Annotated in this window: 201 protein-coding genes, 10 tRNA genes, 1 other RNA gene and 6 pseudogenes (2 of these 218 only partly in view); 103 read left to right on the top strand and 115 right to left on the bottom strand. The window is 72.1% G+C overall.

The window, feature by feature from the left end; translation table 11 throughout:
• The 9 genes from ACY8FT_RS09400 to ffs form a co-directional block, all read right to left on the bottom strand.
• Positions 1-146, bottom strand: the 5' end (the start) of a protein-coding gene (locus tag ACY8FT_RS09400; RefSeq protein WP_462418651.1) for a hypothetical protein. Its footprint begins 172 nt before the window's first position; only the first 146 of its 318 coding nucleotides appear in the window; it begins with the start codon at positions 144-146; its stop codon lies beyond the left edge, outside the window.
• 1,629 nt (positions 147-1,775) lie between these two features.
• A complete protein-coding gene (gene lnt / locus ACY8FT_RS09405; RefSeq protein ID WP_462418652.1) occupies positions 1,776-3,329 on the bottom strand; it encodes an apolipoprotein N-acyltransferase in 1,554 nt (517 codons plus the stop codon).
• A gap of 43 nt (positions 3,330-3,372) precedes the next feature.
• Positions 3,373-4,287 (bottom strand): cation diffusion facilitator family transporter, encoded by a 915-nt coding sequence (locus tag ACY8FT_RS09410; protein ID WP_015780470.1) that lies wholly within the window; start codon positions 4,285-4,287, stop codon positions 3,373-3,375.
• 481 nt (positions 4,288-4,768) lie between these two features.
• Positions 4,769-6,019, bottom strand: coding sequence for an IS256 family transposase (locus ACY8FT_RS09415; protein WP_462417884.1), 1,251 nt, complete (start codon positions 6,017-6,019; stop codon positions 4,769-4,771).
• A 689-nt stretch (positions 6,020-6,708) separates the two neighbouring features.
• Positions 6,709-6,785: transfer RNA gene (locus ACY8FT_RS09420), tRNA-Pro, on the bottom strand.
• A gap of 35 nt (positions 6,786-6,820) precedes the next feature.
• Positions 6,821-7,285, bottom strand: coding sequence for a hypothetical protein (locus ACY8FT_RS09425; RefSeq protein ID WP_462418653.1), 465 nt, complete (start codon positions 7,283-7,285; stop codon positions 6,821-6,823).
• Positions 7,282-7,896 carry a recombination mediator RecR gene (recR, locus tag ACY8FT_RS09430; RefSeq protein WP_462418654.1) on the bottom strand — a complete coding sequence of 205 codons (615 nt, stop codon included), beginning with the start codon at positions 7,894-7,896 and terminating at the stop codon, positions 7,282-7,284. The genes ACY8FT_RS09425 and recR overlap by 4 nt, the downstream gene beginning before the upstream one ends.
• A gap of 10 nt (positions 7,897-7,906) precedes the next feature.
• Positions 7,907-10,219 carry a DNA polymerase III subunit gamma and tau gene (locus ACY8FT_RS09435; protein ID WP_462418655.1) on the bottom strand — a complete coding sequence of 771 codons (2,313 nt, stop codon included), beginning with the start codon at positions 10,217-10,219 and terminating at the stop codon, positions 7,907-7,909.
• A gap of 66 nt (positions 10,220-10,285) precedes the next feature.
• Positions 10,286-10,382: signal recognition particle sRNA small type (ffs, locus tag ACY8FT_RS09440), an RNA gene on the bottom strand.
• 166 nt (positions 10,383-10,548) lie between these two features.
• Here ffs and ACY8FT_RS09445 point away from each other — a divergent pair.
• From ACY8FT_RS09445 to ACY8FT_RS09460, 4 genes are all read left to right on the top strand, one after another.
• Positions 10,549-10,634 (top strand) — tRNA-Ser (locus tag ACY8FT_RS09445).
• Between the two features lie 129 nt (positions 10,635-10,763).
• Complete coding sequence (locus ACY8FT_RS09450) at positions 10,764-11,564, top strand: LytR C-terminal domain-containing protein (protein WP_462418656.1); 801 nt, start codon at positions 10,764-10,766, stop codon at positions 11,562-11,564.
• A gap of 78 nt (positions 11,565-11,642) precedes the next feature.
• A complete protein-coding gene (locus tag ACY8FT_RS09455) occupies positions 11,643-12,182 on the top strand; it encodes a LytR C-terminal domain-containing protein (protein ID WP_462418657.1) in 540 nt (179 codons plus the stop codon).
• A 16-nt stretch (positions 12,183-12,198) separates the two neighbouring features.
• Positions 12,199-12,654: an SRPBCC family protein gene (locus ACY8FT_RS09460; RefSeq protein WP_462418658.1), complete on the top strand. Its 456-nt coding sequence runs from the start codon at positions 12,199-12,201 to the stop codon at positions 12,652-12,654.
• Positions 12,655-12,726: 72 nt separating this feature from the next.
• On the opposite strand, the gene ACY8FT_RS09465 is transcribed toward ACY8FT_RS09460, so the two are convergent.
• Positions 12,727-12,816 (bottom strand) — tRNA-Ser (locus ACY8FT_RS09465).
• Between the two features lie 13 nt (positions 12,817-12,829).
• Positions 12,830-13,309, bottom strand: coding sequence for a nucleoside deaminase (locus tag ACY8FT_RS09470; RefSeq protein WP_462418659.1), 480 nt, complete (start codon positions 13,307-13,309; stop codon positions 12,830-12,832).
• Between the two features lie 17 nt (positions 13,310-13,326).
• Here ACY8FT_RS09470 and upp point away from each other — a divergent pair, with 17 nt between their 5' ends.
• The 3 genes from upp to def are packed head-to-tail and all read left to right on the top strand — an operon-like array spanning position 13,327 to position 15,355.
• Positions 13,327-13,965, top strand: a complete 639-nt coding sequence (upp, locus tag ACY8FT_RS09475; RefSeq protein WP_462418660.1) for a uracil phosphoribosyltransferase — start codon at positions 13,327-13,329, stop codon at positions 13,963-13,965.
• 29 nt (positions 13,966-13,994) lie between these two features.
• Complete coding sequence (locus ACY8FT_RS09480) at positions 13,995-14,720, top strand: PH domain-containing protein (protein WP_462418661.1); 726 nt, start codon at positions 13,995-13,997, stop codon at positions 14,718-14,720.
• A gap of 56 nt (positions 14,721-14,776) precedes the next feature.
• Positions 14,777-15,355: a peptide deformylase gene (gene def / locus ACY8FT_RS09485; protein WP_462418662.1), complete on the top strand. Its 579-nt coding sequence runs from the start codon at positions 14,777-14,779 to the stop codon at positions 15,353-15,355.
• Between the two features lie 19 nt (positions 15,356-15,374).
• On the opposite strand, the gene ACY8FT_RS09490 is transcribed toward def, so the two are convergent.
• On the bottom strand, positions 15,375-17,315 hold the full coding sequence (locus ACY8FT_RS09490; protein ID WP_462418663.1) for an O-antigen ligase family protein: 1,941 nt from the start codon (positions 17,313-17,315) through the stop codon (positions 15,375-15,377).
• A gap of 81 nt (positions 17,316-17,396) precedes the next feature.
• Here ACY8FT_RS09490 and ACY8FT_RS09495 point away from each other — a divergent pair, with 81 nt between their 5' ends.
• Positions 17,397-17,894, top strand: coding sequence for a hypothetical protein (locus ACY8FT_RS09495; RefSeq protein WP_462418664.1), 498 nt, complete (start codon positions 17,397-17,399; stop codon positions 17,892-17,894).
• Between the two features lie 104 nt (positions 17,895-17,998).
• A tRNA-Arg gene (locus tag ACY8FT_RS09500) sits at positions 17,999-18,071 on the top strand.
• Between the two features lie 72 nt (positions 18,072-18,143).
• Here the strand turns inward: ACY8FT_RS09500 and ACY8FT_RS09505 are convergent.
• Together ACY8FT_RS09505 and ACY8FT_RS09510 are read right to left on the bottom strand one after the other, a co-directional pair.
• Positions 18,144-18,935, bottom strand: coding sequence for a hypothetical protein (locus ACY8FT_RS09505; protein WP_462418665.1), 792 nt, complete (start codon positions 18,933-18,935; stop codon positions 18,144-18,146).
• 161 nt (positions 18,936-19,096) lie between these two features.
• A tRNA-Ser gene (locus ACY8FT_RS09510) sits at positions 19,097-19,188 on the bottom strand.
• 170 nt (positions 19,189-19,358) lie between these two features.
• On the opposite strand from ACY8FT_RS09510, the gene ACY8FT_RS09515 reads away from it, so the two are divergent.
• Positions 19,359-20,846, top strand: a complete 1,488-nt coding sequence (locus ACY8FT_RS09515) for an LCP family protein (RefSeq protein ID WP_462418666.1) — start codon at positions 19,359-19,361, stop codon at positions 20,844-20,846.
• Between the two features lie 127 nt (positions 20,847-20,973).
• On the opposite strand, the gene ACY8FT_RS09520 is transcribed toward ACY8FT_RS09515, so the two are convergent.
• Complete coding sequence (locus ACY8FT_RS09520; protein ID WP_070705563.1) at positions 20,974-21,177, bottom strand: cold-shock protein; 204 nt, start codon at positions 21,175-21,177, stop codon at positions 20,974-20,976.
• A 233-nt stretch (positions 21,178-21,410) separates the two neighbouring features.
• A tRNA-Ser gene (locus ACY8FT_RS09525) sits at positions 21,411-21,497 on the bottom strand.
• 212 nt (positions 21,498-21,709) lie between these two features.
• Here ACY8FT_RS09525 and ACY8FT_RS09530 point away from each other — a divergent pair.
• The 3 genes and pseudogenes from ACY8FT_RS09530 to ACY8FT_RS09540 all read left to right on the top strand — a co-directional run bounded on the left by ACY8FT_RS09530 (position 21,710) and on the right by ACY8FT_RS09540 (position 23,901).
• Positions 21,710-21,985, top strand: a complete 276-nt coding sequence (locus tag ACY8FT_RS09530; RefSeq protein WP_462418667.1) for an HU family DNA-binding protein — start codon at positions 21,710-21,712, stop codon at positions 21,983-21,985.
• Between the two features lie 88 nt (positions 21,986-22,073).
• Complete coding sequence (locus ACY8FT_RS09535; protein WP_462418668.1) at positions 22,074-22,451, top strand: YtxH domain-containing protein; 378 nt, start codon at positions 22,074-22,076, stop codon at positions 22,449-22,451.
• 186 nt (positions 22,452-22,637) lie between these two features.
• Positions 22,638-23,901, top strand: a pseudogene (locus ACY8FT_RS09540) (IS3 family transposase).
• A gap of 138 nt (positions 23,902-24,039) precedes the next feature.
• Here ACY8FT_RS09540 and epsC read toward each other — a convergent pair.
• Positions 24,040-24,621 carry a serine O-acetyltransferase EpsC gene (gene epsC, locus ACY8FT_RS09545; RefSeq protein ID WP_462418669.1) on the bottom strand — a complete coding sequence of 194 codons (582 nt, stop codon included), beginning with the start codon at positions 24,619-24,621 and terminating at the stop codon, positions 24,040-24,042.
• Positions 24,622-24,632: 11 nt separating this feature from the next.
• Entirely contained in the window at positions 24,633-25,562 is a 930-nt protein-coding gene (gene cysK / locus ACY8FT_RS09550) for a cysteine synthase A (protein ID WP_462418670.1), read from the bottom strand.
• Positions 25,563-25,700: 138 nt separating this feature from the next.
• Here cysK and ACY8FT_RS09555 point away from each other — a divergent pair, with 138 nt between their 5' ends.
• Positions 25,701-29,729: a heterodisulfide reductase-related iron-sulfur binding cluster gene (locus ACY8FT_RS09555; protein WP_462418671.1), complete on the top strand. Its 4,029-nt coding sequence runs from the start codon at positions 25,701-25,703 to the stop codon at positions 29,727-29,729.
• 120 nt (positions 29,730-29,849) lie between these two features.
• Here the strand turns inward: ACY8FT_RS09555 and ACY8FT_RS09560 are convergent, their stop codons facing one another.
• The 6 genes from ACY8FT_RS09560 to dcd all read right to left on the bottom strand — a co-directional run bounded on the left by ACY8FT_RS09560 (position 29,850) and on the right by dcd (position 34,318).
• On the bottom strand, positions 29,850-30,074 hold the full coding sequence (locus ACY8FT_RS09560) for a hypothetical protein (RefSeq protein ID WP_462418672.1): 225 nt from the start codon (positions 30,072-30,074) through the stop codon (positions 29,850-29,852).
• 161 nt (positions 30,075-30,235) lie between these two features.
• Complete coding sequence (locus ACY8FT_RS09565; protein WP_462418673.1) at positions 30,236-31,150, bottom strand: ABC transporter substrate-binding protein; 915 nt, start codon at positions 31,148-31,150, stop codon at positions 30,236-30,238.
• A gap of 41 nt (positions 31,151-31,191) precedes the next feature.
• Entirely contained in the window at positions 31,192-31,884 is a 693-nt protein-coding gene (locus ACY8FT_RS09570) for an ABC transporter permease (protein WP_462418674.1), read from the bottom strand.
• On the bottom strand, positions 31,881-32,477 hold the full coding sequence (locus ACY8FT_RS09575) for an ABC transporter permease (protein ID WP_462418675.1): 597 nt from the start codon (positions 32,475-32,477) through the stop codon (positions 31,881-31,883). The genes ACY8FT_RS09570 and ACY8FT_RS09575 overlap by 4 nt, the downstream gene beginning before the upstream one ends.
• A gap of 44 nt (positions 32,478-32,521) precedes the next feature.
• Positions 32,522-33,679: an ABC transporter ATP-binding protein gene (locus tag ACY8FT_RS09580; protein ID WP_462418676.1), complete on the bottom strand. Its 1,158-nt coding sequence runs from the start codon at positions 33,677-33,679 to the stop codon at positions 32,522-32,524.
• Positions 33,680-33,733: 54 nt separating this feature from the next.
• The gene (gene dcd / locus ACY8FT_RS09585) at positions 33,734-34,318 is read right to left on the bottom strand and encodes a dCTP deaminase (RefSeq protein ID WP_462418677.1); all 585 of its coding nucleotides are present in this window, start codon (positions 34,316-34,318) and stop codon (positions 33,734-33,736) included.
• A 59-nt stretch (positions 34,319-34,377) separates the two neighbouring features.
• On the opposite strand from dcd, the gene ACY8FT_RS09590 reads away from it, so the two are divergent.
• Positions 34,378-34,451 (top strand) — tRNA-Gly (locus tag ACY8FT_RS09590).
• Between the two features lie 240 nt (positions 34,452-34,691).
• Here the strand turns inward: ACY8FT_RS09590 and ACY8FT_RS09595 are convergent.
• The 5 genes from ACY8FT_RS09595 to ACY8FT_RS09615 all read right to left on the bottom strand — a co-directional run bounded on the left by ACY8FT_RS09595 (position 34,692) and on the right by ACY8FT_RS09615 (position 41,416).
• Complete coding sequence (locus tag ACY8FT_RS09595; protein ID WP_462419088.1) at positions 34,692-36,368, bottom strand: dipeptide ABC transporter ATP-binding protein; 1,677 nt, start codon at positions 36,366-36,368, stop codon at positions 34,692-34,694.
• A gap of 101 nt (positions 36,369-36,469) precedes the next feature.
• Positions 36,470-37,372, bottom strand: coding sequence for an ABC transporter permease (locus tag ACY8FT_RS09600; RefSeq protein ID WP_462418678.1), 903 nt, complete (start codon positions 37,370-37,372; stop codon positions 36,470-36,472).
• The gene (locus ACY8FT_RS09605) at positions 37,369-38,316 is read right to left on the bottom strand and encodes an ABC transporter permease (RefSeq protein WP_462418679.1); all 948 of its coding nucleotides are present in this window, start codon (positions 38,314-38,316) and stop codon (positions 37,369-37,371) included. The genes ACY8FT_RS09600 and ACY8FT_RS09605 overlap by 4 nt, the downstream gene beginning before the upstream one ends.
• 19 nt (positions 38,317-38,335) lie before the next feature.
• The gene (locus ACY8FT_RS09610) at positions 38,336-39,793 is read right to left on the bottom strand and encodes an alanine/glycine:cation symporter family protein (RefSeq protein ID WP_462418680.1); all 1,458 of its coding nucleotides are present in this window, start codon (positions 39,791-39,793) and stop codon (positions 38,336-38,338) included.
• Between the two features lie 60 nt (positions 39,794-39,853).
• The gene (locus ACY8FT_RS09615; RefSeq protein ID WP_462418681.1) at positions 39,854-41,416 is read right to left on the bottom strand and encodes an ABC transporter substrate-binding protein; all 1,563 of its coding nucleotides are present in this window, start codon (positions 41,414-41,416) and stop codon (positions 39,854-39,856) included.
• 193 nt (positions 41,417-41,609) lie between these two features.
• Between ACY8FT_RS09615 and ACY8FT_RS09620 the strand changes: the two genes are divergently transcribed.
• The 4 genes and pseudogenes from ACY8FT_RS09620 (at position 41,610) to ACY8FT_RS09635 (ending at position 43,960) form a co-directional block, all read left to right on the top strand.
• A complete protein-coding gene (locus ACY8FT_RS09620; RefSeq protein WP_462418682.1) occupies positions 41,610-42,767 on the top strand; it encodes an NADH:flavin oxidoreductase/NADH oxidase in 1,158 nt (385 codons plus the stop codon).
• 282 nt (positions 42,768-43,049) lie between these two features.
• Positions 43,050-43,415: pseudogene (locus ACY8FT_RS09625) on the top strand (IS30 family transposase); the annotation flags it as partial.
• Entirely contained in the window at positions 43,396-43,644 is a 249-nt protein-coding gene (locus ACY8FT_RS09630) for a three-helix bundle dimerization domain-containing protein (RefSeq protein ID WP_462418683.1), read from the top strand. The pseudogene ACY8FT_RS09625 and the gene ACY8FT_RS09630, both read left to right, overlap by 20 nt.
• 19 nt (positions 43,645-43,663) lie before the next feature.
• Positions 43,664-43,960, top strand: coding sequence for a hypothetical protein (locus tag ACY8FT_RS09635; RefSeq protein WP_462418684.1), 297 nt, complete (start codon positions 43,664-43,666; stop codon positions 43,958-43,960).
• On the opposite strand, the gene ACY8FT_RS09640 is transcribed toward ACY8FT_RS09635, so the two are convergent.
• Positions 43,897-44,235, bottom strand: coding sequence for an ArsR/SmtB family transcription factor (locus tag ACY8FT_RS09640; RefSeq protein ID WP_462418685.1), 339 nt, complete (start codon positions 44,233-44,235; stop codon positions 43,897-43,899). The genes ACY8FT_RS09635 and ACY8FT_RS09640 overlap by 64 nt on opposite strands.
• Before the next feature lie 323 nt (positions 44,236-44,558).
• Here ACY8FT_RS09640 and ACY8FT_RS09645 point away from each other — a divergent pair, with 323 nt between their 5' ends.
• The 8 genes and pseudogenes from ACY8FT_RS09645 (at position 44,559) to ACY8FT_RS09680 (ending at position 50,601) form a co-directional block, all read left to right on the top strand.
• A complete protein-coding gene (locus tag ACY8FT_RS09645; protein WP_462418686.1) occupies positions 44,559-45,008 on the top strand; it encodes an ArsI/CadI family heavy metal resistance metalloenzyme in 450 nt (149 codons plus the stop codon).
• Positions 45,005-46,102: an ACR3 family arsenite efflux transporter gene (arsB, locus tag ACY8FT_RS09650; protein ID WP_462418687.1), complete on the top strand. Its 1,098-nt coding sequence runs from the start codon at positions 45,005-45,007 to the stop codon at positions 46,100-46,102. The genes ACY8FT_RS09645 and arsB overlap by 4 nt, the downstream gene beginning before the upstream one ends.
• A 71-nt stretch (positions 46,103-46,173) precedes the next feature.
• Positions 46,174-46,557, top strand: a pseudogene (locus ACY8FT_RS09655) (arsenate reductase ArsC); the annotation flags it as partial.
• Positions 46,531-46,998: an arsenate-mycothiol transferase ArsC gene (locus ACY8FT_RS09660; RefSeq protein ID WP_462419089.1), complete on the top strand. Its 468-nt coding sequence runs from the start codon at positions 46,531-46,533 to the stop codon at positions 46,996-46,998. The pseudogene ACY8FT_RS09655 and the gene ACY8FT_RS09660, both read left to right, overlap by 27 nt.
• A 38-nt stretch (positions 46,999-47,036) precedes the next feature.
• Entirely contained in the window at positions 47,037-47,528 is a 492-nt protein-coding gene (locus ACY8FT_RS09665; protein ID WP_462418688.1) for a hypothetical protein, read from the top strand.
• Between the two features lie 76 nt (positions 47,529-47,604).
• Positions 47,605-48,690 (top strand): NAD(P)-binding domain-containing protein, encoded by a 1,086-nt coding sequence (locus tag ACY8FT_RS09670; protein ID WP_462418689.1) that lies wholly within the window; start codon positions 47,605-47,607, stop codon positions 48,688-48,690.
• Complete coding sequence (locus tag ACY8FT_RS09675) at positions 48,687-48,824, top strand: hypothetical protein (protein ID WP_462418690.1); 138 nt, start codon at positions 48,687-48,689, stop codon at positions 48,822-48,824. The genes ACY8FT_RS09670 and ACY8FT_RS09675 overlap by 4 nt, the downstream gene beginning before the upstream one ends.
• A 172-nt stretch (positions 48,825-48,996) precedes the next feature.
• Positions 48,997-50,601 (top strand): HNH endonuclease signature motif containing protein, encoded by a 1,605-nt coding sequence (locus ACY8FT_RS09680; protein WP_462418691.1) that lies wholly within the window; start codon positions 48,997-48,999, stop codon positions 50,599-50,601.
• Positions 50,602-50,631: 30 nt separating this feature from the next.
• On the opposite strand, the gene bsaP is transcribed toward ACY8FT_RS09680, so the two are convergent.
• Positions 50,632-50,889 (bottom strand): biotin synthase auxiliary protein BsaP, encoded by a 258-nt coding sequence (bsaP, locus tag ACY8FT_RS09685; protein WP_462419090.1) that lies wholly within the window; start codon positions 50,887-50,889, stop codon positions 50,632-50,634.
• Between the two features lie 106 nt (positions 50,890-50,995).
• Complete coding sequence (bioB, locus tag ACY8FT_RS09690; RefSeq protein WP_462418692.1) at positions 50,996-52,114, bottom strand: biotin synthase BioB; 1,119 nt, start codon at positions 52,112-52,114, stop codon at positions 50,996-50,998.
• A 387-nt stretch (positions 52,115-52,501) separates the two neighbouring features.
• Between bioB and ACY8FT_RS09695 the strand changes: the two genes are divergently transcribed.
• The 3 genes from ACY8FT_RS09695 to ACY8FT_RS09705 all read left to right on the top strand — a co-directional run bounded on the left by ACY8FT_RS09695 (position 52,502) and on the right by ACY8FT_RS09705 (position 56,133).
• A complete protein-coding gene (locus tag ACY8FT_RS09695) occupies positions 52,502-54,373 on the top strand; it encodes an acyl-CoA dehydrogenase (RefSeq protein WP_462418693.1) in 1,872 nt (623 codons plus the stop codon).
• Between the two features lie 318 nt (positions 54,374-54,691).
• The gene (locus ACY8FT_RS09700; RefSeq protein ID WP_462418694.1) at positions 54,692-55,345 is read left to right on the top strand and encodes a hypothetical protein; all 654 of its coding nucleotides are present in this window, start codon (positions 54,692-54,694) and stop codon (positions 55,343-55,345) included.
• A gap of 152 nt (positions 55,346-55,497) precedes the next feature.
• Positions 55,498-56,133 (top strand): hypothetical protein, encoded by a 636-nt coding sequence (locus tag ACY8FT_RS09705; protein ID WP_462418695.1) that lies wholly within the window; start codon positions 55,498-55,500, stop codon positions 56,131-56,133.
• A 10-nt stretch (positions 56,134-56,143) separates the two neighbouring features.
• Here ACY8FT_RS09705 and ACY8FT_RS09710 read toward each other — a convergent pair whose 3' ends face one another.
• The 7 genes from ACY8FT_RS09710 to ACY8FT_RS09740 form a co-directional block, all read right to left on the bottom strand.
• Positions 56,144-56,980, bottom strand: a complete 837-nt coding sequence (locus ACY8FT_RS09710) for a carbon-nitrogen family hydrolase (protein ID WP_462418696.1) — start codon at positions 56,978-56,980, stop codon at positions 56,144-56,146.
• Positions 56,981-57,024: 44 nt separating this feature from the next.
• Positions 57,025-59,115: a cytochrome c oxidase assembly protein gene (locus ACY8FT_RS09715; RefSeq protein WP_462418697.1), complete on the bottom strand. Its 2,091-nt coding sequence runs from the start codon at positions 59,113-59,115 to the stop codon at positions 57,025-57,027.
• 110 nt (positions 59,116-59,225) lie between these two features.
• Positions 59,226-59,672, bottom strand: a complete 447-nt coding sequence (gene rplI, locus ACY8FT_RS09720) for a 50S ribosomal protein L9 (RefSeq protein ID WP_462418698.1) — start codon at positions 59,670-59,672, stop codon at positions 59,226-59,228.
• Positions 59,673-59,705: 33 nt separating this feature from the next.
• Positions 59,706-59,951: a 30S ribosomal protein S18 gene (gene rpsR / locus ACY8FT_RS09725; protein WP_462418699.1), complete on the bottom strand. Its 246-nt coding sequence runs from the start codon at positions 59,949-59,951 to the stop codon at positions 59,706-59,708.
• 108 nt (positions 59,952-60,059) lie between these two features.
• Complete coding sequence (locus tag ACY8FT_RS09730) at positions 60,060-60,623, bottom strand: single-stranded DNA-binding protein (protein ID WP_462418700.1); 564 nt, start codon at positions 60,621-60,623, stop codon at positions 60,060-60,062.
• Positions 60,624-60,723: 100 nt separating this feature from the next.
• Entirely contained in the window at positions 60,724-61,011 is a 288-nt protein-coding gene (gene rpsF, locus ACY8FT_RS09735; RefSeq protein ID WP_462418701.1) for a 30S ribosomal protein S6, read from the bottom strand.
• 180 nt (positions 61,012-61,191) lie between these two features.
• A complete protein-coding gene (locus tag ACY8FT_RS09740; protein ID WP_462418702.1) occupies positions 61,192-62,526 on the bottom strand; it encodes a hypothetical protein in 1,335 nt (444 codons plus the stop codon).
• A 155-nt stretch (positions 62,527-62,681) separates the two neighbouring features.
• Between ACY8FT_RS09740 and ACY8FT_RS09745 the strand changes: the two genes are divergently transcribed.
• The 10 genes from ACY8FT_RS09745 (at position 62,682) to ACY8FT_RS09790 (ending at position 78,596) form a co-directional block, all read left to right on the top strand.
• Complete coding sequence (locus ACY8FT_RS09745) at positions 62,682-63,761, top strand: inositol-3-phosphate synthase (RefSeq protein ID WP_462418703.1); 1,080 nt, start codon at positions 62,682-62,684, stop codon at positions 63,759-63,761.
• 120 nt (positions 63,762-63,881) lie between these two features.
• Positions 63,882-64,967, top strand: a complete 1,086-nt coding sequence (locus tag ACY8FT_RS09750) for a glycosyltransferase (RefSeq protein WP_462418704.1) — start codon at positions 63,882-63,884, stop codon at positions 64,965-64,967.
• On the top strand, positions 64,964-66,064 hold the full coding sequence (locus ACY8FT_RS09755; protein ID WP_462418705.1) for a hypothetical protein: 1,101 nt from the start codon (positions 64,964-64,966) through the stop codon (positions 66,062-66,064). The genes ACY8FT_RS09750 and ACY8FT_RS09755 overlap by 4 nt, the downstream gene beginning before the upstream one ends.
• Positions 66,061-68,136: a WcbI family polysaccharide biosynthesis putative acetyltransferase gene (locus tag ACY8FT_RS09760; protein ID WP_462418706.1), complete on the top strand. Its 2,076-nt coding sequence runs from the start codon at positions 66,061-66,063 to the stop codon at positions 68,134-68,136. Before ACY8FT_RS09755 ends, ACY8FT_RS09760 begins: the two co-directional genes overlap by 4 nt.
• A complete protein-coding gene (locus tag ACY8FT_RS09765) occupies positions 68,133-69,452 on the top strand; it encodes a glycosyltransferase (RefSeq protein WP_462418707.1) in 1,320 nt (439 codons plus the stop codon). The genes ACY8FT_RS09760 and ACY8FT_RS09765 overlap by 4 nt, the downstream gene beginning before the upstream one ends.
• Entirely contained in the window at positions 69,449-70,525 is a 1,077-nt protein-coding gene (locus tag ACY8FT_RS09770) for a glycosyltransferase (RefSeq protein WP_462418708.1), read from the top strand. The genes ACY8FT_RS09765 and ACY8FT_RS09770 overlap by 4 nt, the downstream gene beginning before the upstream one ends.
• Complete coding sequence (locus ACY8FT_RS09775) at positions 70,522-71,421, top strand: glycosyltransferase family 2 protein (protein WP_462418709.1); 900 nt, start codon at positions 70,522-70,524, stop codon at positions 71,419-71,421. Before ACY8FT_RS09770 ends, ACY8FT_RS09775 begins: the two co-directional genes overlap by 4 nt.
• Before the next feature lie 97 nt (positions 71,422-71,518).
• Positions 71,519-73,630, top strand: a complete 2,112-nt coding sequence (locus ACY8FT_RS09780; protein WP_462418710.1) for an acyltransferase family protein — start codon at positions 71,519-71,521, stop codon at positions 73,628-73,630.
• Positions 73,627-75,555 (top strand): glycosyltransferase, encoded by a 1,929-nt coding sequence (locus ACY8FT_RS09785; RefSeq protein ID WP_462418711.1) that lies wholly within the window; start codon positions 73,627-73,629, stop codon positions 75,553-75,555. Before ACY8FT_RS09780 ends, ACY8FT_RS09785 begins: the two co-directional genes overlap by 4 nt.
• On the top strand, positions 75,552-78,596 hold the full coding sequence (locus ACY8FT_RS09790) for an acyltransferase family protein (RefSeq protein ID WP_462418712.1): 3,045 nt from the start codon (positions 75,552-75,554) through the stop codon (positions 78,594-78,596). Before ACY8FT_RS09785 ends, ACY8FT_RS09790 begins: the two co-directional genes overlap by 4 nt.
• Positions 78,597-78,740: 144 nt before the next feature.
• On the opposite strand, the pseudogene ACY8FT_RS09795 reads toward ACY8FT_RS09790, so the two are convergent.
• A pseudogene (locus ACY8FT_RS09795) lies at positions 78,741-78,977 on the bottom strand (HNH endonuclease signature motif containing protein); the annotation flags it as partial.
• 803 nt (positions 78,978-79,780) lie between these two features.
• Positions 79,781-81,820, bottom strand: a complete 2,040-nt coding sequence (locus ACY8FT_RS09800) for a glycosyltransferase family 2 protein (protein ID WP_462418713.1) — start codon at positions 81,818-81,820, stop codon at positions 79,781-79,783.
• Between the two features lie 201 nt (positions 81,821-82,021).
• Here ACY8FT_RS09800 and ACY8FT_RS09805 point away from each other — a divergent pair, with 201 nt between their 5' ends.
• The 8 genes from ACY8FT_RS09805 to ACY8FT_RS09840 are packed head-to-tail and all read left to right on the top strand — an operon-like array spanning position 82,022 to position 91,663.
• Positions 82,022-82,447, top strand: coding sequence for a hypothetical protein (locus ACY8FT_RS09805; RefSeq protein WP_462418714.1), 426 nt, complete (start codon positions 82,022-82,024; stop codon positions 82,445-82,447).
• A complete protein-coding gene (locus tag ACY8FT_RS09810; protein WP_462418715.1) occupies positions 82,437-85,628 on the top strand; it encodes a glycosyltransferase in 3,192 nt (1,063 codons plus the stop codon). Before ACY8FT_RS09805 ends, ACY8FT_RS09810 begins: the two co-directional genes overlap by 11 nt.
• Entirely contained in the window at positions 85,625-86,713 is a 1,089-nt protein-coding gene (locus tag ACY8FT_RS09815; protein ID WP_462418716.1) for a UDP-N-acetylglucosamine--LPS N-acetylglucosamine transferase, read from the top strand. Before ACY8FT_RS09810 ends, ACY8FT_RS09815 begins: the two co-directional genes overlap by 4 nt.
• Positions 86,706-87,398 carry a hypothetical protein gene (locus ACY8FT_RS09820; RefSeq protein WP_462418717.1) on the top strand — a complete coding sequence of 231 codons (693 nt, stop codon included), beginning with the start codon at positions 86,706-86,708 and terminating at the stop codon, positions 87,396-87,398. The genes ACY8FT_RS09815 and ACY8FT_RS09820 overlap by 8 nt, the downstream gene beginning before the upstream one ends.
• Before the next feature lie 57 nt (positions 87,399-87,455).
• On the top strand, positions 87,456-88,721 hold the full coding sequence (locus ACY8FT_RS09825; protein ID WP_462418718.1) for a nucleotide sugar dehydrogenase: 1,266 nt from the start codon (positions 87,456-87,458) through the stop codon (positions 88,719-88,721).
• Positions 88,718-89,662 (top strand): ABC transporter permease, encoded by a 945-nt coding sequence (locus tag ACY8FT_RS09830; protein ID WP_462418719.1) that lies wholly within the window; start codon positions 88,718-88,720, stop codon positions 89,660-89,662. Before ACY8FT_RS09825 ends, ACY8FT_RS09830 begins: the two co-directional genes overlap by 4 nt.
• On the top strand, positions 89,649-90,533 hold the full coding sequence (locus tag ACY8FT_RS09835) for an ABC transporter ATP-binding protein (RefSeq protein ID WP_462418720.1): 885 nt from the start codon (positions 89,649-89,651) through the stop codon (positions 90,531-90,533). The genes ACY8FT_RS09830 and ACY8FT_RS09835 overlap by 14 nt, the downstream gene beginning before the upstream one ends.
• Before the next feature lie 2 nt (positions 90,534-90,535).
• The gene (locus tag ACY8FT_RS09840; protein WP_462418721.1) at positions 90,536-91,663 is read left to right on the top strand and encodes a glycosyltransferase; all 1,128 of its coding nucleotides are present in this window, start codon (positions 90,536-90,538) and stop codon (positions 91,661-91,663) included.
• Here ACY8FT_RS09840 and ACY8FT_RS09845 read toward each other — a convergent pair.
• The gene (locus tag ACY8FT_RS09845; protein ID WP_462418722.1) at positions 91,639-92,952 is read right to left on the bottom strand and encodes a UDP-glucose dehydrogenase family protein; all 1,314 of its coding nucleotides are present in this window, start codon (positions 92,950-92,952) and stop codon (positions 91,639-91,641) included. The two genes, ACY8FT_RS09840 and ACY8FT_RS09845, sit on opposite strands and share 25 nt — an antisense overlap.
• 114 nt (positions 92,953-93,066) lie before the next feature.
• On the opposite strand from ACY8FT_RS09845, the gene ACY8FT_RS09850 reads away from it, so the two are divergent.
• Positions 93,067-93,285 carry a biotin/lipoyl-binding carrier protein gene (locus ACY8FT_RS09850; RefSeq protein WP_462418723.1) on the top strand — a complete coding sequence of 73 codons (219 nt, stop codon included), beginning with the start codon at positions 93,067-93,069 and terminating at the stop codon, positions 93,283-93,285.
• A gap of 4 nt (positions 93,286-93,289) precedes the next feature.
• On the opposite strand, the gene ACY8FT_RS09855 is transcribed toward ACY8FT_RS09850, so the two are convergent.
• Complete coding sequence (locus ACY8FT_RS09855) at positions 93,290-94,756, bottom strand: CCA tRNA nucleotidyltransferase (RefSeq protein WP_462418724.1); 1,467 nt, start codon at positions 94,754-94,756, stop codon at positions 93,290-93,292.
• A gap of 98 nt (positions 94,757-94,854) precedes the next feature.
• Between ACY8FT_RS09855 and ACY8FT_RS09860 the strand changes: the two genes are divergently transcribed.
• From ACY8FT_RS09860 to trxA, 6 genes are all read left to right on the top strand, one after another.
• Positions 94,855-95,337: an NUDIX hydrolase gene (locus tag ACY8FT_RS09860; protein WP_462418725.1), complete on the top strand. Its 483-nt coding sequence runs from the start codon at positions 94,855-94,857 to the stop codon at positions 95,335-95,337.
• Positions 95,313-97,337, top strand: coding sequence for a hypothetical protein (locus ACY8FT_RS09865; protein ID WP_462418726.1), 2,025 nt, complete (start codon positions 95,313-95,315; stop codon positions 97,335-97,337). The genes ACY8FT_RS09860 and ACY8FT_RS09865 overlap by 25 nt, the downstream gene beginning before the upstream one ends.
• On the top strand, positions 97,334-99,016 hold the full coding sequence (gene murJ / locus ACY8FT_RS09870; protein ID WP_462418727.1) for a murein biosynthesis integral membrane protein MurJ: 1,683 nt from the start codon (positions 97,334-97,336) through the stop codon (positions 99,014-99,016). Before ACY8FT_RS09865 ends, murJ begins: the two co-directional genes overlap by 4 nt.
• 84 nt (positions 99,017-99,100) lie before the next feature.
• Entirely contained in the window at positions 99,101-101,161 is a 2,061-nt protein-coding gene (locus tag ACY8FT_RS09875) for a protein kinase family protein (RefSeq protein ID WP_462418728.1), read from the top strand.
• A gap of 119 nt (positions 101,162-101,280) precedes the next feature.
• Complete coding sequence (gene trxB, locus ACY8FT_RS09880) at positions 101,281-102,327, top strand: thioredoxin-disulfide reductase (protein WP_462419091.1); 1,047 nt, start codon at positions 101,281-101,283, stop codon at positions 102,325-102,327.
• A gap of 39 nt (positions 102,328-102,366) precedes the next feature.
• Positions 102,367-102,693, top strand: coding sequence for a thioredoxin (gene trxA / locus ACY8FT_RS09885; protein WP_462418729.1), 327 nt, complete (start codon positions 102,367-102,369; stop codon positions 102,691-102,693).
• Between the two features lie 735 nt (positions 102,694-103,428).
• Here the strand turns inward: trxA and ACY8FT_RS09890 are convergent.
• From ACY8FT_RS09890 to rpmH, 9 genes are all read right to left on the bottom strand, one after another.
• Complete coding sequence (locus ACY8FT_RS09890; RefSeq protein ID WP_462418730.1) at positions 103,429-104,496, bottom strand: ParB/RepB/Spo0J family partition protein; 1,068 nt, start codon at positions 104,494-104,496, stop codon at positions 103,429-103,431.
• 243 nt (positions 104,497-104,739) lie between these two features.
• The gene (locus ACY8FT_RS09895; RefSeq protein WP_462419092.1) at positions 104,740-104,817 is read right to left on the bottom strand and encodes a 50S ribosomal protein bL37; all 78 of its coding nucleotides are present in this window, start codon (positions 104,815-104,817) and stop codon (positions 104,740-104,742) included.
• Positions 104,818-104,923: 106 nt separating this feature from the next.
• A complete protein-coding gene (locus ACY8FT_RS09900; RefSeq protein ID WP_462418731.1) occupies positions 104,924-106,006 on the bottom strand; it encodes a ParA family protein in 1,083 nt (360 codons plus the stop codon).
• Complete coding sequence (gene rsmG, locus ACY8FT_RS09905) at positions 106,003-106,659, bottom strand: 16S rRNA (guanine(527)-N(7))-methyltransferase RsmG (RefSeq protein ID WP_462419093.1); 657 nt, start codon at positions 106,657-106,659, stop codon at positions 106,003-106,005. Before rsmG ends, ACY8FT_RS09900 begins: the two co-directional genes overlap by 4 nt.
• 77 nt (positions 106,660-106,736) lie before the next feature.
• Entirely contained in the window at positions 106,737-107,252 is a 516-nt protein-coding gene (locus ACY8FT_RS09910; RefSeq protein WP_462418732.1) for a Jag family protein, read from the bottom strand.
• A gap of 1 nt (position 107,253) precedes the next feature.
• Positions 107,254-108,312, bottom strand: a complete 1,059-nt coding sequence (gene yidC, locus ACY8FT_RS09915; RefSeq protein ID WP_462418733.1) for a membrane protein insertase YidC — start codon at positions 108,310-108,312, stop codon at positions 107,254-107,256.
• Positions 108,313-108,410: 98 nt separating this feature from the next.
• Positions 108,411-108,707 (bottom strand): membrane protein insertion efficiency factor YidD, encoded by a 297-nt coding sequence (gene yidD, locus ACY8FT_RS09920; protein ID WP_462418734.1) that lies wholly within the window; start codon positions 108,705-108,707, stop codon positions 108,411-108,413.
• A 10-nt stretch (positions 108,708-108,717) separates the two neighbouring features.
• Positions 108,718-109,080, bottom strand: a complete 363-nt coding sequence (gene rnpA / locus ACY8FT_RS09925) for a ribonuclease P protein component (protein WP_462418735.1) — start codon at positions 109,078-109,080, stop codon at positions 108,718-108,720.
• Positions 109,081-109,090: 10 nt separating this feature from the next.
• Positions 109,091-109,228, bottom strand: a complete 138-nt coding sequence (gene rpmH, locus ACY8FT_RS09930) for a 50S ribosomal protein L34 (RefSeq protein ID WP_462418736.1) — start codon at positions 109,226-109,228, stop codon at positions 109,091-109,093.
• A gap of 439 nt (positions 109,229-109,667) precedes the next feature.
• Between rpmH and dnaA the strand changes: the two genes are divergently transcribed.
• The 12 genes from dnaA to ACY8FT_RS09990 all read left to right on the top strand — a co-directional run bounded on the left by dnaA (position 109,668) and on the right by ACY8FT_RS09990 (position 122,085).
• Positions 109,668-111,125, top strand: a complete 1,458-nt coding sequence (dnaA, locus tag ACY8FT_RS09935; protein WP_462419094.1) for a chromosomal replication initiator protein DnaA — start codon at positions 109,668-109,670, stop codon at positions 111,123-111,125.
• A 521-nt stretch (positions 111,126-111,646) separates the two neighbouring features.
• Positions 111,647-112,783, top strand: coding sequence for a DNA polymerase III subunit beta (gene dnaN / locus ACY8FT_RS09940; protein WP_462418737.1), 1,137 nt, complete (start codon positions 111,647-111,649; stop codon positions 112,781-112,783).
• A gap of 145 nt (positions 112,784-112,928) precedes the next feature.
• Positions 112,929-113,915, top strand: coding sequence for a phosphogluconate dehydrogenase (NAD(+)-dependent, decarboxylating) (gene gnd / locus ACY8FT_RS09945; RefSeq protein WP_462418738.1), 987 nt, complete (start codon positions 112,929-112,931; stop codon positions 113,913-113,915).
• Complete coding sequence (gene recF / locus ACY8FT_RS09950) at positions 113,912-115,084, top strand: DNA replication/repair protein RecF (RefSeq protein WP_462418739.1); 1,173 nt, start codon at positions 113,912-113,914, stop codon at positions 115,082-115,084. Before gnd ends, recF begins: the two co-directional genes overlap by 4 nt.
• Positions 115,081-115,650: a DciA family protein gene (locus tag ACY8FT_RS09955; protein WP_462418740.1), complete on the top strand. Its 570-nt coding sequence runs from the start codon at positions 115,081-115,083 to the stop codon at positions 115,648-115,650. The genes recF and ACY8FT_RS09955 overlap by 4 nt, the downstream gene beginning before the upstream one ends.
• A gap of 393 nt (positions 115,651-116,043) precedes the next feature.
• The gene (gene gyrB / locus ACY8FT_RS09960; RefSeq protein WP_462418741.1) at positions 116,044-118,146 is read left to right on the top strand and encodes a DNA topoisomerase (ATP-hydrolyzing) subunit B; all 2,103 of its coding nucleotides are present in this window, start codon (positions 116,044-116,046) and stop codon (positions 118,144-118,146) included.
• Positions 118,147-118,213: 67 nt separating this feature from the next.
• Positions 118,214-120,826: a DNA gyrase subunit A gene (gene gyrA / locus ACY8FT_RS09965; protein WP_462418742.1), complete on the top strand. Its 2,613-nt coding sequence runs from the start codon at positions 118,214-118,216 to the stop codon at positions 120,824-120,826.
• On the top strand, positions 120,823-121,323 hold the full coding sequence (locus ACY8FT_RS09970) for a DUF3566 domain-containing protein (RefSeq protein WP_462418743.1): 501 nt from the start codon (positions 120,823-120,825) through the stop codon (positions 121,321-121,323). Before gyrA ends, ACY8FT_RS09970 begins: the two co-directional genes overlap by 4 nt.
• 72 nt (positions 121,324-121,395) lie before the next feature.
• Positions 121,396-121,469: transfer RNA gene (locus tag ACY8FT_RS09975), tRNA-Ile, on the top strand.
• 14 nt (positions 121,470-121,483) lie between these two features.
• Positions 121,484-121,556: transfer RNA gene (locus ACY8FT_RS09980), tRNA-Ala, on the top strand.
• Positions 121,557-121,678: 122 nt separating this feature from the next.
• Positions 121,679-121,960 (top strand): hypothetical protein, encoded by a 282-nt coding sequence (locus ACY8FT_RS09985; protein ID WP_462418744.1) that lies wholly within the window; start codon positions 121,679-121,681, stop codon positions 121,958-121,960.
• Positions 121,957-122,085 (top strand): hypothetical protein, encoded by a 129-nt coding sequence (locus ACY8FT_RS09990; RefSeq protein ID WP_462418745.1) that lies wholly within the window; start codon positions 121,957-121,959, stop codon positions 122,083-122,085. The genes ACY8FT_RS09985 and ACY8FT_RS09990 overlap by 4 nt, the downstream gene beginning before the upstream one ends.
• A 73-nt stretch (positions 122,086-122,158) precedes the next feature.
• Here ACY8FT_RS09990 and ACY8FT_RS09995 read toward each other — a convergent pair whose 3' ends face one another.
• Together ACY8FT_RS09995 and ACY8FT_RS10000 are read right to left on the bottom strand one after the other, a co-directional pair.
• Positions 122,159-123,535: an IS30 family transposase gene (locus tag ACY8FT_RS09995; protein WP_462418746.1), complete on the bottom strand. Its 1,377-nt coding sequence runs from the start codon at positions 123,533-123,535 to the stop codon at positions 122,159-122,161.
• A 110-nt stretch (positions 123,536-123,645) separates the two neighbouring features.
• Positions 123,646-124,779 (bottom strand): hypothetical protein, encoded by a 1,134-nt coding sequence (locus ACY8FT_RS10000; protein ID WP_462418747.1) that lies wholly within the window; start codon positions 124,777-124,779, stop codon positions 123,646-123,648.
• A 135-nt stretch (positions 124,780-124,914) separates the two neighbouring features.
• Between ACY8FT_RS10000 and ACY8FT_RS10005 the strand changes: the two genes are divergently transcribed.
• Positions 124,915-125,433, top strand: a complete 519-nt coding sequence (locus ACY8FT_RS10005; protein ID WP_462418748.1) for a peptidylprolyl isomerase — start codon at positions 124,915-124,917, stop codon at positions 125,431-125,433.
• A 108-nt stretch (positions 125,434-125,541) separates the two neighbouring features.
• On the opposite strand, the gene ACY8FT_RS10010 is transcribed toward ACY8FT_RS10005, so the two are convergent.
• Complete coding sequence (locus tag ACY8FT_RS10010; RefSeq protein ID WP_462418749.1) at positions 125,542-125,694, bottom strand: hypothetical protein; 153 nt, start codon at positions 125,692-125,694, stop codon at positions 125,542-125,544.
• Here ACY8FT_RS10010 and ACY8FT_RS10015 point away from each other — a divergent pair.
• Positions 125,693-126,358, top strand: a complete 666-nt coding sequence (locus tag ACY8FT_RS10015) for a rhomboid family intramembrane serine protease (RefSeq protein ID WP_462418750.1) — start codon at positions 125,693-125,695, stop codon at positions 126,356-126,358. The genes ACY8FT_RS10010 and ACY8FT_RS10015 overlap by 2 nt on opposite strands.
• Before the next feature lie 70 nt (positions 126,359-126,428).
• Here the strand turns inward: ACY8FT_RS10015 and ACY8FT_RS10020 are convergent, their stop codons facing one another.
• Positions 126,429-126,692 carry a cell division protein CrgA gene (locus tag ACY8FT_RS10020; RefSeq protein ID WP_462418751.1) on the bottom strand — a complete coding sequence of 88 codons (264 nt, stop codon included), beginning with the start codon at positions 126,690-126,692 and terminating at the stop codon, positions 126,429-126,431.
• Positions 126,693-126,787: 95 nt separating this feature from the next.
• Between ACY8FT_RS10020 and ACY8FT_RS10025 the strand changes: the two genes are divergently transcribed.
• Positions 126,788-127,513: a DUF881 domain-containing protein gene (locus ACY8FT_RS10025; protein WP_462418752.1), complete on the top strand. Its 726-nt coding sequence runs from the start codon at positions 126,788-126,790 to the stop codon at positions 127,511-127,513.
• 4 nt (positions 127,514-127,517) lie between these two features.
• Here ACY8FT_RS10025 and ACY8FT_RS10030 read toward each other — a convergent pair whose 3' ends face one another.
• The 7 genes from ACY8FT_RS10030 to ACY8FT_RS10060 form a co-directional block, all read right to left on the bottom strand.
• Complete coding sequence (locus tag ACY8FT_RS10030; RefSeq protein WP_462418753.1) at positions 127,518-130,265, bottom strand: protein kinase domain-containing protein; 2,748 nt, start codon at positions 130,263-130,265, stop codon at positions 127,518-127,520.
• 11 nt (positions 130,266-130,276) lie between these two features.
• Entirely contained in the window at positions 130,277-132,061 is a 1,785-nt protein-coding gene (locus tag ACY8FT_RS10035) for a serine/threonine-protein kinase (protein ID WP_462418754.1), read from the bottom strand.
• Positions 132,058-133,527, bottom strand: coding sequence for a peptidoglycan D,D-transpeptidase FtsI family protein (locus ACY8FT_RS10040; protein WP_462418755.1), 1,470 nt, complete (start codon positions 133,525-133,527; stop codon positions 132,058-132,060). The genes ACY8FT_RS10035 and ACY8FT_RS10040 overlap by 4 nt, the downstream gene beginning before the upstream one ends.
• Positions 133,524-134,891: an FtsW/RodA/SpoVE family cell cycle protein gene (locus tag ACY8FT_RS10045; RefSeq protein WP_462419095.1), complete on the bottom strand. Its 1,368-nt coding sequence runs from the start codon at positions 134,889-134,891 to the stop codon at positions 133,524-133,526. Before ACY8FT_RS10045 ends, ACY8FT_RS10040 begins: the two co-directional genes overlap by 4 nt.
• 80 nt (positions 134,892-134,971) lie before the next feature.
• On the bottom strand, positions 134,972-136,582 hold the full coding sequence (locus ACY8FT_RS10050; protein ID WP_462418756.1) for a PP2C family protein-serine/threonine phosphatase: 1,611 nt from the start codon (positions 136,580-136,582) through the stop codon (positions 134,972-134,974).
• Positions 136,583-136,584: 2 nt separating this feature from the next.
• A complete protein-coding gene (locus tag ACY8FT_RS10055; RefSeq protein ID WP_462418757.1) occupies positions 136,585-137,076 on the bottom strand; it encodes an FHA domain-containing protein FhaB/FipA in 492 nt (163 codons plus the stop codon).
• Positions 137,073-138,251: an FhaA domain-containing protein gene (locus ACY8FT_RS10060; RefSeq protein ID WP_462418758.1), complete on the bottom strand. Its 1,179-nt coding sequence runs from the start codon at positions 138,249-138,251 to the stop codon at positions 137,073-137,075. The genes ACY8FT_RS10055 and ACY8FT_RS10060 overlap by 4 nt, the downstream gene beginning before the upstream one ends.
• 275 nt (positions 138,252-138,526) lie before the next feature.
• On the opposite strand from ACY8FT_RS10060, the gene ACY8FT_RS10065 reads away from it, so the two are divergent.
• A tRNA-Leu gene (locus tag ACY8FT_RS10065) sits at positions 138,527-138,610 on the top strand.
• Positions 138,611-138,652: 42 nt separating this feature from the next.
• On the opposite strand, the gene ACY8FT_RS10070 is transcribed toward ACY8FT_RS10065, so the two are convergent.
• The 3 genes from ACY8FT_RS10070 to glsA are packed head-to-tail and all read right to left on the bottom strand — an operon-like array spanning position 138,653 to position 141,934.
• Positions 138,653-139,216: a Pr6Pr family membrane protein gene (locus ACY8FT_RS10070; protein ID WP_462418759.1), complete on the bottom strand. Its 564-nt coding sequence runs from the start codon at positions 139,214-139,216 to the stop codon at positions 138,653-138,655.
• 28 nt (positions 139,217-139,244) lie between these two features.
• Positions 139,245-140,006 (bottom strand): hypothetical protein, encoded by a 762-nt coding sequence (locus tag ACY8FT_RS10075; RefSeq protein WP_462418760.1) that lies wholly within the window; start codon positions 140,004-140,006, stop codon positions 139,245-139,247.
• A 29-nt stretch (positions 140,007-140,035) separates the two neighbouring features.
• On the bottom strand, positions 140,036-141,934 hold the full coding sequence (glsA, locus tag ACY8FT_RS10080) for a glutaminase A (protein ID WP_462418761.1): 1,899 nt from the start codon (positions 141,932-141,934) through the stop codon (positions 140,036-140,038).
• 40 nt (positions 141,935-141,974) lie between these two features.
• Between glsA and ACY8FT_RS10085 the strand changes: the two genes are divergently transcribed.
• Positions 141,975-142,514, top strand: a complete 540-nt coding sequence (locus ACY8FT_RS10085) for an SRPBCC domain-containing protein (RefSeq protein WP_462418762.1) — start codon at positions 141,975-141,977, stop codon at positions 142,512-142,514.
• Positions 142,515-142,527: 13 nt separating this feature from the next.
• Here ACY8FT_RS10085 and ACY8FT_RS10090 read toward each other — a convergent pair whose 3' ends face one another.
• Together ACY8FT_RS10090 and ACY8FT_RS10095 are read right to left on the bottom strand one after the other, a co-directional pair.
• Positions 142,528-143,757: an acetyl-CoA hydrolase/transferase family protein gene (locus ACY8FT_RS10090; protein ID WP_462418763.1), complete on the bottom strand. Its 1,230-nt coding sequence runs from the start codon at positions 143,755-143,757 to the stop codon at positions 142,528-142,530.
• A 55-nt stretch (positions 143,758-143,812) separates the two neighbouring features.
• The gene (locus ACY8FT_RS10095) at positions 143,813-144,775 is read right to left on the bottom strand and encodes an SDR family NAD(P)-dependent oxidoreductase (RefSeq protein WP_462418764.1); all 963 of its coding nucleotides are present in this window, start codon (positions 144,773-144,775) and stop codon (positions 143,813-143,815) included.
• A 72-nt stretch (positions 144,776-144,847) separates the two neighbouring features.
• Here ACY8FT_RS10095 and ACY8FT_RS10100 point away from each other — a divergent pair, with 72 nt between their 5' ends.
• Positions 144,848-145,279: a pyrimidine dimer DNA glycosylase/endonuclease V gene (locus ACY8FT_RS10100; protein WP_462418765.1), complete on the top strand. Its 432-nt coding sequence runs from the start codon at positions 144,848-144,850 to the stop codon at positions 145,277-145,279.
• Between the two features lie 12 nt (positions 145,280-145,291).
• On the opposite strand, the gene ACY8FT_RS10105 is transcribed toward ACY8FT_RS10100, so the two are convergent.
• Genes ACY8FT_RS10105 through ACY8FT_RS10120 form a run of 4 tightly spaced genes read right to left on the bottom strand, consistent with a single transcriptional unit; the run spans position 145,292 to position 149,851 of the window.
• Positions 145,292-145,879, bottom strand: coding sequence for a hemerythrin domain-containing protein (locus tag ACY8FT_RS10105; protein WP_462418766.1), 588 nt, complete (start codon positions 145,877-145,879; stop codon positions 145,292-145,294).
• A gap of 20 nt (positions 145,880-145,899) precedes the next feature.
• Positions 145,900-146,373, bottom strand: coding sequence for an ankyrin repeat domain-containing protein (locus ACY8FT_RS10110; RefSeq protein WP_462418767.1), 474 nt, complete (start codon positions 146,371-146,373; stop codon positions 145,900-145,902).
• Positions 146,331-148,397, bottom strand: coding sequence for a catalase (locus ACY8FT_RS10115; protein WP_462418768.1), 2,067 nt, complete (start codon positions 148,395-148,397; stop codon positions 146,331-146,333). The genes ACY8FT_RS10110 and ACY8FT_RS10115 overlap by 43 nt, the downstream gene beginning before the upstream one ends.
• Before the next feature lie 53 nt (positions 148,398-148,450).
• A complete protein-coding gene (locus ACY8FT_RS10120; RefSeq protein ID WP_462418769.1) occupies positions 148,451-149,851 on the bottom strand; it encodes an amino acid permease in 1,401 nt (466 codons plus the stop codon).
• A gap of 172 nt (positions 149,852-150,023) precedes the next feature.
• On the opposite strand from ACY8FT_RS10120, the gene ACY8FT_RS10125 reads away from it, so the two are divergent.
• Positions 150,024-150,392, top strand: coding sequence for a DUF4190 domain-containing protein (locus ACY8FT_RS10125; RefSeq protein WP_462418770.1), 369 nt, complete (start codon positions 150,024-150,026; stop codon positions 150,390-150,392).
• Positions 150,393-150,398: 6 nt separating this feature from the next.
• Here the strand turns inward: ACY8FT_RS10125 and ACY8FT_RS10130 are convergent, their stop codons facing one another.
• The 3 genes from ACY8FT_RS10130 to ACY8FT_RS10140 form a co-directional block, all read right to left on the bottom strand.
• A complete protein-coding gene (locus tag ACY8FT_RS10130; RefSeq protein WP_462418771.1) occupies positions 150,399-151,898 on the bottom strand; it encodes a sugar porter family MFS transporter in 1,500 nt (499 codons plus the stop codon).
• Between the two features lie 80 nt (positions 151,899-151,978).
• Positions 151,979-155,770 carry a TM0106 family RecB-like putative nuclease gene (locus tag ACY8FT_RS10135; RefSeq protein ID WP_462418772.1) on the bottom strand — a complete coding sequence of 1,264 codons (3,792 nt, stop codon included), beginning with the start codon at positions 155,768-155,770 and terminating at the stop codon, positions 151,979-151,981.
• A gap of 26 nt (positions 155,771-155,796) precedes the next feature.
• Positions 155,797-156,768 (bottom strand): IS481 family transposase, encoded by a 972-nt coding sequence (locus ACY8FT_RS10140; protein ID WP_462417950.1) that lies wholly within the window; start codon positions 156,766-156,768, stop codon positions 155,797-155,799.
• 309 nt (positions 156,769-157,077) lie between these two features.
• Here ACY8FT_RS10140 and ACY8FT_RS10145 point away from each other — a divergent pair, with 309 nt between their 5' ends.
• On the top strand, positions 157,078-157,791 hold the full coding sequence (locus ACY8FT_RS10145) for a hypothetical protein (protein ID WP_462418773.1): 714 nt from the start codon (positions 157,078-157,080) through the stop codon (positions 157,789-157,791).
• Between the two features lie 99 nt (positions 157,792-157,890).
• Here the strand turns inward: ACY8FT_RS10145 and ACY8FT_RS10150 are convergent, their stop codons facing one another.
• Positions 157,891-159,723 (bottom strand): NAD-dependent malic enzyme, encoded by a 1,833-nt coding sequence (locus tag ACY8FT_RS10150; RefSeq protein ID WP_462418774.1) that lies wholly within the window; start codon positions 159,721-159,723, stop codon positions 157,891-157,893.
• A 120-nt stretch (positions 159,724-159,843) separates the two neighbouring features.
• On the opposite strand from ACY8FT_RS10150, the gene ACY8FT_RS10155 reads away from it, so the two are divergent.
• Positions 159,844-161,094 (top strand): globin domain-containing protein, encoded by a 1,251-nt coding sequence (locus ACY8FT_RS10155; protein WP_462418775.1) that lies wholly within the window; start codon positions 159,844-159,846, stop codon positions 161,092-161,094.
• Positions 161,095-161,306: 212 nt separating this feature from the next.
• Positions 161,307-162,608: a M20/M25/M40 family metallo-hydrolase gene (locus ACY8FT_RS10160; RefSeq protein ID WP_462418776.1), complete on the top strand. Its 1,302-nt coding sequence runs from the start codon at positions 161,307-161,309 to the stop codon at positions 162,606-162,608.
• Between the two features lie 79 nt (positions 162,609-162,687).
• On the opposite strand, the gene ACY8FT_RS10165 is transcribed toward ACY8FT_RS10160, so the two are convergent.
• From ACY8FT_RS10165 to ACY8FT_RS10225, 13 genes are all read right to left on the bottom strand, one after another.
• Positions 162,688-163,743, bottom strand: a complete 1,056-nt coding sequence (locus ACY8FT_RS10165; protein WP_462418777.1) for a phosphatase PAP2 family protein — start codon at positions 163,741-163,743, stop codon at positions 162,688-162,690.
• Between the two features lie 57 nt (positions 163,744-163,800).
• Positions 163,801-165,402 (bottom strand): SDR family NAD(P)-dependent oxidoreductase, encoded by a 1,602-nt coding sequence (locus ACY8FT_RS10170; protein ID WP_462418778.1) that lies wholly within the window; start codon positions 165,400-165,402, stop codon positions 163,801-163,803.
• Between the two features lie 66 nt (positions 165,403-165,468).
• Complete coding sequence (locus ACY8FT_RS10175) at positions 165,469-165,789, bottom strand: hypothetical protein (RefSeq protein WP_462418779.1); 321 nt, start codon at positions 165,787-165,789, stop codon at positions 165,469-165,471.
• Positions 165,790-166,062: 273 nt separating this feature from the next.
• Entirely contained in the window at positions 166,063-167,394 is a 1,332-nt protein-coding gene (locus tag ACY8FT_RS10180) for a diaminopimelate decarboxylase family protein (protein ID WP_462418780.1), read from the bottom strand.
• A complete protein-coding gene (locus ACY8FT_RS10185; protein ID WP_462418781.1) occupies positions 167,391-168,668 on the bottom strand; it encodes an LL-diaminopimelate aminotransferase in 1,278 nt (425 codons plus the stop codon). Before ACY8FT_RS10185 ends, ACY8FT_RS10180 begins: the two co-directional genes overlap by 4 nt.
• A gap of 45 nt (positions 168,669-168,713) precedes the next feature.
• Positions 168,714-169,595: a 4-hydroxy-tetrahydrodipicolinate synthase gene (gene dapA, locus ACY8FT_RS10190; protein WP_462418782.1), complete on the bottom strand. Its 882-nt coding sequence runs from the start codon at positions 169,593-169,595 to the stop codon at positions 168,714-168,716.
• Positions 169,596-169,763: 168 nt separating this feature from the next.
• A complete protein-coding gene (gene dapB, locus ACY8FT_RS10195; protein WP_462418783.1) occupies positions 169,764-170,603 on the bottom strand; it encodes a 4-hydroxy-tetrahydrodipicolinate reductase in 840 nt (279 codons plus the stop codon).
• Between the two features lie 145 nt (positions 170,604-170,748).
• A complete protein-coding gene (locus ACY8FT_RS10200) occupies positions 170,749-171,420 on the bottom strand; it encodes an NADPH-dependent F420 reductase (RefSeq protein WP_462418784.1) in 672 nt (223 codons plus the stop codon).
• On the bottom strand, positions 171,417-172,169 hold the full coding sequence (locus ACY8FT_RS10205; protein ID WP_462418785.1) for an ABC transporter permease: 753 nt from the start codon (positions 172,167-172,169) through the stop codon (positions 171,417-171,419). The genes ACY8FT_RS10200 and ACY8FT_RS10205 overlap by 4 nt, the downstream gene beginning before the upstream one ends.
• Positions 172,166-173,350, bottom strand: coding sequence for an ABC transporter substrate-binding protein (locus tag ACY8FT_RS10210; protein ID WP_462418786.1), 1,185 nt, complete (start codon positions 173,348-173,350; stop codon positions 172,166-172,168). Before ACY8FT_RS10210 ends, ACY8FT_RS10205 begins: the two co-directional genes overlap by 4 nt.
• The gene (locus tag ACY8FT_RS10215; RefSeq protein ID WP_462418787.1) at positions 173,347-174,099 is read right to left on the bottom strand and encodes an ABC transporter ATP-binding protein; all 753 of its coding nucleotides are present in this window, start codon (positions 174,097-174,099) and stop codon (positions 173,347-173,349) included. The genes ACY8FT_RS10210 and ACY8FT_RS10215 overlap by 4 nt, the downstream gene beginning before the upstream one ends.
• Entirely contained in the window at positions 174,096-175,199 is a 1,104-nt protein-coding gene (locus ACY8FT_RS10220) for an acyl-CoA dehydrogenase family protein (protein WP_462418788.1), read from the bottom strand. The genes ACY8FT_RS10215 and ACY8FT_RS10220 overlap by 4 nt, the downstream gene beginning before the upstream one ends.
• A complete protein-coding gene (locus tag ACY8FT_RS10225) occupies positions 175,196-175,768 on the bottom strand; it encodes a DUF4242 domain-containing protein (RefSeq protein ID WP_462418789.1) in 573 nt (190 codons plus the stop codon). Before ACY8FT_RS10225 ends, ACY8FT_RS10220 begins: the two co-directional genes overlap by 4 nt.
• 136 nt (positions 175,769-175,904) lie before the next feature.
• Here ACY8FT_RS10225 and ACY8FT_RS10230 point away from each other — a divergent pair, with 136 nt between their 5' ends.
• The 6 genes from ACY8FT_RS10230 to ACY8FT_RS10255 all read left to right on the top strand — a co-directional run bounded on the left by ACY8FT_RS10230 (position 175,905) and on the right by ACY8FT_RS10255 (position 181,858).
• The gene (locus ACY8FT_RS10230; RefSeq protein WP_462418790.1) at positions 175,905-176,819 is read left to right on the top strand and encodes an alpha/beta hydrolase fold domain-containing protein; all 915 of its coding nucleotides are present in this window, start codon (positions 175,905-175,907) and stop codon (positions 176,817-176,819) included.
• 31 nt (positions 176,820-176,850) lie between these two features.
• On the top strand, positions 176,851-177,669 hold the full coding sequence (aroD, locus tag ACY8FT_RS10235) for a type I 3-dehydroquinate dehydratase (RefSeq protein WP_462418791.1): 819 nt from the start codon (positions 176,851-176,853) through the stop codon (positions 177,667-177,669).
• Positions 177,670-177,699: 30 nt separating this feature from the next.
• Entirely contained in the window at positions 177,700-179,220 is a 1,521-nt protein-coding gene (locus ACY8FT_RS10240) for an alpha/beta hydrolase (protein WP_462418792.1), read from the top strand.
• 16 nt (positions 179,221-179,236) lie between these two features.
• Positions 179,237-180,499 (top strand): ATP-grasp fold amidoligase family protein, encoded by a 1,263-nt coding sequence (locus tag ACY8FT_RS10245; RefSeq protein WP_462418793.1) that lies wholly within the window; start codon positions 179,237-179,239, stop codon positions 180,497-180,499.
• A 125-nt stretch (positions 180,500-180,624) separates the two neighbouring features.
• Positions 180,625-180,948: a hypothetical protein gene (locus ACY8FT_RS10250; RefSeq protein WP_462418794.1), complete on the top strand. Its 324-nt coding sequence runs from the start codon at positions 180,625-180,627 to the stop codon at positions 180,946-180,948.
• On the top strand, positions 180,842-181,858 hold the full coding sequence (locus ACY8FT_RS10255; protein ID WP_462418795.1) for an ATP-grasp fold amidoligase family protein: 1,017 nt from the start codon (positions 180,842-180,844) through the stop codon (positions 181,856-181,858). Before ACY8FT_RS10250 ends, ACY8FT_RS10255 begins: the two co-directional genes overlap by 107 nt.
• 112 nt (positions 181,859-181,970) lie before the next feature.
• Here ACY8FT_RS10255 and ACY8FT_RS10260 read toward each other — a convergent pair whose 3' ends face one another.
• Positions 181,971-182,615, bottom strand: a complete 645-nt coding sequence (locus ACY8FT_RS10260) for a hypothetical protein (RefSeq protein ID WP_462418796.1) — start codon at positions 182,613-182,615, stop codon at positions 181,971-181,973.
• Between the two features lie 104 nt (positions 182,616-182,719).
• Between ACY8FT_RS10260 and ACY8FT_RS10265 the strand changes: the two genes are divergently transcribed.
• Entirely contained in the window at positions 182,720-183,916 is a 1,197-nt protein-coding gene (locus ACY8FT_RS10265) for an ATP-grasp fold amidoligase family protein (RefSeq protein ID WP_462418797.1), read from the top strand.
• A gap of 10 nt (positions 183,917-183,926) precedes the next feature.
• Here ACY8FT_RS10265 and ACY8FT_RS10270 read toward each other — a convergent pair whose 3' ends face one another.
• The 5 genes from ACY8FT_RS10270 to ACY8FT_RS10290 all read right to left on the bottom strand — a co-directional run bounded on the left by ACY8FT_RS10270 (position 183,927) and on the right by ACY8FT_RS10290 (position 188,820).
• The gene (locus ACY8FT_RS10270) at positions 183,927-184,532 is read right to left on the bottom strand and encodes a response regulator (protein WP_462418798.1); all 606 of its coding nucleotides are present in this window, start codon (positions 184,530-184,532) and stop codon (positions 183,927-183,929) included.
• Positions 184,532-185,692: a sensor histidine kinase gene (locus ACY8FT_RS10275; protein ID WP_462418799.1), complete on the bottom strand. Its 1,161-nt coding sequence runs from the start codon at positions 185,690-185,692 to the stop codon at positions 184,532-184,534. Before ACY8FT_RS10275 ends, ACY8FT_RS10270 begins: the two co-directional genes overlap by 1 nt.
• Positions 185,629-186,387, bottom strand: a complete 759-nt coding sequence (locus ACY8FT_RS10280) for an ABC transporter permease (protein WP_462418800.1) — start codon at positions 186,385-186,387, stop codon at positions 185,629-185,631. The genes ACY8FT_RS10275 and ACY8FT_RS10280 overlap by 64 nt, the downstream gene beginning before the upstream one ends.
• Positions 186,388-186,452: 65 nt before the next feature.
• A complete protein-coding gene (locus ACY8FT_RS10285; RefSeq protein WP_462418801.1) occupies positions 186,453-187,394 on the bottom strand; it encodes an ABC transporter ATP-binding protein in 942 nt (313 codons plus the stop codon).
• A gap of 112 nt (positions 187,395-187,506) precedes the next feature.
• The gene (locus ACY8FT_RS10290) at positions 187,507-188,820 is read right to left on the bottom strand and encodes a zinc-binding dehydrogenase (protein ID WP_462418802.1); all 1,314 of its coding nucleotides are present in this window, start codon (positions 188,818-188,820) and stop codon (positions 187,507-187,509) included.
• A 382-nt stretch (positions 188,821-189,202) separates the two neighbouring features.
• Between ACY8FT_RS10290 and ACY8FT_RS10295 the strand changes: the two genes are divergently transcribed.
• The 5 genes from ACY8FT_RS10295 to ACY8FT_RS10315 all read left to right on the top strand — a co-directional run bounded on the left by ACY8FT_RS10295 (position 189,203) and on the right by ACY8FT_RS10315 (position 196,887).
• Complete coding sequence (locus ACY8FT_RS10295) at positions 189,203-190,696, top strand: peptide MFS transporter (protein ID WP_462418803.1); 1,494 nt, start codon at positions 189,203-189,205, stop codon at positions 190,694-190,696.
• Between the two features lie 186 nt (positions 190,697-190,882).
• On the top strand, positions 190,883-192,460 hold the full coding sequence (locus ACY8FT_RS10300) for an alkaline phosphatase D family protein (protein ID WP_462418804.1): 1,578 nt from the start codon (positions 190,883-190,885) through the stop codon (positions 192,458-192,460).
• 184 nt (positions 192,461-192,644) lie between these two features.
• Positions 192,645-194,195, top strand: coding sequence for a long-chain-fatty-acid--CoA ligase (locus ACY8FT_RS10305; RefSeq protein ID WP_462418805.1), 1,551 nt, complete (start codon positions 192,645-192,647; stop codon positions 194,193-194,195).
• A gap of 91 nt (positions 194,196-194,286) precedes the next feature.
• Positions 194,287-196,236 (top strand): acetate--CoA ligase, encoded by a 1,950-nt coding sequence (gene acs, locus ACY8FT_RS10310; protein ID WP_462418806.1) that lies wholly within the window; start codon positions 194,287-194,289, stop codon positions 196,234-196,236.
• Positions 196,237-196,251: 15 nt separating this feature from the next.
• Positions 196,252-196,887 carry a hypothetical protein gene (locus tag ACY8FT_RS10315; protein ID WP_462418807.1) on the top strand — a complete coding sequence of 212 codons (636 nt, stop codon included), beginning with the start codon at positions 196,252-196,254 and terminating at the stop codon, positions 196,885-196,887.
• Here the strand turns inward: ACY8FT_RS10315 and ACY8FT_RS10320 are convergent.
• Positions 196,872-199,049: an MMPL family transporter gene (locus tag ACY8FT_RS10320; protein WP_462418808.1), complete on the bottom strand. Its 2,178-nt coding sequence runs from the start codon at positions 199,047-199,049 to the stop codon at positions 196,872-196,874. The two genes, ACY8FT_RS10315 and ACY8FT_RS10320, sit on opposite strands and share 16 nt — an antisense overlap.
• 59 nt (positions 199,050-199,108) lie before the next feature.
• On the opposite strand from ACY8FT_RS10320, the gene ACY8FT_RS10325 reads away from it, so the two are divergent.
• From ACY8FT_RS10325 to ACY8FT_RS10345, 5 genes are all read left to right on the top strand, one after another.
• A complete protein-coding gene (locus tag ACY8FT_RS10325; RefSeq protein WP_462418809.1) occupies positions 199,109-200,929 on the top strand; it encodes an AMP-dependent synthetase/ligase in 1,821 nt (606 codons plus the stop codon).
• Positions 200,922-202,130, top strand: a complete 1,209-nt coding sequence (locus tag ACY8FT_RS10330) for an App1 family protein (RefSeq protein WP_462418810.1) — start codon at positions 200,922-200,924, stop codon at positions 202,128-202,130. Before ACY8FT_RS10325 ends, ACY8FT_RS10330 begins: the two co-directional genes overlap by 8 nt.
• Positions 202,123-203,139 carry a DNA-formamidopyrimidine glycosylase family protein gene (locus ACY8FT_RS10335; RefSeq protein WP_462418811.1) on the top strand — a complete coding sequence of 339 codons (1,017 nt, stop codon included), beginning with the start codon at positions 202,123-202,125 and terminating at the stop codon, positions 203,137-203,139. Before ACY8FT_RS10330 ends, ACY8FT_RS10335 begins: the two co-directional genes overlap by 8 nt.
• A 52-nt stretch (positions 203,140-203,191) precedes the next feature.
• On the top strand, positions 203,192-203,512 hold the full coding sequence (locus tag ACY8FT_RS10340) for a rhodanese-like domain-containing protein (protein WP_462418812.1): 321 nt from the start codon (positions 203,192-203,194) through the stop codon (positions 203,510-203,512).
• Positions 203,513-203,860: 348 nt separating this feature from the next.
• On the top strand, positions 203,861-205,186 hold the full coding sequence (locus tag ACY8FT_RS10345) for an ATP-binding protein (RefSeq protein WP_462418813.1): 1,326 nt from the start codon (positions 203,861-203,863) through the stop codon (positions 205,184-205,186).
• Positions 205,187-205,238: 52 nt separating this feature from the next.
• Here ACY8FT_RS10345 and ACY8FT_RS10350 read toward each other — a convergent pair whose 3' ends face one another.
• The 5 genes and pseudogenes from ACY8FT_RS10350 to ACY8FT_RS10370 form a co-directional block, all read right to left on the bottom strand.
• Complete coding sequence (locus ACY8FT_RS10350) at positions 205,239-205,592, bottom strand: DMT family transporter (protein ID WP_462418814.1); 354 nt, start codon at positions 205,590-205,592, stop codon at positions 205,239-205,241.
• 33 nt (positions 205,593-205,625) lie between these two features.
• A pseudogene (locus ACY8FT_RS10355) lies at positions 205,626-205,904 on the bottom strand (DMT family transporter); the annotation flags it as partial.
• A 16-nt stretch (positions 205,905-205,920) separates the two neighbouring features.
• Complete coding sequence (locus tag ACY8FT_RS10360) at positions 205,921-207,276, bottom strand: ISL3 family transposase (RefSeq protein WP_462418377.1); 1,356 nt, start codon at positions 207,274-207,276, stop codon at positions 205,921-205,923.
• Between the two features lie 104 nt (positions 207,277-207,380).
• Positions 207,381-207,842 (bottom strand): tRNA-specific adenosine deaminase, encoded by a 462-nt coding sequence (locus tag ACY8FT_RS10365; protein ID WP_462418815.1) that lies wholly within the window; start codon positions 207,840-207,842, stop codon positions 207,381-207,383.
• The gene (locus tag ACY8FT_RS10370) at positions 207,839-208,441 is read right to left on the bottom strand and encodes a DsbA family oxidoreductase (protein WP_462418816.1); all 603 of its coding nucleotides are present in this window, start codon (positions 208,439-208,441) and stop codon (positions 207,839-207,841) included. The genes ACY8FT_RS10365 and ACY8FT_RS10370 overlap by 4 nt, the downstream gene beginning before the upstream one ends.
• 86 nt (positions 208,442-208,527) lie before the next feature.
• Between ACY8FT_RS10370 and ACY8FT_RS10375 the strand changes: the two genes are divergently transcribed.
• Positions 208,528-208,866, top strand: a complete 339-nt coding sequence (locus ACY8FT_RS10375; protein WP_462418817.1) for a MerR family DNA-binding transcriptional regulator — start codon at positions 208,528-208,530, stop codon at positions 208,864-208,866.
• 28 nt (positions 208,867-208,894) lie between these two features.
• Here ACY8FT_RS10375 and ACY8FT_RS10380 read toward each other — a convergent pair whose 3' ends face one another.
• The 3 genes from ACY8FT_RS10380 to ACY8FT_RS10390 all read right to left on the bottom strand — a co-directional run bounded on the left by ACY8FT_RS10380 (position 208,895) and on the right by ACY8FT_RS10390 (position 211,379).
• Positions 208,895-209,623 (bottom strand): NAD(P)-dependent oxidoreductase, encoded by a 729-nt coding sequence (locus tag ACY8FT_RS10380; RefSeq protein WP_462418818.1) that lies wholly within the window; start codon positions 209,621-209,623, stop codon positions 208,895-208,897.
• Between the two features lie 17 nt (positions 209,624-209,640).
• Positions 209,641-210,132 (bottom strand): MarR family winged helix-turn-helix transcriptional regulator, encoded by a 492-nt coding sequence (locus ACY8FT_RS10385; RefSeq protein WP_462418819.1) that lies wholly within the window; start codon positions 210,130-210,132, stop codon positions 209,641-209,643.
• A gap of 71 nt (positions 210,133-210,203) precedes the next feature.
• Positions 210,204-211,379 carry an MFS transporter gene (locus tag ACY8FT_RS10390; RefSeq protein WP_462418820.1) on the bottom strand — a complete coding sequence of 392 codons (1,176 nt, stop codon included), beginning with the start codon at positions 211,377-211,379 and terminating at the stop codon, positions 210,204-210,206.
• Positions 211,380-211,435: 56 nt separating this feature from the next.
• Between ACY8FT_RS10390 and ACY8FT_RS10395 the strand changes: the two genes are divergently transcribed.
• The 4 genes from ACY8FT_RS10395 to ACY8FT_RS10410 all read left to right on the top strand — a co-directional run bounded on the left by ACY8FT_RS10395 (position 211,436) and on the right by ACY8FT_RS10410 (position 214,748).
• The gene (locus tag ACY8FT_RS10395) at positions 211,436-211,792 is read left to right on the top strand and encodes a MerR family transcriptional regulator (RefSeq protein WP_462418821.1); all 357 of its coding nucleotides are present in this window, start codon (positions 211,436-211,438) and stop codon (positions 211,790-211,792) included.
• Positions 211,793-212,033: 241 nt separating this feature from the next.
• Positions 212,034-212,318 (top strand): hypothetical protein, encoded by a 285-nt coding sequence (locus ACY8FT_RS10400; protein ID WP_462418822.1) that lies wholly within the window; start codon positions 212,034-212,036, stop codon positions 212,316-212,318.
• A gap of 82 nt (positions 212,319-212,400) precedes the next feature.
• Positions 212,401-213,105 (top strand): ATP-binding cassette domain-containing protein, encoded by a 705-nt coding sequence (locus ACY8FT_RS10405; protein WP_462418823.1) that lies wholly within the window; start codon positions 212,401-212,403, stop codon positions 213,103-213,105.
• Positions 213,102-214,748 (top strand): hypothetical protein, encoded by a 1,647-nt coding sequence (locus tag ACY8FT_RS10410; RefSeq protein WP_462418824.1) that lies wholly within the window; start codon positions 213,102-213,104, stop codon positions 214,746-214,748. Before ACY8FT_RS10405 ends, ACY8FT_RS10410 begins: the two co-directional genes overlap by 4 nt.
• 166 nt (positions 214,749-214,914) lie before the next feature.
• Here the strand turns inward: ACY8FT_RS10410 and ACY8FT_RS10415 are convergent, their stop codons facing one another.
• The gene (locus ACY8FT_RS10415; protein ID WP_462418825.1) at positions 214,915-215,250 is read right to left on the bottom strand and encodes a VOC family protein; all 336 of its coding nucleotides are present in this window, start codon (positions 215,248-215,250) and stop codon (positions 214,915-214,917) included.
• Positions 215,251-215,288: 38 nt separating this feature from the next.
• Here ACY8FT_RS10415 and ACY8FT_RS10420 point away from each other — a divergent pair, with 38 nt between their 5' ends.
• Positions 215,289-215,684 carry a VOC family protein gene (locus ACY8FT_RS10420; RefSeq protein WP_462418826.1) on the top strand — a complete coding sequence of 132 codons (396 nt, stop codon included), beginning with the start codon at positions 215,289-215,291 and terminating at the stop codon, positions 215,682-215,684.
• A gap of 11 nt (positions 215,685-215,695) precedes the next feature.
• Here the strand turns inward: ACY8FT_RS10420 and ACY8FT_RS10425 are convergent, their stop codons facing one another.
• Complete coding sequence (locus ACY8FT_RS10425) at positions 215,696-216,610, bottom strand: DMT family transporter (RefSeq protein ID WP_462418827.1); 915 nt, start codon at positions 216,608-216,610, stop codon at positions 215,696-215,698.
• Positions 216,611-216,683: 73 nt separating this feature from the next.
• Between ACY8FT_RS10425 and ACY8FT_RS10430 the strand changes: the two genes are divergently transcribed.
• Entirely contained in the window at positions 216,684-217,607 is a 924-nt protein-coding gene (locus ACY8FT_RS10430) for a LysR family transcriptional regulator (RefSeq protein ID WP_462418828.1), read from the top strand.
• Here ACY8FT_RS10430 and ACY8FT_RS10435 read toward each other — a convergent pair.
• On the bottom strand, positions 217,582-218,184 hold the full coding sequence (locus tag ACY8FT_RS10435) for an ATP-binding protein (RefSeq protein ID WP_462418829.1): 603 nt from the start codon (positions 218,182-218,184) through the stop codon (positions 217,582-217,584). The two genes, ACY8FT_RS10430 and ACY8FT_RS10435, sit on opposite strands and share 26 nt — an antisense overlap.
• Before the next feature lie 127 nt (positions 218,185-218,311).
• On the opposite strand from ACY8FT_RS10435, the gene ACY8FT_RS10440 reads away from it, so the two are divergent.
• The gene (locus ACY8FT_RS10440) at positions 218,312-218,905 is read left to right on the top strand and encodes a GNAT family N-acetyltransferase (protein WP_462418830.1); all 594 of its coding nucleotides are present in this window, start codon (positions 218,312-218,314) and stop codon (positions 218,903-218,905) included.
• Here ACY8FT_RS10440 and ACY8FT_RS10445 read toward each other — a convergent pair.
• The 6 genes from ACY8FT_RS10445 to ACY8FT_RS10470 form a co-directional block, all read right to left on the bottom strand.
• Entirely contained in the window at positions 218,895-220,535 is a 1,641-nt protein-coding gene (locus tag ACY8FT_RS10445) for a DNA glycosylase AlkZ-like family protein (protein WP_462418831.1), read from the bottom strand. The genes ACY8FT_RS10440 and ACY8FT_RS10445 overlap by 11 nt on opposite strands.
• A 138-nt stretch (positions 220,536-220,673) precedes the next feature.
• Positions 220,674-221,174, bottom strand: a complete 501-nt coding sequence (locus ACY8FT_RS10450; protein ID WP_462418832.1) for a helix-turn-helix domain-containing protein — start codon at positions 221,172-221,174, stop codon at positions 220,674-220,676.
• A gap of 74 nt (positions 221,175-221,248) precedes the next feature.
• Complete coding sequence (locus ACY8FT_RS10455) at positions 221,249-222,112, bottom strand: sigma-70 family RNA polymerase sigma factor (RefSeq protein ID WP_462418833.1); 864 nt, start codon at positions 222,110-222,112, stop codon at positions 221,249-221,251.
• Positions 222,109-222,543, bottom strand: coding sequence for a carboxymuconolactone decarboxylase family protein (locus tag ACY8FT_RS10460; RefSeq protein ID WP_462418834.1), 435 nt, complete (start codon positions 222,541-222,543; stop codon positions 222,109-222,111). The genes ACY8FT_RS10455 and ACY8FT_RS10460 overlap by 4 nt, the downstream gene beginning before the upstream one ends.
• 74 nt (positions 222,544-222,617) lie before the next feature.
• A complete protein-coding gene (locus tag ACY8FT_RS10465; protein WP_462418835.1) occupies positions 222,618-224,132 on the bottom strand; it encodes an ATP-binding protein in 1,515 nt (504 codons plus the stop codon).
• Positions 224,133-224,258: 126 nt separating this feature from the next.
• Positions 224,259-225,227 (bottom strand): helix-turn-helix transcriptional regulator, encoded by a 969-nt coding sequence (locus tag ACY8FT_RS10470; RefSeq protein ID WP_462418836.1) that lies wholly within the window; start codon positions 225,225-225,227, stop codon positions 224,259-224,261.
• A gap of 108 nt (positions 225,228-225,335) precedes the next feature.
• On the opposite strand from ACY8FT_RS10470, the gene ACY8FT_RS10475 reads away from it, so the two are divergent.
• Complete coding sequence (locus tag ACY8FT_RS10475; protein WP_462418837.1) at positions 225,336-225,722, top strand: VOC family protein; 387 nt, start codon at positions 225,336-225,338, stop codon at positions 225,720-225,722.
• Positions 225,723-225,908: 186 nt separating this feature from the next.
• Here the strand turns inward: ACY8FT_RS10475 and ACY8FT_RS10480 are convergent, their stop codons facing one another.
• Together ACY8FT_RS10480 and ACY8FT_RS10485 are read right to left on the bottom strand one after the other, a co-directional pair.
• On the bottom strand, positions 225,909-226,364 hold the full coding sequence (locus ACY8FT_RS10480; RefSeq protein ID WP_462419096.1) for an EamA family transporter: 456 nt from the start codon (positions 226,362-226,364) through the stop codon (positions 225,909-225,911).
• A gap of 61 nt (positions 226,365-226,425) precedes the next feature.
• A pseudogene (locus ACY8FT_RS10485) lies at positions 226,426-226,555 on the bottom strand (EamA family transporter) (its annotated part continues 362 nt past the right edge of the window); the annotation flags it as partial.

Raw genomic sequence — 226,555 nt, forward strand, 5'->3', positions numbered from 1 at the left:
CACCCGGCCGAGCGTTCCAGCCCCGCCTCCTGGGCGGCCTGCACGTACCGGCGCGCGGTCTTGCGGTCGACCCCGGCCCGCTCGGCGACGGTGCGCAACCCCGCACCCTCGAGCCAGCCGCGCAACACTTCTCTGACCTCGATCACACTGACCTCCCTGAATCCCATGCCCACTGGACCTCCACGCCGACGACGCTGACGAGGCGATCCAACGAACCCTCCGAGGCCCCACCAGGCAGGCGCGCCGGGTGGTCCCATGACTGGCAACCCAGGTGGTCCCATGAACCTGGCAGAAAACCGCTCAGAGCGGTCCCATGCTCATGGCAGGCGACACCTGGCCTTGGCGCTCAGGCAGACGGGCTCCCTGCTGGCGCCGGACTTCTACCAGACCATCGAGGTCCCTAGGTCTCGGACCGGCTTGCTGACCAGCAGCTCGTTGGCATGATGGCAGTCGGCATCGGCTATCTGACGGTCATCCTCCTCATGCTGATGGCAGTCCTGGACCGACACCCCCGCGGCGACCGTCCCTCCGGGGCCGGGTCACGGTCGTTGACTGGTGAATACGCGACACGTTTTGCGCGGGAGCCTGGCAGCAGGTCGGAGAAACGCAGGGCCAGGCGGTGACAGACCACGTGCGTCAGCTCGACGGAGTAAGCAGCCGCCGAGAATGCTGGCGAGAGGCTGGGAAGCCACCGTGCTCGCCGCCAGGCGTGGATGACCGGTCCCGGGGGCGGTCGGACTTCATGGCGGTGCCGGTCCAGCAGTCGCCGCACGACGGTAAGGCAGCCGAGGCCCTGCTGCTGCAGACAGAGGGCCGCACCGTCCACTTTGACCGGGGGTCAGACACGCATGCTGCCGGACGGCCTGGTCACCGGCCCAGCATGAGGATGACGGTCGGGGCGAGGTACGCCGCCGCCACGAGCACCATGACAAGCATCGTCAGGCATCCTGCCCAGGACCGACCGACCGGTCGATCCCCCTTCGGCGTCACCACCTGCCCGCCGTGGTCCGGACAGCGGAAGCCCGAAGCGCCAGTTCCGTCCCGTTCTCATTCATCTGTGGCCTGCTCTCCTGCGGGCACCACCCGGAGGAAGCGCAGCGTCCGCCGTGAGACCTTCGCTGCGTCGGCCGGCCCCAGGAGGAGCTCCTCCTCATCCTTACCGGACGATACCACCGCAAGTTTTGCCCGCGGAGTCGCATCGGGGCGAACGGTTCACCGGTCGGGTGCGTCGACCTGGGACGCGGGCTGGTTCGGCAGGCGACCCCGCCGGTCCACGGCCGTGCGAGCCTGACTCGCAGATCGTCCCGCCTTCAGCCGGTCAGTGGCGTGCGCTGGAGGTCGCACCGCGCGGAAGCGACATCGTCCCGCGCCGTGTACCGCTGGAGCGCAGCGTGTCGGCGGGTGGCACTTCCGCCCTCGGACGGGACCCAGTCCGGCGGCCTCCGGTGGCACAGCTGTGCGGTCTGGGCACGCTGCCTTCCGGGTGCCGCCGCCACCGTGCCCTTGGTCGGCGCGTACCGTCCTGGAAGGGCGCCACCCTGCCGTGCCGGCGGTCGGACGGGACCCAGTCCGGCGGCCTCCGGTGGCACAGCTGTGCGGTCTGGGCACGCTGCCTTCCGGGTGCCGCCGCCACCGTGCCCTTGGTCGGCGCGTACCGTCCTGGAAGGGTGCCACCCTGCCGTGCCGGCGGTCGTTGGGGCTGATGGCCACGCAGGGGCGCGGACTCTCACGGAGGCAAGCGGACTCACTTGAGAATCCCACCGGAGCAGTCGGCGCTAGGTCCGGTGAAGCCGGTCCTGTTGATGGCCCACAGCCATCCGCAGCAGGCCAAGGACCACGACGAGCGCGGCGGCGGGGACGACCCAGGGGCCGGTGCGGACGGTGAGCGTCTGCTCCGTGCGCAACGGCAGCTGCCCGACGAGGGTGGCCTGCGTGTACGGGACTGTGCGTTCGTGAACGACGCCGTCTGGGGTGATGAGGCCGGACACACCGACGTTGCTGACGTGCGCGATGGAGCGTCCGTACTCGACGGCGCGGACCCGGGAGATCGCCAGGTGCTGCGCGGACTGGTCGCCATCGCCGAACCAGGCGTTGCTGGTGGGGACCACGAGCAGCTGTGCCCCACCCTTGACCAGGTCGCGGACGGCGCGGTCGACGACGATCTCGAAGCAGATGGCCAGTCCCAGGTTGACCGGCCGGCCCGTGCCGAGCGGGACCGACATCACCCCAGGGCGGTCGCCGGCGCTGAGGTCATCGATCCGGTCGACCCATGGGCTGAGATGCCTCAGGAGCGGTCGCAGCGGCATAATCTCACCGAACGGCGCCAGGTAGACCTTGCGGTACGTCTGGTCCAGCCCGTATCGGGGCAGGTAGCTGAACACCATGTTGGAGGCAGAACCAACCTCGCCCTGTCGGGAGAGGCCGCCGAGCACCACCGGTGCCCCGACGGCCTCGGCCGCCGACATGATCCGGTCGCTGGTCGCTGACCGGACACGTGGGTCGAGGGGGTCCCGGTCGGTAGCGCCCTCAGGCCACACAACTAGGTCCGGAGGCGCAGTGTCGCCGTTGGCGACCCTGCCCGCCAAAGCCTTCGTGGCGTCGGCGTACCGATCCAGGATTACCCCCGGTTCTGCCGTCAGGGTCCGGGAGAAGCCTTCGGGAAGATCTCCCTGGACCGCAGCCACGGTCACGTTCTCCCCCGCCGTCGGACGTGGCACCAGAAGGGGAGCAGCCACGAGGACCACAGCACCCACCAGAGCAGCGGCGGCGCGCCCAACCTGCCTCCCGCCGGGCGCCAGGAACCGCTGCAGGGCCACAGCAAGAAGGCCCCCGATGAGAGCTATCAGGAGACCTAGGCCGGGGACGCCGACGAGGCTGACCGCGCCGAGCATCGGCGAGTCGGCCTGGCTGAAACCGAGCCGGGCCCACGGGAAGCCACCGAACGGGGTAACCGATCGTGCCCACTCCATCAACACCCACGCGGCCGCACCGAGGAGTGGGCGAATGTTGCCGGCGCGCTGCAGCAGTGCCAGCAGAGCACCGAGAGCAGCCGGATAAAGGGCCGAGACCACGCTCATGGCGAGCCACGCCGGCCCGCCGGCGTAGGTGCCGGCCCAGGTGAACATCGGCGTGAACCACGCCAACCCCAGCAGCAGACCGGACAGAGCACCCGCCCACCACGTCGCGCCAGCGGTGGCCAGCGCCAGACCGGCACAACCGACGACCGCCAGCCACCACACGTCATGCCCCGGGAACGCCAGCCACAGGCAGACACCGCCCATCAGCCCGAGCACCAGCCGGGCACCGAGCACCAGCCGGGCACCGAGCACCAGCGGGAACGTGCCGAGACCCGTCCGGACCGGACGGGCCAGCCTATGCATGCGCGGCATGCTCGCGGTCGGCGTGGCCGGGTGGTTCGAGCTGGAAGGTGGAGTGCTCGATGCTGACGTCGAAGTGGTCGGCCACGCAGTCCTGCAGACGGGCCAGCATCTCGGCGGCGTGACCGTCGGTGAAGCACTCCTGGTCCAGGACGACATGGGCGGACAGGACGGGCAGGCCGGTGGCGATGGTGGAGGCGTGCAGGTCGTGCACGTCCTGCACGTGCGGTACCGCCAGCACGTGTGCGCGGACGTCGGCCAGGTCCAGCCCCTTGGGGGTGGACTCCAGCAGGATATGGCCGGCCTCCCGCAGGATCGTGACGGCCCGCGGCACGATGAGCGCGGCGATGAGCATGCCGGCGATGGCGTCGATGCGGACCCACCCGGTGGTGGTGATGACGAGCGCACTGATGATGACGGCCACCGACCCCAGGGCATCGTTGACGACCTCCAGGAACGCGGCGCGCATGTTGAGGTTCGCGCCGCGTCCGGAGCTGAGGACCAGCATGGAAGCGATGTTGCCGACCAGGCCGACGATGCCGAAGACGAGCAGGCCGGTGGAGCTGACCTCGTGCGGCTCGTAGAGGCGGCGGACGCCCTCGACGAAGGCGTAGATCCCGACACCCAGGAGCACGGCCGCCTGCGCGCCGGCGGCGAGGACCTCGGCCCGGCGGAACCCCCAGGTCCGCTCGGGCGTCGGTGGCCGCAGCGCCAGCGACGCGGCGACCAGCGCCATGCCCAGCCCGGCAGCGTCGGTGAGCATGTGCCCGGCGTCCACCAGCAGGGCCAGGGAGCCGGTCCACACGGCTCCGACCACCTCGGCGACCAGGATGGTCGCGGTGATCGCGAACGCGACCGCCAGCCGGCCCCGGTGCGTGGTTACGGTCCCGTGGTCGTGACCTGCGCTCATACGTCAGCTCCTTGCATACCAGCCGAGTCCGCCTCGGGAGCCGGTGATCGCCGAGGTGTCAAGGATGTCGCGGCCGGTACGCACGCTCGGGTCGTTCGCCAGCCGGATTCTTGGCAGTCCACCATGACACCTTTCCGCCCAACAGCAGCTCGGGGCCCCCGCACAGTACGGTGGCTTCCTTCGCCACGAGGTCGAGGCGCACTCGCCAGCCGTGCGTCGGTCTTCCCCGCAGGGGCTGGCGGAGCGGCGCGGCACCGACGGGCGGCAGGCCCCCACCCGTACCCTACCGTCGCCTCCTCGCGGGTCACCCTCTGGTCTCCTGGCCGGCGTGGGGGCACGGTCAGCCCGTCCAGGAAGCTCGAGCGCACGTGAGCGCGCAGATCGAGGCCGGGCCCGTCGGCCGGGACACCACCAGCCCGCGGGCGCGGGTCAAGTCCCGGGTAGTGGTGTAGCGGTGTCCTTCGGGTCGTGGGGTGGTTTGTCAGGCGGTGAGGGCGGGTAGCTCGGTGGTCGTGGTGGTGTCCTCCTGGGGGGTGGGGATGAGGTGCATGCGGCAGCGGGCCAGGAGGTCCAAGCCCAGGTAGCGGCGGCCTTCGGCCCATTCGTCGGTTTGCTCGGCCAGGACGGCCCCGACGAGACGGACCACGGCCTGGCGGGTGGGGAAGATCCCGACACTGTCGGTGCGGCGGCGGATCTCACGGTTGAGGCGTTCGGCGGGGTTGTTCGACCAGATCTGGGACCACACGTCCTTCGGGAAAGTAGTGAACGCGAGGATGTCGGCCCGAGCGGCGTCCAGGTGGTCGTGGACCTCGGGAAGCTTGGTCTGGACGTAGTCCAGGAGCCGGTCGAACTGGGCGTCCACCGCGGCGGCGTCGGGCTGGTCGTACACGCTGTGCAGCATGGCCTTGACTGCTGGCCACATGCTCTTGGGAGTGACCGACATGAGGTTGGCTGCGTAGTGCGTGCGGCAGCGTTGCCAGGTCGCGCCGGGCAGGTTGGCCCGCAGCGCTTCGACCAGACCGGTGTGGGCGTCAGAGGTCACGAGCTGCACACCGGTCAGGCCGCGGGCGACGAGGTCGGCGAAGAACTCGTTCCACGCCGCCCCGGTCTCTCCGGTTGCTACGCGCAGGCCCAGGACTTCGCGGTGGCCATCGTTGTTCACCCCGGTGGCGATCAACACGACGGTGTTGATGACCCTGCCGCCTTCACGGACCTTCATGGTCAGGGCGTCGGCCGCGATGAAGGTCCACGGCCCGGTGGTGTCCAGGGGCCGGTGGCGGAACTCCTCGACGTGCTCGTCGAGTTCGGCGGCCATCCGCGAGACCTGGGACTTCGACAGGCCGTCGATACCGAGGGTCTTGACCAGCTTGTCCATGCGGCGGGTGGACACCCCGGCCAGATAGCAGTCGGCCACGACGGTGATCAGCGCGGTTTCGGCCCGCTTGCGGCGTTCCAACAGCCACTCGGGGAAGTAGGTCCCGGTGCGGAGCTTGGGAACGGCCACGTCGATCGTGCCCACCCGGGTGTCCAGGTCGCGGTGACGGTACCCGTTGCGCTGGGCGGTACGGGTCGTGCTGGGGCGGCCGTACTCGGCGCCGACCACCGCGTCGGCGTCTGCGGACAGCAGGGCGTTGATGGTCTGCTGCAGCAAGTGGCGCATCAGGTCCGGCGAGGCTTCGGCCAGGGCTTCGCTCAGCAGGCCGGCAGGGTCCACAATGTGAGGTGCGGTCATCGTGATGACTCCGTTCGAGGATTCTGTGGAAGGTTGACTCGAAGGATCACACGGTGACCGCACCCATGTCCGGGCACATCGTGGCCACCGCGCTACACCACTATGCGGGACTCAACTCATCGTGAGCCAGTGGGAGTGGGGCCAGGCCGACGGACCACCTGACGGTGGACACACTGGTGGCGGATCCCCCCCAAAGGCCGACTCACGTTGATCCGTTCCCACGCCGACTAGCCCGCTCTCGGCGAGAGAGCGAGCTGGCCGCAACCCCACGCACGCCGTGCACTGCGTCTGCGAGGGGCGGTACCTGCCGGTTCAGGCACCTGGAGTCATCTCCCGGGGGCGTCGATCGTTTTGGTCTCGCGGCTGAGGCCCTGTCCAGCGCCGCGTCGAGCACGGGCGGTCAGTCGATGGACCACCCCCGGGAACGCGGAGAGGCCCCTAGTGCGGGGTGGGGGACGCATAGATGGCCACGATGGGCCGGGCTCAACACCTCACACGGTGGAGCCGAACCGGCTAGACTGGGCCTCACGCCAGCACCTCAACTCTGCTGTCGTCAGACCCCCGGAGGTTGCCGCCTCGCGGGGGTCTTTCCTGCCCGCAGCCGGTCCAGTTATGGCCCAGTTATGGCAAACCGGGCGAAAACGAATCGGCCCCGGCCGCGGATTCCGCTGGCCAGAGCCGATTTCGTGTGGTCGGGGTGACAGGATTTGAACCTGCGACCTCCTCGTCCCGAACGAGGCGCGCTACCAAGCTGCGCCACACCCCGAAGGTCTGTGCCCCTTGCGAGGCAACCACGGCATGCTACATGACGTTGGGGGCCAGCTCCGAATCCTGCTCCAACCGGCACAGGTGAGCCCGGGAGGGCGGCACCACGAGGCCGGCCACGGTCAGGGCGATCCCGCCCCCGATGAGCCCTGCCGGCCAGACGCTGTCCATCGCGTCGGTCATCGTCTCCTGGCTGCCGTCGGCGAAGGTGCAGGTCAGCGTCACCGGGATGAGCTTGCGCTCCACGTGGACCGGCTCGGCCGTCTCCACGGACTCCCCGCGCTGGCTGGCGCAGGCCTCGTAGGCGTCCACCGGACCGAAGACGTTGATGATGAGGATGACCAGCCCGGCCAGCACCAGCAGCGGTGAGAGGGCGAGCACGAGGAAGCGGACCAGGGCCCGCCAGCGCGAGAGCACCTCCTCCGGTCGCGGCGGGGTGGCGAACTGGTGGGAGATCTTCACCTCCTCGGCGGGAGGTCCCGTCAGCCGGGTCGCACTCATGACCCGCCCCCGGGCCTGGCCACCACCCGGCGCCCCTCGAAGGCACGGCCGAGCGTCACCTCGTCGGCGTACTCGAGGTCGCCACCCACGGGCAGCCCGGACGCCAGCCGGCTCACCTTGATCTCCAGCACCTGCATCAGGCGCGAGAGGTAGGTGGCCGTCGCCTCGCCCTCCATGTTCGGGTCGGTGGCGATGATGACCTCGGTCACCTGACCGTCGCTGAGGCGCTGCATGAGCTGCGCGATGCGCAGGTCGTCCGGGCCGATGCCGTCCAGCGGGCTGATCGCCCCGCCGAGCACGTGGTAGCGCCCCCGGAACTCACGGGTCCGCTCGATGGCCTGCACGTCGCGTGGCTCCTCGACCACGCAGATGGCCGAGCCGTCGCGCTGGTCATCCAGGCAGATGCGGCACTCCTCGGCCTCGGCGACATTGCCGCAGGTCTCGCAGAAGCGCACCTTCTCCTTGACCACCTGCAGAGCCGTGGCCAGTCGCTGGACCTCGTCGACGTCCGCCGCCAGCACGTGGAACGCGATGCGCTGGGCGCTCTTGGGACCCACGCCGGGCAGCCGGTTGAGCTCGTCGATCAGGTCCTGGACCGCGCCTTCATACACGCGCCGCAGCCTATGCTTGGTCGGTGTGCTCCTCAATCACGGTTCCGCCGAGGATCTTCTCGATGGCGGCGGTCCCGACCACACCGACCGACTCGACCGTCTCGTCGTCCAGGTCGGGCGTGAAGTCCTCCGGCGTCGGCTCCTCGGGGTCCGGCGGCGGCTCCTCCGCGGCCTCCGGCCCGGATGCAGGGGCGTCACTCGGACGCTGGGCACGGGCCACCGGGGCGGTCGCCCAGTCCGGGGCACCCTCCTGGCGCTGACCCCACTCGGGGGAACCCACCGGCTCCGACTGGCGCGGCAGGCCGTCGGTGTCTCCTGGCCGACCGGACGACTCAGTGGCACCGGGGCCCGCGGGAGGAGCCTGCCCACCACCGGCGGACTGGCCGGCCGGCGGCGGGCCACCCGCACCCGGGGAGCCCGTCGACTGACCACCCGGGCCACCGGGACCACCCGGCGCGGGCCGCGTCGCCGGACCCGCCCCACCGGCCGGACCGCGCCCCCCGACGACGCACCGCACGCGGGGCATGAACCCGAGCGCCTCGTGGACCGCGGCACCGACGCGCTCCGCGTGGTCGCCGCGTCCGAAGCGCTCGGCGATCGGCTGCACCTCGGTGGCCAGCGTGAGCCCCTCGGCCGAGAGCTCCTGGACGTGCATGGACTGCGACACCATCGCCCAGGTGACGCGGCTGATGTTCTTGAGCCGGTCCAGGACGGCCGGCCACTCGTGGCGCACGGTCTCGACGGGGACCGGACCACCGCCGGACCCCGCGTCCGCCGTGGGCGTCACGTCCGGGGCGGGTGACGGGGCCGGGGCAGACGACGGGGCCGGCGCGGAGGGCCCGGGTGCCCCACCCTCGGACGGAGCGGCCTGCTCCGGGGCCCGGCCTGCCGAGTCGTCGTGATGTGCAACCTCGTCCCCCACCGAGTTGCCATTCTCGACGACCGAGGCGTCGGGGGCGGACGGCGACGACGGGTCAGGAGCGCCGTCGCGCCGGGGCTCGGCAGCGGCGGACTCGGGCGCGGGGGCCGCGGCGGGGGCAGGGCGAGCAGGCGCGGCCGGAGCCGGGGCCGCCGGCTGCTGCGCGGGCTGCACCGGCGCCGACCGGGGGGCCCCGGTCGGCTGGGGATCCGGCGACGCGGCCGGGGCGCCACCCTCCTCGCCGCGGAAGGCCATCCAGCGCTCCACCCGCTCGAGCCGCGCCGCGTAGCCGCCCTCGCCCGCGGCCCGGGGCAGCAGCAGCCGGGCCATGATGATCTCCAGCTGCAGCCGCGGCGAGGTGGCGCCGGTCATCTCCGCCAGCCCCCGGAAGAGCACGTCCGAGGCCCGCGAGAGCTCGGCGGCGCCCAGACCGCTGGCCTGCAGCCGGAGGCGCTCCAGCTGGTCGGCCGGGACGCCGGGCAGCACCGCCTCGGTGCCGGTGGGCACGGCGTCCACGAGGATCAGGTCGCGCATCCGCTCGGAGAGGTCCTCGATGAAGCGCCGCGGGTCCTGCCCGGACCCGACCACCCGCTCGACGGTCGTGAACAGCGACGCCCCGTCCCCCGCCGCGTAGGCGTCCACCACCCCGTCGAGCAGCTCGGCGTCCGTGAACCCGAGCAGCGCCGTGGTGCCGGCCAGCGTGATGCCGGTCTCCTCCGACCCCGCGATCAGCTGGTCGAGCACCGACATCGAGTCACGCACCGAGCCCCCGCCGGCGCGCACGACGTAGGACAGCCCCCCCGGCTCGACCTGGATGCCCTCGCGCTCGCACACCTGCCCCAGGTAGTCCTGCAGCACCGTCGGCGGCACGAGGCGGAAGGGATAGTGGTGCGTGCGCGACCGGATGGTGCCGATCACCTTCTCCGGCTCCGTCGTGGCGAAGATGAACAGGACGTGCTCCGGCGGCTCCTCCACGATCTTCAGCAACGCGTTGAAGCCCGCCGAGGTGACCATGTGCGCCTCGTCGATGATGTAGACCTTGTAGCGGGACTGCGCGGGCCCGAAGGATGCCTTCTCGCGCAGGTCGCGCGCGTCGTCCACGCCGCCGTGGCTGGCCGCGTCGATCTCGATGACGTCGACCGAGCCCGCACCGCCGCGGGACAGGTCCACGCACGAGGTGCACTCACCGCAGGGGGTGTCGGTGGGGCCCTGCTCGCAGTTGAGGCAGCGGGCCAGGATGCGGGCACTCGTCGTCTTGCCGCAGCCGCGCGGGCCGGAGAACAGGTAGGCGTGGTTCACCCGGCCGGTGCGCAGCGCCCGCTGCAGGGGGTCGGTGACGTGCTCCTGGCCGACCACCTCGGAGAAGGTCTGCGGGCGGTAGCGGCGGTACAAGGCGGTGCTCACGGGCACGACCCTAGCCGCGACGGGTGACAGCGGACGGGTCCCGGGTGAGGGTCGGACCTGCGGACACACGAGGACCTCCCACGCACCTGGAAGAGCCCTCCTACCCTTGCTGCATTCCTGCCCTGGGGGAGTTCGGAGAGGTACCACCGCGTGGGAGGCCGGGAGGAAGTCTACGTCACGACCAGCCGGTCGGACAGCGCCGCCCACAGGAGTCGTGGGACACACCCCCGCGTCCGAGGGGCCCGGGACGAGGCGCCCACAGGGGCGCCCTGCGTCGTCCCGCCACCAGGATTTCACTGCACCTTCACCCGGCATGTACACTCCGCGGCGGAGGATTCGCATAGCGGCCTAGTGCGCACGATTGGAAATCGTGTTGGGTTAATCACCCTCGGGGGTTCAAATCCCCCATCCTCCGCCGAGAGAGCGCCGCCCCACAGGTTCTTGTGGGGCGGCGCTCCTGCGTTCAGGCTCCACATCCCGGAGCCCCCGGTGTGAGACATTCGGACTCCCCACCTCCTGGCCACCCTCTCGGGGAAGGAACACCGTGCTGCACCCTCGCCTGGCAGCCCTCACCGCGGCAGCGCTCCTCGGCGCGACGACCCTCAGTGCCTGCGGCAGCCTCAGCACGGAGACCCGGTACCCGCAGGACCCCGTCGCGGGCCACTGCGACGAGTGGCCCGAGCTGGAGCCGGCCGATCGCAAGAAGGTGCAGGTCAGCATCCTCAACAACGGTGCGGGGGCGGGTGCCGCCGCCACGGCCGCCCGCGAGTTCGAGGCCCGCGGGTTCAAGGTGCTCACCACGGGCAACGAGTCCGACGACGCGCCCCAGGACTCCGCCGTCGTCCGCTACGGCGAGATGGGCCTCACCGCCGCCCGGACCGTCGCCGAGCACATCGAGGGTGCCCGGCTGATGCGGGACGACCGGCGCAACCCGACGGTCGACGTGGTGCTGGGCAAGGACTTCGAGAAGCTCGCCCGCCAGCCCGCCGCGGAGCCCTCGGCGGTCACGATGAACGTCTACAACACGACCTCCAAGGAGGGCGTCGCCGGGAAGGCGGCCAAGGCCATGCGCGACCGCGACTTCACGGTCAAGCAGGTGGGCAACGACCCGGAGCGCAAGTGGTACCCGAAGGAGACCGCCGTCATCCGCCACGGCGCGGCCAGCGAGCCGATGGCGCGCACCGTCGCCGCCCAGGTGCCGGGCGCCACCCTGCACGACGACGGCCGCACCGACCGGACCGTCGACCTGGTGCTGGGCGCGAAGTTCTCCGGGCCCACCAAGAAGTACACCAAGCCGAAGGCCGTGCCGAAGGTCGAGCAGGGCCCCCGGATCGACTGCGACTGACGGCCCGGGGCCGGGGAACGGCCACGCCGCCGAGTGGCGCACCCGGCCCGGTCGGCCCCCATCTGCCAGAGTTGGCCCGTGCACGCTGCCGAAGTCCAGGACCCGTACGACCCGAGCACCGGGTGGACGCGCCCTGCCCCCTCGCAGCAGAAGCCCCCCAAGCGGAAGCGCACGTGGGCGGACATCGCCTTCTGGGGGATCGTCGGCGTCCTCGTCGCCGCCGGCCTCTTCGGCCTGTCCCTGGTGCTGGGTCTGTGGCCGGAGCCCGAGACGACCGCCGGGAACTGCCAGACGGACCTGGACGCACCCCGCGTGTACGTCGCGGACGCCGGAGCGGGCGAGACGGCCGTGCAGCGGGTGAGCGAGCAGCTGCGCAACCGTGGTGCCGTCGTCCTCGGGTCCGCCGATGCCACCGAGAGCGAGAGCGGCGCCACGCGCATCCTCAGCGGCCCGGGCAGCCAACCGGCGGCCAATGCCCTGCACCAGTGGTTCCCTGACGCCCGGACCGTGAACGACAACCGGGACGGCTTCGTCGCCACCATCGCACTGGGCCCGAAGGGTGGGACGATCGGCTCCGACATGTCCGTGGGCCCCGCGACCGAGGCCTGCACCGGCTGACACCCCGGGAGACCCCATGCAGCTGTCCGAGTCCGTCACGGTCCACGCCCCCGCGCACGAGGTCTTCGAGCGCCTGCGTGATCTCGAGCACGCCACCGAGCGCATCAGCGGCATCGAGGGCGTCGAGGTGCTCGCCGGTCCCGCTCGCATAGAGGTGGGCACCCGCTGGCGCGAGACGCGGCGCATGTTCGGCCAGGAGGCCACCGAGGAGATGGAGGTCGTGGAGCTGGTCCCCGACAGCCACTACACGACCGAGGCCGTCCACGAGGGCATACGCTACCTGAGCGGCTTCCGCGTCGCGCCCGTGGCCACCGGCTGGGGCGAGGCGACGCGCGTGACCATGGACTTCTCCGCCGAGGCCCTGACGCGACGCGCGTGCCTGGCCTCCCTGCTGATGCGCCCGATGGCGCGGATGGTGGCCGCGCAGTGCCGGGCGGACCTGCTGGACGTCAAGGCCTCCTTCGAGCACTGAGGCCGACCGCTCCCCCCCCTGAACGCGGAGGAGGGCGACCCCGTTCCCACGGGATCGCCCTCTTGCCACATCTGGCGGTGACGGTGGGATTTGAACCCACGAATGGCGTCAACCATTACTCGCTTTCGAGGCGAGCTCCTTCGGCCGCTCGGACACGTCACCGCGCGGAAGCGTACTAGACACGACGCTTCACGAAAAACTCACCCAGGGTTCGCCGGCAGTCCGCCTCCCGGACACCTCCCCTCGTCTCGGCGCGGTGGAGCGCCGCAGGGTCGCGCAGGACGTCCCAGACGGACCCGCACGCACCGGCCTTCTCGTCCCACGCACCGAAGACCACCAGCGGGACGCGCGCCTGCCCGATGGCCCCCGCGCACATCAGGCAGGGCTCGAGCGTGACGACCAGGGCGCAGTCGTCCAACCGCCAGCGCCCGAGGCGCGCGGCGGCCTCGCGCAGGGCCACCACCTCCGCGTGGGCGACGGGGTCCCCCTGCGCCTCCCGCTGGTTCCACCCGCGCCCCAGTGGCTCCCCGTCGGGTCCGACCACGACGGCCCCGACGGGCACGTCGTCGGTGGCCAGCGAGCGGTGCGCGAGGTCCAGGGACCACTGAACCCACAGCTCCTGGGTGGCCCGGTCTGGGTTGTGGACGGCACTCATTGACGTAAGTTTTCCCCATGCGCGTCCACGTCGCCGACCACCCGCTGATCGCCCACAAGCTCACCCTCCTGCGGGACCAGACCACGGACTCTCCCACCTTCCGCCGGCTGGCCGACGAGCTCGTGACCCTGCTGGCCTACGAGGCCACCCGCGAGGTCCGCACCCAGCCGTGCGAGGTGAACACCCCCGTCGCCCGGACCGAGGGGGTCGAGTTGCTCACCCCGAAGCCGCTCGTGGTGCCCATCCTCCGCGCGGGGCTCGGCATGCTCGACGGGATGGTGCGGCTCATGCCCACCGCCGAGGTCGGCTTCCTCGGCATGGTGCGCAACGAGGAGACGCTGGAGGCGCACACCTACGCCAACCGCCTGCCGTCCGACCTCGACCGTCGCCAGTGCTACGTCGTCGACCCGATGCTGGCCACCGGCGGCACCCTCGTGGACGCCATCCGCTACCTGGTGGACCTGGGCGCCGACGACATCACCGCCATCGTGCTGATCGCCGCCCCCGAGGGCATCGAGGTGCTCGAGAGCGAGCTGGGCGACCACGACATCCCGATCACGCTGGTGACCGGCGCGATCGACGAGGGCCTGGACGAGAACGGCTTCATCGTCCCGGGCCTCGGTGACGCCGGCGACCGCCTCTACGGCGTGGCCTGAGCCGACCTGTCCCTCCCCGAGAGCACCCGATGACCGACCGACCCGACGTCGACCTGGACCTGGTCGACCGCTATCTGGTGGCCGGTGAGCGGGTCGTCATCGCGGTGCGGCACCACTGGATCACGGTCGCCGAGCCCATCGCCTCGGCCGTCCTCGGCCTGGCACTGGTCATCTGGGTCGGCATCGTCGTGCCGGACGAGCTCGTCGCGCTCGCGGACCTGCTGTGGTGGGTCTGGTTCGTCGTCCTGGGCCGCACGCTCTTCCTGCTGTGGCAGTGGCGGCGCACATGGTTCGTCGGCACCGACCGCCGTCTGCTGCTCACCTACGGCGTGCTGGTGCGGCGCGTGGCGATGATGCCGCTGTCGAAGGTGACCGACATGAACTACGGCCGCTCGCTGCTGGGGCGGATCCTGGGCTACGGCACCTTCACGATGGAGTCGGCCGGGCAGAAGCAGGCCCTCTCCGAGGTCGACCACGTCCCGGATCCCGACCGGCACTACCGCGCGATGGTGGCCGAGATCTTCAAGGGGCCCGGCGGGGAGTCCCCACCGATGCGGGACGAGCTGCCCGAGGACGCCCCGCAGTGGGACGACGAGGTCGGGGACCCGCAGGACTGGGACGACGACTGGGACGCCGCCGACGAGTGGGACGACCACGAGGCCCGGGACGACGAGGGTCACGGGGGCCACTGGGACGACCACGACGTGCGCGACGAGATCTGGGACGAGGAGTCCGACGACCGCCGCTGGTCCTAGAATCACGGGCCGGGCCGCCGCGCCCGTCCGACCACCACGTCCTGCCGAGGAGTCCCATGGCCGTCCGTCCCATCACAGTCATCGGCCACAAGGCGCTGCACCAGCCCACCAAGAAGGTGCAGGAGGTGAACGACGAGATACGGACCCTGGTGGACGACATGTTCGACACCATGGAGGCGGCCGAGGGCGTTGGCCTGGCGGCCAACCAGGTGGGCGTCCGCTGGCGGATCTTCGTCTACGACTGCTCCACCGACCCCGAGGCCGGTGACGACGCCCGCGGCGTGGTGATCAACCCCGTCCTGGAGAAGCACCACGTCTCCCCGCTCGGGGCCGACCCCGAGCAGGACCACGAGGGCTGCCTGTCGGTGCCCGGCGAGAGCTTCCCGACGGCCCGCTCGAGCTGGGCGCGCGTGACCGGCACCGACCTCGAGGGCAACGAGGTCGTGGTCGAGGGGACCGGCCTGCTGGGGCGGTGCCTGCAGCACGAGACCGACCACCTGGACGGCCACCTCTACGTCGAGCGGCTCTCCCCGGAGGACAAGCGCCGTGCGCGCGAGGCGGTCAAGGAGCGCGGCTGGCAGGCCCGCGGGGTGCTGAGGTGGGACCCGACCACCCAGAGCGCCGAGAAGGTCTGACCGGCCGCTCGCCCGGGACTCACTGTTCCAGCAGGTCCCACAGGAGCTGATCGGCACGGGCCTGGCTATCCTGCGCGCTGGCGAGGTCGCCGCCGGCCTGCTGCGCCTTCGCCAGCATCTTCCACCCGCTGTAGAGCTCCGGGTTGCGGTCGATGTGCTCCCGGGCCGCGACCTCCGCGAGGTCGGGACGCCCGGAGGCCAGGAGCGCCTCGTACTGGGCCGTGCGGGACAGGTGGTCGTCCTGCCCCATGGCGAGCGCACGGGTGGCCGTGCGCAGCCCCTGCTGCGGGTCCCCGGCCTGCACCTCGGACCGCGCCAGGTGGGCCAGGCAGGTCTGGTCCGGCCCGATGCGGGGACACAGCTCGGCCAGTGCGTCACGGTGCGGCCCCGGATCGGCCCCTGCTGCGGGGCTCCACTCCGATCGACCGGCGGCCGCGGTGGCCAGCGCCTCGGCCAGTCGCACCCGGGGGTTGGGATCCCACGGGGCCGCGACGCGCGCCCGTTGGAAACCCTGGGCGCTCCGGTGCGACTCGTCGTCCAGCGTCCGCTGTGCCTGGAAGTGCGCGTTCCACACGGCGGTGGTGCCGATCACGGCCAGACCGCTCACGACGACGGCCGCAGCGGCCACCCCTCGGCGGATCCGCCACCGCAGACCCGGGCGGAGACCCCCGACGGGCCGCCCCAGGGGCAGCCCCCGGCACTCCCCCTCCTGACGGGAACGCATCTGCTCGGCGACCGCCAGCCCACCACCGACGAGGGCCGCACCGGGCACGACGAACACGGGCTCGGTGTAGGCGAACATCAGAGCCGCCGCCACACCCACGCCGACCGTGAGACCAGCCCCCGGCCAGGCGACGCGGGCGTCGCGCTGGTCCGGGGTCCATGGACGCAGCGCGCACCGCAGGAGCACCAGGCCCGTGGTCACGGCCAGTGCGGTGACGGCGAGCAGCCCGACCACACCGAGAGTCGCCGCGGTCTGCAGCACCACGTTGTGCACGGCGTCGATCTTGGCCCCCGGAGCCGGAGCGGTCTCGGCCTGCCAGGCGGGCCCGTACCCGTCCTCGACCGCCGAGACCCACCGCGAGGGACCCACCCCGAGGAGCGGTCGGTCCGCGATGAGTTCCAGGGTCCGGCGCCACATCATGAGCCGCACGGTGACGTTGGTCCCCGAGCCCTCCTGCTCCAGGAAGATGCGTTCCCGCGTCATCGGCAGCAGGAGCACGGAGGCGATTCCCACCACCACCAGGCCCACCGGCACGATCACCCGACGCACGCCCTCGGTGCGCACCAGCACGGCCACGGAGAGCAGCGAGCCCACCACCAGGCCCAGCATCGCCCCGCGAGAGGCACCCAGGACGACGAGCAGGCCACCGGCAGCGGCGCCGCCGAGCGCCACCTTCGAACGCTCCCGCCACGCCACCCACCCGAGCCAGGCACTCAGCACGAGCCCCCAGATGCCGACCGTCGAGGCGTTGCCCAGAGCAGTCGTCACACGCACCGTCTCCCCTGCGAAGGTGTCCCGCAGGGCCATCGAGACGAGCACCCAACCGGAGGCCGTGGCCGACCACACCGCCGCGGTGCGCCCCTCCTGACGGGCCAGCAGCAATGCTCCGACCGGAAGTGCCGCCAGGTAGGCGCCGATCATCAGCAGCCCCTCGTCCCGGGGGAACCTCCCCACCACGGACATCCACGAGTTGCTCGACGCCACGGTGGCCAGCAGCGACGCCAACGCCACGGCCCCCATCGACCACCAGACGGGGCGCGGGAGCCGCGGGTCCTCCCGCTCCACCCACCACAGTCCGGTCGAGGACGCGAGGACCAGGGCGATGACCACGCGCCGCACCGGTTCACGGATGTCGAGGGCCCCCGGCGTCGAGACCAGCGGCAGCACGGCGAACAGGAGGACGACCCCGAGGAGACGCAGCGCCGAGGCGACGCGGGCATCACGGGTCAGGGTCATGGGAGGGCTCCGGGACGAGAAGGTGGGATCGTCGACAGGCTAGCCAGCACCGCTGGGAGTTCCCTCACCGTGAACGGCACTGTGACGGGCCTGACAGACTCCCTCCTCGTGTGGTGGCTGCTGCTGGGAACGGTCGGCTTCGGGGCGCTGTCCGCTCTCGTCCCGGGCGTCCCCATCGAGCTGTGGCTGGGAGGGGTGGGCGCGCTCACGGACAGCGTGGGCGTGTGGACCGTGGCCTTTGCCGCCGCCCTCGGGCACGCCCTGGGCAAGCTCCCCTGGTACGCGCTGGGCCGCTGGAGCATCGGCTGGCCGTGGATGCGCCGACAGCTGGAGAAGCCCGGCGTCGGGGAGCGCTACGACCGGCTGGTCGCCTGGTGCGAGCGCCACCCCGGGTGGGGCCAGGCCACCATGTTCGCCTCCAGCGTGGTCGGCCTGCCGCCCCTGGCCGTCTTCATCGTGGTCGCCGGGCAGCTGCGCCTCTCCACGGTCGGCTGCGTCGTCTCCATGACGCTGGGACGCACCCTGCGGTTCGCCGGGATCCTCGGGGCCTTCACCTGGGCGGTGGACCTGCTGCCCTGAGCGCCCCTGCCCACCACTCCAGCCGGCGAGTTGGCGATCACGCCCAGGGTCCTCTATAGTTGTCCCTCGTCCCGATGAGACACGTTCGTGGCTGATCGAGATGGGCGCCCGTAGCTCAACGGATAGAGCATCTGACTACGGATCAGAAGGTTTGGGGTTCGAATCCCTACGGGCGCGCTCTGTGTTGAGACAGAACGAGGAAGGCCCCCACCATCGGTGGGGGCCTTCCTCGCGTTCGGACGGCTCGAGTCAGCCCTCCTGCTTGTCCATCTTCTTCCAGTAGGCCTCCCAGTCCGGCCCCCACTCCTTCTGGGAGTCCACGAGCGCGTCCGCGAGACCACCCGCCAGGGGGCCGGCCTTGCGGGCACCCTCCGGCATGTCCTCGGGGGCGTGGAGCAGCACGTCGGCCACGAGCTCGGTCTTGGCCTCCATGTCGCACAGGTAGCCACTGGCGCTCTCGATGACGTCATCCTCCGCATCGACCTTCACGCCCTTGTCACCGAAGGGCTCCATGTCCTCCGGGCGGCGGTCGGTCTGGCAGTCCGAGTACCCCTTCTTCACGTCCCACCTGTGGGAGATCGTGACCTTGGACATCCACTCGGAAGTGAGATCTCCGTCGAACTCGCACTGGACCTCGGAACTGTTCGTGATCCAGATGCCGTCCGCCGTGGCCGGCTCGGGGACCATGTAGGCGACGTAGTCCAGCGCCTCCTCCGGCAGGTCCAGGCAGAACTGCCCCGCCCCCGAGCTCTGCGCGGCCTTCGCCTTCTTCATCCACTCCTCGTCGGCGGCACCCGCCACGGCCTCGGCAACGCCCCCGGCGCTGTCACCGGAGTCGCCCTCCGAACCACCGGAGTCGCCCTCCGCATCTCCCTCGGCACCATCACCCGAGCCCTCGGCGGCCTCCTCCTGCGAGGACGAGTCACCCTGGGAGCCCTCCCCCGCCGGCTCATCACCCCCACACGCAGCCAGGGTCAACGGGGCGACCAGAGCCAACGCCGCCAGGCGCGACGAACGACGGGACACCAGGGCACGGGACATGAGGGCTCCTCTCCGCGGGAGAACGCGGAAATCGTGTGTGCGAGAGAAAACGTGGCAAAGTTAACAGTCACCCGAAAGAGGGCCAAATGGTCACGCTCACAACACATCCCGACCGCACACGACAAAGGGCCCCGGCACACGACCGGGGCCCTTGATGACGGCGGAGACGGAGGGATTTGAACCCTCGATGGGGCTACAAACCCCAAACCCGCTTAGCAGGCGGGCGCCATAGACCAGACTAGGCGACGTCTCCTCGCACGAGGTGCGAGGAGACAGGGTACCCGCTCTCGGCGCGGGCTCGAAATCAGGCCGTGGGCTCCTCGCGCGCCCCGGGACGGCGTTACCCTGTGCGCACCCGGTCGGGAGGGCGACCGGGCGACACGTCCGTGGATCCCGTGCGGGCGCGACACCCGGAGGATCAGTGTGAGCACAGTGGCCGAGCCCGAGGGGACCGGGCGCCCCCGCAAGGGGAACCGGCGATCCCGGCGCACCCCCACCCCGTCGCTGCCGCGCGCCCTGGGGCTCACGGGGCTGTCCGGGATCCTCCCCGGCCTCGGCCTGGTGTTCACCCCGGCCTGGCGCCTGGGCGTCCTCGCCCTCGCCGGGGTCCTGGTGGCCCTCCTGGTCCTGCTGTGGCGCGTCGGGGGCGACGGACTGACCGGCACCCTCATCGACCTCGCCACGTCCGGCACGCAGCTGCTCCTGCTGGCGGCGGGGATCGTCCTGGCCGCCACCGTGTGGGTCGTGCTCATCGCCCTCACCGCGCGCATCGCCCGGCCCCGGGGGCTCGGCACCCCGGGATCGCTCGCCCTGACGGGCACGGCCCTGCTGATGAGCGCCCTCGTGCTCGTCCCGACCGCCCAGGCCCTCAACCTCGTCGCGGCACACCGTGAGGCGGTGAGCACCGTCTTCTCCGGCACGTCCGAGGGCGCGGGGCCCGGGCGCCCCGCCGTGCACGACGACGACCCGTGGGCGGACTCCGACCGGGTGAACCTGCTGCTGCTCGGCTCGGACGCCGCGGAGAGCCGGCAGGGGGTGCGGCCCGACGCGTTGATGGTCATGAGCGTCGACCCCGACACGGGCGACTCGGTCCTCATCGGCATCCCCCGCAATCTCATGAAGGCCCCCGTGCCGGCCGGCAACCCCCTGCACCAGCTGTGGCCGTCCGGGTACGACTGCGGCAACGAGTGCATCATCAACGCCCTGTGGTCCGAGGCCGCGAACCACTCCGAGCTCTTCGGCGAGTCGGACAACCCCGGCTCCGACACCACCCGCGACGCGATCGAGGGCGTCGTGGGGCTGGACATCCAGCACGTCGTGACCGTGGACCTGCAGGGCTTCGAGCAGCTGGTGGACGCCATGGGTGGCGTCGACATCACCGTCGGGGAGCGCATCCCGATCGGCGGCAAGGTGTCCGACGGTGAGATCGTCCCCGGCTCCATCAAGGGGTGGATCGAGCCGGGCACCCAGCACATGGACGGGTACACGGCCCTCTGGTTCTCGCGCTCGCGGGCCACCACCTCGGACTACGACCGGATGGACCGGCAGCGCTGTATGGTCGGCGCCCTGGTGGACCAGTCCAACCCGTTGGACATGGTGCGCCGCTACCCCGCCATCGCCGACGCCCTCGAGCAGAACGTCTGGACCGACATCCCGCAGGAGGACCTGCCGGCCTGGGCCGACCTGACGCTCCGTATGAAGGACGGGCGCATGAAGAGCCTGCCGCTGACCAACGAGCGCATCGACACCACGGACCCCGACTTCGAGGAGATCCACGCGATGGTCGAGCGCGCGATCAACCCGCCGAAGCCGAAGAAGACGCCGAAGCCGTCCACGACGACCAAGGACGAGCCGAAGCCGGAACCCGAGCCTGAGCCGTCCGAGGCGGAGGACGTCGCGACCACCTGCTGAGCGGTGTGGCCCGGGAGGACGAGCTCCCGGTCCACGGACCCCGGACACACGAGAAGAGGCCCACCTCCAGGGAGGTGGGCCTCTTGCGTGCCGTCAGCGAGCGCTCAGCGTCGCTGACCGGCCGAAATCACTGGGGGACGACGTTCTCCGCCTGCTGGCCCTTGGGGCCCTGGGTGATCTCGAACTCCACGCGCTGGTTCTCGTCCAGCGAGCGGTAGCCGTTGGTCTGGATGGCGGAGAAGTGGACGAAGACGTCGTCGCCGCCACCATCCTGCTGGATGAAGCCGAAGCCCTTCTCAGCGTTGAACCACTTGACGGTGCCCTGTGCCATGGGGATTCTCTTTCGTTCGATTGGCGATGGACGGCGGAAGGTGCCGACCATGGCTGCTGCCAGAACCCCCGGCGGGCGGAGCCTGCCGTAGATCAACCAGATGTGCGTCCGCGAACGGACGATGTTCCTTCGACGTGCGAGGTACTGCGTCTTGCAACCTGCGATCACGCTACCACCGTTCGGGGGAGCGCAGGGGCTTCGTCGCGAGCGGGAGACGCACGTCACGCACCGGGCGGAGGGCGTGGGATTCGAACCCACGATGGCGTTGCCGCCATAGCGGTTTTCAAGACCGCCGCACTAGGCCACTATGCGAGCCCTCCCTCACCCCGTCCGGCCACCGGCACAGCACGGGGGACGCCCACCCTACGCCGCCCCCTGATTCGGCTTGGTTGCAGGCCTCAACACTTGCGCTGACGCTCTCATGGGACATGATGGAGGCAGTGCCGGCACGAGTCGGCCCATCCAGGAGGGGTCAGCCGGGTGACCGGCTCCCCTCGCCCGACGCATGAATGTGCACGAACAAGGAGTTCCCATGAACCGCACCGAGCTCGCCAGCGCGATCGCCCAGCAGACCGACGTGTCGGCCAAGGACGCCGCCGCGGTCCTGTCCGCCATGGGCGACGTCATCTGCGACACCGTGGGCAAGGGCGAGAAGGTCTCCCTCCCGGGCCTCATGACCATCGAGCGTGTGGAGCGGTCCGCGCGCACCGGGCGCAACCCGCGCACCGGTGAGACCATGGAGATCCCGGCCTCCTTCGGCGCCAAGCTGTCCGCCGGCTCGGCCCTCAAGGCCGCCGCCAAGGGCTGAGGCCCCACCCCCGCGGGGTCACCGGGCGCCGTCACCAGCTCCTGCAACCAGAACGTACGAAACCCGAACACCACTGAGAGGTAGCACCATGAAGAACAAGATCCTCCTGCTCGTCGGTACCGGCATCGGTTACGTGCTCGGCGCGCGCGCCGGCCGTGAGAAGTACGACTCGCTCGTGGAGCAGGCCCAGGGCCTGTGGGGCGACCCGCGCGTCCAGGACGCCGTCTCCACGGCCAAGTCCTCCACCGGCTCCGCCTTCTCCCAGGCCCAGGACCAGGTGAAGGGCAAGGTGACCGAGGTCAAGGAGTCCCGCTCGAACGACACGGGCAACTCCTCCTTCTCCCAGACCACCAACACCGGCACCCGCACCACGACCGGCACGGCCACCCCGGGTGCGTCGTCCACCGGTGGTTCGACCTCCGGCTTCCAGCCGACCACCAACACCTCGAGCTTCGGCACCAACTGAGGCTGAGCACCGCCCCCGGCGGTGACGCGGCAGCACCTGCCGCACACGACGAGGCCCCCTCCCTTCATGAACTGCTCCCCGGGAGTTGGACTGAGAAATCAGTTCCGACTCCCGGGGAGTTCGTGATGGAGGCCAAGAGTTCGTTGTCATCGCAGGAGCGGTTGACGGCCGTAGAGTTCTTCGAGTCTGGTTGGGGCTCTCGCGCCGTGGCCACGCGGCTGGGCAAGAGCCGCTGGGCGGTGCGAAGTCTCTACCGACGCTGGAAACTGTCAGGCCGAGGAGCGTTGGTGGAGCCACCGAAGAAGTCCTACCCGTTCGAGGTCAAGCTTGAGGCCGCCCAGCGCTACCTGGCCGGTGAATCCAAGGTGGCACTGGCCGGCGAGTTCGGGGTGCCCTCACCGCCCCTGATCGCGACCTGGGCCAGAGTCCTGAAAGCCGAGGGGCCTGACGGGCTGCGCCCCAGACCCAGGGGCCGCCCGGCCAGGCCTTCGGAGCCGGTCTCGGAGCTCGAGGCGTTGCGCCGGGAGAACCAGCGCTTGCGGGCGCAGAACGCCTACCTGGGAAAATTGCAGGCCTTGATGGAGCAGCAACGTCGGCCAAGGTGAAGGCCGTCGTTTCCCTCAAGGCGCAGCACCGTCTGGGTGACCTGCTGGCCGCGGCCGGTCTGGCGCGCTCGACGTTCTTCTACCACCAGGCACGCCTCTTGGAGCCGGACCCGCAGGCCGAGCTGAAGACCGCGATCACCGAGGTGTTCACGGCCAGTCGCAAGCGTTTCGGGCACCGCCGGGTCTGGGCGCAACTACGCGCCGACGGGTGGGTCGTTTCCCGCAAGACGGTGTGGAAGCTGATGCGCGAGCTCGATCTGCGCTGCCCGATCCGCAGGCGCCGGTTCCGGTCCTACCGGGGTACCACCAGTCGCACCGCGCCCAACGTGCTGGACCGTGACTTCACCGTCACCGGGCCGAACCAGAAGTGGGTCACCGACGTCACCGAGTTCCACATCGGCCCGGACAAGGTGTTCCTCTCAGCGGTGATGGACCTGTTCGACCGACAGGTCATCGGCGCCACCATCGGCCCTTCCCCGACCCTGACGCTGACGAACTCCTCCCTGCAGCAGGCCCTGACCACCTTGGAACCGGGCCAGCACCCGATCGTGCACTCCGACCAGGGATTCCAGTACCAGCACGCCACCTGGCAGGAATTACTCGCACGGGTCGGTGCGACCGCGTCGATGTCCCGCAAGGGCAACTGCCTGGACAACGCCGTCATCGAGAGCTTCTTCGGTCACCTCAAGGACGAGTTGTACTGCGACACGTCCTTCACCACACCCACCCAGCTCACGACGGCCCTGCGGGACTACCTGGCCTGGTTCAACCACGACCGCCCCCACAGCAGCAACGAGGGCCTGGCCCCGGTGCAGTACCGGAACCAGACCCTCGCTGCCGCGTGAGACCCCGTACGCTCAAACCAGTCCAACTTCAGGGGGACAGTTCATCAAGGGAGGGGGCCTCGTCACGTCGTGCGCTCGCTCACGGTCCGGCCACCCAGGAGGCGCCACGGCTCCGTGACGCGGCCCGACCCGCGGGGGTCAGATCACCCAGTGGTCTGCCGCGAGCTCGCGCGGCAGCGCAGGCAGCTCGTAGTCCGAGCGCAGCGGAGTCGCCGGGATGCCGCCGACCACCTGTCCGGACGGCACCGGCTTGAGCACCACGGCGCCCGCCCCGACCGACGACCCGGTACCCACCTCGATGTCACCGAGCACCGTGGAGCCGGCCCCGAGCAGGACGTTGCTGCCGACGGTGGGGTGGCGCTTCACGGAGTCCCCCGAGGTGCCGCCGAGGGTGACGCCGTGGAACATCATCACGTCGTCCCCGACGATCGCGGTCTCCCCGACGACGACGCCCATGCCGTGGTCGATCACCAGGCGCCGTCCGATGCGCGCGCCGGGGTGGATCTCCACACCGGTGACCGCGCGCGAGACCGTGCCCAGGACCCGTGCGGGCAGACGACCGCCCGGGCGCTGCCACAGCGCGTGCGCCACCCGGTGGGCGGCGACGGCGTGCAGGCCCGGGCTGGTCAGGAGCGCCTCGAGGCGCGTCGAGGTGGCCGGGTCGCGCGCGATGACCGCGCCGGCGTCCTCGGCGACCTGACGGAGAAGTCGGCGCAGCATCTGCAGGACCGTCAGTCCGTGAGGCCCTCGAAGAGGATCGTGGAGAGGTAGCGCTCGCCGTAGTCGGGCACCACCACCACGATCGTCTTGCCCTCGAGCTCCGGGCGCTTGGCGAGTTCCAGGGCCGCGTGCACGTTGGCACCGGCGGAGATGCCGGCGAGGATGCCCTCCTTGGCCGCCAGGTCACGGGACACCCGCAGGGCGTCCTCGAGCTCGGCGTCGAAGACCTCGTCGTAGATGTCGGTCTCGAGGACCTCGGGGACGAAGTTCGCACCCAGGCCCTGGATCTTGTGCGGGCCGGCCTCGCCGCCGGACAGGATCGGGGAGTCCTTCGGCTCCACGGCCATGACGAACAGGTCCGCCTTGCGGGCCTTGAGTGCCTGGCCGACACCCGTGATGGTGCCGCCGGTGCCGATGCCGGCGACGAACGCGTCGACCGCGCCGTCGGTGTCGGCCCAGATCTCCTCACCGGTGGTCTCCCGGTGCACCCGCACGTTGGCCGGGTTCGAGAACTGGCGGGCGAGCACGCCGCCGCGCTCGGCCGCGATCTCCTCGGCCTTCGCGACGGCGCCCTTCATGCCCTCGGCGCCGGGGGTGAGCACGAGCTCGGCGCCGTAGGCGCGCAGGACGCCCCGACGCTCGGCGCTCATGGTGTCGGGCATGGTCAGCACCATCTTGTAGCCGCGGGCGGCCGCGACCATGGCCAGGCCGATGCCGGTGTTGCCGCTGGTGCCCTCGACGATGGTGCCGCCGGGCTGGAGCTCGCCGGAGGCCTCGGCCGCGTCGATGATGGCCTTGGCGATGCGGTCCTTCACCGAGGACGCGGGGTTGGCCGACTCCAGCTTCGCCAGAACGGTCGCTCCCACCCCCTCGGTGACGCGGTTGAGGCGGACGAGCGGGGTGCCGCCGACGGTGGAGGTGATGTCCTGGTGGATGGTCATGCTCAGGACAACATCACGACCTGTTCGGATATTGCAAAGAACGCATGACACATGCGTGACATGCGCCACATTCCTGTCGCTCGGCAGTGAGGTGCCCCACACCCTTCGTCGGTACGGGCGTGTTCGTAGACTCCCCCCATGCACCCCCTGCAGCTCCTCGCGATCCTCCTGGGCCTGGCCGTCACCGCGGTCGGAATCGCCCTGCTGACCCGCGCCGTCATGCGGATCGTGGCCGTCGTCCGTCAGGGCCGCGCCACGATCGGCCGCTTCGACGACCCGGGCCAGCGCACTGTCACGATGCTCCGCGAGGTGTTCCTGCACCCGCGCATGCTGCGCAAGAAGTGGGTGGCCGTCGCCCACTGGTTCACGATGATCAGCTTCGGGGTGCTCTTCCTGACCCTGGTCACCGCCTACGGCCAGCTGTTCAACCCGCACTTCGCCCTGCCCCTGATCGGGCACTTCCCGCCGTTCGAGTGGCTCACCGAGTTCTTCGGCTGGACCGGCCTGTTCGGCATCGTGTTCCTGATGGTGCTGCGGCAGAAGATCAAGCCCTCGGCCGTCGCCCGGGAGAAGGGCGACGAGCGCAGGAGCCGCTTCTGGGGGTCCACCTTCTGGCAGGCCTACTACGTCGAGTTCACGATCCTCGGCGTCGTGCTGTGCATCCTCGCGCTGCGTGCGCTGGAGTACGCGCTGGGCCACACCGAGGGCAGCGAGCACGCCAGCGCCCTGCACTTCCCGCTGACCGCCTGGATGGGCTCGGCCCTGACCGGCCTGTCCGCCGGCACCCTGGGGGCGCTGATCATCACCGTCGCGCTGGTCAAGATCCTGATCTCGATGGCCTGGATGATCACCATCGGCCTGCAGCCGACCATGGGTGTCGCCTGGCACCGCTTCCTGGCCTTCTTCAACATCTGGTTCAAGCGCCACGCCGACGGCCGCACCTCGCTGGGTGAGCTGCAGCCGATGATGGTCGGTGGCAAGCCGCTGACCAGCATGGAGCAGCTCGAGGAGATCGCCGAGGCCGAGGAGGGCGAGGGCGACGACGAGCTGCGCATGGGTGTCGGCGCCATCGAGGACTTCACCTGGAAGGGCCTGCTGGACTTCACGACCTGCACCGAGTGCGGTCGCTGCCAGGAGCAGTGCCCGGCCTGGAACACCGAGAAGCCGCTGTCGCCCAAGATGCTGGTGATGAACCTGCGCGACGCCGCGTACGCGCAGGCCCCGTGGCAGACCGCCACGAGCCCCGCGGCCGTCGGCGTGGTCACGGAGCAGGACGGCGGGTCCGGGGCCCACCCGGCCGGCGACACGCTCACCGAGTCGCCCGAGGACTTCGACATCCGTCAGCTGGTCGGCCCGACCGAGGGTGACCCGACCATCCCCTCCGGCGGCGCCGTCATCGACCCGGACGTGCTGTGGAGCTGCACCAGCTGTGGTGCGTGCGTCGAGCAGTGCCCGGTGGACATCGAGCACGTCGACGCGATCGTCGACATGCGCCGCAACCAGGTGCTCATCGAGTCGGCCTTCCCGAGCGAGCTGGGCGGCCTGTTCAAGAACCTGGAGAGCAAGCAGAACCCGTGGGGCATGGCCAACTCCACCCGCATGGACTGGGCCAAGGACCTGGACTTCCCGATCAAGCAGGTGGGCCAGGACGTGGAGTCCCTCTCCGAGGTCGAGTACCTGTTCTGGGTCGGCTGCGCCGGTGCCTTCGAGGACCGCGCCAAGAAGACCACGCAGGCCGTCGCCGAGCTGCTGAACATCGCGGGCGTCGACTTCGCCGTCCTGGGTGACGGCGAGGCGTGCACCGGTGACTCCGCCCGCCGCGCGGGCAACGAGGTGCTGTACCAGATGCTGGCGCAGCAGAACGTGGAGATGCTCAACGAGGTGGGTGCCACGAAGATCGTGGTCTCCTGCGCGCACTGCTTCAACACCATCAAGAACGAGTACCCGCAGAACGGCGGGAAGTACGAGGTGGTGCACCACACCCAGCTGCTGAACCGCCTGGTGCGCGAGAAGAAGCTGCAGCCGGTGGCCGCCTCCGAGGTCGAGAGCCCGTCGAAGGTCGCCTCGTCCGCGCCGTCGGTGACCTACCACGACCCCTGCTACCTGGGACGCCACAACAAGGTCTACGAGGCCCCGCGCGAGCTCATCGCCACCCTGCCGGGGGTGGAGTACCGCGAAATGGAGCGCTCGAAGGAGAAGTCCTTCTGCTGCGGCGCCGGTGGTGCCCGCATGTGGATGGAGGAGAAGCTCGGCTCGCGCATCAACGTGAACCGCACCGAGGAGGCCATCGGCACCGGTGCCGAGCGCATCGCCATCGGCTGCCCGTTCTGCCGCGTGATGATGTCCGACGGTCTGACCGCAGCCCAGGAGGAGGGCCGTGGCAAGGACGTCGAGGTCGTGGACGTGGCGCAGATGCTGCTGGCCGGAGTCCGCCGTGGTCAGCAGGGCGAGGAGTCCCGGCTCGACCCGGCCACCGCCCGCGAGGGCGCTCCCGCCCAGGCACCGGCCGAGGGGACCGCGGTCGACGAGGCCGTGACCCAGCGGATCGTCCTGCCGGGCTCCGCCGACGGGCTGGACCAGCAGGGCTCCACGGCTGCCGGGGACGGCAGCGACCTGCCCACCGGTGACGACACCTCGAGCGCCGCCGACCGGGGCGCCGGGATGGCCGACCGCACCTCCGACGGTGACGACGCCGAGGGTTCCGCGGGCACCAGCGTCGACGAGAGCGACACCGCTGCCGAGGCGGCGCCGACCGTCGACAAGGAGGGCGCGACCGGTCAGACCGGGCAGCCTGCGAAGGCGGCCGCTGGCGGTGCCGCCGGTGCCGCGACCGGTGCTGCTGCCGGTGCAGTGGCTGCCGGGACCGCTCCGGCGGCCTTCACCGGCCAGCGCATCGGAGCCGACACCCCCACCCGCTTCGGCTGGGCCGGCGGCGACGCCTCCGTCGCCGCACAGGCCGGCACCGCTGCGCCCGTGGGCCAGCCGGCGGCCGACACGTCCACGGGTACGGGTGCCGAGACCGCTCAGCCGACCCCGGAGACCACGGGCACCACTGCGACGGCACCGAGTGATGACGCGGGTGCTGCTGCTCCGGCGGCGAACTCCGGGGCACCGGGCCAGGGCGCAGCCGCAGGTGCTGCCGTGGCCGGCATCGGCTCGGGGACCGCTCCGGGGGCCTTCGCGGGGCAGCGCATCGGGGCGGACACCCCCACCCGCTTCGGCTGGGCCAGCGGCCAGGGTGCACCGGCCAGCGCATCGGCGCCGGCAGCAGCCCCCGCGACCGCGGCACCCACCCAGACCACCACCCCGGCCAAGGGCACCGACGCGCCCGCCGACAGGAGTGCGGACGCCGGGGCGTCTGCCGGGGCGGCCCACGCCCCGGGTGCTCCGAGCAGCGACGGCGCGCCCAGCGAGACCGCCGGCGGCACCGCCCCGGCCGATTCCGCGGCAGCCGCAGCTGGCGTTGTGCCGGGCGTGGGTTCGGGCACGGCCCCATCGGCCTTCACCGGCCAGCGCATCAGTGCCGACGCCCCGATCCGCTTCGGCTGGGCCAGCGGCCAGGGTGCACCGGCCAGCGCACCGGCGACCAGTGGATCCGAGACCGAGGCACCGGCCCCGTCGGCTCCGGTGGCCGCCCCCAAGGCCGAGGCGCCCGCCAAGGCCGCCCCGACCGAGCCCACGGACGCGTCGACCGTCGGCGGGACCACGGATGCCGCAGCCGGTGAGGCACCCGCAGCCTCGCCGCAGCCCGCGGCAGGTGACGGAGCGTCGGCCACCGCACCGGCGGGTCACTCCGGGACGCAGATCGGCTCCGACGCCCCGACCCGCTTCGGCTGGGCGCAGGGCCAGGCAGCACCGGTCGAGTCCACCGGGGTCATGACCGGCTCGGCCGTCGCCGAGAGCGGGATCGAGCAGCAGCCCACCGACACGGCGGACGCCTCCTCGATGGAGGTCGTCGAGGAGCCGGCAGCCGTGGCCGCCGGTGAGCCCGTCGACGCCCAGGCCGCCGACCCCACCCAGGCCGCCGAGGCCCGGGACGAGGCTCCGGCCGCCCCTGCCGCGCCGCAGCCCACGGGTGGCCCGGTCGACGTACCGAACGTCGGCGAGCGTGCACCGCGCATCGGGTCAGGCTCGCCGGCCCTGCGGTTGGGGGCCTGGAAGGGCTGACCCACCCCGCGGTCGGCAGAGACGCCCGCCGCACTGAACGACCGGGGCCCGGTGCAGGAGATCCTGCACCGGGCCCCGGTCGTTCACGTGGCGCAGACGTGCCCCGTCGCGCCCGTCTCCTCAGTCGCCGAGGCTGAGCGCCTCCCGCAGCCGCCGTGCGACCTCGACGACCTCCGGGGACGTCCCCGGCCCCGTCACCTGCTCCAGCCGTGCGAAGGTCTCCCGCTTCCACTCCAGGCTCTCCGGGCCGGACTCCTGGACGTGGACGGCTCCCTCGGCGGCCTCCTCCAACGAGCCGCAGGCCGGCATCGCGGCACGCACCTCCTCGCCCGAGGAGGCCCCCACCCCATGGCCACCGCGTCCTCGGCCGTCCGGTCGAGTGCCGACCCAAGGTCCTCGCGGGGGTCGAACACCGCGACCTGCCGCCCCGTGGGCGGCGAAGGCGCCCGCCCAGCCGAGCCCGATGGTTCCTGCCCCGACGACCGCGACCCTGTTGACGTCTCCGCTCACAGCTTCTCCTCCACCCACGCGTCGGCGACCTCCTCGGGGGTCGCGCCCTCCATGACCTCGGCGTTCATCTCCGCGAGGTCCTCCACGGTCAGCTGCGCGGAGACCTCGTTGAGCGCCTTCTCCGTCGTGTCGGTGACCGCCTCCTCGGACAGCAGCGGCACCACGTTCTGTGCGCTGAACAGGTTCTCGTCGTCCTCGAGGATCACGAAGTCCTGCTCCTGGATGGACGGGTCGGTCGTGAAGATGTTGGCCGCGTCGATCTGCCCGTTCTTCAGCGCGTGCACGGTGATGTTGCCACCGGCCGCCAGGGCGCGGAACTTCTGGAACTCCACCCCGTAGACCTTCTTGAGACCGGGCAGGCCCTGCGGGCGCTCCTGGAACTCCGGGGGCCCGCCCATGACCATCTCGCCACTCTTTCCCCGGAGGTCGGAGATGGTCTGCAGGTCCATCTCCTCGGCCGTCTCCCGGGTGACCACCACGTTGTCGCTGTTCTCGGCCTTCGAGTAGTCGAGCACCGCCAGCCCCTCGGGCAGGTTCTCCTGCAGCGCCGCATAGACCTCCTCGGGCGTGGTGGCCTCGGTGGTCTCGTCGAAGTAGGAGGCCAGCGTGCCGGTGTACTCGGGCACGAGGTCGATGGAGCCGTCCTGCAGCGCGGGCACGTAGGTCTCGCGGCTGCCGATCTCGAGCTTCTTCTCCACCTCCGCCCCGGCGTCCTCCAGGGCCGCGGCGTACACCTCGGCGGTGATCGTCGACTCGGTGAAGTTGGCGCTCCCGATCGTGACGGTGTCGGCGCCCTGTCCCCCGCCCGAGTCCTTCCCCGCCTCCGGGTCCTTCGTGGGATCACCGCCGCAGGCGGTCAGCACCAGGGCACCGGCGGCCACGAGTCCGGTGAGTGCTCGTGCGGGTCGCATGGCGCCTCCTGCTGTCGCGGGTCGATGGGTGGCACGGCGCATCAGCGTCGCCCCGCGTCGGTCAGGCCGGGGCTCACCAGGGCCCGCTGCAGCAGGGAGAACACGAGCTCCATGAGCAGCGCCAGCGCGGCCACGAGCAGCGCGCCACCGGCCATCATCGAGTAGTCACGGAAGGCCAGGCCGTCGATGAGATAGCGGCCCAGGCCGCCCAGCGAGACGTACGCGGCGATGGTGGCCGTCGCGATGATCTGCAGCAGACCGGCCCGCAGACCGGAGAGGATGAGCGGCAGCGCGACCGGGATCTCCACCTGGCGCAGCACCTGCCACCCGGTCATGCCCATTCCCTTGGCCGCGTCCCGCGCCGCGGGGTCCACCTCCGCGATGCCGGAGTACACGCCCGAGAGCACCGGCGGGATCGCGAGCACCGCCAGCACGAGCAGGCTGGGCAGGACGAACGCGAGGTCGCCGGGGATCCACCGGGCCAGGATGATCCAGCCCAGCAGGAGCAGACCCAGCGACGGCAGGGCACGCAGGCCACCGGTCAGGTTCACCGCGACCACCGACCCCTTGCCGGTGTGCCCGATCCACAGCCCCAGCGGCACCGCCACCAGGCACGCCATCGCGAGCGCCGTCAGGGAGTACGCGAGGTGCCGGACGGCCTGCATCGCGATGCCGTCGGTCCCCTGCCAGTTGAGCGGGTCCGTCAGCCACGCCCAGATCTCGCCGATGATCATGCGCGCACCTCCCTCTGCCAGGGGGTGAGCGCCCGGCGGGCGAGCAGGATCAGCGCGTCGAAGAGCAGCGCGAGCAGCAGGCAGGCCACCATGCCGACCCCGATCATCGCCAGGTCGTCACGGTTGAAGCCGCGCGTGAACAGCAGGCCGAGCTGGGGGATGCCCACCAGGGCCGCGACGCTCACGATGCTCACGTTGCTCACGGCCGCCACGCGCAGGCCGGCGGCGATCACCGGAACAGCGAGCGGGAGCTCCACCCCGACGAAGCGGCGGAAGCGACCGAGCCCCATGGCCGTGGCGGCCTGCCGCACGTGCTCGGGCACCGCGTCGAGTCCGTCCGTCACGTTCCGCACCAGCAGCGCCAGCGTGTAGAGCGTCATCGCGATGAGCACGTTGGCGCGGTCCAGGATCTGCGTGCCGATGAGGCCCGGCAGCAGGATGAACAGCGCCAGCGACGGGATCGTGTAGAGCAGCGCGCTGCCCGAGACGAGTGCGGTCCGCAGCCACGACACCCGGGCGGCCAGCCAGCCCAGCGGCAGCGCGAGCGCCAGACCGATCAGCAGCGGTATGCCGGCCAGCACGGCGTGCGACACGGTGAGATCCCACAACTCACTCCACGCGACGTTCCCGATCTCGCTCACAGCGGGTGCGCCCCTCCGTCGTCCGCGGCGCCCGGCGCATCGGCACCGGGTGCCGCAGCCGGCCCCTCGTGCGCCGAGGCCGGGCTGCTGCGGTCGGTGTCGGTAATCACGTCGAGCACGTCGTGCGGTCGCACGGTGCCCACCAGGCGCCCGTCGTCGTCGACCACCACACCGCGCTGGCTGGGCGAGGAGAGTGCCGCGTCCAGCAGCTCGCGCAGCGTCCCGTCGCGACGGCCCAGCGTGCCGCCCAGGCGGAGGGCGTCCTCGTCGGCGACGTCACCGCCATCGGTGCGCAGCCACCCGAGCGGCCGCTGCTGGTCGTCCACGGCGAGCACCCAGCTGCCCTCTCGTGGCATCGGCTCCCCGAGGCGGACCACGGGCTCACGCTGCACCGGCACGTCACCGGAGTGGAAGGCCAGCGAGCGGTACCCGCGGTCCTTGCCGACGAAGTCCGCGACGAAGTCGTCGGCCGGTCGCGCCATCACGCGGGCCGGGGTGTCCACCTGGGCCAGGTGCCCACCCTCGCGCAGGATCGCCACCTGGTCGCCCAGCTTCATCGCCTCGTCGATGTCGTGCGTGACCAGCACGATCGTGGTGTCCAGATCGGCCTGCAGCCGCAGGAACTCGTCCTGCAGCTTCTCGCGCACGATGGGGTCGACGGCGCTGAAGGGCTCGTCCATGAGCATCACGGGCGGGTCGGCGGCCAGGGCGCGGGCCACACCCACCCTCTGCTGCTGCCCGCCGGAGAGCTGGGCCGGGTAACGCTTCGCGAGCGCCGGGTCGAGGCCCACGCGCTCGAGCAGTCCCAGCGCCTTGGTGCGCGCCTCCGGCTTGGAACGGCCGAGCAGGAGCGGAACCGTCATCACGTTGCGCAGGACGGTCTGGTGGGGGAAGAGCCCGCCGTGCTGGATGACGTAGCCGATGGTGCGCCGCAGCTGGTTGGCGTCGAGCTCGGTGTTGGGCCGGCCGTCGACGAGGATCTGCCCCTCGGAGGGCTCGACCATGCGGTTGATCATGCGCAGACTGGTGGTCTTGCCGCAGCCGGACGGCCCCACCAGCGCCGTGATCCGCCCCCGCGGGCACTCCAGGCTCAGGTCGTCCACGGCCACGGTCCCGTTGGGGTACCGCTTGGTCACGCCCTCGAAGCGGATCATGGTCACGACCCTACGTGCCACCACCGACACCCGCAGAGGGGCGGGGCGTCGACCTCAGATCGCGGTGCGGTGGAAGTTGCTCCAGCTGCGGCTGGCCGTCGGGCCACGCTGGCCCTGGTAGTGCGAGCCGTACTTGTCGCTGCCGTAGGGGTGCTCCGCGGGCGAGGAGAGCTGGAAGAAGCACAGCTGGCCGATCTTCATGCCGGGGTGCAGCACGATCGGCAGGGTGGCGACGTTGCTCAGCTCCAGGGTCACGTGGCCGGAGAAGCCGGGGTCCACGAAGCCGGCGGTCGCGTGGGTCAGCAGACCGAGGCGGCCGAGCGAGCTCTTGCCCTCCACGCGCGCGGCGATGTCCTGCGGCAGCGTGATCTGCTCGTAGGTGCTGCCCAACACGAACTCACCGGGGTGCAGGACGAACGACTCGTCGTGCTCCACCTCGACCAGGCGGGTCAGGTCGGGCTGCTCCTGCGCGGGGTCGATGACCGGGTACTTGTGGTTGTCGAACAGCCGGAAGAAGCGGTCCAGTCGGACGTCGACGCTGCTGGGCTGGAGCATCGTCGGCTCCCAGGGTTCCAGACGGACGGCGGAGTCGTCCCCGGCGTCGATGCGGGCGGCGATGTCGCGGTCCGAGAGGAGCATGGGGTGAGGGTACCGCGGGGCGGGATGCCGCGTGTACACTGTGACGCTGCAACACCTACGCGGGTGTAGTTCAATGGTAGAACATCAGCTTCCCAAGCTGAATACGCGAGTTCGATTCTCGTCACCCGCTCCAACGGCCCCGCCGGCACCTGCCGCGCGGGGCCTTCTCGTACCCCGTCAGGAGCGGTCCGTCTCCTCTGCGTGCTCCGCCCCTCCGTGAACCCCCGCGCAACACCCCTCCCCCCTCCGCAACCTGTGATGATCAGGTGCCCGAATTGACGCGACACGCCGGGGATGCCGGCAACGCGCAGTCATCAGGGGACCAAATTGGGGAGGGGGTGAGGTGGCGAGGGGGAGGTACGCAGGCGCCCGGTCAGACCTGCAGGCGCGGGATGGCCTCGATGAGGGAGCGCGTGTACTCCGTGCGCGGCGCCGCCCAGAGCTCCTCGGTGGGCGCCACCTCCACCAGCTCGCCGTGCCGCATGACGGCCACCCGGTCGCACACGTGCCGCACCACCGAGAGGTCGTGGCTGACGAACAGCAGGGTCAGCCCCATCTCGTCCACCAGCTCCCCGATGAGGTCGAGCACCTGCCCCCGCACGCTGACGTCCAGGGCGGAGACCGGCTCGTCGGCCAGCAGCACCTGCGGGCTCGGCGCCAGCGCCCGCGCGATGCTGATGCGCTGCCGCTGCCCGCCGCTGAACTGGTGCGGGTGCCGGCGCATCATGCCCGGTTCCAGGCCCACCCGGCTGAGCAGCTCGGCCACCCAGTCGTCCACCGCGCCCCGCGCCCAGCCCTGCACCTGCAGCGGCTCGGCCACCACCTCGCGCACGGTCATGCGCGGGTCGAGCGAGTCGCGCGGGTCCTGGAAGACCATCTGCACCGACTCCCGCAGCCACCTCAGGCGCCGCTCGGGCTCCCCGGAGACGGACCGGCCGAGCACCTCCACGCTGCCCGCACGGGGCGCCTCCAGGCCGGCGACCAGCCGCAGCAGCGTCGACTTGCCCGAGCCGGACTCACCCACGATGCCGAAGCGCTCACCCCGCGCGACCGACAGGCTCACCCCGTCGAGGGCGACGATCCCCGGCGGCGCGGAGAACAGGCTGCGCCGCGGGCGCGTGTAGACCTGCCGGACGTCCTGCACACGCACCGCCGGCTCGGTGTCCGCGGCGGCGGAGCCGCCCACGTGCAGCGCGACGCCCTCACCCTCGCCCCCGTTCAGCCCGTCCGACTCGTCCGCGGCACCCAGCGCCGTCGCCCCCGCCGCGTCGGCACCGGCCCGCGGCCTCAGTCGCGAGGCCGCCACCAACCGCTGCGTGTACTCGTGCTGCGGGTCGGCGAACACCTCGGCGACCGGCCCCCGCTCGACCGCCTGCCCGTCCTTGAGCACCACCACCTGCTCGCACACCTGCGAGACCACCGCCAGGTCGTGGGTGATGAACAGCAGCGCCGCGTCACTGCGCTCCACCCCCTCGAGCACCTGCCGCAGCACGGTGGCCTGCACGGTCACGTCCAGGGCCGTGGTCGGCTCGTCGCAGATGAGCACGTCCGGGTCGTTGGCCAGGGCGATGGCGATGACCACGCGCTGCCGCTGCCCGCCGGAGAGCTGGTGGGGGTGGGCGCGCGCCACGGCCTCCGGGTCGGTGACGCCGACGGAGTCCAGCAGCTCCACGGCACGACGGCGCGCCGCCTCGCCCTTGGCGGTGCCGTGGATCTCCATCACCTCGGCCACCTGCTCGCCGACGCGCATGGTCGGGTTCAGCGCGCTCATCGGCTCCTGGAAGACCATCGAGACGTCGACGCCCCGCAGGCGGGACATCGCGCGGTCCGATGCCCCGACCACCTGCGTGGCCGCGCCCCCCTCGGGGGTGATCTCGATGCTGCCCGTGGCATGCAGGTTGTCCGGCAGCAGGCCCATGACCGCCAGGGCCGTCAAGGACTTGCCGGAGCCGGACTCGCCGATGAGGCCCACCCGGTCCCCGGCGGCCAGGGTGAGGTCCACACCCTCGACCAGGGTGCGGTGGCGCGTGCGCACGGCGAGGTCGCGCACGTCCAGGCGGGTGGCGGGGTGCTGCCCCCGAGTTCCGCACCGGTGCTGAACTCGACCGTCGAACTCAGCACCGGTGCGGTTCTCGCTGCCGGGGTGGGTACTCACTGGTCCACCACCTCCATCTGCGGGTCGAAGCGGTCGCGCAGGCCGTCACCGAGCAGGTTGAAGCCCAGCACCGCCAGCGCGATCGCCACGCCGGGCACGATCGCCAACCGCGGCTCGCTGCCCAGCATCGACTGGCTCTCCTGCAGCATCCGGCCCCAGCTGGGCGTGGGTGGCGGGGTGCCGAACCCGAGGAAGCTCAGCCCCGCCTCGGCGAGGATGGCCAGGGCGAAGCTCACCGAGGCCTGCACGATGACCAGGCCCAGGACGTTGGGCAGCACGTGGCGCCACCCGATGGACGCGGGGCGCCGACCGGCCACGCGTGCGGCGGTGACGAACTCCCGCGGCAGCACGCCGAGCGCGCCGGCCCGCGTCACGCGGGCGAAGGAGGGCACGCTGGCCAGGCCGATGGCCACCATCGCCGAGGTGGTCGAGGCCCCGAACACCGCGGCGAACATGATCGCCAGCAGCAGCCCGGGGAATGCGAGCCCGATGTCGGCCGCCCGCATGATCAGGGTGCCCAGCCAGCGCGGCCCCATCGCGGCCAGGACGCCCAGCGGCACCCCGGCGAGCGCGGCGACGCCCACGGCGACGAACCCGACGTACAGGGTGGTGCGGGCCCCGACCAGGATCTGGCTGAGGGTGTCCCGCCCGAACTTGTCGGTGCCCAGCCAGTGCTCGGCACTCGGGCCCTGCAGGCGGGCGGAGGAGACCACGCGCGTGGGGTCGTACGGGGTCCACAGGTAGGACAGCAGCGCCATGGCGATCATCGACGCCACCAGGACGCCGCCGAGGACGAGATAGGCCCGCCCCGCGCGGCTGGGAGGGCGCCCGGGGTCGGCGGCGAGCCGCGAGGGCGCGGCGGGGCCGGGGGCGGCCAAGGAGTGCGTCGACCGGGTCATGCGCGCCCCTCGATCCGTGGGTCGATGAGCAGGTAGAGCACGTCCACCAGGAAGTTCACGACCAGCACCAGCGCCACCAGCACCATGACGACGTCCTGCACGAGGATCAGGTCGCGCTGTGCCACGGCGTCCACCAGCAGCGAGCCGACGCCGGGGACGACGAAGACGCGCTCGATGACGACGGCCCCCACCAGCATCGAGGTGAGCGACAGCCCCAGCACGGTCACCACCGGCACCGCGGCGTTGCGCCATCCGTGTCGCGCGAGCGCGCGCCAGCGGGTGAGCCCCTTGGCCCGGGCGGTGCGGATGAAGTCGGTGTCCATGACCTCCAGCACCGCGTTGCGCACGTACCGGGCCAGGATGGCCGCCTGCACGAGCGCCAGCGAGAGCGCCGGCAGCGTGAGCTTGCGCAGGAACTCGACCGGCCCCTCGACGGGGGGCGTCCACCCGCCCGCGGGGAACCAGCCGAGGCGCACCGCGAACAGGGCGATGAGCAGGATGCCGGCCAGGAAGGCCGGGACGGCCATGCCCACCTGGCTGGCCGCCGACAGCACCACACCCACCGGCGAGCGGTGGCGCAGCGCCATCAGGGCACCCAGCGGGACGGCGATGAGCAGGGCCAGCACCATGGCCGTGCCCACCAGCCACATCGTCACGGCGAAGCGGTCGACCAGCTGCGGGGCGATCTCCGCGCGGGAGACGTAGGACTCCCCCAGGTCGAGCGTGAGCAGCCCCGTCACCCAGTCCACGTAGCGCTCGGGCCACGGCCGGTCGAGGCCGAAGTCGGCGCGCAGCCGCGCGACGGACTCCTCCGAGGCATTCAGGCCCAGCGCCACCCGTGCCGGGTCACCCGGCAGCAGCGCCAGCACCGCGAAGACGATGAGGCTGGCCACCACCAGGCTGAGCAGCAGGACGGCGACGCGGGACGCGAGGCGGACGGCCATCGGTCAGGCGGAGAGGGGGTCAGCGGGTCTCGCCCGCGGCGGCCTTCACCTCGGGCATGCGCATCTGGTCGCCCCACAGCTGCACGTTGCGTGCCTGCGGCAGCTCCGAGCGGCGGAAGATGGGCTCCTCGCCCCGCTTGAGGTGCGCGTCGTAGTTCTTGAGCATCGCGACGGCCAGACCGCCCAGGGGCAGGATCGCCACGAGGTTGATGGTGGCCATCACGCCCATGAACAGGTCCGCGAGGTTCCACACGAGCGCCACCGAGCCGAGCGCACCCAGGACGACGCAGGCCACCACCAGCACGCGGAAGACGGTGATGACCACGCCGGGGTTGCGCTCACCGGCCAGGAAGCGGATGTTCGCCTCGCCGTAGAAGCTGTTGCCCAGGATGGACGACCACGCCAGGAAGAAGATGACGACCGAGAGGAACGGGCCGGCCCAGGTGCCCACCTGCTCCTGCAGGGCGGACTGGGTCAGGCCGATGCCCTGCGGGTCGTCGACGCCGAACTGCGGGTTGGACAGCAGGATGACGAAGGCCGTCGCCGAGCAGACGATGATCGTGTCGAAGTAGACGCCCAGCGCCTGCACCAGACCCTGCTTGGCGGGGTGGCTGACCGCGGCCGTCGCCGCCGCGTTGGGCACCGAGCCCATACCGGCCTCGTTGGAGAACAGCCCGCGGCGCATGCCCTGCATCAGCGCCGCACCGATGCCCGCACCCGCGACCTCCTTGAAGCCCAGGGCGTGGCCGACGATGTGGGCGAACATGGCCGGCACCTCGGTGATGTTCAGGGCCACCACCACGAGGGCCACGAGGATGTACAGCGTCGCCATCACCGGGACGATCACCTCGGTGACGGCGGAGAGGCGCTTCACACCACCGAAGATGACCGCTGCGGTCAGCGCGCCGAGCACCAGGCCGGTGGCCAGGCCGACCCAGCCGACGCCGTCGAAGTTGCCCTGCAGGGAGTAGCTGACGGAGTTGGACTGCACCGCGTTGAAGACGAATCCGTAGGTGAGGGTGATGATCACGGCGAAGAGCGCCGCCACGGGCTTCCAGCCGAGACCGTCGCGGATGTAGTACGCGGGGCCACCGACGTACCCGTCACCACCGCGCACCTTGTACAGCTGCGCCAGCGAGGACTCGATGAAGGCCGTCGCACCACCCATGATGGCCAGCAGCCACATCCAGAAGACGGCACCCGGTCCACCGATGGCGATGGCCACGGCCACACCGGCCACGTTGCCCGTGCCGACACGGGAGGCGGCCGAGATGGTGAACGCCCGGAAGGCCGAGATGCCGTCGTCGGAGTCCTGCCCCGGCTTCTCGACGATGTTGCGGATCATCTCCGGCAGCAGGCGCAGCTGCACCACACCGGTGCGCGCGGTGAACCAGACTCCGGCGATCACCAGCAGGACTATCACCAGATACCAGTAGTACCCGTTGATCTCGGAGACGACGTCAGCGAGGGCTTCCATGGGGCGAAGGGTACGGGCTGACGGGCCGGACCCCCGACTCGACGGACGGGGGCCGGGGGCTCAGCGGTGCAGGGCGGAGACGTCCAGCCCCTCGTTGACCGAGTTGGTCGGGATACCCCGGATGTCCGCGTCGGCCACCACCAGGTTGGGCAGCAGGAACAGGAAGTCGGCCGCGGCGTCCTTGCTGATGATCTCGGCGGCCTTCTTCATCTGCTCGGTCTGCTGCTGCTCGTCGCCCGCATCGGCCTGCTCCAGCGCCTTCTGCAGCTCCGGGTTGTCGTAGCGCAGGTAGTACCCGGGGTCGCCGAACACGGTGCCCAGGTCGCGGGGCTCCACGTGGGACACGATCGACAGGTCGTAGTCGGCCGCGGAGTACACCTGCTCCAGCCAGGCGGCGGGGAACTCCAGCTGGTCGAGCTTCACCTGCAGCCCGGCCTCCTCCAGCTGGGACTTCACCACCTGGCCGCACTCGGTCGCGTACGGCAGGGCGGGGACGCGCAGGCGCAGCGGCTTGCTGACGCCGGACTCCTGCACCAGCTGCTTCGCCTTCCCGAGGTCGTACGGATAGTCCCCGGTGCGGTCCTCGTGCCAGGGGTCGGTGGGCGGCACCATCGAGCCGATGAGCTCACCGCGCCCCGCCCAGCAGGTGTCCACGAGCGCCTGGTGGTCGATGGCGTGGCGGATCGCCTGACGGAGCTCGAGCGACTTCATCGGCTCGCTGTCGTGGTTGAAGGAGAGAACGACCTCGCCGTTGGTCGTCCCCTCGATGACCTGCAGGTCCTCCCGGCCCTCGAACTGGCTGAGGGACTCCGGGGCCTGGACGGTGGTCTCGACGTCGACGTCGCCGGTGAGCATCGCGTTGTTCAGCGCGGTGCCGTCCTTGAAGTACCGGAAGACGGCCTTCTTGAAGTACGGGTCCTCGCCGCCGCGGTCGTCGCGGCGCTCCAGGACGATGCGGTCGCCGCGCTTCCAGTCGGCCACGTCGTACGGACCGGAGCCGACCGGGTTCGTCGCGAGGTCCTTCGGCGGCTCGCTGGGCAGGATCGCCCCCACCCGGGTGGTCATCGCGTGGAGCCAGGAGGCGCTGGGCTCCTTCAGGGTGACCTCGACCGTCGTGTCGTCGACCGCCTTCGCCGACTTCACGACGTCCATCTGCTCCTTGAGGGAGGTGGTCCAGGTCTTCCCCTTGACCGCCTCGATGCTGGCGACGACGTCCTCGGCGGTGAGTTCGCTGCCGTCGGAGAAGTTGCGACCCTCGGGCAGCGTGAAGGTGTAGGTCCGGCCGTCCTCGGACACCTCGTGGGACTCCGCGAGCGCGTCGACGACGTCACCGGACTCGGGGTCGACGGTCACGAGGGTCTCGTAGACGTTGCCGAGCAGCAGCTGCGGGATGGCGGCCCCGTCGGAGGTGCGGAAGTCGAGGCTGGCCGGTTCGGCGACCAGGCCGAGGGTGACGGTCTCGTCGGACGGGCCGGCGGGGCCCTCGCCCCCGGAGCCGGAGGCCTGCGGGGCGTCGGAACCACCGGTGGAGCCGGGATCGACGCTGCTCCCGGCGCTGCAGGCGGACAGGGCCAGCAGAGCGCTGCCGGCGAGGGCAGCGACACGCAGGACGGAACGGTTCACGGTGTCTCCCAGGTCTCAGGGCGGCACCCCACCGCCCGCGAAGGGGACCATTGTGCGCCCAGCCGCGCGATTTGAACACCTGCCGCGACCGTCTCGGGGCGACACGCAGCGGGTGGCGCGGACGGGGCACGGAATCGGCATCGGCGTGGTGGCGTTGTCGCGGCCGACCCATCCCCGACCCACCGGAGGAACGATGCCCCGCCCCGTCGCCCTGTTCGAGCCGATGACCCTGCGCGACCTGACCGTCCGCCACCGGGCGTGGGTGGCCGCGATGTGCCAGTACTCGTGCGACCCGGTGACCGCCCCGGGCGTGCCGAACGACTGGCACCTTGTGCACCTGGGCGCGTTCGCCACCGGTGGGGCCTCGATGATCGTGACCGAGGCGGCCGCGGTGAACCCGGTGGGCCGCATCGCGCCGCAGGACGCCGGCATCTGGAACGACGAGCAGGTGGCCGGGTGGCGGCGGGTCAACGACTTCGTCCACGGCCTGGGCACCGGCGTGACCACTGCCGTGCAGCTGGCGCACGCGGGGCGGAAGGCCTCCACCTGGCGGCCGTTCGACGCGCAGGGGCGGGACGGCTCGGTGCCCGTGGGGGCCGACGAGCACGGTCGCGCTGAGTCGCCCGAGACCGCGGGCTGGCAGACACTCGCCCCCACGGACGAGGCGTTCGGTGACCTGGCCGCCCCGCGCGGCATGACCGAGGAGGAGATCCGGCAGACGATCACGGACTTCGGCGACGCCGCCGAGCGGGCCGTGGCAGCCGGCTTCGACGCGGTGGAGGTGCACGGAGCGCACGGCTACCTGATCCACCAGTTCATCTCGCCGCTGGTGAACACCCGCACCGACGCCTGGGGCGGCTCGGAGGAGGGACGGCACCGCTTCGGCCTGGAGGTGGTGCGCGAGGTGCGCCGTCGCGTCCCCGAGTCGATGCCGGTCCTGCTGCGCATATCCGCGACGGACTGGGAGGACGTCGAGGGCGACGTGGCCTCGCTGCAGCGCTTCGTGGTGGCCGCCGCCGAGCTCGGCGTGGACTTCGTGGACGTCTCCAGCGGCGGCAACCTGCCGCGGCCGAGGATCGTCACCGGGCCGGGCTACCAGGTGCGCTTCGCCACCGCGATGCGGGACGCGCTGCGGGCGGCGGGCCACGAGTTGCCGGTGGGTGCGGTGGGCGAGATCAGCTCGCCGCACCAAGCCGAGACGATCGTCGGGCAGGGCCAGGCCGATGTGGTGCTCCTGGCGCGGGCTGCGCTGGCGAACCCGCACTGGTGGATGCGGGCCGCCACCGAGCTGGGGGCCGAGCCGGTCACCATCGGGCAGTACGAGCGCGCCCGGGTGGACCGCCTGGCCTGACGACGTGGGGAGCAAACCCCAGCACAAAAGGTGAACTTTGGGTAAACCCACGGTGAACGGGGTGAACGCCCCGACCCGAGGAGAGACCCATGACCGCCATCGGCAGCGACCTGCACTACGACCACGCGATCAATGGTGGATTCAAGTGGTCGTCGCAACACCCTCGGATTCACTGGAGGCATGAGCGATGGCCAGCAAGGACACTCGAAAGAAGATCAGTGACGTGCCCGAAGGCACACGGCGGCAGTGGAGAGCGGATCGGGCCCTGCGGCCCCCGAGGCGATGACCGCGGCCCTGATCAAGGCCATGGCAGACGTGCCGGAGCAACTGCGACAGACGCTGACCTGGGACCGCGGAAAAGAACTGGCCGGGCATGCACAGTTCACGATGACCACGGACACGAGGGTGTTCTTCGCTGACCCGCACTCGCCGTGGCAGCGTCCCACGAACGAGAACACCAGCGGGGTACTGCGCCAGTACTTCCCGAAGGGCACGGACCTGTCGAGGTGGTCCGCACAGGAGCTGGAAGCAGTGGCGTGCACGTTGAACAACAGGCCGAGGAAGGTCCTGGAGTGGAAGACCCCCGCCGAGGTCTTCGCCGAGCAGTCACGATCCCTGAACGAGCCCGGTGTTGCAACGACCGGTTGAGCCCGCCAACCGCCTGAGCGCCCAGCTCGCCGGACCGTTCTTTCGCGAGGAGGTGGCCACCGTGCTCCAGCAAGTCCGGCGCGAAATGGAGTCCACGGCAACGGTCACCGACCACATCCCCGTGCTGGCCGAGCGCGAGGTGCACGACCTGACATCGTCCGCTTGTGCCCCCCGCAAGGAGTCGTGGAACCTCGACGCCTGGCGACCGACGTGTCCTACAAGACCATGATCGCCAAGAGGTGCAACCCGTGAACAGAACCCGCTCCGCACGCTTGTCTACGACCGGTGCCGTCATGGTGGTGGCCGGCATCGCCTGCTTCCTGTGGGTGTGGTTCTCCACACCCATGGAAGCCATCGACGTGATGGAGAACGGCGGACCCGACGCGCCACCGATGACCGACGCCGAGTTCGCCGCCGCCATGGCCTCACCCGTGCTGGTCGTCACGGGGTTGGCGCTCTTCCCGGTCGGGCTGGCCCGCCGTCAGGCGAAGAGCTCCCCCACGGCACGCCAGGCCCCCTCGTCGAGGGTGTACCAGGACCACTGACCGCGCTTCTCCCGCCGCAGCAGCCCGGCCTCGACCAACAGCCGCAGATGGTGGCTGACGGTGGACTGGGACAGCCCCACGACCTCCTGCAGATCACACACGCATGCCTCGGCACCGCTCGCGGTCCGGATGGCCGACACCAGGCGGAGGCGGACGGGGTGCGCGAGCGCCTTGAGCACGGACGCGCTCCTCTCGGCCGACGCGGGATCCAGCCCCCCGGCGAGCTCACCGCAGCAGGCCCTGCCGGGCTGCGCGTGGTCCGACCTGGTCGTCACGGGACCTCCTCCTCACCACTGATTTCGCGGCAGTCTAGGCAGCCCCTTGCCCGCGGGGCCGTGGAGCACGAGGTCGCGCACAGACGATTGACGCGTCATCCACCCCCCGTGTCCGACTTCACCTGTCGCCGTGTGGCGACGACGGCGGGCGAACCCTCCCCTCACACGCCCGGCCAGCTCCGCGAACGCCGCGGGGTCCGCCTGCTTCTGCACTCCGGACCCCGAGGCATCTGCATACCCCCTCCTCGAACCGCCGGACCCCTGTGTCAGGATCTGTTCATCGAAGAACTTCGATGAACAGATCCTGATTCGAAGGAAAGACCATGACCCGCGTGCAGATCGCCCTCACCGTCTCGAGCGTGGAGGACGCAACCACCTTCTACCGGCACCTGCTGGGCACCGAGCCGCACAAGACCCGTCCGGGCTACGCGAACTTCGCCGTCACCTCGCCGCCGCTCAAGCTCGTCCTCATCGAGGGCGCCGTCTCCCCGCGGACGTCGGCACCCGACGGCGCCCCGGCCCCGGGCGACGGGGGCGCCCTCAACCACCTCGGCATCGAGGTCGACTCCGTCGAGGAGGTGCACGCCGCCCGCGAGCGCCTGCGCTCCGCCGGTCTGGCAACCTTCGACGAGGACGACACCACCTGCTGCTACGCCCGCCAGGACAAGGTGTGGGTCCACGACCCCGACGGCACACCGTGGGAGGTCTACACGATCACCGACGACGACCCCGCCGACGCCGCCCCGCCCACCTCGACCCCCGGAGCCCGATGAGCACCACGACCGCCGACCCCGACGAGCAGTCCGTCACCCAGCGGCTCTCCACCCTCGACCGCTTCCTGCCCGTCTGGATCGGTGCCGCGATGGTGGCCGGCCTGCTGCTCGGGCGCCTCGTGCCCGGCCTGGACTCCGCCCTCGAGGCGGTGCAGGTCGACGGCATCTCGCTGCCCATCGCCATCGGCCTGCTGGTGATGATGTACCCCGTCCTGGCCAAGGTGCGCTACGACCGCCTGGACACGGTCACCGCCGACACCCGCATGCTCGGCTCCTCGCTGGTGCTCAACTGGCTGGTGGGCCCGGCGCTAATGTTCGCCCTGGCGTGGATCTTCCTGCCCGACCTGCCGGAGTACCGCACCGGGCTGATCGTCGTGGGGCTCGCCCGCTGCATCGCGATGGTGATCATCTGGAACGACCTGGCCTGCGGCGACCGCGAGGCCGCGGCCGTCCTGGTGGCCATCAACTCGGTCTTCCAGGTGTTCATGTTCGGCGTGCTGGGGTGGTTCTACCTCGCGGTGCTGCCCGGATGGCTGGGGCTGGACACCGCCGGACTGGACGTCTCGATGTGGCAGATCGCCAAGAGCGTGCTGATCTTCCTGGGCATCCCGCTGCTGGCCGGCTTCCTCACGCGCCACCTCGGCGAGAAGGCGATGGGGCGGGAGCGCTACGAGAACCGCTTCCTGCCCGTCATCGGCCCGTGGGCGCTCTACGGCCTGCTGTTCACCATCGTCGTGCTCTTCGCCCTGCAGGGTGAGCAGGTCACCTCGCACCCGGGCGACGTCGCCCGCATCGCGCTGCCGCTGCTGGCCTACTTCGTGATCATGTGGGGCGGCTCCTACGCCTTGGGTCGCGCCGTCGGCCTGGGCTACGAGCACACCACCACGCTGGCCTTCACCGCGGCGGGCAACAACTTCGAGTTGGCCATCGCCGTGGCCATCGCGACCTTCGGCCTGACCTCCGGCGAGGCGCTGGCCGGCGTCGTCGGCCCCCTCATCGAGGTGCCGGTGCTGGTGGGCCTGGTGTACGTGAGCCTGTGGCTGCGCAGCCGCCTGTTCACCTCCGCCCCCTCCCGCGAAGGAGTCCGTGCATGACCGACCAGCCCGCCACCCCGCGGCTCGACCGGGAGGATGCCGGCCGGAAAGCCACCGGCCGCCCCTCTGTGATGTACGTCTGCGTCCACAACGCCGGGCGTTCCCAGATGGCCGCGGCGTGGACCCGTGCGCTGGGCGGAGAGCGGGTCGAGGTGCGCTCGTCGGGCTCGCAGCCGGCCGACGCCGTGAACCCCGCCGCGGTCGAGGCGATGGCCGAGGTCGGCATCGACGTCGGGGCCGTCACCCCGCGTGTGCTGACCCGCGAGGACATGGAGGCCTCCGACGTGGTGGTCACGATGGGGTGCGGGGACGAGTGCCCCTACGTGCCCGGCGTGCGCCGTGAGGACTGGCAGCTGGACGACCCGGCCGGCCAACCGGTGGAGAAGGTGCGCCCGGTGCGCGACGAGATCCGCCGCCGCGTGGAGGAGATGCTGCGCTCGCTCGGCATCGAGCCTCTGGCCTGGCCGCGGGAGGGGGAGCGCGTGGTGACCTTCGTCTGCAGCAGCAATCGCGGCAAGTCGCAGATGGCAGCCGGGTTGATGCGGCGCCTGGCGGTGCCCGGGGTGCAGGTGCTGAGTGCCGGGGTCGCCGCTGCGCAGCGGGACGAGGGCGTGAACGGCGAGTCGGTGGAGTCCCTGCAGGCGATCGGCGCCTCGCTGGCCGGCGAGCACCCCAAGCAGCTGACGCCGGAGCTGGCCGCTGCGAGCGACGTGGTGGTGCTGGTGGGCGACAACGCCCAGCTGCCCGCGGAGCTGGAGGGAGACCTGCCGACCGACGTCCGCCGCTGGTCGACGACCGAGCCGTCCGACCGGGGACTGGAGGGCGCCGAGCGGATGGCGGCGCTGCGCGACGACATCGACGCCCGGGTGAAGGCACTGGCCGACGAGCTGGGCTGAGGCGCCCCTTGATGGACCCCTCGCGCGAGACTGACGCCATGAGCACCACACCGTCCCGCCCTGCATCCGACGAAGCGCCCATCAGCCTGTCACTGGCGCTCATGGGGCACCTGCTGACGGGCGCCGTGAAGTGGCCCGAGATCGCGGCGCTCCTGGTGGCGCTGCACGCATGGGTGGTCGAGTCGTCGCTGAGCGTGCAGGACCAGATCCTGGCGGCAGCCATCGGCGTCGTCCTCACCGAGGTGGTGATGACGCTCGTGCAGCGGCCCTTCGTGCTGAAACACCGGCGCCCGGACCCCGGCAGCGTCCTCATGACCGTGCTGCTCCTGGTGGCCCCGATCCCCTGCTGGTGGGGCGTGCTGTCCCTGTCCGACGCCACCCCGGGGTGGGTCGCAGCCGGGGTCGTGGCGGCGACAGCGGTGTTCACCCTGTACACGGTGCTGGTCGAACGCCCCTGGCAGCAGGGCGACGACCGGGCCGAGGTCGCGCGCAAGTGGCAGGCGACCAAGGACATGACGCGGGATATGTGAGGGCGCGCCGGTTCGCGGAGGGGCAGACCCCGTCCGTGGGCAACCGGTCGACCCCACGAGGCAGGAGACTGACCCCATGGAGACCACCCCCACCACGGACACGGACGTCGTCGTCATCGGCGGCGGTCAGGCCGGACTGGCGACGAGCTACTGGCTGCGGCGCGCCGGCATCGAGCACGTGGTGCTGGACGACGCCGAGCAGCCCGGTGGCGCCTGGGCGCGGATGTGGCCGAGCCTGCGGGCGTTCTCACCCGCGCAGCACTCCTCCCTGCCGGGGTGGATGATGCCGCAGCCCCCGGGCGGTGGGTTCCCGCCGCGCGAGCACGTGGCCGGGTACCTGACGGACTACGAGGAGCGCTACGAGGTGCCCGTCGAGCGACCGGTGCGAGTGGAGGCCGTGCGGCGGGACGGGGGCCGCCTGCGGGTGGAGGGGCGACGGGCGGGTGCTGCTCCCGGCGGCGGGGAGGTACCCCGAACCCCCGAGGCGGCGGCCTGGTCCGCCCGCGCGGTGGTGAGCGCGACGGGCACCTGGTCGCGGCCGTTCTGGCCGAGCGTGCCGGGCATGCGGGACTTCGGTGGGGTGCAGCTGCACTCGGCGCAGTACCGGCGGCCGGCCGACCTTCCGGACGGACGGGTGCTCGTGGTCGGCGGCGGCAACACAGGGGCCCAGCTCGCGGCCGAGCTGCTGGAGACGCACGAGGTCGTGTGGGCCACCCAGCGCCCGCCGCGCCTCATGCCGCCGGAGGTCGACGGCCGGGTCCTGTTCGACGTGGCGACCGCCCGGCGGGCCGCGCTGGATGCCGGGCGCGAGGACGACGGCGGCGTGGCGGCGCTCGGCGACATCGTGCAGGTGCCCGGGGTCCGCGAGGCCGTGGCCGCGGGGCACTTGGCCGCGGTGCCGATGGTGGAGCGGCTCACCGCATCGGGCGCAGTGTGGGGTGCGGATGCCGCAGGGGGCACCGGGCGGCCGGGGCCGGAACGGACCCGGACGCCAGGAGTGAGGCCGGTTCCACGTGGAACGATCCGCCCGTCGCACCCGGTGAGGAGCTCGAGTTCGCGACGGTGCTGTGGTGCACCGGGTACCGGCCGGCCCTGGCGCACCTGCGTCCGCTCGGACTGCGTGACGCGGACAGGCACCTGCCGATCGCCGAGAGCTCGATGACGCGAGCGGACCAGGAACCGCGGCTGCACCTCATGGGGTACGGGGACTGGACCGGCCCCGCCTCGGCGACGCTCATCGGTGTGGGGCGGCCGGCGCGGGCGGCGGCGCGGGAGATCGCGGAGCTGCTGGGCTGAGGAGGGGTGACCCAAGGGTTGTCCACAGGGTGGGGACAACGCTCCTTCGATGGCATCAAGTAGTCTATATGTTCTATTTATTGCTTGCACAGTTCCCGTCTGTGTAGTACTGTTGTCTCATAGCTCGACAAGGGGGTCGGGCCATGAGGACGCCATCGAGGGGGTGGTGGGCGTGGCGGTACAGGTGGGGTTCGACGCGGGGGCGGAGTGTGCCCCGTGGGTCGAGCTGATCTCGGCGTTCACCGCGGTGCGCGAGGCCACCGACCGCCTCATGCACGCCATGGCCGACGCCGGGAACGTGCCGGACCTGCCCGTCGGGACCCGCGAGCTGGAGTGGCTGACGCAGGAGGCAGCGCAGGTGGCCACCCGGGGCCAGCGCGTCCGCATGCGCTCGTACGACCTCCTCGCGAAGGCCCGTGAGAGCGGTCGCGCGTCCCACGACGACGACGCCCAGTTCGCCGCACGCAAGAACGGCGTGGACTCGCGACACACCCACCGGGATGCCGAACTGGCTCGGGCGCTGGGCAACGAACGTCCGGCGACGCCCGGGCGCGGGACGCCCGGAACGCACAGGGAACCGGGAGTGCTCGGTGCCGGGGTGCACGAGGAACCGCGCCCGGGGGTCAGCGGCGCCGAGGGGCCGCTCGCAGCGGCTGATGACACGCCACCCCAGACGGGGGAGCCGCGCCCCCTGGCCAGGGCGATGGACGAGGGGCTGGTGACCCAGGACCACGCCATGGTGATCCTGCAGGAGCTCGAGGCCGTGCCGGAGTCGACGCCGGCCGGGACCCGCTGGCGAGCCGAGGAGCAGCTCGTCGAGAAGGCGCGGCGGATGACGCCCCGTCGCCTCCGAGCAGCCGCGCGACGGGTCCTGTCCGAACTCGGCGTCCCCGAACCCGTGGTGGACGCCCACCAGGACGACCGGGTGCGGTCACAGGAGGAGCGGGCGTGGGACGCAGCATCGTTCTGGATGCGCGACAACGGTGACGGCACCGTGTTCGGCCAGTTCACCCTGCCGGTCCTGCAGGGCCGGATGCTTGGCAAGGCCCTGTCCGCCATGACCAGCCCTCGCCGGTTGGCTCGCAAGCAGCAGGGCGGCACCGCAGTCCCCGGGACCAGCTGGCACGACCGCCAGGTCGACTGGACCCACGAGAAGGGTCGGGCGCTGGCCGAGCTCATCGACCACCTGCCGACCGACCACCTGGGGAGCAGCGCCAACGCGATGGTCCTCGTGACCACCAGCCTGGAGTCCCTGCGGGGCGAGACGGACCGCGCGGGGGTGACCGACTCGGGTGACGAGGTCTCGGCCGGAGAGGTCCGACGCCTCGCAGCCCAGGCGGGGATCATCCCGGTGGTGCTGGGCGGACGGTCCCAGGTGCTGGACCTGGGCCGCAGGAGCCGGTTCTTCACGGAGAACCAGCGCCGCGCACTGTCGGTCTCCTACTCGGAGTGCGCCGAGGAGCACTGCGATCGGCCCTTCGCCTGGTGCGAGATCCACCACGCCAGCCCCTGGTCGCCGGCACGCGGACCCGGCGGAGAACCCCTCTCGGAGGGCGGACCGACGGACCTGGCGAATGGCATCCCGCTGTGCGGCCGACACCACCGACGGCTCGAGGACCGTCGTTTCACGCACACGATCGACCAAGACGCATCCGGGACGGCGACCGTGCGCTTCCACCCGCGCCGTCCCGGCAGACCACCGGGACAGCCACCGCCCCAGCCACGGAACTCGCCGCCGGGCGCGGCACCGGGTGAGCCGACCAGCGACTGGCCCTGATGGGCGCCCTCTCGTTCGCGCGGGTCCATCTCAGCTGCTCATTTCGCCGTGCCGGGAGCAGGACGCCGTCCAACCACGCGGAGTCACCTGCACCACCATGCGACGACGGCAGGCCGGGCAGTACCGTGGCGGCTCCAGCTCGAGTCGCTGGTCGCAGACGCCGTGGCCCATCGCGTCCCCGTCGTTCGGCGCCGACAGGGGCTCACCGCAGTGGCCGCAGTACGCCGGGGCGGCACCCGCATCTGGCGTGCGCCCCACCGGGGCAGGGCCGGGACCAACCGCACGCATCGCAGCCGAGTCGTCGCCCCTCGCCGCGGCCGTGGACTGCCCGGCCCCCGCGGCCCCCGCGGTCTCGGCGGCCTCCGCAGCCGCGGGACCCTCGCTCTCCGCCACGTCAGATGGTCTTGCTGAGCGCCTGGATGGGCATCTTGAGGTCAGCCAGCAGGTCGATGTCCTGCTGCGGGTCACGGCCCAGCGTGGTGAGGTAGTTGCCCACGATGATCGCGTTGATACCGCCCTGCAGCCCCTGCCGGGTCCCGAGCTCGCCCAGCGTGATCTCACGGCCACCGGCGAAGCGCAGGATGGTGCGCGGGAGCGCCAGACGGAATGCGGCGATGGTGCGCAGCGCGTCCTGGGCACCCATCGGCTCGAGATCACCGAACGGCGTCCCGGGGCGGGGGTTCAGGAAGTTCAGCGGCACCTCGTGCGGCTCGAGCGCACCCAGCTCACCGGCCAGCTCGGCCCGCTGGCGCACCGACTCCCCCATGCCCACCAGGGCGCCGCAGCACAGCTCCATGCCGGACTCGATGATCATCTCGCAGGTCGACAGACGCTCGTCGTAGGTGTGCGTCGTGACCACCTCGTCGAAGTACGAGCGCGCCGTCTCGAGGTTGTGGTTGTAGCGGTGCACGCCCATCTCGACCATCTCGTCCACCTGGGCCTGGCTGAGCATGCCCACGGAGACGGCGATGTCGATGTCCACCTCGGCCTTGATCGCGGCGATGGCCTTGCGGAGCTGCTCCATGAGGCGGTCGTCCGGCCCACGCACGGCCGCGACGATGCAGAACTCGCTCGCCCCGGTCTCCTTGGTCTCCTGGGCGGCCTTGATGAGCTCGGGGACGTTCAGCCAGACCGCCCGCACCGGGGAGGTGAACTGACCCGACTGGCTGCAGAAGTGGCAGTCCTCGGGGCAGCCACCGGTCTTCAGCGAGACGATGCCCTCGACCTCGACGCCCTCACCGTTGTGGCGCACGCGCACCTCGTGCGCCAGGGCCAGTGCCTCCTCGACCCGCTCGTCCGGCAGGTTCAGCACCTGCTCCACCTGGTCGGCATCCAGCCCCACCCCACGCTCCAGGACCTGCTCCCGTGCGACGGCGAGGATGTCGGGGGCACCGGTCCCGTCCGTGGCACCAGCGGCGGAGGCGGCGGCGGCCTCCTCCGCACCAGCAGCGGGGGCAGCAGGGGTGGCGACGGCGGCGTCGCGCTCGTCGGTCGTGGTCACGGCGTCAGTCATGGCGGACAGTGTGACCCACGGCACCGGGTGCCCAGTAGTCGGGGCACCTCGAACCCGTCGGCCGTGTCCACCACTCGCCTCCTGACCACCCTCCGCGGTTCTCCCCAGTCACCTGCGCCCCGCCGACGATCCCCCACCACCCGGCACCACGCACCCTTACCCGGTTCACGGTGTTGCACATAAAGCCCCATCGGGTCCATCATGAATGTGACGTCATGCACCGGGTACCCGATGAGCAGCACCCCACCGTCCCGTCGGCGGCGAGGCGCGATCTCGGCTCCCACACCGAGCAGCCCGGGCCCCGCACCCAGCGGGAACATCCCACTCGACCCGCCACGACCCGTACAGCGACGCCATCACCGGCGCCGACAGTGAGGAGCACTCCCCATGAGCCACTACAAGTCGAACGTCCGCGACCTGGAGTTCAACCTGTTCGAGGTCTTCGGCCGGCAGGAGGTGCTGGGCCACGGTGTCTTCGAGGAGGTCGACGCCGACACGGCCCGCGAGGTCCTCGGCGAGGTCGCGCGACTGGCCGAGGGCGAGGTGGCCGCCTCGTTCACCGAGTCCGACCGGACCCCGCCGACCTTCGACCCGCAGACGAACGAGGCGACGATGCCCGAGGCCTTCACGAGGTCCTACAAGGCGTGGGCCGACGCGGAGTTCTGGCGACTGAACCTGGAGCCCGCCCTCGGCGGCACCATGGCCACCCCCAGCCTCAACTGGGCGATCGCCGAGATGCTCCTGGGCGCCAACCCGGCGGTCTACATGTTCTCGGCCGGCTTCAACTTCGCCAACATCCTGTTCCGCAACGGCACCGAGGAGCAGAAGCGCCTGGCGCAGATCATGATCGACCGCCACTGGGGCGCCACGATGGTGCTCACGGAGCCGGACGCCGGCTCCGACGTCGGCGCCGGCACCACCAAGGCCGTGCAGCAGGCGGACGGCACCTGGCACCTGACCGGTGTGAAGCGCTTCATCACCAACGGCGACGCGGACTTCTACGAGAACAACGTCCACTTCGTGCTCGCCCGCCCGGAGGGTGCCGGCCCCGGCACCAAGGGGCTGAGCCTGTTCGTGGTGCCGAAGCACCACTACGACCCCGAGACCGGTGACCTCGGCGAGCGCAACGGCGCCTTCGTCACCAACGTGGAGCACAAGATGGGCCTGAAGGTCTCCACCACCTGCGAGCTGCGCTTCGGCGAGAACCCGGACGTCCCGGCCGTGGGCACGCTGCTCGGCGAGGTGCACGACGGCATCGCGCAGATGTTCCAGGTGATCGAGTACGCCCGCATGCTGGTGGGCACCAAGGCGATCGCCACCCTCTCGACCGGCTACCTGAACGCCCTGGAGTACGCCAAGGAGCGGGTGCAGGGACCGGACATGCTGCAGATGGGTGACAAGACCGCCCCGCGCGTGACGATCACCCACCACCCCGACGTGCGGCGCAGCCTGATGCTGCAGAAGGCCTACTCCGAGGGGCTGCGGGCACTGGTCCAGTACACGGCCACCTTCCAGGACACCGCCCACGCGTGGCGGGCCCAGAACCCGGGCGTCGAGCCCGAGGCCGGGTCGGAGGCCGCCCTGGCCGACCGCGTCAACGACCTGCTCCTGCCGGTGGTCAAGGGCGTCGGCTCCGAGCGGGCCTGGGTGCTGCTGGGCACCGAGTCGCTGCAGACCTTCGGCGGGTCGGGCTTCCTGCAGGACTACCCGCTGGAGCAGTACGTCCGCGACGCCAAGATCGACACGCTCTACGAGGGCACGACCGCCATCCAGGCGCAGGACTTCTTCTTCCGCAAGATCCTGCGCGACAAGGGCCAGGCACTCGGTGCCGTCGCGGGCGAGGTGCAGGCCTTCCTGCAGACCGAGGGCGCACCCGAGCTGGCCGAGGCCCGCGAGCAGCTCGGCCGTGCACTCGGCGAGCTGCAGCAGTTCCTGGGGCTGCTCACCGGGTGGGCCCAGTCGGCCCAGGACGAACCGCACGAGCTCTACCGGATCGGCCTGCAGTCCACCCGTCTGCTCATGGCGGCCGGGGACGTCCTCATCGGGTGGCTGCTGCTCCGGCAGGCCCAGGTCGCCAGCGAGAAGCTCGCCGGTGACGGCGGGGACTCGCCGAGCCCGGCCGACCGGGACTTCTACACCGGCAAGATCGCGGCGGCGCGCTTCTTCGCCCGGGAGGTGCTGCCGCGCATCGGGGCGGACCGCCGAGCCGCCGAGGCCACGACGGGTGACCTGATGGAGCTGCCCGAGAGCGCGTTCTGAGCAGGCGCCCGGGGCACGTCCCGGCCGCCGGGGCACATCCCGGACCACTAGGGCATTTCCCGGGGCCACCGAGGCACGTCCCTGACCACCGGTGTCTGTCCCTGAGGCCCTATCCCGGGCCGGTTCTGTACGGTGCGCCCCGGGGCTGCGCCGTGCAGAACCGGTCCGTCCGCCCGCGGGCTGAGATGGAGGTCCACTCCACCGACGACTTCCGGCCACCGTCTGGCACACCTCCGGGAGATCCACCCAGAGAGTGAGCCGGGGCCGACGGCCTGCCCCATAGCGTGACGCTCATCGCACTCACGAATGGAGACTCCCATGCGCACGACTCGTGTTCTCGCACTCATGACCACCGGCCTGCTGGCCGCCGGCAGCCTGTCCGCCTGCGGGGGCGCCGAGCCCCTGAGCAACGACGAGGCCAAGGAGGTGCTGCTCTCCGAGGACGACTTCCCGCTGGACGGCTTCAAGCGCGGTGAGGTCACCGACGGCCAGGCGAAGGACGAGAACCTCGACCCCTCGCAGATGAAGCAGGGCCTGGAGCAGTTCGGCGAGCTCAGCAAGGAGTGCGAGAAGGCACTCGACGAGATGGGTGACTACAAGCCGTCCGACCACATGGACGAGGGCGCCTCGGTGGAGTACACCAACAGCGACAAGAGCGTGGTCGTGGCCGCCGGTGGCGTGAAGGAGGACGGGGACAAGATGCTCGACAGCCTGTCCCTGCTCGGCAAGGAGTGCGACGACATGGAGGTGAGCGAGGGCGGCATGTCGATGAAGGTGAAGTTCGACGAGATCGACGAGGACGACTACCGCGGCACCCTCATCACCATGGACGCCATGGGCCAGAAGATGGAGGTCACCATGGGCGGCCGCCTCGTGGGTGAGAACTTCGTCGGTGTCATCGGCAACCAGGTGAGCAAGGACGACGTGCTCAAGGTCGCCGACGAGCAGGCCAAGGCCATCGAGGACAAGTGACCTGAGGCCCCGCGCCGAGCCGCACGGCGGTTCGGCGACGGCCCACGACCGGCCCCGTCCACGACAGCACGTCGCGGACGGGGCCGGTCCGTGTCCTCAGGCGAGAGGGAGCGGCTCACCGCGCCCTCGGCGGGTCTGCCACACTCGGCCCCATGACCACCCTTCGCCGCGGCACCGTCACCGTGCTGGCCGCCCTGCTGTCCCTGACCACCTTGTCCGCCTGCGGTGGCGGCCCCGAGGCCCTGGACGACGACGGGGCCAAGGAGGCCCTGCTGACCGACGACGAGTTCCCGCTCGACGGGTACGAGCGGGGAGAGGTCACCACCGGCGTCCAGGAGCAGGCCGAGTTCGACCCCAGCACCCTGCCGGACGTCGACGAGGACTGCCGCAAGGCGCTCGAGGAGTTCGGCTCCGCCAAGCACGAGGAGCTGCTGTCCAGCTCCGCGTCGGCCCGCTACGAGAAGGACCAGGACAAGAGCATCGACCTGCAGGTCTCGGGCGCCGAGAAGGACCCGGAGAAGCTCATCGACCTCACCGCCGACCTGGACGCCTGCGGCGAGGTGACCTCCGACGCCGGCGGCATGGAGGTCACGACCTCCTTCGAGGGGTTCGAGAGCGACGACGTGCGGGGTGTGCGGGTCACCACCGGCGCCGACGGCCAGGAGCAGAAGACCTGGATGGGCGGCCGGACCGCCGGGGACAACGTCGTCTACGCCGTGGGTTCCGGCGTCTCCGAGGACGACCTCGCCGAGGCGGTCACCGAGCAGGTCGAGAAGATCGAGGACTGAGCAGGGCGGCTCAGAGCCGGCGGGCGTCCAGCACCGGGAAGTTCTCCCGCTGGGCCGCCGTGTGCTCCGGGTCGAGGGTGACCCGCAGCACCTCCTGCCCCGATCCGGCCTCGACCAGCACGGTCCCCGCCGCGTCGATGACGGCGCTCGCCCCGCCCATCTCGTGGTCCCCGGCGTGGGTGCCGGCGGTGTTGCAGGCGATCACCGGCATCTGGTTCTCGATGGCGCGGGCCCGCAGCAGCGTCCGCCAGTGCTCCCGGCGCGGCATGGGCCAGGCCGCGGGGATGACCAGCAGGTCCGCCCCGGCGTCGAGGCCGGCCCGGAAGAACTCGGGGAAGCGCAGGTCGAAGCACGTGGCCAGGTGGGCGGTGAACGGGCCCAGGGGCGCCGTGACGACGTCCGCCCCGGCCTCGATCGTGCGGGCCTCCCCGGAGCTGAAGCCGAAGCGGTGCACCTTGCGGTAGGTGGCCACCAGCGAGCCGTCCGGGGCGAACAGCATGGAGCTGTTCCACAGGTGCTTGCCCTCGGGTCCGGCCTCCGCGCTGCCCTCGACGGTGGAGCCGCCGTGCAGGGTGACACCGGCGTCCCTCGCCGCGGCCGAGAGCTGCTCGACGACCGCGCGATCGGGTGAGCCGCTCTGCTCGACCGCACCGGGCGCCGGGATCTCCTGGGCACGCTCCTCCCAGTGCCTGACGTCGAACCCGCCGACCGGCCAGAGCTCGGGCAGCACGACCAGGTCCTGCCCGGCCTCGGCACGGACCAGCGCGGCGACGCGCCTGATCCGCTCCTGCATCGACTCGTCGTCGCCGTAGGACACCTGGATCACGCTGACGGAGAACTCACTCATCCACCAGACGCTATCGCCCGGCCCCAACCCGCCGGCCAGACGGCTCAGGGTCGGGGGCCACCACCGCCCATGCGGGCCAGCCGCTCGTTGTAGGCACGCAGCTCGGCGTCCTCGTCCCGACGGGCCTTGCGGTCGTAGCGACGGCTCTCGCGCTCGTCGCTGCGGGCCCACTCCATGGCCACCATGATCGCCAGCAGGGTCGTCGGCAGCTCACCGATGCCCCAGGCGATGCCACCGCCCAGCTGCTGGTCCTCGATGAGGGAGCCGACCCACGGCAGGTCGAGCGCCCGGAAGAAGTCGGGCGCCAGCAGGTAGGTGCCCATCATCATCGCGACGCCGAAGAAGGCGTGCCCGGCCAGCGTGGCGAACAGGACGACCAGTCGCATGGGCGCCGGCCACTTCACCCCACCCGGGTCGGGACCGGCGAGCGTCCACACGAACAGGTAGCCCACCAGCAGGAAGTGCGCCACCATCGCGACGTGGCCGCCGTGGGTGGTGAGCGCGATCTCCAGGGCCGGCGACCAGTAGAACGCCACCAGCGAGACGAAGAAGAGCACCCCGGCCACCACCGGGTGCCCGATGAACTGCGCGTAACCCGAGTGGACGATGCCGAGCAGCCACTCGCGGGGCCCGATGGTGCGGTCCTTGCGCGCCGGCAGGTTGCGCATCGCCAGCGTGACCGGCGCCGCGGGGACGAGCAGGATCGGGATGGCCATCATGAGCGTCATGTGCATGACCATGTGGATGGAGAACATCACCCGGCCGTAGACCGTGGGGGCGCCGTCCACGACGTACAGGAAGAGCAGCCAGCCCAGGATCCACATGGGCAGCCGGTACCAGGGCCAGGAGTCACCGCGGCGCACGAGCCGGATGACGCCCCAGACGTAGAGCCCCATCGCCACCACGGCGAGGGTGGTGAACAGCCACTCGACCTGCCACTCGGTGTACCAGCTGGACGGGGTGAGCGGCGGCGGCGTCGGGTAGCCGGTCAGGCCGACGGCCGGGTCCCCGAGCGCGTCGCCGGTGAGCTCCGGGACCGGCGTGGGCGTCCGGGCCAGGGCCGAGCCGAGGCCCGCGGCCACCGCCATGACGAGCAGCTCGATGCCGGCCAGGCGTGCGAACAGCGAGCCTGCACGGCGCTCCGGCGCCTCGGCGGATGCCGGCTCCGCGGCCGGGTCCGGCCGGGTGTCGCCCCCCGCCTCGAGGCCACGGATGACGACGCGACGCTGTGCCCAGCCGAAGCCACCGAGCACCACGAGCAGGGCCACCTTGGCCAGCAGCAACTGACCGTAGGAGGTGGTCAGCAGGTCACCGGGCGTGACGCGGATGCTCGCGTTGAGCACACCGCTGGCCCCGGTGAAGACGAAGGCGATGAGCGCGACGGTCGAGTAGCGCCGGACCGCGACCGCCCGGTCCCGGCCGAGGTCGTTCCACAGCAGGGCCAGGCCCAGCAGCCCACCGACCCAGACGCTCACCGCGATGAGGTGGGCGCCGTAGCCGTTGACGGCCGCGTCGTGGTCGAGGGAGCCGCCGGAGTGGCCAGTGAAGGCCAGCGGCAGGGTGGCGATGATGGCCAGCCAGAAGGCCCAGTGCAGGCTCCGCCGCTGCACGCTCAGGCCCGCGACCACGGCCACGACCATGGCCAGCACGGCGGTGAGCTGGATCTGGATCAGGAGCCCCAGGTCCCACCAGAAGGTGAAGAACTGCGTCCAGAAGTCCCCGGCCCCGACGGCGGTGCCCACCACCTCGGAGAAGGTGAGGACGGACAGCACCCACCCCGCGACCGCCCACAGGACGGCACCGCCGACCGCCACGTGGCGCAGCCGGTCGAGCCGCTGGGTGGACCGGCGCTCGGGCACGATGAACGAGGCGACCCCCAGGGCCCCGACGGTGACGGCCATGCTCGCGACGAGCACCCCGCGGACGACGGGGAGCGCCCAGCGGACGGCGGCCCCGGCGTCGACGAGCAGCAGCTGCCGGGTGGCGCCGCTGAGGTACGAGGCCAGGGTGGCCGTCGCGGCCACGACGAGCACCAGCCCCAGCACGAGGACCCACGTCCCACCGGAGCGTCCCGTGTCGTCCGGGCTGGTGGCGGGGGGCGTGGTGGTGCGCTGCTGGCTGGGCGAGGTGGTCACCGACACAGCGTAGTTTGTGCGCCCGACACGACGGACGGGCCCGCCCCCCTCGGGAGGGAACGGGCCCGTCGTCAGGTCCCGGCGTCCGTGACGCGCGGGTCACCGGCCGATCAGTTCTCGACGACCTGCAGCTTGACGCTGGCCAGCACCTCGGGGTGCAGGCGCACGGTGGCCGTGTGGTCGCCCAGGGACTTGACGGTCCCGGCGGTCTCGATGCGGCGCTTGTCCACCTGCGGACCGCCGGCGGCCACGATGGCCTCGGCGATCTCGGCGGTGGTCACGGCACCGAACAGACGGCCGTTGGCGGTGGTCTTGCCCTTGATCTTCACCGCGCGGCCCTCGAGCTGCGCCTTCTGGGCCTCGGCCTCCTCCAGCGACTTCACCGCACGGGCCTCGCGGGCCGTGCGGATCGCCTCGACCTGCTTCTCGCCGCCCTTGGTCCACGGGGTGGCCAGGTTGCGGGGCAGCAGGTAGTTGCGGGCGTAACCGTCCCGCACCTCGACGACGTCGCCGGGCTCACCGAGGTTGCTCACCTCGTGGGTCAGGATGATCTTCATGGCTTCTCCTCCTCGATCTCTCTACGACTGCGCTCAGCGAGCGGAGCTCGAGTAGGGCAGCAGGGCCATCTCGCGGGCGTTCTTCACGGCCTTCGCGATGCGGCGCTGCTCCTGCACGGAGACGCCGGTGACGCGACGCGCGCGGATCTTGCCGCGGTCGGAGATGAACTTGCGCAGCAGGGCGGTGTCCTTGTAGTCGATCTTCTCGACCTTGGCCGCCTTGAGCGGGTTCGCCTTCTTCTTGATGGGCTTGGGGTTGCGCACAACGGACTTGGCCATCGTGGTGCTCTCCTTCGAAAGGTGTGGTGACCTCGGGTCACCGGTGATTGAGAGCCCGAGTGCTCGACCGGTTCGCGGTCAGCGGCTCGGGATGGGTGCGACTGACGATCAGAACGGGGGCTCGTCGTAGTTCGGCGCCGAGTCCCAGGAGCCCTGCGGCTGGCCGCCGCCGGAGTTGCCCCCGGTGGCCCAGGGGTCGCTGGCCGGCTGCTGCTGGCCGCCACCCTGGGGGGCGCCCCAGCCACCGCCACCCTGGCCCTGGTTCTGCGGGGCGCCGGGGTTGCCCCCGAAGCCGCCGACCCCACCGGAGCGCTGGGTCTTGGTGGCGGTCGCCGTCGCGTACCGCAGCGAGGGACCGATCTCGTCGAGGTCCATCTCGACCACGGTGCGGCGCTGGCCGTCCTGCTCGAACGAGCGCTGCTTCAGGCGACCCTGCGCGATGACGCGCTGGCCCTTCTTCAGCGACTCGGCCACGTTCTCCGCCGCGTCACGCCAGATGGAGCAGCGCATGAACAGCGTCTCGCCGTCCTTCCACTCGTTCGCCTGACGGTCGAACTGGCGGGGGGTGGAGGCGATGGTCAGGTTCGCCACCGCGGCCCCGTTCGGCGTGAAACGCAGCTCGGGGTCGGCGGTGAGGTTTCCGATGATGGTGATGACGGTGTCGCCGGCCATGACCGGCCTCCTTCTCGCAGCAGGTGATCGTGTCGGTGCAGGGGGTGCAGGTGATCTTCAGTCGTGACGTCTGGGGTCGCGGTCCGGGCGGACCGCCGCCTCAGGCAGTCGGACGCTGGATCTTGAACCGCAGCACGGACTCGTTGAGCCCCAGCTGACGGTCGAGCTCCTTCGCGGTGTCGGTCCCCATGGTCAGGGTGCTCACCACGTACAGGCCCTCGGACTTCTTCTTGATGTCGTAGGCCAGGCGACGACGGCCCCAGATGTCCGTCTCGTCGATGGAGCCACCCTCGGCCTTCACGACGGCGAGGAGCTTCTCCACCATCGCGGGCAGGGTGCGCTCGTCGGTCTCGGGGTCGATGATCATCATCAGCTCGTACTGACGCATGCGTGAACCCACCTCCTTCGGTCTCAGCGGCCACGGTCCTTCCGTGGCAGGAGGGTCACATCGGTCGTCGCGCCCCACGCACGCCATGGTGGCGCCCACCCGGTCCTCCCCCACCGCTCCCGCGAGGGGCACTGTGGACGGGATGACACCGGGTTCACGGTGCACGACAACTTGTGGAGTCTACCGGAGCCGGGCACCCCGGGACGAACGCAGCACGAGCACCGCCAGCAGCACCACCCACACCGCGAGCCGGAGGGCCACGACCGCCGCGTACCCGTCCTCCGGCATGCCCACGCGGTCGTTCGACGCACGCCCCAGGTACATCCACACGAAGACGAAGTGCAGCCCCTCGCTGACCGCCCACGCCAGGTGGGTGCGCCACCCGAGGCCGGCCAGGGCCAGGAAGGGCAGCGCCAGCAGCCCGGCCTGCGCCGGCACCTCGGCCTGCAGCACCACCGCCAGCAGCACGCCCACCCCGAGCGCGGCCCCGAGCTCCCGCCCGTTGGCCGCCTGCCGGGCGAGCAGCCCGCCGACCACGGCGCCCAGGACCAGACCGCCCACGGAGAACGCGGTGACCGCCCACTGCGCGATGCCGGAGCCGAGCCCGCGCACCATGCTCCAGACACCCCCGTTGCCGGCCTCGGCGGTCCAGAAGGCCATGCCTGAGAGGCTCTCGGCGTCCCACACCACCCACGGCACGCAGACCAGCGCCAGCACGCCCGCGGCCGGCACCCAGCCCCAGCGCAGCGGACCGGGCCGTGCGGCCACGGACACCAGCGGCACGACGACGAGCACCGGCATACCCAGCACCGCCAGTGCCCACAGACCTCCCGCCACGGCGGCCGAGGCGGGACGCCCCCGCCGCCAGAGCACCGCCCCCCAGACCGCGAGCGCCAGCCAGAGCCCGATCTCGGAGACGAGCAGCAGCGGCACGAGCAGGGGCGAGAGGGCGACGTGCGCCGCCACCCACGGGTCCGACCCGTCGGCGTGTGCCCAGTCCACGACCGCGAGCACCAGCGCCGCGAGCGCCAGCGTGAGCACCACCCCCCAGAGGGCGAAGTAGGCCTGCTGCCCGTGGGCCTCGGGGAACAGGCCCGCCGGCAGACCCACCAGCCAGAGCAGGGCCGCCCGCAGCGGCGCGACGTGCTCCATGCCGGGGTGGGCGGTCGACCAGGGCTCCACCCCGGCCCGGAAGCCCGAGCTGCCCCAGCGGACGACGGGGTCGGAGTAGCACATGCGCCAGATGAGCTGCGGGCTCCGCCAGCCCTCGGAGACGCAGTTGTTCTTCTGCAGCACCGCCAGCAGCAGCGGCAGCGCGCTGAGGGCCACGAGCACCGCGGCCGGGAACCAGCGCCCGTGGGCGGGCGGCACGGCGTGGCGGCCCGTCGGACCCCCGACGGCCCCCATGGCGAGGCGGGGGACCGGGTCGGGACGCGGCTCCCGTCGCGCCTGCCGCACGGCGGCACGCACCGCCTCCAGTCCACGGGCGCCCTCGATGCGCCTGATCCGCTCCACAGCCTTCTCCCCGTCCGGTCGTCGAGCCCCCATCATGGCGGCCGCCGGGGCCGACGCACGCACCGCACGCGCGTCCGGCCTAGAATCTGGCCTGCGTGGAACATCCTGCCGGGTTGCGGACGTTGGTCACGCCAGGAAGCAACAAAGGGAGAGAAATGTCCACTGTGCGTGTCGCCATCGCTGGCGTCGGAAACTGCGCCACCTCGCTGGTCGAGGGCGTCGAGTACTACCGCAACACCCCCGCCGACAGCACCGTCCCGGGTCTGATGCACGTCGACTTCGGCGGCTACCACGTCGGGGACGTGGAGTTCGTGGCCGCGTTCGACGTGGACGCCGACAAGGTGGGCAAGGACCTCTCCACCGCGACGCGCTCCAGCCAGAACAACACCATCCGCATCACCGACCTCCCGGAGCTCGGGGTCGAGGTGCAGCGCGGCCCCACCCTGGACGGTCTGGGCCGCTACTACCGCGAGACGGTCGAGGAGTCCTCGGCCGAGCCGGTCGACGTCGTCCAGGCGCTCAAGGACGCCGAGGTGGACGTGCTCGTCTCCTACCTGCCAGTGGGCTCGGAGGAGGCCGACAAGTTCTACGCCCAGTGCGCGATCGACGCGGGCGTGGCCTTCGTCAACGCGCTGCCGGTCTTCATCGCCAGCGACCCCGAGTGGGCGCAGAAGTTCCGCGACGCCGGCGTGCCGATCGTCGGTGACGACATCAAGTCCCAGGTGGGCGCGACCATCACCCACCGCGTCATGGCGCGGCTGTTCGAGGAGCGCGGGGTCCAGCTGGACCGCACCTTCCAGCTGAACGTCGGCGGCAACATGGACTTCAAGAACATGCTCGAGCGCGAGCGCCTGGAGTCCAAGAAGATCTCCAAGACGCAGGCCGTCACCTCCAACGTGACCCGGCGCTTCGAGGACCGCGACGTCCACATCGGCCCGTCGGACTACGTGCAGTGGCTCGATGACCGCAAGTGGGCCTACGTGCGCCTGGAGGGCCGCGCCTTCGGCGACGCCCCGCTGAACCTGGAGTACAAGCTGGAGGTCTGGGACTCCCCGAACTCCGCCGGCATCATCATCGACGCCATCCGCGCCGCGAAGATCGCCAAGGACCGCGGCCTGGGCGGCCCGATCCTGTCCGCGAGCGCCTACCTCATGAAGTCCCCGCCGGAGCAGCGCCCGGACGACCTGGGCCGCGCGGAGCTGGAGAAGTTCATCCGCGGCGAGGTCGACAGCTGATCACCGCACCGTGATCGGTTGAGAGGGGACGGGCCCACGGCCCGTCCCCTCGGGTTGCCGAGGGGGGTGGGGGGCTCCAGACTGGGACCCCCCCACCCCCTCTCTGCAGCCTGGAGCCCCATGGTCGACGCGCCCGCCCCTCCCCTGCGTGTCCTCCTCGCGGGACACTGCCGCTCCCCCATCAGCCTGCCCTTCGCCGGTGGGCTCGAGGCCGTCACCTGGCAGCTGGCGCGCGGGCTCGTCGCGCGGGGTCACGAGGTGAGCCTGTTCGCCGCCGCCGGCTCCGACTGCGGGCCGGGGGTGACGGTGATCTCCCCGGAGGACCTCGGGGTGCGGGTGGACCCCGACGCACCGTGGGACGACACCCGCGAGGACGTGAACCGGGCCCACCACCGGCTGGCGGACCACCTCCCGGTCGCGGGGCTGGACCTCGTGCACAACAACAGCCTGAACCCCACCCTGCTCGAGCGGGACCTGGGGCTGCCGGTCACCACCTCCCTGCACACCCCGCCGCTGCTGCCGATGATGCACGCTCTGCGGCGCTTCCCGCCGGCCCCCGGGAGCGTGAACGCCGTCAGCGCCTTCACGGCCCACCAGTGGCGGCGGGTCGTGGACGCCTCGGTGGTGCACAACGGCGTGGACGGCAGGGAGTGGCCCGCCGGCCCCGGTGGTGACGCCCTCGTGTGGTTCGGGCGACTGGTGCCGGAGAAGGGCCCGGACGTGGCCATCGCGATGGCCCGCCGGCTGGGTCTGCCGCTGCGCCTCGTGGGACCGCGCAGCGACGCGGCCTTCTTCGCCGACCACCTGCGCCCGATGCTGGGCGGCGGGATCGAGTACCTCGGCCACCTGGGCACGTCCGAGCTTGCCGAGGTGGTCGGCTCCAGCGCCGCCACCCTGGTGACCCCCCAGTGGGACGAGCCCTTCGGCCTCATCGCGGCCGAGTCCGGCGCCTGCGGCACCCCCGTGATCGGCCTGACCCGGGGTGGGCTGCCCGAGGTGGTCTCCCCGGAGGTCGGTCGGCTGCTGCCGCCCACGGACTGGGAGACCGGCTTGGTGTCCGCGACCCGGGAGGCACTCGGCCTCGACCGGACCTTGGTCCGTCGGACGGTGCTGCGCCGGTTCGGGATCGACGCCATGGTCTCGGGCTACGAGACGCGCTACCGCCGACTGCTCCGGGTGACGGGGCCGGTGGAGGCCGCGCAGTGAGCCTCCCGCTGCGGGTGCTCAGCGTGCCCGCGGGTCATCCCTACGTGCAGCACGCCATCGGCGGCACGCCCGGGGTGGTGCTGCTCCCGGACCCTCCGGTCCCGGGGGCGCCGCCGGGACGGTGGTGGCCGTCACCGGCCCTCGACCCCGCCTGGCTGCGGGCGCACCACGAGGAGCTGGACCTCGTGCACGTGCACTTCGGGTTCGAGCACCTCTCGCCCCAGCAGGTGGCCGACTGGGTGGAGCAGGTGCACCGCCTCGGGCCGGCCCTGGTGGTGACGGTCCACGACCTGGCGCTGCCGCACGTGCAGGAGCAGGGCCCGCACCGGGAGCGGCTGCGCCACCTGGTCGACGGGGCCGATGCCGTGCTCACGCTCACACCCGGAGCGGCCGCCGAGGTGCGGGAGGCCACCGGGCGCGGGTGCACCGTGGTGCCGCACCCGCCGATGGAGCCGACCGAGCGGATCCGGACGGCCACGCGCCCGGAGCGCCCGGACGGACCGCTGACCGTCGGCGTCCACCTGAAGTCCTTGCGCGCCAACGCGGGCCGCGTGCCGCTGCTGGAGGAGCTCGCCGGTGCCGCGGCGGACCTGGGCGCGGGGACCTGTCGGCTCGAGGTGCTGGTCCACGAACAGGTCGTGCGTCCCGGGGAGGGGCACGCGCCGGACGTCGCCGGGTGGGTGGCGGACCCGCCGGCGGGGGTGACGGTCCGCGTCATCGAGCCCCTGGACGACGCGGAGTTCACGGCCTACCTGGAGCACCTCGACGTGTCGGTCGTGCCGCACCGCTGGGGCACGCACTCCGGCTGGGTGGAGCAGTGCCACGACCTCGGGGTGGTGCCGGTGGCCTCCGCGCTGGGACACCTCGCCGAGCAGGGGGTAGACCACCTCTACCGGTGGCGGGGCGACCGCCCGCACCGGGAGTCCCTGCGCGCCGCGCTTGCCGGCGCGGTCGAGCAGGCACGGGCCGGCCGCACGGCGCGGGCCGCGGCGGGCTGGGCAGCCCACCGGGAGGCGCAGGTCTGCGACAGTCGACGTGCACACGCACGGATCTACCGGCGGGCCGTGCAGGCCCGCTCCGACCGGGAGGCACCGTGAGCAGCACCGAGGACGCCGGCCGCCGTCGCCACTACGGCCAGTTCTACGGCCTGACCCCCGTGCCCGACGGACCGGTCGGCATGGTGCACGGCAACTGCCAGGCCGAGTCGCTGCGGGTGCTGCTGGAGGCCGCCGACCCGGAGCGCACCTGGGTGCGGCTGCCCCCGGTGCACGAGCTGACCGCGGAGGACCTGCCCCACCTGGAGCGGCTGCTGGCGAGGACCACCACGATCGTCACCCAGCCGGTGCGCGACGACTACCGGGACCTTCCGCTGGGCACCCGGCAGGTGGTGGACCGCGCGGTCCGCGACGCCGTCCACGTGATGGTGCCGATCATCCGGTACCGCGGACTGCACCCCCAGCAGCGGCTGGTGCGTGGGCCGGGCATCCCCGACCCACCCGTGGTGCCGTACCACCACACGGGGGCCGTCGCGCGGGCCGCGGGGCTGCCGGACCCACGTCCCTCCGCCCGGGTGATCCGGGAGATCGCGGTCGAGTCGCTGGCCGAGCAGCGCCGGCGCGAGGAGCTGGCCGGTGCCCTGCCGGTGCACGACCTGCAGCAGGCCGCCGGTGCCCGGGCGACGAACACCATCAACCACCCCGGCAACCCGGTGCTGCTGGGCCTGGCCGCGCGGGTGACCGAGGCGGTCGGCGCAACCGGCGAGGTGGGCGACCCCGGGCGGGAGCTGCTGCGCTCCATCTACGCACCGGTGACCGCGGAGACGCTGGAGGCCCTGGGACTGGAGGGCACCCCACGCGAGGACTGGCGGGTGGGCGACAAGACGCTCACCGACGAGCACGTGGTGGCCGAGCAGGCCCGCTGGCTGCGGGAGAACCCGCGGGTCCTGGCGTTCGCCCTGGAGAAGGTGGCCGACGACCTGCGGCGCACGGGTGTGGTGGGCGCCCGACGTGGCGCCGGGACGGGCACGGGCCACGGGACCGGCCCGGGCGGCAGCGCCGGGGAGCCGGCCGCGGCGGCCCCGGAGCCGCTTCACCTGGTGGTCGGCCCGGACCGTCACGGGGTGGTGCTGCACGCCCTGCGCATCGCCGAAGCAGCCGAGGAGGAGGTGCTCCGCGTCGAGGACCCTGCGGCGGCCGCCGACCTCCGCGAGCGCCTGACCGACCGCGCCGCGGTCACCCACTTCACCGACCGCGCCTGGGGGTCCACCCCGGCCGAGGCCGCCGAGCAGCTGGCGCACCTGACCGAGAGAGCCGCCTCGCTCCAGGTGGTGCTGCACGACGTGCCGCAGGACAGCGACGGCGCCGGGCAGGACGCCCGCTGCGCGGCCTACTCCCGGGTGTGCGCGGCCGCGGACCGGGTCGTGGTGAGCAGCGAACACGAGCGGGGCCTGCTGGCCGCCGCCACCGGCACGGACGCCGACCGCATCGGTGTGGTGCCGCTGCCGCTCGAACGAGCCCGACCCGACCGCGCGGGCGCCACCGACGGCGACACCACCGACGAGGAGGCTGCGGAGGCCCTGGAGGCCGACCCGACCCCGACGGCCCTGCCCCCGGGACGCTGGGTGGCGACCCTCGGTTTCCTCTACCCCGGCAAGGGGGTCGAGGAGGTCGTCGACGCCACCGCCGCCGCGGCACGCGACCCGCGACTGGCCGGTGGGCCCGGGGCCGACCGGCGCCCCACCGGGGTGCTCAACCTGGGCCGCCCCGCCCCGGGGCACGAGGACCTGGTCGAGCAGCTCGAGGAGCGCGCCCGGGCCGCGGGCACCGTCTTCCGCGCCACCGGGTGGCTCGACGACGCCGAGCTCACCGCGGCCTGCCGCGAGGTCACCGTCCCGGTGGCCTACCACCGCCACGTCTCGGCGTCGGGATCGGTGAACACCTGGCTGGCCTCGGGCCGCCGACCCCTGGTGGCCGCGTCCCCCTACACCCAGGAGCAGGCCGCCCGCCTGCCCGGGGCGATGGTGCTGGTGGACCACGACGAGGAGCTCGCCGGGCTCACCGGCGCCCTCGTCGACGCCCTGGCGGATCCCACTGCGACCCGACCGGCCGACGAGGTGGACCTCTGGCCGTCCTGGCGCAGGGCCGCCACGATGCTGAGGAGCCTGCGATGAACGCACCGTGGATCTCGGTGGTGGTGCCCCACTTCGAGTCTCCCGAGCGGCTGGCCCGGCTGCTGGAGGCCCTGCGGCACACGCGGCTGCCCGCCGACCGGGTGGAGGTCGTCGTCGCCGACGACGGGTCGGCCACGCCGCCGAGCCTGCCGGCGCGCCATCCCCTCGACCTGCGCGTGGTGCGCCAGGAGCGTCACGGTTTCCGCGCCGCGGCCGCCCGCAACCTGGGAGCAGCGGCCGCCCGGGGCGAGGTGCTGGTCTTCCTGGACGGCGACATGCTGCCCGAGCCCGAGTGCCTGCCGGTCATGGGCGAGGCCGCGTCCGCCGACTGGCCGACGCTGGTGGTCGGCCGTCGGCGGCACCACGACGTCACCGGCTGGACCCCCACGGCCGTCACCGACTGGCTCACCGGCCACGCCCCCGCCCCGGCCACGCTGCCCGAGCCGGGCTGGCTGGCCGACGGCCTCGCCGGCACCGACCACCTCCGTGCCGCCGACGACGCGAGCTTCCGCTTCGTCATCTCGGCGGTGATGGCGCTCCCGCGGCAGGCCTTCGTCGAGCTCGGCGGGTTCGACGAGACCTTCGTCGGCTACGGCGGTGAGGACTGGGAGTTCGCGCAGCGCGCGTGGCTCGGCGGTCTGGACCTGCTCCACCGGCGCGATGCGGTCGCCTGGCACGACGGCCCGGAGATCAGCGGGCGCCAGGAGGACCTGGCGACGGTGAAGAACCGGGAGACCGCCCACCTGGCCACGCGCCTGACGCACCCCCTGGTGCGGGGCCGCGGCCTCGTGCACGCCCTGCCCGACACGGTGGTGGAGGCTGATGCCAGCGGCTGGACGCTGGGGGCGGCACTGGTGGCCGTGGAGTCCTGGCTGCGTGACGGTGACGTCGGCATCTGGTGGGGCGGCACAGCCTCGGCCGAGCTCCAGCGCGCCCTGGCGGCCGATCCGCGGGTGCACGCCGGGAGCCCCGACCGCGAGGTGCTCGCGCGCTGCCGCTGGCGGGTGCGCACGTCGGCCCCGGTGGACACCCCGCGGGGATGGCAGGAGGTCGTCCGCGACCTGGCGGGTGGCGACGACGGGGCCGGGGCCGGTCGAGTCGGCGGGACCGGGGCCAGCGGAACCACGGGCGCCGCGTCCGCCACGGCCGTGCAGGTCGCCACCTCGCGCGAGCTCGCCCGGGCACGCCGCGCGCTGGCCACCGGGACCGGCGGGTCGACGGGGTGGCACCCCGTCGCCGTCGAGGGACCCGCGGCACGCCTGCGCAAGGTGCCCGCCGGCGTGGTGGTCGAGCGCACCCGACAGGACCTCACATGATCGGGTACTACGTGCACCACGTCGGTGCCGGTCACGCGACCCGGGCGACCGCCGTCGCCGCCGCGTACCGCCGCCTCACGGGGCAGGAGGTGGTCGGCCTGTCCAGCCGCCCCCGCCCGGCCGACTGGGTGGGCGACTGGGTGGAGCTCGCCGACGACACCGAGGGGCTGGGGGACGCCGTCGACCACGAGGCGACCGCCGGGGGCGTGCTGCACCACGCGCCGCTGCACGCTGCGGGGTTCGGCGAGCGCCAGCGACAGATCGCCGCGTGGGTGACCGCCCACCACCCGGCCGCGGTGGTGGTGGACGTCTCCGTGGAGGTCACTGCCCTGGTGCGGCTGCTCGGGGTGCCGGTGGTCGTCGTCGCCATGCCGGGCGACCGCACCGACGCCCCGCACCGCGCGGGCTACGGGTTGGCCAGCGCGGTGGTGGCCTGCTGGCCGCCGGGAGCACACCCGGATCACGTGGTGGCCCACGGCGATCTCGCCGACCGCACCCGGTGCGTCGGAGGCGTCTCGCGCCTCTCGGCCCCGCCGCGGGAGCGAGGGGCGCCGACCACCCCGGACGCCCCAGACCCCACGCCCGCCACCGCTCCCCGACGCGACCCCCTCGGCGTCGTGCTCTGGGGCCACGGGAGCGATGCACCCGGGGCCGGTGAGCTGGACCTGCTGCATCGCGCGGCCCCGGACCTGGAGTGGGTGCTGGCCCGCGATCGGCCGGCCGACGAGGTGCGGGACCTGCTGCAGCGGGCCGCGCTCGTCGTGACACACGCGGGGCAGGGAGCGGTCGCCGACGTCGCCACCGCCGGCGCACCGGCCGTCGTCCTGGCCCAGCCGCGGCCGCACGACGAGCAGGAGGCGACCGCCCGCGCCCTCACCCGGCTCGGCCTCGCTGCGACGGCCACCGGGTGGCCCGGGGCCGCCGACTGGCCGGGTCTGGTCGCGGAGGCCCGCCGCCTCGGGGGCGACGGCTGGTCCCGCTGGCTCGGACCCGGTGCCGCCGGGATCGCAGCCACCGTCGACCGGGTGGCCACCACCGGAGCCGACCACCGACCACACCGGAGCACCCCGTGAGCACCACCACCGCGACCGCCGACGTGAGGACCGACGTGACCACCGCCGTCCTCACGCTCGTCCACGGCCGCCACGCCCACCTGGCCAACCAGCGGCGTTCCCTCGCCCGGTCCACGGTGGTCCCCGACCTGCACGTGGTCGTCGCGATGGACGACCCCGCCATCCGCGGGCTGGTGGACGAGCACCCGGTCCCCGGCTGCACCACGGTCGTCACCGAGGTGGGCGCCGGCGCCGATGGGCTGCCACTGGCCCGGGCGAGGAACCTCGCGGCCGACGAGGCCGCGCGGCACGGCGCCGACGTGCTGGTGCTGCTGGACGTCGACTGCATCGCCGAACCGGGGCTCGTGGGCACCTACGCGCGCACCCTCGCGGCCGGGGACCCGCCGGACGGACCGGGGCTGTGGTGCGGGCCCACCGGCCGGCTGCGGCGCACCGAACCACCGGCCGTCTACCCGGTCGACGACCTGGCCGCCCTGCGCGACCTGTCCGACTCCGCCCCCGGACGCCCTGTCCCGCCCCCGGGAGAGGTGGTGCCCGAGCCGGACCTGACGCGCTTCTGGTCGCTCAACTTCGCGATGACGGTGGCCGGCTACCACGCCGTCGGCGGCTTCGACGAGGCCTACGTCGGCTACGGCGGGGGGGGCACCGACTTCGGCCAGCGTCTGGGGGCCACCGGCGGCACGATGCTCTGGCTGGGCGGCGCCGTGGCCCACCACCAGTGGCACGAGAGCCACTCCCCGCCGTGGGACAAGGTGGCCGACGTGGTGCGCAACGGCCGGGTCTTCGCCGACCGGTGGGGCTGGTGGCCGATGACCGGCTGGCTCGAGCAGTTCGCCGAGCGCGGCCTGGTGCGCCGGGACCCCGGGACCGGGCACTGGGAACTGGTGGGGGACTGAGCTCCCCGGCCCCCGGCGGGAGCGGCGTTATCGTTGCCCTCTGCAAGGGCGCTCCGCGCCGCCCACCATCCCGTACCCCCACCAAGGGAAGCCCTCTGTGAGTACCGTCGCCCCGGAGCTGAGACCGGCGTCCCGCAACACCGGTCGTCGGCCGTCCTCGTTCCGTCCGGACGTGGAGGGGCTGCGGGCCATCGCCGTGCTGTCGGTGATGGCGTACCACGCCGGGCTGCCGCTGATCACCGGCGGTTTCGCGGGCGTCGACGTGTTCTTCGTGCTCTCGGGCTTCCTCATCACCGCGCAGCTGCTCAAGGAGGTCGCCCGCACCGGCACCGTGGACCTGCCGGCCTTCTACGGGCGCCGCTTCAAGCGCCTGCTGCCCGCGGCCACCATGGTGCTGGTCGTCACCGGGGCGCTCTCCTGGATCTTCCTGCCGGTCACCCGCTTCCGGGAGATCGCCTGGGACATCCTCACCTCGGCGCTCTACGTCGTGAACTGGCGACTGGCCGACCGGTCGGTGGACTACCTCGCCGAGGACTCGCTGCCCTCCCCGGTGCAGCACTACTGGTCCCTGGCCGTGGAGGAGCAGTTCTACGTCGTCTGGCCGCTGGTGCTGCTGGTCATCGGGGTCATCGTCACCAGGATGCGCACCCCGCTGGCGCCGACGGCCACCCTCGGGCTGCTCGCCATCGCCGTGCCCTCCCTGGCCTGGTCCGTCATCCACACGGCCGACAGCGCGGCGACCGCCTACTTCGTCACCACCACCCGCCTCTGGGAGCTCGCCATCGGCGGACTCGTCGCCTGCGGCGTCAGCGTCTGGTCGCGGCTGCCCCGGTGGCTCGGCTCGACCCTCGTGCTGGTGGGACTGATCGCGCTGACCGCCAGCTTCTTCGTGGTCTCCTCGTCCACCCCCTGGCCGGGCGTGGCGGCCCTGCTGCCCACGGTCGCCACCGCGGTCGTCCTCGTCGGCGGGGCGACGGCCCGCGACCCGCTGGTGAAGGTGCTCGGCTCGCCGCCGATGCTGTGGGTCGGCGCCCTGAGCTACTCGCTCTACCTCTGGCACTGGCCGCTGGTCACCATCGTCGACCAGGGCGTGTTCGACGAGGAGGCCCCGCTGTGGGCCACCGTGGCCGCGGTGCTGGCGGCCTTCCCGCTGGCCTGGATCGGCAACCGCCTCATCGAGAACCCGGTCCGCTTCGCCCCCACCTTCAAGCGCACCCGCAACGCCCTGATGCTGGGTGGCAGCCTGACCGCCCTCGGTGCGGTCGCGGCCGTCGTCCTCATGCAGCTGGTCCCGAAGGTGGAGGTCGGTGACGCGAACCCGGAGACCGCCACCGAGCGCGTCGGGGCCGAGGCCCTGCTGCCGGAGGGGATGGACCCCGAGAAGGTGCCCGCCGACGTGGAGCCCGTCGTCTCCGAGGGGGCGATCCCCTCCCAGCCGGACTCGATCGCGCCCGACCCGCTGAAGGCCACCGAGGACTACCCGCCCACCTACGACCAGGGGTGCGTCACCAGCACGAACGGCACGGACGTGAAGTCCTGCACCTTCGGTGAGAAGGGTGCCGACAGGACGATCGTCATGGCCGGTGACTCCAAGATCGACCAGTGGGTCCCGCTGGTGGACGCCTGGGCGAAGGAGAACGGCTACGAGGTGACCACCTACCTCAAGTCGGCCTGCTCCTGGAACGGCCAGCTGATGGACCCCAGCGACGCGCGCTGGAAGGGCTGCCACCAGTGGGGCGAGAAGGTGAACCAGAAGATCACCAAGGACCGACCGGACGTGCTCCTGACGAGCTCGCTGGTGGCCGGCGCCGGGGACTCCGGCGTCTCCAAGGTGGTCAAGGGCTACGAGGAGTACTGGACCCCACTGACCGAGAAGGGCACCGCGGTGGTCGCCATCGCGGACACCGCCGGTCCGGTGGACGGCCCCGTCTACGAGTGCGTCGCCGAGCACCTGCGCGACGTGACCGCCTGCGAGTACCCCGACGACGGGGGCCGCGGCACCGAGGCGCTGGAGCAGGCGACCGAGAAGGTCGACGGTGCCCGGTTCATGGACCTGAACGACTTCATCTGCCCGGAGGACGTGTGCCGCCCGGTGATCGGCGGGGTGCTGACGCACCGCCAGGGCAGCCACATCAGCAACACGTACACCAAGACGCTCGGGCCGATCTTCGACGCCCGCCTGGAGCACGCCCTGGAGGCCTCCCCGTGAGCCCTGCATCCCTCGCCGCCCCCGCGCCGAGCACCCACGACACGGAGCAGCGGATCCTCTGGTGCGCCGCCAGCCGGGGGCAGGTGCGCGCCGGGCTGCCGGTGATCCAGCACCTGCTGCGCCTGGGCCACCGCATCACGCTGGTCACCCCCGAGGACGCCTGGGAGGGGACCCTCGAGGAGGCCGCCGGCGACGACGACGCGACGGCTCGCGTCCAGGAGCTCGGCGAGGGTGGGCTCCGCGTCGTCCACCCCCACGCGGAGCCCGCGGTCGACGCCCGGGCCCTGCTGCACTCCCTGCACACCGACGCCGAGCCCGACTTCACCGACGACCTGCTGGGCGACCCGCGCTTCCCGGTGCTCGCCCGCGGTGCGCTCGTGCTCTGGCCCGGGACCACGCACCGGGTGCGCCTGGACGAGGCCGAGGTCCTCACCGGTGACGCCGCCCGCGAGGCCACCCGGGAGCTGCTCACCGATGCCGTGGCCGCCGGTGACCTGTCCCCCCGGCAGGTGCTCCAGCTGGCCCGCGAGGTACCCGATGCGGTGACCTCGCGGCAGCGGGTCGACGCCTCGACGACCCTGCTGCGGCAGGGGCAGTGGACCGGTGGGACCGGCCGGCTCCAGCGGCAGCTGCGGGCCCTGGCCGCACCGGACCTGGACGGGGACGACTTCACCGCGCTGGTCGGGCTGACCTTCCACCGCTCGCTGCACGCGGACGCGACGAGCTCCCCGCTGGTGGACAACCCCGGCGCCTGGCTCTCCCCGCTCCGCTCCACCGCGCGGTGGAAGGAGCTGACCACCGAGCACCGGCGCACCGCGGTCACCCCCCGGCCCGCGGCCGGCACGTCGCCGCGCGTGCTCCTGCTGCCGGGCACCTACGGGCGCTTCGAGCAGCCCGTGGTGCAGGCGCTGCAGGACGCCGGGTGCACGGTCGACCTGCTCGACCTCACCGAGGTCGCCCCGCAGCTCACCAGCCGGCTGGTGCGCGCCGAGAGCATGGAGGCCGTGCGCCGGCTCGTCACGGACGGGGAGCACGGACTGCCGGCGGACGTGGTCGACCGCATCCGCCGGGCAGACGTGCTGTGGGCCGAGTGGGCCGACCTGCCGGCCGTGTGGCTCAGCCACCTCGCCGGGGAGCACCAGCGGCTCGTGCTGCGCGTGCACAGCCTCGACGCGCTCGACCCGTGGCTGCACCTCGTGCGCTGGGCCTCCGTCGACGCCCTCGTGGCCGTCGGTGCGCCGGTGGCCCGTGTCGCGCTCGGTGTGCTGGGGGCACGGACCGACCTGCCCCCGGTGCACGTCATCGGGCACGTGGTCGACGACCGGTGGACCGCCGTCCCGACCACCGAGGACTCCCACCGTCGCCTGGTGATGGTGAAGTGGGGGCGCCGCGTCAAGGACCCGCTCCGTGCGCTGGAGCTGCTGGCCCGGCTGCGCGAGCACGACCCCGCGTGGCGGCTGCGCCTCATCGGCGAGCACGTCTCCGAGGCCGGCGAGGCCGGCGACTACGCCCAGAAGTTCGCCACCCGTGCGGCGGCAGAGGACGTGCGCGGCGCCATCGAGTACGTCCCCCAGACCGATGACGTCGCGGCCCACCTGTCGGGCTGCGGCTTCGTGCTGAGCACCAGCCGCCGCGAGTCCTTCCACCTCGGGCTCGTCGAGGCCGCTGCCTCCGGGTGCGTGCCCGTGGTGCGTGACTGGCCCGTCTTCGCCCGTCGCGGCGGTGCTCGTGACGTGGTGCCCACCGACTGGGTGGTCGACGGCGTCGACGGGGCCGTCGAGCGTGTTCTTGCTCACTCCGACCGTGCCACCTGGGAGGCCGAGTCCGCCGCCACACAGCGGCGTGTGCGTGACCACTTCCCTGCCGACGAGACACGCCGCCGCCTTGCCGCCGTGGCCCTGGACCATGAGGATCCCCTCCGATGAGTGCCGTCCCCCCTGCCCCGCCCGCCCCCGGAGCCAGCCACCACCGGCCCAAGTCCTTCCGACCCGACGTCGAGGGACTGCGGGCCATCGCCGTGCTGTCGGTGCTGGCGTACCACGCCGGTCTGCCCGTCATCACCGGTGGATTCGCCGGTGTGGACGTGTTCTTCGTGCTGTCGGGCTTCCTCATCACCGGGCAGCTGCTCAAGGAGGTGGGGCGCACCGGCACGGTCGACCTGCCGGCCTTCTACGGACGCCGCTTCAAGCGCCTGCTCCCCGCCGCGACCATGGTGCTGCTGTTCACCGCCATCGGCACCTGGCTGCTGCTCCCGCTGACGCGCTTCAAGGACGTCGCGTGGGACATCGCCTACTCGGCGGTCTACCTCATCAACTGGCGGCTGGCCGACCAGTCGGTCGACTACCTCGCCGAGGACACCGAACCCTCTCCGCTGCAGCACTTCTGGTCGCTGGCCGTGGAGGAGCAGTTCTACGTCGTCTGGCCGCTGGTGCTGCTGCTCGTCGGGCTGGTGGTCACCAGGGCGCGCACCCCGCTGGCGCCCACGGCCACCGTCGGGCTGCTCGCCATCGCCGTGCCGTCGCTGGTGTGGTCGATCGTGCACACCGTCGACAGCCCCTCGACGGCGTACTTCGTCACCACCACCCGTCTGTGGGAGCTCGCCATCGGCGGACTCGTCGCCTGCGGTGCCACCGTGTGGGCGCGGCTGTCGCCCCGGGTCAGCGTGCTGCTCGTCGCCGCCGGCCTGGTGATGCTGGCGGTCGCCTTCCTGCTGTTCAGCAGCTCCACCCCGTGGCCGGGCAGCGCTGCCCTGGTTCCGACCGTCGGCACCGCCCTGGCCCTGGTGGGTGGCTACACCGCCGGGGGACCGCTGCTCAAGGCGCTGGGGTCGGCCCCGATGCTGTGGGTCGGTGGGCTGAGCTACTCGCTGTACCTGTGGCACTGGCCGCTGGTGATCTTCACGCAGCAGGGCATCTACGACGGGGAGAAGGCCCCGCTGTGGGCCACCGTCGCGGCGGTCCTGCTGGCCTTCCCACTGGCCTGGGCCGGCAACCGCCTCATCGAGAATCCGGTCCGCTTCGCGCCGCCGTTCAAGCGCACCCGCAACGCGCTGCTGCTGGGCGGCTCGCTCACCCTGACCGGTGCCCTCGTGGCCGGCACCCTGCTGGCCGTGACGCCCGGCAAGGGGACCGACGACGACGCCGCCGGTGCGGAGGTGCTCATGCCCGCCCAGGAGGGTGAGCCCGGACGGGCCGGTGACGGCGTCCGGGGTGTCAACGACGTGCTGCCCGCCACGACGGACGGGGTCGAGTTCCCCGACAGCCCGCCCACCATCACCCCCGACCCGCTCAAGGCCACCGAGGACGTGCCGCCCCAGTACGAGGACGGCTGCCAGGTGGAGCAGGACGCGAGCACGCCGCACGAGTGCCTGCTGGGTGACACCGAGGCCGACCGGGACATCGCCCTGGTGGGTGACTCCAAGGCCTTCCAGTGGGCCCCCGCGATGGACCGGTGGGCGAAGGACCGTGGCTACCGGATCCGCTCCAACACCAAGTCCGCGTGCAGCTTCTCGGCCACGCTGCAGCTGAACGACGACAAGCCGTACCCCGAGTGCCAGAAGTGGGGCGACCAGGTCGCGAAGTCACTGCAGGAGGACCCGCCCGAGGTGCTGGTCATCTCCGGTCTGCGGAAGAACGCCCTCGTGAAGGAGGGTGGCACCGAGGCCACCCGCGAGGCCCTGGTCGAGGGGTACCTGGAGAACCTGAAGCCGCTGGCCGACAAGGGCACCACCATCGTCGCCATCGCGGACACGCCGCAGCCCGGCAACAAGGTGTACGAGTGCGTGGCCGAGAACCCGGAGAACGTCTCGAAGTGCGACTTCTCCGCCCGTGAGGGTGTCGGCACGCCGGCCCTCGAGGAGACGGTCGAGCAGCTGGACGGCTCGCTCATCGACTTCAACGACTACCTCTGCCCGGACGGTTCCTGCCGTGCCGTGAACGGTGGGGTGCTCACCTACCGGCAGGGCAGCCACGTGACGACCACCTGGGTCAACTCCCTGCAGCCGGTGCTCAACGCCCGCCTCGACGCGGCCATCGAGCGCGGCGAGCGGGACCAGTCCGGGGGCAGCGCCGCAGCCGAGGACCGGGCCGAGGAGAAGGACCAGCCGGTCGAGGGCGTTCGCGACGTCAACGAGGTGCGCGGGGCCGAGGTCGACCCCGCCGGCTACCCGGACGCCCCGAAGAGCATCACCCCCGATCCGTCGGAGGCCACCACGGACGTGCCCCCGCAGCGCGTCGCCGGCTGTCATGTCGGCCTGACGTCCGCCGAGCCGCGCGAGTGCCGGCTGGGCGACCCGGAGGGTCGGAGGACGGTGGCCGTGGTGGGCGACTCCAAGGCCCTCCAGTGGCTGCCCGGCATCGACGCGTGGGCGAAGGACCACGGGTACAGCGTGCGGTCCAACACCAAGTCGGCCTGCGCGTTCTCGGCCGCCACCCAGGCCCCCGACGGCACGCCGTACACGGACTGCACGACGTGGGGCGCCGAGGTCGCGGCCTCTCTGCAGGACGACCCGCCGGACGCGTTGGTGGTCTCCGGTCTGCGCTCCGAGGCGCTGGTGGAGGAGGGCGGCACCAAGACCTCCCGCCAGGCCATGGTGGACGGCTACCTGGAGTACCTGGAGCCACTGGCCGAGCAGGGCACGACCATCGTCGCCCTCGCCGACACCCCGCAGCCCGGCCGCACGGTCCACGAGTGCGTGGCGGCGCACCGCTCCCACGTCTCGACCTGCGACTTCCCAGAGAAGCCCGGCGTGGGTACCCCTGTGCTCGAGGAGGTCATGGCGGAGCTCGACGGCTCACTCGTCGACCTGAACGACCACCTCTGCCCCGAGGGCACCTGCCGCGCCGTCAACGACGGTGTGCTCACCTACCGCCAGGGCAGCCACGTGACGAACACCTGGGTGACGACCATGCAGCCGGTGCTGGGAGACCGCCTGGATGCGGCGCTCGAGTGGAGCAGCAAGGCCTGATGCGGCGAGCCCGCTGACGGGGCCGCGCTGGGTCACTGCCACACAAGCGGGTCCACCGTTCTCACCGCCGTTGATGGCTCGCGCGTGCCACTGGCGTTTGGTCTTGCGGGCATGCCCCCGTCGGGAGAGGCACTGCAGGTTCTCCGGGGTCGCCCGTCCACCGGCCTCGAACGGGACGACGTGGTCGATCTCGCACGACTCTGCCGGTGTGCTGGATCCGGGGTCGCGGGCGATCCCGTCCCCGGCGCGGACGAACCGGGCCACCGACGCACTGGGTCGATACGTGTACGGCGACACCGACACGGCATGCCCCGTGAGCGGGTCGGCCACCAACCGCCGCCACACCGAACCCTCACCAGGATCCCCGGTCTGACCGTCCACGCCCCGGGACTACCCGTCAGTGCCACCGTCCTGATCGAGGAGGACGCGTCCAACCCGACGACCACCGTGCACCTAGCCGGTAGCAACACCGGCTCACCAGGAACCGGCAACGGGAACCAGTCAGCCGCCACCGTCCCGCAACTGGTGCACACCGGCGGCGCCACCGCCCCCCGACGACGCACCGTCGATCGCCTGACCGGAGCAACCCCCGGGCACCCCATGCGATGTCACAGAATCCGTGACACCCACCCGTGGCCCGCCCCGCGGGAGCCTCCACCCCCACCGTGGCCCGACCGGTGGGGGTGGTGCGGGGCGCGGGGAACTGGCCCACCAGGAGCAGGTCCAGGTGCACATCCGACCCCAACTGGGCCAACGACCGGTGGTCCCCGGCAGCCTTCACCCGACGCGCCACCGCACCGATCCGCCCCCACGCCGCAGACACCCGCGTGACCTCACCCGTGACCATCAACGACCCGGTCCCATCCCCACCAGCCCATGCGCCCGGTTCACCGACTCCCCCGTCGCGCTCACGAACTCATCCACCGTCGCCGCCGCCACATCCGCCACACCCGCAGACCCCGGCACCCCCGCAGCACCCGCAACACCCTCAGAGCCGGCCAGCGCCCCAACCGGCGCGCCGCCCTGACCACCAGAACCACCACCCCCAACAACCCACCTGTGGAACAACACCCATGATCCCCACCTAGGTGTCCACACCCTGTGGACAAAGCCTGCGAGCTCCTCACACGGCACTCAGAGCGAACAGACGTCCCGCAGCAGAGGCACCGGCCCCCCGCCCCGCCTCACCCCACCCAGGGAGCGCGCTGCGCGCCGGGCACGACGGGCCGTGCCGGGTCCCGGACCACCCAGGCCGGCTCGACCCCGAACGCCTCACGCAGCTGCCCGGGCACGACGGTGAGGTCCGTGACGCTGGCCGCACCGTTGTCGTCCGTCAGGCGGTCGGCATCGACCCACACCGCCCCCGCGCGCACCTTGCCGGCCTCGCGCCCGGCCAGACCCACGTCCAGCACCACCAGGTTCTCCGCGAAGGTCAGCTCGTTGACCGACACGTAGACCAGCCCCTCGGCGACGATCAGGTCCGCGACCTCCGGCGACAGCTCGGGCCGCAGCTCCGACAGCGGCAACGGCCGCTCCTGGTGCCAGAGCACCGGCCGGATACCGGCCGCCAGGAACTCCCGCAGCTGCTCCACCCGCTCGGGCTGGCTGAAGTCGCCCCGCAGCACCCAGGGGTGCGTGACCTCGTCACCGCTGCCCGGGAAGCTCTCCCCGTCCCCGGACGGCAGGTTGCGGCACCATGCCCGCGGCACGGGGAAGGGCAGGGTGGTCGACCGGTCGATGCCGGACGCCCCGGCCAGCTGCCGCGAGCGCGGCCCCCGCCCGCCGCCGGAGCGCTTGATCGCCCGGTGCCACGCCGCATACACGCCGCGGTAGAGCAGACGGTCGGGGTTGTTGCGGTTCCACATGAAGTCACCGCGCGACAGGCTGCCCATGCTCAGCCGGATGACGGCCAGGTAGTCGTCGATGTCCCGCACCGGCCGCCCGAGCGCGTCGAGACGGAAGTGGTACTCCGAGTCCGCCCCCTTGCGCACCGCCTGGAAGCCACCGATCTCCTCCAGCACCGAGCGCCGCACCATGAGGCTGGACGCGTTGCGCCGGTCCGGCGGGTAGCCCAGCCACTGGTGGGTCAGGTCGTCCTTCACCCGGATCGCCTGCGAGCGGTTCGCCGGCGCCTGCGGGTGCGCCTCGAGGTCCCGCACGTGCCGCTCGATCCGCTCGGGGTGCGACCAGTCGTCGGCGTCCTGCACGGTCACGTACTCGCCCCGGCTGATGGAGATGCCGTGGTTGCGCGCCACGTACGACCCGCCGTTGGCGGGCATGCGGACCACGGTGATCCGCTCGTCCATGCGCCCCACCCGCTCGAAGACGGCGTCGAAGTCCGGCCCGGACGCGTCGTCCAGCACCAGGATCTCCAACCGCTGCCAGGTCTGGGCGACGATGCTGCGCACCGAGGTGACCAGACCCTCCTCGTCGGGCTGCCAGCAGGGCATGAGCACCGTCACCAGCGGACCGTCCTCGACCCGGCGCGGCGTCTCGGCCTCCATCCGGTCGTACGGGGTGCTCCCCTCGGCCGTCAGGGTCACCGGCGTGCAGCGGCTCTGGGTGAAGCGGGTGTTCAGCGACTCCAGCCACGCGGCCTCGGCCCGGGAGCCCGACCGCGACGAGCCCCCCGCCAGAACCTCCTCGCGGGCGAGGTCGGTCCGGACGCCCTGCACCACCTGCTTGCGCGCCCCCGGCATGTCCACCCACCGCCGAGCGAGCTCCGGCCGGTCGGACAGCAGGGCCTGCTGCAGCGGGATGGCGCGCAGCTTCACCGGCAGCGCCTCGGGCCCGTGCACCTCGAGCAGCGCCTCGAACAGCCGCAGCCCGCGGGCGGTCGACTCCTCGTCGACGGCCCGCCCGGACCAGAACGCCGCCACGCAGGACACCTGGTGCAGGGCGCGCTCCCGGCCGATGTCCCCACCGGTCACCGGGGCCCCGGGCGCCGCGACGGTGGGGGCCAGCACCTCGGTGTGGTTCCCTGCGCGCTCCACGTGCTCGGCGAGCTCCGTCATCGACATCCGGGCTCCCGTCGCGACCCGGGCCAGCGCCTCCACGAGCACCGGGGCGTCGGTCCGCAGCGCGGTGTTCAGCAGCGCCAGCGGCGGCTCGTCGGCGGTGGCCAGCAGGGCGTGGGCCCAGTCACCCGCGCCCCGGTGGGCCGACGCGACGGCGAGGTCGGCCGCCGATGCGGCTGCGGGACGCACGGTGGGCGTGGATGCCACGGGGGAACCTTCCGATACCGGGGGCCGTCGGGACGGCTGCGGACTGGCCCACCGACGCATCGGGCGACACCCCGGCCGGACCGGGACGATCGTACGTGGCGCGCTGCCATACTCTCGGGTGACGTCGCCGCCGGAACCGAGACCCCGGGGGCACAGACAGCTGCAGCACCTCATGCACCACGTGTGCCGGAACGGGAGCCCATGAAGTCCACGAAGATGATGGCCGCCATCGGTGGCGCCCTCCTGCTGGTGCTCGTCGCCACCGTGAGCGCGGCGTTCGGCCTCTACTGGCTCACCGCCGCCGCGCTCGGGCTGATCCTCACCGCGCAGCTGGTGGTGTCGATGGACACCAACCGCCGCGTCCGCTACCTGCCGCGACGCGTGAAGTCGCTGCTCCAGACCATCAAGGTCGAGGCCGCCCCGGCCCGCACCGGCAAGGCGACCGCCCGCTCCGCGCAGGGCAAGCCGGGCGCGTCGGCACCCGCGCGTCCGGCGGCCGCCCCGCAGCAGGACGTCACCGGCGCCGTGCGCCTCATCCAGGCGCAGTACCTCGGTCGCCTCGACCGTGCCCAGTCGGCCCTGGAGTCCGCGGCCGAGGACCTGCGCTCCGCCCGCGATGACCGCTGAGGGCACCCCTGCGGTGCCGCCGGTGGTGCACCTGCCGGTCGTCACCACCGACGCCCGGGTGGCCGCCGACCACGCCGGTCACGCCCGACGCCACCCCGACCGGCTGGTCGCCACCCTGCTGCGCACCAAGTCCGTCGCCGGTCGCGCGGTGCTCGCCCTGCTGGCCGGGGGGCCGGACACGACGCCCGACCAGCTGGAGGAGCTCGGCCGCCGCGTCGATGCGGGGGAGTTACCCGGGCGCGCCGCCGACGCCGACGGGCTGTCCGCCCCCGATGCGGCGCTGCTGACCCAGTACGCACGCGTCGTGGCCCTGCAGCTGGGCACGCCCGAGGACGTCTCGGCAGCCCTGGGCCTCTTCCAGCTCGCCGACGCGCTGAGCGGGGGGAAGCACCCCGGCGGTCCGGCCGCGGACCTGTGGGCCCAGCTGCTGGTGGTGCGCCAGGCCCCCGGCGATGCCGAGCGCGCCCGCGCCGTGCTCGACCGCGGCCGCGGCAACGCCGAGCCCACCGAGCTGTCGGCCATCGACCTGCTGAACCCCTGGCGCACCGCCTCCACGAACGCGGACGCGAGCGCCCCGGCCACCCCGGACCCGGCGGCGCACGAGCGCTGGTGGGACACCTTCTCCGGCCGCCTCGGGGCCGGCCTGGGCGCCACCGTCCGGCTGGCGGAGGTCGACGACCTCTTCGACCGCGACTGGCTGGCCCGCCACGGTCTCGACGCGGACTCGCTGCTGCGCACGCCCTTCGACCGCCTGCTGGGCGAGGGCGGCACCCCGGTGGACCACCCCTACCGCGTGACCGTGATCATGAGCGCCTTCAACCCCGGGCCGGAGGTGCTCCTGGCCGCCCGCTCGCTGGTGGGCCAGACCTGGCAGAACTGGGAGCTCCTGGTCGTCGACGACGCCTCGCCGCACCCGACGCCGGGCGTGCTGGAGGCGATCGAGGACCTCGACCCCCGCATCCAGGTGATCCGCAAGGCCGTCAACGGGGGTACCTACCGCTGCCGCAACACGGCGATCCGCCGTGCCACCGGCGACGCCATCGTCGTGCTCGACAGCGACGACTGGGCCCACCCCGAGCTCCTCGAGGCCGGCGTGCGCCCGCTGCTGACGCCCGAGGACCCCGCCGAGGCCCCGGCCGTCGCCACACGGCAGCGCGCCCTGCGCATCGGGGACGACCTGCGCATCACCCGCCCCGGGTACCCGGGCACGATCTCCTGCGCTCCCTCGCTCATGGTGCCGATGGTGCCCGGCGTCGCCCGGATCGGCTTCTTCGACCCGGTCCGCAAGGCCGCCGACACCGAGTACACCCGCCGCCTGGAGGCGGCCACCGGCGAGGAGGTGCTGCAGACCGAGCACGTGCTGGTGCTCATGCGCACCGACGCCGCCTCGCTCTCGGCCAGCGACTTCACCCGCGGTTGGCGCCACTCCTCCCGCCACGAGTACAAGAACGCGTACGCGGGCTGGCACGAGCGCATCGCCGAGGGGGCCGACCCGTGGCTGGAGCCGGAGGGGCCGCCGCAGATCGCCGGTCCGCACCGGTGGAGCTCGCTGGTGAAGGTGCCGGACGCCCCGCGCCCGCACGTGGACGTCGTCTTAGCCGGGGACTGGCGCCGCTACGGCGGCCCGCAGCGGTCGATGATGGAGGAGATCCACAGCCTCCTGGCCGCCGGCCACTCGGTGGGCGTCATGCACCTGGAGGCACTGCGCTTCATGCGCTCCACCGACGACCCGCTGTGCGAGCCGCTGCAGGAGCTGCTGGACGCCCGCACGGTCCGGCTGGTGCACCTGGACGACGCCGTCGACGTCGACCTGCTGATGCTGCGCTACCCGCCGATCCTGCAGTACCCGCCGGTGCCGCCGACCGACCGCGACGGGCTACCGGCCGCGGTGCGCCCGAGCCACCTGGTGATCGTGGCCAACCAGGCACCGGCCGAGCGCGACGGCTCCGACCAGCGCTACAGCGTCACCACGGTGGAGGACCACGCCCGCGAGCTCTTCGGGGTGGACCCGCTGTGGTCGCCGCAGGGCCCGAGCATCCGCCGCATCCTGAGCTCGCAGACCGAGGCGCTCACCGACTGGGACGACCCCGGTCTGGTGGACGTCGCCACCTGGCCCACCCGGGACCCCGACGCGCCGCTGCCCGAGGTCCCCGTGGTGGGGCGCTACTCCCGCGACGACCGGATCAAGTTCCCGACCACCTGGGAGACGCTGGCGACGGCCTACGACCTCGGCCCCGACGTGCGGGTGCGCATGATGGGCGCCCCGCGCACCGTGAAGCGGCTGCGCTCCGAGGCCCGCGCCGACGGGCGCCCGGTCGAGAAGCCGACCACGCCTTGGGAACTGCTGCCCCACGGGGCGATGCCGGTGGAGGACTTCCTGGCCGGGATCGACGTCTTCGTCTACGCGGACAACCCGGACGCCCACGAGGCCTTCGGCCGCACGCTGCTGGAGGCGGCCGCGAGCGGCGTCCCGGTGGTGGCCATCCCGAAGCACCGCGACACCTTCGGCGACCTGCTGCTGTACGCCGAGCCGGAGGAGATCCCCGCGGTGGTGCGCGGTCTGCTCGCCGACCCGACGGCCTACCGCGAGCGGGTGGAGCACCAGCTGCGGGCCGTGGCCGAGCGCTACTCGCGGGAGTCCTTCACCCAGCACGTGGAGACCCTGGTCGGCGAGGCCACCGCCGAACCCGCCCCGCCCGGGGGCGAGGCGTCCACCGACGAGCTGCCCGAGGACGGGCCGGTCACCCTGGAGGTCACCCCGTCCACCAACCCCCGTCGCCCGCTGACGGTGACGCTCACCGGCGCCGGCACCACCGAGGTCCAGCTGGTGCCGCTGCGCCGCCCGGCCGACGGCGAGCACGCGGACGCCCTGGCCGTGGTGGGTCGGCCGACCACGGTCCGCACGGCCCTGGACCGGTACGCCCGCGCGCTCGCGACCGACGGCTCCGAGCGCGCGGCCCTGGAGGCCGTCCACGCCACCCCCGGCGTCCGCGGCGTCGTCCTGCTGCGCGACGGCGAGTGCGCCGCCCTGGTGCCGGAGGGCACCCGGTCGGCCGTCGAGGGCACGACCGTGCACCTGGACCTCCCGGCCGGCCCGCTGGACCACGGCCTGGTCTGGCGCACCACCCGCCCCACCCCGCAGCGCGTCTCCGTGCGCCCCGCACCCAGGGCGGCGTCGTGACGCCGAGGGTCCTCATGATGTCGAGCAACGGCGCAGGGATGGGGCACCTCACCCGGCTGCTGGCCTACGCCCGCCACCTGCCTGACGCGCTGCCCGGGGTCGAGGTCTCGTTCCTCTCCCTGTCCACCGCGGCCCCGATGGTGCGGACGCTGGGGTACGACACCGAGTACCTGCCCAGCAGCGGCGCCACCGGCATGCGCTCGGCGGAGTGGCGGCGCTTCTTCGCCCACCGCCTGCACGACGTGCTCGAGCGGGTGCGCCCGGACGTGGTCGTCTTCGACGGCACCCACCCCTACCGCGGCATCGACCGGGCCGTCGAGGAGTTCCCCGGGACGCGGTGGATCTGGTCGCGACGGGGCATGTGGCGCCCCGGGCGCAACCGGGACCAGCTGGACAAGAGCGACTGGTTCGCCCGCGTCATCGAGCCCGGGGACCTCTCCGCCGCGGCCGATGCCGGGGCCACCGTGGGCGTCGAGGACCCTCGCCTGCACCACGTCGGCCCGGTGACGCTGGTGGACCGGGGCGACCTGCTGGACGCCGCGGCCGCCCGCCGCCACCTCGGCCTGCCCGCCGAGGGCCCGCTGGCGCTCCTCTCCCTGGGGGCGGGCAACATCAACGACACCTCCGACGCGGTGGGCGCCGCGGGGACCGCGCTGCGGGAGCAGGGGATCGGCGTGTGCGTCACCCAGCCGGCCATCGCCCGGCGGGCCGTCGACGACGCCGACGTGCACGTCGTGCGGGACTTCCCGATCGCCCGCTGCTTCGCCGCCTTCGACCTCGCCTTCGTCGCCGGCGGCTACAACAGCTTCCACGAGTCGCTGCGGCTGGGACTGCCCAGCGCCTTCGTGCCGAACACCGACACCAGCCTGGACGACCAGGCCCGGCGCACCGACCACGCAGGCCGGCAGGGCTGGGCCGTCGACCTGCCACAGGTCACGCCCGCCGGTGCCACCGAGGCCGTGCGGCGCCTGGTCCGGGAGGGGGCCGCGATGGCCGAGCGCGCCCGAGCGGCCGACCCGGGCAACGGGGCCGCCGCGGCCGCCGCCGTCATCGCCGAGGTCGTGCAGGAGGTGCGCCATGGCTGACCGTCTCGCCGCGATCGCCCGGCAGGGCGCCGGCCTGGTCCGCAGACAGCCGGTGCTGCAGCGGGCCGTCCACACGGTGCTCGACCTGGTGCGCTCGCAGCCCGTGCTCGTCGACGCGCTGAGCCGCGTGGCCGCCCTGGAGGGCGAGGAGCGGATCCTCCCGCTGGCCACCGCACCCGAGGCGGTCGCGGAGCGCGCCCGCCGCCACCCCGAGGACCCGGGGCCAGAGCGCTGGCCGGTGGTCGGCGTCGAGACCCACCACCTGGGTGACGCCGAGGAGCAGGCGCTGGCCGCCGTCGCGCGCCAGCAGCTCCAGGAGCCGTGGTTCCGCCCCGTCCTGCTGACCAGCGAGTCCGCCGTGGCCGCCGCCCGGGCGACCGGCTGCCCGTTCGACCTCGTGCCCGCCCACGACACGAGCACGCGGCTCCTCGGGCAGCGCGTCGCCGACCTCGTGACGGGCTTCGGTGCCACGCTGGTGCTCCGTGCCGGGCCCGACGGCCTGTCGCCCGAGCACCTCACCGCACTGCGCGTGGTGGCCGACCGGCAGCGGGCCCACCGGGCCGCCCGCAGTGCACCGCGCCGCGCCGGCTCCGGCCCGCGGACCCCGGGCACCGGGCAGGTGGGTCGGCATGATCACATGGTCGACCACCCGGAGAAGCGTTCTCCCCGCCCTCTGCGCGGGTAACATGACGACGACGAGTGTGGCCTGCCACCTGCGCAGGCAGATTGAGAAGGAGTTCTCGTGACTGCTGATGTTGTGATCGTCGGGCAGGGCTATGTCGGCCTCCCGCTGGCGCAGGAAGCGACCAGGGCGGGGCTGAAGGTGATCGGGTACGACATCACCCAGTCCCTGGTCGACGCGCTGAACTCGGGGGTCTCCCACGTGGACGACCTGTCCGACTCCGACATCGCCGAGATGCTGGCCGGCGGCTACGAGGCCACCACCGACGAGTCCCGCATGGCCGGCGCCAAGACCATCGTGATCTGCGTGCCCACCCCCCTGTCGGACGAGGGCGGCCCCGACCTGCGCGCCGTCGAGGGCGCCACCGCCGCGATCGGTCGCAACCTCAAGCCCGGCACCACCGTGATCCTGGAGTCCACGACCTACCCGGGCACCACCGACGAGGTGGTGCGCCCCATCCTGGAGGAGCTCTCCGGCCTGACCGCCGGGAAGGACTTCCACCTGGCCTTCTCCCCCGAGCGCATCGACCCGGGCAACGAGAAGTTCGGCGCGAAGAACACCCCCAAGGTCGTCGGCGGGTACACCCCCGAGGGCGGCGACGCCGCCGCGAAGTTCTACGAGCAGTTCGTCGACACCGTCGTGCGCGCCAAGGGCACCCGCGAGGCCGAGACGGCCAAGCTGCTGGAGAACACCTACCGGCACATCAACATCGCCCTGGTCAACGAGATGGCCCGCTTCTGCCACGACCTGAACATCGACCTGTGGGACGTCATCGACGCCGCGAAGTCCAAGCCCTTCGGCTTCCAGGCCTTCTACCCCGGCCCCGGCGTCGGCGGGCACTGCATCCCGATCGACCCGAACTACCTGTCCCACAACGTGCGCTCGCGTCTGGGCTACCCCTTCCGCTTCGTGGAGCTGGCCCAGGAGATCAACTCCCAGATGCCGAACTACGTCGTCACCCGCGCCCAGGACGCCCTGAACGAGGACGGCAAGGCCCTCAAGGGCGCCACCGTCCTGCTGCTCGGTGTGACCTACAAGCCGAACATCGCCGACCAGCGCGAGTCGCCGGCCGTCCCGCTGGCCAAGGCCCTGGTCGCCAAGGGCGCCAAGGTCCAGTTCCACGACCCCAAGGTCGAGGACTGGAAGGCCCTGAACGGCCAGGCCACCAAGGTCACCGACGCCCTCCAGGGCGTCCAGGACGCCGACCTGGCCATCCTGGTCCAGAACCACCGCGAGTACGACGTCCAGGCCCTGGCCGAGAACGCCACCCGCATGCTCGACACCCGCGGCGTCACCACAGACACCGAGACCAGCCACCGCCTGTGACCAGCGACCCCCACGGGGTCACCACCGCCGGTGGAGGTGGGCAGTCCCCGGACACCCCCTCCACCGGCGGTTCGCCGTCCTCGGCCGAGCTCGAGGCGATCGCCCGGGAGAACGGCCTGCACCGGGTCGGTCACCGTCCCGGACTGGGTGAGTACCTCGCCGACCTGTGGAGCCGCCGGTCCTTCCTGTGGACCCTCTCCACCGCCCAGGCCTACGCCAAGACCCAGGAGTCGCGGCTGGGCCAGGTGTGGTCGGTGCTCAACCCGGTCATGCTGGCCACGGCCTACTTCCTGATCTTCGGCCTGCTGCTGGGCACGCGGGGCGGAACCGACAACTACATCGGCTTCCTCACCGCGGGCATCTTCACCTTCACCTTCCTCTCCACCGTCATGAGCATGGGGGCGAAGTCCGTCACCGGCTCGATGCAGCTGGTCCGCTCGCTGTCCTTCCCCCGCGTGCTGCTGCCGGTGTCCAAGGTGCTCACGGAGATGATCGCGGCCGCCCCCACCTTCGCGGTGCTGGTGGTGATCATGCTGCTCTCCGGGGAGAGACCGACCTGGGAGTGGCTCTGCTTCCCGCTGGCGCTTGCCCTCATCGGAAGCATGTCGCTGGGCATCGCGATGCTGCTGGGCCGGCTCGTGCACGACTCGCGCGACGCGGCCAACCTCATCCCGCTGGTGATCCGGCTGCTGCGCTACGTCTCCGGCGTGTTCTACGCCGTGGACCACTACCTGGCCGCCGCCGGCGCGCCGTCCTGGCTGGTCGTCGTCATGACCTACCAGCCGGTCGCGGTGATGATGAACCTCGTGCGCGAGAGCCTCATGGGCGAGGCCGCGCTGAACCCGGCCACCTGGGTGGCCGGTACCGTCTGGGCGGTCGTCCTGCCCGTGGTCGGCCTGCTCTGGTTCTGGCGGGGGGAGGGGACCTATGGACGCGGCTGAGGGCACACCCACGGTCGTGGTCGACCACGTCGACATCCACTACCGCATCTTCGGCACCGGCGAGCACCGGGCGGCGCAGTCCACCGGCACCGGCCGCCGCGGGGCCCTGGCCCGGGCCGGGCACCGTGCCGTCGGTGGTGGGCAGGACGTCGTCCACGCCGTGCGCGACGTCAGCTTCGTCGCCTACCGGGGCGAGTCGATCGGGCTCATCGGTCGCAACGGATCCGGCAAGTCGACCCTGCTGCGGGCCGTCGCGGGCCTGCTGCCGCCCTCCTCGGGGCGCATCTGGGTGCAGGGCCGCAGCACGCTGCTGGGCGTCAACGCGGTGCTCATGCCGACCCTGTCCGGCGTGCGCAACATCCAGATCGGCTGCCAGGCCCTGGGCATGTCCCGCGCCGAGGTGGCCGAGAAGCTCGACTCGATCGTGGAGTTCTCGGGCCTCGGGGACGCCGTGAACCTGCCGATGAAGTCCTACTCCTCGGGCATGGCCGCCCGACTGCGGTTCGCGATCTCGACCGCCGTCGTGCCCGACGTGCTGGTGGTCGACGAGGCGCTGGCCACCGGTGACGCCGACTTCAAGGACCGCGCCCAGAAGCGCATCCGCGAGATCCGCGACCAGGCCGGCACGGTCTTCATGGTGAGCCACTCCAACGCGATGATCCGCAAGCAGTGCACGCGGGCGATCTGGATGGACACCGGGAAGGTGCGCCGGGACGGCCCGGTGGAGGAGGTCATGACCGCCTACGAGAAGGCCACCCGTCCCGCGCGGAAGGCGGCCCCGAAGAAGGCCGCACCCAAGAAGCCGGCCGCCAAGAAGCCGGCTCCCGAGCAGGCACCGACCAAGAAGACGCCCCCCGGGAAGAACACCTGATCGTGCGGGTGCTGGTCGTCACGACCGTCCACCACCCGGGGGACGCGCGCATCCGTGAGCGGCAGCTGGCCGCGATGCTCCGGGCCGGGTGGCAGGTCACCTACGCGGCCAGCTTCCGGGACCACGGCCTGGAGCCGCCGACGGACACCGACCGCCTGCGCTGCATCGACCTGCCGCGAGCGAGTGGCCGTCGTCGGCTGCGGGCGCTGTGGGCCGCCGCACGACTGCTGCGGCAGGAGGGCCCGCACCACGACGTCGTGCTGCTCCACGACCCCGAGCTGCTGCTCACCGTCCCGTTCTCCGGGGTGGCCGACAGGGTGGTCTGGGACGTCCACGAGGACCCCGCCGCCGCCCTGCCCACCCGCAGCTACCTGCCGGGCCCCACGGGTGCCTGGGCCGCCCGGGCGCTCCGCACGGTGGAGCGGGTGGCCGAGCGGCGGCTCACCCTGCTGCTCGCCGAGCACGCCTACGCTGAGCGCTTCGCGCGCCCGCACACGGTCGTCCCGAACACCGTCCCGGTGCCCGACGAGGTGCCGCTCCCCGGTGACGAGCGCGTGGTGTACCTGGGCAACGTCACGCGCCTGCGCGGCAGCCGGGAGCTCGTGGCCCTCGGGGCCGCCCTGCGCCGCTCCACCGGCGGGGCCTGCCGACTGCACGTCGTCGGCCCCGCGACCGGGGACTGCGCACAGGAGCTGCGCACCGCGCAGGAGCAGGGCGACCTGGTGCACCACGGCTTCGTCCCGAACGCCGAGGCCGCCCGGCTGCTGGACGGGGCGCTGGCGGGCGTGAGCCTGCTGGACGACCTGCCGAACTTCCGCCACTCCATGCCCACCAAGGTGCTGGAGTACATGGCCCACGGCATCCCCGTGGTCACCACCCCGCTGCCCCTCGCGGTGGCCGAGGTCGAGGCCGCGGGCTGCGGTGTCGTCGTCCCGTTCGGACCCGCCGGGGTCGAGCAGGCGCTGGCGGCCCTCCTCACCTGGCGGGAGGACCCGGCACTGCGCTCCCGGCTGGGGGGTCTCGGACGCGAACGGGCCGTCGCCCACCACGGGTGGCGGGCGACGGCCCCGGTGTTCCTCGACGCGCTGCGCGCCGTGGCCGCGCGTCAGGGGCGGCCGAGCCCCCGGTAGGTCCAGCCGGCCGCGCGCCAGGCCTCGGCGTCCAGCGCGTTGCGCCCGTCGATGACGGTGGCGGTGTTCACGGTGTCGCGCAGGGCCGCCGGGTCGAGCTCGCGGAACTCCTTCCACTCCGTCAGGTGCACCACCAGGTCGGTGCCCGCGACGGCCTCCTGCGCCGAGTCGGCGTAGGTGAGCGTCGGGTACACCTTGGCGGCGTTGGCCATGCCCTTCGGGTCGTAGACGCGCACGTCGGCACCGGAGAGGTGCAGCGCACCGGCCACGGCGAGCGCCGGGGAGTCGCGGACGTCGTCGGAGTTCGGCTTGAAGCTCGCGCCGAGCACGGCCACCGGGCGCCCGTTGAGGTCGCCGCCGAGCTCGCGCCGGGCCAGCTCCACCACGTGCTCGCGGCGTCGGCCGTTGATCTTGTCGATCTCGGCGAGGAACTCCAGCGCCTGCCCGGCCCCCAGCTCCCCGGCGCGGGCGGAGAAGGCGCGGATGTCCTTGGGCAGGCAGCCGCCGCCGAAGCCGACGCCGGCGTTGAGGAACTTGCGGCCGATGCGCTCGTCGTGGCCGATCGCGTCGGCCAGCTTGGTGACGTCCGCCCCGGCGTGCTCGCAGATCTCGGCCATCGCGTTGATGAAGGAGATTTTGGTGGCCAGGAAGCTGTTGGCCGCCACCTTCACCAGCTCGGCGGTCGACAGGTCGGTGACCACCACCGGGGTCCCGTCCTCGGCGATGGTCTGCGCGTACACCTCGCGCAGGATCCGCTCGGCCCGCTCGGAGGTCACGCCGAACACCAGGCGGTCGGGGTGCAGCGTGTCCTGGACCGCGAAGCCCTCACGCAGGAACTCCGGGTTCCACGCGAGCTCGGCCGTGACGCCCTCGGCGGTGTTCTGCGCGACGTACTCGGCCAGCCGCTCGGCGGTGCCCACCGGCACGGTGGACTTGCCGGCCACCAGCGCACCGTCCTTCAGGTGCGGGGTGATCGAGGCGATCGCGGCGTCGATGTAGGTCAGGTCGGCAGCGTGCGAGTCGGCCTTCTGCGGGGTGCCCACGCCGATGAACACGACGTCCGCCTCGGCGATCTCGGAGAAGTCGGTGCTGAAGCGCAGCCGGCCGCTGTCCACCTGCTCGGCCAGGATCGGGTCGAAGCCCGGCTCGTAGAAAGGGCTCGTCCCGGACTGCAGCGCCTCCACCTTGGCCCGGTCGACGTCCACGCCCACGGTGTCGAAGCCCAGGTGTGCCATGCCGGCGGCATGGACGGCCCCCAGGTAGCCGGTACCGATCACTGCAACGCGCATTCGCGTGCCTCCTCCGCCCCGTCAGGGGCCTTCGCTGGTTCGCCTCACACTATGCGATATCGCCCCCGTGCCCGGTGGACGACCCGGGCCGCTCAGGGGTGCGAGAATCCGCCCATGAGCCAGCAGATCCTCTCTGAACTCGTCGCCAACGTCGCCGCCGTGCACGTCACCGTGGGCCAGCAGGTCGAGGCCGGCACCGAGGTGGCGCTGCTGGAGTCCATGAAGATGGAGATCCCGGTGCTCGCGGAGCACCCCGGCACCGTCGAGGCCGTGCACGTCGGCCCGGGCGACCTGGTGCAGGAGGGTGACTCCCTGGTCGTCCTGTCGGACTGACCGCTCAGCCCTCGCGCGCCGCCCACCAGCGGCGCAGCTCGGCCTCCGCGGCATCCTGCCCCACCGGCCCGGCGTCGAGCCGGTACTGGAGAAGGTGGTCGTAGGCCTCGCCGAGCACGGGTCCGGGGTCGATGCCGAGCACCTGCATGATCTGGTGCCCGTTGAGCTCCGGCCGCACCGAGGCGAGCTCCTCCTCGGCCTGGATGCGGTCGATCCGCTGCTCGAGCTCGTCGTAGGTCCGCGCCAGGCGCCGCGCCTTGCGCTGGTTGCGGGTGGTGCAGTCCGCCCGGGTCAGCAGGTGCAGGCGCGAGAGCACGGGCCCGGCGTCGGTGACGTAGCGGCGCACGGCCGAGTCGGTCCACTCCCCCTCGCCGTAGCCGTGGAAGCGCAGGTGCAGCTCCACGAGCCGGACGACGTCGCGGGTCGTCTCCTTGTCGAAGCGCAGCGCACGCATCCGCCTGCGCGTCATCTTCGCGCCGACCACCTCGTGGTGGTGGAAGCTCACGCGCCCCCCGGGCAGGAACTTCCGCGTGGGCGGCTTGCCGATGTCGTGCAGCAGGGCCGCCAGGCGCAGCACCAGGTCGCGGTGGGGCACCTCCTCGGCCGCACCCTCGCGCGGTCCCTCGAGGTCCATCGCCTGCTCGAGGACGATGAGGGAGTGCTCGTAGACGTCCTTGTGGCGGTGGTGCTCGTCGGTCTCCAGCTGCAGCGCCGGCAGCTCGGGCACCACCTGGTCGGCCAGGCCGGTGTGCACCATCGCCTCCAGTCCGGCACGGGGACGGTCGGCCAGCACCAGCTTGATGAGCTCGTCCCGGACGCGCTCGGCGGAGACGATCTCCAGCGAGGACGCCATCTCCCGCATCGCGTCCAGCACCCGCTCGGAGGGCACCAGCCCCAGCTGGGCGGCGAACCGGCAGGCCCGCATCATCCTCAGCGGGTCGTCCGCGAAGGACTCCTCGGGCCGGGTGGGGGTGTCCAGCTCCCCGGCCTCCAGCGCCGCCAGCCCGCAGTGGGGGTCGACGAACTCCAGCGAGGGCAGCCGCAGCGCCATCGCGTTGACGGTGAAGTCGCGGCGCACCAGGTCGTCGGCCAGGTCGTCACCGAAGCGGACCTCGGGCTTCCGGCTGGCCCGGTCGTAGATGTCCGAGCGGTAGGTGGTGATCTCCACCGTCGCGTCGCCCTTGCGGGCACCGATCGTGCCGAAGGCACGCCCCAGGTCCCAGGTGGCGTCGGCCCAGCCCTCGAGCACCCGCTCGATGTCGTCGGGGCGGGCGTCGGTGGTCAGGTCGAGGTCCGGGGACGGGCGCCCGAGGAAGGCGTCCCGGACCGGTCCGCCGACCAGCGCCAGCTCGTACCCGGCCGCCGCGAAGCGTTCCCCGAGCTCGGTCAGCAGGGGCATCACCGGCACGAGGTGCTGCAGGGCGCGCCGGAGGAGGTTCGGTGCGGGGGTGTCGCTCACGGTCGTGACCACGGCTCCTGGGTAGGGACTGGGCGGCGGATGAGTCTACGGGGGCCGTTCCTCCACCGTCGGTCCGATGTCGCCGCAGGTCAGACCGCTACCATGAGCAGATGACTCTCTCGATGCATCGCTCGGTCCAGTCGCCTCGGCGACTGCCGTCGATGCGCGAGACCTCGGCCGGTGGAGTGGTGGTGAAGGTCGAGCCGGGACGGGCCCGGCTCGCGCTCATCGCGCGCTTCAACCGAGCCCACCGCCTGGAGTGGTGCCTGCCCAAGGGACACGTGGAGGCCGGGGAGACGCTCGTGCAGACGGCGGTCCGTGAGGTCGCGGAGGAGACCGGCATCCGCAGCCGTCCCATCCTCACTCTGGGCACGATCGACTACTGGTTCTCCACCCCGGAGCGCCGCATCCACAAGCGCGTGCACCACTACCTCCTGGAGGCGATCGGGGGCCGCCTCACCGTGGAGGAGGACCCGGATCACGAGGCGGTGGACGTGCAGTGGTTCGACCTGCCCACCGCGCACCGCACCCTGACCTTCCCCAACGAGCGACGGATCGCCCAGATGGCGTGGCGCAGGTTGTGCGGCGGGTGATCGCCCGGCGGGTCCGGCGGGGTCTGGCTCTGGGGGCGGTGGGGGTCCTGTCGACGCTGCCCGCGCACGCCGGGACGGTCCACCCCGCGACGAGCTGGGCGGACCCCCCACCGGTCGACCTTCGACTCGACGAGGTGGAACCCGGCTGGGTGACCGGTGGACGCGAGGTCTCCCTCACCGCCTCCGTGCACACCACCGACGAGTCCGTCTCGGACGTCAGGGTGACGCTCTCGACCTCCGACGTGGTCACCGACCGGGACGGCGTGACCGAGTGGCTGGAGCAGGGCCGGGGGGCCCGCCACCGGGTGCGGTCCGAGAGCGTCGGCTCCGTCGGGTCCGACACGCACCGCAGCCTCGATCTGACGCTGCCCACCGCCCCGAGCGACCGCCCCGTCGTCCTGCCGGTCTCGGTCGCCGTCTCGGGCACGGTGGACGGCGAGCGCGAGGTCCTGGACGTCCAGCGGACGGTGGTGCCGGTGCTGCCGGAGGCCGGCTCCCCGGAGCGTCCCACCACCCCCACGACCCGGGTCGGCTGGCTCCTCGGGGTCACCGCGCCCCTCTCGTCCGAGCAGTTCTCCAGCAGCACCGAGCAGCGCACGGGCGCGTGGACCGAGGCGGTCGGGGACAGCCCCTCGGTGGACGCCGCCGCCACCCTGGGCGATGAGGTGACCCCGGCCGTGGACCCGGCCCTGGTGCCGCACCTGGACGAGGAGCTGAGCGCCGAGGTGCTCTCGCCCGAGGACGGGCTGTGGCGACTCAGCCGCTTCGGCGTCGACCCCGCGGCCGTGCACCGGGACGACACCGCCCTGTGGGAGCGCGCGACGAAGCCCACCGATGCCGTCGACGGCCCGCTGCTGCTGGACCTGAGCTCCGCCGAGGGGCGTCGCGGCAGCTCCGACGCCGAGCTGCGCCGCCTCGTGTCCCGGACGCCCGAGGACACGGTGGTGCTGGCACCGGCCGGTTTCCGTGACGAGGGCACCAGCAGCGGGAAGGGGGCCGAGGAGGATCCGGGCAACTGGTGGAACCGGCGCCGGGTGGGCTGGGTGGACCAGGGGCTCTCCCACCACCTCGCCTCCCCGCGGGACCCGTCGTCCGGTGACGAGACCGGGCGCGCCGTCCCGGGGCAGGCCCTGCTGGGGCTGACCCTCCTGCCCGGGGACGTCCCGGACCCGGACCGCCCCCGGGACGTCGTGGCGGCCCCCGACCCGACCCGCGTCGACGGGGAGGCCCTGGCCGATGCCCTCGAGCTCGCCGGGAAGGCGCCCTGGCTGGAGTCGCTGCCTGCCTCCGAGCTCCTGTCGTGCACCGCGAGCTCCTGCCCGACCGGCCCCGGGGAGGGCACGGCGAGGTGGCCGGCCATCACCGACGAGGGGACCCCCCGCGAGGTGGAGCCGCTGGGCTCCCTGGTGGACAACGCCCGGGCCCTGGCGAGCGTGACCACCGGCTCCCAGCAGGACCTGCTGCAGGACGCCCCGGTGGCGCTGCTCTCGGACGCGTGGACCCAACCCTGGCAGCGGCAGCGCGCCCTGGAGCAGGCCGAGCAGACGCACGACGACCTGCTGGGGGCGCTCGACGTCGAGGACAGCACCGTCAACCTGCTGGCGGACTCCGCCGAGCTGCGCGCCACCGTGGCCAACAGCAGCACCACGACCTTCGAGGACCTGCGGGTGGTGGTCAGCCCCGGCAACTACCGCGTGACCGCCGACCAGCCGGAGGACACCCTCCAGCTCGGTCCCGGTGGCCGGGCCAGCACCTCGTTCACCGCCCAGGCCCACGCCGTCGGCCAGGTCCCGGTGCGCATCCTGGTGACCACGCCGGACGGGGAGCAGGTGCTGGCCCGTGGTGAGGTCACCGTGCACGCCCGCCCGGCGGACGGGTGGTGGTACACCGGCATCGGTATCGTGACCGCGCTCCTCATCGGCTTCGGAGCGTGGCGCACGGTGCGCCAGGTCCGATCCGGAGCGCCCCCCTCCCCGTCCGAGACCGGAGATCCTGCGTGAGTTCCTCCAACGTGGGCCGCAACGCGGCCCTCATGGCCGCCGGGACCCTCACCTCCCGCGTGCTGGGTCTGGTCCGTGTCGCCCTGCTGACCGCCGCCCTGGGCGCGGCGACCAACGTCGGCAACGCGTTCGACACGGCCAACCAGCTGCCCAACGTGCTGTTCATCATCATCGCCGGAGGTGTGCTCAACGCGGTGCTGGTGCCGCAGCTCACCAAGGCCATGCGGCACGAGGACGGCGGGCAGGACTTCACCGACCGGCTGCTGACGCTGGCGCTGACGATCATCGCGGCGCTCACGGTCGTCGCGGTGCTCGCCTCACCGCTGCTGGTGGCCCTCTACGGCTCGGGCTACACGCCCGAGACGGCCCGGCTGTCGGTCTTCTTCACGATGCTGTGCCTGCCGCAGATCTTCTTCTACGGCCTCTACACGCTGCTCGGCCAGGTGCTCACCAGCCGCGAGTCGTTCGTGCCGTACATGTGGACGCCGGTGCTGGCCAACGTCGTCCAGATCGCCGGCATCGTGCTCTACCTGGTGGTCTACCCGCGCGAGCCGCAGGTCGCCGACGTCACCTGGCCGATGATCCTGCTGTTGGGCGGCAGCGCCACCCTCGGCATCGTCATCCAGGCGCTCGCCCTGATTCCGTGGCTGCGGAAGATCGGGTTCTCCTACCGTCCGCGGTGGGGCTTCCGCGGGGTGGGCCTGCGCAGCGCCTCCACGGTCGCCCTGTGGTCGCTCGCCACCGTCGTCGTCGCGCAGCTCGGCATCATGGCCAACAAGTCGGTGCTCTCCCACGCGCCGCACGGCGTCGCCGGCCAGGCCGCGTACACCAGCGCCTTCCTCATCTTCATGCTGCCGCACAGCCTGGTGACGGTCAGCCTGCTCACGGCGATGTACCCGGCCATGTCGCGCCGCATCCACGACCGGGACATGGACGCCATCGGCGAGGACCTCCGTCAGGGGCTGCGCAGTACCACCGCGGCCGTCATGCCGCTGGCCGCGCTGCTCATGGTGATGGGGCCGGCCGTGGCCGCGCTCATGTTCCCCTCGCAGACGCCGAACACGGTGCGCGCCATCGGGTTCGCCGTCGGCATCCTCGCGGTGGGGCTGGTGCCGTACGCCGCCATCGCGCTCTTCCAGCGGGCGTACTACGCCTTCGAGGAGGGGTACAAGCCCTTCATCATCCAGATCGTGTCCACCGCCCTGATCGCGGCGATGGCCCTCCTGGCGCTGGGTCTCCCCGCCGAGCACGTGCTGCTCGGCATCGCCCTGGCCCAGACCCTGTCCCAGTTCGGCGGCGCGGCCTTCTCGACCCTCCTCATCCGCAAGCGGGTGCCCCAGGCCCGGCTCGGGTCGCTGGTCGGCTTCTACGCCCGCCTCTCCGTCGCCAGCCTGCTGGCCGGGGCGGGCTCCTGGTTCACGATGCAGTGGGTCGCAGGCCTCACCGGCGCCGACGCGCTCGAGTTCGGCACGGACCTGGCCAACCACTGCGGCGGCGCCAGTCAGATCGCGTGCCGGGAGGTGCCCCGCGTGGCCGACCAGTGGGGCGCCGTGGCCCTGACCGCCGGCGCGGCCGGTCTGGTGTTCGTCGCGGTCTTCGCAGCACTCACGGCGCTGCTGGACATCCGGGAGGTGTCCGGCGTGGTCCGGCAGGTGCGCAAGCGGCTCCTGCGACGCTGACCGGACGGCCACCGCCCACCGGCGCCCACTCCCTCCTACACTCGGGGACATTCCCCGCACCGTGGGCCCCAGGGAGAGGACATCGTGCTGCCACTGCAGACCGGCACCATCGTGAACGGCCGGTACCGGCTGCTCCACCCGGGCCAGGAGGTCGAGGGGGTCGACCGCTGGGTGGCCGAGGACACCACGCTGAGGCGGCAGGTCGACCTCTGGATCACCCCGGAGGACGGCCCCCGCTCGCCGGCCGCCCAGGACGCGGCCCGTCGGGCGGCGCTCGTGGAGGACGGCCGGCTGCCGCGCGTGCTGGACATCGGGGTCGAGGACGGCATCCAGTGGGTGACCACCCAGCACGACGCACGGGCGGAGACGCTGGTCGAGCTCGTCGAGGACGCGCCGCTTCCCCCGGGTGAGGCCCGGCGGCTCGTGGGGGAGGCAGCGCGGGCCCTGGAGGTCGCCCGGCGCCACGGTGTCCACCACACGGCCCTCGGGCCGCAGTTGCTGGAGCGTGACGCGACCGGCGGCGTCAGGGTCACCGGGCTCGGTCTGGTCGCGGCCCTCACCGGCAGCGACGTGCTCGGGGACGACGCCGCGGCCCTGAGCGACACCCGTGACCTGGTGGCCCTGCTGCACACCGCCCTGACCGGCACCTGGCCGGGTTCGCTCCCGGTCACCGGCATCGCCACCGGTGCGCCCTCGCGGCCGAGTCGCGTGGTCGACCACGTGCCCCACGACCTCGACGAGCTCTGCGCCCAGCTCGGCGCCCCCGGTGCCCTGGAGATCGACGGCACGTCCGTCAGCACGCCCGGTGAGCTCGCGGAGGTGCTGCGGCCGTGGAACGGCAGCACGGTCACCGGCCGGGGCAGGCTGCGTCCCGGCGCGGGGGCCGGCGGGGCGCTGGCCGGTGCCGGTGCAGCCGGCACCGTGGGCGGTGGGGCCGCTGCCGCCGCCGCGAGCGACGCACCCACCACCGCCGTGCCACTGGCCATCGACGCCCCCACGCAGGGCATCGCCACCGGCGCCGCCGCGGACCAGGGTGCCAGGGGCGTCGACGGTCGATCCGACGGCGGCACCGGGACGAGCGGAGAGGCCGGGAACGGCGACGGATCGCGGCGTCGTCCGGGGCCCTTGCTGCTGGTGGCCGGATCCCTGCTCGCACTGGGCGCCGTGGCGCTGGCCGCGACGACCCTGCCCGATCTGCTCGGCGGTGACGACCGCGGTGACGAGACGGCCGTGGAGAGTCCTGCCCCGGATGACAGCGGGGCCCCGGCCTCCTCGACGGAGACCGGGGATGACACCGACGGTGCCGAGCCCTCCGACCAGGGCTCCGACACGGGATCCGCACCGCAGGAGTCCGGGAGCACGTCAGAAGCGGACGACTCCGCAGCGACCCCGGTGGACGACGAGACCGGGAAGGACACCGCCCACGGTGGCTCCCAGGACGGTACGACCCCCGGGGCGCCGACGGACGAGCCCACCGCCGACGAGGGATCCGACGACCGGGCCGAGGCACCGTCCTCCGGTGACACGGCGCCCACGGACGACCACGGCGCCCCCGATCCCTCGGAAGACGGGGCGGACGGCACCGGGGCGGACGGTCCGGACGGGTCGGCGACCCCGTCGTCCTCGGACACCCCGAGCAGCAGCGCTCCCTCCACCCCCTCGCCGAGCTCGTCACCGGGCACGTCGTCGCCGCCCCCGGACAGCAAGGCCCCCGACGGAGGCTGGGCCATCGCCGACATCGTGGGCTACGACCCCGGCCACGACGGCGACGAGCACACCGACTGGACCAACCGCATCAACAACCCCTCCTCGCCGCTGCCCTGGTCGACGCACAAGTACGACCACCCGCCGTTCGGTGGCTACACCGACGCCCTGGGGCTCCGGGTCGACCTCGGCGAGGTCCGCGAGGTGTCCTCCGTCGACATCGGCATGCCCGAGGGGGACTGGCGGTACGAGGTGAAGGTGGGGCCCAGCCGCGACATCGGCCGTGCGGTCACCCTGGGCAGTCCCCGCGGGGGCGGTGATGCCACGTGGACTCCCGACGAGCCGGTCCAGGGCCAGTACGTCTTCGTGTGGTTCACCGACACCGCGCCCACGGGCGACGGTCGGTGGGCCGCCGAGCTCGAGGACATCACCGTCCACTGAGGGGTGGAACAGGTGTGATCCCCTCGCTGTTGTCATGCGCGGGTGTCGGCTGGCACCCACCACCGTCAGGACCCCCAGGAGTTTTCGTGAGCATCATCGCCCAGACCTCAGCGGTCACCCTGTCGTCGCAGAGCGAGACCCAGCCCGCCGGGACGTCCTCCTCCGAGGGCGAGGTGCGCGAGGTCGTCATCGTGGGCTCCGGGCCCGCCGGCTACACCGCCGCGGTCTACGCCGCCCGTGCCAACCTGCGCCCCGTGGTCGTCGAGGGCTCGGTCACGATGGGCGGTGCGCTCATGAACACGACCGAGGTCGAGAACTTCCCCGGCTTCACCGACGGCATCATGGGCCCTGACCTGATGATGCAGATGCGCTCCCAGGCCGAGCGCTTCGGCGCCGAGCTGGTGACCGACGACATCGTCGAGATGGACCTCACCCAGCCGATCAAGACGCTGCGCGACGGCTCGGGCAACGCCTACCGCGCGCGGACGGTGATCCTGGCGATGGGCTCGGCCTACCGCGAGCTCGGCCTGCCCCGGGAGAAGGAGCTCTCCGGTCACGGCATCTCCTGGTGCGCCACGTGCGACGGCGCGTTCTTCCGCGAGCAGCACATCGCCGTGGTCGGCGGTGGTGACTCGGCTGTGGAGGAGGCGACCTTCCTGACGCGTTTCGCCGACAAGGTGACGATCGTGCACCGGCGTGACGAGCTGCGCGCCTCCAAGGTGATGGCCGACCGCGCCCACGCCGACCCCAAGATCGAGTTCGCCTGGAACTCCGAGGTCGCCGCGATCCACGGCGAGGACAAGCTCTCCGGCATCACGCTGCGCGACACCACCACGGGCGAGGAGCGCGAACTCGACATCACCGGTCTGTTCATCGCCATCGGGCACGACCCGCGCAACGAGCTGATCAAGGGTCAGGTCGACCTCGACGCGAGCGGCTACGTACAGGTGCAGGGGCGCAGCACACTCACCAACCTGCCGGGCGTCTTCGCCGCCGGCGACCTGGTCGACCACACCTACCAGCAGGCGATCACCGCCGCCGGGACCGGTTGCCAGGCGGCCCTCGACGCCGAGCGGCACCTTGCCACGATGGACAGCTCCGACGTCGATCACGCGCAGATCGAGCCGACGTCGGACGAGACCGTGCCCGGCGACGCGCCGGCCTGACCCCTGATCCCCCACCAACCCCGTTCAGAAGGAGCCACCATGGCAGGAACCACCGCCACCACCGACTCGACCTTCGACCAGGACGTCCTGCAGAGCGACGTGCCGGTCCTCGTCGACTTCTGGGCCGACTGGTGCGGCCCGTGCAAGCGCGTCGCCCCGATCCTCGAGGAGATCGCCGGTGAGACCGAGGGCAAGCTGCGCATCGTCAAGCTGAACACCGACGAGAACCCGCAGACCGCTGCCAAGTACGGCATCACCTCGATCCCGACGATGCACGTCTTCTTCCAGGGCGACGTCGCCAAGACCATCGTCGGCGCCCAGCCGAAGCCGAAGCTCATGAAGGAGCTGGAGCCCTTCCTGGGCTGACCCACTCCACGCACGAGAGCGGCCCCGAGCGAGATACTCGGGGCCGCTCTCGTGTTTCACGTGAAACTTCCTCGCTCGCCGGCGTCCTCCGACCGGGGGGTGCTCACCAGCGCCGCACGTCCCCGACGGTGCATCCAAGAACGTGTGCCCGAAGGACACACGCGCGTTCCTGCTGTCCTGTCGTCACTCCTGCATGCGACGTGCGCGGAATACCTGCACGCACACACGCACGGGAAGGGCTCGGCGGTGGGGCTCCTCTCCGCGACACCGTGGGGCCTCCACCTCCACTGAACGACTTGCTCGATGCACTGCCTGGCTCGGTGGATCTACCTGGTCGACCGCACCCCACACGCTCGCCGCATCGAGCGGGGTGACCGCCCCAAGGCATACCTGCTGAGAAAGCGGGCACCCTTCTCCGGCCGGCCAACCTGTCGAACGGCGGCGTGTCTGGCGACCACCCGTGCTCAGCGCCACTCGCACCTGTGGCGCGGAGCCCGCCCCTGCACGGCAGGAGTGCGGGCTCACGGGACGACTTCCACTCGTCGCGACCCCGGACCGAACCCGGGAGCACGCCACTCAGAGGACGCCGGGGCGAGACCACTGGGACCCACCTCTCCGACGCAGACCCGGGCGCCGTCAGATCAACCCGAAACACGTGAAGGGGGCATGTTCCACGTGGAACATGCCCCCTTCAGGCTCAGCCGCCAGCGGCGGACGCAAAAGTGGTCGCTCGGTTCAGTCCTCCGGCGCCAGGAGCGTCAGGATCCGGTCCAGGTCGTCCTGCCCAGCGAACTCGACGGTCAGCGTGCCCTTGTTCCGCCCCATCTTCACCGACACCCGGGTGTCCCAGCGGTCGGACAGCTCGGCCGCCAACTCTTCGTGCTGCGGGGTGTTCCGGGAGACCGGGCGGCGCCGCGATGCGTTCTTGGCACCGTCCTCCTGACCCGCTCCCAGGGCGATGAGCTCCTCCAGCCCGCGCACGGAGAGACCCTCGGCGACCACGCGCTGTGCCATGCGCTCCATCGCTGCACCGTCCTCGAGTCCGAGCAGCGCACGGGCGTGACCAGCGGACAGGACTCCCGCCGCGACTCGTCGAGCCACGCTCGGCGGCAGCTTCAGCAGACGCAGCGAGTTCGTGATGCGCGGGCGACTCCGGCCCAGGCGCTTGGCCAGCTCGTCGTGCGTGCACCCGAAGTCCTCCAGCAGCTGCCCGTACGCCGCTGCCTCCTCCAGGGGGTTGAGTTGCACCCGGTGGAGGTTCTCCAGGAGTGCCTCACGGAGCATCTCCTCGTCGTCGGTCTCCCGCAGGATCGCCGGAATGGTCTCCAGGCCGGCGAGGCGGGAGGCACGCAGACGACGCTCACCCATGATGAGCTCGTAGGCGTCACCGACACGGCGCACGACCACCGGCTGCATGACACCGAGCTCCCGGATGCTGTGCGCGAGCTCCTGAAGATCGTCCTCGTCGAACACCTCGCGGGGCTGGCGGGGGTTCGGCGAGATGTCATCGACCGGCAGCTCGACGAGACGCGCCGGAGTGTCCGCCGCACCCGCTTCAGGACCTTCGCCCGCAGTCGGCACCGAGACTCCTGCTACCCGGCTCTCCGCACCAGCACCACTGGCGCGCTCGTGCTCACCGTGAGAACCCTCACCGGTCGGACGCCCCGAGGACTCCGCACCCTTGTCGGCCGCACCCTCCTCGTCACGCCGCGGCCAGTACACGTCGCGCGGCCGGGCTCCGTGATCCTCCTGGGGAATCAGTGCACCCAGTCCACGTCCGAGCCCTCTGCGCTGACCTGCCATGCCTACTCCTCACTCTTCATCGCCCCTCACAGGCGACCCCACAGTGTCCCATGACGGAGCGCATCAGAGACCCCGCACTGTGGACGACCATCCGTGTGTCGCCCGTTTCACGTGAAACACAGCGCCCTGCGCTTGTCTGTACAGACCCCCGCACCTGTCTCACACGACGCCCCGCCCGCCCGGACATGACGAAAGGCGGCCCTCCCGATGGGGAGAACCGCCTTCACGAACCGGAACGGCTGGTCAGCTGTTGGGCTTCCTGCCGTGGTTCGCCTTGTTCTTGCGCTTGTCCTTGCGCTTGCGTGCGCGCTTGCTCGACATGGGTACCTCCTCAGGACAGGTCCGACACTGGGTGCGCCCCAGTGGACGCGTGTCGAGGATTGTCTCACATGCCGGTGACCTGCCACGCGCCCGACGACGGGCGAAGTCAGCGGCTCGGCAGCGTCTTCCAGCGGTCCACGAGCTCCTTGGCCGCCGAGCGGTATGCACGGGCGCCGGGGCCGTCCCCGTCGTAGGCGAGAACGGTCTGGCCGTAGGACGGGGCCTCGCTGATGCGCACCGAGCGGGGGATCAGCGTCTCCAGCACGACGTCACCGAAGTGGTCGCGCACCTCCTGGGCCACCTGGGTCGCCAACCGGGTGCGTGCGTCGAACATCGTTAGCAGGATCCCGCCCAGCTGCAGCTCGGGGTGGAGGTGCCGCTGGATGAGGGAGATGTTCCGGACCAGCATGCTCACACCCTCCAGCGCGTAGTACTCGCACTGGATGGGGATGAACACCTCGTCCGCGGCCACGAAGCCGTTGACGGTGAGCAGGCCCAGGCTGGGCGGGCAGTCGATGAGCACGACGTCGTACCGGCCGGTGCCCCGGATGTCCTGCAGCGCACGACGCAGGCGCGTCTCGCGTGCCACGAGCGAAACGAGCTCGATCTCCGCGCCGGCGAGGTCGATGGTCGCCGGCACCACCTGGATCCGCTCGTTCTCCGGCGACGTCTGGGCCACCTCGGGCAGCGTCGCCTCGTCGATGAGCACGTCGTAGACGCCGGCCGTCCCGGCCTGGTGCTCGATGGACAGCGCGGTCGAGGCGTTCCCCTGGGGATCGAGGTCGATCACGAGGACGTCGAGACCGCCCTCGGCGAGGGCCGCCGCCACGTTCACCGTGGTGGTCGTCTTGCCGACGCCACCCTTCTGGTTCGCGACGGTCACCACCACCATCCGCGAGGGGGCGGTCAGCGGCTCAGGACGTCCGCGCTGCTTGCGCTCTGCCGGGGAGAAGGGCGGCACCTGATCGTCCTCCTCGTCGTCGGAGTCGCCGGTCTCGGTCGTCGACGCGCTGGTCGCCACGTCCTCGCCACCGGGTTCCGCGGTGGCCTCGGCGGTGCCCACCGCCGGCACGCGCTCGACCGAGCTGCCACCCACCGGCGGCTGCCAGCCCACCGGCGAGCTGCCGGGCGTGGGAGCCGTCGGGATGGCGGGGTGGGTACCGGTGGGCCAGCCAACGGGGTGGGTCATCGCTTCTCCTTGGTGCGGCGTCGACGGCCACGGGACGGTGCCTTCGGGGAGTGACCGGCGTGCTCCTTCGCCACGACCACGACGGTGGTGGGCACCTCCAGGACCTCCGTCCCACAGTCCACCACGTCCGTCGCGCCCCCGCCCAGCCGGTCCAGCACCTTCCGTGCGTCCTCGACCTCCTGGCGCGCGGAGGACCCCTTCAGGGCCAGCAGCCGTCCGCCGACCTCCACCAGCGGGAGGGTCCACGGTGCCAGGGTCTCCAGCCGGGCCACCGCCCGCGCCGTCACCACCGGAGCGGTCACGCCGTCCCCGAGGTCCTCCGCACGGGAGCGCACCACCTGCACCTGGTCGCCCAGGCCCAGCTCGGCCACGACCTCCTCGAGCCACACGGTCCGCCGCAGCATCGGCTCCACCAGCGTCAGTCGCGTCTCCGGAGCTGCCAGGGCCAGCGCGATGCCGGGAAGTCCCGCCCCGCTGCCCACGTCGATCACGTGGGGGACGTCCTCCAGGAGCTCGGCCACCACCGCGCAGTTCAGGACGTGGCGGTCCCACAGGCGTGGCACCTCGCGGGGTCCGATGAGACCGCGCTCGGTCCCGGAGGTCGCCAGCATGCGGGCGAACTGCTCGGCCTGCGGCAGCCGGTCGCCGAACACCCCGGCCGCCGACTCCGGGGCCGGCGGGAGCCCCTCCCTGGACCGCGGCCCGTCAGCGGACCGGGCGGCGTCGGTCGTCACGCGTCCCCGTCCCGGGCGGGCGTCACCACGACGTAGCGGTTCGGCTCCTCGCCCTCCGAGGTGGAGACAAGCCCGGCGGCCAGCACGCGGTCGTGCACCACCTTGCGCTCGAAGGCGGTCATCGGCTCCAGCGCGCGCTCCGTGCCCGACTCCTTCACGGCGGCCGCGGTGCGGTCGGCCAGCTCCTCCAGGGCACGGCGGCGGTCGGCCCGGTACCCGGCGACGTCCACCATGAGGCGGGTGCGCTCACCGGTCTCGGTCTGCACGGCCAGCCGCGCCAGCTCCTGCAGCGCCTCCAGCACCTGTGCCCCGGGGCCCACCAGGCGGCGCGGCACCGCGCCCTCCTCGGAGTCGACGATGCTCACGACCGCGCGGTCATGCTCCACCTGCACGTCGAGGTCGCCGTCGAGGTCGGCGATGTCGAGCAGCGTCTCCAGGTAGTCCGCCGCGACGTCGCCCTCGGCCTCGAGCTCCTCCCGGGTGCGCTCGACGCGCCGCTCGCCCTCGCTCATGTCAGCCCTTCTTCCGCTTCTTCTTGCTCTTCTTGCGTCGCACCGGCTGGGCGCGCTGACCGCCGGAGCCACCCTGTGCCATCCGCTCGCGCCCGGCACTCGTCGGGTTCAGCTGCGGCCCCTCGGCCGCGTCCTCCGACTCGGCGCCGGCAGCCTTCGTCCGTGTGCTCTTCGCGCCACCGCCCTTCTCGTCCCCGAGGGCGTGCGCACCGGAGTCCTTGCCACCACCGGCCGGTGCCAGGGTCATGCGGGTCGGCTCCTTGCCCTTCGCGATCTGCCGGGCGTGCATGCGACGCTCCGCCTCGGTGTTGGGCGTGGGCAGGTTGCGGATGACGTAGAGCTGCTGGAAGTAGGACCACAGGTTGGTCAGGGTCCAGTAGACGAGCACACCGATCGGGAAGTTCACACCCGTGAAGGCCAGCACCAGCGGCATCACGTACAGCATGATCGCCTGCGACTGCGCCATCGGCCCTTCCTTGGCCGAGTCGGGCATGTTCTTGTCCATCATCATCTTCATGCTGAAGAAGGTGAAGGCCGTCATCAGCAGGATGAGGGCGATCGCGACGACCTTGCCGGTCATGTCGGAGTCGTGCAGGAACGAGTCCGAGAGCTCGGCGCCGAAGATCTGCGCCTTGTCGAACGAGCTCGCGAGGTCCCGGGTCATGTACCCGATGGGCTCCTTGGTGCCGGCCGCGATCTCGTCCACGCCGTTGAGCACCCGGAACAGACCGAACAGGATCGGGATCTGCACGAGGATGGGCAGGCAGGAGGCCATCGGGTTGGTGCCGTTGGCCCGGTAGAGCTCCATGGTCTCGGCCTGCTGCCGCTGCACGGAGGCCTGGTCCTTCTTGCCCTTGTACTTCTGCTGGATCTTCTTGAGCTCAGGGGCCAGCAGCTGCATCTTGCGGCTGCTGTGGATCTGCTTGATCACCAGCGGGATCATGGCCAGGCGCACCAGCACCACCAGCGCCAGGATCGAGAGCACCCAGCTCCACCCGGACGTCTCCGACAGTCCGATCGCGGTCAGGGCGCGGTGGGCGCCCGCGAGGATGGCTGCCACGGCCCATTCGATGGGATAGAGCAGATTCGGCACAGGGAGTCCTTCTGTGTGAGCTGTTTCGGATCAGGAACGCAGGGGGACGGGTTCGGTGGCTGCCCTCAGGCCGCGTCCCGGCCGGGATCATTGTCCCCCGAGGGCTGGGGTGTGTGCAGGCCGCCGGGATCGGTGCCCGGTACCGGGTCGTAGCCCCCGGCTGCCCACGGGTGGCATCGTGCCACGCGGCACACGGCCAACCAGGTGCCCCGCACCGCACCGAACTCGGTCAGGGCGGTGACGGCGTAGGCCGAGCAGCTGGGGAAGTACCGGCAGACCGGCGGGAAGAGCGGGGAGACCAGCCGCTGGTAGGCCCACACCAGGGTCAGCAGCGGCCAGGCGAACAGGGGGCGGCCCCCCACGCGCCACATCTCAGGACCGTCCCTTCCGGGCCCTCTCGAGGCACCGGTCCAGGTCACCGACCAGGCGGTCCCAGTCGGCCCCCGCGGCGGCGGGGTGGGCCCGCACCACGAGGTCGTGCCCGGTCGGCAGCTCCGCCAGGCGGGCGGCCACGGCGTGACGGAGCCGCCGCTGCACCCGGGAGCGGACCACGGAGTTGCCCACCTGCTTGGAGACGACGAAACCGACCCGCACGGGGTGCGGGTCGGTCGTCTCGGGGTTCCGCGGGGTCATCACCACGGTCATCGTGGAGGAGGCCCCCCGGCGGCGGCCGGCGCCCCGCAGCGCGGCCGTGAAGTCACGGCTGCGGCGCAGTCGGTGGCGGGCTGCCAGCACCTGGGTCCGCTCAGGCGGACAGCTTGGAGCGGCCCTTGCCGCGACGCGAGGCCAGGATGGCGCGGCCGGCGCGGGTGGACATGCGGGCGCGGAAGCCGTGCTTGCGGGCGCGGCGACGGTTGTTGGGCTGGAAGGTGCGCTTGCTCATGATGACTCCTGTGGTTCGGGCAGACCCCGGTCTGTCGGGCCTGCGGGCCCCGCGCACGGTCGCACCGGGTGGTGGGGACGGCGGGGAAGGCGAGTGCCCGAGCACAGTGGGCACCTCATGGGCCGCACTCCGAGGGGCTTTCAGGGCACCCTGGAACGGACCGGACCCCAGATCTTACGTTTTGCCGCGGTCGCCGGTCAATTCATCCGTCCCCCACAGGAACGCCCCTGCCTGTGGACAACGGCTATCGTGTGCCGGACCCCTCTCCGTGGAGAGGTGGGTCCACAGGGTGTGGACGACGGTGTTGACAACGCGCCATCCCGCGAATCTTGCGGCCACACCGCTGAGGACCCGTGTGTGCACGAAGCCCGGACCGCTGTGAGGACCCCCTGTGAGCCAGACCGCCGACGACCACGCCACTGCCATCTGGCACGAGGCGATGGTCCGCCTGCAGGGCGCAGGCCTCGCCCCCCGCGACGTGGGGGTGCTGCGCCTGGCGACGCTGGTGGGCCTGCTGGACGCCACGGCCCTGATCGCCGTGAAGTACGACCACGTCAAGGACGCGGTCGAGGGCCACCTGCGCGACGACGTGGCCACCGCCCTCTCCGAGGTGCTGGACCGCGACATCCGCCTGGCCGTCTCCGTGGACCCCGATGCCGTGACCGCCGTGCAGGAGGAGACCCCCGCCGCGCGCGTTCCCGAGGTGCAGGAGGAGACCTCGGAAGAACCTTCGTCCACAGCTGTGGACGAAGGGGTGGAAAAGCCCACGGAGGCGCCTTCCGAGAACGCGGAAAATGCACCGGTGCAGCAGCCGGTGCCCAGCACCGAGGCCGTTCCGCCGGGGGCGGAGCGTGACTACTCGGCGCTGAATCACAAGTACACCTTCGACACCTTCGTCCTGGGTTCCTCGAATCGATTCGCCCACGCCGCGGCGACCGCCGTCGCGGAGGCCCCGGCGCGTGCCTACAACCCGCTGTTCATCTACGGCGGATCCGGACTCGGGAAGACGCACCTGCTGCACGCGATCGGTCACTACGCGCGCACCCTCGATTCCTCGGTGCGGGTGAAGTACGTGAACTCCGAGGAGTTCACCAACCAGTTCATCAACGCGGTCTCGGCCGGTCAGGCGAACGCCTTCCAGCGCCAGTACCGCGACGTGGACGTCCTGCTCATCGACGACATCCAGTTTCTTCAGGGCAAGGAACAGACGATGGAGGAGTTCTTCCACACCTTCAACACGCTGCACAACAGCGAGAAGCAGATCGTCATCACCTCGGACCAGCCGCCGAAGAAGCTCAGCGGTTTCGCCGAGCGGATGCGCTCCCGCTTCGAGTGGGGACTTCTCACCGACGTGCAGCCGCCGGACCTCGAGACCCGCATCGCGATCCTGCGCCGCAAGGCCGCCGCCGACCGGCTGGACATCCCCGACGAGGTGCTCCATCTCATCGCCTCGAAGATCTCCTCCAACATCCGCGAGCTGGAGGGCGCGCTCACCCGCGTCACCGCGTTCGCGAGCCTGTCCGGCTCCCCGCTCGACGAGTACCTGGCCCGCACGGTGCTCAAGGACGTCATGCCCGGTGGGGACAGCGGGCAGATCACCCCGGCGATGATCCTGGACGAGACCGCCGCGTACTTCACGATCTCGGTCGAGGAGATCCAGGGGGCCTCGCGCTCCCGCAACCTCACCCGCGCACGGCAGATCGCGATGTACCTGTGCCGGGAGTTGACCGACCTGTCGCTGCCGAAGATCGGCAAGGAGTTCGGCGGGCGCGACCACACGACCGTCATGCACGCCGAGCGCAAGATCAAGCAGCTCCTCAGCGAGGACCGCCGGGTGTACGACGAGGTCACCGAGCTGACCAGCATCATCCGCAAGAAGGCGGCCCGCGGGCGCTGACCGGCGCACTTCCACAGCGTCGTGCGCAGGTCGGTGCACAGGTGCCGAGCGCCTCACGACGGTCCATTTGACAGCCGATCCACAGCTGTCCACAGGTTGTGGACGGGAGTGTGGATGTGGAGGACGAGGTCGGAGGACACCTTCCCGTCACCCCCTGTGCACCGTCCTGTGGGCCGCTGTGGGCAGCGGGCTCCTCACGGTGGACCGACTCCCCCGTCGCTGTGGGGACTGCTGTGGAGCGTCTGCGACCGTCCCCAGCCCCCGCCCTGCGCCCACAGGTCGTCCGCATGCTCCGTCAACAGGGTTCCTCCGCATCGTTCCGCGCAGGACGGGGCTTCTCCACACAACCCACAGGACCGATGACGATGACGACTCCTTCTTCTCGGGGGACGGGGTGTGCACCGCGCACGTTGGGGTCGAGGGGCCTGCTGCGGTGGCGATACGCTTCGCCGGACGTCCGGTGAGGACCGGAGAGTTGTGACCGCGGGTGTGCGTCCCGTGAGCCGAGCAGTGAGGAAGCCATGGAGTTCCAGGTTCAGCGTGAGGTGTTGTCCGAGGCGGTCGCCTGGGTCGTCCGTGGCCTGACCAACCGTCCGCCGGTGCCGGTCCTGGCGGGTGTCCGCCTGGTGGCCGACCCCGCGGGGACCCTCACGCTCTCGGCCTTCGACTACGAGGTGTCCGCCGAGGTGACCGTCGAGGCCGACGTCGTCACCGGCGGTGAGGCGCTCGTGCTGGGCCGCCTGCTCTCGGAGATCTCCCGGTCGCTGCCGGACAAGCCGGTGCGCATCCAGCAGGAGTCCGGCAAGCTCCAGGTCACCTGCGGTTCCAGCCGCTTCGCCCTGCTGGAGATGCCGCTGGCCGACTACCCCTCGCTGCCCACCTCCCCCGAGCCCAGCGGCACCGTCGACGGAGGCCTGTTCACCAAGGCGGTGGCCCAGGTCTCGGTGGCGGCCGACCGCAGCGACGCCCTGCCGATCCTCACCGGTGTGCACGTCGAGTTCGACGGCGACCGCATCACCATGCTCGCCACCGACCGCTACCGGATGGCGCGCCGCGAGCTCGCCTGGACCCCGCGCGACCCCTCGGCCCACCACGTGGCCCTGGTCCCCTCGCGCACGCTGGCCGACACCGCCAAGTCCCTCGGCGCGGTCGGCTCGGTGGACATCGCGCTGGGCGACGAGGCCGGTGGCAAGGGGCTCATCGGCTTCTCCGCCGGTCAGCGCCACAGCACCACCCGACTGCTGGACGGCGAGTACCCGAAGGTCTCCAGCATCTTCCCCACCACCAGCGACGTGGACGCGGTCATGGAGACCGGCGCCCTCATCGAGGCGATCAAGCGCGTCTCCCTGGTGGCCGAGCGCACCACCCCGGTGCGACTGCGCTTCTCCGCCGGGTCGGTGGCCATCGAGGCCGGCACCGGGGACGACGCCCAGGCGTCCGAGGCGGTCGAGTGCACCCTGGACGGCGACGACATCGACGTCGCCTTCAACCCGAGCTTCCTGCTCGACGGCCTGGGGGCGCTCGGGACGCCGTTCGCCCGGATGTCGTTCACCCAGCCGGGCAAGCCGGCGCTGCTCACCGGGCAGGCGGAGGCCGACGGCGAGACCGACGACGCGTTCAGCTACGTGATCATGCCGGTGCGCTTCCCGGGCGCCTGACCCGCCGGGTCCCTCGGCCCCCTCCACCCCGTCCCGCACGGGATACGGTGGTGGAGGAAGGCATGGCCGTCGGATCGTCGGCGCCCCACGCGGGCGGAGAGCGGTGCCGGACGGCTCGACAGACATCTCGACACCAGGAGTGGTCATGCGACTCGGACTCGTCGGCCTCGGCAAGATGGGCGGCAACATGAAGACCCGCCTGGAGCGGGCCGGGCACGAGGTGGTGGGCTTCGACCTCGACCCGCAGCTGCGGGACGTCGACAGCCTGCAGGAACTCGCGGAGACCCTGGAGGGTCCGCGCGTGGTGTGGGTGATGGTGCCACACGGCAAGCCGACCCGGAACACCATCTCGGAGCTCGCCAAGCACCTGCAGCCCGGTGACCTCGTCATCGACGGCGGCAACTCCCCGTACCAGGACGACTTCGAGAACGACCGCCTGCTCTCGGAGCAGGGCGTCGGCTACGTGGACTGCGGCGTCTCCGGCGGCATCTGGGGCCTGGAGAACGGCTACGGCCTGATGTGCGGTGGCCGCCCCGAGCACGTCGAGATGGCCATGCCGATCTTCGACGCGCTGCGTCCCGAGGGGCCGCGCGACGAGGGCTTCGTCCACGCCGGTGACGTGGGGGCCGGGCACTACACCAAGATGGTGCACAACGGCATCGAGTACGGCCTCATGGCCGCCTACGCCGAGGGCTACGAGCTGCTGCAGGCCAAGGACATCGTCAAGGACGTCCCGGGGGCCTTCAAGGCCTGGAGCCGCGGGACCGTCGTGCGTTCCTGGCTGCTGGACCTGCTGGTGGACGCGCTGGAGGAGAAGCCCGACCTCGATGGCGTCTCCGGCTACACCACCGACTCCGGCGAGGGCCGCTGGACCGTCATCGAGGCCGTCGAGAACGCGGTGCCGATGCCGGTGATCTCCGCCGCCCTGTTCTCGCGCTTCACCTCCCGCCAGGAGAACTCCCCGGCCATGCAGGCCGTGGCGGCCCTGCGCGGTGGGTTCGGTGGTCACGAGGTCATGAGGTTCGGCGAGGAGCCGTGGGACCGCGACCGTCCCAAGCAGGTGCACCAGGCCGCCGAGCCCGCCAACACCCGGGGCAAGGCGACGCCCGGAGCCGTCGACGACGAGGCGTGAGGCTCCGCCACCTGGCGGTGCGCGACTTCCGGTCCTACGAGGAGGCCGCGCTCGATCTCCCCGCCGGCGTCACGGTGCTGGTGGGCCGCAACGGCCAGGGCAAGACCAATCTCGTGGAGGCAGCGGGCTATCTGGCGACCCTCGGCTCCCACCGCGTCAGCAGCGACACCCCGCTGGTGCGCTTCGGGGCCGAGCACGCCATCATCCGCGGGGCCGTGGACCGCGACGGCCGGGAGACGGTGCTCGAGCTGCAGCTCAACCCGGGGCGGGCCAACCGGGCCCAGCTGGGTCGCTCCCCCGTCCAGCGCCCGCGGGACCTGCTGGGCACCCTGCGGACCGTGCTCTTCGCGCCGGAGGACCTGGCCCTGGTGAAGGGCGACCCGGCTGGCCGCCGGTCCTACCTGGATGCGTTGCTGGTGGCGCGCCAGCCGCGCTGGGCCGGGGTGCAGGCCGATTACGCGCAGGCGCTCAAGCAGCGCAACGCCCTGCTGCGGGACGTGCGGGCCTCTCGCAGTGCCCCGTCGTCCTCCACCCTGGCGATGCTCGAGGCGTGGGACGAGCACCTGGCGATGGGGGCCGCTTCCCTCCTCTACGCACGTCTACGTCTGGTGCAAGACCTCCGGAGATTCGTGGAGAACGCCTATCGGGAGGTGAGTGACGCGGCCTCGGAGGCCGGTATCACCTACCGCTGGTCCCTCGTCGGCGAGGAGGCCGATGCGGCCGCCGAGGCACTGGCCGCCGGGGGCGAGGTGCCAGAGCGCGACGAGCTGGCGCGGCTGGTGGTCGAGTCGCTGGCCGCGCTGCGGTCGCGCGAGCTGGAGCGCGGCATCACGCTGGTGGGTCCGCACCGCGACGAGCTCGAGCTGACCCTCGGGCCGGTGCCCGCCAAGGGCTATGCGAGCCACGGGGAGTCGTGGTCGTTCGCGCTGGCGCTGCGGCTGGCGGCCTTCCATCTGCTGCGCGCGGACCTGGGGACCGACCCGGTGCTGGTGCTCGACGACGTGTTCGCCGAGCTGGACAGCGGGCGCCGGGAGCGGCTCGCGCGGATGGTGGCCGACGCCGAGCAGGTGCTGGTGACCGCCGCGGTGGAGTCCGACATCCCGCCGAGCCTGCGGGAGAGCGCCCACCACGTGGACGTGATGATGGGTCACGCGGAGGCCCGGGCGTGAACGACTCCCCCGGCCACGACGGCCACCCCCGCGCGCCGCGGGGAGGTGCCCCCGGTGAGCCCCCCACGGACGCCGAGGCCCTCGACGCGGCCGACCTCTCCCTGGCCCGGATGCGGGACATGGCCCGGGCGCGTGGTCTGCGGCCCGGCTCCCCCGGCCGGCGCCGGAGGAAGGACACCCCGGGTCGAGCGGGGACCTCCGGCAAGGGGCGCCGCGACCCGCAGACCCTCGGCTCGGAGTTCACCCGCATGATCGAGGACCGCGGCTGGGGCGACGAGCTCAAGGTGGGCCGCGTGATGGGCGACTGGGTCGGCATCGTGGGAGCCGACGTGGCGGGCCACAGCCTGCCGGAGTCGTTCGAGGACGGGTGCCTGGTGGTGCGGGCGGAGTCCTCCACCTGGGCCACGCAGCTGACGATGCTGACCAGCACGCTGCAGCGGCGGCTCGACGAGGAGCTCGGCTTCGGGGTGGTCACCAGAGTGCGCGTCATCGGGCCGGCCGCGCCCTCCTGGAAGCACGGGCGCCGCCGCATCGCCGGCCCGGGCCCGCGCGACACCTACGGGTGAGGGGCGGGCCGGGTGCCCGAACCAACGCCAGGTCCTCCCGGGGGCGGCCTCTTGCCGGAACAAGTGCCTGAGCCGTCGCACTGTGCGATTCAGGGCCTCTCTCGGTGCACATTGCGACGACTCGATGGCGGAGCGGACGCGACCACCCGGTGCAGGCCCCTCTGGTTGCCTGAGGGGTCGGGAGGCATAGCCTGGCACGGCCGGTGGTGCGTCCGTCGGTCGTGAGGGGCATCGCGGGCCGAATCCGGGTGGTTCCGGGCGTCCGGAACACGGCTGGACGGGGTTTCGCTTGGTATCATGCCGTGTTGCACGTCTTCTCCCGCGCCCGCGCGCGAGCCGGGTGCACGCAGACCGGGCACCACCACCGTCATCCAGCAGTCTCCAGGGAGTCCCATGGCCGACCAGCCCCAGCAGCCCGCAGCACAGTCGTCGGGCTACGACGCCAGCTCCCTCCAGGTCCTGGAGGGCCTCGAGGCCGTCCGCAAGCGCCCGGGCATGTACATCGGTTCCACCGGTGAGCGCGGTCTGCACCACCTGGTGTGGGAGATCGTCGACAACGCCGTGGACGAGCACCTGGCCGGGTACGCCGACCGGGTGGAGGTGAACGTGCTGCCGGACAACGCGGTGCGCGTGGTGGACAACGGCCGCGGCATCCCCACCGACATCCACGCCAAGGAGGGCATCTCCGGCGTGGAGCTCGTGCTCACCCAGCTGCACGCCGGTGGAAAGTTCGGCGGCGACTCCTACGCCGTCTCCGGTGGTCTGCACGGTGTGGGTTCCTCGGTGGTGAACGCCCTGTCCACCCGCATGGAGGTGGAGGTGCGCCAGAAGGGCCACGTGCACCGCATCGAGTTCGTCAACGGTGTGCCCACGGCCCCGCTGGAGGCCCAGGAGGAGATCGACGCCGACGACACCGGCTCGTCCATCACCTTCTGGCCCGACGGCGACATCTTCGAGACCACGGTCATCGACTTCGAGACCCTGCGCGCCCGCTTCCAGCAGACCTGCTTCCTCAACAAGGGCCTGACCATCCAGCTCACCGACGAGCGTCCCCGCGCCACCGACGCCGACGACGAGGGCCTGGACGACGCTGACGCCGACGTGGCCGACGGCCTGGTGGAGGGTTCTGACGGCGAGCCGATCAACGACGCCGAGCAGGGCGACGAGGCCGGTGGGGGCAAGCCCGCCAAGCCGCGCACGGTGACCTACCGCTACGACGACGGGCTGCTGGACTACGTGCGCCACCTCAACAAGTCCAAGAAGTCCGAGCCGGTCAACGAGGAGGTCATCGCCTTCGAGACCGAGGACCGCGAGCGGATGCTGCAGTGCGAGATCGCGATGCAGTGGACCACCTCGTACTCGGAGTCGGTGCACACCTACGCCAACTCCGTGAACACCCACGAGGGCGGCACCCACGAGGAGGGCTTCCGCGCGGCGCTGACCCGCCTGGTCAACGAGTTCGCCCGGAACAACAAGCTGCTCAAGGAGAAGGACGCCGCCCTCACCGGCGACGACGTCCGCGAGGGCCTGACCGCCGTCATCTCGGTGAAGCTCGGCGAGCCGCAGTTCGAGGGCCAGACCAAGACCAAGCTCGGCAACTCCGAGGTGAAGGGCTTCGTGCAGCGCGCGATGGCCGACCAGCTGGGCCACTGGCTGGAGGCCCACCCCGGGGAGGGCAAGGCGATCGTCGGCAAGGCCGTGCAGGCCGCCCAGGCGCGCATGGCCGCCCGCAAGGCCCGCGAGGCCACCCGCCGCAAGGGCCTGCTGGAGTCGGGGGGCCTGGCCGCCAAGCTGAAGGACTGCCAGAGCAACGACCCGAGCGTCTCCGAGGTCTTCATCGTGGAGGGCGACTCGGCCGGTGGTTCGGCCATCTCCGGGCGCAACCCGTTCAACCAGGCCATCCTGCCCATCCGCGGCAAGATCCTGAACGTCGAGAAGGCGCGGCTGGACAAGATCCTCTCCAACAACGAGGTGCAGGCGCTCATCTCGAGCTTCGGCACCGGCATCGGTGAGGACTTCGACATCGAGAAGGCGCGGTACCACAAGATCGTTCTGATGGCCGATGCCGACGTGGACGGCATGCACATCCGCACGCTGCTGCTGACGCTTCTCTTCCGCTTCATGAAGCCGCTCATCGAGCACGGCTACGTCTACCTGGCCCAGCCCCCGCTGTACCGCCTGAAGTGGACGAACGCCGAGCACGACTTCGCGTTCACCGACCGCGAGCGCGACGCCCTCATCGAAGCCGGCCAGGCCAAGGGTCGGCGCCTGCCCAAGGAGAACGGTGTGCAGCGCTACAAGGGTCTGGGCGAGATGAACTACTCCGAGCTGTGGGAGACCACGATGGACCCGGACAACCGCGTGCTGCGCCAGGTGACGATGGACGACGCCGCCGCGGCCGACCAGGTGTTCTCGGTGCTCATGGGCGAGGACGTGGAGTCCCGCCGGTCGTTCATCCAGCGCAACGCCCACGACGTGCGCTTCCTGGACATCTGACGGCCGATCAGAGCCTCTGCACCCTTCTAGACTTTTCTAGCGATCACGACATACTGAGGTAGGAACTGTGAGCGAGCAGCCCCCGCAGGACCCGCACGAGGACCAGCCGCAGACCCCGGACCCGGCGGCCGACCTGCCGGCACCGGTGCAGCTGGGCGAGGAGATCCCCGAGCACGGCCGCGTCGAGCCGATCGACCTCTCCAGCGAGATGCAGCGCAGCTACATCGAGTACGCGATGAGCGTGATCGTCTCCCGCGCGCTGCCGGACGTGCGTGACGGCCTCAAGCCGGTGCACCGCCGCATCGTCTACGCCATGTACGACGGCGGCTACCGCCCCGACCGCTCGTACAACAAGTGCGCCCGCGTGGTCGGCGACGTCATGGCGAACTACCACCCGCACGGTGACAGCGCCATCTACGACGCGATGGTGCGCCTCTCCCAGCCGTGGGCGATGCGCTACCCGCTGGTCGACGGGCAGGGCAACTTCGGCTCCGCCGGTGACGACGGCCCCGCCGCGCCCCGTTACACCGAGTGCCGGATGCAGCCGCTGGCCCTGGAGCTGGTGCGCGACATCACCGAGGACACGGTCGACTTCGAGCCGAACTACGACGGCCGCACCATGCAGCCGACCGTGCTGCCGGCCCGCTTCCCCAACCTGCTCGTCAACGGCTCGGCCGGCATCGCGGTCGGCATGGCCACGCAGATCCCGCCGCACAACCTGCGCGAGGTCGCCGAGGGCTGCCAGTGGCTGCTCGAGCACCCCGAGGCCAGCAAGGAGGAGCTGCAGGAGAAGCTCCTCGAGGTGGTCAAGGGCCCCGACTTCCCCACCGGCGCCAAGATCATGGGGCGCTCCGGCATCGAGGACGCCTACCGCACCGGCCGCGGCTCGATCACGATGCGGGCGGTCGTCGACGTCGAGGAGATCCAGGGCCGCACCTGCCTGGTGGTCACCGAGCTGCCCTACCAGGTGAACCCGGACGCGCTGGCCCGCAAGATCGCCGAGCTGGTGAAGACCGGCAAGCTCCAGGGCATCGCCGACCTGCGCGACGAGACCTCCGGCCGCACCGGCCAGCGCCTGGTGATCGTGCTCAAGCGCGACGCCGTGGCCAAGGTGGTGCTGAACAACCTCTACAAGCACACGCAGCTGCAGCAGAACTTCGGCGCCAACATGCTGGCGCTCGTGGACGGCGTGCCGCGCACCCTGCCGCTCAACGCCTTCGTGCGGCACTGGGTGGACCACCAGGTCGAGGTCATCGTCCGCCGCACCACCTACCGCCTCAAGCGCGCCGAGGAGCAGATCCACATCCTGCGCGGCCTGCTCAAGGCCCTCGACATGCTGGACGAGGTGATCGCCCTCATCCGCCGCTCGCCCACCGTCGAGGAGGCGCGCGACGGCCTGATGGAGCTGCTCGACATCGACGAGATCCAGGCGCGCGCGATCCTGGACATGCAGCTTCGCCGTCTGGCCGCGCTGGAGCGCCAGAAGATCATCGACGAGTACGACCGGCTGCAGGCGCTCATCGAGGACCTGCAGGACATCCTGGCCACCCCGGCCCGGCAGCGCGGCATCATCGCCGACGAGCTCGGCGAGATCGTCGACAAGTACGGCGACGAGCGCCGAACCGAGATCGTGCCCAGCGACGCCGAGGTCAACATGGAGGACCTCATCCCCGACGAGAACGTGGTGGTCACCATCACGCGCGGGGGGTACGCCAAGCGCATCCGCGTGGACGCCTACCGGTCGCAGCGTCGCGGTGGCAAGGGCGTGCGCGGCACCACCCTGCGCGCCGACGACGTGGTGGACCACTTCTTCACCACGCAGACGCATGACTGGCTGCTCTTCTTCACCGACGCCGGGCGCGTGTACCGGGTGCGGGCCTGGGAGCTCCCGGAGGGATCGCGTGACTCCAAGGGTCAGCACGTCGCCAACATCATGGCGTTCGGCCCGGACGAGAAGATCGCCCAGGTGCTCACGATCAAGGACTACCAGGCGGCGCCCTACCTGGTGCTGGCCACGAAGAACGGCCTGGTCAAGAAGACCCGCCTCACCGAGTACGACTCCCCCCGTTCGGGCGGCCTCATCGCCGTGAACCTGCGGGAGGGCGACGAGCTGGTCGGTGCCGAGCTCGTGTCCGGCGAGGACGACATCGTCATGGTGAGCCGGCGGGGCCAGAGCCTGCGCTTCACGGCCTCGGACGACCAGCTGCGCCCGATGGGGCGTGCCACCTCCGGCGTCACCGGCATGCGCTTCCGGGACGACGACGAGCTGCTGGCCATGCGGACGGTGCCGCACGAGCACCTCGACGACGCCGAGGTCTTCGTCGTCTTCGAGTCCGGCATGGCCAAGCGCACCGCGGTGGACCAGTACCGCGTCCAGGGGCGCGGCGGCCTCGGTGTGAAGGTCGCCAAGGCGTCGGAGAAGGGCGGTGACCTCGTCGGTGCGCTCGTCGTCAGCGAGCAGCACGAGGTGATGGTCGTCATGAGCTCCGGCAAGGTCGTCCGCAGCCGCGTGGACGAGGTGCGGCTGACCGGCCGCGATACCTCCGGCGTGCGCTTCGCCGATCCCGGCAAGAAGGAGCACATCGTGGCCGTGGCCCGGACGCACGTCGAGGTGGAGGACGCCGTCGACGAGCTGGCCGAGGCCGAGGAGACCGTCGAGGCCGAGAAGGAGGCCCAGTGAGCAGCTCCCAGAGCTCAGCGATGACCCCCGAGGGCCGGCGTCCCCGGGGCCGTTCCCGGATGCGGGAGGGCGGCAGCCGGTCCAGCCGCCTGGACGTGCGGACCCTGCACGAGGGTTCCCGCGACCGGGAGCTCCACCGCTCGACGATCAGCTCCATCAGCCTGCCGTCGGCGCTCAAGATGTCCTTCCTCACCGGCGTGGGGCTCGGCATCGCCATCGTGGCCGGGACGGCGCTGCTGTGGCTGGCCCTCAACGTGCTGGGCGTCTTCGAGGACGTCAACGCGCTGATCGGCGAGCTGGTCGGCACCCAGGCCGAGGAGGGCAAGGGCAGCGACTTCACCGACATGCTCGGGCTCGGCACGGTGCTGACGTTCACGACCGTCTTCGCGGTGGTGAACACCCTGGTGGTGACCATCCTGGGCACGGTGCTGGCGCTGATCTACAACCTCATGGCGGCCCTCGTCGGCGGTCTGCGAGTGGACCTCGTCGAGGACTGATCCACCGGCTGGCGCCCGGTCCCGGCATGGTGTACCGTATCCCCTCGCGTCACGTTACGTGGTGACGCGTGCGGGCCTATAGCTCAGTCGGTTAGAGCGCTGTCCTGATAAGACAGAGGTCACTGGTTCAAGTCCAGTTAGGCCCACCCAGCAGCCCCCCGGGGCCTTGGCGCAATTGGTAGCGCATCTGCTTTGCAAGCAGAGGGTTAGGGGTTCGAGTCCCCTAGGCTCCACGGAAAGACGCACGAGAGGGTCCCCACCGCAGCACATCCGCGGTGGGGACCCTCTCGTGCGTGTGGGAGATGAGTGGTTCCTGCGGTGCCCCGTGGGCCGTGGAGGGGTTAGTCTCCGAGACATGTCCCAGATCGCACGTGCCGAGAACACCGCCTTCGTGGACCGGGAGGACGAGGTGGTCGTGGCGCTGCTCCCCTCGGGGCCGCTGCGCGTCCTGCAGGGCCCGGCGGTCCTCCTCTGGGACCTGACGGCCGAGGGGGCCGTGGAGCGGGGGAACCTGGTCCGGCAGGTGCTCGACGTCTACGGCGAGTACCCGCCCGAGGCACCGCAGCAGCTCCAGGAGGCACTGGACCACATGGTCGGTGAGGGCTTCCTGACGGACGGCGTAGGCTTCCGGGCATGAGGACCCTCGTGACCACCGGCGTCATCGCCGGAGCAACCCTGCTCATCGCCCGTGCCCTGGACCGCAGCGCCAAGACCTCGGAGCTCTGGGCCGCCGCGACAGCGGACCTGCCCACCCAGGTCTGAGCACCGCGCGACCGCACGAGGGAGGGCCGACCCCAGATGGCGGTTTCAAGGGGTCCTCGCAACACCTGATGGCCTAGTTGGTTGTCAGTAGATCACGCAGGCGCTCGGCTGGGTTTGCCCAGCCGAGCGTTTTGCGTGGGCGGCCGTTGAGTTCCTGGGCGACGTATTCGAGTTCGGCCGGGCCGTGGACCGACAGGTCGGTGCCCTTGGGGAAGTACTGCCGCAGCAGTCCGTTGGTGTTCTCGTTCGACCCGCGCTGCCAGGGTGAGTGTGGGTCGCAGAAGTACACCGGTACACTGGTGGCGATCGTGAACTGCCGGTGAGCGGCCATCTCGCACCCCTGGTCCCAGGTCAGCGACCCACGCAGGTGCTCTGGCAGGGTCCCGATCAGGTCGACCAGGACGTCCCGGACCTCCTCAGCGGTGTGCCCACCGGGCAGGTGCCCGAGCATCACGTACCGGGTGGAGCGTTCCACCAAGGTCAGGATCGCGCTGCGTCCACCAGCGCCCAGGATCAGATCACCCTCCCAGTGGCCCGGCACGGCCCGGTCTTCCACCTGCGCGGGACGATCACTGATCATGACCATCGGGTCGGTGAACCTCTTCTGCCGCTGATCGGGCCTGGTGCGGGGCACCCGGCGGGCCCGCCCGGTCCGCAACGCGGTGGCCACCTCGCGGCGCAATCCGCCGCGGGCCTGGAAGTACAACGCCTGGTAGATCGTCTCGTGACTCACCCGCACAGTGTCGTCCTGCGGGAACGCCCCTGGCAGGGAACGGCTGATCTGTTCCGGGGACCACCGCAGGGCGAGTTTCTCGCTGACGTAGTCCCGAAGCGCTCCCGGTCGAGCCAGCTTCGACTCCTTCGGCCTGGCCCGCGACCGGGCCCAGGCCCGCTGGGCCCGGTGGGGCAGGTACACCCCGCCAGTGCTGTACGTGTCCAGTTCCCGCTTGACCGTGGACGCCGACCGGCCCAGCACCCGGGCGATCCCTCGCAACGACATGCCCTGCCGGTGCAGGTCAGCGATGGTCTCCCGGTCCGTCACGGTCAGATACCTGGGGTGCAGGCGTTTCTCCACCACCGACAGGGAGGGCTCTACCGACACGATCCTGGTCATACCCGTGGTGTAGTCCACCCGTCGCCCATCGGGATAGATCCTGGCCCCGTTGGTCCTGCGCACTCCCCGGTCCCAGTCCTCGGCCGTACGCACGTGCACCCCGACCCGTTCGGCGGCATCCCGACGGGTGACTCCAGCAGCACGTAACCGGTCGTACTCACCCCGCCGCGGATGAGGCCCTGTCCCCGGCCGACCCCGACCAGACAACCCCGCCTTGCGCACCCACCCAGCAGCGGTGTTCTCGTTCGCCCCGACCGCACGCGCAGCAGCCCGCACATTCCCCTGATGAGCATCCAACGCCGCCCAGAACGCGCTCTTGACCTCAGACAACCACATGGTCCTCGCAACTCCCTGAAGAACAGGGTGTTGCGAGGACCACTAGAACCCGCCGATGGGGTCGGCCCTCCCTCGTGCGTGCTACCGGGCCCGGGGCCGCGGCGGGAGGATCAGTTGCGCATCCACTTCTCGCCGGTGGTGTCGCCCTCGCGGCCGGTCGCGGTGGTCTCGCCGTAGGGGTCGACGTTGTTGTCCGCCGGGCGGGCGTCCACCGGGTTCAGGCGCTCCCCGACGGTCGGGATCGACTGCGTGGGCGCGTTGTCACCGGCGATGTCGTCGGCCTTGTCCGCGTAGCCGGTCGCGATGGGGCCGGTGGTGGCCGGGTCCTCGAAGCGACGCTGCTGGGTGCCGGTGCGCTCGACGCGGGCGTCCGTGGCCTCCTCGCGCTCCACGGTGCGGTTGATCGGCTCGCGCTCCACGGTGGTGCGCTCGGTGCGGGTGCGGTCCTCCTCCACGCCAGAGCCCGACGGGGCGATGGACCGCGTGCCGGTGGTCAGCGCGGAGACCGGACGGTCGGCCTGGCCCTCGCGGGCGGCAGCGGCCTCGGAGGGGGTCAGGTGGACCTTCTCGCCGGTCGTCGCCTCGTGGCCGGCGTGCGGGTCGGGGCGCATGCCCGCACCCGGGTTGGCGGCGGCGGACACGGCGCGGCGGTCGGTGGACGCCCACGGGTCCTCGGTGGTGGCCACCCGCTTCCACGGGTCGCCCTGACGCTTCTGCTGGTCGGTGTACCAGAAGTAGCCGGCACCACCGAGCAGCGCGAGGCCGAGCACCATGAGGAAGCCGCCCTTGCGCTTCTTGCGGCGCACGGTCTCGCCGGCCAGCGCGGAGAGCGCCCCGTCCTTGGCCGCGGCGTCGTTCTTGGCGTCGACGGTGCCGTCGACCATCTGCTGCAGACGCGGGAGGAGCTCGTCGACGATCCAGTCGCGGGCGTGGTCGACCTTGTCCGGGGCGGCGTCCAGACCGTTGCTCAGGGTGTTCGCGGAGGAGTCCACGCCCTGGTGGATGCCCTCGGCGGTGCGGCTGCGGGCGGCGGCGAAGGTCGCTGCCACGGTCGGGACCAGACCGCTCAGGGCGGCGCCGGCGTCCTTGGCCGAGGTGGAGGCACCCTCGGCGGCACGGGCACCGAGACGCTTGGCGCGCAGGCCGGCGTCCTGGGAGGCCAGCGAGGCGGCGTCGAGACGCATCCGGGCGTTCTCGGCCAGTCGCTCACCGGCGGTCTTCTTGCGGAACGGGTTGTCGATCACGAGTCCTCCTCGGTCGTGGGCACTGCCCCCATCCTGCACCGAACCACAGGTGCTTCTCCACCTCACGCGGTGCCCGACGGGGGGCGCAGGACGCCGTGAACGCGTGGCACCGGCAGGTCTGTGACAATGGCGACCATGAAGATCACGCTGCACACGACGCACGGTGACATCCCGGTCGAGCTGTTCGAGAACCACGCCCCCACGACCGTCGACAACTTCGTCGGCCTGGCCAAGGGCACCAAGGAGTACAAGGACGACGCGGGGCGCACCAACCCGACGCCCTTCTACGACGGCCTCGGCTTCCACCGCATCATCGACGGGTTCATGATCCAGGGCGGTTGCCCGCTGGGCACCGGCACCGGCGGCCCGGGGTACATGTTCGACGACGAGATCTCCCCGGACCTCGCCTACGACCGTCCCTACCTGCTGGCCATGGCCAACGCCGGCACCCGCGGCGGCAAGGGCACCAACGGCTCGCAGTTCTTCATCACCGTGACGCCGACCCCGCACCTGCAGGGCAAGCACACCATCTTCGGTGAGGTGAAGGACGCCGACGGCCAGGCCGTCGTGGACAAGATCGCCAAGGTCCCCACCGGTCGGATGGACGCCCCGGTCGAGAAGGTGGAGATCACCAGCGTCACCGTCGAGGACTGAGCATCCTCACCGGCGCATGACCGCTGACCACGGGGAGAACCCCGCCGAGCACCGCCCCTCGCAAGGGGGCGGTGCTCCTGTCTGCCCGCGGCACCCGGACCGGACGAGCTACATCTCCTGCCAGCGCTGCGAACGGCCCGCCTGTCCGGAGTGCCAGCGACCCGCCGCGGTGGGGGTGCAGTGCGTCGACTGCGTGCGCGCGGCCTCGCGGGCGATGCCGGCGCAGCGGACCGCGCTCGGCGGCCGCCAGATGGGCGACATGCCCGTCACCTACGGGATCATCGCCACCTGCGTGGTCGTTTGGCTGCTGCAGCTGGCGATGCCGCCCCTGACGAACGACGGGTCCTTCGTCCCCGGCCTCGCCGTCCACGAGCCGTGGCGGTTCGTCACCTCGGCCTTCCTGCACGACCCCACCGGTCCGACGCACCTGCTCTTCAACATGTTCGCCCTGTGGACGGTCGGTGGGTACCTCGAGCGGCTGCTCGGTCAGGCCCGATTCGCCGCGCTCTACCTGGTGAGCGGGCTCGGCGGGTCCGTCGGCTCCCTGCTGCTGGCCACACCGCCGGACCTCGACGCCGGCAGCATCGGCGACTGGTTCTCCCCGAGCGTCGGTGCGTCCGGTGCGGTGTTCGGGCTCTTCCTCGGGTTGCTCGTGCTCGACCACTGGCGGGGTCGTCCCGTCACCCCGATGGTGGTCCTCATCGGCGTCAACGCCGTGATCGGCTTCGTGTACCCCAACATCGAGTGGCAGGCGCACCTGGGCGGGGCGCTGACCGGTGCCGTGCTCGCCTGGGGCATGGCACGGGGGGCCCGCACGCGGAGCCCGGGGCTCGTCTGGAGCGTCGTGCTCGGCGTGGTCGTGGTGCTGGTCGCCCTGTGCATGGCCCGCTACGCGATGGTGCCGGACCTGCTGACCATGCGATGACCGGGGAAAACACACGCGTGTAGTTCTGTCCCCAGCCTGTGGACGACGTGTGGACGAAGGCTGTTGAGGATCACTGCCAGCGCGTTGCCAGCAGGAACCCGGCGAGCAGGAAGCCCATGCCCGCGGCCACGTTGTAGTAGCCCCACGCGGCCACCGGGTACTCGCCCTGGGTGACGTAGTAGACGACCACCCAGAGGATGCCGATGACCATCAGGGCCACCATGGTGGGCACCAGCCAGCGGGGGTTCATGCCGGAGGCGGTCCCGGCGATCTCCTCGCGGTGGGGGTCGGGGGTCTCGTCCGCGTTGCGCAGCTCGGGGGGAAGGTCGGTCATGGCCACTCCTGTCGACGGTTTGTGGTGGGCGACATCCTGTCGTACGCAGCGTGGCAGACTGCCCCGGACTCGCCCGCGGGCAGCAGGAGGAACCGATGACGTCGCTGTGGAAGGTCGCGGTGCCGGCCGTCACCCTCGCCGCGGGTCTGCTCTTCGGCATCTCGGCCTCGGTGGCTGACGGGGACGACATCCGGCCGGAGAACCGCGACCGCGCCGAGGCGCTGCGTGCGCTGGGGGACTCGGTGGAGCAGAAGGAGCAGAGGGTCGGGGCGCTGCGCACGGAGGTGGACCAGGAGGTCGCCGAGCGGGCCGGCGGAGAGACCACGGAGCAGGACCCGCTCGCGGTGGCGGCCGGCCTCACCGAGGTGAGCGGTCCCGGGATCGAGGTGGTGCTGGACGACTCGCCGCTGCGGGGGGACCGGGTGCCCGAGGGTTACGGCGCGAACGACCTGGTGATCCACCAGGAGCAGATCCAGGCGGTGGTCAACGCACTCTGGGCCGGGGGAGCCGAGGGCGTGCAGCTCATGGACCAGCGGCTCGTCTCCACCTCGGCGGTGCGGTGCGTGGGCAACACGCTGATCCTCCAGGGGCGCGTGTACTCCCCGCCGTTCGTCATCCGGGCGGTGGGGCCCGCCGAGCAGATGGAGCTGGAGCTGGACGCCTCGCTGGAGGTGCAGCTCATGCGTGAGTACACCTCGTCGGTGGACCTGGGCTACCGCCAGCAGCGTCTCGACGCGGTGACCGTCCCGCCGTTCACGGGGGAGATGTCGACCCGGGCCCGGGCCCTCTCCGAGCAGGAGGACGCCGAGCCGGGCCGCTGACGGCTCAGCTCGTCGAGGAGCTGGGGTCGCTCGACGTGCTCGAGGTCGGCTCGGGCTGCGAGTCCGTCGGACTCGGCTCCGGCTCGGAGGTCTCGGACTCGCTCTCCGAACCCGAGGGCTCCGATGCGGACTCGGATTCCGTGGGGCTGTCCGATCCGCTGGTCGTGGTGTCGCTCTCGGAGTCCGATGGTTCGGACTCGGACTCTGAGGTGCTGGGTTCGGTGTCGCTCTCGGACTCCGACGGCTCGCTGGTGGTGGGGTCCGGTTCGGTGGTGGTGGGGTCTGGCTCGGTGGTGGTGGGGTCTGGCTCGGTGGTGGTGGGGTCGTCCCCGGTGTCCGTCGGAAGGTCCTGGTTCGGCGCCTCGCCGGTGTTCTCACCCCCATCGTCCGTTGTCCCGTCGTCCCCGCGAGTCGTCCCCGTGGGCTGCTCGTCGGTGGCGCCACCGTCCTCGTCCTCGGAGCCCGTGCCGTCCTGCGGGACGCCACCGGTGCCCCCGCGGCTCTCGTCGGTCTCCCCCGACGTGGCCTCGGGGGACTCGTTCTCGTTCTCGGAGGACGACCGCGACTTCCCGTCACCGGTGGAGCTGTCCGTGCCGTCCGGGCTCGACTCGGCGGACCCCTCGTCGGACTCCTGCCCGCCGTCACTGCTGGAAGTGGTGTCGGACGACCCGCTCGGGACCGGGGTGTTCTCGGTGGACGCCACGACCAGCGTGATCATGGCGCCACGCTCGACCGAGGTGCCCGGGTCGGGCGTCTGCTCCAGGACCGTCCCCAGCGGTGCGTCGTCGATGCGTCCGCCGATGCGGACCTCGAGACCGGCGTCGTGCAGGATCTCCTCGGCCTCCTGCTGCGACTTGCCGCGGACGTCCGGCAGGGACACCGAGCCACGCTCGCTGCTCCAGTTCTGCACGCCGGCGACGGTTCCGACAGCCGCCCCGGACAGGGCCAGACCGCCCAGCGCCCAGGCCCACCACGGCAGACCGCCTCGTCGGGACCGTCGGCTGAAGGTACCGGTGACCGGCTCGGTGGAGTTCGCCGAGCTCGCTCCACCCGTCTCCTCGGCGGACTCGCCCAGACGCGTCGTCCCGGACACCGTGGTGCCGCCGTCCGCCTGGTCGGTGGACTCCCCGTGGGTGGTCCTCTCCGTCTCGTGGGAGGCCGCAGCGGCCGCCCCGGCACCTGCGACACCTGCCGCGCCGGCGGCGCCCTTCGCCGTCGAACCGGCCACGGCCGTTCCCCGGCTGCGGTCCTCGTCGCCGTCGTCGTCCGCCTGGCGCATCTGCGAGGTGTCGGCCAGGCGGATGACGTCGCTGTGGGCGGGCAGGGAGCCGGTGGTGGATCCCGAGACGTCCGTGGTCGACCCGACCGGCGGCACCGGGGTCGGGTGCGTGGGGGGCTCGTCCACCGCGAAGGCCGGGACGTCGTCACCCGGCTGCCACGGGGCGTGGGGGTCCTTCTGCCGGCTGGGGGTGGAGCCACCGGGGGGCGGTGTGGTCGCTGCTGCGCCCATGGCGACCGTGTCGTCGGTGGCGGTGCGGTCCGCCTGCGCCTGCCCCGTGCCACCGGTGGACCCCGCACCTCCCACGGGGGCCGGGGAACCAGCGGGCTCCTCGTGGTCGACGTGCTCCTCGCCCTCCGTGGGGATGCTGTCGTCCGCCTGGTCGCTGGACTCCGCGGCGGTCGGCCGTCCGGCGGCGGGAGGTGCCTCGTCGAGCGACCGGAAGGCCGGCAGCTCGCGCGTGGCCTCCTGCGGCCGGTCCTCCACGTCCAGTGGCTCGAACCCCCCGCCCGAGGCAGCGGCGGCGCCGGCACCCGCGGCGCCCGCTCCCGCGGCACCGGCACCCCAGGCAGAGGAGGCTCCGTGGCCCGTCGCGCTGCCCGTCACCGAGGTGGAGGGTCGTGGCCCGGAGGAACGGCGGGTGATCTCCCGGAGCGAGGCCTCCGCGTCCAGCGCCGTGGCGGGGCGGTCGGCAGGGTCCTTGGCCAGCATCGAGGCGACGAGATCGTCGAGCTCCGCCGGCATCCCCTCCACCCGGGAGGACACCCGAGGAGGTGCGACCTGCAGGTGCTGCGTGACCAGTGCGGCGGGGTCCCCGGTGAAGGGGGTGCTCCCGGTCAGCATCTCGAAGAGGACGCAGCCCACGGCGTACACGTCCGCGGAGGGCTCGGCGGGCCGACCGCTCGTGAGCTCGGGTGCCATGTACTTGGCGGTCCCCAGCACGTGGTCCGGCTGCGTGAGCGTGACCGTCATGTCCGCCAGGGCGCGGGCGATGCCGAAGTCCATGATCTTCACCGCACCCTCGTCGGTGATCATCACGTTCCCGGGCTTGATGTCGTTGTGCACCACCCCCTGCTCGTGGCTGTAGGCCAGCGCGTCGAGGACGTCCGCGGCGACGGCGACGGCCCGAGCGGGCGGCAGGGGACCCTCGGTGTCCAGCACGGTCCGCAGCGTGCTGCCGTCCACCTTCTCCATCACGATGAAGGGACGAGGGAGTCCTCCCCGGGTGTCCGGCTGGTGCTCACCCACGTCGAAGACGGAGACGATGCCCGGGTGGTTGAGCCGGGCGGCCGCCAGGGCCTCGGACTCGAAGCGGCGGACGAAGGACGGGTCGCGGGCCAGGTCATCGCGCAGGATCTTCACCGCCACGCGGCGGCCGAGCCGTGAGTCGGTGGCGGCCACCACGTCCGCCATCCCCCCGCGACCGATGGTCTCCTCGACGTCGTAGCGGTCCGACAGCCGTCGTGCGTCCATGGGTGTCCTTCCTAGGCCAGGTCGTACGCCGTGACGTCCGGCAACGTGGACGACGGCTCGGTCGTGGAGGGGCTCGCGTCCGTGCTCGACCCGAACGACGAGCTGGACTCGGTGGTCGCGGAGGTGCTGCTGCTCTCCTCAGGGGGCGTGCTGCTACCCGACGAGCTCGTCGGGTACGGCGGCGCGGTGGTCTTGTCCGGGGGCCTGGTGGTCTCCGGAGGGGTCGTGGGCTCCGTCGTGCCGGTCGTCTCCGAGGGCTCGGTCGTGTCCGACGGGGTGGAGGGCTCCGGGTCGGTGGTGGGCTCCGTCGAGGTGGTCGTCTCCGAGGGCTCGGTCGTGTCCGACGGGGTGGAGGGCTCCGGGTCGGTGGTGGGCTCCGTGGTGGGCTCACCCGTCTCGGTGGGCTGGGTCGTCGAGGGTTCGACGGTCTCCGTGGTGGTCGGGTCCTCCGTGGTGGGCTCACCCGTCTCGGTGGGCTGGGTCGTCGAGGGTTCGACGGTCTCCGTGGTGGTCGGTTCTTCCGTGGTGGTGGGCTCCCCCGTGGTCGACGGATCCGGGGGCACGACGGTGTGGTCGTCGGTCACCGTGGTGGTCGACGTCTCCGTCGGCGCGTCGCTGCTCGAGGGGGACTCCTGGGAGGTCGTGCTGCTCGTCGGGCCACCGGTCTCGGTCGGGCCGGTGTCCGGGTCACCGCCGCCGAGGAGCGTGTTCCCCAGACCGACCAGCAGACCGATGAGCAGGAGGGCCGCGAGCAGCCAGAGCCACGGAAGACCCCGGCGACGGCGGCGCGGCGGGCCCGCCCGCCGGGCCCCGGTGCCCTTGGGCACGTCCAGGTTGGTCATCACCGGGTGGCCCTGGGTGGTGGCGATGCTCCGCCGACGCACCGGCTGGGTCACCCCCTGGGTCGCCCCGGGGGCGTCCGGGGTCGACCGGTCCGCCGGCGTCGGGCCCACCACGGTCGGCGGGGAGGCCGCCATCGCGTCCGGGTTGGTGAGCATGGAGACGACCTCCCGCGCGGCCTGCGGGCGGTCGACGGGGTCCTTGGCCATGAGGCGCAGCACCACGGCGGCCAGCGGCGCGGGGGTGCTCTCCGGCAGCGGCGGGACGGCCTCGTTCACGTGGGCCATCGCGGTGGCCACCACCGACTCGCGCTCGTACGGGCGCTCGCCGGTGAGCATCTCGTGGGCGACCACGCCGAGGCTGTACAGGTCGGAGGCCGGGGTGGCGCCGCGTCCCATCAGCTGCTCGGGGGCGAGGTACTGGGCGGTGCCCATGACCTCGCCGGTCCGGGTGAGGCCGGCGGAGTCGACCGCGCGGGCGATGCCGAAGTCGGTCAGCTTCGCCACGCCCGACGGGGTGACGATGATGTTGGCGGGCTTGACGTCGCGGTGCACCACGCCAGCCGCGTGCGCGGCCCCGAGAGCACGGGCGGCCTGGGTCATGAGGTCGGCGACCTCGTCGGGCGGCAGGGCCCCGCGGTCGCGGATCATCTGGGCCACCGTCAGGCCCGGCACGTACTCCATGACGAGCCAGGCGCCGTCGTCGTCCTCGCCGAAGTCGTGGACGGCCGCGATGTTGTGGTGGTGCAGCTGTGCGCTGTGCCGTGCCTCGGAGCGGAAGCGCTCGTCGAAGCCCTCGGTGTCCTTCAGCCCCTTGGTCAGGATCTTGACCGCCACCGGGCGCTGGAGCACCTCGTCGTCGGCCTGCCACACCTCGCCCATGCCACCGGTGGCGATGTGCTCGGTGAGGCGGTACCGGCCGGCGACGACGTCACCGACTCCGTGTCGTCCCCTCATCGGGTGAGCACCTCCTCCATGATCGAACGGGCAATGGGCGCGGCGACGGAGCCACCGGTGCCAGTCTCTCCCGAGGCCGACCGGCCGACGTCCTCGACCACGACGGCCACGGCGACCTCGGGGTCGTCGGCAGGGGCGAACCCGATGAACCAGGCGTGCACCCGACCGTCGGGGTCGTCGAATTCGGCGGTACCGGTCTTGCCGGCCACCTGCACCCCCTCGATGGCGGCAGCCCGACCGGTACCGGAGTCCACGACCGACACCATCATGTCCCGCAGCTGGCCGGCCGTCTCCTCGGACACGGCACGGGGCAGCTCGTCACCCTTCGGGGTGTCGATGACATCGAGGTCGTCGTCGAGGATCTGCTTGACGAGGTGCGGCTCCTGTGCCTGGCCGCCGTTGGCGATGGCGGCGCTGATCATCGCGACCTGCAGGGGGGTCGTGCGGACGTCGTGCTGGCCCAGTGCCGTCAGGGCGGTCTCCGGCTCGTTGGGGTCCTTCGGGAAGGTGCTCGGGGTGGCAAGCATGGGAACCGTCATCTCCTCCCCGAAGCCGAAGGCCTCGGACTGGGAGCGCAGGGCATCGTCGCCGAGCTCCACGCCCAGCTGGGCGAACGCCGTGTTGCACGAGACCCGGAGGGCGTCGGTGAGGCTCTGCTCGTCCGTGCCGTCGTCGGTGCACTCCTTGCCGCCGAAGTTCCGCAGGTCCGTCTGGGTCCCCGGCAGGGTCCACGAGCCGGGGGCGGGGATCCGGTCGTCGGGCTCGGCCCGGTCCTCCTCGAGGGCCGCCGCCGCGGTGACCAGCTTGAAGACCGACCCCGGGGGGTAGGTGCGCGAGAGGGTGCGGTTCATCAGCGGGCGCTGCGGGTCGTCGTTGAGCTGCCGCCACGAGCTCTCCACCGCGCCCAGGTCCTGCTGGGAGAGCTGCGAGGGGTCGAAGGAGGGCGCCGAGACCATGGCCAGGATCTCCCCGCTCCTGGGGTCGAGGGCCACCGCGGCCCCTCGCCGGCCGTCCAGGGCGCGGGTGGCCGCCGCCTGGGCCCGCGCGTCGATGGTGGTCTCGACGCTCGCGCCGGCGGGCTGCCGTCCCGAGAGCAGGTCGGGCAGCCGGCGGTAGAAGAGGGAGTCGTCGCGACCGGACAGGAGGGACCCGGAGGACCGTTCGAGGCCTCCGCCGCTGCCGTAGATCATGGAGAACCAGCCGGTGACGTGGGCGTACTCCCGCCCTTCGGGGTAGGTGCGCCGCCACGGGACCTTGCCGTCGGCGGGCACGCTGGTCGCCACGGCCTCGCCGTCGACCAGGATCTGGCCGCGCTCCCGGCTGAACTCGTTGAGCATGGTGCGCCGGTTGCCCGGCATCTCGCGCAGGTCGTCGGCGTCCACCACCTGCGTCCAGCTCGCGGCGACCAGCAGGGCGCCGAAGAGCAGCGCCACCAGCCAGGCGAGTCGTCGGATGGGCGGGTTCACGCGGCCACCTCCCGGCTGCTGCGCTGGAGGGCGGCGGCACGGGCGGCCGGGCTGTCGTCCTCCAGCGGCTCGGGGTCGTCCAGCGGGATGGGCGACCGGGCGTCGTGCGACAGCCGGAGCAGCAGCGCGACGATGGTCCAGTTGGCCAGCAGCGAGGAGCCACCGGCCGAGAGGAAGGGGGTGGTGAGGCCGGTCAGCGGGATGACCCGCGTGACACCGCCCACCACGACGAAGACCTGCAGGGCCACGGTGAAGGCGAGCCCGGCGGCCAGCAGGGTGCCGAAGCCGTCGCGGGAGCCGAGGGCGATGCGCAGACCGCGCTGGACGAGGATGCCGTAGAGCACCAGCATCGCCATGAACCCGACCAGGCCCAGCTCCTCGCCGAACGCGGTCATGATGAAGTCGCTCTCGACGAAGTAGGTCAGGTCCGGGTGCCCCTTCCCGAGCCCGGTGCCGAGGATGCCGCCGTTGGCCATGCCCATCAGCCCCAGCGGCACCTGGTCGCTGATGGCCAGGGCCTCCTGGCTGAACGGGTCCAGCCACATGGTCACGCGCTGCTGCACGTGCCCGAAGAGCCGCCACGCGGTGACCGCGCCGACGGCGAACATGGTGAGCCCGAGGATGATCCAGGAGAGCCGCTCGGTGGCCACGTAGAGCATGGCCACGAAGAGGCCGAAGAAGAGAAGCGAGGAGCCGAGGTCCTTCTCGAAGACGAGGATCAGGATGCTCAGGATCCACACCAGCAGGATCGGGCCGAGGTCCCGCACGCGGGGGAAGCGCAGTCCGAGCAGCTTGGGACCGGTCAGCGACAGCGCGTCGCGGGCGGCCACCAGGTAGCCGGCGAAGAAGACGGTGAGCAGGATCTTTGCGATCTCACCCGGCTGGAAGCTGAAGGGGCCCAGCCGGATCCAGATGCGGGAGCCGTAGTTGGCCACGCCCAGCCCGGGCACCAGCGGGCTCAGCAGGAGCATGAAGCCCAGTGCCGCGCAGGTCCAGGTCACCCGGCGGAGCCAGCGGTGGTCGCGCAGGCACACCAGCACGACCATCGCCACCGCGACGGCGAGTGCGGTCCACATGAGCTGGCGGCCGGCGATCCCGGCCGCCAGACCGCGGTCCTCGGCGATGTCGAGGCGGTGCAGCATCACCAGTCCGAGGCCGTTGAGCAGGGTCGCCACGGGCAGGATCACGGGATCGGCGTAGCGGGCGCGCCACCAGAGCACGACGTGGAAGAGCAGGGCGATGACGCCCATCCCCCCGGCCAGGGTCACGATGTTCGTCGGCACGGTCTGCGAGGTGCCGAGACCCACCTGCAGGTACGCCAGGGCCGTCACCCCGATGGCGAAGGCCAGGAGCAGGAACTCCATCCACCGACCGCTGCGGGGGGCCAGCCAGCTCTCCTGCACGCGCGCGGTGGCGGGCCCGTCACGGCGCGCCCGTCCGGGGCTCACGAGGAGGCCCCCCCGTCCGAGGACGGGCTCCCCGAGGTCGCGGAGCCCGAGGAGCGGCCGTCACCGGACCGGGCCGGCTTCCTCGACGACGTGTCCTTCCCGGACGAGCTGCTCGGGGACGACGACTTGGTGTTCCCCGACGAGCTGCTCGGGGCCGACGAGCTGCTCCGGTCGGAGGAGCCGGTGCTGCTGGAGGAGTCGTCCTCACCCCGGTCGGTCCCCTGCTCGCTGTGCTGACGCAGGTCCTCGACCGTCCGACGGGCGTCGTCCAGCCCGTCGGCGGGGATCGCGTCCCGGACGCTGTCGGCGTAGAAGGACGGCAGGTCGTCCACGGCCAGGTGGGTGTCCTCCTCCAGGGCGGAGAAGTCCTGTCCGGCGAGCTCGGCGTCGAAACCGCGCCGGATCTGCACCTGACCCTCGCGCTCGCCGACGAAGTAGTTGTGGTCAGCCCACCACCACAGCCCACCGGCCAGGAGGGCGAGGGTGGCGAGGCCGCCGACGAGCCAGGCCCCGAGCCGGCCGCCACCGACCCGTCGCGGCTGCCCGGCGGTGTCCACCGGTCGGCCCGTCTCCTCCTGGACCTCGATGAGACCGCCGGGTGCGACGGCGGGCTGGTCGACGTACTCGAAACGGGTGCTGCCGGCGACGCCCTCCCGGCTGATGGTCCGCGGAGTGAACGCCCGCTCACCGATCACCAGGTGCTGTCCGTTGAGCGTCACCGAGCCGTCGGGCGCCACCGGCACGGTCTGGGTCGGCGCGTCCGGGGTCTCGGGCTCGCGGAAGGCGGTGTGGACCTGCCGGTCCTCGGGCCCCTCGTACTCGTGACCGGGCTGGAGGCGGGCGGCTGCCCCCACCATCTGCGGGGTGGAGGGGCGCACCGAGCCGGGCTGCACGACGTCGGCCACGACCACGGTCACGTTGTCGCGGGTCCCGGCCCGCCGGGCCACGTCGAGCAGACGCTGCACGGCGTCCTCGGGGTCCGGCGTCTCCCGCAGGATCTCGGCGATCGTGTCGTCGCGGACGTAGTCGCTCAGCCCGTCGGAGCACAGCAGGAAGCGGTCGCCACGCACCAGCGGCATGACGCCGTGGTCCGGCTCGTCGTCGGGGCGCCCCGAGAGCACCCGGGTGATGAGGGAGCGCTGCGGGTGGCCCCAGGCCTCCTCCTCGGTCAGGTGCCCCTCGTCGATGAGGAGCTGCAGGAACGAGTGGTCGTGGGTGATCTGCGACAGCTCGCCGTCCTGCAGGCGGTAGGCGCGGGAGTCCCCGATGTGCGCGATCGCGAGCGAGTTCGAGCTGCGCACCATCGCGATGCAGGTGGTGCCCATGCCGCGGGTCTCGGGGTGCTCCTCCTCGAACACCCGCAGCTTCTCGTTCGCCGCCGCGACCTCGCGCAGCAGGATCTCGCCCGCGTCGGAGGCGCGGTACACGTCGTTGTCGAGGACGGCGAGGTGGTGGACGGCGATGGCGGAGGCCGTGTCCCCGCCGGCGTGCCCGCCCATGCCGTCGCACAGCAGCAGCAGGTTGGGACCCGCGAACGCGGAGTCCTCGTTGCGCGTCTTGGAGCCCAGCCCCAGGTCCGAGCGGGCGGCGAAGTGGAGGTCGAACACGGTCAGGTCCTCGCTTCCAGCACGGTCCGCCCGATGCGGATGCGGCTGCCGACCACCAGGGGCACGACCTCACGCAGCCGGTCATCGTCCAGCCAGGTGCCGTTGGTGGAGTCCAGGTCCTCGATCACCCACCCGTGGGCGTCGGGACTGATCCGGGCGTGGGAGCCGGAGATGCTGTCGTCGTCGATCGACAGGCTCGCCTCCGGGTTGCGCCCGATGACGACGGGGGCGTTCTTCAGCCCCAGGCTCGCACCCCGCATCGGGCCCTCCACGACCACCAGCCGACGGGGCTCGCGGGGGGCGTTCTGCCGGCCCGGGCGCTGCGGGGAGGGCTCGTCCGGCATCGGGGTGCGATGGGTGGCGCGGCGGCTGCTGCGGGTGACGACGCGGGCGCCGTACAGATCGCTGTGGAGCACCTTCACGACCGCCAGGATGAACAGCCAGAGCACTGCGAGGAGGACCAGTCGCAGGACCGCGACGGTCAGCTCGCTCATTGCGCCCGTCCGAGGCGCACCGTCACCGTGGTGCGCCCCATGACGAAGGCGTCCCCGTCCGCCAGGCGGGCGTTGCGGACCTGCTCGCCACCCACGAAGGTGCCGTTGGTCGAGCCGAGGTCCCGCAGGGACACTCGCAGGCCACCGCCGGAGCCCTCGGTGCGCAGCTCCAGGTGACGGCGGGAGACGCCGGGGTCGTCGATCGGCAGGTCGCAGGCCGCGTCGCGTCCCAGCACCGTGGTCTCACCGGTCAGCGGGTACCGGGCACCGTCGAGCTCCAGCCACGGACGCTCCACGGCACGGGTGGAGCGCGTGGGCGACCCCACGGGGGCGGCCTCGGTGCGCTGCTCGGGCCCGGCCGGGGCGAGCGCGTCCTGCTGGTCCTGCGCCGCGCGACGGTCGTCCGCAGCGCGGCGGATCTCCTCGCGCTGCTGCTCGACCACTGCCTCGTGCTCGCGGTCCCGACGCTCCTCGGCCATGCGACGCTCCTGCGCCACGGCGTCGTCGTCAGGGGCCGGGGACAGGGGCTCCGCGGCGGGGCCACCGGCCTGCGCCTGCTGGTCGCGACGGGCCTCGCGCTCGCGCTCCTTGGCGCGGCGGCGCTCCTCCCGGCGGCTCTGCGGCTCCTCCTGGGGGGTTCCCGCCACGGCCGCGGCGATGGCCTCCTCGTCCACCTCGCCCAGGTACTCGGCGTCCGCCGGGATCCGGTGGCCGCTCGTGTGGCGGTCGATGACGTCGTCGAAGCGCTCGTGGCTGGCGCCCCAGGCGTCGATGTCACCGCGCTCGTCGAGGGTGGCGGGGTTGCGGACCGTCGCGTGGTGGAGCTTGTAGATGCCGGTCTGCAGCTCCGGGTCGGCGACGAGCTCGATCTGCAGCGGACCGCCGGGGGTGTAGCGCTGCTCGGTGACGTACTCCTGCGCGTCGGCGATCAGGGCGTCGGTGATCGTCTCGTCGTAGGCGATGAGCCGGTCGAAGTCGTCGTCCGAGAGCTCGATCGTGAAGACGTTGGGCACGATGGTGCGGTGCCGGTTCACCACGGCGGCACGGGAGTCCATGGCCTTGCGGACGGCGGCGCCGATCTCCACGGGCTGGAGCTCCTCGCGCTTGAACAGGCGGGCGAAGGGCGCCGTGAACATGCGCTCCGTCCCTGACTCGAAGCGATCCAGCAAGCCCATGTGTGCCTCCCTGCGGCAGTTCTGCTGCGGTGTGCGCGTCACGTGGTGGGTTCCACGGCAGGCCGACCCGCGACCGACCTGCAGCGATGGTACTTGGCGACGGCGGAATCGGGGCAGGACCGCGGGTGGACGGCGATCGCCAGCTCACCCCGCCCCGACGGCGGAGGGGCCTGCAGCCCGCGGGCTGGCGTCCGTGTCCTGCGGCTGCTATTGTTCACCGTCGTTCGATCGATTGAGCGTTCCACTAGGTGGAGCGGTCGTCGAGAGGGCACTGCGCGCGAGTGGCGGAATAGGCAGACGCGCACGGTTCAGGTCCGTGTGCCCGAGAGGGCGTGGGGGTTCAACTCCCCCCTCGCGCACCGCAGAGAATCCCCACCGGGTCCCGACCCGGTGGGGATTCTTCATGTCCGCGGCCCGGATGACCCGCGGTGGGTCAGGGCCCGGTCCAGCAGGCAGAAGGAAGCGGCCACGGCGACTCCGAGGACGAGCAGTCCGCCGACGTTCAGCAGCACCTGCACGAGACCGAGCCGGACGACGTCCACGAAGGTGTACGGGTCCTGGTCGATCACGGCCCCGCGCACCAGCGTGAACGCCACCCACAGGAGCGGGAGCACCAGCGCGAGCGGTACCAGGCGCAGGTCGAGCCACCCGCGGGGACCGACGAGCAGCCAGACGCTGCCGGCGGTCTGGGTGGGGTGTCCGTCCGCGGGGGCGGGAGACGGTCCCGGTCGTGAAACCGCTGTGAAAGCCGGGTGAATCGTCGTTGAACGATGTCCCGGGCGCGGAGGAGGGCCGGTGCCGTCGCGGGATCCCCCTCCAAGACCCCGGGGCGGCACCGGCCCTCCTGCCGGGCCGAGGGCCCGGTCGTGGTGGGACCGCTCGGACCCACCACGCGTGAGTATTGATGGCCTTCCCGGGGCGGGGCATCCTCCCCCGGGTCGATCTGTGGAGGGTGTGAGGGGCATCCGGGTCCGGCTGCGGGACCGTGGAGGGTCAGCCCTCCAGCGCACCCTCGGCGTGCTCGGACTGGGCCCGGACGACTTCGGCGACGGTGTCGGTGGAGAGGGAGTCGTCCTGGGTCATCATGAGCACCACGGACCCGGTCTCCTCGTCGACCGGCTTCAGGCTCATGGCCACCTGGAGGGTCTGCTGGCCGTCGGTGAGCTCCACGAGGAAGCCGTCGTCACCGGGGAGCGCGCTGATCTCGCCCCGGGCGTTGGGCCCCTCGAGGGTCGAGCAGTCCTTCGCGACGGCGGACACGTCGTCGGCCGCCTCGTCGACGTCCGGCATGGCGATGACGCCGGTCTGCACCTCGGCCCCCGACTCCAGCGTGGTGACGGTGAAGTGGCTGGCCCCGGGCTTGCGCTCGCCGGAATTCAGCTGGTCGATCGCCGTCTTGCACGCACCGGAGGGGGTCACCCCGGTGAGGTCGAGGTGGAGCGGCGAACCCTGGTCCGCGGGGATCGCCTTCGAGGAGCCCTCGCCCGAGCCCTTCGGCACGTCGGCGGCCGGCAGCGCCATCTTCTCCAGCCGGGCGGCAGTCTCGTCCGCGGGTGAGCCGGAGGCCCCGTCGGAGGCGGGCCCGGAGGCGCTCGTGTCCACGCTGCCGGAGTCCCCCGGGTCCTCGGAGGTGGAGGAGCTGCTCGCGCTGTCGGACGAGGACTCCTCCTCGTCACCGCCTCCGCACGCGGTGAGGCCGAGGACGGCGGTCGCCAGCAGGGCGAGGGCGGGGCGGGTGAGGGAGCGGGTCGCCATGGTGCCTCCTGAAGGGTGGTCCTCCGAACCTAGCCGACGTGGTGCGCGCGCGAGGCGAGAAGCTCCATCTGGGTGCGGACCCGCGAGTAGGCGTCGCGGCTGATGGACTGCCACAGCCGCAGCGCCACACCGGGCTGCTCGGTCTCCAGCCGGTCCAGCACGTCCGGGGTCAGCAGCCAGGTGTGCAGCTCCTCCCGGGCGGTGACCGTGGCGGCGTGGCGCCCCTCGCCGAGGAGACCGAACTCGCCGAAGCTGTGGCCGGGGCCCAGGACCGCCAGCCGCCGGAGCTCGCCCCCGGCGTCGGTGGTCGGGTCCGCGACGTCGGCGTCGTCGCTGCTGGCCCCGGGCTCGCCGGAGGTGGTCTCGATCGTCCCGCTGGTGATGAGGTGGATGCCGACGAAGCGAGCCCCCTCGCGGATGACCACCTCACCGGCCGCGTACTGCCGCGGCTCCATGAGCGGCTGCAGGGCTCGCACGTCCTCGGCCTCCAGGCTGGCCAGGATGCCCGTGTCCTCGACCTCGACGACGTCACTCGCAGCAGTCGAGCCGCCGTGGCGGTCCAGCAGCAGGTTCTCCACGCGTTCGACGGCCACCCGGCGACGAGCGACCACCTGCATCGACTCGTCGGGCTCGAAGCGCTCGCGGTCGTCGACGAGCACCACGAGGTACCCGCGCTCGTGCAGCTGTCGGGTGATGCGCGCGAGGCCCTCGCGGGCGAACCGCGGGACCATGGTGACCCGGCGGACGTCGAGCACGACCGCCTCCACGTCCGGCAGGTCGCTCAGCTCGCGCATGACGGCCTCGGCCGCCCCGAAGGTCATGGCCCCCTGCACCTCGATGACGTGTCCGCGGTTGCCGTACCGGGCCAGCACCTCCTCGGCGACCGGCGGGCGGCGCACCCCGCTGGGCACCGCGGTGACCGGATAGATGACGCGGACCGCGGAGTGCGTGATGCGGGCCCCGTGCATGAGGTTCAGCTCGAGGGAGCGGGAGAGCTCCTCGAAGGCCAGGACGCCGCGCTCGGAGTTGCCGTGGCGGTCCAGCAGCGGGGAGTAGACGGCGAACCCGGCCTGGCCCGGGACCACGGCGAGGATGCCGCCGCCCACACCGGACTTGGCCGGCAGGCCGACGCGCACCATCCACTCGCCGGCGTCGTCGTACATGCCGCAGGTGCTCATGACGCCCAGCACGCGCTCCACCACGCGCTCGTCGAGGAGGCGCTCGCCGGTGGCGGGGTGAATGCCGCCGGTGGCCAGGAGGGCGGCCAGCATCGAGAGGTCGCGGGTGGTGACCTGCACCGAGCAGGCGGCGAAGTAGTCGTCGGCGATCGCCTCGGGCGGGTCGGAGAACACGTCGAAGCTGCGCATCAGGTGGGCCAGGGCGAGGTTGCGGTCGCCGTCCTCGCGCTCGATGGCGAGGACCTCCTCGTCGATGGTGAGCTGGCGGCCCACCATCCGGGAGAAGCCGGCGACGAGGCGGTCCCGGCGGGTGTCCCCGGTCGGGACCGAGCTCTCGTCGTTCGGGTTGCTCGAGGACCCGGCCACCAGCGAGGTGGCGGCGATGGCGCCGGCGTTGATCAGGGCGTTCGAGGGGCGGCCGGTGCCCTCCTGCAGCGAGATCTCGTTGAACGCCTCGCCGGAGGGCTCGACGTCGATCACCGAGTCCACCGCCTCGAAGCCCGAGTCGGTGAGGGCCAGGGCGTAGGTGAACGCCTTGGAGATGGACTGGATCGCGAACGGCCGGTCGGCCTCTCCGTGGGAGTAGGTGTGCCCGTCCACGGTGGTGACGGCCAGGCCGAAGTCGTCGGTGTCCACCCCGTCGACCTTCGTGAGGTAGGCGGCGAGCTCGCCCCCGTCGTAGTCACGGAAGCGTTCGTGCACCTCGGCGAGCAGTTCGTTCAGCGGGTTCGTGGGGACGTCCTGGGGCATGCGGTGAGTGTCGCAGGTGCCGTGCGACACCATGACCCCCATGGATGCCGTGCAGCACGTCGATGCCGTGACCCGCCGCGTGGAGCAGCTGGGGGCCGGGTGGCTCCTCTCCTTGGGCCGGGTGCTGCCGGGCCGGCCCCGGGAGCTGTGGCGCAGCTGGGCCACCCCGCAGGACGTGCGGGCCTGGTGGCCGCTGGCCGAGGCGCCCGCCCGCTGGGAGCCGGGGGCGGAGTTCACCGACGGGTCCGGCACGGTCCACGTGGTGGAGCGCTGCGAGGAGCCGGAGCTCCTGCGGCTGGTCCTGCGACGTGACGGCGTGGAGTCCTTCGTCGCGGTGGACCTCGCGGTCGACGGCGGGCAGACCGTGCTGACGGTGCAGCACGCCCTGCCCGACGGGGACCCCGCGGGGCTCGGGACCCTCGGGGTGGGGTGGGACCGGGTTCTCTGGGGGCTGGCCGGGCAGGTCGAGCGCACCCGCGGCGAGGACGAGGGCCTGCCACCGCGGGAGGACGAGGCGGAGCGGGCCGCGGCCGAGCTGTGGGAGGTCGCGTTCGTCCAGGCCGGGCTCGGGGGCCGCTGACCGGGGGTGCCAGTCAGGCCAGCCCCAGGGTCACGGCCTCCTCCTGCAGCTCCGCGCGCACCCGGGGGTGGGCCGCGTTCTCGATGATGGCGGTGGCCTGCTCGCGCTCGGAGAGACCCCACAGGCGGGCGACGCCCTGTTCGGTGACGACAGCCGTCTGCTGGAAGCTGGTCACCGGCTCCTCGAGCAGCGGGACCACCGAGGAGACGTCGGCCTTCGGGTGCCAGGAGCGCAGGCCGATGAGGCTCTGGCCACCCCGCGAGTGCAGCGCGCCGACGATGAAGTCGGTCTGCCCGCCGAAGCCGGAGTGGATGCGGGCGTCCAGCCGGGAGGCGTTGGCCTGGCCGAACAGGTCGACCTGCAGGGCCGAGTTGATCGAGGTCATCGCCGGCTGCTGGGAGATGAGGCCGGGGTCGTTTGTCTTCTCCGTGCGGAGCATCCGCACCTGGCGGTTGCCGTCCACCCAGTCGTAGAGCTCGCGGGAGCCGAAGCAGAACGAGGAGATGATCGGCGCCGAGTCGTCCAGTGCGCCACGGCGGTGCAGCTCGAGCACCCCGTCGCTGAACATCTCGGTCCAGACTCGCAGGCCCCGGCGGTCGTCCAGGTTGGCCAGCACGGAGTCGGGGATGGCACCGATGCCGGTCTGCAGGCTCGCCCCGTCGCCGATCATGGCGGCCATGCGGCCACCGATGGTGCGTCCGGCCTCGTCGATGGGGGAGTCGGTGGTGTGCTCGGCCATGGGCGCGTCGATCTCGATCGAGAGGTCGATCTGCTCAACCGGGATCTGGGCGTCGCCGTAGGTGTACGGCATCTGCGGGTTCAGCACGGCGACCACCAGACCGCCCCGGGCCCGGCAGGCCTCGACGGCGGCGGGCAGGATGTTGGTCTCCAGTCCGAGGCTGACCGCGCCGTCGCGCGGGGGTGCGCAGTGCAGCACCACGACGTCCGGCGGCAGGGTGCGCTGGAAGAGCAGGGGGACCAGGGACAGCCGGCTGGGCACGTAGCGCAGGCGGGGGTGACGACGCTGTCCGGGGCCGACGAAGCAGGTCTCCACGGTGACGCCCTCGCGGTCGGGCAGTCCCGGGGCTGCGTTGAGGGTGTGGAGGACGTACTCCGGGCACACCCGGTCGACCAGCTCCACGGCCTCCCAGGGGATGCACATGTTGCCGCTGACGACGACGCGCGGGGTGCCCGGCAGCGCCGCCAGGCGGGACTCGAGTGCCTCGGTGCTCACTGCCTGCATGGACGTCATCGTGCCCCACGAGGTGGTCTCTTCGCAGCGGCGCCCGCCGGTGGGCTCAGGCCTCCCGCTCGTTGTGGCGCCCCGCGGCGCTGCGGCCCAGCGAGGTGAGCGCGTCCCGGAGGCGACTGGGGTGGCGACGCTCGACCTCCCGGCCCTCGATCGTCTCCGAGGGGCCGCCCCGGGGCAGGACGGCACCCACCAGACCCAGTACGCGGGTGGTCAGCTCCGGGACCAGGCCGTGGACGCGCAGCCCGAGCTGGGTCACTGGGTTGAAGGTGACGTGGGTGTGCCCGCTGAGGACGCCGTGGACGATGCGCTCCGCCGCCCGCTCGGCATCGGTGCTGAGCAGCGGCAGCGAGGCCGAAGGGGCGAACCAGGCGTACTCGGCGGCGTGGTTTCCCGTGAAACGTGCGCGCTCGTGGGAGCCCGTGCGCATCAGCCCCGGGAGCACGGTGGTGGCGGTGACGCCGGTGCCCCCGAGCTCGGCGCTCAGACCCTCGCTGAACCCGGTGACGCCGAACTTGGCGGTGGAGTATGGCCACAGGTGCGGGACGGCGATCTTGCCGCCGATCGAGGAGACGGTGCCGATGCGGCCGCGCCCCCGGGAGCGCATGCGCTCCAGCACCGGCAGGGTGACGTTGATCGGCCCGTGCAGCATCGTGCCCAGTGCCTCGTCGAAGTGCTCGTGGGTCATGGCGGGGGCCGGACCCACCTGGATGATGCCGGCCACCGTGAGCAGCACGTCGATCGGGGCCAGGTCGCGCTCGATGTGCTCGACCAGCTCGGCGACGGCGGCCCGGTCGGTGATGTCGCAGGGGGCGAGGTCGATGGTGGCCTCGGGGTGCTCGGCGAGCAGCTGCCGGCGTGCGGCCTCCAGCGACTCGGTACCGCGAGAGCTCAGGACGACGCGGTGACCGTGTTGGAGGAGCTGCTCGGCGCACAGCAGGCCGAGTCCGCGGGAGGCCCCCATCACCAGGGCGAGGGGCTGGGAGGACGGGGCGGCCGGGGTGGTGTCCATGTCTCTACGGTAGGGGCGCGGGGCGTCCCCGCGCTGTGGTCGGACGGGTCGGGTGCGTGGCAGCATTGCCCCATGCGCCTGTGGAGCTTGCACCCCGACCAGCTGGACCGGGCTGCGCTCGTGGCCGGCTGGCGGGAGGGGCTCCTCGCCCAGAAGGTGCTGCGCGGCCTGACCCGGGGGTATCGGAACCACCCTCAGCTGGAGCGCTTCCGGGAGGCCGACGACCCGGTGGTGGCGGTGGGCACCTGGCTCCACGGCCTGGCCGACGCGGCCGATGCCCGGGGCTACCGGTTCGACCGCACCCGCGTCGTCGTGGCGCCCGACCCGGCCCTCCGCATCCCGGTCACCGACGGTCAGCTGGCCCTGGAGTGGGAGCACCTGCGGGCCAAGTGCGAGCAGCGCTCCCCGCAGTGGTGGGAGCAGGTGGGCGCGGACGGGCCCCGGCCCCATCCGCTGTTCGCGGTGGAACCGGGGCCCGTCGCGTCGTGGGAGCGGGCCGGCTGACCCGCGGCCCCGTCACTCGGTCTCGGAGGCCTGCAGGCTCTCCTCCGGTGCGTTGCCGGCGCGGTCGCTGGCCGCGGGCTCGGCGTCGTCGTGCCGGGCGAGCCACGCCTCGGGGTTCTTGTCCCGGGGCGTGATGCCGTCGGCGGTCTTCAGCGCCTCGTAGCGCAGGAAGTCCACCGCGATGTCGTGGCGCAGCTGCAGCGAGGCCTGCTGGCGGAAGTCGAGCAGGTCCTGCCGCTCCTCCTCGCCCATGTGGGTGGAGTTCGCGACGTTGGCGTCCACCACGGCCTTCCACCACGCCTCGGTGCCGACCTCCTCGGCGTCGGCCCGGCGCACGGCCTCGCGGATGCTGTTGTGGTCCTCCAGCGCGTCCTCGATCTCGTGCTCGGCGTCCGGGGCGTCGGCGCCGCCGGTGCCCAGCGTGAGCAGGTGCGGGTAGAAGTACCGCTCCTCGGCCTCGGCGTGGGTCTCCAGCAGGATCGCCAGGCGGCGCCACATCGCGCCCAGCCCTTCGATGTCCTTCGGGTCCCACTCCTCCAGCTGGGAGAACTGGGTGCGCTGCTCGTCGTGCTGACGCTGGATGATCTGGCAGATGTCCATGGGCTCTCCTCGTGAGTGGGTCAGGGCTGCTGGAGGAGCGCGTTGATCTCCTCCAGCCCGAAGTAGTCGGCGATGACGTAGGCGTTCTTCGGGCCGTGGTTGGGGTCGGCGCCCGCGCCTAGCAGGGTACGGACGAGGTCCTTGCGCTGCCGGAAGACCGCCGCGGCCACCGGTGTCTGGCCGGCGTCGTTGACCCGGTCGGTCTCGGCTCCCCGGGCCAGCAGCAGGTCCACCGCCTCGGTGTGCCCGTGGTAGGTCGCCAGCATCAGCAGGGTGTCGCCGCGCCCGTTGGTGAGGTTCGGTGGCACCCCGGCGTCCAGCTTCTCGCGCAGGGCCCCGACGTCGCCGGTGCGGGCGTGGTCGAAGGTCTCCTCGAGCCAGGCCCGCTCGGCCGGGTTGAGCGACGGGACCGCGCTGGTCGGCGCGGCCCCGGGCTCGTGCTGGTCGGTGCTCAGGCCAGGTCCTTCTCGGGGGCCTTCGCCAGCCGGTCCCACACCCGGTGCCGGCCCAGCAGGTCGGCGGCCGCGCTCACGGCCTCGGCCGGGGTGCTCGCCTGCACGACGCCCGCGTCGACCTCGGGGACGGTGCGGGCGACGAAGTCGCCGCCACCACCCCAGCCGCCGACGGCCTTGCCGTGGTGCCAGGCCTGGTCCACCAGACCGGCCATCGCCTTCGGGAGGTCGTCGGCGTGGTCGCCCACCAGGATCGCGTCGAACTCGATGCTCGCCGCGGTGAGCGGGGTGCGGGCGACCTCGAGCTCCTCGCGGCCCTCCAGGAGGCCGCCCTTGGGGGCCACCAGCATCGGCACCATCCCCGCCTCCGTGACGGCGTGCTTCGCCGCGGCCACGGCGTCCAGGTCGCACTCGGCGCAGACGAACAGGCCCACCGTGCGGTTGTCCACGGGCCAGCTGCCACCCACCTGGGAGAGGGCCGGGCTCGGGGCCAGGTCCTCCACCTGCACGTCGGTGGCGGGCTGCGGCGTCCCACGGCCCAGGTTCTCGGCCACCGCGGCGCCGAGGTCGGTGTCGATGGTGGCCAGGTGGCCCAGCTGGCGGTCCACCACGTGGGTGGCGGTGCACTTGCCGAGCTCGAAGGTGTAGGCGTCCACCACGTGGGCCTGCTCCACGGCGCTCAGGGAGCGGTAGAACATGCGCGGCTGGGAGAAGTGGTCCTCGAAGCTCGCGGCGACCGCGCGCTCCTTGACGCCCTCGACCGGCTGCGGCACCTCGATGAGCACGCCGTCGACGTCGGAGACGGTGCGGTCCTCACCGGGCGAGTTCGCCTGCCCCGGGTGCCACGGCACCTCCGAGGGGTCCACCAGGCCCTGCGGGCTGTAGGTCACCTTGCCGTCGAAGACCGCCTGCTGGTGCATGCCGTCGCGCTGGTGGGTGTTCACCTGCGCGTTGCGGGCTCGGTTGATCGGCAGCTGGTGGAAGTTCGGGCCACCCAGGCGGGAGAGCTGGGTGTCCAGGTAGCTGAACAGGCGCCCCTGCAGCAGCGGGTCGTCGGTCAGGTCGATGCCGGGCACCAGGTGGCTCGGGCAGAAGGCCACCTGCTCGGTCTCGGCGAAGAAGTTGTCCACCGTGCGGTCCAGCGTCATGGTGCCGATGACCTGCACCGGGGCCAGCTCCTCGGGCACGAGCTTGGTGGGGTCCAGCAGGTCGATGCCCTCGAAGGTCTGGTCCGGGGTGTCGGGGAACACCTGGATGCCCAGGTCCCACTCCGGCGGGGTGCCGTCGTCGATCGCGGTGGTGAGGTCCCGGCGGTGGAAGTCCGCGTCGGCGCCCATGATGCTCTGCGCCTCGGGCCACAGGGTGGAGTGCACGCCGGCGCGCGGCTTCCAGTGGAACTTCACCAGGGTGGTCTCCCCGGCGTCGTTGACCAGGCGGAAGGTGTGGACGCCGAAGCCCTCCATGGTGCGCAGCGAGCGCGGCAGGCCACGGTCGGACATGTTCCACAGGGTGAGGTGCTGGGCCTCGGTGTGCTGGGAGACGAAGTCCCAGAAGGTGTCGTGCGCCGAGGCGGCCTGCGGGAACTCGGTGTCCGGCTCCGGCTTGGCCGAGTGCACGACGTCGGGGAACTTGATGGCGTCCTGGATGAAGAACACCGGCATGTTGTTGCCGACCAGGTCGTAGTTGCCCTGCTCGGTGTAGAACTTCACCGCGAAGCCGCGGGTGTCGCGCGGGGTGTCGGCGCTGCCGCGGAAGCCCAGCACGGTGGAGAAGCGGGTGAAGACGGGGGTCTCCACGCCGGCCTGCAGGAAGGCGGCGCTGGTGAGCTTGGCGGCCTTGCCGTTCGACCGGAACGTGCCGTGGGCTCCGGTGCCGCGGGCGTGCACCGCGCGCTCCGGGATCCGCTCGTGGTCGAAGGCGGTGATCTTCTCCCGGAAGTGCTGGTCCTGGATGAGCGCCGGCCCTCGGCGACCGGCCTTCAGGTGGTGGTCGGTGTCGGGCACCCGCACCCCGTGGGCGTTCGTGAGGTGCTCTCCCGACTGGAATTCCCGGCGACTGGTCTCCATGTCGACCAGTCTGGGGGCTCACCGGGTGCGCGACAACCGGGACGATCCCCGCCTCAGCGCCGGGCGGTCTCCCGACGCACGTTGAGGAATCCGGCCGAGAACAGCACCACCAGGGCGATGGCCCCGGCGACCAGGGCAGGACGGGTGTCCGCCGAGAAGCCCATGGCCAGGAGCACCGTCACCAGGAGCGCCATCGCCAGCACCGACGAGACGGGCCAGGCCGGCACGGGGAAGGCCCCGTCGGGCAGCTCCCCGCGGGCCACCCGGCGCCGCATCACGAAGTGGGCGGCCAGGATCATCAGCCAGACGAACACGGTCGCGAAGCTGGCCAGCGAGGCCAGCAGCACGAAGATCACGCCCGGCCAGATGACGTTGGCCACGAGTCCCAGGACCAGGACGACGCCAACCGTCGCGATCGCCGCGACGGGCACGCCGTTGCCGCGCACGAGCCCCAGTGCCCGCGGGGCGCGGCCGTGCTGGGCGAGGTCGTACAGGGTGCGGCCGGTCGCGAAGACGATGGCGTTGAGCGCGGAGAACGCGGCGATCACGACCACGGCGTTCAGCACGTGGCCGGCGGCGGGCAGGCCGACGGCGTCCAGCACCTGGACGAAGGGGGACTGCTCGTCGTTGATGGAGGTCCACGGGGCCAGGCACAGCATCACGCCGACCGAGCCGATGTAGAAGATGAGGATGCGCCACGGGACGGTATTGATGGCCTTGGGCATGGCCGTGTGCGGGTCGCGCGCCTCGGCCACGGTCATGCCGACGGTCTCCACGCCGCCGAAGGCGAACACGACGATGGTCAGCGCGACCACGACCGATCCCCAGCCGTTCGGGGCGAAGCCGCCGTGCTGCCACAGGTGCTCCACACCCGGCTGGCTGCCGGGCAGGCCGGCGCCGGTGAGCAGCAGACCCACGCCGAGCAGGATCATCGCCACGATGGCGCTGACCTTGATGAGCGTCAGCCAGAACTCGGTCTCGCCGAAGAAGCGGACGGCCGCCAGGTTGAGCAGGAGCACCAGGGCGATGACCAGGGTCATCCACACCCAGCCGGGCACGTCGGGCCACCAGTGGCCCAGGTACATGCGCAGCGCGGTGACGTCGGCGATGCCGACCAGCAGCAGCTCGATGGCGAAGATCCACCCCATGACGAAGCCGGCGACGCGCCCGAGGTAGTGCTCGGTGAAGTTCACGAAGCTCGGCGCGTGCGGGTGGCGCAGCACCATCTCGCCCAGGGCGCGCATGACGACGAAGATCGCGAGACCCGCGATCGCGTAGGCCACCAGCACGGCCGGTCCTGCCACCTGGATGGCGCTCCCCGAGCCGAGGAACAGGCCGGTGCCGATGGCGGTGCCCAGGGCGATGAACGTGATGTGCCGGGTCGACAGGCGCCGCTCGAGGTTGGTCTCGGGTGCGTCGTCGACCTTGGTGGCAACGTCCTGTGACGCGCTCACGGTGGTGCTCCGTTCGGGGGAGGGTCGGGTGACCGGTCAGCGTAGAACGGACCGGTGTCCCTGCCCACGCCCCACGCGGTGATGCAGGTCACATAACGGGCCGCGGTCGACGCCCCGGTGGGCGCCGGGGTGGTCGGGGCCCGGGGGCGGGCGCCGGACGTACGGTGGGGGCATGAGCCAGGGACCCGAGTTCAACCCGACCACCCCGCAGTACCCCGACCACGGCGCCGCGGGATGGGGGCCGGGTGGACCGGGCGGTGGGTACCGGGCGGACCACCCGGACGCCGTCGTCATCTTCGTCCTCGGGCTGGTCAGCCTGCTCATGCTGCCGCCGTTGGGCTTCCTGCCGTGGATCATGGGCAACCGGGCGCGGCGGGAGATCCGCCGGTCGCCGGGCGTCTACCGCAATGAGGGGCTGGTCACCGCGGGCTGGATCCTCGGCATCGTCGCCGCGGTCCTGACGCTGCTGTTCGTGCTGTTCATCGCCGGCATGATGATCTTCGGGCTGGCCCTGCCGCTCTTCCTCGTGGGCGCCGGCTGACGGTCCTCAGCCGACGGCCGGCTCCGGGGAGTTCTCCACGCCGCGCTCGCCCATCTGCTCGAGCTCCTTGCCGTTGGTCTCGTCCACGTAGCGCCACACGAACAGCAGCGAGAGCAGGGCGAAACCCGCGTACAGGCCGTAGGCGAGGCTCAGCGAGATCTCGGCGAGCCAGGGGAAGCTCATGGTGATGACGAAGTTGGCCAGCCACTGGGCCGCAGCCGCCACACCGAGGGCGAGCGAGCGGATCTGGTTGGGGAACATCTCGCCCAGCAGCACCCACACGACGGGACCCCAGGTGATGCCGAAGGCGACGATGAACACGTTGGCGGCCACCAGCGCGATGACGCCCCAGGGATCGGGCAGGTCGACCACCTGCTCGCCGTCGACGACGGAGCTGTTGGCCTGCGAGAACGCGAGGGCCATCGTGGCCAGCGAGGCGACCATGCCCGCGGAGCCGGTCAGCAGCAGCGGCCGGCGACCCACGCGGTCGATCAGCAGGATCGCCACGATGGTGACCACGATGTTGGTGACGGCCGTGCCGACGTTGATCATCATGGCCTGCGACTCCTCGAAGCCGACGGCCTGCCACAGCGTGGAGCCGAAGTAGAAGATCACGTTGATGCCGACGAACTGCTGGAAGATGCTCAGCAGGATGCCCACCCACACGATGGGCTTGAGCCCGGCGGCGGTGCCGGCCAGGTCGCCCAGGCTCTGTCGCTTCTCGGTGCGCAGGGTGCTGCGGATCTCCTCGATCTTGTGCTGCACCTCGCGGCCGCGCAGTCCCACCACGTCGCGCAGCAGCCGGCCGGCCTCGGCGAGCTGTCCCTTGCCCACCATGTAGCGCGGGGACTCGGGGATGCTCAGGGCCAGGACGCCGTACACGACGGCCGGGACGACGGCGGAGAGGAACATCCAGCGCCAGGCCTCCAGGCCGAACCACAGGTCGTTCGCGGCACCGTCGGCGAGCTCGGCCAGCCAGGCGTCCACGAGGAGGGCGGCGAACAGGCCGATGACGATCGCCAGCTGCTGCAGCGACCCGAGCTTGCCGCGGATGGCCGCCGGGGAGATCTCGGCGATGTAGGCCGGGGCCAGCACCGAGGCCATGCCGATGCCCGCGCCGCCGAGGGTGCGCCAGACCATGAGGTCCCACGGGGAGAAGGTGAGGTAGCTGCCGACGGCGGAGAGGGTGAACAGCACGGCGGCCACGACCATCGCGCGGGTGCGGCCGATGCGGTCGGCCAGGGCGCCGGCGAACCAGGCGCCGACCATCGCACCGAGCAGCGCGATCGCCACCACGAAGCCGATCATCGACGAGGAGAGCCCGTAGCGCTCCTGGATGGCGTTGACGCCGCCGTTGATGACGGCTGAGTCGTAGCCGAACAGGAACCCGCCCAGGGCGGCGACCAGGGCCAGCATGACGACCTGGTGGGAGCTCGCGGGCTCGGTGTCCGGAGTGCGATCAGGGGGCTCCTGTGCGGCGTGCGCGCCACTGGCTGCGAAAGTCATCGCGGCAGTGTGCGCTTCGTCGGGGGTCGTGACAACGCACCGCGCCGGACGAGCGGCATCCGATCAGGTCGGGTGGGTGGTCAGTCCGGGCGGGTGAGTTCCAGGAAGGCCCCGAGGGCGAGCAGGTCCTGCGGTGAGCTCGGGGCGATGTCCGTCAGCTCCTGCGAGCGCACCACGTAGGCGGCGACCTGGCCACGGGAGACGGCCACGTTGAGTCGATGCACGTCGAACAGGAAGGCCATGCCCCGCGAGACGCGGTCGCGTGCCGAGGCCGTCATGGAGAGGACGACCACCGGTGCCTCCTGCCCCTGGAAGGCGTCGACCGTGCCGACCGGGACGTCCTCGAGGCCGGCCGCGGCCAGCCGGGTGCGCAGCAGGTGCACCTGGGCGTTGTAGGGGGCGACCACGAGCACGTCCTCCGGTCCCAGCGGGCGCTCCTGCTCCCCAGCGGGTCGCCCGGTGTCCGTGAAGCGGCGACCGATCAGGTCCTGTACCAGGCGCACGACCTCGGCCGCCTCCTCCGGGCTGGCCACGGAGTTGTCGCGGTGGTCCACGGTCCGCACGTGCAGGCCGGGCTCGACGCCGTCGATGCTGCGCGCCGCGCTGACCTCCTCGTGGGCCCGGAGCCGCCCGTCGTAGGCGAGCGTGGAGACGCGGCGTGCCAGGGCCGGGTGCATGCGCCAGGTGGTGTCCAGGAAGTAGCCGTACCGCCGGGGCAGGACGTGCTCGTCGCCGACCAGCCACCCCAGCGCGGACTGCTCCAGCGGCTCGGGGTGGATGCCCTGCGACACCTGCGGCAGCTGCTGGGGGTCACCGAGGAGCAGCAGGTTGCGGGCGGCGCGGGAGCTCGCCAGCAGCGGTGCCAGCGAGAACTGGCCGGCCTCGTCGACCACCAGCAGGTCGAGACCCTCCGGTTCCAGGGCGGGATTGCTGAAGGTCCAGGCCGTCCCACCCACCACGAACCCGTGGCCGGCGGAGGTCTGCTCCTCCACCCAGGCCGCCGGCTGCCCGGACCCCTTGATGCGGGTGAACGCGGCCTGGGCGTTCTCCGGCCGGGCCTGCTTCCCCACGCGCACGTCCGGCACGCCCGCGCGCACGCAGGCGGCCAGGAAGTTCTCCACCGCGGCGTGGGACTGCGCCACCACGCCCACGCGCCAGCCCCGGGCCACCAGGGCGGCCACCACGCGGGAGCCCAGGTAGGTCTTGCCGGTGCCGGGAGGGCCCTGCACGGCCAGGTAACTGTTCTGCAGCATCTGCACCGCGGCGGTCACGGCGTCGATGCCGGTCCCGATGCCGGGGTCGCCCACCTGCGGCAGCAGGGTGCGCCGGGTGTCCGGCCCCTCGGTGTCGCCACGGCCGGTGCCGGGGGTCTCGTCGGCGCCCGCGGGTGCCTCCCCGGCCGGTGCCTCCCCGACCAGGCGCGGCGCGCGGCGGGCCAGCACGTCCAGGCCGGCGGTGGTCGGCAGCAGCTCGGAGGACCCGGAGTCGCGGTGGGCGAGCACACCGGCGGCCAGCTCCAGCAGGGCGGCGTCCAGGTGGGTGGTGCTCGGCGGCGCGGTGGGGCCGAAGCCCACGGGTACCGCATCGGTGGGCGGCACCTCGGGGCGGTCCGGCCGGGGCCGCGGGCAGGCCACGGTCACGGTGCACACCTGCAGGCCGGTGGCGGGGTCGGTGCGCGAGTCGGTCACCTCGGCCGAGGACGGCCACGCCACGTGCGGGTACCCGCCCTCGGGCACCAGGCCCTGCGGGTGCGGTGCGCCGAACACGGCCACCAGCCCCGTGCCGGGTGGCACCGGACGGCCGCCGGTGTCCACGCGCACCCCCAGCGTGCGGCGGGGGCTGCTGCGCGGCGTGGGGCGCTCCCAGTCGTCGGTCCAGGCGGCGCGGTCCACGGTGGCCACGCCGGAGGTCAGCGGCCACTCGGCCACGGGCAGGGCCAGACGTTCGAAGTGCCCCCACCAGTGCGGCTTGTGTTCGCGGCGGTAGTACTGCGGGGCGGCGCCCACCATGGCCAGCGCCTGCTCGTCGGGGGTCCGCTCACCGGCCGGGGGCAGGTCCAGGGCGCGGACGCGCTCCTCGGCGTCCCGCGCGGCGGCCCACCGGTCCGGCGCGGTGGGCTCCGGTGCCTCGGGCAGGGCCGGCTCGGGCACGTCGGGCTCGGGAGCGTCCGGCGCGTCGTCACCTGCCCCCGCCACGGCATCGTGCTGGGCGAGCAGCCAGTCGCGCAGCCGCCAGGTGGACTCGCAGTCCAGCTCGTTGTAGGCCCGGATGCGTTCCAGCAGGCCGGCCGCCCGTTCGGACTCGCCGGCGTCGCGGGCGGTGCAGTACCGCTGGTACTCCACGATGGAGTCGGCCCCGCCGGTCACCCCGTCGGCGCCGCGGGCCGGCATATAGAGCGGTTCCAGCTTCTTGATGGAGTAGCTCGCCTGGCTCACCCGCACGCCGACGCGCACGGTGGCGTAGAGGTCCACGAACACGTGCTGGCGCAGCAGGTCGTCCAGCTGCTCGGCCCCGATGCCGTGCACCGCCGTGAGGCGCTTGAGGGCGGTCACCTCGTAGGGCGCGTAGTGGTAGACGTGCAGGTCCGGGTACCGGCGGCGGCGTGCGGCCAGCCAGGCCAGGAACTCCGCCAGCGCCCGTCCCTCCTCGGCGCGGTCGTGGGCCCACCACGCCCGGTAGCGCGCGCCATGCTCGTCGGGCGGGCCGTAGGCGGCCGGGTCGTCGACCTCACCGGCCTCGCCGTCCGCGGCACGGACGCCGGCAGCCGGGTCGTCCAGCACCTCCACGCCGAAGAGGTACTCCAACCCGCTCGGCGCCCCCGGCGCGGGCCGCCACAGCGGGTCGCCCTCGAAGTCGAAGAACACGTCACCGGGGCTCGGCTCGGGCAGGGCGGCCAGCGCTTCGGCCGAGACCACCTCGCTGAGCACCACCTCCGGGGCGTCGGGGTCGGACTCGCGCGCGGCGGCGGTGGCCTCCCGGGCCCGCACCTGCAGGGCCGCTTGGGCGCGCAGGGCCTCGAAGTCGGCCTGCCGGATGCCGCGGGGGGCCTGCGTGGCGGTGGCCAGCTGCGCCATGGTGGTGATGCCGTGCGCGTGCAGGGCCTTGCGCCGCGGCATCGACATGCCGGCCACGCCGAGCAGGTCGTCGCCCGCGGCCGCGCGGGGTGCGCACACGTCGCAGCGCCCGCACGCAGCGACCCCGTCCACGCCCCACTCCACCGGTCTGTCGGCGTCCCGGTGGCTGCGCAGCAGGCGTGACATGCGGGCCCAGCGCTCCCGGACCACCGCGACCGTGGGGCCGGCGGGGTGCGACTCCACCGCGCCCGTCCCGAGCGCGAGGTCAACCTCGCCCGCCATCGGGAGCCCCGCACGCGCCAGGGCCTCGGCGTAGGCGCCCACCTGCAGCATCGAGGCAACCGTGGAGTGGGCCGCGAGCTTGGTGTCGCTCACCCGCCACCCCCCGGGGGTGCGGACGAGGAAGTCGACCAGGCCGCTCAGGGGCAGCAGGGGCGTGCCGTCGGCAGCGGTGCCCTCGAGCAGCACGGGGGCCTGGTGCACCACCTGCACCTCGGGGCGGTGGCACTGCTCCACGGTCCACGCCATGCCCTCGGCCAGTGCGTTCCACGTGAAACCGCGCGGGCGCTCGCCGGTCACCACACCGGCGCCGAACTGCTCGCGCAGCCGCTCCAGCTCGCGGGTCTCGTGGGCCGTGCCCAGCTCGGCCAGGTGGTCCAGCATCGGGTCGTCGGCCACCTCGCGCGGGGCCCGCCCGAGGGTGGTGTCCAACTGGTGCAGCAGGGCGAACTCGCACTCGCTCGCCAGGCGGAGGTCCTGCGCGCTGGTGACCAGTGCACCGTCGTCGAGGAGCAGCATGCGTGAAGCCTAGGTGTTCTCGGCCATCAGGTTGGTGACAGTCGGCTGGTGGGTGGGAGTCCTCCCAGGGCGCTGTGGCCGCGGTCAGTGTTGTAGTGCTCCAGCCAGGGTGCAAGCGCCTCGCGGCGGGCCTGGTTGCTGGTGAAGACCTGTCGGTAGGCCCACTCGCTTGCCAGGGTCCGGTTGAAGCGTTCGACTTTCCCGTTCTGCCACGGGCAGTGCGGGCGGATGAAGACCTGCCGGGCCCCCAGGACGGCCACCGCTTGGGCGAAGACCGTGCTCTTGCGGTAGGCCAGCGCGTTGTCGCTCATCACCCGCTCGATCGTGCCGATCCCGTGGGCGGCGAAGTAGGCCGCGGCCCGGGCGAGGAATCCCGCGCAGGTGGTGGCCTTCTCGTCGTCGTGGATCTCGCTGTAGGCCAACCGGGAATGGTCATCGACCATCGAGTGCACGTAGTCGTACCCCACCGGGCCCCGCCGACACTTCGCCACCTGGGTGGCCGCCCGCCCACGGGCCCGCCACCCACCACCGTCGGGGATCTTCCCGATCTTCTTCACGTCCACGTGGACCAGCTCACCGGGACGGTCCCGCTCGTAGCGGACCGTGGTGGCCTTCGATGCCCGGATGACCTGTCCGGTCAACGGGTCGCAGTCCCGCAGCAGGGCCACACCGTGACGGTGCAGGATCCGGTTGATCGTGCGCGCTGGGACACCGACCCGGGCCGCCAGGACGTCCTGCCCGACCCGGTGACGCGCCCGGGCCGCCACCACCTCGGTCTCGATGTGCGGGGCCGTACGCCGCGGCATCGAGTGCGGCCGGGAGGACCGTGTGAGCAACCCGGCCTCACCCTCGGCGGCATACCGGGCGATCCACGTCGCCACGGTCTTGCGAGAGACACCCATCGCCGCGGCGATATGAGCCTGTTTCCACCCTGCCTGGTACCGCTGAACGATCAACCGCCTGCCATGGACAGTCAGACGGGCACTACCGTGGGACACGAGAACCTCCGCTGGTTGTGGGCCCTAGACAAGCCACATCCCAGCCGGAGGTTCTCCCACGTCCAAGCCCCTACCACTGCTACCAACCTCCTGGCCGAGAACACCTAGGGGCGTGGCCGGCGTGGTCCCCCGGGCCCCCGGTGCGGGTGCACGACCTCCCCCCTGAGGGGGAGTGCCCTCGACGAGTTCCATGGTTTCAATGGACTCGTCCGCGATAACCGGTCATGCTGGGAACACTCCGTGATCGGTCGGGGCACACACTGAACACCACTTCACCGCGCGTCCTTGGGCGTGCACGAGAGGGAACTCATGAACATCACCAAGATCGCCGGCGGCTCCCTGGCCGCGGCCGTGGCCGTGACCGGTATGACCTTCGTCGGTGGCACCGCTGCCCAGGCCGCTCCCGGTGACGACCTGCCCACCTGCACCAACTTCTCGGGTGCCGGCTCGCACAAGATCACCGACGTCGACGGTGACGGCAAGGCCAGCCCCGGCGACAAGATCGCCCTGACCGTGACCCTGAAGAACTCCTCCTCCGCCGACGTGAACATGCTGAACTTCAGCACCGTGTACGCCGACGCCAACGGTGGCTCCGCCTACTACACCCTCAAGGGCAAGAGCGGTGACGACACCCTCGAGGCCGGTGGCACCTTCACCATGACCGGTGAGCACACCATCAAGGAGGGCGACTTCGGCAAGACCAACCCGGTCACCCTGCAGACCACCGGTTGGGAGGTCACCGGCGACAACAACTGCTACTTCGACGTTCCCTCGATCTCCTTCGAGGGTTCGGACCTGGGTGGCGAGGCCCCGAAGCCGGAGGACCCCAAGCCGGAGCCCAAGCCCGAGCCGAAGCCGGAGAAGCCCGAGCCGAAGCCGGAGAAGCCCGAGGGCCCCATCTCTGACACCGGTTACACCACCGGCCAGGACAACACCGCCGTCGCCGGCATGGCCGGTGCCGGTCTGCTGCTGGCCGGTGCCGCCACGCTGGGTGCCACCCGCGTGCGCCGCAACAACGGCTGATCCAGCCCGCACGAAGGCCGGAGGGCCGGCTCCCCACGGGGAGTCGGCCCTCCGGCCTTCGTCTGCCCTTGCGGCCGAAGCAGGCAGGGCAGACGGCTGTCAGCCCTTGCGGCCGGGCAGGCGCGGGCGCCAGCGGCTCAGCGGCGCGTCGTCACCGGTGTGCCGCACGCCCTTGGCCTCCGGGTCGGTCGGGCGCGGGCTGGGCGTCTCGATGGAGTCGACCACCTCCACCTCGGGGTACTCCGGGGTCCACATGAGGTTGGCGATGGTCTCCCGCGGGTTCTCCAGCTCCAGGGTGGCCACGCCCTCCTCGACGGCGGCGGCGGCCACGCGCTCGGCCACGGCCGCGGACACGGCGCGCAGCTCCCGCATCGAGGGCAGCACGGCCGCGCCCTGCGTGCCCACGGTGGTCATGTCAGCCACGGCCTGGGCGGCGGCGGTGATCATGCCGTCGGTCAGGCGGGTGGCGCGCACGGCCACGGTGCCCAGGCCCATGCCGGGGAACACGAGCGCGTTGTTGGCCTGCGCGATGGTGTAGGTCACCTCGTCGCGCACCACCGGCTTGAACGGCGACCCGGTGGCGATGAGCGCGCCGCCGTCGGTCCACTCCAGCAGGTCCTCCGGCACGGCCTCGGCCTTGGAGGTCGGGTTGCTCAGCGGCAGGATGATGGGCCGCTCGGTGACCGAGGCCATCTCCCGCACGATCTCCTCGGTGAACGCCCCGGCCTGTGCGGAGGTGCCGATGAGGATCGTCGGCTGCGCGCGCCGCACGGTCTCCTCCAGCGAGTAGTTGCCGTCCTTGTCGGCCTCCCACTCCTCGAGCTCCGAGGTCTCCCGGGCGTAGCGCTCCTGGAAGGGGCGCATCCGGCCGCCGGTGTGGATCAGGCCGCGGCTGCCCAGGCCCCAGAAGCGGGCGGAGGCCTCGTCGGGGTCCAGCCCCTCGCTGATCATGATGTCGCGCATCAGGTCGGCGATGCCGATGCCGGCGGTGCCCGCGCCGTGGATGACCACGCGCTGCTCGGAGAGCTGCTCGCCCTTGGCCTTGCAGGCCGCCAGGGCGGAGGCCACCACCACGGCGGCGGTGCCCTGGATGTCGTCGTTGAAGCTGCAGGTCTGGTCGCGGTACTCGTCCAGGATGGTGTGGGCGTTGGTCGCGCCGAAGTCCTCCCAGTGCAGCAGGGCCTTGGGGAAGCGCTCCTGCACGGCCGCCACGAAGTCGCCGATGAAGGCGTCGTACTCCTCGCCCCGCACGCGCTCGCGGCGCAGGCCCAGGTAGTTGGGGTCGTGCAGCAGGGCCAGGTTGTCGGTGCCCACGTCGAGCACCACCGGGAGCACCCGCATCGGGTGGATGCCGGCGGCGGTGGTGTACACGGCGGACTTGCCGATGGCGATGCGGATGCCGCCGACGCCCTGGTCGCCGATGCCGAGGATGCCCTCGGAGTCGGTGACCACCACGATGTCGACGTCGTCTGGGCCGTTGCCGTAGGCGGCCAGAGCGGAGGCGATGCCCTCGGCGCCGCCGTGGTCCTCGATGGACAGGTAGATGCCGCGCTGCCGGTCGAAGGTGGAGGAGAACTGCTGGATCGCCTCACCCACGGTGGGGGTGTAGATGATCGGCATCATCTCGTCCAGGTGGTCGGATACCAGGCGGTGGAACAGGATCTCGTTGAGGTCCTGCAGCGTGTTCAGGTACACGTACTTGGCCAGGTTGGTGGGCTGCATCTGGAACTGGCCGTAGCAGCGGCGCACCTGGTCGTCGATGGTGTTGACCGCCGGTGGGATGAGGCCGCGCAGGCCCAGCGCGTCGCGGTCCTCGAGGCTGAAGGCGGACCCGCGGTTGAGCATGGGGCGCGCCAGGACCTGGCGGCCGCGGACGGCGATCTGGACGGTCTCGTGACCGTCTTCGTTCCGGAACTGGTACTGGCGAGGCATGTGACCAACGTATCTCCCACCCCGCAGGAAGAGAGAGGGTATGTGAGGGGCCACGACCGGGCGAGGAAGGCAAGGATCACCTCCTGACACGGGGAACCGCGGAGTACTAGCGTGCTTCGTATGAAGACACCGCAGCTGTCGCCCCAGTCCGCCGAGATCGTCGCCGCCACCGCCGGCGTGGTCTCCGAGCACGCCGTCGAGATCACCAAGACCTTCTACCCCAACATGTTCGAGGCGCACCCGGAGCTCATGCGGGTCTTCAACAAGGCCAACCAGGCCATCGGTGAGCAGCCGGTCGCCCTGGCCAGCTCGGTGGTGGCCTACGCGGTCCACCTGATCGACCCCGACGCCCCGGACTTCACCCCGGTGATGCAGCGCATCGCCCACAAGCACGTCTCGCTGGGCATCAAGGCCACCGAGTACACGATCGTCGGCCACTACCTGCTCGAGGCCGTCGGCCAGGTGCTCGGTGACGCGGTCACCCCCGAGGTCGCCGCGGCCTGGGACGAGGTCTACTGGCTGTTCGGGACCCAGCTGATCGCCGAGGAGGCCAAGTTGTACGCGCTCGCCGGGGTGGACCCGGAGGAGCCGTGGCGCAAGTACGAGGTGACTGACCGCGTGGAGGAGACCGACGAGGTCTTCTCGCTGACCATCAAGCCGGTCGAGGGCGAGCTCCCGGAGCACCAGACCGGCCAGTACGTGGCGATCGCCGTGGACCTGCCGAACGGGGAGCGCCAGCCGCGCCAGTACACGATCTCCGGTGCCCCCGAGGGCGCCTTCCAGGTGACGATCCGCCGCGTGAAGGGCGTGGACGGCCACCCGGACGGCCAGGTCTCCACCTTCCTGTACGAGAACGCGAAGCCGGGCACCGTGCTCGACGTCTCCACCCCCTCGGGTGACGTGGTGCTGGAGGACTCCGACGCCCCGCTGGTGCTCGCCTCCGCCGGCATCGGCATCACCCCGATGGCCGCGATCATCGACGACCTGGCCGAGCGCCAGCCGCAGCGCCCGGTGATCCTGCTGCACGCCGACCGCACCTCCAGCGCCCACGCCCTGGTGGACGCGATGGAGGGCTCCAGCTCCCGCCTGTCCGACGTGGCCAGCCACGTCTGGTACGAGGAGATGGACGAGGCCGGCGAGGCCCGTGGCGCCCGTCCGGGTCGGATGGACCTGTCCGACCTCGAGGTGCCCACCAACGCCGAGGTGTTCATGTGCGGCCCGCTGCCCTTCATGCGCGCCGTGCGCCGCACCCTCATGGACAAGGGCGTGGACTCGCGCAACATCTCCTACGAGGTGTTCGGCCCGGACCTGTGGGCCCAGGACCCGGACAACGACGCCGTCGAGCAGGAGGCCGCGCTGAACGCGGGCTGACCGTGACCAGCTGACGACGCACCACGAGGGGCGCCCCTGACCACGCGGTCGGGGGCGCCCCAGTGTTCGGTCAAGACCTGGACAGGAGTCGGGCAGACCCGTTGCCCGGTACCGGGGGCGCTTCGACGATGACGACAACGGCCTGCGCACACGGCCGGTTACCCCTCAGCACAGGAGCCGCCTCCGGGTGGCCCCCGACCCAGGAGATGACCATGCGTCGCACCACTCTCACCGCCCTCGTGGCCGCCCCGGTGGCCGCCCTGTCCGTGACCGGGATGGGCCTGTCCTCCACCGCCCTGGCCTCCAGCCCCTTCATGGGTGCCGAGTCCGCCGCGGTCGCCGACTTCCAGGCCCCCAACGGTGGCGTGGACGAGTCGACCGTCTACGTCGTGACCTCCGCCGACGAGCACGCCCAGCACTTCGGCGCCGCCCAGGAGCTGGACACCGTGCGGGACGCCGCGGGCCAGGAGCTCGTCATCTCGCGCACCACCGCCGACCGCGTTCCGGAGATGAACCGGGCCGAGGCCGGCGAGCGGGCCCCGGGCTTCCGCACCTTCTCCACGCGCGCCGAGGCCGAGCAGTTCGTGGCCGACGACCGTTCCGCCGAGGGCATCTCGAAGACGCTCGAGCTGCCGCCGGTCGACAACCAGAAGACCGTCGAGCCCTGGCTGGAGGAGGTGAAGGAGGAGCGCATCCGCCAGTCGATCACCGACCTGTCCACCAACTGGCCCAACCGCTACTACTCCTCCAGCCACGGCAAGCAGGCCTCCGCCTACGTGCACGACGCCTGGACCAAGATCGCGGGCGACCGCGAGGACGTGAAGGTCGCCTACGACGAGTCCTGCGGCAGCGACTGCGGCGTGCAGCAGAACGTGACCATGACCGTCGAGGGCACTGAGAACCCCGACGAGATCGTGGTCATCGGCGCCCACTTCGACTCGGTCTCCGACTCCGGTCAGGGCGATGACATGGACGCCCCGGGCGCCGACGACAACGCCTCGGCGACGGCCACCGTCACCGAGATCGCGCAGGTGGCGCTGGCCAACGGCTGGAAGCCCAAGCGCACCGTCGTGTTCGCGGCCTACGCCGCCGAGGAGGTCGGCTTGGTGGGCTCCAACGCCATGGCGCAGTCCTACGCCTCCGAGGGCAAGAACGTGGTGGGCGTGCTCAACATGGACATGACCAACTACGACGGTGGCAGCACGGACATGGCCCTCATGCAGGACAACGTGAACACCGAGCTGAACGCCTTCAACGAGGAGGTCTTCAACACCTACCTGGAGCCGAAGGGCATGACCCTCGGCGCCCTGGAGTGCGGCTACGGCTGCTCGGACCACGCCTCGTGGACCTCGGCCGGCTACCCCGCCACGATGATGTCCGAGTCCGAGCTCTTCCCCCAGCTGCACACCCCGCAGGACACCCTGGAGAACACGGGTGGCACCGCGGAGCACTCGGTGAAGTTCGCGCAGTTCGGCCTGGCCTTCCTGGGCGAGATGGCCAAGACGGGCGCCTGATCCTCGGGTGATGCCCACGGGGCCGGCAGCGGATCATCCGCTGCCGGCCCCGTTCGTTCGTGTGGGCGGGAGGACTGCGTCAGGCCGCGGTGCCGACCTCCTGCTCGACCAGCGCCGGGCGGCGCCGGGCGGCGGTCGACCCGGAGTGGTTGACACCGCTGGCACGGGCGCCGATGGCCACCGCCACCCAGCCGATCGCCAGACCGGCGAGGTTGTCGAGGATGTAGTGCCACCCGAAGTAGATGGTGGCCAGGAAGGTCAGGCCGAAGAAGGCCCAGGCGGTCCAGCGCAGGGCGCGGTGGAGGCCGAGGCGCTGGATGATGAGCGCGGCCGTGAAGGTGACCGACACGTGCAGCGAGGCGAACGCCGCGACACCGTTGAGGCCGGCCAGTGCGGGCTCGGCGAGGAACTCCATCCGGTTCTCCAGCAGGGCGTCCTGGAGTCGCTCCACCCCCGTGTAGGGCAGCGAGGCGTCCATGGCGGGGTCGGCGTACACCGGGCCGAGGGCCGGCAGCAGGTAGTAGCTCAGCGCGCCCAGCGGCCAGTTGAGGCTCAGCGCGGTGGAGTACCAGGCGCCGATGCGCAGGTTGCGCACGCACACCAGGAAGATGGCCAGGCTCAGCGGCACCAGTGGCATGTAGAGCATGTACACGGTCGACAGGACGTGGGCCATGAGATCCACGCCGAGCACCGCGTGGAGCAGGGCCGCGGGGTCGTGGCCACCGACCAGCATGCGGTCCAGGACCAGCAGCTGCTGGTCGTACAGGACGTTCTCCCGCGCCAGCGGCAGCTGTCCCTTGAGGTTTCGGTAGCTCACGTAGCAGAGGTAGAAGGCCGCCACGCCCAGCAGGACGTGCACGATCCGGCGACGGTCCCAGTCGTGCCGCACCACGTCGGTGACGGCACCGGGCAGGTCGCGGACGCGGAAGCGGCAGCGCGCCAGGGCGGTGAGCAGGATGGCGAGCCCGACGAACATCAGCGTCACGAGGGGCATGCGGACATACGCGGGGCCGAGGAACCCCTCCGGGTCCCGCAGGGGGACCCCCTCGGTCCGGGAGCCGACGACGGCGACCGCGCTCGCAGCGACGGCCACCGCAGCGGCCAACGCGTGCGGGTGGTTGCCGACGATTTTCATCGACTTATCATGACACCTGGGTTACCGAAAGGTGAACTCGCGACGTCATGCGGTGTGTCACCAGGGGTGGGGCTCGAAGTCCTTGAGGAAGACGCCGTACAGGTCCTCGCCGGCCTCTCCGCGCACGATGGGGTCGTACACGCGGGCGGCGCCGTCCACCAGGTCCAGCGGGGCGTGCCAGCCCTCGGCGGCGATGCGCAGCTTCTCGTGGTGGGGGCGCTCGTCGGTGATCCACCCGGTGTCCACGGCGGTCATGAGGATGCCGTCGGTCTGGAGCATCTCCCCGGCGCTGGTGCGCGTGAGCATGTTGAGCGCGGCCTTGGCCATGTTCGTGTGGGGGTGGCCCGAGCCCTTGTAGCGGCGGGAGAACTGCCCCTCCATCGCCGAGACGTTGACCACGTAGCTGCGGCGGGCGCCCCGGCGGACGGCCTCGGCCAGCGCCGGGCGCAGGCGGGAGACGAGCAGGAAGGGCGCCACGGAGTTGCAGAGCTGCACCTCGAGCAACTCCATCGGGTCGACCTCCTGCACCTTCTGCTTCCAGGAGTTCACCTGCTGGACATCCGGGAGCAGCCCGCCCGCATCGAGCGCGGTGCCCGACTGGTGCGCCTCCAGGCTCGCCGACCCGGCCCGCAGCGCCAGGCGGGTCATGTCCGATGCGGTGAGGGCCGTCCCGCCCTCCGCGTGCGCCACCGCGTGCTCGTTCAGCGAGCCGACCAGGGCGGCCGGGTGGGCCTCGCTGATGCGGTCGAAGGCCAGCATCGCCGGGCGGAGCTCGTCCCCGGTGAGCGGCTGCTTCTCGCCCTCGGTCAGGTGGGAGTAGGAGCCCGGCGTGCGGCGGACGGTCTGGCAGGCGTTGTTGATGAGCACGTCCAGCGGGCCGCCGGCGGCCACCTCGTCGGCCAGGGCGATCACCTGGGTGGGGTCGCGCAGGTCGATGCCGACGATCGTGAGCCGGTCGATCCAGTCCTCGTGGTCCGCCTGGGCGGCGAAGCGGCGGGCGGCGTCGCGGGGGAAGCGGGTGGTGATGGTCAGCTCGGCGCCGTCGCGCAGCAGCATCAGCGCGATGTACATGCCGATCTTGGCGCGGCCGCCGGTGAGCAGGGCGCGCTTGCCGCGCAGGTCGGTGTGCTGGTCGCGCCGCTGGTGGCTCGTGCCGGCGCAGCGGGGGCAGAGCCAGTGGTAGAAGCTGTCGACGCTGGTGAACTTCTCGTGGCAGATGTAGCAACCCCGCGGGATGTTCAGCTCGCCGATGACGTGGCCCGGGCCCGCCAGACCGGTCGGGGTCTCCAGCAGGATGCCGGCGGTCTCGTCGTCGATGCGCTGCGGACTGCCGGTGGCGGTGCGCTCCATGAGGCGCTGGTCGGCGTCCAGGAGGGGCTGGCGCTGGGCCCGGCGGGCCTCGGCGCGGCGCGCCTTGCGGACGGCCTTGTACATGCGGCCCGCGGCGCGCTTGACCGTCTCGATGTCCGGGTGGCCCTTCGGCAGCTCGTGCAGGGAGCCCAGGACGCGGAGGGTGGCCTCGAGGTCGGCCGGGTCGATGCCGGGTACCGAGGCGTCGCCCGGGGCGGGGTCGTGACCGCCGTCCGGGGTGGGGTCGTCGCCGGCTGCGGTGGGCCGGCCGCCCGGGTCGGCGTGGTCGTGGGGCTGCACGGGGCGCATCGTAGGTGCTGGCGTGCACAGACCCCCGGATCTGCCTCAGATCCGGGGGTCCTGTGTTGGTGAGGGTCAGTCGTCCTGGTCGTCGGTGTCGTCCGCGTCGTCGTCCGACTGGTCGTCGGCACCGTCGTCGTCCTGGTCGTCGGCGTCGTCGGCATCGTCCCCAGAGGCGTCATCGGCCTGGTCGTCCGCGTCGTCATCGGACGCGTCGTCGTCGGCCTGGTCGTCCCCCTCCTGCTCGGCCGGGGCGGTCACCGAGGTCTCGTCGTCGCCGCCGTTCTCGCCGGAGTCGCTCTCGCCACCGCAGGCGGAGAGGGTCAGCACCGCCGCGGGCAGGGCGGCCACGCCGAGGAGTCGGGTCAAGGTCCTGTGCTGCGCTGAAGTGGTCATGTCTCGTTTGTATCTGCGGGAGGTGGCCGGGAGATGAGGCCTGGATGAGGAGACGCTCATGCCCCCGGGCGCTGACCTGCGGGGTCCGCGCCCGCCTGCGAGACCCAGCCCGTGATCACCATCGTGACCCTGGGCGGCGGCTTCTCCACCACCGAGGGGACCCTGACCCGGCTCGACCACTTCCTGCTGGCGCTCTGGCGGCGTCGGGAGGTGGTCGGCGCCGTGTCCGAGCGCTCCGGAGCCGGGGCGCGGTCCGGGGTGACGGGCCCGCCCTCAGGCCTCCCAGTCGACGGTCGCGAACAGGTCGTCCAGCGTCTCGGCGCGCCGGATCCGCGTGGTGCTGCCGTCCGGTCGCAGCAGGTACTCCGCTGAGCGGAGCTTGCCGTTGTAGTTGAAGCCCATCGAGTGGCCGTGGGCGCCGGAGTCGTGGAGGACGACGACGTCGCCCGGGTGCACCTCGGGCAACTCCCGGTCGATGGCGAACTTGTCGTTGTTCTCGCAGAGCGAGCCGGTGACGTCGTAGGTCCGGCGAGTCAGCGGGGAGTCCGCGTCCGCCGCCCGGTCCGCCTGGTCACCACCGGGCAGCACGGTGAGGTGGTGGTGGGCGCCGTACATCGCCGGGCGCATGAGGTCGCTCATCGAGGCGTCCAGGCCCACGTAGGACTTGTACTTCTCGGTCACCTGCCGCACCCGGGAGACGAGGTACCCGTGGGGACCCGTGACGGCCCGCCCGCACTCGAAGCGGATGCCCAGCCCCTCCAGCCCGGCCGGTCCCAGCACCTCGCGGTAGACTTCCTCGATGCCGGCGGAGACGGCCCGCAGGTCCATCGGCTCGTCGTCCGGGTGGTACGGGATGCCGATGCCGCCACCCAGGTTCACGAACTCCAGCCGGATGCCCAGCTCGGTGTGCAGCCGCACCGCGAGCTCGAAGAGCATCCGCGCGGTCTCGATGATGTAGTCGCCGTCGAGCTCGTTGCTCGCCACCATCGTGTGCAGGGCGAAGCGCTGCACGCCGCGGTCCCGGGCCTCCTGATAGGCGTCGACGAGCTGGTCGGTGGTGACGCCGTACTTGGCCTGCACCGGGTCGCCGATGAGGACGTTGCCGGTGCGCGCGGGCCCCGGGTTGTAGCGGAAGCTCAGCAGCTCGGGCAGGCCGCCGGCGGCCTCGGCGAGAGTCTCCAGGTGCGTGACGTCGTCCAGGTTCACCACCGCCCCCAGCTCGACGGCGCGGGCGAACTCCTCCGGCGGGGTGTCGTTCGAGGTGAACATGACCCGCTCACCGCGCAGGCCGATGCGGTCGCACAGCTCGAGCTCGGGCAGCGAGGAGCAGTCGGCCCCCATGCCCTCCTCGGCCAGCAGACGGACGATCGCCGGAGTGGGCGTCGCCTTGACGGCGAAGTGGTTGACGAAGCCCGGCGCCCAGGCGAACGCCTCGGTGAACGCGCGGGCGTTGGCGCGCAGCGCGGCCTCGTCGTAGAGGTGGAAGGGGGTGGGCAGCTCGTCGGCCAGGGCCACCACCTGCTCGGGGGAGGCCGGCAGCGGCTTGGCCGGGTGCAGCCGGTCGGAGAGGCGGACGTCGTGGGAGCGCTGGGCGGTGTCGCTCATCGGGTCTCCTGGAGGTCGGCGGTGCGGTCGGCCGGGGCGGTGACGGCGGCGGCGTTCTCACGCAGGGAGCGGACGGCGGCCTCTATCCCCTCGCGTCGCCCGAAGGCGCTGACGCGGACGTGTCCCTCGCCGGCGGAGCCGAACCCCGCCCCGGGGGTCACGACCACGTGCGCCTCGGTGAGCAGCCGGTCGAAGAACTCCCACGATCCCAGCCCGTGCGGGCAGCGCACCCAGAGGTAGGGCGCGTTGCGGCCGCCGGTGACCTCCAGCCCGAGGTCGGTGAGCGCCTCGCGCAGCACGGCCGCGTTGCCCATGTACCCGGCCACCAGCTCGGCGGACTCCGCGCGCCCGGCCTCGGAGAGGGCGGCCACGGCGCCGGACTGGGCGATGTTGCTGGCGCCGTTGAAGAAGGTGGACTGGCGGCGGTTCCACATGCGGTTCAGCTCGCCGGGCTCGGAGTCCGCGACGCGCAGCGCCTTCGGCACGACCGACCAGCCCAGCCGCACCCCGGTGAAGCCGGCGGACTTGCTCAGCGAGGTGAGCTCGATGGCGCACTCCCGCGCCCCGGGCACCTCGTAGATGCTGCGCGGCAGGTCGGGGTCGGTGATGTAGTCGGCGTAGGCGGCGTCGAACAGGATGACTGCGTCGTGGCGGCGGGCCCAGTCCACCCACGCGGCCAGCTGCTCGTGCGTGGCCACGGCGCCGGTCGGGTTGTTCGGGGAGCACAGGTAGACCACGTCGGCGGTGCCGTCGGTGGGCGGCTCGGCCAGCCAGCCGTTCTCCGGGGAGCCCTCCAGCAGCACGATCCCCTCGTAGGAGCCGGTGCGCTCGTCGGCCGGGCCGGTGCGGCCGTGGACGACGGTGGAGTCCACGTAGACCGGGTAGGCCGGGTCCTGCACCGCCACCACGGAGTCCGGCGCGAAGAGGCCCTGCAGGTTGGCGGCGTCGGCCTTGGCGCCGTCGGAGACGAACACCTCGTCGGGCTCGAGCTCCACCCCGCGCCGGGCGTAGTGGGCCACGATCGCCTCGCGCAGTGCGATCTCGCCCTGTTCGTCGCCGTAGCCGCTGTAGCCCTCGTCGGTGGCCAGGGCATCGACGCGGTCGTGCAGGCCCTGGACGACGGTGGGGCCGAGCGGCTGGGTGGTGTTGCCGATGCCCAGGCGGTGCACGGTCGTGCCGGGATTCGCCTCCTCGAACTCCCGCACGCGGCGGGCGATCTCGGGGAACAGGTAGCCGGCGGTCAGGGTGCGGTAGGCGGGGTTGGTGCGGGCCATGGGGTCCTCTCGGTGGGGACGGTGGTCGGGGTCGGTGCGCCGGTCTCAGACGCCGGCGAGCTCCAGTGCGCCGCGGGGGACGTCGAGCTGCTCCAGCGACTGCAGCAGCTGGGTGCGGTGGCCCTCGTCCTCGAGGGTGCACAGCGGCAGACGGAAGCTCTCGCGGCACCAGCCGTACTCGGCCAGGGCGGTCTTGATCGGGATGGGGTTGGTCTCCACGAAGCAGGCGGTCAGGAAGGCCGACAACCCGGCTTCGGCGCGGCGTGCGCTCGCGAGGTCGCCGTCCAGCGCGGTGCGCACCATCTGCGTCATCGCGGCCGGCAGCAGGTTGGACGCCACCGAGATGACGCCGTGTCCCCCGATGCCGACCAGGTCGAGTGCCAGGCCGTCGTCGCCGGCGAGCACGGTGAAGTCGTCGGGGGTGCGGGCCAGCACGTCCTTCATCTGGTCCAGTGAGCCGGAGGCCTCCTTGACCCCGACGACGTTGGGGCAGGCCTCCACCAGGCGCACGAGGGTGGGTGTCTCCAGGTTCACCGCCGAGCGGCCGGCGATGTTGTAGATGACCACCGGCACGGAGACCGACTCGGCCACGGCGCGGAAGTGCTCGAACAACCCCTTCTGGGTGGGTTTGTTGTAGTACGGGTTCACCGTCAGGATCGCGTCGGCTCCGGCCATCTCCGCGTGCTGGGAGAGTTGCACCGCCTCGGCCGTGGAGTTCGACCCGGTGCCGGCGATCACCGGCACCCGTCCGGCCGCGTGCTGCACGGTGAACGCGACGACGCCGTCGTGCTCGTGGTGGGTGAGGGTGGGGCTCTCGCCGGTGGTGCCGCACGGCACCAGGCCGTCGATGCCGGCCTCGATCTGGGCGTTGATCAGCTCACCGAGGGCGAGGGTGTCGACGCGTCCGTCGGCGTCGAAGGGGGTCACCAGCGCGGTGGGGGGGGGGGGGCGGGGGGGGGGGGCGGGGGGGGGGGGGCGGGGGGGGGGGGGGGGGGGGGGGGGGGGGGGGGGGGGGACCTCCGGTGGGTCGGTGGGTGAGGGGGGGTGGCTGCTGGTGCGGGGTTGTCTGAGGCGGGGCGGCGCGTGGGCCCGGCCTCAGCCGGGAGGTGGCGCGTGCTCCAGGCGGTCGCCGAGGAGCTCGTCGAAGCGCCACAGCCGCGTCGCGGGCGGGTCGGTGACCAGCCAGCTGGCTGTGCTCAGGGCACCGCGGGCGAAGCCGTCGCGACTGCGGGCCCGGTGGGTGAGCTCGAGGGTGTCCTCGGGGGAGTCGAACCAGACCGTGTGGGTTCCGGGGACGTGGCCGACCCGGGTGGAGGACAGGTGGACCTCGTCGTCACCGCGGGGGTGGTCGAGGCGGTCGGTGGTGACCCGCTGCGCACCGCGGCGCTCCTCCCAGCCGGAGCGCACCGCCTCGGCCACGTGGAGGGCGGTACCGCTGGGCGAGTCGGCCTTGCCGGTGTGGTGCACCTCGTGCACGCCGACGTCGTACTGGTCGAACGGGGCGATCAGGGAGGCGGCCCGCTCCACCACGCGCAGGAAGAGCGCGACGCCGGGGGAGAAGTTGCCGGCCCAGACCGCCGGTGCGCGGGCTCCGGCGAAGAGCTCCTCCGCCTCGGCCAGCCGGTCGGTCCACCCGGTGGTGCCGATGACGGCGGGCAGGTCACCGGCGGCGTAGCGCTGCAGGTGCTCCCACGCGGCATCGGGGTGGGAGAAGTCGATCCACACCTGCGGGGCGCGGGTGTCCCTCGCGGTCAGGGATCGGGCCTCCGCCAGCGAGCGGTGCGTGGCCGACGGCGAGCGGGGGTCGACCACGGTGGTGACCTCCATGCCCATCTCGGGGGCGAGCCGCTCCAGGGTGCGCCCCATGCGTCCGTGACCGACCAGGCCGATGCGCGGCGGCGTGGTCTGCGGGGCGGTGCTGGCGTGCTCTGGCATGCGGGGAGCCTAGTTCGCCAGATGGCTGAGTTTGGCGGAATTACGCGGATTTTCGGGCATCTCCGGGAACCCCGGAGGATCTTGCGCCGAGCCCCCTCGGCGGTGGAACTCTGCCGGTGGCGTCGGCGGTCCCGGCAACCCTGCGTCAGGCCGCGCGGCGGGTGGCCGGGTGGACGCCGTGGTGCTCCAGGGCCGTCCGCATGGCACCGGCGCTGTGGTGCACCCCGAACAGGGCGTGGCCCGGCTCGGCGATCCGGCCGTCGGCCAGCCGCGGCAGCTCCACCGGCGCGAAGCCGAGCCGCTCCACCACCCGGGCGACGGTGGCGCGGGCGGCGGGGTCGTCGCCGGCCACCAGGAGTGCCTGTGGACCCTCCGGGCCCGTGAACGGCCGCGGACCCCCGGCCCCGGCAGATGGCGCGGGGTCCCAGGGCCCGGCGAGGTCCCGGTAGGACAGGTGGTTGAGCGCCTTCACCACGTGTGCCCCGGCCAGGTGGTCGGCCACGGCCCCGCTCGTGCCATCGGGGTGCACCGCGGCCGGCAGCTCCTCGGCCGCGTCGCCCCAGGCGTTCATGGCGTCGACCACCACGCGGCCGGCCAGCGCCTCGCGGTCCAGCTCCTCGAGTCGCTCCAGCGGCAGTGCGAGCACGATCGGGGGCAGGCCCGCGCCCGGTGCCTCGGTTCCGGCCGGGTGCTCGCGGCCCGCCGCGGGCATCTCGTGCAGCCGGCGCCACAGCCCGACCTCCAGCCCGCAGCCGACGGCGCGCCGGGCCAGTGCCGTGCCGAGGCGCCCGGCACCCAGGACGTCCAGCTCCCTCATGCGCTACTCCCTCCGAGCAGACGCTGCGCTGCCAGGTCCACCAGCATGCCGACCAGTCCGATGAGCAGGATGACCACCAGCATCTCGTCGTAGGCCAGCCGGTCGCGAGCGTTCAGGATCTCGTACCCCAGTCCGCTGCGGACACCCAGCATCTCCGCCGGCACGAGCACCACCCACGCGATGCCGAGGGCCAGCCGGATGCCGTTGAGCACCTGCGGCCGGATCCCCGGCCAGACGACGGTGCGCAGCAGCTCGCCGCGGGAGGCCCCCAACGTGCGCGCCGCGGCCGTCCAGCTGGGCGGCAGGGTGCGGATGCCGTGGGCCGTGTTGAGCACGATCGGCCAGACGGCCGCCGCGGTGACGATGAAGACGACCGGTGCGGCGCCGATGCCGAAGGCCGCCACCGCGACCGGGGCCCACGAGAGCGGCGAGACCATGCGCAGGAACTGGATGCCGGGGGCGGCGGTCTCGCGCGCCCAGCGGCTGGACCCGACGACCGCCCCGACGGGCACGCCGATCACCACGGCCAGCGCCAGCCCGAGCAGCAGGCGCCACAGGCTCGCCGCCAGCCCGGGCAGCAGCGCGCCCCGGTCGGTGAGTTCGCCCAGCGCCGCGGGCATGCGCTCGGGACGCATGGCGGCGGCCATCGGGTCGGTGCGGCCGGCCACAGCGGTGAACGCCCACCACGCCAGCAGCAGGAGCACCACGCCGAGCAGGCCGCGGCCCAGGGTGCGGGTGCGGGTGGTCATGCGGCGTACTCCTCGGTGCGGGGCTGCAGGGCGGGTGATGCGGGGCCGTCGAGGTCCACCAGGGCGCGGTGGACGAAGCGGTCGTCGACGACCTGCCGGTGGACCGCGGACGGGTCCACGTCGCGCAGGAAGGCGTCCGGAGCGTCGACGACGGTCTCGCGCATCGCCTCCACCAGCCGGGTCGTGAACCCCTGCTGCGGCCAGGGGGTGAAGTCCAGGCGCTCGCCGTGCCAGTCCGGGTTGCGGACGGCGCCGGGATGGTCGTCGGCGTGCTGCTGCAGCGCGGCCTCGATGGCCGACGGGGGCTGCGGCAGGAAGCGGCCGGCCAGCACCGAGGCGGCCTGCGCGCGGTGGTCGTCGGTCCAGCGCCCCGCCTCGACCAGCCCGCGGGTGAAGCGCTGCAGCACCTCCGGGTGCTCCCGGGCCAATTCGCCGCGCACGACGGTGACGCAGCAGGCGTGCTGGCGCCAGACATCGCCCAGGAAGCGGTGGATGCGGCCGACGCCCTGCAGCGCGGCACCGGCGTTGAACGGGTCGGCCACCGTGAAGCCCTGCAGGGTGCCGCCGCCGAGGGCGGGCAGCATGTCCGAGGGCGCCATCGGCACCAGCGCGACCTCACCGCGGGCCGCCCGGGGCCGGCGGCGGATCACCGGGGTCAGGCCGGCGTCGCGCAGCATCTCCTGCACCACGACGTTGTGGACGGACCACCATGCGGGGATCGCCACGGTGCCGCCGGCCAGGTCGGCCAGCTCGCGGACGTCCGGGGCGACGGTGAGCGCCGAGCCGTTGACGTGGTTCCAGGCCACAACGGTGGTGTCGGCGCCCAGCCCCAGGCGCAGGTGCAGCGCCATCGGCATGAGCAGGTGCACCACGTCCACCTCGCCGGCCATGAGCGTCTCGGTGACCGAGGCCCAGGAGCGCAGCAGCACCGGGTCGGCCACGGAGACGCCGTGGCCGGAGAAGTGGCCCCCGGCGTGGCCGACGAGCAGCGGGGCGGCATCGGTGATGGGCAGGAAGCCGATGCGCAGCGGGTTCCCCGCGGTGCCGGCGCCGACCGGACGGCGCCCGGCGGCGTGCAGCCGTCCCCCGGCCCAGGCGGTCGCCCCGGTCCCGACCGCGGCGACCGTGCCCAGGAGCAGCTCCCGCCGGGCGAGGGAGGCCGTCAGCGGGCGCGGGGTCATGCGGCCACCGGGTGTCGTTCGTCGCGGTAGTGCGCGGCGAGCTCGTCCGCCAGGGCGCGCTGCCCCGCGGCGTCGGTGGGCCGCGTCCACCGGCCGGTGATGCCGTCGGCCCCGTCCAGGTGCACGACCTCGTCGCCGAGGCGGACCGCCTCCGGCACGTCGTGGGTCACCAGCAGGGCCGCCACGGACCGGGCGGCCAGCAGGTCCGCCAGCCAGCCCTGGAGCCGGTCGCGGGTCACCGGGTCGAGGGCGCCGAGGGGCTCGTCGAGCAGGAGCACCTCGGGGTCGACGGCCAGGGCCCGGCCGATGGCGGTGCGCTGGGCCTGACCGCCGGAGATCTCGTCCACCCGCGCGTCCGCGACGTGCTCGATGCCGAGCTCGGCCAGGAGCGCCTCGGGCTCCAGCCGGCGTGCACCGCGGTTGGCGCGGTAGCGGGTGCCGGCCAGCAGGTTCTGCCGCACCGTGAGCCAGGGGAACAGGGCGGGCTGCTGGAAGACGACCGCGGGCCGGCGGGCCCCGGGACGGCGCACCACCTCGCCGGCGGTGGGCTCGGTCAGGCCGGCCACCAGCCGCAGCAGGGTCGACTTGCCGCTGCCGCTGGGGCCGAGCACGGCCGTGGTGCGGCCGGGCACGAGCTCCAGGTCCACCCCGGCCACGGCGGGCGAGGTGGTGCCCGGGTGGGCGTAGGAGACCGCGCGCAGGCGGATCGCGGGCGCGGCGTCGACCGCCGCGCGCGGGTGCCGGCTCACGCCGCCTCGAGCCGGCGCAGCAGCACGCGCAGGTGCCCCTCGGTGGGGGACTGCACCGGCAGGAACTCGGCCTCCCGCACCCGGCGGCTGGTGCCGCTGCGCAGCGCGAAGCCGCGCCCGCCGGCCACCCGGCGCTCGAGCGTGGTGGTGCTGCCCGTCAGGTGGGCCGCGGCCAGCCGCAGGGAGACGATCTCGTGGCGGGTGGCCGTGTCGGGGGTGGCGGCCAGTGCGTCCAGTCGCCCGGTGAGCGCGTCGAGCTCAGCCGTCAGCGCCGCGTGGTCGTCGGAGAAGACCTCGGACTCCGGGCCCTGCAGGCACTGCTCCGCGGCGTCCAGGGCGGCGGCCGAGAGGCCCAGGCAGAAGGCCGACTGGAGGCCCAGCATCGGGGCCGTGACGCGCTCGCGCAGGGCGGCGCCGTCCTCGGTGAGCACCCGTTCGGGGCCGATCTCGACGCCCTCCAGGGTCAGTGATCCCGAGGCGGTGGCGTCCAGCGCGGTGAGCCCGGACAGGTGCCGCACCGACAGCGCGGCGTCGTCGGTGGCGACGCGCACCACGGACACGGCGTCGGCGGTGCCGGCCACGCGCACCGGCAGCACGACCTCGCCACCGGGCAGCAGGTTGGAGGCCCACGGGATCCGGCCGTCCAGGCGCAGCCCGCCGCCGGGCAGCGCCTGCGCCTCGACCGGCACGGGCCCCAGCCCGGCCGCCGCCTTGAACAGCGGAGCCATGGCCGAGGACAGCGGGACCTGCCCGGTCAGCGCGGCCTCGGGCAGCTCGGCGCCGGCCGCGTCGTGGTACTCGACGCCCATCCGGTGGCCCCAGAGGCTGAACGCCGTGGCCGTGCACCGCTCGCCCAGGGCGCGCAGGACGGCCACCTGACCGCGCAGGTCACCGGCGGTGGTGGCCCCGCCGCGGCCCAGCGAGAGCGCCCGGCCGGCGGCCTCGGCGAGTGAACGGAACGCGTCGCGCTCACCGCGGTCCACGGCCGCGGCGTGCTCGGAGGCGGCAGCCAGGAGCGCCGAGTGGTCCTCGTCGGTGGCCGGGGCGTCGCCGGGCATGGTGACCGTGGCGGGGGACGCGTCGGTGGCCGTCGTGCTCACCGACCGACCCCGCGCAGCAGGTCGGCGTCCAGCACGTGCAGGCGGTCGATGGGGGTGGAGACGGCCTCCCGCGCGCGGACGACGGCGTCGGTGTCCGGGGCGTCGTAGAAGCACAGGCACTTGGCGGTGTCCTCGCGGACGTAGGTGCGCAGGAAGGAGGTTTCCGGCACATCGGCGTACTTCGGGGCGTTCGCCTTCTTGCGCGCCAGGTAGGCGTCCATCGTCACCTCGGCGGGGATGTCCCACTCCACCAGGTAGCCGGCGGCCGGGCGGGCGGCCTTGACCTGCTCCAGCTCCGCGCCGACGAGGCGGACCTCGGCGGGCTCGGAGACCTCGGTGGCGGCGTCGCCGACGGTGGTGCGCAGCGCCTCGGCGGCACGGGCCGGGGCGTCGGGGGCGTCGTCACCGGCCTCGGCGATGACGAAGACGCGGCCGTGGTCGGAGGTCACCTGGGCCTCGACGAGCTCCAGGCCGGCCTCGCCCAGCCCGCCGGCCACCTCGTCCAGCACGGAGGTCACGGCCTCCTGGGTGTTCTCGGCGGGGACGATCTCGATCAGCTGCAGGCTCATGACTCTCCTTGGACGGGGTGGGCACCGGTCCCGGTGCCGCTCGGCACACAAGGATAAGCACGGGCACTGAGGATAAAAACCAGATGTGATGTATGGAACCTCACATCCCCTCGGTGCGGTGGGGCAGACTCGGATCGTGCCCCGACCGACCCGCTCCCTCGGCCCGTTCCTCGCGTGCGTCGCGCTCCTGGCCGGCTGCTCGACGGACGACCCCGACCCGGCCGGGGTCCCGCGCCCGGCGGCACCCGTCACCGACTCGGACGGTCGGGTGAGCCAGTGGACCGGCTGGCAGCACCACGGCAGCCACGAGCGGCAGCGCTACCGGCTGCTCCCCGGCGACGAGGGCGGTGGGGTCGCGGTGCTCGTGCACGGCGGCAGCTGGCACGCCGGCAGCGCCGACACCTACACCGCAGAGCGGTCGACCATGCACGTCCTGGTGGAGGCGCTCCACCAGGAGGGCTGGTGGGTGGTTGCGACCGAGTACCGCTACGCCGACCGCAGCCGCTGGCCCGCCACCGCGCAGGACGTCCACGCCTCCACCCGGGCGGGGGTGCACCTGGCGCGGGAGCGCGGGGCGGGCGACCGGCTGGTGATGATGGGCGACTCCGCCGGCGGCCACCTGGCGGCGTTCGAGGGGGTGACGCACCCGCAGCAGGTGGATGCGGTCGTCGCCTACTACGGCCTGCACGACTTCACGACCTCCGCCGAGCAGCGTGCCGAGCGGGACTGTCCGCCGATGAACGTGGGCGCTCCCAACCTCTTCGGGTCCGAGCCCACGACGCCGGAGCTGACCGCCCGGGCCCGCGAGGCCTCGCCGGTGCACCGGGTGGGTCGCGACAGCCCGCCGATGATGCTGCTGCACGGCACCGAGGACTGCGTCGTCCCGCCGCAGCAGTCCCGGCAGCTGCGTGACGCGCTGGCGGACTCGGGGGTCCCGGCGGAGCTGGTCGAGCTGGAGGGGGAGGGGCACGGTGGCCCGGCCTTCGTCACCCCCGACGGGACGCTGCCGCAGGTGCTCGGCTTCCTGGAGGAGCACGCTCCGGTGCGATGAGCGTGCTCTTGGGCGCGGGAGGATGGCGCCCATGGACGAGACGACCCGCCCCGACCTGCACGACGCCTCCGTCGACCCCGCCCCCACCGTGCGGGTGGGCGACCGGCGTTTCGGCGCCGGGTGCCCCGCGATCACCGTGCCGGTGATGGGCCGTGGGGTCGACGAGCTCGTCGCCGCCGTGGCGCGTGCGGCCACCACCCCGGCGGACCTGTTGGAGTGGCGCGTCGACCATCTGGAGGGGGCCGAGGCGCTCGCCGATGACGTGCCTGCCCTGCGTGACCTCGTGCGGCGGGTGACGCGGGCCGCGGGCGGGACGCCCCTGCTGGCGACCTACCGCACGCGTGGGCAGGGTGGCGAGGGCGACGCCTCCCCGGAGCAGTACCTCGCCCTGCTGGGGCGCCTGGTCGAGGCCGGTGGGGTCGACCTGCTGGATGTCGAGTTCGACCACCCCCACCGGGACGGGGCCCTGGCACAGGCACGGGCCACCGGGGTGCCCACCCTGGTGAGCCACCACGACTGGGACGGTCAGCCGGAGGCCACCGAGCTCCTCGGCTGGGTGGACCGCCTGCGCGCCACCGGGGCCGATGCCGTCAAGCTCGCGACGGCGCCGGCGGACGTCACGCAGTCGCTCGCGCTGCTGGAGGTGCTGGAGCGCTGCTCGCGCTCCGGGCAGCCCCTGGCGATGCTGGGCATGGGCGCCGCCGGGCAGTCGACCCGGCTGGTGGGACCGACCTGCGGGAGCCTCCTCACCTTCGCCCACGCCGGGGAGGCGAGCGCCCCCGGTCAGCTGGCGGTCGAGCTCGTGGCCGCTACGGTGGGGGCTCTGCGCGGCCCGAACGGGTCTGCGTGACCGGTCATCCCGATCCCCCGAGAGGACGCCATGCACCTCACGACGCCCCGAGCGATCGCCCTCGCTCTGAGCTCCGCCCTGGCGCTGGGCGCCTGCGGACAGGCCACCGGTGGTTCCGTGGAGGAGAACACGGAGTCCGTCTCCGCCGAGTCGTCGGGCACCGCCGAGTCCGGCAGTCCCGGGGACTCCTCGAGCGACTCGGAGGGCGGTTCCGGCGAGGAGTCCGCGACGACCGGCTCGGGTGACGAGTCGTCGGACGAGATGGGCTCGGGTACCGGGAGCCCGGACGGTCGGTCGCCCGAGGACGAGACCTCCGCCGGCGAGGGCGCCTCCGACGGCACCGACGAGCAGGCCACCGGCACCGCGCCGACGGGGGACCCGGAGCAGGCCCCGGGCGAGGAGACCTCCGCCGACGCCTCCACGCCGACCGACTCGGCCCCGGAGGACGCGGCGCCGACCGACTCGGCCCCGGAGGACACGGCGCCGACCACCGACGCCCCCGTCGACACCGCGCCGACCGGGTCGGACAGGAGCTCTCCCGCCGAGGACGGCGGAGCCGCCCCCACTGACGGGGTGGACGGCGGTGAGGCGTCCCTGGAGCCGGCACCGACGGAGGGCGGCACCAGCGCGCCGGTGCCGGGCGAGTCGGACGAGAGCGGCTCGTCCGACGGTTCCTCCGAGACCACCCCGAGCGAGTCGTCCAGCGGCCCGTCGTCCACCGGGGCCCCGAGCCCCAGCTCATCCTCCGGTGACGACGCGGCACCGGAGCCGGGCGTCTGGGGCGACTGGGTCTCCTACGGCTCGTCCTCCGACCAGCGCTACAAGATGCTGCCCGGTGAGCCCGGCAAGGACGTCGTCGTCCTAGTGCACGGCGGTGGTTGGGTCGGCGGCGACGCAGCGTCGTTCACCGACGAGAGCAGCCGCAAGAACGAGATCGTCCAGCGCCTGCACTCGCAGGGCCTGTGGGTCGCCACGGTCGAGTACCGCAAGGCCGACCAGAGCGAGTGGCCCGCCACGGCCGACGACGTCCACGACGGCGTGACCGCCGCGGTCGGCGAGGCCCGTGACGGCGGCGCCGGCCAGCAGGTGGGCCTGTTCGGTGACTCGTCCGGTGGCCACCTGGCGGCCCTGGAGGCCGTGCAGCACCCCGGCACGGTGGACGCCGTGGTCGGCTACTTCGGCATCTACGACCCGCTGACGGCCAAGGCCCAGCGCAAGGACATGTCGTGCCCGCCGGCCACCGCCGCGGAGGACCACCTGCTCATGCACGACGCCACGGACCCGGCGGTGCGCGACCGGCTGGAGGAGACGGCCTCGCCGGCCGCCCTGGCCACCTCCGAGGCCCCGCCGATGTTCATGCTCCACGGCACCGCCGACTGCGTGGCACCGGCCGAGCAGTCCCGGCAGATGCACCAGGCCCTGCAGGCCAAGGGCGTGAACTCCAAGCTCGAGGTGGTGAAGGGGGCCGACCACTCCCAGCCGGCCTTCTGGACCGAGGACCGGTACCTCAGTCAGGTGACCTCGTGGATGGCCGTCAACGGGGTCGACTGAACCGTAGGATCGCCCCATGCTGCGACGGACGATGCGAGACCTTCCCGCCATCAGGTGGCGCGACGAGAAGATCGAGGAGTGGCGGGAAGTTGCTCGCACCGAGAAGTCGGCGCGGCGCGCGGCCGAGCAGCGGGCGGGGGCGGCCGAGGCCGAGCTGGCGCGGCTGCGCGGGGCGGGGTCCACGGGTTGTGCCGCCCCCGTCTCGCGTCCGAGCACCACGCTGCCGTGCGGTGAGCCCCTGCTGGGTGCCGACAGCACCGTGACCCGGGACGACGACGGGACCATCCCTCGCGTCGAGTTCGGTCCGGACCTGGTGAAGGCCCTGGAGAAGGACGGGCACGTGCGCTCGTCCGGCGCCAGCGCGGGTGACGCGCGGGGCTACCCGAGCTTCTCCACCCACCTGCTCGAGCACCGTCGCTACCGCAAGCGCCTCAGCGACCAGGGGCTGAAGAACCACCCGCGTCGCGAGATCCCCAAAAAGCTGGAGAACTTCGCGCTGGCCGCCAGCCACGGCGTGCAGCCGCCCACGCTGTACGCCATCTGGCGCAAGGCCGAGGAGGTCGACCTCTCGGGTCTGCCGGACGAGTTCGTCCTGAAGTCCAACGGCGGTGCGGGCTCCCTGGGCGTGTACCCGCTGCGCCGGGTGCCGGGTGAGGAGGACACCTTCGAGGTGGCCGACGACACCCGCCGCCGGATCACCGGTGCCGAGGTCGTCGAGCGCCTGACGACCAACCGCAAGCTGTCGCGGCCGTGGTTCGCCGAGGAGCTGCTGGTGCCGGACGTCGGTGAAGGCGGCCTGCCCAGCGACTACAAGCTGTTCTCCTTCTATGGGAAGGTGGGCTTCGGCTTCACCCGGCACGCCCCCCTGCACCGCGGCGTCGAGGGCTGGCAGGACGCCCAGGAGTTCCGCTACTTCGACGGCGAGGGGCGCGACATCGAGATGCGCACCCGCCGGTCGCGCCGCGACGTGCCGATGAGCCCCCTGCTGCCGGAGATGATCGAGGCGGCCGAGCGGCTCTCGGCGGCCGTGCCGCTGCCCTTCGTGCGGGTGGACCTGTACGGCACCACCAAGGGCGTCGTGATGGGGGAGATCACCATGCTGCCGGGCAGCCACACCGACCTCCTGCCGCTGCAGGACGCGCGCCTGGGGCGGATGTGGGAGGAGGCCGAGATGCGCCTGCAGATCGACCTCGCCGTCAAGGGGCGCCCCTACCGCAACGTCGCCGGCAAGCACCCGGTCCCGGAGAACCTGCGCCGCTACCTGCCGAAGGGCTCCTGAGCCCGTCCACCGGCCCCGGAGCGGTGGACGGGCCGGACCGGTTCACCGCTCCGTGCCGGGAAGATCCACGTGCTGGGTGTCCGGGATCACGCCATGTCGGGCGACTCGACCGTAGTATCTCGTGAATGATCCGACGCACCCTGCGCGACCTGCCCGCCATCAAGTGGCGGGACGAGAAGATCGAGGAATGGCGCGAGCTCGCGCGTGAGCGCAAGGACGCGCTCCGTGCGGCCGAGAAGCGCGCCGAGGACGCCGAGCGACGGCTCCGGCAGGCCGGCGGGGGCTCCCCGCCCGACCGCTGCGGCCTCGGGCAAGGTCGTGGTGCCGGTCGGCGGCGCCGTCGTGACCGACTACCCGGCGACGACGCCGCGCGTCGACTGGGAGGAGTCGTTCACGCGGCAGATGAAGGACGCCGGGTTCGACCCCAGCGTCGGCGCCCGGGTGGGTGACCCCCGCGGCTACCCGAGCTTCGTCAGCAAGCTCTACGAGGCCCGTCGCTACCGGCAGCGTCTGGCCGACCAGGGGCTGAAGACCCACCCGCGGCGGCAGATCCCCAAGAAGCTGCAGAACTTCGCGCTGGCTGCCAGCCACGGCGTGCAGCCGCCGACGATCCTCGCCATTTGGCCCAAGAAGGAGGACATCGACCTGTCCTCCCTGCCGGACGAGTTCGTCGTCAAGTCCAACGGCGGTGCGGGATCGCGCGGCGTGTACCCGCTGCGTCGGGTGCCGGGCGAGCAGGACACCTACGAGATCACCGACGAGACCCGGCGCCGGGTGAAGGGGGCCGAGGTCGTCAAGAGCCTGACCACCGACCCCAAGCTCACCGGTCCGTGGTTCGCCGAGGAGCTGCTGGTTCCGGACGTCGGTGATTCCGCGCTGCCCAGCGACATCAAGATCTACGCCTTCTACGGGCAGCTCGGGTACGGCTTCACGCGCCGCGCGCCGCTGCACCGCGGTGCCGACGGCTGGCAGGACGAGCTCGAGTTCCGCTACTTCGACGGCGAGGGGCAGGACATCGAGATGCGCCAGGAGGCCTCGCGCACCGACATCCCGGTGAGCCCGGACCTGCAGACCATGCTCGAGTACGCCCGCAGACTCTCGGCCGCCGTGCCGCTGCCCTTCGTGCGGGTGGACCTGTACGGCACCACCAAGGGTGTGGTGATGGGTGAGATCACCCTGCTGCCGGGAGGCAACCAGCACTACCTGCCGCTGCAGGACGCGCGCCTGGGCAAGCTGTGGGAGGAGGCCGAGATGCGGCTGCAGATCGACCTCGCCGAGGGGCGGCCGTTCGCGATCCTGTCCGGTGACCACCCGGTGCCGGAGAACCTGCGGCCCTACCTGCCCGCCCGGAGCGCCTGACCGGAGGCACCCGCGCAGGACGGGAGGGGACGTGCCACCACGGCACGTCCCCTCCCGTCGTCTGCGGCAGCTGCCCCCGGCCCCGGGTGGGAGCAGGGGGCGTGGCCGTGGATCAGCCCATGTTGCTGCGACAGGCCTGGTCGACCTTGCCGAGCTGCTCGGAGACCGTGGGGTCGCTGGGGCCCTTGGCCTTGGCCATGGCGCCGGACAGGGAGGTGAAGGCGTCGCTGACCTCGGCCGGGGCCACCTTGGCGAGGTCCTTCAGGCCCGCGGCGCTGGCCTTCGGGTCGTCCAGGGCGCTCGGGTCGGCCATCGCGCCGGCCCAGTAGCCGCAGGCGTCCTGGGCGGACAGGGCATCGACCTTCTTGTCGATGCCCTTCATGTCCTTGAAGGTCGCGATGTCGAGGGCGGCGGAGTCACCGCCGGACTCGCCGGACCCGCTCTCGGCCGGGGCGCCCTCCTCGGCGTCGCCTCCGGACTCGGCGGGCGCGCTGCCCTCGGCCGGGGCCTCGGCGCCCGACTCGGCCGGGGTCTCCTCGGCCGGAGCGCTGTCCTCGGCGGGGGCGTCCGACTCGGCCTCCCCGGACTCGGCGGGCGCGCTCTCCTCGGCGGAGGTCTCGGAGCCGGTGGACTCCTCCTCGCCGCCTCCGTCCCCGCCGCCGCAGGCGCTGAGGGCCAGGACGGCCACGGGCACGGTGGCGACCCGCAGCAGGCGGCTCGAGAAGCGGGCGGGTCCGTTGCTCGGTGCGGTGTTCATGGCTCCTGCCTAGCATTCGGGCGTCCTGGTGGACGAATCACGGGCGCGCCCCGGGGCGTCGGGGAGGTCGCCAGAGCGGTCCGCGGATCACGCATACTTGCGCCATGATCCGCCGTGCCGTGCGCTCCCTTCCCCCGGTCCGCAACCGTGACCTCAAGATCGCCGAGCTCCGCGAGCAGCTGCGCACCAGCAAGGCGGAGGCCAACGACCTGCGGCGGCGGGTCCGGGCCACGGAGAAGGCCCGACGCGTGGCCGAGGAGAGACTGGAGCGTTCGAACCACCTCGGGCGGGTGGTGCGCGACCGCCCCGGTGCCATGCCCCGGGTCCGGCTCGGCACGGCCGTGCTGGAGCGGCTGCGGGCGGCCGGGTTCCGCCACACGGGCGGCACCGCGAAGGAGGACGCCCGCTCCTACGCCAGCTTCGTGACCAAGCTCTTCGAGGTGCGGCGCTACACCTACATCGTGCGCCGGCTGGGTGCCCCGCACCCGCGGCCCGAGGTCGCCAACAAGCTGCGCACCCTGGCCCTGGCGGCCAGCCACGGCGTCGGCATCCCGACGATCCACGGGCTCTGGGAGGACGCCCGCGAGATCGACCTGGCACCGCTGCCCGACGAGTTCGTGCTGAAGGCCAACCACGGTGCCGGCAGCCGGGGCGTCGTGCCGGTGCGCCGGGTGCCGGGTGAGCCGGACACCTACCGCCTGACCGACGACACCGACCGGGTGCTGTCCGGTGCCGAGGTGATCGCCTGGGTGACCAAGGACAACCTCTCGGGTCCTTGGTACGCCGAGGAGCTCCTCGTGGGCGACGACGGGTCCGGCGGCATCCCGCACGACTACAAGCTCTACTGCTTCTACGGCGAGGTGGCCGGGGGCTTCGTGCGCCGGGCCGGTGCGCACTTCGGGGTCGAGGAGTTCGCCGACGAGGTCCGCTTCCACTACTTCGACGGCGAGGGGAAGGACCACGTCTGGCGCCAGGAGCGCGTCGACCAGTCGATCCCGCTCTCGCCGCAGCTGCCGGAGATCCTGCGCAGCGCCCAGCTCCTGTCCACGGTGGTGCCCCTGCCGTTCATCCGGGTGGATCTCTACGCGACCACCCGCGGCGTGGTCATGGGCGAGCTGACCCTCGGCCCGGGCGGCGCCCAGTACCTGCGGGCCGAGGAGGACGTCCGCTTCGGCCGGATGTGGGACGCGGCGCAGGTGCGACTGGAGACCGACCTGTTCGCCGGCGAGCGCCCCTACGACATGGTGGTCGGCGACCACCCGGTGCCGGAGCTGCTGCAGCCCTACCTGCCGCGTCGCTGAGGGAGCGCGCTCAGAGCCAGCCGTTGTCCCGGGCCGTCGTGGCCGCGCCGGCGCTGGTGCGTGCCCCGGTCTTGCCGATCGCCGAGGACAGGTGGTTGCGCACCGTCCCGGGTGACAGGAACAGGGCCGCGGCGATCTCGCTCGAGCTGCGGCCGTCCGCGGCCAGCCGCAGCACGTCGGTCTCGCGCGCCGTCAGCGGGTTGGGCCCGGCCAACGCCGAGGCGGTCGCGAGCTCGGTATCGACGGTGCGCAGCCCGGCGTGGGTGCGGCGCACGGCCTCGACGAGCTCGGCCGGCGGGCAGTCCTTGACCACGAACCCGCTGGCGCCCGCGTCGAGCGCACGCCGCAGGTAGCCGGGGCGCCCGAAGGTCGTCACCACCAGCACGCGCGGCCGGCCGGGGCACGCCACCAGCCCGGGCAGGGCCTCGATGCCGCCGCCCCTGGGCATCTCGATGTCCAGGAGCACCACGTCCACCGGGTGCTCGGCGGCGAACCCGACGGCGGCGGGCCCGTCGGCCACCTGCCCGACCACGGTCAGGTCGTCCTCGAGGTCCAGCAGCGCCGCGAGGGCGCCCCGGACCAGGGCCTGGTCGTCGACCACCAGGATGCGGATCATCAGGACTCCTCCGGGAAGGTGAGGGTGAGGCGGGTGCCGGGCGAGGCGTCGGTCCAGCGGGCGGCGCCCCCGATGGCCTCGGCGCGCTCGCGGATGCCGGCCATGCCGTGACCGGCGCGGAAACCGGTGGGCGCACCGTGGCCGTCGTCGACGACCTCCACCCGGTCGGCGGCGAGACGGACCGTGAGCCTCTCGGCGTCCGCGTGGCGCACCGCGTTCGTCACCGCCTCGCGCACCACCCAGGCGCTGACCGGGCGGAAGCGGGGCGGGATGAGGGAGGCGTTGCCCTCCACCGCGAGCACCGTCCCGGCGCTGCCGGCGAGGTCGGCGGCCCGGTCGAGCTCGGTCTCCACTAGGGGCGAGCGGAGGCCCACCACCGTGGACCGGGCCTCGGCGAGCGCCTGCCGGGCCAGCTCGGCGACCTCCGCGACCTCGGCGCGCGCCCGCTCGTCGTCGCGGCCGATGAGGCGTTCGGTCAGGTCGGCCTTGAGCACGATCGCGGTCAGCGAGTGCCCGAGCACGTCGTGCACGTCGCGGGCCACACGCTCGCGCTCGGCGCTCACCGCGTAGGCGGTCCGGACCTCCTGCAGCTCGCTGCCGCGGGCGTCCATCTGACGCATGGCCAGCATGCCCAGCCCGACCGGGAGCGTGACGGTGAGGAACCACGTCGCCTCCGGGTGCCCGAGCAGAAGGGTGACCAGGGGCGAGAGGGCACACAGGAGCGTCACCGGCAGGTGGGTCGGGCGGGGCAGGTGCAGTGCGGAGTGCACGGCCACGTAGGGCATGAGGCCGAGGGCCCCCGCACCCAGCAGGGGGACGGTGGCGGCGGTCAGGAGGAGCAGCCCGGCCAGCACCCACCACGGGTGCCGCTCGGTGTAGCCGACCAGGTAGAGCACCACGAAGACGCCGATGGCCGTGAGGGTGCCGGCGACCGGGAGCGTGCCGGCGTCGGACCCGAGCACCCCGAGGACGGGGTAGATGAGGAAGACCAGGAAGGTCACCGCGATGGCCAGCGACCACCGGGTCCACGGTTCCTCGGTGAGTGCCGCGAGACGTGCCGGGTGTTCGGACCCGGTCGCAGCGCCCCCGTCGCCGGTCACTGGCGCCCCGACGACCGGCGCATCATCAGTGCACACGCTGCGCCCAGGATCACGAACCATGCGGCCATGTTCGCGTACACCTGCCAGGCCGGCACGGAGGTGGTCGGGTCGAGCCAGCCGTCGGTGATCGGCCGGTTGGCCGCGTTGACCACGCCGAACATCGGCGTGAAGCGTGCCAGGTCCAGCAGCCAGCCGGAGAGCGGCATGAAGATGTTGCCCAGGAAGGCGAACACCACCAGCGAGCCGGTGGCGATGCCGATGGAGGCGTCCGACCGGATGAGCAGGGCCATGAGCAGCCCGAAGAGGGCGAAGAGCGACGACCCGAGCCAACCGACGAGGCCGGCCCTCAGCCAGGTGCCTAGGAAGGCCTCGGCGCCGGTGGCGGCCGCGATGCTGAGCACGAGTACCATCGGGGCGGCGGCCACGACGAGCGCGGTCACCACCTTCTGCAGGGCGAAGCCCAGGGGTGAGAGGGGCGTGAGGAGCACCTGGCGGGTCCACCCCTGCTGCTTCTCCCAGGCGGTCAGGGCACCGATGGAGGTGCAGGCCGTGCACGCACCATAGGTGGCCAGGTTCACGGCGATGAGCGCGTCGACGTCCCCGCCCGGCAGGGGGAAGCCGGTGTCCTCCTGGCTCGCCGAGAAGATCAGGTACATGAACACCGGCAGGCCGATGGTGAACACCAGGTTGGAGACGTTGCGCAGGATCCGCACGGTGTCGATGCGCAGGTAGGTGGGGGAGAAGGACATGGACATGGGGGCTCCTGGTGGGTGCTGGGGGTGGTGGGGTGCCGGTGGTTCGTCCGGTGACCTGCGCTCGCTCAGTCCTGCGCGGCGCGGGTGAGCTCGGCGAAGGCCTCGTCGAGACCGAGCGGCACCACCTCGAGGTTGCGCCCGCCCCAGTCGGAGAGGGCCCGGACCGCGAGCCGGTCGGAGTCCGTGGTGCGCATCTCGACGCGGGTGGGTGTGACGGCGGTGGCCAGTGAGACGGTGGCATCGCCCCGCAGACCGTGTAGCACGCGCTCCGCGTCGGGCACGTCGCAACGCAGCACCCGGCCGGGCACCTGGGCGCGGACGGCGGCGGTGGTGTCGTCGGCGATGACGCGGCCGCCGGCCATCAGCACGGTGCGGGGCGCGTACTCCTCGGCCTCGGCCAGGTAGTGGGTGGCGAACACGATGGTGCGGCCCGCACGGGCCTCGTCGCGCACCGCGTGCCAGAACTCCTGCCGGGCGGTCACGTCCATGCCGGCCGTCGGCTCGTCGAGCACCATGAGGTCCGGGTCCGGCAGCAGGGCCAGCGCGAACCGGAGCCGTTGGCGCTCGCCGCCGCTGCACTTGCCCACCCGACGGCGGGCCAGCGGCGCCAGGCCGACGCGCTCCAGGACCTCGGCGCACCCGGCCGCGCCGATGCCGTGCAGACTGCCCACGCTGCGGACCGTCTCGGCGACGGACAGGTCGTCCAGCATCGCGCCGAACTGCAGCATCGCGCCGATGCGGCCGTGGCGGACGGCTGTCGCGGGGTCCTCACCGCAGACGCGGACCGTGCCGGAGTCGGGGCTCTGCAGGCCCATCGCGATGTCGAGCGTGACCGACTTGCCAGCACCGTTGTGGCCCAGCAGGGCGACCACCTCGCCACGGCGGACGGTCAGGTCGACGCCCTGCACGGCCTCGACGCGTCGGCCCCCGCGACCGTAGGACTTCGTGATGCCGGTGAGCTCCAGTACGGGCTCCTCGCCGGGGCCCGGGACGGTGTCGTTCTGCATGTCCTCCACGGTGCCGAGGAGGACAGGGGGACACCCAGCACTCCGGTCACCGTCTGCCCATGACCCGAGTCATGCGCGGGCACCCGGGTCCGGGCACGGGTGCCCCACCCCCTCAGGCGCTGGGGTCGAGCAGCAGCTTGCCGCTCGAGCGACGCCCGGTGAGGTCCTCCTGGGCACGGGCGGCCTCACTCAGCGGGTACACCTCGCCGACGGTCAGCTCCAGGTCGCCGTCGGCGACCAGGGTGAAGACGGCTCGGGCGTGCCGCAGCAGCTCCTCACGGGCGGCGACGTAGGTGGCCATGCCCGGGCGGGTCAGGTACGCCGACCCCGCCTGGTTGAGCCGCTGCGGGTCCACCGGCGGCACCGGTCCGCTGGCCGCGCCGAACAGGCAGAGCAGGCCACGTGGCGCCAGGCTGGCCAGCGAGGCGTCGAAGGTGCTGGCCCCCACGCCGTCGAACGCGACCTTCACCCCGGCCCCACCGGTGATCTCCGCGACGCGCTCGGCCACGTCCTCCCGGTCGTAGCGGACGATGTGCGCCGCCCCGGCGCGGCGGCCCGCCTCGGCCTTCGCGTCGGTGGAGCAGGTGCCGATGACGGTGACGCCGTCCAGGGCGAGGATCTGCGTCAGCAGCAGGCCGACGCCGCCGGCCACCGCGTGCACCAGGGCGGTGTCGCCGGACTCCAGCGACCACACGTCGCGGGCCAGGAAGTGGGCGGTGATGCCCTGCACCAGGGCGGCCACCGCCTGGTCGTCGCCCAGCCCCTCGGGCACGGGCACCAGCTTGTCGGCCGGCACGACCGCGTGGGTCGTGTAGCCCTGCCCGTTGACCAGACACCAGGCCACGCGGTCGCCGACGGCCACGTCGGTCACGCCCTCGCCGACGGCGGCCACCCGGCCTGCCCCCTCGTTGCCCGCGGTGGCCGGCAGGTCACCGGGGTAGAGGCCCTCGCGGTAGTAGGTGTCGATGAAGTTGACCCCGGCCCGGGCCACCTCGACCACCACCTCGCCGGGGCCCGGCGTCGGGTCCTCGGCCTCGCGGACCTGCAGGACCTCGGCCCCGCCGTGCTCTTCGAAGATGACGCTGCGCATGCGCGTCAGCCTGTCACGCCGGCGGGGCGAAAGGGCGGCCCACGCCCACCAGCGGGCGACGGCCGCCAGGACGAGGCCCACGGAGCCGGTCGCGATCGTCGTCAGTGCGTGGACGAGGGTGGTCACCGCCATCGGGTGCCGGCGCACCGCCGCGTAGAGCGCCCCACGGAAGAACAGCTCCTCGGCCACCCCGTTGACCAGTGCCAGGGTCACGACGAGTGCCAGGTTCCCGACCCTGGCGTGGTCCAGCACCGCGTTGACGCTCTCCTCGAGCAGGGGGACCCGGGTGGCCACGAGGGCCCCCACGACGAACAGGGCGATGACCCCCACCGCCATGAGCAGGGGCTGCACAACGACCCGGCGCCGGCGCAGCGATCCTGCTGACGTGGCTTCCTCGGGGAAGCCCGTGCCGGTGGCCCGGGCGGTGCCGCCCTCGGAGGACGTGTCCTGGGATGCGCCGAAGGTGGGGGCATGGCGCCAGCCCAGGAGTCACCCCGGGTGGCGTGCCGTGTCAGTGGAGGCCTCTCGGTGGGGCTTCGTGCGGCCCTTCCTCGGACGCTCCTGCCGACGGGGTGGGGCGTTCCTGGTGCGCCGATTCGCTGACCCGCTCGAAATGTGCCCAATATCACTGGGTCCCTGTGGTTGACTGCCGGGCGGTCCGCGAGTGATCGGCCACACAGGCTGCGCGGAAAAGCACACTGAACGGGTGAGGAGACCCATGAGCACCGCTGGGAACGTGGCGGGCGAGAAGACCTTCCTGGGGCATCCCCGAGGCCTCGCCACGCTGTTCAACATCGAACTGTGGGAGCGCTTCTCCTACTACGGGATGCGCGCCATCCTGCTCTACTACATCATCGACACGGCGGCCAACGGCGGCCTGGGACTCACCGAGAACGTCGGTGCCGCGGTCGTCACCACCTACGGTGCCGCCGTCTACCTGCTGTCGATCGTCGGCGGCTGGGCCGCCGACCGGGTGATCGGCCCGCAGCGCAGCGTGCTGATCGGTGGCGTCATCATCATGGCGGGCCACCTGTGCCTGGCGGCCCCGGGTGAGGTCTTCTCCTGGGTCGGCATCGTGCTGGTCGCCCTGGGTACCGGCTTCCTGAAGCCGAACGTCTCGACGATGGTCGGCCACCTCTACGAGTCGCGGGACGCCCGCAAGGACTCGGCCTTCACGATCTTCTACATGTCCATCAACATCGGTGGATTCGTCTCGCCCTTCGTCGTGTCCTTCCTGAAGAACCAGTGGGGCTACCACGCCGGGTTCGCCGCCGCCGCGGTCGGCATGGCCGCGGCCCTGCTGGCCTACGTACTCGGCCGTCGCACGCTGGCGGTGGAGTCCTCGCAGGTCCCCAACCCGCTGACCCCCACTGAGCGTGGCCGTCTGCCGCTGCTGGTCCTCGGTGCGGTGGGCAGCGTCGTGGCCGCCGTCCTGCTGTCCCGCCTGTGGCGTGACAACTGGTTCGACGCGGTGATCGACGCGACGTCGATCCTGTCCGTGGTGGCCTCCGTCGCCTACTTCGTGGTGATGTTCCGCAGCAAGAAGGTGACCGCGCCGGAGCGTCGTCACCTGTGGGCCTACCTGCCCATCTGGCTCGCTGCCGTGGCCTTCTGGATGATCTTCGAGCAGGCCGCCAGCCAGATGGCCGCCTACGCCGCGTCGCGCACCGACCTGGACTCCCTCGGCTTCCACTTCAACGAGGAGTGGTTCCAGTCGATCAACCCGCTGAGCATCATCCTGCTCGCGCCGCTGTTCGGCATGCTCTGGTCCGCCCGGGCGGGCAGGTTCCCGTCCACGGCCATGAAGATCGCCATGGGTGTGGCCATCGCCGGCATCTCCTTCCTGCTGCTCGGCTGGGCCGCCGTGACCTTCCCGGGTGCCACCAGCCCGGTCTGGGTGCTGGCGGGTGTGTTCGTCATCCAGACGATCGGTGAGCTGTGCCTGAGCCCGGTCGGCCTGTCGGCCACCACGTCGCTGGCCCCGAAGGCGTTCGCCTCGCAGGCCATGGCGCTGTGGTTCCTGTCCTCGGCCACTGGCCAGTCCATCGCCGCCCAGCTCATCCGGGCGATGGAGGGCATGCGTGACGCCGCCTTCTTCTTCACCACCGGTGGCATCGCGGTCGTGTTCGGCCTGCTGCTCCTGGTGATGGTGCCGAAGGTGGCCGCCCTCATGGAGGATGCGGAGCCGGACCACGAGGCCACCGCCCACTGAGGCAGCCTCCGCGCACGGTGGCCCATCGGGACGAGCTCCCGGTGGGCCACCGCCGTGTCCGGGGTGGGGAAGGTGCCCGGAGCAGGGCGTCTCCTGACCCTCTTGGGCAGACCCTTGCCGGTCGTTCACCACGCGTTCACGCCGGGACCATGAACGTGCCACTCCCGAGCCCCAGAATCCGTCCCCATGACTGCCTTCTCCGCCTCCTCGACCACCGGGGTCGCCCGTCGTGTCGTCCAGCCGTCCCGTCGACTCGTCCTGGCCTCGGGGGCCGCGGTCGCGGCGGTGACCGCGTCCCCGCTGCTGGCCGGCACCGCGACGGCAGGTGAGGCCTACCCCTTCCGCCTGGGGGTGGCCAGTGGTGATCCGACTCCCGACGGCGTCGTCCTGTGGACCCGCCTCGCGCCGGACCCCGTCGCCCCCGACGGCCTGGGTGGCATGGGCTCGGCCACCACGACCGTCGAGTGGGAGCTCGCCACCGACGAGGGCTTCCGCTCCGTGGTGCGTCGCGGCTCGGTGACCACCAACGCCGACGTGGGGCACAGCGTCCACGTCGAGCTGAGCGGTCTGCGCGCGGCCAGCTGGTACTTCTACCGCTTCCGCGTCGGGTCCCACGTGTCCGCGGTGGGGTGCACGCGCACCGCCCCGGCAGCCGGCGGCGACGAGCCCACCCGGGTCGGCGTCGTCTCGTGCGCCCAGTGGGAGCACGGCTTCTTCACCGCCTACCGGCACATGGCCGACGAGGCCCCGGACCTGGTGCTGCACCTGGGTGACTACATCTACGAGCACGGCCCCGGCGGCTACCCGGTGTCCTCCGGCCGGGCTCGCGACATGGTGGGCGGGGAGATCTACACGCTGGCGGACTACCGCCGTCGTCACGCCCTGTACAAGACCGACGAGGACCTGCAGCACGCGCACAGCGTGGCCCCGTGGGTGGTGGTCTTCGACGACCACGAGATCGACAACGACTGGGCCGCCGAGTACCACGAGCTGTGGGGCCGGACCGCGTCCTTCCTGAAGCGTCGCTCGGCCGGCTTCCAGGCCTACTGGGAGAACATGCCGCTGCGCCGCTCCTCGGTGCCGACCGCTGACGGCATCCGGCTGTACCGCCGCCTCACCTGGGGGCGCATGGCCACCTTCCACGTGCTCGACACGCGTCAGTACCGCTCGGACCAGACCGGCTGGGTCGGGCCGGTGCCGGACACCTACGACACGCGCCGCACGATGCTGGGCTCGACCCAGGAGGCGTGGCTCGACGAGGGGCTCCGCTCCTCCGGGGCGCGCTGGGACGTGCTCGGCCAGCAGGTGATGGTCGCCCAGTACGACATGCTGGACGGTCCCGGTTTCATGACGAACCAGGACGCCTGGGACGGCTACGTGGCGGCCAAGGACCGGCTGCTCACCAGCATCGAGCGGTCGGGCGCCCGCAACCCCGTGGTGCTCACCGGAGACGTCCACGAGTCGTTCGCCAACGACCTCTGGCGCACGAGCGACAGCGGTCGCAAGACGCTGGGCTCGGAGTTCGTCACCACGTCGATCACTTCCGGCGGCGACGGTGCGGACACCCAGTTCCCGGGCGACGACGACAACCCGCACATCCGCTACCACGAGACCACCCGCGGGTACCTGCGTCTGGACCTCACGGCCTCCTCCTTCACCGGCACCTTCCGGGCGGTCGACCGCGTGAGCACCCGGGGCGGTGCGGTGCGGACCGATGCCGCCTTCCGCCTGGCCGACGGCGTGCGCGGCCTGCAGAAGGCCTGACCCGCCCGACGCTCCGCCTGCCCCCCGGGGCCCGCCTCCCCCCGGGGTGGGGGCAGCACTCCCACGCCCGGCCTCCTGACGTGAGCGCTCGGGGTCACAGCCCTTGGTCCCCGCCGCGATCGTGCCCCAATCGTGACCGGCCGACCCTCGTCGCAGCACCCGCGGAAATGGTCCACTGGCGCGTATGAACATCGCCAGCTACCTCGTGAAGACGGCCGAGCGGCACCCCGAGGCGTGCGCGCTGATCCAGGACGACGCCCGCCTCACCTACGCCGAGCTGCGCGCCACCACCACGGCCGTGGCCGGCTACCTGCGGCAGCAGGGCCTCTCCGAGGGCGACCGGCTGTGCCTGATGCTCCCCAACGTCATCCCGTACGTGCCCTTCTACTACGCCGCCCTCTCCCTGGGCGCCGTGGTCGTGCCGATGAACCCCCTCCTGCGGGACCGGGAGATCACCCACTACCTGCAGGACTCCGGCGCCACCCACATCGTCGCCCTCGGGGGCGAGCTCGGCGCCTCGATGGGGGGTGACGTCGCCGCCGTCGCCGAGCGGCTCGGCGTCACCGCGCACCTCATCGACCCCGCCACCGGCCTCGCCCCCTTCCAGGGCGACCCCGTCACCGAGGTGGTCGACCGCGACCCCGAGGACACCGCGGTCATCCTCTACACCTCCGGCACCACCGGCGTGCCCAAGGGGGCCGAGCTGACCCAGGCGAACATCCACACCAACGTGCTCACCACGCAGGAGACGCTCATCCACCTGGAGCCCGGCGAGGTCGTCATGGGCTGCCTGCCGCTGTTCCACGTGTTCGGCATGACCTGCGCGCTGAACACGAGCGTCCAGGCGGGCGCCACCCTCACCCTGCTGCCCCGCTTCGAGGCCTCCGCGGCCCTGGCGATGGTCGAGCGCGACCGCGTCAGCGTCTTCGAGGGCGTGCCCACCATGTACGGCGCGCTGGTGGCCGCCGCCCGCGCCCGTCAGGAGGCCGGGGAGCCCCCGGTGGACGTCTCCAGCCTGCGCCGCTGCGTCTCCGGTGGCTCGTCGCTGCCGATGGAGACCATCCGTGCCTTCGAGGAGACCTTCGGCGCCGAGATCCTGGAGGGCTACGGCCTCTCCGAGACCTCCCCGGTGGCCAGCTTCAACCACCCGGGCGACACGGTGCCCGGCACCGTCGGTCGTGCCGTGCGCGGGGTCGAGGTCGGCGTCGTCGACCCGGTCACAGACCAGCCCGTCGCCCCCGGTGAGGTGGGCGAGGTCGTCGTCCGCGGCGACTGCGTCATGAAGGGCTACTGGCGCAACGAGGAGGCCACCGCCACGGCCCTGCGCGGCGGCTGGTTCCACTCCGGGGACCTCGGCCGGCTGGACGAGGACGGGCGCCTGTCCATCGTCGACCGGGTGAAGGACATGGTCGTCCGCGGCGGGTTGAACGTGTACCCCCGCGAGGTGGAGGAGGTGCTGTACGAGCACCCCGACGTCCTCGAGGCCGCCGTCACCGGCACGCCCCATCCGGAGCTCGGCGAGGAGGTCACCGCCTACGTCGTCCCGCAGCCGGGCGTGCTCGACGAGGCCGCCCTGAACGATGCCGAGTCGCCCGCCGCGAAGGCCTTCGCCGACGCCCTGCGCGAGCACACGAAGGGCGAGCTGGCGGCCTACAAGTACCCGCGCCACGTGCACCTGCTGCCGGAGCTGCCGAAGGGCCCCACCGGCAAGATCCTCAAGCGCGAACTGGGCTGAGCCCCCGGGCCGTCTCGCGCACCGCCGCGACGTGGTGCCTAGGCTGGAGGCAGAGTCACCACCAACGGCGTCTCCGCCACGAGGAGGAACGATGACACCCGAGCAGGACGCAGGAACGGTCCGTCACGCCCCGAGCCCCGAGTTCGCGGCCCAGGCCAACGCCACCGCGGAGCTCGCCCAGCGCGCCGCGAACGACCGGGAGGCCTTCTGGGCCGAGCAGTCCCGCGAGCTGCTGCCCTGGCACAGCGACTTCTCCGAGGTCCTCGACTGGTCAGAGGCCCCCTTCGCCCGCTGGTTCGCCGACGGCGAGCTGAACGCCTCCTACGCCTGCCTGGACCAGCACGTCGAGGCCGGCCGCGGCGACGAGGTCGCCATCCACTGGGTGGGCGAGCCGGAGGGCGACACCCGCGACATCACCTGGCGCGAGCTGTTGGAGGAGACCTCCCGCGCCGCGAACGTGCTCACCGATCTCGGCGTGAACGCCGGCGACCGCGTGGCCATCTACCTGCCGATGATCCCGGAGACGGTCGTCGCGATGCTGGCCTGCGCCCGCATCGGCGCGACGCACTCGGTGATCTTCGGCGGCTTCGCCCCTAACGCCATCCGCGCCCGCGTGAAGGACGCCGAGGCGAAGGTGGTCATCACCGCCGACGGCGGCTACCGCAAGGGCAAGCCGAGCCCGCTGAAGCCCAACGTCGACGAGGCGCTGAGCGAGGAGGACAACACCGTCGGCAAGGTGCTCGTCGTCCGCCGCACCGGCGCCGACGTCGCCTGGCAGGACGGCCGCGACCTGTGGTGGCACGAGCAGCTCGAGGCCGCCTCCCCGCAGCACGAGGCCCAGCCGATGCCGGCCGAGCACCCCCTGTTCATCCTGTACACCTCCGGCACCACCGGGACGCCCAAGGGCATCTTCCACACCACCGGCGGCTACCTCACGCAGGTCGCCTACACCTCCAAGGTGGTGCTGGACCTCAAGCCCGGGAGCGACGTGTACTGGTGCACCGCCGACGTCGGCTGGGTGACCGGCCACTCCTACCTCGTCTACGGGCCGATGTCGCTCGGCGTCACGCAGGTGATGTACGAGGGCACCCCGGACAGCCCCCACAAGGGCCGCTGGTGGGAGATCGCCGAGCAGTACGGCGTCACCGTCCTGTACACCGCGCCCACCGCCATCCGGGCGGCGATGAAGTGGGGCGACGACATCCCCGCCGGCTACGACCTGGCCTCGCTGCGCCTGCTCGGCAGCGTCGGCGAGCCGATCAACCCCGAGGCGTGGGAGTGGTACCGCGAGCACATCGGCGGCGGGACCACCCCGATCGTGGACACCTGGTGGCAGACCGAGACCGGCGCCATGATGATCGCCCCGCTGCCGGGCGTGACCGAGCTGGTCCCCGGCTCCGCGCAGACCCCGGTGCCGGGCATCTCCGTCGACGTCGTCGACGAGGAGGGCCGCTCGGTCGGCAACGGCGAGGGCGGCTACCTCGTCATCCGCGAGCCGTGGCCGGCCATGCTCCGCGGCGTGTGGGGCGACCCGCAGCGCTTCCGCGACACCTACTGGTCGCGCTTCGCGGGCATGTACTTCGCCGGTGACGGCGCCAAGCGCGACGAGGACGGCAACATCTGGGTGCTCGGGCGCGTGGACGACGTCATGAACGTCTCCGGCCACCGGCTGAGCACCTCGGAGATCGAGTCGGCCCTGGTCAGCCACGACGCCGTCGCCGAGGCCGCGGTGGTCGGTGCCTCCGACACCTCCACCGGGCAGGCCGTCGTCGCCTACGTGATCCTGCGCGGTGAGGTGGCCGAGCAGCGCGGCGAGGGCGCCGACGACAGCGAGCTGGTGGAGGAGCTGCGCTCCCACGTCGGCCGCGAGATCGGCCCGATCGCCAAGCCGCGCACGGTGACGGTCGTTCCCGAGCTGCCCAAGACGCGCTCTGGCAAGATCATGCGTCGTCTGCTGCGGGACCTGGCCGAGGGCAAGGAGATCGGCGACGTGTCGACGCTGGCCGACCCCTCGGTGATGGACTCCATCCGTCACCCCTGATCGCCTGGAGGACCCATGACCGGCACGGTGCCGCGCGGACTGCTCGCGTGGTCGGCGACGCTGCTCACCGTGCCGGTCGTCCTCGCCGGGTGCTCCGGCGACGAGTCCTCGGGGCCCGAGGCCGAGCCCGTCCCCATCACGACGCCGGCCGCCCCGGGCGCATCCGGTGACGAGGCCGAGTCCCCCTCCCCGCGGCCCGATCCCTCCCGGAGCCGGAGCCTGACCAAGCTGGAGCGGTACCAGCGGATCGCGTTCATCATGCCGTCGGACAACGTGGCCTGCCTCATCGAGGAGCAGGGCGTCTCCTGCGACATCCGCAACACCAGCTACCAGCACACCGTGGTGAACGCGGCCAACTGCGTGGAGCCGACGGTGGAGCTCTACCGCGAGGAGAAGAAGCCGGTCTGGACCTGCTCGCGCAGCTCCCGGTTCGTCGACGCGCAGACGCAGAACGACGGCCGCTGGGTGCGGGGGGTGCCGAAGGGGCAGAGCACGAAGATCAACATGATCGAGCACACCGAGCTGCCCTACGGCCAGGAGATCAAGGCCTTCGACTTCCGGTGCGAGAGCCAGGAGACCGGGGTGCGCTGCGAGCGCCTGTCCGACGGGCGCGGCTTCCGCATGGCCTCGCGGGACTACGACCTGTTCTGAGCCTCCCGGTCGGCGTCCGGGTGGCCGGCCCGGGCGTTCCGTCCCGGGTGCGCCGGCCACCAGACGCGGTCGCCCACCAGGTCGAACACCGCCGGCACCACGACGGTGCGCACCAGGAAGGTGTCCACCAGGATGCCCAGCCCGACCACGATGCCGACCTGCGTGAGGGTGATGATCGGCAGCACCCCGAGCACCACGAACACGGCGGCCAGGACGATGCCGGCGCTGGTGATGACGCCACCGGTCGCGGCGACGGCCCGCACCATCGCCGAGGCCGTGTCGGGTCGGCGCCCGGCCACGATCTCCTCCCGGGCCCGGACCACCAGGAAGATCGTGTAGTCGATGCCCAGGGCCACCAGGAAGATGAAGGCGTAGAGCGGCACCGGGGTGTCCAGGGCGGGGAACCCGAAGACGTGTTCGCTGAGCAGCGCGCCGGCGCCCAGGGCGGCCAGCGACCCGATGACGCTGATCGCCACCAGCAGCACCGGGGCCACCACCGAGCGCAGCACCACCACGAGCACCAGCAGCACCATCACCAGCATCAGCGGCAGGATCACCGTCATGTCGCGGATCACGCCCTGCCGCTGGTCCACGGCCTGGGCCTCGCTGCCGCCCACGAGCGCGTCGGCGCTGGTCGAGCGGGCGGTCGCACGGACCGCCTTGACCACCTGGCGTGCCTCGGCACTGGCCGGGGCGGCGTCGGTGGTCACCTGCACGCGCTGCCAGGTGCGCCCGCGGCTCTCGGCGACCTCGCCGGGGCGCGCTCCGGTGACCCCGTCGATGCCGTCGACCGACTGCAGGAGCTCCGCCGTCTCCGGGGCGGGGCGGTCCCCGGATGGTGCCTCGTCCACGGGCACCAGCACGTCCAGCGGGGTGGCCGCGCCGGCGGGGTAGTGCTGCTCCAGGGTCTCCAGGCCGGTGACGGACTCAGCCTCGACCCGGAACTGGTCGGCTTGGGAGAGTCCGACCTTGGTGCCGGCGAGCCCGGCGGCCATGGTGCCCAGCGCCAGCAGCGAGGCCGCCAGCACCACGGCGGGGTGGCGCACCACCCCGGTGGCGATGCGGTGCCAGAGGCCCGACTCGGTCGGGTCCGGCTGCCCCGGGCGCGGGACGAACGGCCAGAACAGGCCCCGTCCGCAGACCGCCAGCAGGGCCGGCAGCAGGGTCAGGGCGAACACCAGCGCCACCAGCAGGCCCACGGCGGCGGCCAGCCCGAGCGACCGGGTGGAGGGCTGCACGGCCAGCAGCAGCAGAGCCAGCGTCAGCACGACGGTGACGTTGCTGGCCAGGACGGCGGGCAGCGCCGCCCGCCAGGCCCGTGCCAGGGCCTGCCGGTGGTCGGTGGTCTCGCGCAGCTCGTCGCGGTACCGGCTCACGAGCAGGAGGGCGTAGTTCGTGCCGGCACCGAAGACCAGCACGCTGGTGATGCCGGAGGTGGAGCCGTCGAAGGCCAGGCCGGCGGCCTCGGCGACGGTGCCGGCGACGGTCGCGGCCACCCGGTCGGCCAGTCCCACCACCAGCAGCGGCACCAGCCACAGCACGGGGGAGCGGTAGGTCACCAGCAGCAGCACCGCCACCACCAGGGCCGTGACCACCAGCAGCCGCACGTCGGCCCCGGCGAAGGCGTTGGAGACGTCGGCGGCGAAGCCGGCCGCGCCGGTCACCTGCGTGGTGGTGCCCGGCGCCAGGTCGCCCGCGGCGTCGCGCAGCGCGTCCACCAGTTCCGGTCCGTCGGCCTCCAGTGCGTCGGAGGCGACCGGCACCACCAGCAGCGCGGCCTCTCCGTCCTCACTCGGCAGGGGACCCTGCACCTCCGCGTCGTCGGGGCGGGCGTCCTCGGGAAGTGCCTCCAGCAGGGAGGGCGCCTTCTGCTGGAGCTGCCCCAGCACCTCGCGGTCCAGCGGGCCCGACTCGTCGGTCACCACCACGGCGGGCGCGGAGTCTCCCCCGGGGAAGCCCTCGAGCACCTCGCTGACCTGCGTGGACTGCGAGTCCTGCGGCACCGAGGCGGGCGCTCCCTCGTCCTGCGCGCCGGGCAGCCCGAGCAGTGCGGCGGCCGCGAGGGCCACCATCAGCAGGGCCACCAGGGGTGCGGCCACCTGACTGGTCAGCCAGCCGCGCTCGGTCGGCGGGCCGGATCGGGTGACGCGTGTGGCTGACATGGACGAATCCTGTCACTCCGCAGGGCGCACGCACGGGACCGGGCAAGTACGCTGCCCGCATGGCGCCGTCGACGATGACCAGCTGGTGGAGGGACAACCCACCGCAGCACCTGCCCGGCCTGCTCCACGGCACGGCCGCGGAGTTCCCCGACCGGGTCCTGGTGAACCGCCGCCAGGGGCAGACCTGGGTGGACATCACCAGCCAGCAGTTCCTGGAGCACGTCAACAGCGTGGCCCGCGGCCTGGTCGCCGCCGGTGTGGAGCCCGAGGACCGGGTGGTCCTCATGGGCAAGACGCGGTACGAGTGGGCGCTGCTGGACTTCGCGATCCTGTCCGCCGGGGCCATCGCGGTGCCGGTGTACGAGACGAGCTCGGCCGACCAGCTCGCGTGGATCATGTCGAACTCGCAGGTCACCTGGGCCCTGGTGGAGAGCGACCGCATGGCCGGCACCGCCCGGGACGCCGCCGAGCAGGCGGGCGTGGACCTGCGGGGCGTGTGGGCCATGGACGGCAAGACCGTCGAGGACCTGGACCAGCTCATCGCCGGGGGCGCCGAGGTCGAGCAGGCGGAGATCGACCGCCGCTGCGAGGGCCTGCTCCCCGAGGCGACCGCCACCCTCATCTACACCTCCGGCACCACCGGCCGCCCGCGCGCCTGCGTGCTGCCGCACCGGGCTTTCATCGAGGAGGTGACGGCCGCCTACGAGGGGCTGCCCGAGCTCTTCGAGGACGAGGCCTCCACGCTGCTCTTCCTGCCGCTGGCGCACGTCTTCGGGCGGATGGTGCACTTCGCCGTCATCGGGGCGGGTGCCCGGGTGGGGCACACCGACACCGCGCGCGTCACCAAGGACCTGCCGGTGTTCCGGCCGACCTTCGTGCTGGCCGTGCCGCGCGTCTTCGAGAAGATCTACGAGTCGGCCCACCTCAAGGCCACGAAGGCCGGGCGCGAGAAGGTCTTCAGCCGTGCCACCCGCACCGCCATCGCCTACTCGCGGGCCATGGACACCGGGCGCATCTCGCCGCTGCTCCGGGCGCAGCACGCGGTGTTCGACCGGCTGGTCTACCGCAAGGTGCAGGACGCGTTCGGCGGGCGGCTCGTGTGGGCCATCTCCGGCGGTGCCGCGCTCGGTGAGCGGCTGGGGCACTACTTCCGCGGCCTGGGCGTCAACGTGCTCGAGGGCTGGGGCCTCACGGAGACCGCCGCCGCGGCTGCGGTCAACCGCCCGAACATGCAGCGGATCGGCAGCGTCGGCGTGCCGCTGCCCGGGTTCGAGGCCCGCCTCACCGACGAGGGCGAGATCCAGGTGCGCGGCGGGCACGTGTTCGCCGGCTACGAGAACCAGCCCGAGGAGACCGCGGCCGTGCTCGGCGAGGACGGGTGGTTCTCCACCGGCGACCTCGGCACCCTCGACGACGACGGCTACCTGCACATCATCGGGCGGGCCAAGGAGATCATCGTGACCGCCGGCGGCAAGAACGTCGCCCCGGGCCCGCTGGAGGACGTCCTGCGCTCCTACCGGCTGGTCAGCCAGGCGATGGTGGTCGGCGACGGCCGCCCGTCGGTCATGGCCCTCATCACGCTGGACGAGGAGCAGCTGCCCGAGTGGCTCAAGGAGCACGGGCGCGAGCCGCTGCCGGTGTCGGAGCTGACCGAGGACCCGGACGTCCGGGCCGCCGTGCAGCAGGTGGTCGACCGGGCCAACCGGACGGTCAGCAAGGCCGAGGCGATCAAGAAGTTCACCATCCTGCCGCGCGACTTCACGCTCGAGCAGGAGGAGATCACCAACTCCCTGAAGGTCCGCCGCCACGTCGTGTCGGAGCACTTCGCGGACGAGATCGAGGCGATGTACGGCCAGCGCTCCCACTCCTTCCGTGACTGAGAACCAGCTGGCCACCGCGAAGCCGCACTACGCGGCACGCTGGGAGAACGCCGTGCGCAGCCGCGTGGCGGACGTCCTGCGTTCGCGCGGGTGGCTGCCGCGCCCGACGGCCTTCGTCGGCTACGGCACGCTCGACCAGGCCCGCGTGTACGCCCGCGTGCAGCTGCACCGGCCGCACCAGGAGGGCGCGCTGCCGACGGCGGTGCAGGACGTGCAGCAGTTCCTCACCCGCCGTGGGTGGCGGGCGTTCATCAGCGCCCCCGACGCCGGGGTGCCGGTCAAGGTGACCCTCGGCGACGCCGTGGTGATGGCCCGGGCCGACCGGGGCGGCTACGTGGAGCAGGTGCTCACCGGGCACGGGCTGCCGCCGGGCACCCACCGGGTGACCTTCGAGTGCCCCGGCGGGGCGATCTCGCAGTCCGACGTGCACATCGCCGACCCGGCCGCGCGGATCGGGCTGGTCAGCGACATCGACGACACGGTGATCTCCACCCACCTGCCGCGACCGCTCATCGCGGCGTGGAACACCTTCGCGCTCACCGAGCAGGCCCGCACCGAGGTGCCCGGCATGGCCGACACCTACCGGGCGGTGCTCTCGCAGCACCCCGGAGCGCCGGTGTTCTACCTGTCCACCGGGGCGTGGAACACCCAGCCGTTCCTGCACCGCTTCCTGAAGCGGCACGGGTTCCCGCCCGGCACACTGCTGCTCACCGACTGGGGACCCACGAACACCGGGTGGTTCCGGTCCGGGCGAGCGCACAAGGAGCGGCACCTGGAGCGGCTGGCACAGGAGTTCCCGGACGTGCAGTGGGTGCTCGTCGGGGACGACGGCCAGCACGACCCGGTCATCTACGACGGGTTCGCCGAGGCCTGGCCCGGGCGGGTGGCGGCCATCGCCATCCGGCGGCTGACCGCCATCGAGCACGCGCTGAGCCGTGGTCTGCCACTAGCGCTCGCGGAGATGGCGCACAAGTACCAGGGGCAGGTGCCGGTGGTGGCGGCGTTCGACGGGTTCGAGCTGCTGCCGCAGCTGCTGCGTGCGGTGGGCGGCAACGGGTGCGTGCTGCCGCTCGGTGAGCCGGGCGGGTTGGACGAGCTGGAGGCTGGTGCGGCCGAGTCCGCGGACGGCCGGGCCAGCGAGTCCGAAGGCGGCGCGTCCGGTGCGGGCGACCCCGGCCGGGAGGACGCGCCGGGTGCCTGAGCTGCCGGAGGTCGAGGGCCTGGCCGCCGCGCTGCGGGAACGCACTGCGGGGCGGGTGGTGGTCGAGACCCAGCTGGCCAGCTTCAGCGTCCTCAAGACCGTGGCCGTGCCACCGCAGGCGCTGCACGGGCGGCCGGTGGACGACGTGCGGCGGTACGGCATATACTTGGACGTCGTCGTGGACGGCACCCACGTGGTGGTGCACCTGATGCGGGCCGGGTGGGTGCTGTGGCACGACGAGCTGCCGAGTACCCGCCTGCGGCCCGGCGGCAAGTCGCCCGTCGCGCTGCGCGTGGCGTTCGACGACGGGTCGGGCTTCGACCTCACCGAGGCCGGCACCCGCAAGGGCATGGCTGTGTGGATCACCGACGAGCTCGGCGAGGTGGAGGGGCTGGCCGCCCTCGGGCCGGACGCGCTGAGCCTGCGCCCGGTCCTGGAGTCGTCGTCGATGGCGGGGGCCGGTGAGGGCGGTAGCGCAGGTGGTGGCGGTGGTGGTGACGTGGGTGCCACGGGAGATCCGGCGGGGGAGGGCGTGCCGGGTGGCACGGCATCGACCACCGCACCTCCGACCAGCCCCGAGGATCGGGCCACGTTCTGGGCCGGGGCGCTGGCCGACCGGCGCAACCAGATCAAGCGGGTGCTGCGGGACCAGGCGGTGGTCAGCGGCATCGGCAACGGATGGTCCGACGAGATCCTGCACGCGGCGCGGCTGTCGCCCTTCGCGCTGGCGGCGAACCTGGACGCCGAGCAGGTCGGGCGGCTGGCCGAGGCGGTGCACGAGGTGCTGCTGGGCGCCACCGAGCGGGCCGTGGGGCGGGCGCCGGCGGAGCTCAAGGACGGCAAGCGGTCGGGCATGCGCGTGCACGGCCGGACCGGGGAGGCGTGCCCGGTGTGCGGCGACGTGGTGCGCGAGGTGACCTACGCCGACTCGTCGCTGCAGTACTGCGCCACCTGCCAGACCGGTGGCCAGGTGCTCGCCGACCGCAGCACCAGCAGGTTCGTGCGCTAGCCCGGGCCCCGCGGCCTGCGGACGGATGCGCCGCCTCTGCGATGCTGGGGACATGAAGAACATCTCGCCGCAGGACCTGTCCGACGACGCCGTGGTGCTCGACGTCCGCGAGCCCGACGAGTGGGCCGCCGGCCACGCGCCCAACGCCGTGCACATCCCGCTGGGTGACGTCCCGGTGCGCGTCGCCGAGCTGCCCGAGACCGACGGCTCGCCGCTGCCGGTCGTCTGCCGCTCCGGTGGCCGCTCCAGCCGCGCCGCGGAGTGGCTCGAGGAGCAGGGCCACGAGGTCGTCAACGTCGACGGCGGCATGAAGGCCTGGGCCGCCGCCGGCAAGCAGATGGTGGCCGACTCCGGGGAGCCCCAGGTCATCTGACCGGCCGGCCCGGGCGGGGCGGCCCGGGCGGGGCGGTGCGGGGCGGTGCAACTCGGCGCTGCGCAGGCCTCCGGTTTCCGCACAGACCTCCGGCTTTCTCCGCCCCACCTCCGGGAAACTTTCAGACCCACCACGACGGCGTGGTGGGTCTGAATTTTTTCCGGAGGGGGCTGCCGGGCCGCCGCCGGCAAGCAGATGACCTCCGAGGCCGAGGACCCCAGGTCATCTGAGGCCGTGACCGGGGGCGGCACTCGCCCCGCTCCCGCCCCGCCCGCCCGTCGATGACGCGGCCTAAGCCACTCTGCACAAGTCCCTAGAGTCACCTCGACGGCCGCATAGGCTCCTCGCGTGGACCCGATCACCAACCCGTACGCCCCCGGCGCCGGCCAGCGCCCGCCGGAGCTCGCCGGCCGCGATGAGTACCTGCGCCAGTTCGACGTGGTGCTCGAGCGCATCCGCCGCGGCCGCCCGGACCGGTCCGTGCTGCTCACCGGCCTGCGCGGCGTCGGCAAGACGGTGCTGCTCAACGCCCTGCGCAGCCAGGCGGTGCGCGCCAACTGGGGCACCGGCAAGCTCGAGGCGCGCCCGGACCAGTCGCTGCGCCGCCCGCTGTCCAGCGCCCTGCACACCGCCGTGCGCGAGCTGGGCCACCCGCAGCAGGAGGACGTCGACCACGTGCTCGGCGTCATCAAGGCCTTCGCCCAGCGCGAGGCCCCGGCCAACGCCAAGCTGCGCGACCGGTGGAACCCCGGCATCGACGCCCCGGCGGTCTCCGGCCGCGCCGACTCCGGCGACATCGAGATCGACCTGGTGGAGCTGCTCACCGACGTGGGAGGTCTGGCGGCCGACGTGGGCAAGGGCGTGGGCATCTTCATCGACGAGATGCAGGACCTGGGTCCTGACGACGTCTCGGCCGTCTGCGCCGCGTTCCACGAGATCGGGCAGCAGGCCCTGCCGGTGCTCGTGGTGGGCGCCGGGCTGCCGCACCTGCCGGCGGTGCTGAGTGCCAGCAAGTCGTACTCCGAGCGGCTGTTCCGCTACCACCGCATCGACCGGTTGGACCGCGAGCAAGCGGCGCGCGCCCTGCAGGCCCCGGCCGCCGACGAGGGCGCCGAGTGGGAGGACGCCGCGCTCGCGGCCATGTACGCGGCCACCGGCGGGTACCCGTACTTCATCCAGGCCTACGGCAAGGAGGTGTGGGACATGGCGCCGGAGTCGCCCATCACCGCCGAGGACGTGAAGGTGGCCGCGCCGATGGCCGAGTCCGAGCTGGCCGTGGGCTTCTTCGGCTCGCGCTACGAGCGGGCCACGCCGGGCGAGCGGGAGTACCTGCGCGCCATGGCCGAGGCCGCGGTGACCGTGGCCGAGCAGGAGGTGGCCGCCGAGCAGGCCGATGCGGAGGAGCGCGCGGGTGTCGACGGCGCCGGTGGCGCCGGGGAGGCCCACGCGACGGCCGGCGGGGTGGCCGCGGAATCCCCCGACCCGCTCACCCGCGCCGAGGAGGTGGAAGCCGTGCCGACCTCCGTGGTGGCCGAGGTGCTGGGGCGCAAGCCGCAGTCGCTGTCCCCGGCGCGGGATGCGCTCATGAAGAAGGGGCTGATCTACGCCCCGGAGCGCGGGAAGATCGCGTTCACCGTGCCGCACTTCGGGCGGTACCTGCGGAACAGCCAGTGAGGGTGGTGTGCGGCCGGCACAGATGCCGGCCGCACGGCGCCCCGCCCCGCGGTCAGCCCTCGGCCGCCGGCCGGTCGGCGAGCTTGAGCCAGACGACGCCGCCGATGATGACGGCCAGCCAGCAGGCTTTGGTCACCGTCATCTGCTCGTCGAAGAACACGGGTCCGAGGGCGGCTGCGCCGACGGCTCCGATGCCGGCCCAGACGGCGTATCCGATGCCGACGTCGATGCCGCGCAGGGCGATGCTGAGGCAGAACAGGGTGAGCAGGAAGAACACGATGGCCACCAGCGACCAGGTGAGCTGGGTGAAGCCCTGACTGCCTCCGACGGACAGGGCGTACCCGACCTCGAACAGGCCGGCCAGCAGGAGGGTGGTCCAGGAGCGGGCGGGAGTGGGAGCGGACATGAGGGTTCCTTTCGCGGGGTGAGGAGCGCGGGGTCAGGCGGTGCCGGTGAGCTGGAGGCCGACGACGCCTCCGATGACCAGGGTGATGCCCAGTGCCTTGCTCGCGGTGAGGCGCTGGCCGAACAGCAGGGCGCCGAGCAGGACGATCCCGATGCCGGAGACCGAGGTCCAGATCGCGTAGCCCACGCCGACGTCGAAGGTGAGTAGGGCCAGGCTGAGGAAGTAGGTGCCGATGGCGCCGCAGACCAGGGTGATGACGGTCCAGGTGCGGTCGGCGAAGCCGTCGGCCTTGCCGGCGGCGATGGCCACGGCGGTCTCGAAGACGGGCTCATCCGATCTGAGGGTGTAGTCGTGGTCTGAAGCCGCCGGCTTCGAGGAGGGATCGGGCGACGTAGTGGGTCAGGTTGCGGAAGCCGAGGGCGGACCCTCGGAGGTGCTCGAGGCGGCCGTTGATCGCCTCGGTCGGGCCGTTGCTCGTGCCCGGCAGGTCGAAGAATGCGAGTACGTCTTCGGCCCGCTTGGTCAGCGTCCGCCCGAGCGTGACGAGCTCGCTCAGGGCGGTGGGAACGCCACGAGTCACCGAGTCGATCACGGCGGTCATCAGTGCCCGGCCTTCGCGCCGGTCTGGGTGGCGGTAGGCGGCGATCATGCGTTGGTAGATGCCCCAGGTCGCCTCGACCTCGACGTGCTCCTCGTCGGCGAACAGGGACTCGATCCTGCGGGCCTGCTTGTCGGTGAGCAGGTTGGCGCCAGTGTGCAGGGTCCGCCGCGCGCAGTAGAGCGGATCGCCGGCCCGGCCGCGGTGGCCGTGGAGATCTTGCTGGACCCGTCGGCGACAACGGTCCAGGGCGTCACCAGCGAGCCGGACCACGTGGAAGGGATCCATCACCGCGACCGCGTCGGGGAGCTCCTCGGCCGCAGCAGTCTTGAACCCGGTGAACCCGTCCATCGCCACCACCTCCACCCTGTCGCGCCATGCCTGGGTGCGGGCAGCGAGCCAGGTCTTGAAAGTGCTCTTCGATCGCCCCTGGACCATGTCGAGCAGGCGTGCTGGACCCGTCCCGTCGCGGATCGGGGTCAGATCGATGACGACGGTGACGTACTTCTCGCCGCTTCGGGTATGGCGCCAGACGTGCTCGTCCACTCCGACCACGGTGACGCCGTCAAACCGGGTGGGGTCATCGATCAGGACCCGTCGGCCCTCGGCCAGGACCGCGTCATTGGCGGTGTCCCAGGCCACTCCCAGAGCCTCGGCCAACCTGGCGACAGTCAGGTGCTGGGTCACCAGGGCCACCAGCGCCCACCGCACCGCTGCACGCGACAGCTTCGCCCGCCGGTCCGCCGCCGCAGTGGTGTCCTGGCGCCACACCCGCCGGCACGCCTGACAGCCGAAGCGACGCACCCGGATCAGCAGCGTGGTGGGCCGCCACCCGAACGGCTCATGCGCCAGCTGCCGGGTCACCGTGCCCCGCGCGGCGCCCTCGGCCCCGCAGTGCCGGCAGAACGCGTCGTCATCGCCCGCGACCACCCGGCATTCCAGCACCGCCCGGTCAGGCTCCACGCGCTGGCCAACCGCAACGAGGCCAAGCTCGTCCAGGCGGGCGAAGGTCGTCAGATCAGGGGCATCAAAGGTAAGTTCACGCACGTCGAGGTCTTCTGGTCGGGTCGGTGTAGGAACCCCCATCATCAGGGGACCTCGACCCCTACCTCGGCCCGGTCACACCACCACTGCTACACCCTCAGATCGGAAGAGCCCGAAGACGACGGCGACGGCGAGGTGGAGCCAGCTCATGAGGGGTCCTTTCGGGTGTGTTCTTCGAACGGTTCGAGGGCGTCGGGAACGGGTAGGTGGATGGCGGTGGTGGTGAGGTCGAGACGGTCGGCGCCCAGGGCGGCGTAGGAGGAGCGGTAGTCGAACCCCCATCGCGCGGCGTCGTCGCGCCCGACGGCGTAGTGGACGCCCGTGATGCCGTGGTCGGCGGCGACGCGGTAGCACAGGCCGCACGGTTCGCCGGTGGCGAGCAGGTGCAGGCCGGCCACCGACCCGCGCTCGCCCAGGGAGTGACGGAGGGCGACGATCTCGGCGTGGGCGGTGTGGTCACCGGTCTCCAGGACGCGGTTCACCCCGTAGGCCGAGGCGTACCCGTCCTCGGAGACCAGTTGACCGACGAAAGGCAGGCCGCCGGATCGGACGTGCTGCACGGCGAACCGGACGGCGTCGGCCATGTGGTCGGTGTAGGCGGTGGTCATGCCGTGGCCCGCTGGGCGTCATCCAGGGCGCGGCGCAAGACGCCCTCGTCGGCCACGCCGTCGATGCGGCGCTCCCCGATGACGATCGTGGGCACCACCCGGATCTCCATGCGCGTCGCCTCGGCCAGCGCGAGTTGGTGCCGCTCGGTGTACTGCTCGTCGGACAGGGCCGACCGGTAGGCGTCAGCGTCCAGGCCCACCTCGGTCGCCAGGCGGGTCAGGACGTTCCGGTCGCCGATGTCGAGGTCCTCGACGAAGAAGGCCCGCATCATGCGGCGGTGGTAGGCGTGGCCCAGGTTGTGGTCGGCGGCGTACTGGGCGCCGCGGAACGCCAGCGCGGTGTACGGCTGGGGAGAGACGGTGGGCAGGGTCATCGGGACGTCGTACCGGTGGGCCATGGGGTACACGGCCCGCTCCCAGATGGAGGGCAGGTAGGCGTCCTCGGGGCGCAGCGTCGGTGTGGGGTGTGGTCGTAGTTCGTGGGGGTGGTGGACGACCTCGACGTCGTCACGGCCGGCGATCGCCCGCTCGATCAGTTCGTCGGCGATCAGGCAGAACGGGCAGACGTAGTCGGACCAGATGTGGACCTGGGTGCGCATGGTGTCCTTCCGGGTCGGGCACCCGTGGTGGGTGCTGCCCGGCAAGGGTGGAAGTTGACACCGGTGTCAGGTGCAAGCATGGAGCCATGCGGATCGGTGAGCTGGCAGAGGCCAGTGGAGTGAGTACCCGGTCGCTGCGGTACTACGAGGAGCTGGGGTTGATCTGCTCCGCGCGGACCGCCGGCGGGTGGCGTGACTTCGAGGCGTGCATGGTCGAGCGGGTCATCATGATCCAGCACCTGTTCGCTGCCGGCCTGTGCGGCGTGACCATCGGCGAGCTGCTCCCGTGCCTGGAGGCACCGCCTGAGGAGCGCACCGGCGTGATGCGGGAGCTCCTGGCCCGGGAGGTCGCCCGCCTGCAGGAGAAGCGGCGGGACATCGACCGCGAGCTGGCGACCCTGGAGGCCCTGCGGCGCGAGGCGTGAGCGCCGGGGCGGTGCGCTCGCCGGCGTCTCAGGCGGTTCCCGGTCGGCGCGCTCGGCCCCGGCCCGGCAGGTTGGGTCGCACGCCCTCGTGCCAGGTGGTGGAGACCAGGCTCCGGTCCTGCATCGGGGTGCAGATGGCCACCCGCTGGTGGGGGTGCCCGTCCCCGGTGACCTCGTCGACCATCACCCGGGCGAGGTGCTGCCGGGCCGTGAAGCGCCCGGGGATGCTGTCCCGGCGGGTGGCGTACCCGGTGTGGGCCTCGGTGTTCGTCAGGGCCAGCGGGCGCAGGATGGTCCACCGCAGCCGGCTGGAGGAGACGGTCTGCTCCATGCGGCGCATGTCGGTGTAGACCGTGCGCCCCAGACGCTCCACCAGGGGCAACAGCGCCCGGCGCTCCCACCAGGAGGCGCCCTCGAGGTCCGGCTCGAGCCCTGCCGAGCTCGTCACCACGAGGCGGTCGGGCCCGTGGTCCTGCATCAGCCCCACCATCAGCTCGGCGGAGGCCGAGTAGAGCGTGACCCGTTGGCGGGTGAAGCGCACTCCCAAGGTCGAGAGCACGACGTCGGCCCCCGCGATCGCCTGCTTCACGTCGTCGTACCGGGTCGCGTCGCCGGCGAGCACGTGCAGGCGCTCGTGCTGGTGGGGGAAGGCGTCCGGGTGGCGGGTGACGGCACGCACCTCGACCCCGGCGTCCAGCAGCCCGGTGGTGACGAGGCGTCCGGTGGCCCCGTTGGCTCCGAAGACCGTGGCGATCATCAGCATCTCCTCGTGGTTCAGTCGTCGTCGCGGGGTGGCGTGGCCGCCCCGGTGTGAGTGGGGCGGGTGTCGCCCCGTCGGTCGAGTGACTCGGCCTCGGCGGTGACGATGTCGGCGAACCGCAGCAGGAGGCGGGTCACCTCGCGGGTGGTGTCGGTGGGCAAGGAGCCGGCCAGGTCGGCGATCCGGGTGTCTGCGCCGCGGTACAGCTCGCGCAGCTCGCCGAAGCGGCCGGTGGCCGTGAAGCGCGAGGAGCGGGCGTCGGCCGGGTCGGCCTCCCGCTCCACCCAACCCCGCGTGCGCAACCGGGCCAGGACGCCGGTGAGCGTGGCGGCCCGCAGACCGGTGCGGCGCGACAGGTACGACGGCGTGCACGGCCCGTCCCGGTCGATGACATCGAGGACGTCCAGGTCACGGGGGTTCAGCCCGGCCGCCGAGGCGACCCGTTCGTTGGCGATCTGCAGCTCGATGCGCAGGGTGCGGATGGCGTCCACCAGCTCGTGTCCCACTGCTCCTCCCGGGGTGCGTTCGCGGTGCGGTGCCCGACGGGAGCAATGTAGTACGAGACTCGTAGGAGTCGTCAAGGTCGGGTGGCGGGCGAGCGCGGCGCTCGGGCGCGCCGGTCCGGGGTGGCCGCCACCACCAGACCGGCTGCGAGGGTCAGCCCGGCGCCCACCAGAACGGCGCCCTGCAGTCCGCTCCCGGCGGCGATGACGCGGCTGCCCAGCGCGGTCGCGGCGGCGACGCCCAGGGTGATGCAGCTGGTGTGGATGGTGTTCACCAGCGCACTGGGATTGGCCACGGTGACCACACGGTTGACCAGGAGGGGGTTGAGGGCCATGCCTGTCGCTCCCAGAGCCACCAGGGCGAGGGTCACGGCTGGCGTCGAGTGCGGCATCGAGGCCAGGAGGACCAACGCGGCCAGCTGCACGGCGAGCCCGGCGAGCAGCCACCGGCCGGCGCGCCCGGGTGCCGCCCGGCCGCTGAGGTGGTTGCTGACGAACGCGGCCAGCCCGAAGCCCGTCATCACGAGGGTGGCCGCGCCGCCGGACAGGCCGGCCTGCGCCAACAACGGGTCGATGAGGGCGAACGCGGCGAAGGCTCCGCCGATGGTCAGGAAGCTGGCGGCGAACCGCGTCCACAGCGCGGGGGAGGCCAGGCGGGAAAGTCCCGCGTCGGTGTGGGCGCCAGCACTCGTGCTGGCCGGAAGGGCCACGGCGAGGCACAGGGCCATCAGGGCCGCGGCCACGCCGAGGGCGACGAACGAGGCACGCCATCCGGCCCACAGGCTCAGCAGGTGGCTCAGCGGCAGTCCCAGGAGGGTGCCGGCCATCAGTCCGGCCAGGATGGTGGAGACCGCACGGGGCTGGTGTGAGTCGTCCACCAGGGCCATGCCGGTGGTGAGCGTCAGGCCGAACGTGGCGCCGGACAGGGCTCCGGTGAGGCATCGGAAGGCCATCAACCCCGCGAGGTGGGGCATGAGAGAAGCGGCTGCCTCCGCCAGGGCGTAGGCCGTGACCACGCCGATGAGGGCCACCCGCGGGGGTGTCCCTTGGGCGGCTCGGGCCAGGACGGGGCCGCCGAGCGCGCTACCGAGGGAGTAGGCGGTCACCAGCAGGGCGAGGTCGGCCACCGGCCGGTGCAGGTCGTCGGCCATGTCGGTCAGCATCGCGGCGACCTGGAACTCGCTGGTGGTGACGACGAACAGGGTGCAGGCCAGGGCCAGGACGGGGATGCGGTGGGAGTGAGTGGTCATGCGCCACACCGTCGACCTTCATACTGGCGTGAAGGTCAAGTCCACGGAGGGTGAGCATGCGCATCGCTGAGGCCGCCGAGCAGGTCGGGGTCCCGACGCACCGGCTGCGGCACTACGAGGCCGTGGGTCTCGTGGTGCCCGATCGCACTACTGCCGGCTACCGCGACTACTCGGCCGAGCAGGTGGCGCGGGCACGGCAGGTCAAGGCCTTGTTCGACACGGGATTCACCGCCCGGGACGTGACCTTGATGCTGCCGTGCATGGAATCGGATCCGGCCCCGGAGGTGTGCTGTGAGGTGACCCGGGCTCGTCTCGCGGAGCGCCTGGGGGACATCCGGGAGCGGCGCGAGCAGCTGCAGACGACCGAGGACGCGCTGGCCGAGTGGTTGGGTGCCGGCGAGGCCGGTGGGTGACAGGCGGCGTCGGTCTGGGCGGCCGGATGTGGCGGCGCGCGGGCCCTGGTGGCGTGACCGGCAGGTGACCTGTCGGTCCGCTGCGCCCTTCGGGGACATGCCCGGGGACGAGCCAGGTGCAGGTGGGGATCGGTGGGGCAGTGAAAAGCGAACTCTCGCAGCGCAGTGCGCCTGTTATTCTCCGCCCGAGTCCTCAACCGGGGGGGGCTCATCCGTTGTGGAGGAAGTTATGACACACACTGTGATCAAGAAGTTGCTCGCGCCTGCGGCAGCCTTTGCGATGCTCGGAGCCCCGCTGATGACGGCCGCGCCTGCCGCTCATGCCACGCCCACGAACTGCACGTACTCGATCGACCGTCGCGACGTGACCGGTACCTGCAAGAGCGGTCGTGGTGAGTTCCGCATCCACCTCGACTGTGCCTATGCGCCAGACCGCTTCTCCACCTGGGGCCGCCCGGGTCAGCAGCGGACCATCAAGTGTTTGGTGGGCCAGCCCCGGAACGTGATGTTCGAGGTGCGGAACTAACGTCCGGGACCACTTGGGCGGGCGTGGCGACAGGTCGCCACGCCCGCCCGGTTCGATGCCGGGACTCGCGGGAGTGATGAGAATGACTGAGCTGGTGGTGGATCGGGCCACGATTCGGTACGGCACGCGGACGGCCGTCGAGGGGGTCTCCTGGCGGCGTGGACATGGACTGCACGGACTGCTCGGCGCGAACGGCGCGGGCAAGTCGTCCCTGCTGCGGGCCGTCGTGGCCCTGCAGCCCCTCGACGGGGGCAGCGTCACACTCGACGGCGCCCCGGTGCGTCAGGTGCGGGAGCGGGTGGGCTTCCTGCCGCAGGACAACCTCCGCCGGTCGCGGTTCACGGTGCGGGAGCACCTGGCCTACATGTGCTGGCTCAAGCGGTTGGACGACCGGGCCGCGGCGTCGGAGGTGGACCGCCTCCTGGGGCTCGTCGGCCTCGAGGCACGTGCCGATGACCGGATCCGGGTGCTGTCGGGAGGGATGCGGCGGCGGGTCGGGATCGCCTCGGCGCTGGTCGCCGGTCCCGAATTCATCGTGTTCGACGAGCCGACGGCCGGCCTCGACATGGGGCAGCGGGACTCTCTCAACGACCTGCTGCACCGGGTGTCGCGGGAGGCGATCGTCGTCATCTCCACGCACATCGTCGAGGACGTTCTCGACCACGCGGACACCGTCACGGTCATGGACCAGGGTTCGTTCGTCTTCGACGGGACCTTCGAGGAGTTCAGCCCCACCCGGGAGCTCTCGACGGTGCGCGCCAACTACCTCGCGCTGGTGGCGCAGTGAGGGGCTGGCTGCTCTGGGCCAGGCACCAGGAGCTGCCGCGCTGTGCCCTCGCCGCTGCCATCGCCACCGGTGTGATGGCGGCGCTGGTCGCCGCAGCCAGCGTGGGCGGGTCGATCGACGTGGGCCCGCTGTGGATCTCCGTCGCCATGTCGCTGCCCCTGCTCTTCGCCTTCGTGAACGAGCACGATCTCGACCGGATCGCGCCGCGATCACTGCTTGCTCGTCGCGGCGTGCTGGTGGCGGTCACGGTGGCGCTGACCGGCGTGCTGGCGGTGCTCGCCTTTCCCGGTGACCCCCAAGCGCTCGTCGCGTGGCGCAACGCCGCGGCCCTCATGGGGCTGGGGCTGCTGAGCCTGACCGTGGTGCCGCGTCCTGCCGTCTGGGTGCTCCCCATCGTCGCGGCACTCGGGTCGATGTTCGTCAGCTGGCCGGTGGAGCCCACCCTCCACGACGGGGTCATCGGCGCACTGCGAGCACCTGCCAAGCTGCGCTTCGAAGCCACCGGTGAACCCAACCTCAGCCTGCTCACCTGCGCGATCGTGTGGGCTGTGGGCGTGGGCTCGTACCTGTCGGGCCTGACGCTCCGTCGCCCTGGAGCGAGTCGGAAGGCCCGCGGCTCACGCGCAGGGCTCGCAGGGGGTCGCACCCGGCCGGGGCTGGGAGCAGTCGCGCTGACCGGGCCGCTGATGGGAGTCGTCGCGCTGTCCGTCCTCTGGACCCAGCTGGCGAGCCTTCCGTACTGGGGAGGGAGCCCCCGACTCCTGCTGGCCAGGGACCTGCCGGCGGCGCACTTCATCCTCATGGGGTCTGCCGCGGTGGCTGGCCTCGTCACCGGACAGGCCCGGTGGCGTGCGGGAGTGGCGCAGTGGGAGGAGCTCTCCACCCGCAGCCGCTCCGAGCTCATCGGCCGTGCTGCTGGCCGGGCCGCGCGCATCGCCGCCATCGGCCTGCTCGTCCCCATCGCCGTGCTGGCCCTCGTGGCGACCGCTGACCTGTCCCGACACGTCCCCGCGGAGGTGGCTCTGCGGGAGTTCGCTGCGGGCTGGCCCGTGGCGTGTGTCGTCGTGCTCGAGGGGGTGGTCCTTGCCGCGGTGGGGGCGGTCATCGGATGGTTCTCCGGGCGGGTGTGGCTGGCTCCGCTCTGGCTCGTCGTGGTGCTCGCTGTCGTGATCGCGACGCCGAGGCCCCCGTCCCAGGACGTGGATGCCCGCTGGGAGCAGGCCTACGGGTTCGAGAGTTGCGCGCGCAGCGCGAAGGTCGACCTCCAGGTGTGCGCTCCGGCCCCCGATGCCGGCTACGTCCCGGCCGCGCTGCGAACGGTGGAGGGTCTCTACACGTCGTCCGCCCACCCTGAGGCGCTGCCTCGCACCGTCCACCTCGTGACGACAGGTGTCATCTCGAGCAACGTGGGTGCCGATGGTGCGGACGTGCACCCCAGCATCGGGCAGTCCCACACGCGCGGGATGACGCCACCGGACGTCCTCCAGGGGCCGTCCGGGAACTCGCTGGCCTACACGACCGCCGCCTGGTGTCAGGGCGCCGACCTGGGGGACGTGCAGCAGCTGCTCGGGCTCGGGGAAGGTGCCAGCACGACGATGCCGGAGACCCTAACCGCTCTCCGAGCCTGTCGGGCGCGAGGTTGATCGCCGGGCGCGGCGGCCAGCACCTCGGCGAGTCGAGCAGTACCCGGGGACGGTTAGGTGACCAGCTCAGATGGCACGCGGTGGCCGCTGGTCCGGGCTGCCAGGGCGAAGGCCGCCGCCCCGCATTGGGATGGGCTCGGAGGTCCCATCCGTTGGCCCCGCGCTTTCACCCCGCCGGGGTCATGACCTCGATGCGGTTGCCGAAGCCGTCGCGGCAGTGGAACCGCTCGTAGCCGGGGAAGGTGGTCCGCTCGGCCCAGCTGATCTCGTAGCCGGCTGCCTCGATGCGGGCGCCCAGGGCCTCCAGGGCGGGCACGTCGGCCACCAAGAGGGCGGGGTGGGCCTTCTTGGCCGGAGTGAAGGGGTCCTCCACGCCGAGGTGGATCTCCAGGGTGATGGCCTCGCCGTCGTGGTCGTGGAACCAGCATCCGCCCCGGCCGGCCAAGGCTGCGGGCTTGTCGACCTCGGTCAGGCCCAGGGTGTCGGCGCCGAGGGGGCGCACGTCGGGTCACTGAGGGCGGGCACGGCTACCGTCGGCCCATGGTGAACCCGGTGCGCCACATCGAGCTGTGGACTGCGGATCTGGGCGCGACGGCACCGTCCTTCGACTGGCTGCTGGGCTCTCTCGGTTGGTCCGCGGGGGTCGACCCGGCCTGGCCGGCCGGGCGCACATGGCACCACCCCAGCGGGGTGTACGTCGTGCTGGAGCAGTCACCGGACGTCTCGGGGGTGCACGAGCGGACCCGTGCCGGCCTCAACCACCTGGCCCTGCGGGTCGCTGACCGTAGCGTGCTGGACCGACTGCGACGGGACTGCACGGACCACGGGTGGCGCGAGCTGTTCGCGGAGCGCTACCCGAACGCAGGCGGCGACCAGCACGTGGCGCTGTACCTGGAGAACGGCGAGGGGTTCGAGGTCGAGCTCGTGGTGGACTGATCCGCGGGGCCTCACCCGTCCCGCCGGCCGGTGAGCCCCTGCCCGATGCCGGCCGCCGCGATCGCCGCGAAGCCGGCCAGCTGCACGGCCGTGACGGGAGTGCCGTAGGCGATGCGGTCCACCACGACCGCGGCCGCGGGGTAGACGTAGGCCAGCACGGCGATGGTGGGTGTGCCCAGCCGCGGGTAGGCGGTGTAGATCACCAGGTACATCAGCGCGGTGTCCACCAGCCCCAGCGCGGTGAGGTGCCCCCATCCGGTGGGGGTGACGTCAGTGCCCTGGAGCGCCAGCGCCGGTGAGGTGACCAGCGCGCCGGCCAGCAGCTGGACGGTGACGATCACCAGCGGGTGCGGCGCCTCCTCGGCGTGCTGCTGGCTGCGCATCACGACGATCGAGCCGGCGTAGAGCGTGGCCGCCAGCAGGGTCAGACCGATGCCGATCCACAGGGCGCCCGGGTCGGTGTCGCCGGTGTCCCACGGCCGGGCGACCAGCACCACGCCCAGCAGCCCCAGCCCGGCCCAGGCGAGCGTCCGTCGCCCGACGCGCTCGCCGAGGAACACCACGCCCAGCCCGATGAGGAGGAAGGGCTCCACGTGGAAGATCACCGTGGCCACCCCGATGGACAACCGGTCGTAGGCGGAGAACAGCAGCAGCCAGTTGGCCACGAGCAGCACGCCGCTGGCGGCCAGGACCAGCCCGTCGCGCGAGGTGACGATGCGGTGGAGGGCCGCACGGGTGCGTGCCCGCGCCCCCACCACGGCCAGTAGTCCGGCCGCACCGATGGCGCAGCGCCAGAACACGACCGAGCCGACCGGTGCGCCGGACTCGACGACGAAGAAGCCCACGGTGCCGGACATGACCATGCCCAGCACCAGCAGGAGGGCGCCGGTGCCAGGGTGTGCGGGGTGCGTGCGCGACGGGGTCATGCCGCCATCGTCAGCAGCGATGACGGTGCAGCACCAGCAAACGATCCGGTGCGGTATCTGTAAGGTGCGCTGCATGTTGGACCGGGAGCTGCTGCGCGCCCTGCGGGCCGTCGTGGAGCTGGGCACGGTGACCGCTGCCGCGGACCACCTGCACCTCACCCCCTCGGCGGTGTCCCAGCAGCTGCAGCGTTTGCAGCGCCAGGCGGGGGTGGAGCTGCTGGCGCGCCGGGGGCGGCGGCTGCATCCGACCCACGCCGCGCAGGTGCTGGTGGACGCGGCCGGGGAGATGGACCGGGCCGACGCGCGGGCGCGCGCCCGCCTCGAGGAGCTGCAGGAGACCCCCACGGGCGTGGTGGTGCTCGGTGGGTTCCCCAGCGCGTGCCGGGGTCTGCTCGCGCCGGTGGTGGCCCAGGTGCGGGTCGAGCACCCGGGCGTGCAGGTGGTGGTGCACGAGCTCTACCCCGAGGAGGGGGTGGACCGGGCCGTGCGGGGCCAGGTCGACCTCGCCGTGGTCCACGAGTGGGCCGAGGTGCCGCTGGCGGTCCCCGCGGCGCTGCGGGTGGACGAGCTGGGCACCGACGACGTGGACCTCGTCGTCCCGCGCGGCCACCGGGCGGCGCGTCAGGAGTCGGTGCGGGTGGCCGAACTGCCCGGCGAGCGGTGGATCACCGACACCACACAGGTCTACGCACGGTGGCTGCAGCGCTCGCTGGACGCGGCGCGGATCCCCTACGAGCTCGGTGGGCTGGTCAACGAGCTCGACACACAGGCGCGGCTGACCGGCGCCGGGCTGGGGCTCAGCATCGTGCCGCGGTTGGGGCGCGGGGCCCTGCCCGATGACGTGGTGGCCGTGCCCATCGACGGGCCGACCCCGGTGCGGCGGTTGTTGCGGGTGGAGCGCAAGGACGCGGTCGACCGCCCCGCTCTCGAGGTCGTCCGCCGGGCCGTCGACCAGCAGGCCGAGGCGGTGCTCAGGGCGCCGTCACCTGGACGGTGAGGTCGGGGAAGCCGGTGAGGTCCTGATCAGTGGGTCGGTCGGGGCCGTCGACGTGCGCCAGGAAGGTCACGACGGTGCCGGTGCGTCCCCGGGGCGGGACGGCCGTGAGCTCGGCATCGGGGATCCCACGGCGGTAGGTCTGGGACCAGGCGCCGTCGGTGCGGTGGTTCTCGTGGGTGAGGACCTCGCTGAGGGCGGCGACGGTGGAGATGCCGCGGCGCGGGCGTCCGTCGGGCAGCACGGGCGAGGTGGTGGGGTCGGTGAAGCGCACGTCGGGGGTGGCCATGACGGGTTTGCGGACGGGGTGGCCGTGCTCGTCCGTGCGGGTGTCGGTGCCGCGGCCGTCGTCGTCGACGCCCACGGACCCGTCGGGGTGCAGGGTCACGATGACGTTGCCGCGCCGCCCGGTCGCCGCGGCCTCGTCCTGCGCGTAGGCGAGCACCTCCAGGATGAGATGGCGCACGCCCCCGCTGGCGCCGGGTGTGGACAGCTCGTGCCGGACGGTCTCCAGGTGGGCGTGGTCGACGTCATCGGCCCAGTCGTGGGTGGTCGTGGCCCAGGAGCTGCGGTCGCTCATGGCCTCAGGCTAGGGCGCGGGGGTCCCAGGCCAACGGGAGTCGGCGCGGGCGCCCCCGGTGCTGACGCCCGTGGGAGCCGTCGGGTAAATCCATTGCCCCACCCCCGTCACGTGCCACGGTGCGCCGGTGAACCGACCCAGCCCCTGGCCCAAGACCGTCGATGGCGTGCTGCTGCGTGATCCCCTCCCGGCGGACGTGGAGGTCATCGCGAGCTTCCGGAACCTGCCGGAGGTGAACCGCTGGATGCTCCGCACGCACGTCGAGCCCGACACGCTGCGCGCGGAGCTCCTGGCCGTCCCCACCAGCGAGACGGATTTCTCCTGCATCGCGGAGGTCGACGGCGAGGTCGCGGGCGTCGGCTTCCTCGAGATCGAGGACGGCATGGGGCAGCCGGGCATGCCGCGGGGGACCGAGGCAGGGGTCGGGTACCTCGTGCGGCCGGGTTTCGGGGGGCGCGGGGTCGGCTCGGCCATCGGGCGGGGCGTCGTGGAGGCGGCGTTCGTGGACCTGGGGCTGCGGCGCGTCATGGCGGGGTGCTTCGCCGACAACCACGCCTCGGTGCGCATCCTGGAGAAGGCCGGTCTGCGCCGTGAGCAACACGGGCGGGGTGACTCGTGGCACGCGGAGCTCGGCTGGGTCGACGGCTACACCTACGGCGTGCTCCGGGAGGACTGGCTGGCCACCGGAGGGGTACTCCGGACGTCGCAGGTCACGCCCTGACGTACCGGGCGGTGCGGCGTTCGCCGACAAGGCGGAGTTCTCCCCGGTCCACGAGTCGCTTGAGGATGGTTCGGGCCTGGGGCGGTTCCACGTGGCACAGGCCGGCTGCGTCGCCGCGGGTGATCTGCCCGTACGCGTCCACGTAGTCGAGGACCATGCGTTCCTGCTGAGCCTGGTCGGCACCCTTGATGCGCACGTACGCCGGTCGGTCCCGGGCGGCGTCGTAGAACGCCGGCGTGAGCAGGTGGCGACGTCCGCGGCCGTGCCCACGGGCATCGAGGAGTCCGGCCTCCACCAGGCGTGTGCTGGCCGACCGCACTGCGGCAACGGACAGGTGGAGGTCGTCAGCCAGATCGGCTGCAGTGGCGGTTCCGTACTCCTTCACTTGGTGGATGACCCGGAGCTCGGTCAGGGAGAGGGGCTGCTGGTGCTCGTTCTCCCAGGTCACGAGGAACCGCGCCAGGTCCAGGTCCGCAGTGCCCAGGGACACGGCCACCGTCACGGACTCGGTCGTGGTGAGGCTGTAGTCCGGGACCTCGCGTCCTGCGCGGATCTGGCTCGCGAACATGTCGTTGACCCCACCGCCACGACGCTCGACCAAGCCCGCACGTTTGAACGCGTCCGCGAGGATCGGGCTGCGCGGGCGGGACTGCTCGAGGATGTTGCTCGTGGTGACCCCAGGAGGGAACCCGCCGGGGTTGGTGACGGCGAACCGCTCGTCGTTCAGTTGCACGACGGTGGGTCCCACGGCGGAGTAGTCACGGTGCACCAAGGCGTTGGCGACGGCCTCGCGACGAGTCAGTGCGGGAATGAGTGGGATCTCGACGCGGGTCATGCCCACCATCACCTCGGTGACGGTGTTTCGGGAGTCCACGAGGGCAGTGAGTTCTTCGGCAGCCTTGATCAGGGGCACGATGAAGCGTTCGTTGACAGGCGGTTCGCTCCGCCGCAGATCCTGGAAGAGGACCTCGGCGTTCGGGGTCCACCTGCTGACGGCCTCCTCCCGCCCGAACAGCAGGACGGCACCCAAGGTCACGTCGGCGTGGCGAGTGGTCAGACCGAGGGCCATGAGGATGTCCTCGTTCGACGCGTTGGCGAGTGAGTCTCCGCTCAGGGCGCACTGTGCGCGGTAGCGGTCGAACTCGCCGGGGTCGAGGTCGCTCATCGTGGCGTCCAGAGCCGGGGCGTTGGCGTAGTCCTGTCCGCGCGTGAGCATGCTCCGGCTGGCGATCTCATGGACGCTCATGGGCAGGCACTGTGGCTCTCCCTTGGCGTCCAGGGCCCTGCGGGTGAAGACGCCGTCCTTGGTGCCGACAGGTCCCGGGTCGGCGGCGGGGATCTCGATCCACAGGACATCGTGGCCCTGGGTCGTGGTGAGGCCGGTTCGCGCGGGCAGGGGCGGATCGGTGAGGTTCTGGATGAGCGCGGCCACGCGATGTGGCTCCGTGGTGTCCCCGTGGCGCGGCGGGAACCCCACTGCCGTCCCGTCATCGTCAACCCCGACGAGCAGCACCCCGCCTTGACCGTTCGCCATGCACGCCACGGCACGGACCAGATCCTTGTCGTTGATGGATCGTTTGAACTCCGTGGTCAGGTTCTCGCCCTCAGCGAGCAGCGCGTCGATGTCCACGAACCCATAGTTCCTCAAAAGTTTGACATCACGCAACAGGCCGACATGTGACCTCAAAACTTTGAAAAGTTATGGAGTGGTGCTGGGTGCCGGTGATGCGGGCGGCAGCGCGCGGCAGATGCGCCAGCTGGAGCCGGTTCACGCGGGCGGCTCCTCGTGGGTGGCGCGGAAGGACGCCAGGGCAGCGCGCCGCTGCTCCTCGCTCAGCACCCCGGCGAACGGGGAGTTCTGTCGCAGCTCGCACGCGCGGGGGCTGGTGCTGGCCAAGGTCCTGGCGGTGGTCTCCAGTCCCTGGTCGAGGATGCGTTCCCACTCCCGCAGGTACTGCTGCGTCATGCCGTCCGTGCGGTGCATCGTGGCCCAGCACGCGATGTTGTCCCGCGCGGTCGACATGACCTCATCCGGCCGGGTGAGCAGGGGGGTGAGCACGGCCAAGTGCAGCCACAGCTGTCGGCGTTGGTCGGGGGTGAGGGCATCTGCGCCGACGATCTCCTCGAGATCGCGGCGGCGGACCAGGCGGTGGGTTCCGAGTCGGATGCTGGGGAGGTCGCCCCGGTTGCAGAGGTTGACGACGTGCTGGCGGGAGACGCCGAGGATCTCGGCGGCCTCACCGGTCTTCACGAGTGCATCGGTCGTCATGGTGTCAGCGTAGCCAAACCACCAAAAACACAACAAGGTGTTGTGGCCTTCTCAGGTGGCTCAGAGCGTGATGATCACGGCGTGAGGCTCCCGAGGCTCGCCAGCTTCTCCGGGTTGGCGTGCACCTGGATGCCGGTGACCTGCCCGTCGCCCAGCTCGAGGACGTAGAGGTACCGCCCGTGGACGCTGGTGAACAGCATCGCGGGCACCCCGTTCACGTGGTGCGCCTCGGCGGACTGCAGCAGACGGGCCACACCGGTGAGAAAGGCGACCACCTTGGTGCGGCCGCGCACGGGCCGGCGGGTGGCGCGGACCCGGCCGCCGCTGTCGGCCCAGAGGACGCAGTCCCCGGAGACCAGGCGCACCACCTGCTCGACCTCACCGGCGGTGACGGCGTTGACCAGGGCGGTCAGGAGGGCGGCGTGCTCGGACCGGTCGGCCTCGGTGACGTCCGGGGCGGCTCCCAGCCGGGCCCGGGCGCGACGGACGACCTGCCGGCAGGCCGCCGGCGACCGCCCCACGCACTCGGCGATCTCGGTGTAGGGCACGTCGAAGGCCTCGCGCAGCACGAACACCGCCCGGTCCTCGGGCGTCAGCTGCTCCATGAACCGCAGCAGTCCCAGCCCGAGCAGGGACCGCGTCTCGGCGACGTCCTCGGGGAGCCGGTCGGTGGCCACCGGCTCGGGCAGCCACGGCCCCACATAGTCCTCCCGGCGTGCCTGGGCGCGGCGACCGGCGTCGATGGCCAGACGGGTGACCACGGTGGTCAACCAGGCCGCGGGTTGGTGCAGGTCGGTCGCGCCCTCGAGGCGGGGCCAGGACTGGGCGACGACGTCCTCGGCGTCTTGCCAGCTGCCGAGGATGCGGTAGGCAAGCGCCGTGAGCCGGGGGCGCTCCTCGTCCCAGACCCGGGCCAGGGCTGCCGCGTCGGTGGTCACGCCTCGAGTCTGGTGGCGATGTTGATGCGGTTCCACACGTTGATGGTGGCGATGCCCAGGACGAGGTTGCCCAGCTGGGTCTCGCCGAAGTGCTCGGCGGCCTGGTCCCACACCTCGTCGCTGATGCCCACCTCGGGGTCGATGCGGGTGAGGTGCTCGGTGAGCACCAGGGCGGCGTTCTCTGCATCATCGAGAAGGGGGCTGGGCAGGGGGTCGGTGCCGGCGGCGGTGATGCACTCGGGGGTCTCGCCGTCCTTGCGCAGGGCGGTGGTGTGCATGTCGATGCAGAAGTGGCACTGGTTCAGCTGGGAGGCGCGCAGCTTGACCATCTCGTGCAGGCGCTTGGGCAGGTGGGTGCGGTTGTAGCCCTCCAGGCCGAGGACGGCGGCCATGCCCAACTTGTGGGTCCGGCGAAGGTCGGGGCGGGTCATCAGGGGTTCCTCTCGCGATGGGTGCGGGGTTCACCTGTCTGACGTAGCCGGGGTCCGGGATGTGACAGCCGGGTTCAGGGTTGGGATGCGAGCCGGTAGGTCGTGGTTCGGTCGCCTTGGCGGCCCTCCATGAGGACCACCCCCTCGGCGAGGGGCCTCTTCAGCGCATACCGCACCTGCCCGATGTTCAGCGATGATTCAGCGGCGAGGTCGTGGATGGAGATGCCCTCGGAATGACTGAGAGTCCGCAGGACACGCGCCTCGTGGCGTGTGGGGGTGGAGCTCTTCGGCGCCGTGTGGGAGCCGTCTTCGCCCTCTGTCCCCTCTGGCTGGAGGCCCCGCGCGGTCTCGTCGGGTCGCCAGAGCAGGGCCTTGAACTGCACGCCAGTGTCGATGAGCTGTGGCCTGGGCAGTCCCCGTGCCCGGGCAGCCCGGAACACTGCGCTGATGCCCCCTCCCTCCCCCTCGATGATGGCGGCTCCATCGGGCGTCGCCAGCTTCTTCGCGATCTGGTAGAGGCGTTGGTTGACTGCGGCCTGAGCGTGTTCGCTGCTCGTCAGCTGAGCCAGGGACACCCCGCGGAGCCCGCCCGGGCTCTGGATGAACAGGTTGCGGGGTGTCAGGCGGACCTGGATGGCCTTTCCGACCCCCAGGGTGCTCGGTCCCAGGTCTCGGTGGATCAGAGCGTTGGCGAGCAACTCACGTACAGCGTTGAGGGGCACCTCCGCCATGGCCTCCATGTGGCCGTCGTCCCTGTACCGGCGGACGGTGTCGACGTTGTCGCGGACCCATTCCATGAGGCCCTCGAGCAGTACGGGGACCGGCCCGGTGAAGTCCTGCAGGTTCCGGTTGCGTGGCTGCCCCTCTCCGCCGGGCAGCTGCACGGCAGCCGTGACGGTGAGGGCTGGGTACTGCCCTTGGGGGTAGTCGCCGAGGGCGTAGAGCCCCGCCAGGGTGGGCACGCCGGAGGCGGTCAGGACGTTGGTGACCTGCAGGATCTGCTCGTCGCTGCGTTCCCGTAGGCGGTGGTCGTGTGCCCTCGCGGTGGTCAGGTAGGCGTCCACCAGGTCGGGGAGCAGATCTGCCCGGCTGCGCCCTCTTGCTGGTGAGAGGTCGTACTCCACCTGTTCGTCGGTGTGGAGCTTCGCGATCTCGATCATGCGGAGTTCGTGTTCCTGCATGACGTAGTCCCCGTCGGCCTGCCGCAGGTAGGCCCGGCCACCCGTTGTGGCGGGGCGGTCGGAGAGACGCAGTGGGGCCACGTGGGCCACCAGGACGGTCGCATCCCCGGCCTGAAGTTCTTCGGTCGAGATGTGAGGGCTCGGAGTGACGGACTGCCGGGCAGTATTTGCCAGACCAGCCGCCATCGCCGCTACGTCGTCCACGCCAGTGACGCGGAACGCGCCCTGTGCCTCGTCGACGCCGAGGATGATCGTCCCGCCCGTCGGCATGTTGGCGAAGGCGCAGATGGTCTCCGCGAGTGCGGGCAGTCCTCCGGATGCGCGCTTCACCTCGATGGAGGTCGTGTCTCCGCGGCGGGCCCGCATGTGGCTCAAGACCGTTTGGAGATGAGCCGTGGTCCACGTCATGACTGCAGACTACAACTCACACTGTGAATCTTTGACACTGTGAGTTGCACTGTGGATCCACAGTCAGCCGGGGCGGGATCATCGAGGGAGCCGGCGATGCGGCCCGCGGTGACCTCGGAGGTCGGCTCAGCGGCGGTAGAGGCCGGCGACCTGCTCCACGTGGTCGAGCAGCCGAGTCCGGATCCGCTCGGGGGACTCGACGTGTGCCGCCGGGCCGAGGCGGAGCAGGACCGTCAGGGCGTGGAGATCGTCGAGGAACTCCATGCGGACGGGCCGCCAGCCCTCCTCCGGCGGGTCGGTGGCCGACTCCCTGTCGGTGAGGCGCATCGACCACTCGCTGGCGTCCTGCCACCGGTCCCGTTGCAGCCAACCCGTGACGGTCACCGGTGTGAAGCCGGCCAGGAAACGGTCCCGGTACTCCTGCCAGGCCGAGGCGACATCCACGTCGTCCCAGCATGCCTCGGTCTGGGCCGCTGCCGACAGGATGCGGGCGACCTTGAAGAACCGGACGGCGCCATCCTCGCCCGCGCACAGGTACCAGTCGCTGCCCGCGCTCACCAGACCGTGGGGTTCCACGGTGACCTGCTGGACGTCCGCGGTCCGGCCGGAGCGGTAGGTGATGTCCAGCTGCTGGCGGGCGAACACCGCCTCCTGGACTGTCGTGAACGCCTGTCCGGGGCGGGTGGCCTCGGGCTGTGGCATCCAGCCCCGGGGGTCGATCACCACTCGTTCCGCGGCGTCGGCACCGCGACTGCGACCGGTCTCCGGCACGGCGGCCAGGAGCTTGCGGAGCCCCGAGGTGAAGGCCTCGCCCAGGCCCAGGGAGTCGGCGCCCCAGGACGACGCGGCCGCGAGCAGTGCGCGGCTCTCGTCCTCGGTGAGGGCATTGACGTCGAGCCGGTAGCCGGGCAGCAGCCGAACACCACCGTGGGGGCCGCGCTCGCAGTAGACAGGGATACCGGCCGCCGAGAGGGCCTCGACGTCCCGGAGGACCGTGCGGCGGGAGACCTCGAGCCGTCGGGCCAGGTCGGCCGTGGAGAGTCCACCGTGGGCACGGAGGAGCCAGAGCATCGAGAGGAGACGGTCAGCGCGCACGGTTCCGAGGCTGCCACCCGTTGGCGACAGGAGGTGTCATGTACGCCTCCTAGCGTCTGTGGCGAACCCGGGCAGAGCGTCCGGGTGTCTCACAGAGAGGCTCTTTCCATGGTCACCTTCGCCCCCACCAGCGTCATCCTCTACGTCGACGACCCCGTGGCCAGCGCGGACTTCTACCGCAAGGCCCTGGACAAGGACCCCGTCGAGACCTTCGAGGGATTCGCCGTGTTCGCCCTCACCGATGAGGTGACGATTGGCCTGCAGGTGCGCGACGGCATCGATCCAGCTGCGGCGGGTGCGCCCGGAAGCGTCGAGCTCTCCATGAGCTACGCGACCCGCGAGGAGGTCGATGCGCTCCACGAGCAGTGGGTCGAGGCGGGTTTCACGATGGCCCTGGAGCCCACGACGCTGGAGTTCGGCTACACCTTCGTGGCCACCGACCCCGATGGTCACCGGCTGCGGGTCTGCGCGACGGACACCACCGGGTTGGACTGAGGACCACGGGGCCGGGCCTGGCGTTGGCTGCGGCGGTTCCCATGGAGGGCTGGCGCCTCGCAACCGGCTGATCTGCTGCAGGTTGGCGCAGGTGTTCATGTCGCACCCGGCGGGATGCCGGCCTTGGTCGGCGTTCAGGAGGCTCGCCGGTTCGGTGGCAAGGTGCGCGGGCGCGACGTACCTCCCTCAGCCCGCCATGTTGATGAGTGGCAGGACCACGGCGGCGATGACGAGGCCGGCGATCTGGGGGCGGCTGAGGCGTTCCTGCAGGACCAGCAGGGCCAGGACCACCGGCAGGGCGGGGTAGAGGGCGATGGCGATCATCACCGGCGCGAGGGCGGCTTCACGTGTGGCGTAGACGTAGGAGACCATCGCCAGCGCGGCCAGGCCACCGACCGCGCCGGACGCCCCCAGAACCCGAACTGCACCGGTGGGCACCCATCGTCCCGATGTGCGCTTGAGCAGGAGGACCAGTGGGGCGATGCTGACGACCTGGCCCAGCAACATCGGAATCGCTGGTTCGGGTGAGGAGATCTGGCTCAGCGCGAAGAGTTGTGTGGCGTAACCCGATCCGGCGACCGCGCCGTGGACCAGGTCGCTGCTGTTGCCCGGTGCGTTCTCGTGGGGCGAGGAGGGACGGATTTGCCTGTTGGGGGCATGGGGGGTGAGGGCTGGCCGGACGAGCTGGTTGACTCAGCAGCCACGTGGCGGGAACCAGGAGGAGCGCGGCGCTCAGCAGTGGGCCGCCGACGTGATCGCCCAGGACGATCACTGAGGCGAGGAACGGCAGCGCCACCGAGACGATGCTCGTGACCGGGACCACCACCGAGATG

This window comes from Kytococcus sp. Marseille-QA3725, assembly GCF_054950055.1.

Coding starts and splice junctions, on each gene's coding strand:
- ACY8FT_RS09410 (WP_015780470.1), bottom strand. CDS start 4,287: ATGAGCGCAGGTCACGACCACGGGACCGTAACCACGCACCGGGGCCGG.
- ACY8FT_RS09415 (WP_462417884.1), bottom strand. CDS start 6,019: ATGACCGCACCTCACATTGTGGACCCTGCCGGCCTGCTGAGCGAAGCC.
- ACY8FT_RS09425 (WP_462418653.1), bottom strand. CDS start 7,285: ATGAGTGCGACCCGGCTGACGGGACCTCCCGCCGAGGAGGTGAAGATC.
- ACY8FT_RS09460 (WP_462418658.1), top strand. CDS start 12,199: ATGCAGCTGTCCGAGTCCGTCACGGTCCACGCCCCCGCGCACGAGGTC.
- ACY8FT_RS09470 (WP_462418659.1), bottom strand. CDS start 13,309: ATGAGTGCCGTCCACAACCCAGACCGGGCCACCCAGGAGCTGTGGGTT.
- upp (WP_462418660.1), top strand. CDS start 13,327: ATGCGCGTCCACGTCGCCGACCACCCGCTGATCGCCCACAAGCTCACC.
- ACY8FT_RS09480 (WP_462418661.1), top strand. CDS start 13,995: ATGACCGACCGACCCGACGTCGACCTGGACCTGGTCGACCGCTATCTG.
- def (WP_462418662.1), top strand. CDS start 14,777: ATGGCCGTCCGTCCCATCACAGTCATCGGCCACAAGGCGCTGCACCAG.
- ACY8FT_RS09490 (WP_462418663.1), bottom strand. CDS start 17,315: ATGACCCTGACCCGTGATGCCCGCGTCGCCTCGGCGCTGCGTCTCCTC.
- ACY8FT_RS09505 (WP_462418665.1), bottom strand. CDS start 18,935: ATGTCCCGTGCCCTGGTGTCCCGTCGTTCGTCGCGCCTGGCGGCGTTG.
- ACY8FT_RS09520 (WP_070705563.1), bottom strand. CDS start 21,177: ATGGCACAGGGCACCGTCAAGTGGTTCAACGCTGAGAAGGGCTTCGGC.
- ACY8FT_RS09530 (WP_462418667.1), top strand. CDS start 21,710: ATGAACCGCACCGAGCTCGCCAGCGCGATCGCCCAGCAGACCGACGTG.
- ACY8FT_RS09535 (WP_462418668.1), top strand. CDS start 22,074: ATGAAGAACAAGATCCTCCTGCTCGTCGGTACCGGCATCGGTTACGTG.
- epsC (WP_462418669.1), bottom strand. CDS start 24,621: ATGCTGCGCCGACTTCTCCGTCAGGTCGCCGAGGACGCCGGCGCGGTC.
- cysK (WP_462418670.1), bottom strand. CDS start 25,562: ATGACCATCCACCAGGACATCACCTCCACCGTCGGCGGCACCCCGCTC.
- ACY8FT_RS09555 (WP_462418671.1), top strand. CDS start 25,701: ATGCACCCCCTGCAGCTCCTCGCGATCCTCCTGGGCCTGGCCGTCACC.
- ACY8FT_RS09565 (WP_462418673.1), bottom strand. CDS start 31,150: ATGCGACCCGCACGAGCACTCACCGGACTCGTGGCCGCCGGTGCCCTG.
- ACY8FT_RS09570 (WP_462418674.1), bottom strand. CDS start 31,884: ATGATCATCGGCGAGATCTGGGCGTGGCTGACGGACCCGCTCAACTGG.
- ACY8FT_RS09580 (WP_462418676.1), bottom strand. CDS start 33,679: ATGATCCGCTTCGAGGGCGTGACCAAGCGGTACCCCAACGGGACCGTG.
- dcd (WP_462418677.1), bottom strand. CDS start 34,318: ATGCTCCTCTCGGACCGCGACATCGCCGCCCGCATCGACGCCGGGGAC.
- ACY8FT_RS09600 (WP_462418678.1), bottom strand. CDS start 37,372: ATGACCCGGTCGACGCACTCCTTGGCCGCCCCCGGCCCCGCCGCGCCC.
- ACY8FT_RS09605 (WP_462418679.1), bottom strand. CDS start 38,316: ATGGCCGTCCGCCTCGCGTCCCGCGTCGCCGTCCTGCTGCTCAGCCTG.
- ACY8FT_RS09610 (WP_462418680.1), bottom strand. CDS start 39,793: ATGGAAGCCCTCGCTGACGTCGTCTCCGAGATCAACGGGTACTACTGG.
- ACY8FT_RS09620 (WP_462418682.1), top strand. CDS start 41,610: ATGCCCCGCCCCGTCGCCCTGTTCGAGCCGATGACCCTGCGCGACCTG.
- ACY8FT_RS09645 (WP_462418686.1), top strand. CDS start 44,559: ATGACCCGCGTGCAGATCGCCCTCACCGTCTCGAGCGTGGAGGACGCA.
- arsB (WP_462418687.1), top strand. CDS start 45,005: ATGAGCACCACGACCGCCGACCCCGACGAGCAGTCCGTCACCCAGCGG.
- ACY8FT_RS09660 (WP_462419089.1), top strand. CDS start 46,531: ATGCTGCGCTCGCTCGGCATCGAGCCTCTGGCCTGGCCGCGGGAGGGG.
- ACY8FT_RS09665 (WP_462418688.1), top strand. CDS start 47,037: ATGAGCACCACACCGTCCCGCCCTGCATCCGACGAAGCGCCCATCAGC.
- ACY8FT_RS09670 (WP_462418689.1), top strand. CDS start 47,605: ATGGAGACCACCCCCACCACGGACACGGACGTCGTCGTCATCGGCGGC.
- ACY8FT_RS09675 (WP_462418690.1), top strand. CDS start 48,687: ATGACGCGAGCGGACCAGGAACCGCGGCTGCACCTCATGGGGTACGGG.
- bsaP (WP_462419090.1), bottom strand. CDS start 50,889: ATGCGTGCGGTTGGTCCCGGCCCTGCCCCGGTGGGGCGCACGCCAGAT.
- bioB (WP_462418692.1), bottom strand. CDS start 52,114: ATGACTGACGCCGTGACCACGACCGACGAGCGCGACGCCGCCGTCGCC.
- ACY8FT_RS09695 (WP_462418693.1), top strand. CDS start 52,502: ATGAGCCACTACAAGTCGAACGTCCGCGACCTGGAGTTCAACCTGTTC.
- ACY8FT_RS09700 (WP_462418694.1), top strand. CDS start 54,692: ATGCGCACGACTCGTGTTCTCGCACTCATGACCACCGGCCTGCTGGCC.
- ACY8FT_RS09705 (WP_462418695.1), top strand. CDS start 55,498: ATGACCACCCTTCGCCGCGGCACCGTCACCGTGCTGGCCGCCCTGCTG.
- ACY8FT_RS09710 (WP_462418696.1), bottom strand. CDS start 56,980: ATGAGTGAGTTCTCCGTCAGCGTGATCCAGGTGTCCTACGGCGACGAC.
- rplI (WP_462418698.1), bottom strand. CDS start 59,672: ATGAAGATCATCCTGACCCACGAGGTGAGCAACCTCGGTGAGCCCGGC.
- rpsR (WP_462418699.1), bottom strand. CDS start 59,951: ATGGCCAAGTCCGTTGTGCGCAACCCCAAGCCCATCAAGAAGAAGGCG.
- ACY8FT_RS09730 (WP_462418700.1), bottom strand. CDS start 60,623: ATGGCCGGCGACACCGTCATCACCATCATCGGAAACCTCACCGCCGAC.
- rpsF (WP_462418701.1), bottom strand. CDS start 61,011: ATGCGTCAGTACGAGCTGATGATGATCATCGACCCCGAGACCGACGAG.
- ACY8FT_RS09745 (WP_462418703.1), top strand. CDS start 62,682: ATGTCCACTGTGCGTGTCGCCATCGCTGGCGTCGGAAACTGCGCCACC.
- ACY8FT_RS09750 (WP_462418704.1), top strand. CDS start 63,882: ATGGTCGACGCGCCCGCCCCTCCCCTGCGTGTCCTCCTCGCGGGACAC.
- ACY8FT_RS09765 (WP_462418707.1), top strand. CDS start 68,133: ATGAACGCACCGTGGATCTCGGTGGTGGTGCCCCACTTCGAGTCTCCC.
- ACY8FT_RS09770 (WP_462418708.1), top strand. CDS start 69,449: ATGATCGGGTACTACGTGCACCACGTCGGTGCCGGTCACGCGACCCGG.
- ACY8FT_RS09790 (WP_462418712.1), top strand. CDS start 75,552: ATGAGTGCCGTCCCCCCTGCCCCGCCCGCCCCCGGAGCCAGCCACCAC.
- ACY8FT_RS09805 (WP_462418714.1), top strand. CDS start 82,022: ATGAAGTCCACGAAGATGATGGCCGCCATCGGTGGCGCCCTCCTGCTG.
- ACY8FT_RS09810 (WP_462418715.1), top strand. CDS start 82,437: ATGACCGCTGAGGGCACCCCTGCGGTGCCGCCGGTGGTGCACCTGCCG.
- ACY8FT_RS09820 (WP_462418717.1), top strand. CDS start 86,706: ATGGCTGACCGTCTCGCCGCGATCGCCCGGCAGGGCGCCGGCCTGGTC.
- ACY8FT_RS09835 (WP_462418720.1), top strand. CDS start 89,649: ATGGACGCGGCTGAGGGCACACCCACGGTCGTGGTCGACCACGTCGAC.
- ACY8FT_RS09845 (WP_462418722.1), bottom strand. CDS start 92,952: ATGCGCGTTGCAGTGATCGGTACCGGCTACCTGGGGGCCGTCCATGCC.
- ACY8FT_RS09850 (WP_462418723.1), top strand. CDS start 93,067: ATGAGCCAGCAGATCCTCTCTGAACTCGTCGCCAACGTCGCCGCCGTG.
- ACY8FT_RS09860 (WP_462418725.1), top strand. CDS start 94,855: ATGACTCTCTCGATGCATCGCTCGGTCCAGTCGCCTCGGCGACTGCCG.
- trxA (WP_462418729.1), top strand. CDS start 102,367: ATGGCAGGAACCACCGCCACCACCGACTCGACCTTCGACCAGGACGTC.
- ACY8FT_RS09890 (WP_462418730.1), bottom strand. CDS start 104,496: ATGGCAGGTCAGCGCAGAGGGCTCGGACGTGGACTGGGTGCACTGATT.
- ACY8FT_RS09895 (WP_462419092.1), bottom strand. CDS start 104,817: ATGTCGAGCAAGCGCGCACGCAAGCGCAAGGACAAGCGCAAGAACAAG.
- ACY8FT_RS09900 (WP_462418731.1), bottom strand. CDS start 106,006: ATGACCCACCCCGTTGGCTGGCCCACCGGTACCCACCCCGCCATCCCG.
- ACY8FT_RS09910 (WP_462418732.1), bottom strand. CDS start 107,252: ATGAGCGAGGGCGAGCGGCGCGTCGAGCGCACCCGGGAGGAGCTCGAG.
- rpmH (WP_462418736.1), bottom strand. CDS start 109,228: ATGAGCAAGCGCACCTTCCAGCCCAACAACCGTCGCCGCGCCCGCAAG.
- dnaA (WP_462419094.1), top strand. CDS start 109,668: ATGGTCCGCCTGCAGGGCGCAGGCCTCGCCCCCCGCGACGTGGGGGTG.
- dnaN (WP_462418737.1), top strand. CDS start 111,647: ATGGAGTTCCAGGTTCAGCGTGAGGTGTTGTCCGAGGCGGTCGCCTGG.
- gnd (WP_462418738.1), top strand. CDS start 112,929: ATGCGACTCGGACTCGTCGGCCTCGGCAAGATGGGCGGCAACATGAAG.
- gyrB (WP_462418741.1), top strand. CDS start 116,044: ATGGCCGACCAGCCCCAGCAGCCCGCAGCACAGTCGTCGGGCTACGAC.
- ACY8FT_RS09985 (WP_462418744.1), top strand. CDS start 121,679: ATGTCCCAGATCGCACGTGCCGAGAACACCGCCTTCGTGGACCGGGAG.
- ACY8FT_RS09990 (WP_462418745.1), top strand. CDS start 121,957: ATGAGGACCCTCGTGACCACCGGCGTCATCGCCGGAGCAACCCTGCTC.
- ACY8FT_RS09995 (WP_462418746.1), bottom strand. CDS start 123,535: ATGTGGTTGTCTGAGGTCAAGAGCGCGTTCTGGGCGGCGTTGGATGCT.
- ACY8FT_RS10005 (WP_462418748.1), top strand. CDS start 124,915: ATGAAGATCACGCTGCACACGACGCACGGTGACATCCCGGTCGAGCTG.
- ACY8FT_RS10015 (WP_462418750.1), top strand. CDS start 125,693: ATGCCCGTCACCTACGGGATCATCGCCACCTGCGTGGTCGTTTGGCTG.
- ACY8FT_RS10010 (WP_462418749.1), bottom strand. CDS start 125,694: ATGTCGCCCATCTGGCGGCCGCCGAGCGCGGTCCGCTGCGCCGGCATC.
- ACY8FT_RS10020 (WP_462418751.1), bottom strand. CDS start 126,692: ATGACCGACCTTCCCCCCGAGCTGCGCAACGCGGACGAGACCCCCGAC.
- ACY8FT_RS10025 (WP_462418752.1), top strand. CDS start 126,788: ATGACGTCGCTGTGGAAGGTCGCGGTGCCGGCCGTCACCCTCGCCGCG.
- ACY8FT_RS10030 (WP_462418753.1), bottom strand. CDS start 130,265: ATGGACGCACGACGGCTGTCGGACCGCTACGACGTCGAGGAGACCATC.
- ACY8FT_RS10035 (WP_462418754.1), bottom strand. CDS start 132,061: ATGAGGGGACGACACGGAGTCGGTGACGTCGTCGCCGGCCGGTACCGC.
- ACY8FT_RS10045 (WP_462419095.1), bottom strand. CDS start 134,891: ATGGAGTTCCTGCTCCTGGCCTTCGCCATCGGGGTGACGGCCCTGGCG.
- ACY8FT_RS10055 (WP_462418757.1), bottom strand. CDS start 137,076: ATGAGCGAGCTGACCGTCGCGGTCCTGCGACTGGTCCTCCTCGCAGTG.
- ACY8FT_RS10060 (WP_462418758.1), bottom strand. CDS start 138,251: ATGGGCTTGCTGGATCGCTTCGAGTCAGGGACGGAGCGCATGTTCACG.
- ACY8FT_RS10070 (WP_462418759.1), bottom strand. CDS start 139,216: ATGCCCCTCACACCCTCCACAGATCGACCCGGGGGAGGATGCCCCGCC.
- ACY8FT_RS10075 (WP_462418760.1), bottom strand. CDS start 140,006: ATGGCGACCCGCTCCCTCACCCGCCCCGCCCTCGCCCTGCTGGCGACC.
- glsA (WP_462418761.1), bottom strand. CDS start 141,934: ATGCCCCAGGACGTCCCCACGAACCCGCTGAACGAACTGCTCGCCGAG.
- ACY8FT_RS10085 (WP_462418762.1), top strand. CDS start 141,975: ATGGATGCCGTGCAGCACGTCGATGCCGTGACCCGCCGCGTGGAGCAG.
- ACY8FT_RS10090 (WP_462418763.1), bottom strand. CDS start 143,757: ATGCAGGCAGTGAGCACCGAGGCACTCGAGTCCCGCCTGGCGGCGCTG.
- ACY8FT_RS10095 (WP_462418764.1), bottom strand. CDS start 144,775: ATGGACACCACCCCGGCCGCCCCGTCCTCCCAGCCCCTCGCCCTGGTG.
- ACY8FT_RS10100 (WP_462418765.1), top strand. CDS start 144,848: ATGCGCCTGTGGAGCTTGCACCCCGACCAGCTGGACCGGGCTGCGCTC.
- ACY8FT_RS10105 (WP_462418766.1), bottom strand. CDS start 145,879: ATGGACATCTGCCAGATCATCCAGCGTCAGCACGACGAGCAGCGCACC.
- ACY8FT_RS10115 (WP_462418768.1), bottom strand. CDS start 148,397: ATGGAGACCAGTCGCCGGGAATTCCAGTCGGGAGAGCACCTCACGAAC.
- ACY8FT_RS10125 (WP_462418770.1), top strand. CDS start 150,024: ATGAGCCAGGGACCCGAGTTCAACCCGACCACCCCGCAGTACCCCGAC.
- ACY8FT_RS10130 (WP_462418771.1), bottom strand. CDS start 151,898: ATGACTTTCGCAGCCAGTGGCGCGCACGCCGCACAGGAGCCCCCTGAT.
- ACY8FT_RS10135 (WP_462418772.1), bottom strand. CDS start 155,770: ATGCTGCTCCTCGACGACGGTGCACTGGTCACCAGCGCGCAGGACCTC.
- ACY8FT_RS10145 (WP_462418773.1), top strand. CDS start 157,078: ATGAACATCACCAAGATCGCCGGCGGCTCCCTGGCCGCGGCCGTGGCC.
- ACY8FT_RS10150 (WP_462418774.1), bottom strand. CDS start 159,723: ATGCCTCGCCAGTACCAGTTCCGGAACGAAGACGGTCACGAGACCGTC.
- ACY8FT_RS10155 (WP_462418775.1), top strand. CDS start 159,844: ATGAAGACACCGCAGCTGTCGCCCCAGTCCGCCGAGATCGTCGCCGCC.
- ACY8FT_RS10160 (WP_462418776.1), top strand. CDS start 161,307: ATGCGTCGCACCACTCTCACCGCCCTCGTGGCCGCCCCGGTGGCCGCC.
- ACY8FT_RS10165 (WP_462418777.1), bottom strand. CDS start 163,743: ATGAAAATCGTCGGCAACCACCCGCACGCGTTGGCCGCTGCGGTGGCC.
- ACY8FT_RS10170 (WP_462418778.1), bottom strand. CDS start 165,402: ATGCGCCCCGTGCAGCCCCACGACCACGCCGACCCGGGCGGCCGGCCC.
- ACY8FT_RS10175 (WP_462418779.1), bottom strand. CDS start 165,789: ATGACCACTTCAGCGCAGCACAGGACCTTGACCCGACTCCTCGGCGTG.
- ACY8FT_RS10180 (WP_462418780.1), bottom strand. CDS start 167,394: ATGAGCGACACCGCCCAGCGCTCCCACGACGTCCGCCTCTCCGACCGG.
- ACY8FT_RS10185 (WP_462418781.1), bottom strand. CDS start 168,668: ATGGCCCGCACCAACCCCGCCTACCGCACCCTGACCGCCGGCTACCTG.
- dapB (WP_462418783.1), bottom strand. CDS start 170,603: ATGCCAGAGCACGCCAGCACCGCCCCGCAGACCACGCCGCCGCGCATC.
- ACY8FT_RS10200 (WP_462418784.1), bottom strand. CDS start 171,420: ATGAGGGAGCTGGACGTCCTGGGTGCCGGGCGCCTCGGCACGGCACTG.
- ACY8FT_RS10205 (WP_462418785.1), bottom strand. CDS start 172,169: ATGACCACCCGCACCCGCACCCTGGGCCGCGGCCTGCTCGGCGTGGTG.
- ACY8FT_RS10210 (WP_462418786.1), bottom strand. CDS start 173,350: ATGACCCCGCGCCCGCTGACGGCCTCCCTCGCCCGGCGGGAGCTGCTC.
- ACY8FT_RS10225 (WP_462418789.1), bottom strand. CDS start 175,768: ATGAGCCTGCAGCTGATCGAGATCGTCCCCGCCGAGAACACCCAGGAG.
- aroD (WP_462418791.1), top strand. CDS start 176,851: ATGGACGAGACGACCCGCCCCGACCTGCACGACGCCTCCGTCGACCCC.
- ACY8FT_RS10240 (WP_462418792.1), top strand. CDS start 177,700: ATGCACCTCACGACGCCCCGAGCGATCGCCCTCGCTCTGAGCTCCGCC.
- ACY8FT_RS10245 (WP_462418793.1), top strand. CDS start 179,237: ATGCTGCGACGGACGATGCGAGACCTTCCCGCCATCAGGTGGCGCGAC.
- ACY8FT_RS10250 (WP_462418794.1), top strand. CDS start 180,625: ATGATCCGACGCACCCTGCGCGACCTGCCCGCCATCAAGTGGCGGGAC.
- ACY8FT_RS10260 (WP_462418796.1), bottom strand. CDS start 182,615: ATGAACACCGCACCGAGCAACGGACCCGCCCGCTTCTCGAGCCGCCTG.
- ACY8FT_RS10265 (WP_462418797.1), top strand. CDS start 182,720: ATGATCCGCCGTGCCGTGCGCTCCCTTCCCCCGGTCCGCAACCGTGAC.
- ACY8FT_RS10270 (WP_462418798.1), bottom strand. CDS start 184,532: ATGATCCGCATCCTGGTGGTCGACGACCAGGCCCTGGTCCGGGGCGCC.
- ACY8FT_RS10275 (WP_462418799.1), bottom strand. CDS start 185,692: ATGGTTCGTGATCCTGGGCGCAGCGTGTGCACTGATGATGCGCCGGTC.
- ACY8FT_RS10280 (WP_462418800.1), bottom strand. CDS start 186,387: ATGTCCATGTCCTTCTCCCCCACCTACCTGCGCATCGACACCGTGCGG.
- ACY8FT_RS10285 (WP_462418801.1), bottom strand. CDS start 187,394: ATGCAGAACGACACCGTCCCGGGCCCCGGCGAGGAGCCCGTACTGGAG.
- ACY8FT_RS10290 (WP_462418802.1), bottom strand. CDS start 188,820: ATGGCGGTGGGGGTCATCGCCCTGTTCGTCGTGGGGGCCCTCGTGGCC.
- ACY8FT_RS10295 (WP_462418803.1), top strand. CDS start 189,203: ATGAGCACCGCTGGGAACGTGGCGGGCGAGAAGACCTTCCTGGGGCAT.
- ACY8FT_RS10300 (WP_462418804.1), top strand. CDS start 190,883: ATGACTGCCTTCTCCGCCTCCTCGACCACCGGGGTCGCCCGTCGTGTC.
- ACY8FT_RS10305 (WP_462418805.1), top strand. CDS start 192,645: ATGAACATCGCCAGCTACCTCGTGAAGACGGCCGAGCGGCACCCCGAG.
- acs (WP_462418806.1), top strand. CDS start 194,287: ATGACACCCGAGCAGGACGCAGGAACGGTCCGTCACGCCCCGAGCCCC.
- ACY8FT_RS10315 (WP_462418807.1), top strand. CDS start 196,252: ATGACCGGCACGGTGCCGCGCGGACTGCTCGCGTGGTCGGCGACGCTG.
- ACY8FT_RS10320 (WP_462418808.1), bottom strand. CDS start 199,049: ATGTCAGCCACACGCGTCACCCGATCCGGCCCGCCGACCGAGCGCGGC.
- ACY8FT_RS10325 (WP_462418809.1), top strand. CDS start 199,109: ATGGCGCCGTCGACGATGACCAGCTGGTGGAGGGACAACCCACCGCAG.
- ACY8FT_RS10340 (WP_462418812.1), top strand. CDS start 203,192: ATGAAGAACATCTCGCCGCAGGACCTGTCCGACGACGCCGTGGTGCTC.
- ACY8FT_RS10350 (WP_462418814.1), bottom strand. CDS start 205,592: ATGTCCGCTCCCACTCCCGCCCGCTCCTGGACCACCCTCCTGCTGGCC.
- ACY8FT_RS10360 (WP_462418377.1), bottom strand. CDS start 207,276: ATGGGGGTTCCTACACCGACCCGACCAGAAGACCTCGACGTGCGTGAA.
- ACY8FT_RS10365 (WP_462418815.1), bottom strand. CDS start 207,842: ATGACCACCGCCTACACCGACCACATGGCCGACGCCGTCCGGTTCGCC.
- ACY8FT_RS10370 (WP_462418816.1), bottom strand. CDS start 208,441: ATGCGCACCCAGGTCCACATCTGGTCCGACTACGTCTGCCCGTTCTGC.
- ACY8FT_RS10375 (WP_462418817.1), top strand. CDS start 208,528: ATGCGGATCGGTGAGCTGGCAGAGGCCAGTGGAGTGAGTACCCGGTCG.
- ACY8FT_RS10380 (WP_462418818.1), bottom strand. CDS start 209,623: ATGATCGCCACGGTCTTCGGAGCCAACGGGGCCACCGGACGCCTCGTC.
- ACY8FT_RS10390 (WP_462418820.1), bottom strand. CDS start 211,379: ATGACCACTCACTCCCACCGCATCCCCGTCCTGGCCCTGGCCTGCACC.
- ACY8FT_RS10395 (WP_462418821.1), top strand. CDS start 211,436: ATGCGCATCGCTGAGGCCGCCGAGCAGGTCGGGGTCCCGACGCACCGG.
- ACY8FT_RS10405 (WP_462418823.1), top strand. CDS start 212,401: ATGACTGAGCTGGTGGTGGATCGGGCCACGATTCGGTACGGCACGCGG.
- ACY8FT_RS10420 (WP_462418826.1), top strand. CDS start 215,289: ATGGTGAACCCGGTGCGCCACATCGAGCTGTGGACTGCGGATCTGGGC.
- ACY8FT_RS10425 (WP_462418827.1), bottom strand. CDS start 216,610: ATGACCCCGTCGCGCACGCACCCCGCACACCCTGGCACCGGCGCCCTC.
- ACY8FT_RS10430 (WP_462418828.1), top strand. CDS start 216,684: ATGTTGGACCGGGAGCTGCTGCGCGCCCTGCGGGCCGTCGTGGAGCTG.
- ACY8FT_RS10435 (WP_462418829.1), bottom strand. CDS start 218,184: ATGAGCGACCGCAGCTCCTGGGCCACGACCACCCACGACTGGGCCGAT.
- ACY8FT_RS10450 (WP_462418832.1), bottom strand. CDS start 221,174: ATGACGACCGATGCACTCGTGAAGACCGGTGAGGCCGCCGAGATCCTC.
- ACY8FT_RS10460 (WP_462418834.1), bottom strand. CDS start 222,543: ATGACCCGCCCCGACCTTCGCCGGACCCACAAGTTGGGCATGGCCGCC.
- ACY8FT_RS10465 (WP_462418835.1), bottom strand. CDS start 224,132: ATGACGTGGACCACGGCTCATCTCCAAACGGTCTTGAGCCACATGCGG.
- ACY8FT_RS10475 (WP_462418837.1), top strand. CDS start 225,336: ATGGTCACCTTCGCCCCCACCAGCGTCATCCTCTACGTCGACGACCCC.